Here is a 230686-nt window from a genome sequence, read left to right as displayed (position 1 = left end):
ATATTGTTGATTGATTTTAGCTTTTCTGGTTTATCCATACCTCGGAAGATGATTTTTGATCCGTTTGGAAACTTTACTGTCATTAGTGATGAGCTTATCTTCATACTTACCCCTAACCCCAAATCTTCGATGATTTCGCTAAATAAAGAAAACATACTTTCCCTGTGGGTATCGTAAACTTCACGAACGACTAAAGCTGTACGTTTTTCCTCAAGTAATTTAAAGATCATCTTTAATGCAGCATGATAGGATTTCGATGAGCCATAACCACCTTCGAGGAGTTGTGTCTTACAACGCCAGTCGAATAGTAAAGTTTCGAAATGTGGATTTACTTCTTTTTCAATTAATAGTGTCATTTTACTCAACTCCTTTAACATTACACGCATAAAAAACACGTGTATTTTTGCACTCTAAAATAGACACGCATTATTAATGCGTGTTATAATAGAATTAGAAAGGAGGTAAGGTAATGGGAAAGCAAGTAACCGTAAGAGAAGCGCTAAAAAGACTCAAAAAAGAAGGATTCATCAAATCTCCTACTCATAAGGGTCCTGGCAGTCATCAAAGATACATACATAAAGATGACCCAACAAGATTTGCAGACATTAGCTATCATAGTAGTGGTCAAGCGATTCCTAAAGGAACTTTAAGAAGTATCGAACGGACATCAGGGGTTAAGTTTTAACCCCTCCGCTTTGCTTATTACCTTACCTCGTATGGATAAACATATAATAATTAAATAATTAAATAAAACTAAATCAGAAATGAGGTTTTAAATTGAGTTACCCAAATCATTTTATCTTTCCTGTTGTTGTTGAAGTTGCTGAAGGTGGTTTAGGAATGTATTTCCCTGATTTCGAAGGAACTGCCATCCTGGCCGAAAATATTACTTCTGGTATTCGAGAAGCTAAAGAAATGTTGGCATTTCGTATTTTAGAATTAGAAGAAAAGGACTTACCTGTTCCTGCACCTTCGACTCCTGAAAGCATCGAGCTATTAGATTCTACTGATCGAACTGTATTTATTGACATCTATATGCCCCCATATCGTAACGAAGCAGCTAACAAAGCAGTAACTAAAAACTGTACGCTACCTCGTTGGTTAAGAGATGCAGCTGAAGATGCCGGTTTAAACTTCTCTCAGATACTTCAAGCATCCCTTAAAGAAGCTCTTGGTATTGAACAAAACGACAAAAAAGCAGCCAATTAAGGTTGCTTTTTTTTGCTGACAATATTAATTTCTATAGGTTTATTTTGTTGATCAGAACCAAGCTTTTCAATCTCCAATTTGGTTTTATCAATATTCACCTGCATCTGCTCTAGCTTCAATCGACTTTCATCATCCATATATACCATTTCTTCAAACTGACGAATATTTAATTATCATTTCATGAGCACAGTGTCGTTTTGTACGTGTCCTTACTAAATACGGTAGATCACAATAATTTAAACATTCCTGTTATACCATCGTATCAGAGTTGTCGCTTCTATATTTTTAATTTGTACATGTTGTAATCGCTCCGTTCTTCCCCCGACACAAGCCCTGAGTAAAAATGAAAGTCATTGAGATGCGATTAATAGGTGCACCAATTAAATAGAAGTTTATTTTAATATAAAAAAGCCATTTCCGATTCGGAAACGACTTAAAAATTAATCGCACGAAGAACCTCCAGAATCACTGTTACTTGAAGTGGTGTCTGAACAATCATTTCTATCTGTATCTTGTAACGAAAAGACTGAACCTGATGAAATAAAATCAGTTGTATTATTTCCTGAATAGTTAGAACGGCTTCGATTGGTAGAACTATAGTTAGTACTTCTTATCTTTTTTAAGGTAATTATAATCCCTACTATCAAGACTAAAATTACTATTGCAATAAAGAACTCCCCCACGCATTACACCTCCTTTGTACAACAGTTTAATTTTACCATTTAAAAACAAATTAATCATTAGCTTACTCTCAAAAGCAAGTACATGTAATTCAGCAGGGAGAGCTGTGGCTATATTTGCTATAATTTAATTAAAAATATTGGGAGGTATTACAATGGATTCTTCTGCTATATTTACTATTTCAATAGCGATTGCAGCTTTCTTCATTACTGGTATTAATGAAAAGAAAATTAAAAAATTAGAAAAACGAGTTGAAGAGCTTGAAAGAAACAAGGAATTTTAATTATATAATAGTATTCTAGAGCGATAGTAATCGCTCTATATTTTTTTACTTTCCCCATTTGTTGAAAACCTTTGTGCTCACTGAAACCACTATGAACTTATTTTAAGAAGTCATTGCCTCCAAACTTATCAAGATTATATTTCTCAATTTGAACAAATTGACAATATTTCTGACAACACATCCACTGTCTTGAATTATGGTGGACTGCACCACTACACAACCTTCAGACGAATAGAATCATCAGTTTGAACGCCATCACTAACTATTGATAATTTTTTATATTTCCCTCTCATTAGGTATTTCTATCAGGTATTATGCCTTGCTAGACAGTCTCACCTTTGTTTATATTTTCACTTATTAGTTTTTCTATTTAATTTTTATTAAAAAAGACTTGGTTAATATGACTAGAGAATGTAACAGAGCATTGCATACTATAAAAATGTAATCTGCAGATTATAACTTTTTGTTTGAAGGAGGTGAATATATATGCCTTTAACTACTGGTCCAATTGAAAATACAGGTAATCTACCAGCTAATGCCTCTAGTGTGCGTGTCAAAATTCTTAATCTAACTGGAGGTTCTCTATCTGGAGTAGTCCGCGTTTATCGACTTAATGGCACAAGACAATTACTATCTACAACTCCTTTTTTAGCCGCTGCAAATGCTTCTACTTTTGTAACACCAAGTGTAGCTGGTTCGTTCCAATATGAAGTTGAAATTGCTCCGAATCAAACTGGTGGATTATATAGCGTTTACGGGCGAACAGCATCAGGTGTTATCATTGATGCTCAAAGATTTGTGAACTCAGAATTAACACAAATTCTTTAATTTTATAAATCTAAGGGTTAAAAACGTATAAGCCCTATTTTTCACATGCTTATATTGTTGACCAAAAGGCATAAAGAAGTGCACTCTTTATGCCTTTCGTTATTTTTAGCTCTATTTGAACATTCCTAATGTCTTATTGGAAATATGGTTGTAAGGTCAGGAAATAAAAAAATTTCCCGGGTAAGCGCAAGAAACGACATGTTTTAGCTAAACTAGCAAAAGCATTGCTCACGGATTCTTAAAAACCCCTATCCCTGTTGATAAAGGCATGCAATTCCTAAGATTCTAATGTCGATTTAGCTCACTTCTAGCATCCCGTTCCATATTTCTAGTGAATCAAAAAAGAACTTACGGTTGTTTATTACCCTTTTATCCGTAGTGAGCTTTAACTATTAATTTAAAGCAAAATTGTTAGATTGATCCACTACTAATGCCATCGCTAAAGCGTAGAATGCTCGGCGTGCTCCAGCACAGTTTGGAGATTCTTTATCAGTCGTAGTAAGGTCTGTAGCAAAATCAACAGTTCCATTTGTATTGCAAGCATCGGCTAATATATCTAGGCGAGCTAAATCCCAAAGACCTGAACGACCATGGGAAGGAAACTTACTTTGACCATGTAATGATTGCCCAATATCAAGTTGCAGTTTTATGGCCTTTGATACTTTATTATCAATGCTTGTAGAACCTTGCCCCGTAACGCCAGGATAAACATTAAATAATCCAATCATTGCTTGATTGATGCCCTCACCTTTATTAGGCATTTGCCATGGATTCTTCATTAACGCTGATGAACCCAACATGGCATTCTCAGGAATGTACATTCCCCAATATTTAGCATGGCTAAACAAATGACTAATTAGGTTATTTTTAATAATTGCATAGTTATCAAAAATAGCCTCGTAAGTATTAATTAACTGCGTAACCATAACTGCCGAATCCGAATCGTTATTAGGAACAAGACTGTTCCATGATGAAGCTGTCGGATTTTCTATTAAGCTTGCATAGATTTGCAAGAATGTTATAGCAAATGCATTATATGCTGGAGAATCGAATCGCGCACGTAACATATTATTTGTCAGGTTCACTTCAGAAAACCCATGCACTGGAAGAACCCTTTTTGCAGATAATGAATTGTTATAGGGCTCTTGCTGAAAACAACCTTTAGAGGCATTAGCCACTGAAGTATTGATTCCCCATTGAGTATAACTAAGTACATCACGAATTGCGTTTTTCAAATTATGTGCAGGTTCTAAGGAAGCTCCAGTCTCATGAACCTTTACATCATATATATGTGCTGCCATCCAACACGCAATCGCATTCAGTGAAGAATTCAGAATAAATCTTTGGTTTTTCGTATTAAAATCTGCATGATGGTTCAAATAATTTTTACTACTAGTCCCTGGTTGAATACCAGCAAACACAACCTTTCCTCCATCATCAAGAACTGTTTGTTTATCTAAGTAAGTTTTCTGTGGATCTGTTAATGGCTCTGCCGTTGTTATCCAATAGCCAATTTGACCGGCATATGGCCCCGTAGCAAAACGGTACGATTTTTCTACATCATCATATGTCCAAGCAGATGGCGTACGATAGTACATAATAATATGGTATTCTTTAGAATTTAATACTTCATTAGCAAAATGGTTTCGGTATTGCGCTAACAACGCATCTAAATTAGAAAAGGAAACATCGCTCTGTGTTTCATCTAACTTTTTTAGCATTGCTGCACCTAAATAAATTAAGCCTGCTAATTGATCAATTGGATTTATTGGGAAATTTAATGCTTTATCGATTAGTTTTGGAATAATTATATTAACAATTTCCTTGTAAACTTCATCACGTTCTCCATTTTGAGCCTTTTGTTGGGCGAACTGAGCACAAAACATCATTAATTGCCCAACACCTTGTTGTATGGGAGAGGAATTGAATATTTCACTAGAACCATTTAATAAATAGTTTTGGATAAATTTTCGTACTCGTGGATATCGACCTTTATCCTTTTTATAAGGATGTTTTAAAGATGACGGCTCAGTAGTTAGTAGAAATGCCTCTGCGAAGGCATGAGCTTCTTGTAATGCTGTAAATTGTGTCAAATCAAATCACTCCTATTTTTTCTTCGTTAATAAATATACATTTTGCCAAGATTTATAATTGTAGCGTACTGGTCAGTTATCATTCTATTATGAAGCTAATACATAAATAGAAATATTTACCTTAATACCCCTTTATTATACATGTTAAACTTATAAATCCATAATATATAATATCATTAACCTAATCTCTCGAAGTTTTAAGCTTGACCAAGCAATACAAAAAACAGAATTAATCTATGTAGAATTAACTCTGTTTTTAAATCGAATATTTAATTTTAGCACTAGATTATAAAAGAGAAAGCGGTCGGTTTGCCCAAAATATTTCCAAACACTAGGGATGTTATTAATTTTTATTGCGTTCCAGTTGTTTTTCCATACCAGCACGATCAATTTGAATCCAATATTCTGCTATTTTTTCATTTTCAATGCGGTATACAGCACTTGCTATTTCAATGACTGGAAGACCTGTAGGCTGAAATCCATCAACTTCACCAATATGCTTGCCAACCTGTTTCCAGCGAACATAAACTTTAAAATCTTGGACCATCAACTCTTGAATTTCTAATGAGAAGTCACCATAAGCCTCTATCATTTCTTTTACATGATCAGCGTATTCTTTAGGCGTTCTTAGTACTGTTAATTCCTCTTCAGAGATTACTTGGTGGGCCAATACTTGCTCTGCCATTAATTCCACTGCGTAATCTGGATTACGCCCCGAACGTACTTCTTTAAAAAATTTCTCAACAATTTGCTTTGGTGTCATTTGAACCCTCCACTGAACTTTACTATATATTTTGGTGAAGATCATTAAATATTTCCATGATTAATCATAATGCGAACGCTTATAAATTGAAACGTTTATCTTATTTTGTACTCAAAATCATCACTTTGTCCATTAGCAAAAGTGTTTAATATAGGAGCTAAACCATTTTATGCCTAACTTTTGATTTAAACTCCCGAATTAAAAAATGGATAAGGAATAAGATGTAATAAGGATTTTCGGTTAGGGAGGTGAAAAGATGAGTAAAAACAAGGATAATTTTACTGATCTTTTAGCGGGTATGGAAAATGATGCTGCTAAGCTAGCAGTTATTGCGGGAATTATTACTACATTAGGAGATGTCTTAGCTACTATCGCAGCAATAATGGCATTGGAGGAAGCACAGAAATCAAACAACAATAATAATAATAATTCAAACAAAATTGATGAATTAGAAAAACAAGTTCAATATTTAACAAAGGAACTACATAAACTTAAACATTCAAGAAAAGTTTAGTGTCAGGCACACAAACAATTCAGAATTGTTTGTGTGCCTGACACCCTAAAGCGTTGTCCCACGAATCGTTGCGTAACTTAATTTATTTGCTAAAATAGCGCGCTGGGCAATGATTTTTGCTTCTTCTATTGCGTTATACCAACCACTTATAAAACGCCAGCCATTTTCATTTGAGCTACCTTTTACTGGTTCTGCATACGCTAAATAATATTGTTTTAATGCGTCGTTCATCGCAGCTAACATTGCCTCTTGACTATTATATTTCCCACTTTGAATACGGAATTTCTTTGGCTCTTTGTCAATCTCAATATATTCTATTTTTTTACTTACATCTATTATAACAACAGGCTTTAAAAAAAGGGCAATTTCGTCTAGACGACGATTCACAAGCCCTTGTAGCTTTTTTCCACCAGCATTACAGTATAATAGCATTTCTTTGCTTACTTGTTCCCATTGCTTATTATTTAAATATACTAATAGGGCACTATTTCTTAAAATATATCGTCCTAAATTATATTGGAAACTTGCCAGTGCATCGTACTGATTTTGGTTAAGTGGTACTTTAACATAGTATCCAATGGTAGTAGCATGCTCTTGTGCTTGCTTTCGTAATAGTTCCCACGCATCTTCTTTTGTAATGGTTTGCCCCTTTTCAACTGCTTTGCCACTTGGCCATTTTGTTGTTCCGTAGCCGATGGTCCAAACATTGTCAGGACCTATATAGGCATCGGAGCGAAACCCTTCCCACTTCGCTATGAGATTTAGTGCATTATTTGAAATTTCCATCTATCTATTATCCCCCTTTCTTTTTCTGCACCTTCTCTAGTCTATTCAATTCTTAATATCCGAACGTTTACATAGATACAGAACAAGGAAATATAATCGTCATTTATACAATTAAGTAACAATATGAAGCTTTTGGAATACCCACATTCAAAATAAAAGCCCTCCATAATAGGAAGGGCTTTTGAAAATGTTAAAACCGCATTTTTCGCTGTTTCAATATTAGTGTAAATTCAAAACTCTTTTTATATCCGACTCAATGCTTTTTGGCTTATCAGTTGGACCAAATCGAGCTACTACTTCTCCTTCTGGATTAACTAAGAATTTTGTGAAATTCCATTTAATATTACTTCCTAAGAAGCCTTTCGAATGCGTTTTTAAATAATTATAAAGAGGATGTGCTTCTTTACCATTTACCTTGATAATTTCATGCATAGGAAATGTAACGCCATACGTTAAACGGCAAGCTTCAGCGGCATCCAGCGCTGAAGACATTTCTTGCTTAAATTGATTAGATGGAAAACCTAGCACTTCTAACCCCATATCTCGATAAGTAGTATACAATTGTTCTAATTCTTCAAATTGTGGAGCTAAACCACATTTTGTTGCAGTATTGACTATTAACAAAGCCTTACCTTTGTATTTTTCTAAACTATATTCTGAACCATCTTCTAATGTTACATTGATATCATAAATACTCATCTTTTACCTCCATGTTATTTAATTGAGTTAATAATTCATTTAAATTTTGCAACTGTGCCCTTAAATCACCGTCTATTACTGTCAAAGCATCACAATGTGCCATTTTCTCCACTAACTTTTCTGTAATCAACGTTTCAGTTGCTCTTGCCTTCTCAGTCAAAGAAATAATTACAGCACGTTTATCCTTAGACGATGTTTCTTTCGTCACCCATCCTTTATCAACAAGCTTATTTAATATTGGATTTAACGTGCCTATGCCCAAACTCAATTTTTCGCTAATTTGTTTAACTACTAGACTATCTTGTTCCCATAAAGCAAGTAGCACCAAATACTGCGGGTATGTCAAACCAAATGGCTCCAGCACTTGCCGATATAACTTTGTAAATTGGTTAGCTGCCTTGTATACAGCAAAACACAGTTGATTTTCAAGTAAAAATGCTTTAATTTCTTATCCACCTCTCAATACATCGTATACGATGTATTTTTATTTTATATCGTATACGATGTATATGTCAATTTATTGAACTGTTTAACAACTGGACATTCCGATAATGATGGAAATGCTAACTAAAAAAGACCGTTAGAACGGTCTTCAATACTGTAGAGAATGCATTAAATTAAAGTACGGCTTATGATTTTCTTAAGTTTATGCGTGCTTGTTTTCAAGTTCCTCATCACCTTCTTCTTGCTAGGGCTCTTTTAGCTCATCCTTTGAAAGAGATGTAGAGTTTCTTATCACCATGGATGTTCCTTCTAATAAGCGGTTTTTCAATCGGCTCGGCTATATAGCCCACTTCATACTTGAGCTATGATAGTCTCACTGGATTTGAATAACGTACTAACTCCCCTCCATCCATTTTATAAACCTCATCGCAAAGTAAGGCAATATCTTCAGGGTTATGGCTTGCTAAAAGGATGGTTATGTCCTGCTTTCTAAAGTTCAGAATCATGTCTCGCATTTCCGCTACACCCGATTGATCCAATCCATTCATCGGCTCATCCAATAATAGTAATTTGGGATTTTCCATAATTGCCTGTGCAATCCCTAACCTTTGTCGCATGCCTAATGAATACTTCCGTACCGGTCCTTTATCATTATAATCCAACCCAACTAACGTCAAAACGTTTTTGATATCTTGATCACTGATTTTATTCTGAATTGAGGCGAGTATCTTTAAGTTTTGAAAACCTGAATATTGGGTTAGAAATCCAGGCGTATCTAATAATGCACCAAAAGATTTCGGAAAATTACCTTTGCCGATAATGTCATTAAACACTTTTACAGTGCCGCTACTCGGAACAAAAAGTCCAGCAATTGTCTTAAATAATAAACTTTTACCTGAACCATTTCTGCCGACAATCCCATAAATTCCAGGTTTATCAATGACTAATGTTATATTTTTCAGCAACTGACGACCCTTTATCTTTTTATGTAAATTATGTATTTCGAGTATGGTCATAAATACAACCTCCTTTTACCCAACTATTTTTTCTCTCAATTTAATAAAAAGGCCATAAAGCACACTATAGGACAACACGATACATAGCGCGATTATAGTATTAAACCACGCAAAGGATATTCCCTGTAATTCCCACAAGCCGAGCAAAAAATAAGTTAGCGGTAAAAACTTTAGAATAGGCGGAAATAAATAGCCAACAGCAACCGAAGAAATCATACTAATAATAACGAGAAACATTGCGAAGACAACATTATTGACGATAAACGAAAAAATTGTATGGACTATAAATAATAACACGAACGTCAACACAAATAGCATAAAATGATTGAACAGGAATTGCCATCCATTCGTGGTTAGGAACAACGATAAATTAATGTCGCTTTGGTTCACTATTCGACTATTTAAAATGAAAACAAGTATTCCTGTTATCCCATATCCCATTCCAATTGTTCCAATTATGCTAATACATAAGGCAAGAAACATGCTATGAAAACAATCACGATAGCTTTTCATTCTTAGAATAAGATAAGTTGGATGGGCACGTAGCTCTCGTAAAATAAAGGAACTAAGCAATAGGAGAATAGGAATAAAGATCAACAACCAACGCAATGAGTTAAATTGGAAATTTAAAGGCATATAAAACATAAATACAATCTGATTTACATAGCCACTTGGGGTAAAATCACCATATGAAGCATAAACAACAATGCTATTCAGCACAAAGATGCCAACACTACAAAGAACATACTTCAGTTTAAAGAAAGAACATAAATAGTAAGTAAAGAGTGTTTTTAGCATTATTTTCTCTCTCCAATATACATATCCTTTTTATTGATACAGTAAAATCCAATTAAATAAAAAATCATAATTAACACAATCCAATATAATAGAATGGTAGATGGAAGTTCACTTATTTCAGAAATTACATTATAGGTATATTGAAAGATATTAATGTTGTCATAAAATAAATAGGAAGTCATCAGTGTTATTTTTGATAATGACACACCTATGTTGACTAGATTGACTAGAAGAACAGCTAAACAAGCTAATAAAATCCGTCCTGTAAACAAGTAGCTTATGTAAAAAAGCATTCCGAAAAAAAATAGAAACAACCATAGAAGAATGACCGACATCGCAGTCAAAACAAGAGGTGTATTGTTCTTCAATAGCTCCGTATGGTGTTTATAGTGCTGAACACTATAATTACTCCATTGGTTAGTAAAATCTAATACAAATGCAGCTTCGAATATCATGATAGCAACAAGCATTAGACAGAAATATGTAACGGACTTTGCTATTTGTAAAAGAATGACATGATACCATTGCCGTTTCGTATTAAATCGAATTAACAAATAGTTCTGCACATGCCCTAATGAAAATAACGATATTAGAATGATTAAAAATGCCGGCAAGATGAAATAAAACAGAGGATGAAATTCCGTAAGATGAAATAATAAGTCAAAGATATTTCCTTCGACTACTTTTGTCGATTGTAATAAATTGAAAAAGTATAGCATCAACACAATATAAACGAATAATATACTTTTTTTGGATAAGTATAACTTTAATCGTTTTTTACTCTTTAAACCGCTCTTCAATCTTTGTTGCCCCTCCTATAAAAAATAGTGTTATCCCTACTACAACAAGCACTACGCCATATAGAAAAGTTTGTCCTATTTGATATTGGTCAATTAGGTCCACATCAAACAATGCCATCGCATTGAAAGCAGGATGAATTTTCGCCAATACTGTGACAGAAAGAATCAAATAAATAAACGGTACGAAAATCGCAATATATTTATTTTGAATAATCGTTGATATCCCTAAACCTAGCGTTGCAAAAATTATGCCACAACAAAACATAATTCCAATCATTATAACCATCATCATCATCGGCGAATTTACACCCATACTTTGAAAAAAAACCACAGGGCCTAGTTGAGATTGGTCTCTGTGTCCTAACATCGGTACATTTAATAGAAGCTTTAACACCATTAAAAAAGCAAAAGCCATCATAGGACCAATTGCAACAGCTATTCCCCCAGTAAGTGCATTCACAGCTAAACGAATTGTCATATAGTGGCTTTTTTTCATACGGTATTGAATATAATGATGAAATCCTGTCTGAATATCTGTTCGATATGAACTAGCGAACGGCATACATGCGATTATTGGGAATGCTAGAACAATAAAGGATGCAGTTCCAGCGTTATACCCCTGCAAAAAAGAATAAACAATTGAAATCACTCCGCTATGAATCCATATTAATGATTCCAGCATACCAATAAACACGAGAAGAATAGACGATGCCATTGTGGCCAGTCCCATTCTCGATAACAACGCTCTTCTAAACTCTTGCCTGATATACATTGTCAACGCAAACACCTCAACCTTCACCATTTAATCACTGGATTGAATGACCAAAAATTGAGTAGCTTTTTTGATTATCTATTAATTAGGTGTCCACGTTCCCACAGTATCTACTGTTTCTAATGTGCCAGGAGAAGTTGACATATTTAAATGAACTTTCTCACCTACTAATGAACTTGCATTACCTAAATAATCCATCACAACAACTTTGCGCTCTTTGTATGCCACTTTATTCGGAACATTGCTAGTTCCCTTTTCAACCCATGACACTAATTTTCCTCTTTGAATATACGAAACTAAATTGTATGCACTACCTGTAGTTTCTTTAACAGCATCAAGGGTCTCTAAATCATTAATAATCGGAACTTTCCCTGAATACCCATGATATGTAGGGGATGCATTTGCAAATGAACCAAATCCTATAGTCAACAAACTAACAGCTACAATACTTGCAAAAAGTTGGTACTTCTTCATTTTTCTTTCCTCCAAATTGTAATTTGTTTCACTATTTCCGGCCATTCAATTATCTTAATTTTATTAGGATTCTGTTTATTTTGTAAAGTGAATTTTGTTAAAATAAATACATTTAATAGATTTAAAGATACCATTTGCTTTAAAGTTGATATATTTTCGTTTTATACAAAAAAACAGCTACTAATATTTAAATTAAGTAGCTGATCTTCGTTTACTCGCTTTATTTCTATACTGTTTAGCTAGTTTTACCATAGCCAATATCTAGCTCCCTGTGTAACAATAAATCTGTCCAACCAAGTTTCAAAGTTCATAGGTAACCTTTGAATGTCTCCTTCATGAACAAAGATAAGATAATCATCCTCCCCATTAGCAACTTTTTGAGAATCAACGAACATATACACCATATCCTCTATAATTACCCATCATAAACCAATTTTTATCATAGGCACTTTGATAGTATATATTGGTCTCATATTCATGGATATAATTTAATATCTGGCTTAAATTAAATATTTCAAAGAAATCATAACCTAGACCATCATCATTAAATAATTTCGCTCCATTACTTTGTTTTAAAAATAAGCACAATTCTTTCGGTAAAACATGTTGAGTTTTTAAAGTGAATTCCTGTAGTTCATGATTTGATATTGGACAATTCCAATCACAGGTTACATTTAAAATTTCTCCATTCTCCCTTTGTATGATAATGCTATTCTCTTTATCTAACCTTTTATTTAATGCTGTTAAGATTAATTCAATCGACATATTATCTTCACCTAATTTCTAATAGTTTACCCACCAAGGAGATGTAGTACCTCGTAATTTTCGTTAAAACAGAAATAATGATAATATTTGCAATATAGTTACTTTATCGACGAAATACTATAGAAAACCCAGTACCTTTTGTAGAGGGAACTGGGTTTTCTCTGTTGTTTTAATATGTTTAGCGTTTAATCTCAAATTCTTGTGGACCAGCATAGGGTGGAGCAATGTAATATTCATAGAAAAAGATGACTGGATTTCCTTGTTCATTAATATAGAAGTTTTTTGACGTATATTCGTCTATTCCACCATCTCCCTTTGAAGAATAATATTCTTGATAGTACGACCAAAGATTTTCATCGGTCTTCGCACGTTCCTTCACTTGACGCTCTATTTCTGGATCTACTATTTTTTCGTAATCTTTTCCTAGTAAATCTTCTAACGTTAGTTCCTTTCCTGTTGTTAAATCAATATTATAAAAATACTTTGTATCAAATGTTAATCCATTTGTAGTTTCTGTTTCATTAATGATAAATGACAAGATTTTTGCATTTGAGCTTTTTACTTCATAATCAAATTTGTATGTGCTAGGTGTATATTCATTAATATCCCTTGCATCCTCGCCCTCTCCAAGGAAGTTTTTCTTAAATTCCGCTGAGTCCTGTTTTGCTTTCGCAGCAAGGCTCTCAATTTTTTCCTTAATCATCGTATTAATCTGATTTTCTAATGATGGATTCCCTATATCAGAGAATTGAGGAATTTTAATATGTGCATCAATCGAATCTGTCTTTTCTATATATTCATCAATCGTAATCACTTTTACTACTGCTCCTAATACAGGAACCTTTGACATTGCCAGAGCAAAAGTCGGACTTAGATTTACAAAGAACATGAATAGTAGACAGGCCGTTAAAGGAATCACGATAAACTTCATTTTAAAAAACGTTAAAAAATCTTTCTTCTTGGGCATCGTTTCATTTTCAGCCATTGTTAATACTTTTTTTCGTATCCTTTCCTTATTTAATAAGTTTTCTTCTATAACACGTTTTAATACCTTTCGTTCATGCTGCTTCATAATCGCCTCAACCGTCCTTCCCAAACTTTTTTCGTATTTCATGAGTGGTGCGGTAAATATAATTTTTTATCGTGGATTGATTTAAATGTAGTAATTTTGCAATTTCAGGAATTGAAAGTTCAGCATAATAAAATAAGTAAAATACCTTTTGCACTTTTTGAGGTTTGGTTTGCAAAAAGCTCCAAATGTCAGATAATAATTCTTTGTTTTCTATTGCCATCTCTATCTCATTTTCATATTGCTCTATGTCCGTATCTGCATGATTATATTCTTCATCTTCTTTATTTATATCAAACAACGGTATGATACGCTTTACTTTTTCTTTTAAAGAATAATGTTGGTAGATTTTAGATTTAGCGATTCGTATGACATAAGCCTCTGGGTTCTTTAGATAATCAATCCCCTTGTCCTTTAGTATTCGATACAGCGCTATATAAGTTTCTTGTATTATATCCGGGATAACACTCGTATGATTGCATTTGCTAATGACATACACTACACATTGATGATAGGTTTTGTCATAAATTTCATTAAATTTCTCTTCGATTCTTTGAGTATTCAAAGGCTCACCTCCCGTTAAACGTTACTAGGGAATGCAATATACGAATGTTGAATAACATTGTTATTATGTCATGGTTTTATGGACTACATTCGTTTCCTTTGCACAATCAATTGCCAAAATAGGGATCGACTTTTTCACTTTTTAGCGATAACAGTTCTGATACTGTTACAAATTCATATCCTTCTTTTTTTAATGCCATTAATATTTCTGGTAAGGCTTCAGCTGTTGCTGTATGAATATCATGCATTAACACTACTGATTTATTTGCGATTTGATTTAAAATTTCGTTTTTTATAGCTGCTGGGTTGCGACTTTTCCAATCTAACGAGTCGACAGACCACATAATTGTAGTATAATTTTCTGACGCGGTATAATTTAGAATGTCTTGGTTGTATATCCCGTATGGAGGTCGAAATAAGGTTGGAGTTACACCTGTTGTTGCTTCAATAATTTTGTTTGTTTTATTGATTTCTTCTGTCATTTCATTGTGCGTCAATTTCTTTAAATTTGGATGACTAAAGGTGTGATTTGCTATTTCGTGACCTTCAGCAACGACTTGTGCCGCAATATTTGGATACATCTCAACTCTGCTTCCTAACATAAAGAATGTTGCCTTTGCTTCATGCTGCGCTAATGTTTGTAAAACGCGTGGTGTAACTTTGACACTCGGGCCATCATCAAATGTAAGTGCTATATATTTTCCGTCAGGATTCAATACAACTGTTTCATTCTCTAATTCTTCTTCCTCTTCTTCTGTCCCTTCTTCCTCTATTACATCCTCACTATCATCATTTTCTTCAAATCTTGCCTTATCACTTGCAAGATTTTCAGCTTGCCCATGCTCTTCAACTTGTCCACCTAAAAAGTAGTATCCCGCACCTAGCATGATAGTAAAGAACAAAATGACCGCTACAAATCTTGTCCATCTAATTCTTTTCCTTGCTTTCATTCCAATACACCTTTCTTTGCTATTTTTTCTTTCTTAATATAGAAGAGAATCAGAGAGTTGAAAAAGTTTCAATTAAACTAAAAAAATTTTTAATTATTTTGTAGGACAATAAAAAAGCATGAAAAGTCTTGATAAATATCACGTGTTCATCATGCGCAGTGGATGCGGTCTACAGTTCGGTATGTGATAGTGTAGGTAGTACGCGGCATTAATGGCTGACAGGCGTATAGTGGAAGAAGGGAAGATTAGAAGTAATGTAGAATATAAAAATGAATACTTTGCCAATCGTTTTGCCCCGTCACATGGGGTACGGGTATTAAAAAGTTGGCTCAAGGGGATGAATGCCTTTTTCGTGTTGTTCCCTTGAACCGAAGCAAAAGGAGTGAAATATGCATGAAAGAACCATCTGAACAGCTTATTGACATGCTTGGTCATCCATATAGTCCTAAAAATGTTCAAGCTTTGCTGCAATCATTCAATGTCAAGCGAATGCCTTCCCCGAACAGCTATTTCAACGACGATATTATTTGGTCTGTAAAAGCATCGATACGCATTGATATTTATCGTGCCTCAAAAATAAATGATTTGACTGGACTCCACTATACAAATCAAGATGAATGGATTATTGGTGCTATACATTTTCTTGCTCCTGGATCAGATGATCGAATTAAAAAGCCGTTTTCTGGAAAGCTTCCTAAGGGAATCACGATGTGCTCAACACCAGATGAGTCAATAAAGGCATATGGTCGACCTGAAATGGATGAAAAATGTGCGTGGCCTGGGTTCTCTGGTCAAATTTTGGCTTGGCGCAAGCCGAACATAAATATTGCAATTGAATATGCGGATAGTGCAATCGATTGCGTAATGAGAAGCTACACGGCCTGTTTAATTGGCTGCATAGGCGCATGGCGAGACGATAACCCTGAGGTCTTTTCTCCCTGATGGTCAGTCGATTACACCGTGCTACGGGTGGTTGTTCGTTCGCTCTCAAATAAATGGCACTCTTTATCAAACTTTAAGCGCATGTTTTGAAAAAAGATTTCAAAACATGCGCTTTACATTTGTTCTTGTATCAAGGTTGATATGGTTATGAAGACCTTCATTAATCCTTATGTCACGATTGAATTTTATCTTGCAAAGAATTGTCGATAATATAAAAAAGACACCGAGGTGTCTTATGTATTGTCAAGTTACGTTTATGGACAATCTGAGAGTTAATTATAATAATGAAATGCAAAACCATCTTCTGGTTCGCCCACTTCATATCCCAATAATTTTGTAGCGCGTTTCTTAAATAATGTAATCCATTCATTCCATTCTTCTGATGGCAATTGAGCATAAAATTGTAGTCCACTTGATTCAATACTTACTTCTATCAATTTACCATCTGAACCATACCACTGTGGACAGCCGTTTACAAAGTGGTTCCAGTTAGGCATTTCTCTATATAAACGCTCCAACTTATCCCAAACTTCTTGTGGTGCAGAATAATGAATATTCAAATTCATATTGTATATTTCCATATATTCTCCTTTAAATTTAGATTTATAAGTTGATTTGCGACTCTTTCAAATTATTGTTTTACTGTTGGTCAACTGTGATAAAAACACTTTTTAATCCGTTATCCGTATATAAAAACTCCATTTGTAAACACATATCTGCCCGTTTTGAATTTGAAGTTAAATCATAATCAACTGCAAATCCACTGTTGTCCTTGAATTCATAAAAGTTAATTTGTGCATATTCGTATTGGGGATGGAAATTACATGGAGCTCCATATTCATCAAATGAATCCAATCCATTTAAGTTTAATGTTTCTTGGACATAATGGAATAAATCACCAATATCATCCACTTTAGATTCATCCACATAATTTAATATTTTTTCATATTCTTTACGATGCATTACTTTTAATATATTGGTAATAACAGTTATGGCATATTGTTTATTTTCACTTTTCATATTGAACCTCCCAATTCTATTTTTCTTTCCATTCAACTGTATAATATCATACATTTTTGAGAAAATTTATTTGAACTGGAGATACCCGTGTAATGCCATTTTCGGTTTGCCTTAGCGAGTGTTTTAGTTGTATACGACTCTAATCAAATTTTATAAAATCTTATACTTAGTTAAAAATATTAACTCCATTTTGACAAATCTCTTTGCAAAATGGAGTATTTTCGGTTTTGCTAATAAATAAAGGTTGAAAGAATTTTTGTCATCACTCTTTATTCAACGCGCCGTATATGATTAATCAACAGCTTCTCCACCTGTGATTTAAGAGCTTGATTTGCATAACGGAGTACTACATCATTCCCTGCAGTAGCAACTTGTACGTCACTAAAGTATTCATCTATCGGTTGCCAACCTACTACTCGTATACGTTTTTGTGCAAGTTCTCGTTTGAGATTAAAATATTCTTGTCTTAGCTCCTTTAGTAATGAATCCATCATTGGAAGAAATACTGTTTTCATTTTAAACTGCTCTAATTTACAATAATCAACCTGTAATGATTTAACTGCTAGCTCTAACAAAAGATACTTATGAAGTAACTGTCTTTCATCGGCTTTAATCATAGTAATCAGCATCCAGTTGGGCTGATTGAATATTTGGGATGGGGATACTCTCCGTTTTAAGTAGCGTTTCAAGTATGAGGTCATTCGTATTCATCGATTTAACTATACCAGTCCATTGTGTGATTGTATGGTCCTTCCACACTTCTACTGTAACGGTCAACTGTTGATTAAAAGCTTGATTAATTGTTTTTTGTAGTTCTTCCAGTTCCCATTCAGTCAATTCTCTTGGCTGTTCCATATACTCTTCTTTGTACTCTCTGAGAAGCTCTAAATGTTCTGGCAACATCATCGATGCCCATTTAATCGTCCCTCTATCTTTTATCATTCCAATCACTCCTATGCCAAATGACCACCAACTAAGCGATCTCGTTTTATAGCTGTACCAGCTTTTGTATAAGAAACGGCTCTTAATATTGAGGTAGCTCCAAACCTGTTACGTATGGCATCCATTGTAGGACCAATTATCTGACGTTGTGGCTTGCGTTCATCAAATAAATCCAATTGAATGCTATGCTCTTTCTCTAGGTTGGATATTCTGACTGATAATTGTCGTGCTGGCTCTCCAGCAAAATGTTCATCCAGTAATTCAATACAAGCTTTATACATCACAAGCGTTTCACTTGTCGGCACTGCAATGGTTTTCGAACGATGAAACCCTTTGGTCATGGCATTATGACTATAGGAAAGACCTAAGCTAATTGTACGGCCAACAAACCCTGCATCACGTGTGCGCTTCATTACGTCTTCACACATTTCTAGAAGCACTACCGCAATCTCTTTTCGTGTGTGATAATCCCTCATCAGCATTTGACCCTTACCAAAACTTAATGCTCCGTTTGTTATTAACGGCTCCCCTAATTTAGATAGATCTATTCCCCATGCATGGTAGTAGAGTTGATTGCCCATTACCCCAAAGCACTTTTCTAATTCTGCTAAATCTGCATTAGCCAAACCACCAACTGTTTGTATTCCCATAGCATTTAGATTTGCCTCCATTCGTTTTCCTATGCCCCACATTTCAGATAAAGGTCGAACAGGCCACAGTTTCTTTGGAATATCCTCATACGTCCATTTAGCAAAACCTGTTTTCTTTGCTTCAAGGTCTAAAGCTAATTTGGCGATTAACATATTGGGTCCCATACCTACTGCACTAGGTATACTAAATTGGTCAAGAATAGCCTTTTGTATTTCCTTGGCCGTCTCTTCGGGTGAACCCCAAAGCTTTTCCGTGCCAGTTAAATCAACAAAACTTTCATCCACACTATACACATGTATCGCATCAACAGGTACGTAATTAGCGATCAATTTTGTAATCGTCATCGACATTTGAATAAAGAAACTCATTTTAGGCTCAAATAATCTAATGTCAGGATGTTTTGGTATCTCATAACGTCTACTGCCAGTTTTGATTTTATATTTCTCTTTCATTAATGGTGATGCAGCAAGCACTACGCTACCTGGCTGGTCAAAATTCGCTACTACTGCAACTGGTGTTTTTAAAACATCTAATCCATGTAACATCGCCACGATACTAGCGTAAAAACACTTCATATCGATACACATAATAGGTCTATTGGGCATCGCCTCATAATTCACACGACATCACGCTCTTGTGTTATAACTGGAATAATTGCAAGAACATTGCTGATAATAAAAGTACGCTTTGCTTGTCGTGTGAAGCAATATGCAGAAAAGCAGTTATTTACAACTTTTATGATTTTCACTTGCCTTTTTGTAATTTCACCGCATTTGGATACATACATCATATGAACTGACTGATTGCGTTGCATTGCTTTTATTAACTGTTCTTTCATCCAACATCCTTCTCCCCTCGTCCGTAACAAGAACGTTTGTTTGTATTTATATTTTACGCACGTACGTTCCTTTTTACAACTGGGAATTTAAAGAAATATTAAAAGTGTCAAGCACTATTTGGGTGCCTGACACTTTATGAAGTTGCCTTATTTACTTCTGACAAACAATAGTTTAAACCACTGATTAACTAAAAACGGCATAAACGATAAGCTATAAATAAAGCCTAATTGGGCGCCACTTAATGCGGCCACTTCGAAGATACCCGTAAATGATGGAACAAATAATACGGCATGTAAAGCAACAAAACCGATTAAAAATGCTAACCAAGTATATTTATTCGAAAATACACCAATGGCAAAAATCGATTGCTTCGATCTGGAATTAAAGCCATGAATTAATCTCGACAAACATAAAGTAGTAAACGCCATCGTACTAGCTGTTAAAGTATCTCCTGTTGACAATCCGATTTCAAAAGCAACAGCTGTAGCAATTGCAATTAATAAACCTTCCAGTATAACTTGCGTCGTAAAAGCTTTATTTAACAATGGTGTGCGAATATCTCTTGGCTTGTCCTTCATGGTGTTTTTATTATTTGGTTCCAGTCCAATGGCAATGGCCGGCAAACTATCGGTAAGTAGGTTAATAAATAATAGATGAACAGGTGCAAATGGAACGGGTAAACCTAATATAGTAGCATATAAAACGACAAAAATTGCCCCTGCATTTCCAGATAACAAAAATAAAATCGCATTTTTAATGTTCGTATAGATGCTTCGTCCATTCGAGATTGCTTTGACAATCGTTGAAAAATTATCATCTGTTAATATCATAGATGATGCATCTTTCGCTACTTCAGTACCGGTTATTCCCATTGCTACACCGATATCAGCTTGTTTTAAAGCGGGACCATCATTGACACCATCACCGGTCATCGCAACGACATTGCCCTTTTCCTGCCACGCTCTCACAATACGAATTTTTTGTTCCGGCGTTACGCGAGCATAAACTGAAACATCTTGAACTTTTTCTTGCAGTTCGCGATCCGTTAAACCTTCAATTTCAGCTCCTTCAATCGCTTCGGATGGGTCCTGTAAAATCCCGATTTGTTTGGCTATGGCAGTGGCTGTTATTTTATGGTCACCTGTAATCATTACAGGTTTAATACCTGCTTTAATACAGCTTTCAACGGCTGCCTTCGATTCCTTTCTAGGTGGGTCCATCATTGCTATTAATCCTACAAAAATTAAATCTCTTTCATCAAATACAGTAATTGGACGGCCTTCTCTTACTTCCTTATATGCAATGGCTAATACTCTTAAACCATTCATTGAAAAATCTCGATTCACTTCTTCGATTTTTTTTCGATGTTCTTGCGTCAGATTAACTAGACCTTGCGACGTATTCATTTTTGACATTTTGAATAGTAGAACGTCTAGTGCTCCCTTAGTAATCATAATACTTTGCTGATTAATCCGATTAACCGTACTCATAAGCTTCCGATCTGAATCAAAAGGGAGCTCTGCCACCCTTGGACAATGGTCTCTAACAAGTAATTCATCAAAATCATACTGCTTTCCTAATTTCACAAGGGCAATTTCAGTAGGATCCCCGATTTCCTTATGATCTCTTTCCAACGCATCATTACATAATAACGCCTTTAAAATCAGATCTTTCTCAATTGCATTTTTCATATATAGTTGATCGTGTGGAATCACTTTCTGATTAACGTATACATGTTGGACAACCATTTTGTTTTCAGTTAAAGTCCCTGTTTTATCTGAACAAATAACCGAAACACTTCCCAAACTTTCAACAGCAAAAAGCTTTCGTATTATAGCATTTTCCTTTGCCATTTTTTGTGTCCCAAAAGCCAAGACAATTGTGACAATCGAACTTAATGCCTCTGGTATGGCGGCAACTGCCAACGAAACAGCAAACATAAACGATTCTACTAATTCACGGCCTCGAACCAAATCAATTGTGAAAATAACAACACAAATCATCGTGATGCCTAAAGCTAATTTTTCTCCAAATTGATCTAGACTTACTTGTAGAGGCGTTTTCTTTTCTTTTGCAGTATCAAGTAAATTAGCAATTTTCCCAATTTCCGTGTCCATTCCGATAGCTGTCACAATAACAACGCCTCGTCCATTCGTGACAAAGCTTCCAGTGAAGACCATATTTTTCTTATCCGCAATGGTTACATCTTCCTTAATCGAATCGGCACTTTTTGCGACAGCTAATGATTCACCTGTCAACGAACTTTCATTAATATGAAGATTATGGCTTTCTAGTAATCTTCCATCAGCATTTATATAATCTCCAGCTTCCAAATATAGAAGATCTCCCACAACGATATCTTCAGAAGGAATTTCTATTATCTGATTATTACGCATTACTTTCGCTATGGGCGAAGACAGTGCTTTCAAATTACCTAAAGATTTTTCTGCCTTTACATGTTGAACAGTGCCCAGAACTGCATTTAAAATAATAACAATCAAAATAACAATCGTACTTTCTACTTCACCTAATAGAAATGAAATAAAAGCCGCTACCATTAAAATAATCACTAATAAATCTTTAAACTGGCCGAAAAAAACGGCAAGTGTACTTACCTTTTTACTTTCCTCTAAAACATTATACCCGTAAACCTCTTGCCTCTTTTGAACGTCATAATCACTCAATCCCTGATTGGTCACATTCAGTTTATTCATGACTTCAACGGACGACTGCTGATGATACTGTGTCATTTGATTCTCCTTCCAGTGTAAATTATTAATAATAGTTGTGTTATTCAACCTAGAGCGGACTATTGCAATAGAAGGAAAACAACTTTATCTTTATTGCACAGTCTTTTAGCTATCAAAATGTCGTTTCTATCACTTGGCCCCTTTTGACTTGTATTTTTTCTATTACAAGCCGTGATTTCTGTTACATAATAGTAAAAATTATGTGCTCTTTTGCTCTCGACTCCATATTCCTAATAGTAGAACTATAACAATCTATTCCGTGTCCTAATCCAGTATGATAATAATTGATAGAGAGATTAAATTTTTTGTCCGATTGACAAAGCTAACTTTGCTCTCGCAAATAAAATAACAAGCCCCTCTCGACGTTCAGCATCAAGAGGGGCTATGGGTAAAAAACTTATCAAGGACTAGATTTCCATAATATGTAGAAAGCTAATTACTAGTGACAGACACCTGTTATTGGCTATTAAAAATGATGACATCACGTACTTCCATTGATTTCAAAAGATTTATAATACATAAATATCACAATTATTTAGTAATCTATGGTATACTGCTTTCAGTAGCACCATCAAAGGGCACAAACCAATTCGAAGCTGTAGCGTATTTTATACGATGCAGCTTTTTTATTTTAGATTTACTCAATTCCCACTTTACAATATAATGGTTTAACTAGAAAATATTGAATACATACTTATTTAAATAACTTTACCAAATGAAAATTCCAAATCATTAAAACAACTTCGCCAAATGACAAGCAAAGGAGAAAATCCAATGAATGTAGAAAAAATCTTTGAAAGCTTCCCATTATTACATTCTAGCAACCTACAATTTAAACAAATAGAAGAAAGCCATTTAGACATGTTATTCGCTATCTACGATAATGAAAAAGTATTTCAGTATTGTGGCATTATCCCGAAACACAATATTCAAACTGTCCAAAAAATGATTAGTCATTTTGAACGTGACTTCACGAAAAGAAATAGAGTGAAATGGGGGATTTTTTATAAAGATCAACCAGATTCTTTAGTCGGTATAATCGAAGCGATGGATTTTAACCAAAAAGTAAATATGGTAACAATCGGCTACTATTTAGCAGAGGACTATTGGAATAAGGGCATTGCAACGGAATCTGTACAAACCATTTGTAAATTTTTATTTGATGAAGCGAACATTAATAGAATTCAAGCAGAGGTTATGCCGATGAACGATACGTCAAAAAAAGTGCTTTTAAAAAGTGGCTTTATGAAAGAAGGTTTATTAAGACAAGCTACATTCTGGTCTGGTAAAGGTATTGTTGATTTGGAAATTTACAGCATTTTGCACAAGGAGTACAATAAATAAATTGAAAAGGCACGCTAAACAGAACTATTCTATTTAGCGTGCTTTTATTTGTTTATCTTCATACATGTTTGTAGCGTTAAACGGTTCCATAAACCGAATTTACAATCGTTTAATATCTGCTCATCATCACCTACTATTAGTAGTTTAACAAGTCAGGCTTTGTAATCAACAAGAGTATCACATAAGCTTACCGACATTTGCAAAAGCTATTATTTTCTATTGTATGAATGTAGACATCCTACTCCGTTTTCATTCCTTTTTTAATCTTCTTATGATTTCTGATGCATGTAAATCAATATTTCTTTTATCTTTCAAAGTGTTTTTAAACTCCAAAGTTCCAAAGATTAGCATTGCTATACTTAGAGGAGCAAATAAGAGTAAAAACACCTCTTTGCTTACTTTATTAGTAACGAATAAAATTAGTACAAGGATAGATATCGCAGTAATAAAGCTTACATATTTATTATATTTGTAAGACATATAATGCACCCTTTCCAACTTTTAATTATTTGATTTTTCAGTTATTTAATTCTAGTATATAAATTACGTAGTTTTACATATGAACATTTATGAGGTACTTCAGAAACAGATAAGAGTAAGAGAGAGGTGAATTTCGTGAAAAGTAAAACTATTTTCTTTATTTTTTTTACATTACTCTTCATTTTCTGTTTAGGACTGCTATCATTCTATAGTCTTAGCAATGAATAGCAACGTTTATCTATCATCATTTGTATCCAAGTAAACAGCCCAGTCTATAACCACTTTAATGCAATAAAAGTACTCTAAACAGATAGATGTAGCCTTGTTTAAAGTACTTTTATTGATTAGCTGTATGAATTTTTAAAAACTATCCACAAATCAAATCTACAATCTTAAGATTTCAATTCTCGCCATTTCCAATATGCTTCATATAGCATATCATGTAGAAATTCCTCATACTCTCGTTCCTCATCTAGACCTCTCTGTTCTAATTTTAGCCCTAACCACACCGTATTATCTTTTCTAAATTTAGGATCACCAACACCATCTACAATACAGAAAAAGTGAAAAAAGGTTGAAAGCATCCGATCGCGAACAATCTTTTCAATGCCACAAATACTATGAAAATCAAATTCATTTGCTTTTAACGCTTTGACTTCTTCAACACTTAATTTAAGCTCATCCTCTATGCCTATTATCGCGTTTTCTGGATTTCGTAGGCTATCACCCATTTTAGAGTATTCTTCAATTAAATCATGAACCTCCATTAGTAAACTCATTTGACTATCCATCTAAATCACCACTTTTAAGTTAATTTAGAAAAAATCAACAACTATCATCGCTAAGCCATTTCCTTAATGGTAGCTTATTTACTTACACCATACAGTTTAAAAAGTTCGCCGGATTCATATTGTTCAAGAACTATACTTGCATGAAAACTGGTCATATTCTGTTCCATTCCTGCAATCTTTTCAAGCATTTTTAAAGCTTCAGCTCTACGATAGTTCAATACAATTGCATAAATACTACAAACATATAAGACAAAAGGATTTTCATGTAAAAACAGCTCATCTAACACGTCTGTTGCAAGTTCAGATGATTGCTTTAGTTGCTCCAAAATAGCAAGCAGCGCCTTATTGGATTTGTTTCCTCTTTTATAATCTCCAGTCATCTGAGTTTCTTCTGCTATCAAGCAATGATTAATAAACTCTTCAACTAATATTTTCTCATCTTGCACATTATCACCTCAAGTTATTATCGTAATCTATCCATAATTTTTATACCATAATCGTATTGATAATCCCAACTCTTTCCTGCTAACCAATCCCTTACTCGTTTACCTTGCGTATGAGGTTGAATAGAATTATAGTATCCTGTAATTCTTTGATGATGTTGTATATCAATGGATACGATATTACGAGTATTGTGAATAGATGTTTTACTAAAGCCAGACTTTGCAATTTGTGATTGTTCAACAATATGATGCCATTGTCTATTTACACCAGCATTCCCCAAGAATTTCCTTAAAGAGTCAAAACTATTAAAGCCTCTATGAGATAAGTTTTTAATTGGTATTCCAAGAACATATCTTGCAGTTGTTCGAATTGCAACTCCTCCAACAACATACACAAAAACCGGTAATACAGAAGCATTTAATTCAGTTGTATCAATATTGTAAACCTTCTTCACCTAAATCTTTTGCTTGCTGCTTTAACAGTGCCACTATTGATTCCTTACTTAACGATTTTTTTTGTGCAACGATTAGACTGGAAATATATTTAGTAGCCTTTGCAGTTGCAAAGAACGTCCCAGTAAATTTTCTATAATATCCATCTTTGTCTATAGCTACGACGTCTTCTCCCACAAAGGCAAAATCAATTTTTCCTTTTCCTGTTGAACTAAGTCGTCTCAATTCTTTATCTGTCGCAGTAATAGATATCACTTCATCATATTTTGCTGGATAATCAACACCAAAACCGAAAGTGTTACCAGCCGCTGCTATAATAAGAATTCCATTTGCAACGGCTTCACCAATAATAGTTTTGACAGCTAAATTTTCCGTTTGATATCCAAAGCTGATATTGATAATATTTACTTCTTTCTCAATACACCATTCTATGGCTTTAACTAAGTCATCTGCCTTCCCCTTACCGTCCTTGTCCAAAACTTTTACATCAAACAAGTCTATCTCACTATTTTCAATAATATTGGCAATTGGAGTTCCATGACTCATTTCATCAATAGTCGGCGATGTCGGGTCGATAGCATTAAATTCATCAACAATAACACTTTCCAAAAATTCTTCATTAATACCACTATCTAAAATTGCCACCTTAATCCTTTCTTTTTGGACTTCCTGATTTTCTGATACAACATGATGAGTAAACACTAAGATAATGATTAAGGTAGCAAATATAAAAAAGAAACTTTTTCATATATACCTCCTTTAATAATTTAATAGTTTTGTTTTTCTCGACAATTATATATTAATTGAATATTTTAAAAATTTAAATGCATTTAATACAAATTTACTCTTAAAATTCATTTTTTCGACATTTTTTTCAGTTCGAATACGAGAATTTCTTAAATATTCGACATTAAATTTGATGGTTCTATTAAAAGGGAATTTAACAAGAGAGTTCAGAGAGCCTAAGAAAAGCAACATCTTGATGAAGTTTTTACGCAAAATACTGATTTTGCTATTTCTGCCTAGTTCCTTCCCCCAAAGAAGAACATGCATTCCCCCTCTTTTATTTCTTTATCGTGAATATTTTGTATTGCATAATAAAGTTGGTGCGAGAGGATAATTTAAAACTACAAATTATAGTGTCGGATAATCTGTAGTTGTTATCTATCAATTAAATTAGCTACCATCAAAAAAGATTGTAGATAAACCCGAATCGCAGGATTATCTACAATCAAACTGTAGCTATACTTCTATTTAATACTTTTAGCAGCTTGTTGTATAAGCGCAGCTACCATTGTATCCATTTGTGCGAAACGATCGTCCTTCGTTTGTCCGTTGACATAACGATAATAAATTTGTTGGCAAATGACCGCTAATTTAAAATAAGCAAACGTTATATAATAGCCGATTGTTGAGACATCTCGACCACTTTTCTCCGCATAGTGCGCGATAAATTCCTCTCTCGAATAAAATCCAGGATGAACCGTAATCGGTGGCTCCCCTAATGCATACAACAACATTTTTGGATCATCTGCATGCATCCAATAACTCATCGCAACACCGAGATCTGCTAACGGATCACCCACTGTTGTCATTTCCCAATCAAAAAGCCCAATCATTTCTGAGTAATCTTGTGAAAACATCGCATTGTTGAACTTATAGTCATAGTGAATAATTGTCGCTTCATTATTTGTCGGTATATTAGCCTTTAACCAAGCCGTTAGCGCTGCTACCTCTGACAGCTCAGCTGTTTTTGCTTTCTCATAACGGTCAACCCAACTAACCACTTGGCGTTCCATAAACCCTTCAGGCTTGACCATATCCTTTAAAGCCGTTTCCTTATATGGAATGGCATGGAGCGCTACAAGTGATTCCACCATTTTTTCAGACAATTGACGTGCGAGTGCTATTGTCGATTCTGTCCTTAATGGGAAACGTGTGTCCAACACGACACCTTTTTTTCGTTCCATTAAGAAAAAGTCACTGCCGATAATGCTGACATCATCGACATATACATATGGTTTTGGTACAACAGCTAAAAACGGATGAAGCGCCGATAAAATGGTAAATTCACGCTTCATATCATGCGCTTTTTTTGCCACTGGCCCAAGAGGTGGTCTGCGAAGTACAATTTCAAAATCCGCTATTTTTAAACAGTAAGTTAAATTAGAATGACCCGCACTAAATTGAGAAATTTCTAGTTTCCCCTCTGGTAAGTCTGGGAAATGTCGCTTTAAAAAAGCATGTAATTGCTCTGTATCGATTCGTTCACTTGCCCTTACTTGTATCGTATCCATAGGAACCCCCCTTAAATAATTGCACTCATTCCACCATCTACCACAATCACCTCACCTGTAACATAATCCGAAGCTGCAGCTGCTAAAAATAATGCAACGCCCTTCAAATCATTTTCAGCACCTAGACGCTTTAAAGGTGTAGCCCCCATCAAATAATCTTGTCCTCGTTCTATTAAAACATTTGACATTTTCGTTGGGAAAAACCCAGGGGCAATGGCATTAATGTTTACGCCTGATGGTCCCCATTTCACCGCTAAATCTTTGGTTAACGTAATAACTGCACCTTTACTAGCGTTATAACCGATTGTATCCATAAAATCAGGAAGTGTACCACCAAGCCCTGCAATAGAAGCAATATTAATAATTTTCCCCGCTTTTTGTGCAAGCATCACTTTACCAACAGCCTGTGTCATTAAAAATGTACCGTTGACGTTCACATCAAACACCTTTTGCCATGCCTCGTATGGCATATCGACAGCCGGCGCCCCCCATGAAGCACCACTATTGTTTACTAAAATATCAATCTTACCAAAGGTCTCTAATGTTTTTGACACAACATGGGCAATTTCCTCTGGTTTCGTCACATCACAGGCAAGCGCAAGTGTCTGGACACCTAATTGTGCGAGTTGTGTCGCCATTTCCTCACAAGCCTCCACTTTGCGTGAGCACAGCACAACGTTGGCACCAGCCTCTGCAAAGCCTTGCGCAATTTGTGCACCAAGTCCACGACCACCACCTGTAACAATAGCGGTTTTCCCTTGCAAGCTAAATAGGTCAAGAACAGTCATTTTACCAGCTCCTTTTGCTTTGGGGCATGTTTTTTCAGTTCCAATTTCGCTACAGTATTACGATGCACCTCGTCTGGTCCATCTGCTAAACGCAATGTGCGTGAATTGGCCCACTGAGCAGCGAGCGTCGTATCAGGTCCAACGCCAGCAGCACCAAATGCTTGAATGGCACGGTCGATGACACGCAATGCCATATTCGGTGCGACTACTTTAATCATCGCAATTTCAGCCTTCGCCTCTTTATTCCCTACTGTATCCATCATGTATGCTGCTTTTAACGTAAGCAGCCTTGCCTGTTCAATATCAATACGTGATTCTGCTATTCGTTCACGCATCACGCCTTGGTCTGCTAGCGGTCGATGGAAGGCTTGACGCTCTAGTAAGCGGCTACACATTTCTTCTAAAGCGCGTTCAGCTGCTCCGATAAGACGCATGCAATGATGAATGCGGCCTGGGCCTAAACGACCTTGAGCAATCGCAAAACCTTTCCCTTCACCCCATAAAATATTGTCCACAGGTACTCGTACATTTGTAAACGTAACCTCTCCATGACCTTCAGGTGCATGGTCATACCCAAAGGCCGTTAACATGCGCTCTATTTTGACACCTGGTGTATCCATTGGAACTAGAATCATTGATTGTTGCTCATGGATCGAAGCCGTAGAATCCTTATGTTTTCCCATAAAAATCGCGACTTTACAGCGTGGATCGCCAGCCCCGGTTGTCCACCACTTATGACCGTTTAAAATATACTGATCACCATCTCGTTCAATGCTAGCCTCAATATTGGTCGCATCACTAGAGGCCACTGCAGGCTCCGTCATCGCAAAGCAAGAGCGGATTTCTCCACGCAATAGCGGCTCTAACCACTCTTTTTTTTGCTTATCTGACCCATAGCGTACAAGTACCTCCATGTTCCCCGTATCCGGCGCATTGCAGTTAAAGACTTCCGGCGCTATTAATGATCTGCCCATAATTTCACATAAAGGAGCATATTCTATATTCGATAAACCTGCGCCATACTCGCTATCAGGTAAAAATAAATTCCATATCCCCGCTTCCTGTGCTTTACGCTTCAATTCTTCCATAATCGGAGGAATCGCTCCCCAACGATCCGCCATTGCTTCCACCTGTGCCGCATACAGTGCCTCATTTGGATAAATATACTGCTCCATAAATTTCGTCAGTTTTCCTTGCAGTTCTACTACTTTTTCACTATAAGAAAAATTCATATGAAAGCCCCCCTTTGATTGACAACACGAATGAAAAATGAATGAATATTCATTCTTATTCTTACATTAAATGTTACCGCTATACGGCATGTAAATCAATCATCTATTCCATAAAAAATTGAATAAAAGAGAAAATTCATATGCAAAAACAGCTAAAAAAAGCATCTCCATTATGTCTTCTTTTTACAGCCATAAAAAATAAAAACTATATTAAAATATCGTCAACATTATCTTTTACTATCAAAATAATGTATAACACCATCAATGAATTGTCGGATTGCAAAGGGCAGATGTCGATTTTTTAAATACACTAAATAAACATTCCTTTGTAAATTAGGGCAATCAATTTCTTTTTGAACAATCGTCTTCGCGGTTGGCCCCTGTAAATAGTTTTCAGGCAGAATGGTAATACCTAAATTTTCGCGAACAAGGGATACAGCCGTTTCAAAACGTTCGATTTCAAATTGAACATTGATTGCTTGACCCGCTTGTTCAAATGCATTCAAAATATCCTGCCTTGTTTGAAATCCATCTGTACTAATAATGAAAGGCTCATTGCTTAAATCTGCAATGGTCAGTAAATCTTTCGTCGCTAACGGATGATGTAAAGGTAATACAGCGACAAGTCGTTCCTCATACAAACACTTCACTTCTAGCTCTTCATCGTCCATCAATTGATTGGTAATAATTACATGCGTTTTATAGCCTTTCAGTGATTTCTTGACACGCTTGCTACCTAAAATATCGACTAAATGAAATTTCATCTGTGGATAGCGCTTTTTATATTCGACAATTGCTTTCGGTAACCAATGCTTAATCGACTCTATTACACCGATGGTCAAATCACTTGTACCATGTACAATGACCTCGTCCATTTCAATTTTTAGCACTTCCATATTTTTTAAAATAACTTTTGCTCGTTCATATAAAAGCTGACCTGCTTCGGTTAATTGCAAATTTCTTGTATTTCTTTCAAGTAAAGAAGAACCAACTTCTTGTTCTAATTTTTTAATAGCATTACTTAAAGAAGGCTGAGAAATATGCAATTTTTCAGCTGCTTTCGAGTAATTCATATGCTCAATAACAGCGATAAAATATTGTAATTGTTTTAAATCCAAAACAACCTACCCCCCATTTATAGTTTAAAACTATAGATTAATAATAATTATATATTAGTAAATATAATTATGTGAATATATAATAAATTAACACTACAACAATAATGTTAATGGAGTTGATAAAGAGATGTATACAATGACAGATCAAAAGCAATGGAAAGGTCGCATCGATTCAACTACTAATCCAAGTAGTTTCCGATTACATCAAAAAGTAAAACGATTGGCTATTAACGATGTAAGCGCTTCACAACAAAAAAATGCTGGGATTGTTGGGTTTATATGTGATGAAGGGGTACGCCGCAATCAAGGGCGTGTTGGTGCAGCGAATGGACCCAATGCACTTCGTGGTGCACTGGCAAGCTTACCGTGGACATTTGATGAGCAACAGGAAATTATCGATGTCGGTAACATTCTTTGCCTCAATCATGCACTAGAGGATGCACAACAAGAGCTCGGTGAAATTGTTCAAGGTCTACGCGCTAAAAACATGCAATGTATTATCCTTGGTGGCGGTCATGAAACATTATATGGGCATTACTTAGGTGTTCGTGCAGCATTACAAAAAGATGCCCGTATCGGCATTATTAACATCGATGCACATTTTGATTTACGACCATATGATGAACAAACTTCATCCGGTACAATGTTCCGTCAAATTTTAGAACAAGATCCACATACAGACTATTTTGTACTAGGTATTCAACGTTATGGAAATACACAAGAGCTGTTTGATAAGGCACATGAGCTGCAAGTGAATTATGTGTTAGAAGAACAAATGACAGCAGACAACAACGCGGACATTATGAACGATCTACAGCAATTTATGGATAATCATGATTATATTTTACTTACTTTATGTATGGACGTTGTCAACACAGCTTACGCACCTGGTGTTAGTGCACCCTCTCCTTTTGGTCTAGATCCCAAAACGGTTCGAGCTGTAATTCAAAAAGTAGCATCCCATCCACATACCCATTCTTTTGATATATGTGAAGTGAATCCGTTACTAGATGAAAATGGTCAAACAGTCAAATTGGGTGCTTATTTTGTCTATGATGCACTCAACAACTTACTTAGGAGGAACGGTTCATGATCGAAATTAATCAAATTACAACAATATTTCTCGCAGTCGCGTTATTTGCATTCGGGAGCTTCCTTATTAATAAAATAAACTTTTTAAAGCGTTTCTGTATTCCAGCACCAGTTGTTGGTGGCTTACTTTTTGCAGCACTAGCCACAATATTAAAAACAACTGGCCTATTAGAAATATCTCTTGATACATCATTACAAAGCTTATTTATGATTACTTTTTTCACGACAATCGGTTTAGGTGCTAGCTTTAAACTGGTAAAACTAGGCGGTAAGCTATTAGTCATTTATTGGCTAGCATGTGGGTTCCTTGCGCTAATGCAAAACGTTATCGGTGTATCCCTTGCTTCACTAATGGGCATTCATCCATTAATCGGTATGATGGCAGGTGCAGTTTCTATGGAAGGTGGTCACGGTGCGGCGGCTGCTTTCGGTCAAACATTAGAAGATTTAGGAATTTCATCTGCTATGACAATCGGTGCGGCGGCTGCAACATGTGGCTTAGTGGCGGGAGGTCTAATTGGTGGACCGATTGTCAAATATTTAGTTGGAAAATACAATTTAACACCAGATGAACAAGAAGCAGAAGCTATTGAATATGAAAACAAACATGAACAAATTACATCGGATTCATTCTTTACACAAGTGGTAATCATCACATTTTGTATGGCTGTCGGAACGTATGTTGGAACTATATTCTCCGAAGCTACAGGTTTCGTATTACCAGGTTACGTAGGTGCCATGTTTGTCGCTGTATTGGTCCGTAATATTTTAGATAAAGTGAAACCAAATGCCATTAACATGAAAAGTATTTCTTTAATCGGTGACGTCACATTAGGTGTTTTCCTATCTATGGCGTTAATGAGCATTAAACTATGGGAAATTGCCGATTTAGCTTTACCTCTATTTGTCATTGTTTTTGTACAAGTACTATTCATCGTTCTATTCTGTATTTTTGTATTATTTAAATTACTCGGTAAAAACTACGATGCAGCAGTTATGGTGGCAGGCTTTGCAGGACATGGCTTGGGTGCAACACCGAATGCAATGGCGAATATGTCAGCAGTTGTTCAACGCTTCGGTCCTTCTACAAAGGCATTCCTCGTTGTACCAATTGTAGGTGCATTTTTAATTGATGTCTTTGGTATTCCTATTATTATTACAACCATTAACTTATTTAAATAACATGAAAAAAGCCGTGCATAGTCTTTATAAGACCGTTGCACGGCTTCTTCCATTATAGAAAGAACTTCATAGAATGCATTATTGTAATATGTCACTTACCGTTACACATTCATAACCTTGTTTCTGTAAATAAAGAATAACATTTTCGAGCCCGTTGGCTGTCGTTTGATGAATATCATGCATTAAAATAATACTGCCATCTTTGACAGATGCTTTGACATACGTTAATATTTTATCGGCATTGCGATGCTTCCAATCGAGTGTATCAATCGACCATAAAATAGAAGGCATTGGGATAACAGAGCGTACTTGGTCATTTGTCGCTCCATACGGTGGGCGAAAAACAGTTGGATATTGACCAATAGCTGCGTAAATGGCGTTGCTTGTCCGATCCACTTCTTCTTTAACGCTTGTTTTCGCTAAATTAGTTAGCTTCGGATGATTCCATGTATGATTGCCAATTTCATGACCATCCTTATACACTTGCTCTACAATTTTGGCATTGCTAGAAGCATTTTTCCCAACCATAAAAAATGTTGCTTTTACATTGTATTTCTTTAAAATGGCTAATATTTGTGGCGTAACTTTCGCATTCGGTCCATCATCAAATGTTAAAGCCACCCGCTTTTTCGCTCCTTTTGCTACTGGTACTCCTTGGTTGTAAACTTTATTATTTACGGTTAAGTCCGTTAGCTCTGAAGCCTTTATGTACCCTTTTTGATTGTCAGCTTCCACATACGCCCAGCCTGCTACTATTGTATATTGCTGCACAATGGTTTTATGCGCTAGCGTGCCTAGCACTTCACCGCTTGGGCTCGCAGTTAAATGAATAATAGCCCCTTTAGGTGCATTTACCTGCTTTTTTGTCGCAGTTGGTTTTTTCAGCGCATTTGTCGCGACATAGCCAAATTCATGTCCATATTGCACATATGACCAACCACCAGGTGCTATGCCATACACTATTAACATACTATTTTCATATAGCTGTCCAACTTTTTGTGCACTTGGACTTGGATAGGACATTAAGTTTAGGCCGCCTTTTTTCGCCACTACAGCTTTTTCTGGCGTTAGCTCTGCTAATGTTGAGGCTTCCACATACCCCTCTAACTGTGCCATTCGGATATGTATCCATTCCTCATTGAAAGCTGAGGCTTGCACAAAATTGCCTTGTTTAATATAGCCATTCACCTTGCTTTCTGTGGAAGCCTCTTCATACACCGTCGCATCCTTTAGAACTTGTTGGATAGCAGGCATACTAGCTTGAGCGGAAACATGATTCCCAATAGCCATACTACATAAAAATGCCCATAATAACGCAAAAGGTAATAATTTTTTCAATATTCTACACCGCCTTTTTACAATCACTGATGTCGTCTCCCGTGTAAAATATATACAAAACATAGGATTGAAATCTGATAATGTTATTATACCAGAAAATAGTAAGAATCAACTAGATTTGCTAATTGAAAAGTTCTGTAAGAATGATTTTTGATAATCCACATAGGCGGCATACTGTTAAATTCCTTCTTATACTTTTGCAAAAACTTTATTTGAGATAATGTAATCTTATCCATTCAGAATCTAAATTTCACTGTATTTCCATGCATACGTTTATCGCTAGTTTGCTAACCTTCACAGCATCCCCAACATATGTGCCAATCAGCAGCTTCCAAGTGGTTTACTCTACTTTTGGTGCATAAGCCGTTCAGCTTGCTATGCCATATCTTCCTATAGTGCTTGATATGCAGCCATTGCATCTTCAACATGTAAAGGTGGCGTCCAAACATGCCCTTCCGCATTTGTCGTAACAAAAATATACACTTCGCCATTTTTTTCAATTAAAGAAGCTAAGCAAAGCCCTGCTTCAGGTGTATAGCCGGTTTTGCCACCAAGAATGGCACCTTCGACCCCATCCATTTTTGAAAATAAAGTGCTAGCAATCGTTAACTCATTTGGCACTTGCGTTGTGTAGCTTTTTGTCGTCATAATCTTATAAAAAGTAGGATTTTCAATCGCATATTGAAAGAGCTTGCTAATATCACGAACACTCGATATATGTGCTGGATCATGAAGCCCACTAACATTTTCGTAATGAGTATCATTTAACCCTAGTTCAAGTGCTTTATCGTTCATCAGTTCCACAAACGCTTTCTCACTCCCTGCAATGGCCGTTGCTAGCGTGGCTGTTGCATCTGCACCTGATGCAAGTAAAGTACCGTATAGTAAATCCTCGATCGTTACAAAATCACCTGCCTGAAAGCCTGCCATCGAAGCATTTTGCGCAGTATATGTTGCAATTGTTTGTGGTGTAACCATCGTTTGCATTTGAAGATCTTTACTCGCCTCAATCGCTACAATGGCTGTCATAATTTTGGTTAATGATGCTGGATAGATAATAGCATCCGCATTTTTTTCATATAACACCTCTCCGCTATCGTTTACCAATAAAGCATTTTTACTATGTAACGAAGGTAGCTCAATATCCACTACTTGTTCTTTGGACTTATTCGTATAGAAAAAAAATGCGATGACACCAATACAACAAATTAATACAAACTTTTTCATAAAAAAACGCCTCCCACACATTATAATAGGAGGCAATTATGAATATTCCTGTAGGATATTTATGAAGAAATTCTTAAGGATTGCGCCAATATTTCGCGTTACGTAATAAAAGCTACTAAATATCAATAAAAATCATCGAACGCTAGAGAAATGTTTTGGATTTTCTTATCGGATAATTTAAAAAATACATCCTGTGATACATCTAACTTTAATGCATGGTCCTTGGCTAATCCAGCATAAATGCCCCGTAAAATCCGCCCAGTTAGACCATGGGATATGACAATCACGTTTTGTTCATCTTTTACACTATCGAGCCAATCAGTCAATCTAGCAACAACCGAGTCGTAACTTTCTCCATTCGGTGCATTGAAATACCAATTATAATGGTCTGTGTTTTCTAAAAGACTTGGCCAAGACTTTTCAATTTCTTTTATTGTAAGTCCAGCCCAATCTCCAACAGCCACTTCGGCTAGTCGATGATCCTTTACTACATCATTAAAATCATAGCCTATCGTTTCGCAAATAATTTCTGCGCTCTGCAATGCTCTTCCTAAAGAACTTGAAATAATTTTCCAATCTTGAGGATTGCCTAGTAAGCTTTTTAACATAACTGCATTTTGTTGAACTTGTTCGATGCCAACATCGGTTAAGAGTGAATCCAACTCGCCTTGGTATCGTCCTTGCGTATTAAAAACCGTTTCTCCATGACGAAGTAAATAAATAATTTGCCTCAATCCCGTTCCTCCTCTATCTCTCTATTGCCAATTGCTAGTCAGATTGTACAAGCAAAGTTAAAAAAGTACAAATAAATACACTAAAGAAATGAAGAGACAGAGTGGGCTATACAACCATGTATCATTTCTTGCAAACTGTGAATGTTTTATTTTTTTAAAAAATCCTACATATTTAAAGTCTCCTATTGCTCGTATCAAGAATATAACTGCACAAACCGTACAACCAAGTGTAAAAAAGTTAAATTCTTGAACATTCTGTAAGTAAATCCCTTTTATTAAGAGTAGGAAAGCTGCTACCACAAGAAGGAATGCTACTAATAACGTTCCTATTTTACGAGGAACGAAAGCCGGTTCTTGGCTGCCTTTCTTTATAGGGAGTACTACCATCGCACCCCAACGACCACCAAATGCCCAATAGACGTGTATTATGCTTATCAAAAACAGAACACATACAACGAGTAGTAAACTGATCATTACCTATTCCCCTCCCACTTTGTATACTACATACCAAAACATACGATAACGTATGTTTTGGTCATTTATTTGTCCCTTAAGTTACTCAACTGCAAGGGACATGTTTCTTTTCTTGTTATATCTTTAGTAATAGTTCAAGCATTTTTCCTATCGTAAAATTAGGATTTTCTGTAAACCTTGTCATCCATCCTATATACGTTAAATAAGCAAGTCTTGCTCGTTCGACCGCTTCTAATTCATCACTTCCTTTTTTTTGATATAAATGAGCAATACAACGAATTCGCTGTTCCTCAATGTCGACTAACCGCTTTGCAACAACTTGGTTATATTTAGCCCAAGTATAAATGCCTATTTCAATTTTTTTATCACTACTAAAGCTGATTGTAAAAAGCTCTTCTAATGACGAATCTTCCTGCTCCATACTATGAATAATGCGCTTTGTAGCAACCATTTCCCAATAATTGAACATAGCATCTAACAGTTCTTGATGGTCACGAAAATGGTGATAAAAACTACCTTTACTTATGTTCAGTATACGTGCGAGCGTTTCAATACGAACTTTATGTATGCCTGCGTCCGCTAATTGATGTAAACCAGCCTTTATCCAGTCTTCTCTTGTTAATTGCATCATTTCACCCTCCAACATACGCTATCGTATGTTTTCAACAGAATATAACATATTGTAAATTTTGTCAAACAACATTGGTACAGAATTTAAATGAGGATGGGACATAACTAAAAAATTTAAGGAACAGAGGAAAGATGTTCGTAAATTTTCCCTATTATAGGAACTTGACTATTTAAAAAAAAATAGAAGTGTTCACTAGTTGTTGGTAGCGAAGGCGGTGACTCCTGCTCAGAACGCATACAATGTAAGACGCGGGCATTCCGCGCGTTAGCGAGGGTTGCGGCTTACTGTGCTGAGCGGAAAGCAACGCCGAAGCGCACAACAACGGCGCAGCAAAAAAGTGTTAGATTGACTGCCATCAATCTAACACTTTTTCTCTTTTGTCCCAGCCTCATCGCATTCATATAAATAGCTAATCTTCTTTCTTACTACCCTTGTTGACATTGATGTTGTTATTAAAGGTGATTGTAATGTGTAAAAATGTTGGTAAAACACACCCAAGTAACAATAGTAACGGCACTATTTTTTTCATCAAATTCTCCCTACTATATAAAAATCATCTATTCACTATATGAATCGTTCATAGTGAATATGATGAATGCTTATAGGTCGTCAACTTCCTAGCTATTAAAACGTACTATCAAAAAGATTTTCCGCAATCGCTTGTTCAATATCTGAAGCCGTAAATTCCATCAGTTCATTTCTTGTAATAGTAGGCTGCTGGATTAAACGATTCGACTGGATTGTTACCAGCTTTTCAAAGACATTTCGGATATAACGTCCATTTGAAAAGTTCGGGATGGATTCAACAGGAATTTGAGTTAATTGTGCTTTCATATAGTGGGTAAAAGTATCACCATAACGGTAATCGTTATTTTTACAGAGCATCGCAAAAATTTCATACAGCTCATCCGTAGTAAAATTATCAAACTGCACAAAATGATTAAAACGCGATTTAAAACCTGGATTGGCTTGTAAAAATGCCTCCATCAGCTCGGTATAACCAGCTACAATAATGACTAAATCATCCCGTAAATCCTCCATTGCCTTTAATAAGCTATCAATGGCCTCTTTACCAAATGCATCTTGTTTATCATGAATTAATGAATAAGCCTCGTCGATAAATAACACACCACCGGTCGCTTTTTTCACTACTTCCTGTACCTTTAAGGCGGTTTGACCAACATAACCTGCTACTAATCCCGCTCGATCGGTTTCAACAAAATGCCCACTAGACAATACACCAAGATGTTTGTATATTTGCCCAATAATGCGCGCAACAGTCGTTTTGCCTGTTCCAGGGTTACCGGAGAAGACTAGATGATACGTAATTGGAAAACTCGTTAAGCCATGATCGACACGTAAACTTTGAATTTTAATGAAGTTGATTAAATTATGTAATTCCTTCTTGGCATTCGGCAGCCCGACAAGGCCATCTAATTGCCCCTGTAGCTTGTTAATCTCTCTCTCTACTTCAGGCGTAATACGTAAACGTTCTCCGTGGATAAACTCCCCGCTATAGATAATTTTACCATCCTCATTATAATAATCCCCGCGACCATGCTTTTCTCCATTTACAAGGTCGCCAATATAAGATGCCTGTCCATTGGCATAATAAAGAGTGCCTTTCCCTGTCATCGCATCCTCTTTAAATTGACCTTCCGCTTCAAGTACCCCCTGTCTTGAATACACTTTTCCTTTACCATGCTTCATATCTTCAAAAAAATACCCTTCATAGTAAAGGGGGGTTAAAGCAGATTCAATTTCCACTGTGCTTGGTGTTTCGGGGGCATAGTACAGCTTCCCTGCTCCTTGCATATGGTTCCACATAAAATCGCCTTCATATTGTAAAAAACCACTTGGGTAATATTGTGTACCTTTCCCTTTTTTCATGCCATGTACAAATTCACCTTCATAATGTGGTCGATTTAAATGCGGATATTGCGCCCGTATTTCTTTAAAAGGTGCAATAACAGTCTCTTCAAAATACAAAATACCATAGCCATCCATTAAATCATTACGAAAATGGCCCTCGTAATAAATCTTTCCATCTTTATATAAAATACCATTGCCTTGTTTTTTATTTTGAATAAATTCGCCTTGATAAATCATTTGTCCCTTTAAATACATGATGCCGTTACCTTGCTTCATATGGTTAACAAATTCACCTTCGAATAATCGTTCACCTTCTTGATCAAAAATCGTCCCCTTGCCATCGTATATATCATGACCAAAATCATTTTTCTTAACGCCACCACGGTACATTAATGTCCCATCTGGGTAAAAAAGCTCTTTTTCTTGATGATTATCGTTCATTTTATTGCCATCCTTTATCATTTCAGTATATGCTCAATTATAGCGTGGAACAGAATACATATGTGCGAATTTTTAGAATTTAAGGAGAACAACATGAAAAAAAGATATAAAATACTTTTCACGATTCTATTACCCCTTATCATCCTTTATGTGGCGACAACTTTACTTACTCGAGATTCTACTTTTAATAAGGAAGTAATCGAACAACTCGATATTGAACAGATTAAGGAAATTGAAATTATCCGAGCATCTGATGAGAAAACAATTACAATAACAGATACAGCGAAAATCGATGAAATGATGCATTTGTTCGAAGATAAAGCGATTCGCAAAGTGCTTTTTGCCAAGTCTGACGTAAAAGAGGCATACTGGTTAACATTCAAGATTAATGATAATCGTGAAATCGGCATACGGATTGATGATTCAACCCACCTTTTTGTATATTTATATGAAGAAAATTATATGAAAGACTATAAGCTATTAGATAAATTGGACACGACGTATATTGAAAAATTATTTTAATATGACATAAAAATTAGCAAGAAGACCTAGTAACAGGAACAGCATATGTAGTAAGACGCAAACTGCGCCATCCAAAATATTGCGTCTTACACTGTACCTTAATATTTCCTTATTGACGTGATTAAACTAACTGTTTAACCATCGTGAAATAGCTACTTCCAGGCGGATAATCTTTTATTTCCCCAACAACTAGATAACCTCTTGCTTCATCAAATGTTCGCGCTTGAAAATCATAGGTAGTTAACAATGCCTTTTTAGCGCCCATTTTGATTGCAGTGGCTTCTGCTTGTAAAAGCAATTTTCCACCCAAGCCCTGTTTTCGATACTCCTTGCTAAACCAAAACTTATTGATTTCTAACCAATCCCAATAAACCTCTCGTTGGAAACAATAATATTTAAAGGCTGCACTGCACCCTTCTTTCGTATTTCTTTATGATAAGATGAATGTTCATCATTAAACTCTCTTAACTTAGTATTTAGAAATGTAACAAATGCTTCATGATTTTCTAATAAAACTTCTACATTGTCATTCATCTTTTTCACCCCAACTTAAAAAATAGTGACAATTGCGGTAACACCTATCGTTCTTTACGTTTCTTCATTGCCACGACCGTGACCATAATGACGCCCAATTTTACTATTAAAATAAGCACGTAGATACTAAAAGAAATCATCGCTGGCAACAGCACCAACCACCACGACCATGTTATAACCTCTGTTAGCTTGAGCACAATAAAAATAACCGTTAACACTTCTGCGATCCCCATGTTGTCACCACCATTGTTACTTATTATTGTAAAAAGTATAACCGTTTCCCTTTGTATTTTGGCATTGCATGGAACATAGCTTGTAAAAAAATCGTTTGCATTCTATAGATAGGAGGTACTGTATGGAAGTAAATTCAAATCTAGCATCCATGGTACTATTCATTTGCACCCTCCTTTTATTTTTTATCATCAGTTCATCTGCCACATATTTAAATTTTTTTATAACTTACTTTCATTTTCACCCTTTAAGCGCTGTATTGCTTATGACAATCACTTGTTTTTTTCTAGCGCTGATTGGTTTGAAAGATGTGAAAAATATACAGTCATTACTTTTAAGCTTTATACTAATCACATTAACCCTGATTTTTGCAGGAATCATCTCTTTTACATTATTCATTGGGCATATGTTCAGCTAATAGCCCCCGTTGTTTTAAAAAGACTAGTTTTAGTCTCCCTTCTATTCATTTACAATATAAGCGAAATAGACAAAAAAGGAGCTTGCAAATGAAAATTACACAGCTAGATCATTTAGTTTTAACTGTAAAAAATATTAAAGAAACATGTACTTTTTATCAACAAATATTAGGAATGGAAATCGTGACATTCGGAGAAGGAAGAAAGGCACTTCGCTTTGGCCAACAAAAAATAAACTTACATGAAGTAGGTAAAGAATTCGAACCTAAAGCCATTAGACCTACATCAGGCAGTGCTGATTTATGTTTCATTACGGAAGTACCTTTACCCGCTGTCATAAAACATTTACATCAATTTGCTATTCGAATAGAAGAAGGACCAATTAATAGAACAGGAGCTATTGGCCCCATTACTTCAGTCTATATTCGTGATCCTGACAACAATTTAATCGAAATTGCTAATTATTAATTTGAGGATACAAACAGAGGTATTTATGATACACAGAGTACACCGGAAGATAATGGCTATGCTGATATAGTTATAAGGCCAATCCTTTATTTCAAATATTGATTAAATCTTCAACTTACAATGACTTTAAACAGCACAGGAAAAATGAGCTTGGAAATGATTGTCCTAGCTCATTTTTTAACAAAGGACAAGTTGTTCTCTTTTTCTATAGTTACACTTTGTTTTACTATAAAAGCATAGTTATAGTCTTCGTCCTCACCCATTCACCACTGTAAGCTCCCAGGTAGTTGAATTCTCCATTGCGGATCATAACTCACAACCTCCTGTTAAATGGTCAACTGGCTTATTTAGCAAAATTCTAATATCGAAGGATGTCCCTCATCTTTTCAATCTTAGGGACTCTTGACACACCACACTCGAACATTAATAAAAATCACAGTACACAATCCAATCCCCTTTTTCTGGATTGTAGAAAAAATAAAAACTACCACTATCTATAATATTGAAGCGAGCCTTTTCATCAGAACTTATTTGAAATATAAATGGGTATTCTTCCCCGAAAGAAACGCCACTTTGAGTAAAAGAAGGATACCCGCCAATTTTATGCGTGGCATATATTTTTTCAACAATGTCATCGTAATATTCAATGTCCTCCTCAAATTCAAGCCGTAAAATTTCATTTTCAATTGCTGGGGCAATACTATCCGAATCTTCCCAAGCAGGTGCATCATTATTAATGAATACAGGGGTTAAAGGAAAAGGCTTTATTTTCTTAGATTGTTTATTTACCTTTTGTAATTCATCCAGTTCCGTATAACAATTGATCTTAAAAAATGAAACTAAATCATCTCTATCTAGATTATTGAATACATCGAAGTCCATATATAGGGTTAATAATTGATAACTTGTTAATTCCTTTGGTACATAAGGTAAATTATATAAAAACATTGTACAAATAGGGTCGAAATTAGATGGAATAGTTTCTCCTTCTTTTTCCCATACAACTTTGCCAATCCAACTTTCACCTAATTCCTCTGTTGGTCGGTATCCTCCTGTTTGAAAGATAGTAGCCTTTTTAAATAGTGCATGTTTAATTTGTGCAATATTCAATAATTTCTCCTCCTAGTATGTTTGTTATCTATTATATTAAATATCCTAAAAATTCAAAAAGCCTTTTTACTGTTGTCTAACTATCCCGCTTCTGTAGAGACATGAAAAAATTTAATCTAAATGTTAATAACCTAAATATTAACATTTATCAGTATTGCATTTCCATTTATTGTTTTACAGTGATAAAGAGGTACTTATTAAATACTAAGTATCAATAAATAAAGTAGTAAAGGAGGTTTCTTGGTCGGAAGCACTCAATTTATCATCGAGGTAACTCGCACAAAGTACGTATATACTAGGAGGAAGATACATGACAACTCAACTAATTCGAGAAAAATTTTCGTTTGCAGATTTACCAGCAGTGAATTCAAGTTATGACAAAGTGAGAGAAGCATTCAAGGAAAAATTCAAAGTCAACCCTGATGGAATCGCCGTCAATAGTGAAACATATTTTAAGGGGGTTAAGCCTGCAATCACTGAACAATATGGTCACCCATGTTTCAAAACACTTGGTGATTTTTCTTATACAAAAGGAGATGGGGCACCACCTAAGTCAATCATTGTTGGGAGCAATATTGCAGTAAATCATGGAGATGAAGCAGCTACGATGACTTTAGAAGTTCAAGGTAGCTGGCAAAGTCAACAAACATGGTCTTCTGAAAGTACAACTGGGTTAAATTTTTCCTCCAAATTTACGATTGAAGGAATTTTTGAATCAGGCATGGAGTTCTCTTTTAGTACGACTACAGGAGAATCAAAGAGTGAAACAGAATCTAAAACAGCCACAGCAAAAATTGAGGTGACAGTACCCCCAAGAAGTAAGAAGAAAATTGTAATTGTTGGTACATTGAAAAAAGAGACGATGCATTTCCGTGCACCTATTTTTGTCAACGGCATGTTTGGCGCAAATTTCCCAAAGAAAGTACAAGATCATTACTTTTGGTTCCTTAATGCAGCCAGTGTCCTAAAAAATACTTCCGGTGAAATAACTGGAACAATTCGAAACTCGGCTGTCTTTGATGTGCATACGGAGATTGGTCAAACAGAACCATTAACAGTTGAAGAATTAAACGAATTCATGGCATTAAACTAAATAGCTGGAAACTTTATCGGTGGGATCCTTCAACCCACCGATTTTCCATTAGTAGCCACTATCACCTTAGCTTCTTAGTTTACGATAATCGCCTTGTTATGCTATGATTTTTTTGTATTTTTAAGCATAAGGAGGAGAGATTATGTCAAAAAACACCATGATATGGACCATTATTACTGCTGTTCTGACTGCTATGGTATACATAGATGGCTATTACTTGTGGGGTATCTTTTTTGTCACTATTCCTTTAGCGGTTGTATCAGCTATCATTTCGATGGTTGTTACATATAAAGAACAACGACCTGTCTATATGCTTGTAAATGTATTGTTCAATTTTATTGCGATTATTGGTTTTTTTGTTTTACACAAATAACTTGACGGTAATAGCATCTTAGCGCGTACACCCACTGTAGAATTTAACTACTGCAGTTGATTTCCGCTACGTGCGGACGCTTCCCATTCAACATAGCGTTAGCCGCAACCCTCTACTTGTAAGTGGTTTGGTTGCGGCTAACGCTGTGTGCATTTTCCCTACTCTCCGCTAAAATCTAATGACCCTTTTCAGAAGAAAGTTAATCCTTTCCGTTCTTTGTCTACAAACCTCATATACTCACCTACTTCAACCGTTCCAAATGAATCCTCATCAGCGCCATTAATTTGCCATATTCTATCAATTTCACCCTGTCTATTAAATGTTTGTAAAACAGTTAGCAAGAAGCTTAACAATTTCTCCAATGTATATCAAAAGCGCCTCTATACCAGCGTTTCTAATCGTTAAATTTTATCGTCCCTCCATCACTTTTTCATAAATGTTTACGGTGTCCGCACAAATTTTGACGGTCTCCGAAAGCAAAAATTTCGGAATCCCACCATTGTAATGTCGGAATTTGTAATGATAGGATTAAATTAACTCGAGGGTATATCTATTGCTGTTGCAGCAAACTTATGAAATATACAGATTCTAGCGATTAATAAAAATTTACATTGCTATTATTTTTCATCTTTCCATAAATTCGTGAAGGAAGGTTCGTGTGAGAGATTTAAAAAAGGGCACTATTTATGCAATTATTTCAGCTTTATGCTTTGGCATAATGCCTATTTTCGCAATAAAAGCATATAGCTTTGGTATGTCCGTTTATACATTACTCGTTTTAAGATTTTCAATAAGCTCTTTATTATTTTTTATATTTCTAATATGGAAAAAAACAACGTTTAAAATAGGCAAAAAGGATTTCAAGTTACTTTTTCTATTAGGTGGTGTGTTATTTACACTGCTTTCAGTCTTGCATTTTGAATCATTAAAATATCTAACATCATCGATGGCCGTCTTATTATTATTTTCATTTCCTATATTTGTATCAATTTTTTCTTTTTTTATCTACAAAGAAAAGTTAAAGATACAATCAATCATCGCTTTATTATTCACCTTTATTAGCATGATTTTTTTATTAGGGGTTTCTTTTCAAGGTATAAATATGAAAGGTGTAGCTTTAGCGTTACTAGCAGCTATTGTCTACGCACTTTATATGATCCTTGGAAAAAAAGTCACTGATAATAACTCCCCAGTCGTAACAAGTACGTATGTTACCTTATTTGCTGCACTAGGTGTAATTTTAATTGGCCTAATTAGAAATGAACTACATTGGAATTTTACTTCAAATGCATGGATTTACGTATTCTGCATTGTTGTTATTTCAACTATTATTGGCGAAATAACGTTATTTAAATCTCTACAGATTCTTAATTCAACAAATGTTTCTATGATAAGTATGGTCGAACCGATATTTACTTCTATTTTTGGCTTACTATTTTTGCAGGAAGTTATGCAACCGCTTCAATTATTAGGAGGCTTATTTATCTTAATCGGATTAACTTTTTTAATATATTTTCAAAACAAAATTTAGTTCAATTCAATTACTCATCGAAAGGAAGATTCTAACATGGTTTTAAATCTAAGTGAACAGAAACTATCCATTCCTGAAGGAACCGAAGATGTTTTAGGGCTTGATATGAGATATCGAGAACACATCATCAATATTATTAAAGAAGTATATGAAAACTATGGTTTTAATCCACATAAAACACCTATTTTAGAATACTTAGAGACATTTAACGGACACCACGGAGAAGGAGAAAAGTTATTTTTTCATATAAAAGATAAAAACGACAAGGATTTAATTGCTCGCTATGATTTAACCGTTCCACTGGCTAGAGTAGCAAGTATGTATCCAGATTTACCAAGACCTTATAAAAGATATCAAATTGGTCCCTCTTTTAGAGATGACGAGCCTGGAAAAAGTCATTTTAGAGAATTTACCCAATGCGATGCTGATATAATTGGCGCAGACAGTTTATTAGCTGAAATCGACATTACAGTAATGGCACATGAATTACTAACTATATTAGGCATAAAAAACTTTGTTTTAAAAATAAACCACCGACTACTTATACAAGCTTTAGCACTGAAAGTCGGTTTGCAGAGCAAAGAAGAGCACCTCGGATTACAAAGAGCTTTAGACTATGCTGATAAAGTGTCTAAAGATGGATTACAAGGTGTTAAAAACAAACTATTAGAAAATAATATTCCTTTAAATATCGCAAATCAAATCCTGATGGAAATTGAAAGTTTTGCTAACCTTTTAACGCAATTTGATGATTTACAAAATCAAATCAATCAAATTGAAAAGTTCTTTGATAACTGCCCTTCCGCAGCAAAGGCGGCAGCCGATTTGAAATTTATCATGTCTTATTTGCCAAAAAATGTTCAATCCAATATAAAAATAGATTTAACATTAGCAAGAGGAGCAGATTATTATACAGGTTATATATTAGAGGGCGTTGCAATCGATACTGAAATCGGAGCAATTTTAGGCGGTGGGCGATACAATCAGTTAGTTTCAGCTGTTGGCAATGCAAATGAAGCAGGCGTTGGCTTAGCCTTTGGTTTAGAAAGACTGTTATCCGTTTTGAAAAGCTTAGATTATATTGATAAAAATATCGAGCTACCTTCCAAAATATTGTTAGCTAATACCAACGTAGAATTCCATCCAAAACTATTTGTGATTGCTCGGGAATTAAGAAAATACTATGATGTGGATATTTATTATAATCAATCTCCATTTGGTGACATCGTCCATTTCGCTCAACAAAATAAGCATCAAATGATTATAGAACTTATTGGAAAACGACCATTAATTCACGCTGTCATAGAGAATGAGACCATGCAGTCAAAAGTGACTGATATTTTAAATAATTTAGACTGTATCTAATGATAACTACAAGATGTTAGGAACACGATTGTTAAACAACTTTTCTTGAACGCCAATTACTAAACATCCCCCCATGGAAATATTGATACTAGGATTGTTACGTTAACTTTTGCAAGACGTAGCAATCCTATTTATATGTCGTAAATGTCAATTCATAACCAAAACTTCACAAGGCATACTAAAGCTAGCCATGATTATTAATTAGCCACTTTTGCCGTCATTCACTGCGTAATTCCACTCATTTGGTATAACATAATTCTTTAAAATTACAGCCCTTACAGCGCCATTCATCCGTCGTTTGCTGAAAGTCTTCAATATCCACTGGCTCGTTCGTCAGAATATCTGCTTGAAACTTAATTTAAGCTCTCATACAGGTTCTGAGTAAATCAAAACCTTTATGTAACAACGGTTTTCAATTATAGCATTATCATTATTAATCGCTAACTGTTACTGTAAATCGTTTTTGGTCGCTTTTTAGTCACTTATTTTATAACGAAAGACCATTCATTCTCTCGGAGTGTTCTGTTCTATTAGCGTTACTCACGCCCCTATAAATTCAGTGTTTTTGATATTTCTAACAAATTTAAATATATTAATATCGGAATTAAGAAAAATTAAAATGAGGTTTCAAAATGAACAAACTAGAACAAACAACCCAAGAATTACTGAAAGTTGGTTATACGCTTGAGGAAATAATTGAACAAACTATTATGCAGCAAGGAACCGCTAACTAATTAGTTGTCTGTTTTTTATATACTTTCCACTCTTTATTTCCTACAATAGGAACAGAGAAGGAGGATAAACAAACTCATGAAATTAAACAATAATATCCATATGAATAAATTCCGCATAAGAAGATGGGTAAACTTGCACCGTGAGCAAGAAATCCTTATTACAAGTGAACATTATAATCGTTTGGGTGATATAGGATTGCTGAAAATTATAAAAATAGCTTCATATAAAGATAAAATCATTTCATACGACCCGCAATTATTTGAGGTTATGCAATCTAATGTTGACCCTACATCTCTTTCAAAACTTACTAGAGACTACACACAATACACTAGAGAACGTTATTTAAATAATCAGAAAAAATAAACTCATTATATTTGAAAAAAGATTGAGGCTGAGACATAACTAAAAAAATTTAAGGAACAGAGGAAAAATGTTCATAAATTTTTGCTATATGGAGCAGAAAGCACCACCGAAGCAGACAACAACGGCGCAGCAAAAAAGTGTTAGATTGACTGCCATCAATCTAACACTTTTTCTCTTTTGTCCCAGCCTCTAGTTATTTATTTTGATGACTTAATAATAAGTACTCAACTTGTGTTTTAAGGGCTTGATTAACGTTCTGTGTTGCACTAATTTATACTGCACCAGTGATTTCTTTATAAACTCAAAAACTATTTACCTCAGCTATTAAACTGTCTACAAATTCGTTAATTTGTTCCATTTTTACTTTTAGACATAGTGCAGGACCACTTTCTGATGCTCTATGACTATTCTTCTCCCCTGCATCTAATACAAAAATTAATCTATAATAAGGCTCCCACTCATCCCTTTCATGTTCGGGTACTTGAAGAAAACCATGTCCAGGATAATAATAATTACCAAATAGAGGAATGTGATAAATACACAAACCTGGATCGTGAGGCTCTAGCATACTTAGGTGCATAATATCAATTTGTTTTAAATCATCTAATAACCTTAAGAAATCTCTTTTTAAGCAAGCGATTTCTGTATGTACCTCTGGAAAAGCAGGTCCGGAACGGAAATGAATGTAGAATTTTACACTCTCATCATTAACTAATTTTAAATTTATTTCAACTTCACAGCTAGGTTGACCACCATAATCTTTTAATAAAGCCATAAATAATTCCCCTTTACCCTTATTAACATTTGGTTATACTAGATAAAACACAACAATCTACAGTTACTATACCATGGTAGCCGAAATATAAACTTTAAGATTATCCAGGAGCAACTAGGTCACTCATATATAAAAATGATGCGTGCGACTATTTAAATTAATTGGTCTCTTGCGGTCACTCGCTCCATATTCCACTCATTTGGTATAACATAATTCTTTAAAATTACAGCCCTTACAGCGCCATTCATCCGTCGTTTGCTGAAAGTCTTCAATATCCACTGGCTCGTTCGTCAGAATATCTGCTTGAAACTTTTTCATTTCCAGTACACTACGTCGAAATGTATGTAAAATAGTGTCCATATCAAATGATGTAAATGTATATTGCTTTCGCTGCCCCGTTAGTAAATATTCATTGTATACCTCAATTTTCTCTAACGTTACCCCGTATTTTTGTTGGACGTAATAGGCATAGAGCGCTAACTGCTGACGATCATCATCGGATTTTCCTCCGGTCTTCCAATCGATAATAATCCATTTATCGGCCATATCATCGTAATAATGAAAGTCCATCACCACAAAAACCTGTGTATCCTCAATTTTCATTGAGCGAAACTGTTCGGGTTCACCAACCCGTAATGAACCTGTTTGCGCAGTTATTTGCATAAACGTCTCACTTAGAAGAAAGTTTGTAAATACTGCGTCCAACCTACTTTTATAGTCTGTTATCAATTCAGCATTTAGTTGACCGTCATAGTAAATTTCCTGCATCATGTAATACTTATTAGGCTGATGTCGCCACAAGTCTCCATGACGGGTTGAATCAATAAAGGCGGCATTTAGTTGACCACGAGCACGATTAACAAGCTCCGCAACTGACGGCACTGCCCCCGTTTGCAAATAATCAATAATGGTTTGTTCGATGAGCCGGTGAACAATTTGTCCAAATAAAATAGGCATCGCTTGCAACTTTTTTAAGCGATACACATGCTGATGAAAGGGCTCAACTTGATAGCTCAACCAGCCATTATGAGCAAAATAATATTCATATCCATATTTTCTGGCGCAGCTCGTTAACGTTTTATGGCGTGAAAATGACCAAGAAAAAGCTGGAAATGGTGATATGTCAAACATGGAAACCCTCCTTATAACTGGTGGAAGAAATCATAACAAAGTTGCAAAATCAACACAATTGTGACAACGCGTAACAGAATTTTTACTTGATTCGCTTTTACCTTAGTAGCTAGGATAATGCCTATTTGTGCACCAATAATGGAGCCTATCATTAAGACAATTGTTAGCGGCCATTCAATTTTTCCCGTTGCAATATACGTAATAGCTGCCCCAGCACACATGGCAAAAACGCCTACACGAGACAAACCTACTGCTTTTATATAGGAAAGTTTTTCATGGGCATAAGTATATAACGCTAACGTACTACTACCCGGACCAAATAACCCATCATAAAATCCTACCCCAAGCAAAATGGGACCTGTTTTTCGATTCATTTTAAAACTGTCCACTTCACCAAAATCAGCCCCACCGATAAAGGACATGATTAGTGCAAAGCCTAGTAAAATAATAGCAATTAGTGTTAACGTCTGACCATTCAGAAAGGAAGCAAAAAGCCCACCTAATGTTCCCCCAATTAAAGATACAAGCAAAACGGAACGCATTTCCGCCCATGACAATTCCTTTCTTCTATAAATCGTATAAAAGCTAGAAAAAGCACTGACCATATTGGAAACTTTATTTGCCCCAATCGCTGAGTGAACCGGCACGCCCATCAGCATCATCGTTGGCAATGTGATTAAACCCCCACCGCCGACTAATGTACCAATTAGATTTCCTGCAATACCGATCACTAAAAATAAAACGTATTCCATCTAATCCTTCTTTCTACATCCAAATGATGTTAATCTTATGTTACAGTATAACAGAATCCTATTTTGAAAGATGAACATATTGAGGTGATCTTCATGCATGCACAACAAAAAACACCCATGCCGCGGCTTTGTAAACAACTAACGATTGTTGTAGCAACCATTTTTACTGCTAGCATTACTGCAACGTTAATTCAATATCGTAAGCTCCCCTCATCCATTCCTGTTTTACAAAGCTTTACGACTGACCATGCACAGTTTGGCCCTAAAATCGCCATTTTCTATTTACCCTTTGTAGCGTTAATGCTTTTTTTACTTTTACACTACTTAGAAATAAAGGCTGCTTATCCAGTAGTACGAAAACACAAGCCATTCCTTTCTCATCTGGAGCGACAAAATGGTATGATTACTTTTTGTCTTATTAAAAACAGTATTTTGCTATATTTTACATATTCACTTTTTAATGATTTAACAGTGGCAATGGGACATCATCGTATTTTACAACAATGGCATGCATATGCATTTCTTGCTTTGTTATTCGTTATCTTTATCGCCGGCATTATTCGCGGGCTATTACTTTAACATAAAGCAAAAAGCTAGCTGCACAATCACCTTTGCGCACTAGCTTTTTCTTATAATTACACAGTGCCTAACTACTGATTTTAGCGCCCCTTTTTCCTTATCAACTATTAGCAAAAAAATAATAAAATTTCCCCATAAAACCATTGACCGAGAATGATTCTCAATGATAAAATTTCCGTAAATAAACGACAAAGGAGGACGACTTATGTCGAGTTGGGGATCAAGTATTGTAAATGCTGCTAAAAAAACGGCTAAAGATCAGATTTGGCCCGTTACAACTATCGCTAGTGCGGTGGGTGGTGGATTGCAGGGTGCAAGTATTGCTAGAGAAACAGCCAACCAAAACAAAGCAAATGCACACATAAAAAATGTTGCTAATGTTCACTTACCCGTTAAAAATGTTGCCAAGACTGTTGTTTCAACAGCAGTAAAAACAACTGGTATTGGCTTAGGCGTAACACTTGGCGTAAACTTTGGCTATCGTTTAGGGCAAGAAAGAGGATGGTGGAAATAATCGCTTCTTTCAAACTTAATTTTTCTGAAAATATAAAACATTTGGATATTTGCTACAAAATACATGATGAGTTATTGACTCAACAATGCTTTTATAATGAAGTAAAAGAATATTGGGAAGTAAAGATTGAAAACTTTCCTAACAATACATTATATTACTTTCAAACAAAGGATAACTACTTTTTAGATCCGAGCAATCCAATAATTCACCAAGATGGGCAAATGATTTATTCTGTTTATACAGAAAAGCAAAAAACACAACAAGTTAATATGACAGCAAGTGTTACTATAAACAATCAAAAAATAGATGGTGTCAATATTACACCTACAGTATTTGTAAATGATGTTTTTATTTCATTGTCAATCACATTGCATTTCAATAAAATGGCGCAAACAACAGCGCATATTATCACAATTGAATGGATTAGTCCTGAAGAAACGTACTATATAATGGACAACCTTTTACGATTCGAAAAAGGCGCAACTAAAGTTCAGGCAAATCCTCATTTACGAATTGACCCTTCTACTATGAAACTAGGTATTTGGCATGTAAGAATTTTAATTAGTAACATTCTCGTGCAAAAAGTACAATTCAAGTTATCAACCATTTCATACTTCAAGGAAAGTTGGTGAAGTATTATGTGGTATTATCAATCACTCGCTTATTTTTTATATTTTACTTTAATAATATTTATACCTTCATTTGTAAGGGGTTCGCCTTACAAAGAGACCCCGAAGTCTTCTTATACAAGAAGGTTACTAGCCTCTATGGTAGTGGCTCTTATCATGACATGTATTGTTACTCTTTTAGATATAAGATTTCCTTTTGGATTTGATTAACTCACTCAATTACTACCCGATAATGCTAGGTATCTATTGAGGAAAGATTGTTATGCCAGCTTCTTGTGCAAAAAGTACAATTCAAGTTATCAACCATTTCGTACTTCAAGGAAAGTTGGTGAAGTATTATGTGGTATTATCAATCACTCGCTTATTTTTTGTATTTTACGCTAATTATTTTCGTATCTTTATTTGTAACAGGTTCGCCTTACAAAGAAACACCAAAATCCTCCTATACAAGAAGGTTATTCACGACTATGGTATGGGCTCTTTTCTTAACATGCATAGTTACACTATTAGATATAAGATTTCCTTTTGGATTTGACTAGTACTGCCCTTACTATGATGATAGTTTAAATACATTGCTATTGCATGCATCTTCTTCAAACAATCAGGAGGTGTTTCCAATTAGGAATACGTCAAAAAAAGATAAAGTAATAATCGCATCAGGCTTTTTCTTTCTTGTTTTTTTCATAAAGTTAGTGAAGGAAATGGATGATTTAAGTTTACTGGATTTACTAGCATCTTTTCTTTTAGCAGTAATAGGTACTGGGATATTTTTCATTCTTAAATATCCATTTAACAGCAAATAATCTCATTTTATACGATAATCAACCATAAAAAAGTCGATTGCATCCTAAAATTTTGGACCAAACGACTTTTACAATTTATATTACATCATTCATTTTCTTTTTATTGTGGGAGAAGATACTTTCAAAATATAAATTCATTAATATCAGCCCTAATGCAAAAGCAATAAGACCTCCACTAATAAATGCAAGTAACAGTTTATAAAATAATCCAAAGTCAGCTGTATATTGATAATAATTTAATATTAGAAAAATGCCTATTGTGCCAATAATCGAAGTAAAACTAGAAATACAATATGCCCATATAAATTGTTTTCTACTGTACAAAATATTCCCACATCCTTTCAATGTGCTTGTATATATTAGAATGAGAAAAATAAAGCAAAAATATGCATTTTATAAACATTTATTTGAAAATAACAAAGGTTTGTTTTTATTATAGAAATAGAAAGAAGCAGTACTTAACGCTCCCCCAACAAATTTTCCGTTTTTTGTACTGGGTTTCACAAATTACGGAAAATAGATTATACTGGAACTAACTATTAACAATCTTATTCAAAAAGGGGAATCTCCTATGACAGAAAATAATCAGACAGAAGCACCAAAAAAGAAAATGAGTCTGCAAGAAGCAGTAAAACAACAACTAGAAAATAAAAAGAACAAAAATGCTGCGACTAAAGGGAAAATGAATGGCGATACTTCTACAAAAAAAATGAAAAGTCAGCAAACTAAAAAAGCAAGTAATACGCGTAGAAAAATGGGCGTTTAGTGGACATAGCACGCTAGATCAACAATCATTGATAATTCCAGATCCACTATAAAAGAAAAAGCATTCAAGGAACGGCTATGTTCCCAGAATGCTTTTTCTCTTATTAAATCTCTTGGCGTAAAGATTGAACTTCTTCAAGTGATAAGTTTGTTAACTCGATTATCTCTTCATTGCTGTTACCTTTTCTAATCATCTTTCTTGCAATGCCTTCTATACCTTGTTTCATTCCTTTTTTCATGCCTTTTTCTATGCCCTTTTCCATGCCTTCCTGTTCTGCATGATATTTTGCATCTTCGATATTAGCAGCTTCATCTAGCATATATTTGACCCTTGATTGATAAGCAAGAATGGTTTCGGGATCTTGACTAATTTCTTGCCATGCTTGAAACGCTTTACGTATGTTTTCATCTGTCATTGCGATGTCCTCCAATGCATTGTATATATCTTGACGAACTATCTTTTTACTGTCATCTACCATACCTAGCAACAGTAACCACCTGTCTAATTTATTAGAAGGATGTTGTTCCTTTGCCCATGCCTTCAAAAACTTATCCATTTCAATAAAATGAATTTCTAACACATTATCTTGTATACGTTGTAAAGAAATATCGTCATATAAATGATAGGTGCTATGATAATGGGCTGCATTTGGAAAAAAAGTAAAATCACAAATATTAATTGTAATGGTCGGGTTCAATGTATGGTATCCCTTTCCCTTTTGTAACTGAAGGTTGTACAATCTTGACCAATAAAATAAAGTACGTTTAAACATGTCTTTTTTATTGGCTAATTGGATTTCGATATTTATGAACTCTCCATATTGTGTTTTGACAACAATATCTAAACGGCATTGTTTATCCTCTTTATATTCGCCACTGACTTCTTGAGTAATAAAAGTCACTTCATTTATAGGTACTCTGCCAGTACGTTGTAAAATAGCAATTAACAATGCGATTGTTAATTGCTTATTTCGTTCACTACCGAAAAGTTGCTTAAAAGCAAAATCGATCTTTAAATCCAATAATTTTAAAAGCGGAACTTGACTAAGTATATTCAAATTATCATTCACCTCTGTATCGTTTGCTCTTAATGTTCTCGATTACTAGCTTGAACAGTTAAGACAAAGACGTTTTACTGAACTGAACGAATATTTGTATTAATCATAATTCGTAATAATATCGTCGAACAAATTATTATTCCCGCATACGGGTAAAATAACGGTACATGAATAAAACCCATTAAAGTCAAAGCAATGATGACGCCACAAAGCACTAAAATTAAGGAAAGAATGTTTTTCATTATTGATTGCCCCTTTCTGTTTTGCTTGCATTGATTCTGTTACTGCTAGAGTAACTTGCCCATAACCGACATTTCAACCGACAATATTTTTGTCGGTTGTCGTTCTATAGCGGAAGTACATCCTCATCTCTATTGCTAAATTTTGTAACATTCATTTTTTCTAATTTTTTATTATTGAATTCAAGTACCTCATCGCATATCAATTCAATATCTTTTGACATATGGCTCGTTAGAAGAATCGTCACACCTTTGTTCTTCAGTTCAAGTAATAATGTACGAATCTCTCGCACACTCGTTTTATCTAATCCGTTAAATGGCTCGTCAAGGATTAATAAATCAGGATCCTCCATAATAGCCTGAGCAATCCCTAATTTTTGTTTCATACCTAAAGAGTACTTTTTTACAGGTTGTCTACTTTCAGGATTTAGCCCTACCTTTTCAAGTGTAGACTTAATCGTTGCATCATTTATTTTATTTTGTATTGCAGCTAAATAGCGTAAATTATTAAAACCAGAATAGTCATCAAGAAAATGAGGCGTTTCTATCATGATGCCTGTATTTTTAGGAAAGTCTATTTCTTTTCCGAGCGTTTGTCCAAATACTTTTATTTCACCACTATCAGGGGAAAGAAAACCACTCAGTATTTTAAATAAAATAGATTTACCGCAACCATTATGACCGATAAAACCATACGCCTTACCCTTTTCCAATGAAAAAGATACAGCATGAAAAATGCACTGCTTTTTAAAAGTTTTTGAGATATTTTTTACTTCTACAATAAACTGTTGCATCATTTAACCCCTTTCCGAAAAAATTAACATATTTTTTTGGCTAGAAATGGAGAGATAGATCACGCTTCCTCCTATTACCAGTAACTGTGTTATCAGAAAGCGTATGTAAGTTACGTAATCTACTAGTATATTTGCAACAAATGTATGCTGTCCTATTATTATTGGGAAAACTAATTGTAAAAAATAGAGGATAACTACAAAAATAAACCCACTATTTAGTCGGTTAAATTTAATTGATACCGCAAGTTGCACACATGCAACACAAAAAGTACCGATAAATTGTCCAACAAATGCAGGAAGTATTAGCTTTAGAAACATGTTCTCTTGGGGGATTTCTATACCTGAGAACAGTGATTCAGTAATTGGCATTGAATGGTCATACAGCGTAAACGAACTAATCCATAATATGATTTGATAGACAAATAACACCAACCATAGTACAAAAGCGAGGGATACAACATGCGAAATAATAAATAGGTATCGCTTTTCTATTCTTAGCATACTAAAAATAGCTTGCTTCCCCATCATATGCGCTATGTATACATCTACTATCATGGCAATTCCAAAGTAGGGAAGCAATAGAATGAGGATTTGTATAACATGTAGCTTCTCCATTTGTATCATCCCTATACATACTAAATAAACATCTATCGCCGAATAGTTAGTATACCCCTGGTTATATAAAGTATGGAAAATCAAGGTTGCTGTTATCCAGCCTAAGAAAAGGAATACTCGTTTAGAGATAAAACGAATATTGTATCGTATAATCGACAACAAATGGAAAAACAACGTTATAAATTCACCCCCTTAGATAGACGCAACGCAAGAAAAAGAAGTCCAATACTTAAAAGACTTAGCGGAGCCTGTGACCTGAACAGCTGGAACAAAATTGAATTATCTTGCGGGTTCAAATAATAGATATTTACAAAACTTAAATCTAAAATATTCAAAAAAGGGATGTGATGAAAATTTACAATAGCATTAAAAAGCAGGAGAAAAAACATGATGCTCACGCCTAACCTACTGGATTGCCTTTTCGTTATACTTTGCCAATACAAATAAAAACTCCCTAGAAAAATAATTGTCATAAAAAACTTTATCGCAAAAAAGCTACTTATAAGCATCGGTGACAATTCCAAAGGAAAAAACGTATAAGGATCAAGTCCGAATGCGGTTTCGTTGCTCCATGCAAATGTTCCCCCAAGAATTAAAATAGCTTCTATAATAACAACGACAAAAACATAGATAGTTAGAAAGAAGCCATATAAAATCATTGTTTTAATTTGAACTTTTATTATCGTAGCTTTTGTAAGTAACCTCCCCGCACAATAACGTAGGTTTCCTTCATTTGCAAGATCATATAGAAAAATAAGAAACACAGGCATAATGAATAAAAAATAGAGATACCTATTGCCAAAGATAAAAAATAGACCATTCCAATTGTTACTATCAACTGACCAGTCATTCATCAGCAAGACTATGAGGGGAAGAATGAGTAAAAAAATTAAAATACATAGAAACTTTCTACTTTTTAAAATTCTTTTACAAGTGATTTTAAAGAAATTAGATACCATTTTTTAACTCCCATTGTCTATTTAAATAAAATGCTACTGTTCCTAAGAAGATTAAAAATAGATGCATCATCACTACATCATTCCCTTGTAAGTCTATACTTGACATGACGTAATAAATTTTAGTTAATGCGAATTTTTCTAGTCCATTAAAATTGGAAATAAAAATATCAAATGTTAAGTAAAGGGCAAAAGAAATAGCATAAACGTAAACAATTTTTGAAAAGAAACTTGTTATCCCCATAGCAAAAATAGCTATCGAAAAACCTAAAGAAAAATGCAAGGCTAAAACAAACAGAATATAAAACAAAGGAGTCGTAGCAAATAAATCTCCTAATAATCCGTCTGGTTGAAATTCAAATGGATAGAGAATTTTATTTTCGAAAAATGCACTCGTCCCTAAGAAAAAAAGAGCATTTGGTATAAATAATGCCAAACCACCAGCAACGCCATTGGCAAATAATTTAGTAAAACGATATTTTATATGCCCCATACGGATAACAGAAAAATAATGAAAATGTCCTCTTTTCTCATCTACAAAAGAGGCAGCGTAAGGATAGATGGCGGCTAATACAAATACTATTTGTGTATAATGGAAACCATTCAGCCAAATATGAAATGTATTCCCCCCTACTTCAAGAAGATGTTTTAGGCTTTCAGGTGTTAAGTCATTTGCATCCCTATCAATAAAAAAGTGTGAACTTAATAGATAACTATAAGCAGAAAAACAGGATAAAATAAACATAATTATAATAACTAAAACCATTCTTTTATTGAAGACAGCACGCCTTAATTCCCTCCTCAGCATAATCATCACCACCTATTTAAAAATAGTAGGCAAAAAGGTTTTCCTCCATGAAAATATGGAGGGAAACCTTTTTGTTAGATTCTAATAGGAATCAGGATTCCAGGCCCCCCTGACATTGTACCGATTATACCAACTTCCATCATCTGTTTGTATGCCCATCCGATATTGATGATTTTGAGCCATTCCTAGATTATTCAATAAACTAGAAGTAGCACTACGAGTTGTCAAAGTTGAGCTTCTGGCATCACCATTGGAATTAACAACTCCAAATTTTGTCCGTACACTCGATTCAATAAAATCCACTCTTAAAAATGGATCTTCGTCTTTTGTATACTTGTATGCTGGAGAAGTATAGACTTTTCCATTGAAAAGACCTGTATTCATATCAAAACTAAATTTAGCATTATATGCACTTACTCCTGTTACCCCCAAAAACATCATTACAGATACTCCTAATACTGATAAAGCTCTCTTCTTATTCATGAAAACTCCTCCTTATTAGCTCAGCGAATATTTTTTGATACTGCTGTTATCATATAGTTGTCATCTTGTTAATGAGTGGCTATAAAATTCGTCTTTTATTCTGTCCAGATATAAATTACTATCTTCCCCATCTTCTTGAGGGTAACGCGCCATTAAAACAGGCATTAGCTTATCCCATAATGTGTCCATCACATAAAAATCTCGATCAAAGCTATAATCTAATTTATAAAGAGATATCCCCAGTGCCTTTGCGTAGCGTTCCTTTTCTGGCAATACGATATCCGCAACATTTGTAGCAATATATTGATTGACTTCATCTTGGGAGATACTTACACCATAAATCGCTTTCGCAATTCGTATCGCATCTATATACCTTTCTGTTTCCTCTACAGCGGCTTTTTCCAAGTAAGCATTGTTATGTTTCAAATGACTCATTTCATTATGAACTTTTAATCTAAACTCTGCTTTTCTTTTATCCAACGATTCTTCTACTAAAACTAAACCACTTTCTTTAGTATTTTCTTGAAGTTTATGGGCTATATCAGGCATTTCGTCTAATACTTTAGCTACAGCATATTCATGCTCAATCCTCTCCCTACTTACAGCATTTTGTTCTTTACCAAATACAATTTTGCTACTAATGCCGATTGTTAACAGAAGTGCATAGACAGCAATCATAATTCTTTTCTTAGGGCATACAAATTTCTCCTTTCGATAAGCTGTTAAATTAATTTTATCTTGTCCATAACCGACATTTCAACCGACAATATTTTTGTCGGTTACAGTCAATATATCTACTAATCGCTATTCATTTTAAAACTGTCAGTAAAATAAGAAACTATTAATGACATCTATCGTCTAGTTCTTTAAGGGGGAAAATAATATGAATAAGAAATTACTGATTATGCTAATAATTTTTAGTTTATTATCGTTAACCGCTTGTACTTCAGACGAAACGATTAACAAGATAACACTACCGGAAGACATGCCTAATTTCGTTAAAGCAAGTGATTTTGAAAAGATTGATTGGGAGCAAAAAGCGGTGCCACTCCATAACAATATTATCGGAAATGAAAACAAGTCAGGAGTGATTGGTGCAGATGCCCCAAGCTTAAATGGTCAAAAGTGGATGTGGCATCTTTGGGGTATTGACAATCCTACAGAGTTAACAGTTGTAGGTTATCATAAAGAAACAAGAACAATTCATCCCATATTAACGACTGGTTGGACAATTGGACTTGGAGGAGCAAATAATGGCGCAGATGCCCACGCCCCATCGAGCGTTCAAATATCAGAGAAAGGCCAATGGGCAATACTGCTCTATACGAACGAAAAGTTATTTGATATCTTGATTTATGACATTAATGAATAAGGGGATTTTTTATTTTTTTTATTTAAAAAAGCAAATGGTTCATCTAATTCTTAACAAACAGATAGATTTCTACTTTTCATGCCTACTTAAATAATATCGAGCATTTGCAAAAAAGATTGTTCCAAAAAAGAACATCATACCAATGATCCAACTAGCAATTGCAGAATATCGACCATCTAAAATAAATTCACTGATGAAATTAACAAATACGATAAGTACCATAATTAAATATAAACCTATTAAAAATTTCATTTATCCACCTCAATCTATGAAATATTATCTAAAAATAGATAGATATATTGTTAATTTCAAGATATACATATTAAGGTATTTGATAATTAATTACCTATAAAATCAAATACCTTAATACCTCATTCTAGTAAGGGCATGTATTCCAACAATTTATTACTGTATTAACCCCTAATATCCCTGCAGAATTTGCACAAGCATAACAAGCACCACCAGCTAATCCTGCAGAAGCTGCAAGTGCTGCCGGATTACATACTAATCCACAAACAGCGAGCATAGCTCCAAACACCAATAAGTTAACTCCTTTTGAAGCAACACAGGATTGAGTACATTTCCACCGATCAGCTAATCCTGAAACACTAAAATTTTTTTTAATAAGAGACTTATTTTTTTCTATTTTTTGCTTTTCAGCTATTTCATCACCAATTGCATCAGCATTTTCATTTTTTATAATAGTCTCAATATTAGTATTTAAAGTACCAATTAATTTAGTGTCAACCCATAATTTAGAGTGAACATTATTATCTTCATCTAAAATGCCTTTCAATTCATAAACATTTATTAGCTTATATTCTTCTGTAAATATAAAATTCAATAATTCTACGTTATTAACTATTCCTTTATCATTAAGGGAAATAGAGTTTACACTTAAAGAATATTGAATTTCACCATCTGGCAGGGTTCTACCTAAAATAGTGTAATCTGATACATTATACCTTTCTGAAATTTCAACATTATACTTCCTATTTTTTTTCTTCAATTCTTTGTCCAGTTCCAAAATTAGTCTTTGTTTAGATTTATCATCCACACTTATAAGATTTTCTTCTACAATTTTTGAATGGTTAATCAAATTTTCTACTTGCACAATTGTATCATTTATGGTATTATAAATAATTTTAGTTTCAGCTCTAGCAGTTCCACTATATAAAATGTTAATGATTAACAAAAGTATAACCATAAAATATATACTAAGTTTATTATTCATAAAATTCCCTCCTGAAAATTATGTTAAAATCTCAATATATGAATCTAGTATTAATTAATTCCCAGTTTCGTGATTTATATATCACTTAACACAGTACAAACAACATTGTTTATATAATTAAAGTTTCCACATACTAGGTATTTGTTATCATTACTTACAATCAAAGTATTTCCTCTATAAAAACTTCATCCTGATGCTAAAAAAACTAAAAAATTCCCTCCTAAAAAATATTTATTAAAAGTTGCAACTTTCTAACTTTCACTCGAGTTAACTTTAACTTACCATTACAATAACCGACATTTCAACCGACAATATTTTTGTCGGTACCGTCATAATTTCTGTCGGTCACGATTAAATTTCCTTTCTTAACAGTCTTCTAAATACCCCAAGTTCGAGCTTTTTCGCTTCTAGTAATTGCTAATGGCAAGTGATGACGTGCAATTGAAAAAACTAAAAAAGTGCCGATTTCCCTCGACACTTTTTATCATCAATTATCTTTCATTTCATTAAGCAATTGTTTCTCTTTTGCAACCTCAACCGCTTCTAATCGTGTAGACACACCTAATAGGCTAAAAAGCTGTGTTAAATGGCGTTCTACCGTACGTACAGAAACATTGCATATTGCTGCAATTTTCTTATTTGGGTAGCCCTTCATTAACATCTGCAGCAATTTTAGTTCTCGATGCGTTAACTTTAAGTTAGCATATCGATCATTTATTTTGTCATTTACATAATCTAAAAAATCGGTTGGAATCACAATCTTCTCTTGAATGCTTAAACGAATTGTAGAGATGATTTGATCAAAAGGAGCGGTTTTTACAAGAATGCCCTCCACTTTTTTCTCAACTAATAGGGAATAATACGAACGAACACCATCAGTCGTATATAAAATAATAATTGCTTGTTCCTGCTTTGCTTTAATTTCTGTCATAAGTTCTAGATTGTTATTGGTGGCAATACAAGCATCAATTAAATATACCTGGAATTCTTCCTCTTGCATTCTATCAAGAACCTTATGAGGATTCTTCTCAATTTCAAAATTAAGATCTTCTATCTCCAGTGACAACGTTTTTAACCCTTTTAAAACAATTGGATGATCATCCACAACTAAAACTGAAATCAATCGTATCCCTTCCTTCGAAAAGTTTCATTTAAAGTTGCGACACATTTACAGTATCAACCACATTTTTTATGTAGTATTTCTATTATTATTTACTTACCAATCTTACTTAAATAGTATCTAGCATTAGCAAAAAAGAACAACATACAAATAATCCAACTAGCAATGGCTGAATAACGACCACCTAACATAAATTCCCTGATCATTTACAAAAACAATAAGCAACATCATTACATATAAAGCGATTAAATATTTTATTTTATCCACCTCTAACTAAATTCATCGTAAGTCTAGTACATAACTTTCATGCAAATTTTTCCAACCCCATAACATGTGAGCTTAGAAAACACGAAACGAATAAAAAAACAGTCAATTAAAGGGCTTTTACCTTCTCAATCGACTGTTTTCTTGTTTTCACACGCCACTTACAATGTTAAGACATGGGATAAATTACGTTTCCAGCCTATTGATTGAATTGAAATTGTGAATACAAAACATACCTATGTACTTGCCTCAACCTCTTTATAAGAATTAAACCTACTGTAACTTCTTGCGCATCCTTCTTGAGTATATAAAGCCTGCCCCAATAAAGAAAACGAGCATCATTCCTTTTATAATTGGAAACATAAATAGCTTACTTACAATAAAAATAACAAGGATATAATAGACGACCATGGCTATTAAAAATAATGTGAGTTTATTCAATCCATTACCTACTTTCTTTTAATGCCGCTTCTATTGCTGCGAGTGCTTTGGGGCCTATTCCATGTAGATTTTTTAATGTCGCTAAGTCGACCTTTTTTAATTGTTGCAATTGTGTATAGCCAGCAGCATTTAATGCTCGAATAGCTGGCTTAGCGACGCCTTTGGGCCATTCCGTCATAGAAATACCACCCTTTCTTTTTCCGATGAGTCAGCTGTATTTAAGTATGACTACCATAGCCATATCTTAATCAAGATTAGATTACAGTTTACAACATTGACAGTCTTTCTTAAGACTTATTATGCAAGTGGTCCTAATGAAATGCAATGATGTACTTAGTTTAGTATTGCTTTATTTCCTGTTCTACTAACTGTAATAACATGAATTGTTCAAGCGCCATCAAAATATTTTTCCCCTTTCGTATCCATTTTCCACCTGCTTGTCCGAGGTGATTCAGACAGATTCCCTTTCTGACATAACAAATACCCAATAAAATGAAATCATTTTCTGTTTTGCATAAAGATATCGCGTTTGAAATTTCTTTTTGTGCTTTTGAATATTTTTTATCTTGTATTAATAGCAAAGTAATATTCATCGAAATATTAATTTTCAAACGTGAAACATGACGAAAGTTTTTATACAAAGCAATATGCCGTAAAGCAAATTGTTTGATTTGAAGAACTGTTGGTAAAGGGAATAAAAATAAAATGGCATTTAACATATATAAATCCGCTACAAAAAGTTGGTTATATTTAGATAAGTCTTGCCAAACTGGTTCAACAATAGCCCTCGCTTGCTCCAAATCACCTGCTTTAGCTAGAATGATTAATCCATCTAAAATAGTAGAAATATGAATAATCTGTTGATCTTCCCTAGCTTCTTTTAAATAAAGTCTACATTTTTCCTTCAGTCTATAAAGTACTATTTCATTGTTATAGGGTAAACGAAAAAATTGGATGATTATATCATCCCGTTTACTATATTGATAGCCATTTTGAATATAAAAAAATTCCTCAAATGTAATACCTAGTTGATTTACTATCCCATGCATCGAGGCAAAGGTGATGTCCGTATTGTTATTCTCAAACTTTGAATACGCACCCTGTGTTAAAAAATGAGCTGCCACATGTTTTTGCGTATACCCTTTGCTAATCCTTATTTGTTTTGTAATCTCACCATAACCTTTCACGTTACCATTCACTCCTTACAAAATATTCTTTTATGAATATTTTTCTAAAATGATTGAAATGTATGTAATGATGTAGTTAACAAGGGGGTATTTAAATTGATCAATGAGGTCAAGATGGAAATAACAACTTCAACACTTTGGTTAATCGGTACTGGGAGAGGAAGCTAATTTGAAGAAAATCAAACTATTCTTAAAACCACTCTCCCCTGTTTCAAAATCGAGTAACGTACCAAATCTACCTTTATTGTACAATTAGCGTTTTTTTGTTGTCCATTAATAAAAGCCTTGCAAACCTCTTGAAAGAAAGGGGCTTGCAAAGCGTATTAATGGAAGTCAGAGCTTTCGCTCCATCAATTCGAATATTCGATTTTTTTCTTTTGTTCACGACCTAATACTTTTATTGAGACTAATGCAGTAACGACAGTTAGCAAGCCTAATATCCCCATAACAAGGTTTGGATTAATAGAATCTAATAACACACCCGTAAAAACTTGTCCGACTGGAATGGATATTAATAAGGCAGCACTTAAAAATCCAAAAAATCTTCCTTGCTTTTCAACGGGAATTTTTCTTCTATACATTATGCCAAAATAAGTATTCCCCATACCAAATGCTATTCCAGATAAAAAGTAAAAAATCGTTAGCACGAGTGGCGTATTAGCTAGACTCATCAATATATTAAAAAACCCCATGACCGCACAACATATAAAACCGTAAATAAATATGCTGGATTGTACTTTCCATTTCATTGACATAAAAGCCCCAATGATTACCCCAACAGGTGAGCCAACAAAAATAAGGCTCCACCATAATGAGCTTACTTCCATATTAATAACGATTACTCGTAGTGTTAACATAATTGCTGCACCTAAAATATTGATAATAGCCGCGCTAAAAAGAAAGGTTTTTAATATCTTATCTTGGAAAAGAATAGACACGCCTTCCTTTAAGTCTACTAGAAAAGATTGTTTCGCTTTAGCTTTATGCTGTTCTGTAATATTTGAAGTTAACAATATAAGAAGAGAAAGAACGAAGCACAACCCATTAATAAGAAAGAAGTTTCCTGGACTAAACACGCTAAATAACAGACCACCTAACGTTGGCGCTAAAACGCTCTCTAGCTGATTCGATGTTTGTCTAATAGCTACAGCCTCCTGTAGCTCATCATCATTGACAATAATTGTGAGCGCAACATTGGCTGCTGGGGAATGTAACGTACTACCAAATGAATAAACAATAAAAATAAGGAGTATATATAAAAAATCAAAATAGCCCAAAATTGTAATAACGGCAAGTAAAATCAATAACAAACAGCGTATACTGTTTGCGACAAGCATTAAATTTTTTTTATATAATCTATCGACAAAAGTCCCCATAAACGGAGAAAGAATCACGATAGCAATTGTACTGCAAGCACTTAAAATGGAAACGAAGATGGATGATCTTGTTACTTCTAAAATCCATAGAGGTAAAATAAAGAGGATAATTTTATCTGCCAGACCTGATAGAAATTGTGCATAAAAAATTTGTGTGAATTGTTTATTAATAAAATAGACTTTCGGAATGAATTTCATACTTACTCACTCCTCGATTTTCTCTACTTCATTTATATTTCAAAAAACTTCTACTACATTATGCCTAACCTCCCTTCCCCCATCATCCTGTACTAAATCTATCATGTTAAGTTTCTTTATTTATACAAATATACAAAAATTTCAACCCATATAATCAAAATATTCCTAAAAGAATACTAGAAAATAATATTCCATCTCTTCTTTTCTCCCACTATAAAATCGTAGGAACTTATCTTTAAATATTCTTTTGCGAATATTTTGAAATATCTAATCAATCATCACTTATTATAAAAATATCAAAATGAGGATATTAGTTGAGTCATCAATATCCAAATCTATCTAGAAGTCAGTTCTTAAGATTATTTGGAGATAAGAAAGGGTGATTGAAATATTAAAAAACGCATTTTAGTTGTGCTTGTTATGTTGTTACTAGCGTTCCTTATAGGTTATTCCATTCAAAAGTTTGCTCGATATGAAGACAGTGCAATTTGGGGGTATCATGCGATTCATTCAACTTCTGGAAAGAGCGAAAAACCAACTAATAAAAAGATTAAAGTAGCGATATTGGATAGTGGTATTTCCCATCATGCTGCTTTAAAAAATAAGATCGTTGCGTCGTATAACGCTATCGAAACGGACCAAGAACCAATTGATGAGTTAAACCATGGGACAGCCATTGCCGGGATTATCGGTTCATCTCATAATAAAATGGGCTTTTCTGGAATCGCAAAGGATAATGTAGAGATTTATAATGTCAAAGTTTTAAATACCCAAGGTAAAAGTGACTTTCAAACAGTTATCAACGGTATCGAATGGAGTATCAAAAATGATGTAGATATTATCAATATCAGCTTTGGATTTGAAACAAATAATCTGGAATTTGAAAAGGTTATAAAGAAAGCTTTAGCCGAAGGAATTATTATTGTAGCAGCTTCTGGTAACACACTAGGATTAAGGGTTGATTACCCAGCGAAATACGAAGGTGTCATTTCAGTTTCTGCATTAAAACCTGATTTCACAAGCTATAGCTACTCTGGAAAAGGCAAAATCGATTACGCCGCACCAGGTAAAAATATCTTATCTACTGATAAAAATGGTGGCTACAGCATATTTAATGGTACATCTTTTGCGGCAGCTTTCGTTACTGGCTCTATTGCTTATTTACTTGGAAAAACTAATGAAAAGATTAATAGTACTAATTTAAATAGCTTTCTAGCACCTTACGTGAAAGATTTAGGACTACCTGGATTTGATGAAGAATACGGACATGGTTTTATACAACTTAATTAGGAAAAGGAGTAATGAATGATGAAAAAATTCTTAATTAAATTAATTGTAATAACAATGCTAATTTCTCTTGTGCCAAGTGTTGATCCACTCAAATCTTACGCAAATGATGAAGCGAACACGATCGAATATAATACGATTGAAGTCGAAAATGAAATATTACAAGAGCTCGGAATAGATGATACTGAACAATTAGATTTACATGTCGAAGAAGATAATGATTTGGTCACAGTATATACTGACATAAACACAACAGATGTTCATGTATCAACTGTAATATATTATGATACTATTACCGAATCCATATTATTGCATGGTACAGTGGAAGAAGATGGAGAAAAAATCTCCCATGAATATGAAGTAATCGTTCATACAAATGAAGGACAGGATTTTTTAGCAACTTTTGTCGATCAATCTACTGGCGATATTTATGATATCGATACTTTAGAAGCACAATCTTCTGCTTTACCATTTGTCATTATAGCCGCCGTAGCAAGATATGGTATTTCTTATGCGATTAAAAGATTTGGTAAAAAAGCTGTAACTAATGCCATTCGCAGTAAAAGTTTTGATAAAGTATTACCTTCTGTAGCAAGATTAGGTAGTAATAAACGCAAGCACATCTTAGATTCAAAGCATGATTGGGATAAAGTAACAATAAATAATTGGGATGATGTAGCAAAAGTCATGTCTCACGTCATGCGTTATGGAAAAGAGGAGCCTTATAAGAAAGATGGAAGACAGAAGATATTAAATATGAATGGTCATACTGTAACAGTAACTTTTGTAAGAAAAAATGGTAAAATACACATAAGTAATGGGTGGGTGAATAGAAAATAAAAAATTGATTTTTTCAGTAAAAAATTAACTTTTATGATACTATATTACAAAAGTGATGTTGAATAATTTACGTACAAACCCTAGGTTAAAATGGTAAATAAGTCTATTTAACTTAGGGTTGCTTCAATATATAAGCGCCTTTCTTATCAAGTAAAATCAATGGTACAGAGGTGAAAAATTAAATGGAAAAAAATTTAGAATTTCACATTTTAACAGCCAACTTTAAAGATGCTGAAGCATTATATCACAAAATGGATTTCCAGCAATTCGATGATGAAATAATCGTCAGTGCTCATGCTAACGAAAATATAATGAATTACACCTTTATACATTATTTATTAATGAAAGAAGAGTCAGCGAAGTTACACAATCTTGCCTTTTCATTATTTGTACATGCTTTAACACCTATCGAAGGTGCCTATCATTGTGCTCTCTATCACGCACAAAGAGCTATAGAATTGACAAATGAACAAGATGTAGGGGATTTAGAAAATTTATTATTCATATACGGGGTGCCCGATCAAGTCGTAAGTGATGAAAAAGCCCTTGAAACTTGCCATAAAATTTTAGCGTTAGAGCCTTCGAATGAAATTGCCAAAAGTGTACTTAAAAAGTTACAACGCAGAATGAAGTAAACGATCTTATGCACTTGTGAAAAAAGTACAAGCACCTTTCCTATCAAGTAAAATCAATAGTACAGAGGTGAATAAAAAATGGAAAAAAATTTAGAACGTTACATTTTATCAGCCAACTTTAAAGATGCTGAAGCGTTATATCACAAAATGGATTTCCAGCAATTTGATAATGAAATCATAATTAGTGCTTATAATAACAAAAATATGATTTATTATACCTTTTTGCATTATTTATTAATGAAAGAAGAGTCAGCGAAGTTACACAATCTTGCCTTTTCATTATTTGTAAATGCATTAACACCTATTGAAGGCGCCTATCATTGTGCCCTCTTTCACGCACAAAGAGCAGTTGAATTAACAAATGAACAAGATACACTTAGCTTAGAACATTTATTATTCCTTAATACTGTGCCCGATCAATTAGTAAGTGATGAAAAATGGATTGACATTTGCCATAAAATTTTAGCGTTAGACCCTTCGAATAAAACGGCGAAAACTTCCCTTAAAGAATTGCAAAGTAAAATGAAGTAAAATTATTCATTACATTTGTGAAAAGACATACAAGCACTAGGTTAAAACGTTATAAGGATTCTTTTTAACCTAGTGATATTTAAAATGGTTAAGAGCCCTTCTTATCTATTTATGCGATTTAAAATGTTTAAATAGCTAAAAATTAGTAATATGTAGGTGTTGATTTCATGTTAAAAAATCTAGAGCATCAAATTCTATCATTCAACTTTAAAGAAGCTGAAGCGTTATATCACAAAAGCGATTTCGACCAATTTCAGAGTCAACTAATATCGATCGCTTACGATAACGGCAATATGATGAATTATACTTTTTGCACTATTTATTGATGAAGGAAGAATCTGTTGAATTACACAATCTTGCATTATCTTTATTTATATGTTCATTAACGCATATAGAAGGTGCCTATCACTGCGCCCTCTTTCACGCTGAAAGGCTAGTAGCTTTGACAAATGAACAAGATCCCGATACGTTAGAACACTTATTATCCTAAATAAGGTGCCCGATAAGTTAGTGAGTAATGAAAAAGCTCTAGAAACTTGCCATAAAATTTTGGCATTAGCCCCTGCGAATAAATACGCTAAAGAAACTTTGAAAAAATTAACAAAGAAAAATAAAACTTCTCTTAAAGTGCTACAACGTAAGCTCAAGAAAAAGTTTTAATGCATCTACTTTAAAAATGGAAAACTATAATACGAGCACGTTATTGACACATGTCATCACAATGTGTCAATAACGTGCTGCTTAATGTAAAAAACTTATTAACATAAAGTGATGCGCTAAAATTTTAATTTCTTCAATCACAATTGCCATTTAAACATGCTTCACCCCCTACTATAAAGTAATTTTCCCACCATGATAACAATAGTACGTGTCAGCTTGAAGGTTTTGAATTTTACGCAAAGAGTGTTTTGCGTTGTCCATGTTTAAACAAAAGTGTGGATTTGCAATAACTAATTGTTGATTTTCATTAGCAGCAGCATCCCCTGTAATAACACTATTTAACTTTGGAAAATATAATGAAATATGCCCGGATGTATGCCCAGGTGTTGCAACTACTCGACATTCGTTATATAAAATCATGTCACCATCATGGACCTTTTGATCGATTGCAATAGGTTTTAATTCCTTTAGTTGCTTGATAAACCATTTGCCAAATGCTATTTCTTCAGGTGGCATATTTTCCAGTAATTCCTCCGCCTGAACTAATCACTCAGACTTCATTTCGCCACTAATATATGATGATTCTATTTCACTAGCAATAATGTTTATCCAAGGATATTTTTCTTTGAAATCATGTAAAGAGCCGATATGATCATCATCATAATGCGTAATGATAATATTCTTTAAATATTTCATTTCATAGCCACGTTTAATAATTTCATTTTCAATCAATGGTAAAAAATTTATATACCCTGTATCGACCAATGTTAGTTCATTGTTCCATACAATTAAGCTAGGATATATCGTGTTCCTTTGTCCGTTAAATTCAAATTCAATTGGTAATTCTAAAATCTCCATTATCTTTTTCTCCCATACTGTCCGCTTCTATAAGAATCAATAGCATAATTTATACATTTATAATGCATTTGGATTTTTGCAAAGACAACTTGTATAAAGAGATGCACATTTTTTTATTACCTTTCGTTAGATATAGTACCATTTGTCATCGTCTACTTGAACTCATAAAAAAAGAGAGCCATTATAGCCCTCTTTTAGTTTCTTTTAAAAATTTTTACTTGCTCATATTTATGAACATAATCTTCTGGTAAAGGAAGTCTTCCGTTTTCATCCATTTTATACTCTTTCCCTTGAATTAAAAAAACTGTATTTTCGTCGTGACCATATTTGCGCCAATCTTGTTCGCGCATTCCTTTACTTTCTAAATCAACATTGTGCAAAATGCCGCTCGGACTAATTCGATATCGTTTAGACCCATTATTTATGGTAAAGGGTTCCTCAGTCGTAATGCCAAAACTTTCAAAGCCCTGTAAAATCTCACCATTATCTCTTGCAGTGTGTAACCATGAAGAACTACCTGTATGAATAAAGGTTTGGATGTCCTGTAACAATTGCCGTTTTCGCTCTAAATGAACACGTTTGTGATCGGATATTTGATTATCATAATGTAATAACTTTACATATCTAGATGACCCATCATCAATAAACTGATAATTAATAATCCCATAATCAGTTGGAATACCATAAACTTGATTGTTTTTGATAGTCAAATTAAAATTTGAATCGACATGGAGAACCTTCGCTTGGTATTGATTGTGAAAATTACTTTCTCTTGATGGAGATTCTATTATATTAGAGTTTAATTTAGTCTGTTTTTTTTGAATATGTAACTCCATTTTTTTCAAAGCTGAAGCTACACTTCCTAAACTTTGAAACCCCTTTAAAACCTTATTCTTATCTCTTACACTATTTAGATAAGCAGGATTACCGGTATGAATATAATTTTGTATGCTCGCTAACATTTGGCTTTTTCCCTCTAAGGAGAAGCGTTTATAATTATTTGGATTACCTACAACTGGATGTTTCTCGATGGTCAAACGATTATCCCGCTTATGGTGATGTACTTCCCGTAATTGTGAGCCTAATTGATTTGAGTTTAAAGGAGCCTGTTGTTCTTTACGAGAAAACACCATTTTTGGATAAGATGGAGAGTTAAAAGTTTGTCTTTGAGAAATTGAACGTAATGAGTGCAACATGTTTAAATCCTCCTATTATTTCATTTCCCGTTTATAGCTTATTAAAACAAAGGGTTGTAAAGTATAGGTTCCCGGTAAATCGAAAGAAGCAGAGTATTTAAATGCATAAGGTTGCTTTACTTTTATTTGAGCATGCTTTGGAACAGCATCTAATTGTTTTGGATTATATAAAGGGAACGTAGCATCAATCCAAGAAAAACTAGATGTTGGACGAAGACTTCTCTTAATTGAATACAAACTAACTAAATAGCGATTTGTCTCCTTACCGCCTATTGTAAAATCTGTTAAAATAGCATCGTCAGGAATACTGCTAATATTCGTTAAATCAAAATATTGAATATCACTCGTTGTTTTTCTTGAAGATATAGAAGAAGTACGTAAATCTACTCGATAGCTTGGATTAGCATAAAGATAGACTGGCTCTCCTACAATTGTTCGTAAACTATAAGGATAATTATTTCTTCCATCTTCCGAAGGTTTAATTTGAATATAATATTCACCAACAATACTTGTTTCAAATTCTACTTGTCTATTACCCTCGTCCCCTAATCCCGTTTCTTGAACGATTCTATCACCATTTGGATCTGTAATAGTTACATCAAATGTTTTTCTAGTTACCAAGGTTAATTTCTCGCTTCTGTTCATACCAAGGGCAACTTTATAAATTTTACTATCCCCATCTCCCATGATTGATGTTAAATCGCTTTTTTCAGGAATAGAAAAGTCGGTTCTATCATTACGCTGAAGTTCTATGGCCTCTTCAGAAAGATCATTTGCGTTAGTGACCAAGGGCATAAATACAAACAAAGATAAAATAAACAACAGAGAGAAAAATTTCTTCATTTCTAATCATCCCATCCTTCTATTCTTTTTTATTGAAAATAACTATACAATATTTTTGGTTAAATCATTTAAAATATTCCTAATTGAATATTAAGAGAATGTAAACCATATAGTAGCGTCGATTTCAACACTTATAGATTGTTCCAAGCAACTCTTTTGGTTTTATCTTTATAACCACTCAATATTTAAACATGCAAAAAAAGCGCTTATCCCCTGTTGTAGGCAATCAAGTGCTTTTAATTTATATCTTATGTAATAACAATCGTGATTTTTAAAATGCTCATAGTATTGACCATATGAATCTTTTATACCACATGTTAATTATGCTTAAACCATTCAACTTACATAAACTGGTTGTTTGTTTCTTGTTCAAATCAATCTCTTATATGTAAAAATAAACCTTATCCTGTTCTTGCTCTTATTGCTTTATTGTAAAAATAGCACTTCTCAATCGTGTAGGCTAAATGAGTCAAATACAAAGGGCTTATAGCGCACTCAATATCAATTAGTACAATGGTAATTTTCCAATCTTACAAATAGTCATAACTTTAACTATAGTGTCTTTTAACACAATATAAATTTGTTCAAATAGGGCTTATGATTTAATTGTATTGCAACATTATATGGTAATCTTGCTTTTTTAGCAATTCATCTTATTTTTCACTTAAATTTTTCCAAATCATAATAAGGATTAGCAATATTCTCGCCAACTTCATTTATTGTTTCCTGAATTTCATCTAGGGTTGATTTATCTATAGTATTATAATGCCCCAGTGATTCTTTTATTTTCTTAAAACAAATTTCTAGCCCCAAATTTACTACAATAGAAAGAATAGTATCTACTTCATCATATGAATCTGTCTTCCATAATCTAGAGAGAGTTCTATCAATATCATTTCTTATATCACTTCTTAATAACTCGTATGTCATAGTTTGCCTGTCTGTTAGTTGACTAAGGGTTAATAAAAAATTATCTTTTTTAATTTCATTATTTTTAAATTGATTTAATGCATTTTGAAACATCGATATAAGTGTTTCAGTTGGTACTCTATCAGGTAGATTCTTAATTTCATTTATATCCATTATTTCTCCTTCTCCAGAAGTATTTGAGAAAACTAGAAGACATACTCTCTTCTCAATAATTCAATAGGATACTTTATGCAGTATGTTTGTCCTCATAAATCGATTTAAATAACAATTACCTTCTAAACTTATGAAAGTGATACATGAAAAGCACTTGCTTCCTGCTAGTGACAAACAAGTGCTTCTTTTAAAACTTAGAAAACTTTTACAAACTAAATTCACTTCACACTTGAATCTTCTATTCCGGAACAAACCTCTATTAAATCACTTCAAAATAAAACATTTTTATTACTTCTTTAATCTTCACAGCGGGGTGCTCCTACCACGCCCCATTTCAATAACGTTCAAATCGCTCATCTAATTCAATACCATAATAAGCAAGCGATTACCTCCTTAACTCCAAGATATCTTTGAAACAGACATTCTTCCATCCATTTATCATCCAATTCCTAACGGACACATTAATCCAATACTTCAGCTAATTGAAAAATAAAGTTTATTTTCTACAGTATTTGCGGCAATGAGTCTTAAATTAATTCCTTTATCATGTACATACTGCTTTTGGGCTTTTCATACATGTAACTTTTCTGACTATATCAATTAACTTTTTGATAAGGTACTTCAACACCTTCATCAATAAATAATTGATTCTCGATATTTACATAACTCATCGTATTACGTATCCAATAATACGACTCATCTATTTTATAAAGTGGCACAGGCAACTGATGTTCAAATGAAATCATAAATTGTCTTTCTTTTATAATCGTAAATCTTGTGCCAAGTTCATCTCCTAATTCATATCGACCCGTAATATCATCATTTTTAGAGAGCGATAAAATGTCGATATGTTTTGGTGCTTCTACAGAAGATTGTATTCCCATTAAGTAATTCATAATTTCTTGTTCATATTGAGGAAACACTTCTTGATTCGTTGCTAAAACGATCAATTCCGATGTGGCTGTGTTAATAAAAGCTTGTGCTGAACAACCAAGCCATCCTCCTGTATGACCAACCCAACCATCTTGAACAATAAAACCATAGCCATAATTATCAGCTAATTCTGTTGGGGTTAACATCAATTGGACATGCTCTTTGCTAATGAACTGACCTTGCAAAAATGCCTTTAAAAACTTAGCCACCTCTGCCACTGTTCCATAAATACCACCGTCACCATATGCATCATTATATTTTTCAATTTCATGAAAATACGGGTCATCCGAAACGTTTCTATATCGTTGCTCCTCATAATCATACGTTTGACCATGCGCTTCCCATTGTTTGGCAGGTTGAGTTGTTGTATAGGTAAGATTTAATGGTTCTGCAATATATTGTCGTAAATATGTTTCATATGATAAATTGCTAACTTTCTCAATTATTTTCGCAAGCAAAACATAATTCGTATTACTGTAAGACCAGTACTCCTTTGGCGCAAATTGTGGTAGCCCTACTTCAATAAATGTTTCAACACTTATTGTTGTATCTTCTGCTATGTACTCTGGTATACCGGATGTATGTGTTAGTAATTGTGCTACTGTTACTTCGGTAAAATAAGGTGCATAAAACCAATTTGAAATTTTATCTTCTAACTGTAACCGTCCTTTTTCTATTAGCTGGAACGTCATTACGGCAGTAAACATTTTACTTAATGATGCTAAATTAAATTGTGTATTTGGGTTAATATTCTGCTTCTTTTCGAGTTCTTGATATCCATCATAATAGTGCTTGATTTGTCCGTTTTTTTCATAATACACTGCACCTTTAAAAGCGATATTTTTAAGTATAATCTTCATTTGTTAACCCCCTAAATAAATTAGCTATCTAACATATTGGGTATGAAGAAGCTTTATAATAACTCCTTCATCGAAATCTCCTTCAATTTTTTAACAATCCGTTCTAATTCATCTAACTCATCTGATGAAAGTTTGCAATAAATTTTATCAGCAATTTGTCGTTCTACATAATCTTGCTTCGAAAAATACTCTAAGCCATTTTCAGCTAACGTTATAAATACTTCACGCCGATTTTGTAAATTAATTTCTCGCTTGATATAATTATTCTTTTCCAACTTCGCTATTAATTGGCTAACTGCGCTAGAGCTAATATTCATTTCAATCGCAATTTCACCGACCGTAATACGTTTAGATAAGTATACAATATCTAATACAACCGCTTGTTGCGTTGTAATACCGCTATTTAAATATTGCTTATAATGTTTATAGATCAAACGGTTTATCGTATATTCTGCTTCATTGATGCGCTTAACCTGTTCGTATAAAGACAAAAAACCACCCACTAATATGTTAGATGGCTAATATATTAGCAAGTATTTTGTCAATCGTCAACTTTATATAGAAATGTCTTACCGTTAGGGCATACAGGAGGTAAAAGGCTGATTTAATGATAAATGTCTTGTCACAATTATGTAGTACGTGTTGCAAAACGAAGGCCATAATCCAGGAATAACATGATTAATCAATCCTTTAATCTTTGCTCTTTTGATAAATGCTGTATATAAAAACTTTTCTTTCTTAGAGTTTATGAACGCCTTATCCATTCTAATCCTTTAAATTCTCAAAGATTACGGCCCAACCATCCATTGGGCTGCCATATCCCCATAGAGGCCCCGTCATTTTATCCAATTGATGAATCTTCTCCTGATATTGTTTCACCATCGCTTGACGCTCATCTTGTGTGTACACATTCAAACGTTCTTCACTTACTTTATGTCGCATATTGTGCAGGAAGTTAATCATGTCACAATAAAGTGAATTATCCTCAAATGTTATGAAATCTGGAAAAATTGCATAAACTTCGTCAAAAGCATGCTGCAAATGAAGCAAGCCAAATTTCGCCAAAACCTCTGAAATATGCGGTACCAGTTCAGACTGATACGCAAAGATATAGTCCCAACCATCCGACTGCCAGTTGCCAATCGTATTGATGGCAATGTGAAGTTGAAATAACTCTGGCGAAACCTTTTCTTTAATCGTGTCCAGTCCGCCAATTTCCCATATTTTATCAGATAGCTCTGCTAAAGCCATTTCATCTGCTGGGATTTCCCCATCCCATATCTCTTTCAAGCCAATACTCATCGTAACACCACTCCTAAAATTATAATTTTACTCGTTCACACAGTGCTATTTTCACAGCTCTACATAAATTCTTATCTTTGCTTCTTCAATTGCTGTTTACATGTTCAGTTCTGCTATAATTTCCTTACAGTGTTTTGCAATTTCTCTCATATCATCTTCAGAACAAAACTCAGCCAAATCATAACGTAAAGGGTGATGAACAAAATCCTCTACTATTCCCCTTAGCAGTGCCAGCTCTTCTTTTTCTACTTTTAAAGAAATAACAGCATTTTTGTCCAAGCTACCTCCATCCAAATCCACAAGACGAACCTTTTCATTTTTCTGACATTCAACAATAATAGCCGTAACATCCATTATAAAATTGATTGCACAACCTATATCCTGACGATGGCCGTTATCGTCACTAAAGTAAATGTCCTTCGTTTGACGAAAGTCTTTTATTTCCCGAGCATTAGTCAGTTGGAAGTCTTGCAACAAATTTTTAACGTTTATCTCTACGGGGATTTCTATCTCAAATTCTCTGTTAACCAAATAATCAATTAAAGTGCAAGTATCATCTGTTCCGCCAATATATTCTCCCCACCATCGTTGAATGTACATCCTCGCTTCCATTTTGATTCCCTCCAAAGTCTTGTTATTCAAAGTAGTTCTTCAAATGACCTTTTTCTTCTCTTACAAATTTAATACTCCCCTAGCTTGTCCGTATATATTAAACAATGGACTTTATTCATATCAGAAATCATCTTCTACTTCGTCATCCAAACATTCCTCAAGATTATTGATGAATTCCATAAAACTATTTGCTAAAAATTTAATACATCTGTTCGTCACTTCTCCTAAATCTAAATAAACTAATACAATTTCCTTTGAATCAAGGTTTATACAAAAAACATTCCCTCCTGCGTCATTTGCAAATGGTAGATACTTTTCAGGAATAATCTTTTTGGACTTAAAATCCAAAAATCCCTTTTCCAATGTGTACCCTAAATTGTTATTAAATTTTAAAGGAAGAAATACATGGACCCTAGTTTCCAGACCTGAATTTTCTTCAAAATAGCATGGGTTATTAGGTACACCACCATTATATTGAAGGTAATGTTCCTTCAATTCTAAAGGTAATTGAAGGTTTAATAGGATTTCAACTTCTTCTAAATCTTTTTGTGTTAACTGAGATGAGCAACAATAAAACATTTATACTCCCCCTATGCTCTATAGTATTTTTATGTCCTTCGATTTTCTGGGTCAACGACAAAATTATACTCATCGATACTCTTTGTAAAATCAAAGTGAGGTAGTATTTGAGTAGTCCTAAAATAGAAAATATAGCCAAACTCAGTATTTGATTTCAAATTATTTCCACAGTAACCCGTTATTTTAACTGAATAATTGTTTTTTGACAACTGAACACTGTCACAATTGTCATAGCTTTCATCTTTTAAATTTTCATAGTTATAGTTTAAGTAATAATCTTTATCCCAATTCATTATCGCAGAGATATCTGATATAATGATATTTCCGCTTGTGACATGTAGCGGAAAAGGTATTGAAGTAAAAATTAAATTTTCTTTAAGTATCGCAATATTTTCCTTTTCAGGGTTAATTATTATTCGATAATAATCATCAAGTTCAGGAATTTCGTATATTGGAATAATGCAACCTTTTGATATAACCTCTCGGCCAATTTTTTCATTTTCACTAAAAAATTTTAGCAATTCGTTTTCAATAATATTATTTTTCTCCAAATAGTTTGTTAATGTTAGTGGATCAAATATTATGTATCCTATTACAAATACGTTGAGGAAAGGTTGTTCTTAGAAATCCGCTACTCGATTTCCATCTTTAATCTCCTAGACAGAAATTATTCCTTTCTTTTTCAGAAACATAAACCAATCATCATTTTCAGAATTCGGGATAATGTTACAATAATCAGATCCCAAAACAGAATTTTTTAAAAAAAAATTAAATTCTCCAAAACATTTCATAGAATCTTCATCTACGATATATGTAAAAACATTTCCATTAAATCTGTTCATTATTAATGGTTCATAAAGAATCTGGCCAATGGATAACCACGATTCTTTGTCATCCTGTATATTTGAGAGAACAAATTGATTTTTTCCTAATTCACTGTAACTCCACAAATCAATATCGCCACACCGTGCTCCATTAGTTAAACGTAATAAATTGTAATAAACCCCTAATTTTAAGGTATTTGTTTCATTCATTTCTCCGATACCATCATTTAATTTTCCAAAAACAATACTTGAAGGATCTTCTTCTAAACCTTCTTTTAAGCAATCTATAATTTTTTCTATTTCTTCATACATTAAAATCAACCTCACTTCACTTTTTGGGACGCGCATTACTTTTTTGAATCCAATTTTTTGATTTATGGACTTATTTGATCAGCATATATACCCCAATAGTTTTTGCTTTTTTAAAACCTTAAGGATGTTGTATCTGGACAGCATATTAAGTTGTAATTACTAAACTTCAGTACACAAAAATTTCCATTATTTCTTTTAACCATATTATTTTCCCTTCTATTATTCAACATAATTTTGAAAAAATAATACTTAAGTAACCTGCTGGCTGCCCTCTTTCATGATTATTGTATAAATTCCCTTTTGTCTCTCATGTAAAAAGTTTTAACACATGCAGGTTAAAAAACACATGTAATGAAATCACTACATGTGTAAAAGATTTATTATAATATTTCCCATAATAAATTTACATTCTTTCAGTACTGTTGCTAATTTATTTATCAAGATCCACTGACCAATCAATCTCTTCATTAAACCAATTACCCAATTTTGATGAACCATTATCCATTTTCAAAGGGATTTCTCCAGCCCATACTTTAATGTCACTTATGAACCTCTCTTTTTCAAGCCCTTCAAAGGTGTATTTTTCTAACGCAGTGTTTAAAAATTCTATAAATAGTTTCTCTAAATTATACCTTTGCTCTACTTTATACATTTTTTCATATTCTTCTACCGTAACTGCAATATCAATAGTCAAATAGTTATCTTTTTTAGTATATCTAATAAATGACTTTCTTCCATATGATTCAGGTAAGCATCTAAAGACTATCCCAATCGAAACATCGACATTGCTATATTTTGAATTAATATTAGTTTCCAATGCGTTTCTTAATTCACTAGCTAATTCACCAACTCTTGCACCAGCGGTATCTGTAACTATTGAAAAAACCATATAATAAACCTCTACTTTAAATTTAGTGTTTGTAATAAATTTAACGGTTATATTTTTATGTTTATATGCATAACTTTTATTTGACGAAACAAATTGAAGTTCTGCTATCAATGTTAAATTATTAGACTGACCGCATATTTCCCACACCATTTCAACTTACCAATCATAAAAACCCTTTAAATCAAAAAAGAGAGTAAAGATTTTTACTACTTATTAGGAAAATCATCAGGAAATATAGGACAAATAATGTTTTCACTTAATATGTCATAGAGAAATTCACTCATAGAGCCTTTATATTTAAAGTAATTACCTGAGTTATCATCTACCAATATAACCCAGTCTCTTTGATTAATATCCACAATCCAATTCAATGTATCTCCATTTTCTGTTCGCCCCCAAGGCAATAATCCGCCGCCATTTGATGGGAATACTTCATATGGAAAGTCCTCTGGGAAATTCACCTTTAACGTTAGATAGGCTTCTTTATTTATTTTTTGTTGATTCAATAAATTTATATTCTCATTTTTTGTAAAAGGAGAGTAAATCATTATAAAGCCGCCGATAGTACAAGATCCATATAAATTGATTAACTTTTTATAATCTGATGGCAATACAACACCTAATTTACTTTCCACTTCTTTCCATTCACAAACATTATATGGAAATTTTCTCGAAATAGATTCAGGTAAAATATATTTTAACTTTTCAAAAGACATAGTCCCTCCTAAATTAACCTTTAATATTTGTGTTTGGCTGGTTTACTTTTCCTCTGCAATCTCCATCTACCCATGCACCTTTTAATATAAAATCTTTTATACACTCTAAATCACCATGAGAAGCGAAAAATTTTAATGGTGTATGATAAAAACCGTCTACGAAATTAATATCAATCCCAGATTTAATTAAATAGATGCATATATTTCTTTTTTCAAGAAAAGCAGCAAAATGTAACAAACTCTCATTTTTTTTCTCATTTCCATAAACGGGAACATGAATAAACTCTGGGTTTTTAGACAATAAATTATCTAATTTGTTAATATTGTTCTCACGAATTGCAGTATAAATTTCATAAAAAACCTCTTCGTTTTCTTGAAATATTTGTTCAAGTTTTGTCATTGTAAACACTACTTTCTTGGCCGCTTCAAATAGATTTTTATGTAAACCTCCATTTTTTACCTATTTATATATTAATCAATCTCAGATGCTTCAAGGTTATTTATAAAAGTGACAAAGTTATTAGATAAAAAATTAATGCTTCTTTCTGTAACCCCACCCAAGTCCATCCAAATAAGAACAACACGACCTTTTTCTAAAACTATACAAAATAAATTTCCACCCCAATCATTTGCAAAGGGCAAGTATCTATTGGGGAGTGCATTGATTTCAAACCGTTATGATGCATCGTTAGATTATAGGGCGATATAAATCTTTCCAGTAAGGAATCATTTCTTCTGAAAAAATATAAACAAAATCTTTAGAAGAAAGGTTTCCTAAATTGTCTAATGCAATGCCAAACTTGAAAAATATTTTATAGTTTCTGTTGATAAAGTACTCTTCATTTTTCAAACTAGCCAATTTAGAGCCGATTTTTGATAACAGTTTATTATCAATAAAAACATCCTCTTTACAATTTAAAGCTATTTGTATTAACTGTCCTTTTTCATTATAGATTGCTTGACTATTCTTCCAGTTTTCTGTTGTGATACCTTTTTTAGTATTCTTGCTTATTTTTAAAGGCATTCCCCATATATTTTCAACTTCACTCGGCTGCATACCGAATTTCAATAATCCTACAGATTGATACGGAGTAATTTCATATCTTAAGTTTTTCAGCTGATTCTCAATACTTCTGAATTGAGTACCTAATTTTATTCCTTTCTCATAAATATATTTTTGGTTATCTAAATAAATTGTTATTTGAATGCCATCATCAGGACAGTCTAAACCGTAAATCGTCATGTTATATTGTGGAAATATATAGCATCCATCCACAAAATACGGATTTTCTTTTAATAAAAATTGCTTTGATTCATTCATTAAATCTATTTTTTGCTCATTCAATAAAATAATCTCTGGATTGTTTACTGATATACTTACCAAAACATCATTTACAAAATGAAATATATAATCATCATGAAATTGAAAAAATTCTTTTCCTTTGACAGGTTTCTTTTCCAATTCACCTAAGACATATTTTAAGTCTGAAGATGTCATAGATAGACTTACTTCGTTTATCCCCATTTTAGGTAATATTATTAGCTCTCTTCTCATACCTTTTACCTCTCTGTAGTTTTATAAAATCTACGAAATAGGTTCTAATAGTTGCTGACGTTTAAGGGTGAGATACCCCTCTACCATTTGATTTATTAACCATATAAGTAATCAATTAAATTATCAGTGTATTCCTCTTTTTTCAAAATACTAATCAAAGAAGACTTTAATATTTCAACAAAATCATCGTAGATTTCAAAAGTTTCCTCATCCATTATTTCTCCTTTGAATTTTTCATGTATTATTTCTAATGTCACCGAAAGAGCATCTAGAAAGACAGAAAAAGAATCCGCGATTGGAAATAAGGCACTCGTTTCATAACTTGCAAAAACAGGTGAATTTTCTTGGTTTGTGACAACTACAATTGGATCATCATCCTTATCTGCAACTACAAGCCAATTTGGATTCCAATTTGGATTTTCTCTTTTTTCGGTTCCAATCCAACGAAATCCTTCTTGTCTACGAACCAATTTATCTGCGGCATACAAAAAAAGGAGGCTATTCCCTAAGTCAATATCTGTACAATCTAATTGATGGCCATCAGGACGTATATTACAAATTATTTCACACTGTTGATAAAATAATACTAATTCAGGAGAAAGATAAATTTTTTCATCTACATCAAGTTTTGCTAATTTTGACCTATAACGGACTCCTCCGTTTTTTTCAACGGGGGATTCTTCTTTTGGATATTCATTCATCGCCTGTATAAATTTTAATATTGATTTTTCTAGTTGTTTCATAAAATGTCTATCCTCTCGTTTCTATGTGATGTTTTGCTACATCATTTTTTAACGGTCTTTTATTTTGCATTTTTTAACATATTCAAATAAGTTAAATCTTTCAAATCATGGTCATTTCCAAGTCGATATATATGCATGAACAACACACCTTTTTTGTAAATAAAAAACATATGTAATGAAAGCGTCTTTTAGCGTTTTCTTTACATATGTCCGAAATATTTATCCTTATTTTACCATAATATTTTAAATATCTCTAATTGTACAGTGATGTTTTTATTTCTTTGTAGTTGCGCTATATTAACTAATTTTTCTCTGGGCTAATTATAATAACATTCTTTGAATTACGAACCTCTATACAATTGTATTTTTGATTTAAAATCTCAATTGTTTTGCCATACTTCATAATTGTGATATCTTGGAAAGCCAAAAAAGGTAAACTATTCAGTTTTTCTTTTATATCGTTAATAGAAAGGTTCAAATTAAAACATTTTCTTAGTTCCATAATAAATTTATTTGCTTCATTTGGTTTTCTGACTATATAAACTTTTACCTTATCTATCAAATCAGGTTCGTCTAAAGTAAAATCATCATCTTTTATTACAGCATCATTTTCCAGCCATCTAAATAAATCGGTATCTAAAGTATAAAAAGGCAACGATAATGCACCGAAATCTTGATAGAATACGTTAAGATCGCTATTCTTTTTTAAAAACAATCCTTGCCCTCCTCCATCATCTCCTATCAAAATATATTCTGGTGCATAAGTACTTACTTCGTACAAACCGTTTCTTTCGATTGCGATGTCAAAACCATAAATATTGATTCCGTTTTCAAATGAAACTTCATTATAAGATTTCCAAAATTCAATTAGTCTCGAAGGTATATAAGTTTGAAAATAAGTATTGATTTCAGGCGCATCAATATTTCTTGTTGTTTTAGTGATTAAGGGTGTAGACTTAAAATTTAAATTCATTTATTTCCTCCAAATAACAATGACCTAGTCTATTAAATGTTATAAGCTTCTAGCATTACTCTATTCTAAAAAAGAATTATTAACAATCTATCTAAATAAAAAACCTTGAACGATCAAGGTTTTCAAATATTATCCATTATGATATTGAGGTAGTTTTTTTATCCATTCTTCAAAGTTTTTATTATATTCTTCCACATCAAAATTGTCACTATAGTAGTAATATACAGGTGATTTCGGACTTTCTTTGGCACTAAGACAAAAATAATCCCCATTTCCTACGTCTAGGAATGGAATCAAATTTGCATCCCAATTACCATTCTTAATCTCGTAATCATAAACAAATCCTATTAAATCATTGCCATTATTTTCTGCAGTTGATACATTTAAAATTCCCGGAAGCACATATTTAGACATTAATGTAATAAATATCTTAAAGTCGTCGCTAAATTTACAGTTAAATTTATATTCTAGTGCCTCCCAATCCCGTGTAGAAGGGGAATCAAAGACCCCCCATTCTTTGTCCAACACTTGTGATAAAATAGCCTCCACTTCATCATAAGTCACCATAAATACCTCCTTCACTTTATAGGTCTATTTATCCGATAAATAGACTCTAGTTTATAGCATGGTTGTTCAAGAGCATTGCCAGAAACCAGCAATAACCTCTCCTGTTTCATTATGCTTATATAGATATAATGCACCGTACATAAATACATAATCCATATTATCACTATAGCCTTCTTCGTCTATTTGTAGAAAAAAGGAGTAATTATCATTTTTCAACTCTTTATCATAATAACTTTTCGGTTGAATAAGTCGTGGTTCTCCTAAAACTTTAATAAACAAATAATTATTCCCTTGTTTTTGCGAATAATCGCTTATGGAGTTTATACCTAAATCTAAAATACGCTTATCCGTATTTCTTCCAATTTCGGAGTATTTATGCTCTATAACCCGTACTTCAATTGAAGGATATATATTTCTTTCCAATAAAGTATCAAAATCCTTATGAATAATAATCGAAAGCATAACATCCTCTTTTTCTGGATGAACTAGAGTTGCATAAAACCTGTAATCATCAGATATTTTTTCTTCAATGAATTTTGGAGGATTACCACCTATTCTACCCCTCACATTATCATTAAAAGGAATACATTGAGCAAACAATTAAAACCCTCCCTTCCATCTGCTTTAAGCCATAGACATAATCTTTTTTTGTTTTGGTGCTGGTAGATTGCTGATATCATCGGCGCTACGAAATACTGACCTGTGTATTCCAACGCTTCAAAATACACCATTTATTCCCACTGTACTTTTTCATTATTTTACCATTATTTAAAATTACAAACTAGTATATATCAAATGCATATTAGCATTCCCTTTCTACAAAGATTGCTGTACGCTAATACATAAGTAACTGACATATAAAAAGCGCTTTTTTTGTATTTTTTAAAATGTCATGGAGGTTTTGATATGGACGATTTTATATTTCCTATTCACAATAATGAGGCGAAATATAAGCAAATTTATCAGCAATTAAAGACTTTAATTGAGCAAGGAATCTTACAGTCCAATGATTGCCTTCCTTCTATTCGGCGATTGGCGGAGACATTACAGGTCAGTCGTAATACGACATTAACTGCTTATGAACAGTTGGTAGCGGAAGGCTACATACGTGGTGAAGGTCGTAAAGGCTATTTCGTTAATGTATTGGAACAAGTGTTTTTACAGGAAGAGGAACAAACAAGTAGGACAGAAAAAATACAGCAGGTGTTGCCAGCTATAAAAATTGATTTTCGGGCTGGTGCTGTCGATCAATCCCATTTTCCGCTAAAAACTTGGCGACAATTTGCTAATCGAGCACTCCAGTTAGCAGATAGTTTTGTGTATGGCGATCCTTTTGGGGAGCCTGTATTAAGAGAGCAGCTTGTTCACTACTTACTTCAAGCACGTGGGGTAAAATGTGAGGCGGATGATATTATTGTTGGTAGCAGTACACAGCAATTGTTATTGTATCTCGGTTTTATTTTGAAGCATGATTTTACAAGTGTAATTGTTGAAAATCCAGGTTATGTTGGTGCACGTCAATCATTTACATTAAATGGTTTTGAGTTGGAAGCACTACCTGTTTTGGCGCATGGCGCTGAACTTCAGCTATTGACACACATGCAATCACGGCTTTTATATGTAACCCCCTCCCACCATTTCCCTTACGGTGTTTCAATGTCTATTCAACAAAGGCAATTGATGATTCAATGGGCAAAAAGAGTACGTGGTTACATTATCGAAGACGATTATGACAGTGAATTTCGTTATACGCAGCAACCATTTCCGGCGCTTGCCTCTATCAACCATTCGCGCGTTATTTATATGGGAACTTTTTCAAAATCTTTTTTACCAGGTATTCGATTAAGCTATATGGTATTGCCTAAGTCACTTACCCATCGTTACAAAGAACAATTTGATCAATTTGAACATAATGCCTCTTCTCTCCATCAATTAACGATGGCGGCATTTATGGAAAAGGGTGAGTGGACACGTCATATTAAAAGAATGCGTATTATTTATAAACATAAAATGAACTGTCTTGTAGAAGAACTTAAAAAGCATTTCGGGCACAATATGACGATATTGGGGGAGCATTCAGGTCTTTATGTATTGATTAAGTTGCATGTGCAGCAAACCGAAGAAGAGCTACTCCAAGCTGCTGAGCATTGCGGTGTAAAAGTGTACCCAACTAGCCAGTATTATCTGCAACAGACAAACACTGAACCAATATTACAGTTAGGATTTAGTATGTTGTCAATCGAGAATATCCAAGAAGGCGTTCAATTATTATCACAAGCATGGCCGTTGCTACGTTCCAAACAACATTAAAACGCGGGCTTTCAAAAACCCGCGTTTTTACTATGTATCATTTTTGAGCGTATTTTTGCAAATGCTTTGGTATTTCCCGTAAATCCATTAACAACGGCATCATCATCAGTAAGGTCAATAAATAAATAGCAATTCCTATTGCCACAGCCGAACTTTTCACTTCCTCCTCAATAACATAGGGCATTGTAATATAAGGTACAAAGACCAAAAGTAAAATAGAAATACGAGTCATTGAAGTGAGCATTTGTTTTTTTGCGCAATAAGGGCAACTGATAAATCGTGAAAATGTTACAATCGAACGCATCGATTGCTTCCAAGTCCATTTCTCCTTACATTCAATACATTTTGGCATACAGTGCATCCCCTCCATTCACTAATTATGCCATATTCTTTCACAAAGAAGCACTCCATTAAAGCAAAAAAGAATTGCACAGGTTTTCCCTGCACAAATTCTTTTAAAAATAATCTATAAATGTCGGGATACCTACAGGTAGAACAGCTTCTAAAAGGGCCAATTCAATTGCTTCACCTTGTAAGCGCTCGATTTTTTCTAAATAGCTAGGTCGTTTATAGCCCAATAGCATCGTAGCTAACGTCTGTACGGTTAGTTGTATAGCATTTTCGGATAATTGTTCGCTCACCTTCTCAACAGATACTTCCCCGCTTTGCACTGTGACAACAAAGGTACCATTATTCCAAGCGACAATACGGTCAGTTACCGCAAAGCGCAGTTGGAAGTCACTTCCTATAAACGGATAACGCATTAAAAATTCCTTTACGTCCACAATGCGTGCCATAAAGTAAGGAGAAACCTTTTGAATAATTTCACTATCCTCTAGTAAAAAAGCGACTGCTTCATTGCCCGTTGTTTTCCCATACACGTTATAGACCATTGAGCTATGGGCAGAGACAAAGTTCCATAACCCTTTACGAGCTTCTTCCTGCATATAAACAATCTCATCAATATAGAAATTTTCTTCCATTATACGGTAGAACATATAACCTTGTGCCACATCGTCCTCATCGTAATAGATTGCAGCTTGTAGTTTGACATCACTGTCTATAAACTTTTCTTCCCAAAAGTCTTCTTGAAATTTTTCATTCCACGCAATACTATTACGCACCATAACGCCATGTGTTTTTTTGGCATAGCGTGCATAAATAGCGACTACATCCTCATCTTTTGGATCGACTCGGCGAATTTTACCGTTTAGTCCGCCATAATGAGGGAGTTGCGTATCTTTTACTTGAAACTCCACAATATCGCTCATAATTTCCCAACCCTTTTTGCGATAATATGGAATGGAATAAGGAAATAAATAAGAAATATATCGACCTTCATCTCGCATTTGTTCGAGGCATTTCAAAATAAGACTTTCCATCAAGCCGTGTCTAGAATATTCTGGATAGGTACCAACAGCCGTAATACCACCCATTTCATAAAATTTCCCATGTACATTTACTTGAAAAGGTAAATTTAATATTTGTGATACTAGTTGAGAGCCGTCAAACCAGCCAAATGCATGCCCTTCATCGAACTGTTTACTTTTGGCATTGACGAAACGACGATCCTTATGAATGGACATAGACATTTGAAATACATAATTTAGTAAATCAATTGACTGAGCCATCTCATCAAGTCGTATTTCTCGCATTACTAAACCTTTTCGTTGATTCATGATTCTCTCTCCTCATCAAATAGCTCTGCAAAAATAGTGTCTGGTGCATTTAAAAATCGCTTCGTTACAATATAATGTATAGTGTCTTCGTATCGAATCGATTCAATTCCCCCATCGTCAAAACTGTAAATGGTCGCATTCGGATAACCAAGTAAAATGGGCGAATGGGTAGCAATAATAAACTGAGCTTCATGCTCTAAATCTTTCATGATTTTAAGAAGACTAAGTTGTCTCGTAGGTGATAAAGCCGCTTCTGGCTCGTCCAATAAATAAATCGCCTTGCCTTTAAAACGGTTCATAAATAGCGATAAAAAGGACTCGCCATGTGATTGGTGGTGTAGTGATTTGCCACCAAATGCAGCATACTTATTCGGATGTTCTAACAAATCAATATGACTTGCAAATTGATAAAACGTCTCCGATCTTAGAAAAAAGCCGTTCGTCACTTTAGGCCACCAAGATAAGCGAATATAATCTCCTAATGCCGATTCCGCCTTATGTACTTCATAGGTATTTTGACGTCCCCCACCTGCTGTATTAAATTCACAGCAATCCGCAATAGCTTCCAGTAACGTCGATTTTCCAGAGCCATTTTCCCCAACAAAAAACGTCACATTCGTTGGAAACGCTAACTCTTGTAAATCCTGCAAACTAGGTATATTAAAAGGATATAGGTGTTTTTCCTCTATGTTGTCCTGTAAAACTTTGCATGCTTTTAAATACATCCTTATTCCCCTCCCTATTACTATTATAACTCCCAATAGCTATTGTGAAACGGTCTTCTTTTCCAAATACAATTAAAAAATACCTGCTAGCTATAACAGCATAATGCCAACTAGGGGAAATAGGTGACCAGACTAGCGTTAAACAGAAATAAAAGTCAGAATATTAAAATATAGCACAAACTCATCATTCCTTTTAATAGCGAACAAGACCGAATACCTACTTGTCATACCTATATCGGAAACACGACATCTCTTGCCGTTACAGTAACTACCTACACAATATTTCCCGAGAAATATTTCAGTTATCCAGCGCAAATTACTAATAAAGATAATAAAATTATGCCATTATAACGATTTGAATAAGAAGGGGTGGTACTTCCTATACTTGATTGGCGTTCAACACTTAGCTCATAGTGGTTAAAAGCGTAGAAACTACAAGTGCTAGCAGTCCTATCATTGATACGTTATTGTTTGTTATGATGTGCATATAGCCTCCTCTACTTTTCATTATTTCTTATATTAAAAAACTCCATCTCCCAAAAATAGAGAGACGAAGTTATCCGCAGTACTACTTTAATTACATAAAGGCTTCCTTTAACAATATCAGTAGGCTGACTATAGCTATCTTATTCAGTACAAAGACGCTTGAACGAGTTCTCGAATTGTTTACCAGCAGCCACCGTGTAAACATTCCCCACTATTATTTCCAAGTCAAGTTGCTATGTTAAATATCCTGTTGAATGGATCTACCAGGATAAAACTTCATTTGTCCATTATCTTGATGTGCTTTAGCGGTCATCGTTATTGGTTTCAATTTTAGAACAATCGTTTTACTTCCTAAAGAAGATTGATACTTCTCAACATGTGCTTTTGATAAGGGCGCTTGATAGTAAGCTGGGACATATTTATCTAGCATTGCTTGCATTGCTGCCGTTGCTTCGTCTAAATTTGTTACTACTTCGATGATACCGTTTGCGATAACGCTCATATAAGCAGTATCTGTATTAGCAGGAATCGGATCGGCAATTGTTCCGTAATTTTCACTTATGGTCATACAAGCATTTGAATTCGTATGTAAGATGGTGATTTTTCTTCCTTCATTTGCGCCATGAATATAAAAAATCCCTTCTTTGAATACAAAATTAAGCGGAATGACATATGGCATGTTATGATCTACCAAGCCAAGAAAAGCTGTTTGAGCTTCTCGTAAAAAGTTATAAATTTGCCCTTCATTTGTACACATTCGATCCGCCTTACGAATATTAGTTTCCATCCATATCACTTCTCCTTACCTATGATATTGGAAGTTTATAATAGAACCGTGCGATTAAGAAGGGACAGTTTTGGGAATATCCATGGGTACAAGAAACTGTTAAAAAACCAGCACGTATTTAAAATTACGTGCTGGTCTAATATTTTTGGATAAATAATTGCCCATTCGATTGGATTTCAGCATAGAATACTTCTTCAATATTTTCGATAGACATCTTTTTCAGTTCATCTTTTAACCATTGTCGATTTTTCCCAACTTCTAATAAATTTCTTTTCAATAATTTTCCATCTGATATTATTTCAATTGGCAAAAAAGGTGGATTTTCTGGTGAGATGTTTATATCTATTTTTTGGGTACCTTGAAATGGCGGTTTCTTAAGAATACTAAGCGTACCATTCGGTTCTAGAATGGCAAAATCTATTTCATCAATTGAAAAAACTTGATATTGTCTAATCATCATCGTTAAGTCATCAATATTGACACCGGTTCGCTTCAATGCTTTTCGATCGATTTTGCCATGTTTTATAACAATTGTAGGCTGACCGTCAAGCAACATTCTTATTTTCCCTGATTTCAAACTAATATAGCCGATTAGTGTCGTCAACGAACACCAAATAATTAAGCTTACCAAATCTTTCATGTAATCTTTAGTACTTAAAACAATCATATTTGCGGCAATCGAGCCAATTGTGATTCCTGTTACGTAATTGAAAAAAGTAAGTTGACTTAATTGTTTTTTCCCTAAAAAACGTGTGAGGGCAAGAAGTACGAAAAAAGTTACAACTGTTTCTATGGCTATTTGTAAGTAGCTTACATCTTTCATATCACCACTCCTATCTATACAATAGAATGCGTTATGCAGTCCATAACATACACTCAAAACTAGGTGCATTCCTTGTTCTCACCACTAGCTTGCTTCTAGAAGAAGTATTTGTAAGGCATAAATAACCCCTAAGGTTAATTTCAGTGCTATTTTTTATTAGATTGATACATAAAATACAATCCATTTAGATTGGCAATTGGTGTATGATTTAGATATTCGATTTATAGGAAATATTTACATATAATTTGTCTTTTTGCTCAAATAAAAAATCGGAGGTATGTCGCATGAAAAAAAGGAAAAGTTGGTATCGTATGTGGAAAATACTTTCCTTCGCTTTTTCCATGTTGTTGCAAGTTTATTGGTTTCGCATTCGAAAAAAATCGGAACCACAATGGGAAATGCTCTGGGAAAAGCTTGGTCGACAATTTCGAGAAACGTTATTTGAACTCGAAGGTGTGTTGATTAAAGTCGGACAACTTTTAAGTATTCGCGAAGATTTACTACCAAAAAGTTTTATTAGCCAAATACAGGATTTAGTAGATCAAGTCCCTCCCTCTCCTTGGGAAGACATTCAACTTGTTTTGGAAAAAGAATGGGGAAGTCCTGTTGACCATGTACTTCTTTCAATCGAGACAAAAGCTGTCGCTTCCGCATCCATTGGAGAGGTTTATCGCGGAAAGTTAAAGGATGGTACGAATGTAGCAATTAAAGTACAGCGACCCACTATACCAACTATTATGCGAACGGATTTTCGTTCGCTAGCTATTATTATGTGGTTTGCGCAATATATTGCTCCAGTACCTAAAGGCTTTATTAATTTTAAATTGCTTTTTAATGAAGTCAAACATGTCATCAGTAGGGAATTAGATTTTAATAAAGAACTAGACACCATGACACATTTTCGCGAACGCTTTGCATCGATTGATGAACTTAAGATTCCTAGTGCGTATCCCGAACTTAGCACCTCTCAAGTATTAGTAATGGAATGGATAGATGGTGCAAGAATAACAGATAACGCATTTTTAACTTCCAATCAAATTGATAAAGAAGCATTATCTGAGCGATTAATGCGCATTTTCTTACCACAATGGCTAGAGGCTGGGCTATTTCATGCTGATCCGCACGCTGGCAATGTGCTAGTAACGGAGGATGGTACAATTGTCCTTCTTGATTTTGGTATGGTTGGCGAAATATCAAGAAAAGATGCAGCCAATTTTCAAATTTTAATGCAGGCTATTTTATTAAAAAATTATGCTCAAGCGGCTGAAACATTAAAAAATTTAGGATTTTTACTACTAGGAGCGGATTTAAAAATCATTGAAAATCTTCTAAGAGAAGTACTACTATTGGATTTAAACAAAGTAAAGGAAATGGATGTATTTGCTGTCAAAAAAGAAATGAATGACATGATAAAATTACTTCCTATACAAGTTCCTACACGATTTATCTTTTTAGGGCGCTCGTTTGTGACAATTGAAGGTATGTTGCTGACCCTTAATCCAGAGAAAGAAATTTTAGACATTATTAAACCTGTATTTTCAGATTGGATCAAGCAAGGAAGCTCAAATAATTGGAAAACTGTTTTACAATGGCTTAATGCGCTCCCAATTTTTAAAGTATTCCATTCCCTGCAAGACCTTGTGGAGACACCCCAGCGAATGTTAGTACAAAAAGATGCATTGCAGCAAAGGGATTTTGTCTTTGCAATTTATGAAAATCAAAAAAAGCAAGCCTTTATCATTAGTGTACTAGCATTAGGCGCAGTTTTCTTTGGCCTGTATTTACAATATGCCCTCCTTATAAAAGCATCGAGTGGCGTATTAGCACTTTCTAGTCTTTTTTATATCGTAAGTAGTTGGAAACAAAAAAGATGGTTACAACGGCTCTCCAAAAAAACGCTATAGATAACATTAGCCTCCTAATTCTAACGTTTAGGAGGCTTTCCTTATGCTTTCCAATGGGATTTTCATGCTATTTATCCTGTTATACCAACTGTTCTATAATCAGCCAGTTACTCATAAATTGACTAAAATACAAAATAAGGAGAACTGCGAAAATGCATGTTGTTCATTTTTATGAAAATAAGATTTCCGTTTTGAATCAGCTATTAATTCGCATTCCAACTATTGATGAAAACATCCAAATTAAAGGTCGAAAAGCAAAAGTAGTGGACGTTATTCAAATGAATGAGCGCCAGTATCATGTCATTGTGCTTTTTGAAAAAATATCAAAAAAACAACCTTTAACAAAAGATCTTGGGAAGAAGAAAAGATAGTTCTTCCCTTTTTTATGTTTATCAACATACAAGGTGTGGGTAGACAAAAAACATAACAGTACTCGCAATAATAATTGATTTTTTTGAACAAAATGCGAACTATTCTCATTAATAGTATTTTTATTGAGCAGAACAATTGACTTTTTAATTGATAACAATTATCATTATCATATAGATTATTTCTTTTCTCTAAACTGTTTATTTCAGAATCCCCCCTTATTTTTTGAAATAAACATGCATTAAACGGATATTCTTACATCACACTAAGAATATCCGTTTTTTAGTTACATAAATTGAAGGAGCTGTTCTCAATGGATTATCGTATTGAAAAAGACACTATGGGTGAGATCAAAGTACCTGCCAACAAAATTTGGGGTGCTCAAACCCAACGTAGTAAAGAGAATTTTCAAATTGGTACTGAACACATGCCGATTGAATTGATTCAAGCTATGGCGATTTTAAAGAAAAGTGCAGCAATCGCAAATAATAAATTAGGAAAGCTTTCGGATATTAAAGCCAATGCAATTGTGCAAGCGGCAGATGAAATTTTAAATGGTCAATGGGACGATCAATTCCCACTTGTTGTCTGGCAAACTGGTAGTGGTACCCAATCGAATATGAATGTCAACGAGGTGATTGCGCATCGTGCAAACCAAATTTTACAAGATGCTGGCGAAGCTGACCGCATTCACCCAAATGACGATGTCAATAAATCTCAAAGCTCGAACGATACGTTTCCAACTGCGTTGCATATTGCAGCCGTACTAAAAGTAGAAGACTATCTACTGCCTCGCCTTCGTTTATTAAAGGCAACGTTGGATGATAAAGCAGAGCAATTTAAAGATATTATTAAAATTGGACGTACCCATTTACAAGATGCTACCCCGCTGACATTGGGACAAGAAATTAGTGGCTGGTCTGCTATGCTAGGTAAATCCGAGCAAATGATTAAACATAATGTGGACTACATGAAAGAGCTTGCGATTGGCGGTACGGCTGTCGGAACGGGTATTAATGCACATCCTGAATTTGGTGAGCGTGTAGCAGCTGAAATTAGTGAACTAACGGGCAAACAGTTCACTTCCGCAGCAAATAAATTCCATGCTTTAACAAGTCATGATGAAGCGGTTGTGGCACATGGTGCATTAAAAGCACTTGCTGCTGATTTGATGAAGATTGCCAATGACGTACGTTGGCTAGCAAGTGGTCCACGCTCTGGTATTGGTGAAATTACTATTCCAGAAAATGAACCAGGCTCATCCATTATGCCAGGTAAAGTGAATCCGACGCAAAGTGAAGCGATGACAATGGTCGTTACGCAAGTAGTTGGGAACGATGCAACAATTGCCTTTGCCGCTTCGCAAGGTAATTTTGAACTGAATGTCTTTAAACCTGTTATTATTTACAATTTCCTACAATCGACACGTCTGCTAGCAGATACGATGAAATCATTTAATGATCACTGCGCTATCGGCATCGAACCAAACAAAGAGGTACTGGATCATAACTTGCAAAACTCGCTAATGCTTGTAACAGCCTTAAACCCTTATATTGGCTATGAAAATGCGGCAAAAATTGCGAAGAAAGCACATAAAGAAGGCACGACTCTAAAAGAAGCGGCCATCGCTTCAGGCTTATTAACTGAAGAACAGTTCGATGAATATGTTGATCCAGCTACAATGATTTATCCGAATGCATAAATACAAAAGGCACCAAGAAGTTTTGAACTCTTGGTGCCTTTATATTTTGATGGTCGTGTTAATACTGCCATCGTTGAATTCCACCCCTATTAGCAGTTCGTGGTGGTTTACCCGCGATTTACGCTGGTTTACCCGCGATTTAATTCGCCTTTTCAACTACATAGCTTTCAGGAACGAAAAATGTGCTGTAAAGGTCAGATTCACTATTAAACGTCACTGCATAATAGTTACCAATTTTAAAACCTGCACTTTTAAGAACAGTACCTGTTGGCAATGGACGTGCAAGTCTTTGATAATAATCGTTATTGTTAATTAAATATGGTTTAATATGCTGTACCGTATCTTTTGTGACAATAAATAATATATCCTTATTCACAACTTGCGGTTCGATTAGTTGAATATCTGTTGGATCAATTGTTCGCTTTTCAATACCGCCACCTACAAAACTCATATCATATGTATTGACAAGTTCCCCCTGTTCAAAGATAAAATTCCCCCATTTATTTAGATAGGTATAATAAGAGTGTGCATGCGTTGCCAAACTATCACTCTCATTATAAAACGAGTAAAACGGTTTATCTCTATTAATCCACATATAGGCAGGATTTTGATAAAATTGTACACGTTGTTTAAACGGAATCGCTTTAAATACAGTTAAATCGCTTGCTTGTACACGATATCCAGAGCTCATCCAATAATATGTTTGTTTATTATATTTTTCAATATTATATACACGGAAGTAATTTCCCTTTTTGACTAACATCGATTCAAACTGACCATTGGCATTTTTCTTATACACTTTTACATCTTTCGAAAACGTTAGCTTCCCCGTTTGCCCTTTGACAATTTCTACGCCGTCATAGATTACTTTCGCTTTGGATGTTGATGGACTAACCATTAATACTACAAATGCTGCAAGTAACATTAGAAAAAATTTTTTCACTATTCTCCTCCTACTTCTTGATTCAATTCTACTAATCTATTGTTATTTTACCAATAAATAGATTTAGCCGTCAAAAAACTATCAAAAATAACTTTTCCCCTTCTTGTCTTGCTTAGGTTAAAAGTTATTCTCAAATAGTTTATTCTTACCAATTTTTTGGACATCTACAATTTGTCCAATGTTCAGCAAAGACAAATAGCGAAACTGCATGTCGTTGGTCACTCCCAACTCCCCCCTGCAATATGATACAACAAGGTAATTTCCATTTTCTTAAATTAATTTTCTTTAATTGGAAGTTCAACAGTAAACGTAATCCAACCATTTTTGTACTCTGCACAAATATCGCCATGATGCAGCTCCATAATTCTTTTTGAAATGGAAAGGCCCAGACCACTACCTTGTGCATCCATTCTCGCTTTATCCCCTCTAAAAAACCGTTCAAACATTTTATTGATATTATCCATTGGAGCGTTTGCCATTCTGTTTGATACTTTTAAAATGGCAGTATTATGATTAGCCTCAAACGATATTAGTAATGCTGATGGTTTTTCGCTGTATTTTATCGCATTAATAAAAAGGTTTTCATAAACACGCACAATTTTTTCAATATCGATTACAGCATGTATGTCTTCATCAGTGATTAAATTTTGAACAGTCAATTGTTGCTCTTCGAATATTGGACTATACTCTCCTACGATTTGCTGTAGTAAACTCGCCATGTCCACATTGCTCAAATTCAACTTCACATCAGGGCTCGATAAACGGGTAAATTCAAACAGTTCATCAATCAGATTTTTTAGTCTTAATGATTTGGAATAAATCGTTTCCAAGTATTCTTGAAGTTGTTCTTTATGTGTATATTGACCATCCTTTAACAATTTCAAATAGCCAATGATTGATGTTAATGGTGTCCGTAAATCATGGGATATATTTGTAATAAGCTCGTTTTTTTCTTTTTCTATTTGTCTTTCATGTATAAATTTCTGTTCTAACTCTTGCGACATGTAATTGATATTTATCGCTAGCTGAGATAGTTCGTCTTTCCCTTTAATATCAATTGTTTGTCCTAGTTCTCCACTTGCAATTTGTTGAACGGTATCGGAGATTAACTTGACATACATGATTTTTTTCCTTATTAGCATGCTAAAAATTAACACAAAAGTTATAATGGCTGTTGAAAACCAAGCAGTAAAAGCTACACTTGCTTGCCATACATTGAGATGATTATTGTTCATGATGAAATTAATTAACTCAAATATAGGACGAGATATAATACTCATCACAAAAATAGCACCGAATAAACTGATGACAATCATCATAAGAAGCTGAAAAGAGATTTTATGACGAAACTTAATCGTTCTCATATTTTATACCCCACACCCCAAATTGTCTTAATATAAATTGGATGTTTTGGATCGTCCTCGATTTTTTCTCTAATTTTTGTAATGTGCACCATCACCGTATTATCAGATTTATAAAAGTCATTCTTCCAAACTGCCTCATAAATTTTTGCAATACTTAAAACAATCCCTTTGTTTCGAGCAAGCAGTTCTAAAATGTCGAACTCTTTTGGTGTTAATCTAATTTCTTGCTGTTGTACCCAAATTTGACGTGTATCTGTATTGATTGTTAGATTCCCTATCTCGATTACACTTTTTACGAAAGTAGTTTCCGTATTGTACTTTTTATACCTTCTTAATTGGGATTTCACCCTAGCGATTAATTCCAATGGATTAAATGGTTTAGATAAATAATCATCAGCACCAGCAGCAAGTCCTTTAATTTTATCCATATCCTCTGATTTTGCTGAAAGCATAATAATAGGCATGCTACGCTCTTCCCGAATCTTCAAGCATGCTTCGATACCATCCATTTTCGGCATCATAATATCTAAAACAATAAGGTCAAACGCTTTTTTTTCGAGCATTTGTAATGCTTCCACTGCATCTTCTGCCTTTTCAGTTTCCATCCCTTCATTTTCTAAATATACTGCAATCAGATTTCTTATCTCTTTATCATCGTCAACAATTAGTATTTTTGACATCTACTATTTCCTCCGGATGTTTATTTGCTATAGCACAGCTAAAGATGTAAGCAGGTGGCCAATTTCTATATTCTCTTGTTATTTCTAATTTGGCAAAAAACTGTTTAATGAATGCCTTTTTACATTTTGTATATTGAAATGTAATGAACAATCCATTGTCTTTTAGAATTTTTGTAGTGTTGTCTAAAATCTTGTATGATAACTTTTCGGGCAAACTCGAAAATGGAAGCCCTGAAATAACGTAATCAGCATAAGGAATATGATACTCTTGCAAATATGTTTCAATATTTTCAGCAGATCCACATTTAATGTATACATTATCATGGTCTTTATAGCGTTGTTTAAGCAACGAACAAAATTTCAAATTATTTTCTACTAATAATACAACCGTCTTGGCATTTTTTTTGGCAAGCAATTTTTCTGTGAAAACACCTGTACCTGGGCCATATTCAACTATATATTTTGCTTTTGTAAAGTCAATTTTTTCAATCATTTTATCACCTAGAAAACTCGAACTTGGCACAATCGCGCCTATCGTTTTAGGATTCACCATAAATTGAAATAAAAAAGAAAGCTTTTTCACAATTATTCACCTCTTGGTTTGAATTCATAATCTTACTTTAGAAATCAAACCTTAAAAGAACATGCCGAAAAACCTTAAGAATCCTGAAGAAAAATAAGTGCCAGTCACCGAAAATATTTAGAATATTCAGTTTTTAATATAGTAAAAAAACCCCTCCATTTTGAAGTGACCCCTAAAAGTTAGACACGGTTATTTCATTTAGGCAGCTTGGGTAAACTGAGTTCGGTATTGTACCGGACTCAGTTTTAATTTTGCCTTAATTCGTTTCGTATTGTAATACGTTATATAGTTTTCAAGTTCCAATTTAAAATGCTCAACACTTTCGAACTCCTTTAAATAAAGGAATTCCGATTTCAAAATCCCAAAGAAATTCTCCATCACCGAGTTGTCATAACAGTTGCCTTTACGTGACATACTTTGCACAATGCCTTTTGATGCAAGTGCGTGACGGTATTGCTTCATTTGATAATGCCAGCCTTGATCGGAATGCATCAGTAATTGGCGTTCCTCTGGTAACTTCTCTAATGCTTTCTCCAACATTTCTGAGACAAGTGAATACGTTGGTCGATGACCAATTGTGTAAGTAATAATTTCTCCGTTAAATAAGTCTAAAACAGGGGATAAATAGAGTTTTTCACCAAACAATTTAAACTCTGAAATATCTGTTACCCACTTTTCATTAGGGGCTTCAGCTGTAAATTTGCGGTCTAAAATATTCGGTGCGATTTTACCGACTGTCCCTTTATATGATTTATACTTTTTCATTCTGACTACGCACTTTAAACGAAGTGTTTTCATGATACGTTGTACTTTCTTATGATTCACTCTTCGTCCACGATTTGCGAGTTCATCACGAATGCGAAGGTATCCGTAACGCCCTTCATGTTCGTTATAGATGGATTGAATTTCAGCCTTTAAGTCGGTATCTGGATCGGGACGATTCAGTTTCTTCACTATGTCATAATACGTACTACGTGGAATCTGTGCGAATTCGACAAGTGCCTTCACCGAGTATTTATGCCTTAATTCATAGATGACCTTTACTTTGTCTTCTTTGGTGATGTTTCTTTGGCTTGAACTAAGGCGTTCAACTTTTTTAAATACTCGTTTTCCATTTCAAGCTGCTTGATACGAGCTTGAAGTGCTTCTGGTGAGCCTTCTACTGGTGTATGTTTTGGTTGTTTATTGGTTTCTTTTTTCATGGATGGACGCCCCTTTTCCTTTGATTGAAGGGCATCGAATCCTTTTGTTTCAAACTGTTTTCGCCAATGAATAATGGACGATGGAGCTGCTATACCAAAGATAGCCGCTGTTTCTATTAAGGACGTGCCGTGCTCAATCATGAAGTTTAGTACGTCTAGTTTAAACTGTGCTGTATAGTTTGTATATGATTTTATAAACGCTTCAACACCGTTATACTCATATTGTTTAGCCCAGTTAAGAATAGCCTTATGATCTGTCCCAATCGATTTAGCAATTTCATGTGAACTTTCTTTGCCTTCTAAGTATCGTAAAGCTGCTTGTAATTTTTCCTCTGCAGTATATTTTGCCATTAAAAACTGCACCTCCAATTGTTAGATGTGTCTAACAATTGGGGTGCAGTTCATTGTACTTTGGAGGGGTTTGGGACATGTTATTGCATTAATTCTTCAAAAAATTCAATAGGTACATACGTTTTCGTTGGTTCTAATAACGCAGGTGCTACTTTAAAGTAACGAAGTGCTTTATTGTAGCCGTATGCTTTTTCACCACGTGTAATTGTGTAGGATAGCGCCCCTTTTGAAACAATAGCGCCAGTACCTGTTGATTCCACTTTAAAGCCTAATTCTTCTGCAATTAGACGTAATGGCACCATTGTTGTACCATCCACTTCATAAAAATCTGTTTTAATAATTTCTTGTACTGCTGCATTAGCTGAAGCTTCCTCTGTTTCTTCACCTTGTTCTTTCGCTGTAGCATCTAACACAATGACTTTTGTTGGCGGTGTTTGTGCAGGAATACTTCTTGTTGTAATTGTATAGAACACAAGTAAATGTTGTTCGGCTAAATCTTTAGCTGAGACTTCTTTAGCTGATTGGCTTTGGATCACCGTTTCTTTGCCAACATTTAATTTTAAACTGTTATCCGTATTGACTAAATCCTTATTGAAAAAGTCAACAGTGACACTACCCATTTCCTTTGTTTCCACGATTATAACTTCTGGATTATACTGTGGTGGATATATCATCAGCATTGGCTTATTTGCATACGTATATGCTGTTACTTTATCACCTTTTTGTAGCTTTACTTCTTTCCCCGTATTATCAAAAATAAGTGTGTCCTTATTTACGACAAAGACGTTCGTATTTTCGCCATCTTTCGTTGTGTAATACGTTGCATTATTACGTTCTTCCACGCTTTCAATTGTACCGGCTACTTTAATAAAAACCGGCTGCACTTGTGGCGTTTGTTCATCCTGTTGGGCATTTGTGACAACTGCTTCTCCTTCATTTGCTGATGCAGTTGGAGCGATTGCAACGCCCCCTAATAATAATGCTGTCATTGCAAATGGTACGACCTTTGTCATTTTCATAAAAAATACATCTCCTTCATTTCACGAGTTCATTGAAGTAGTCGATTGTAAAAGGAAATGGTTACATTATTACCATATTATTTTCAAAAAAATTTCAAAAGAGAATAATTGCCACTTCACAGAGCTAAAAGATGAATGATAATCGATTTAGGACGCGTTGTAGAAAGTATTGCTGTTCACTTTGTTTTGCTCTTATCTCTAACGCTATATCTGGATGATCTGTAATTACGCCCGAAACGTTTTTCTCAATAAATTCCTGTAAAGAACGATCCTTATTTAAAGTCCAGATAAACAAATCTAGATGTTGAGCATTGAGTTCTGCAATTAAGCTCTCGTCCACCCACGATGCTTCTAACGCAATGAAATCTACAGTTAAATGATCCATCGGTCCAATATTCAGCGCATAAACAATTCCTACACGCAAATGAGGTGTTATATTTTTAAGTTGTGTCATCAATTGCGCATCTGAGGACTGTACATAGTACGTATCAAGCACTTTATAGGCGCGTAACTTTTCTACTAATCGAGGCAATAGGTCTTCTCTTTCTTTCCCATGTACTTTTAACTCAATTAATAATGTAACATCTAGCGCCTTGGCAATTTCGATAAAATCATCCAATGAAGAAATTTTATCGCTCATCCCATTCTCATAAATTGTAATGGTTTTTAATTCACTTAGCGTCATATTGGCAATAACCCCATTTTTCCCTGCTAGACGCCTTAATGTACGATCATGAAAGACCACAAATTCTCCATCTACTGTTTGCTGAATATCTAGTTCAATTAAGTCTGCACCTGCACTCGCTGCACTAACAAGCCCGCTAATTGTATTTTCCACATTGCCTGCTGTATAACCACGATGTGCAATAATTTTAGTATCTGGTGCGTACACACTTTTCTCTAACGAAAAAATATTGATTATGCTTAAAATTGAAAAAATAACACAAAGCACTAATGGCAAAGGAAAATAGCGTTTGTTTTGATAAGCGTTTCTTGTTAGAGCCAAAACACGCGTATTATACGTAATGGCAACCATGACTTGTGAAAACATAGCTTGCAACAGACTAAACAGCACAATAAAGGCCATTTCAAGAAATGCCAAAGTAAATCCTGCTGTTAACAGCGCTGTGCTTGGCATAAATCGTTCCAGGAAAAATAGTGGTAGTATACCGACTACTGTTACAACGATTAAAAGTAATAAATGAATCGTTAAAACCATTGCCAATAATACAAGTAGTTTAAACAAGCCCCGTCTTGAAAAACGCCAACTTTGGAGAAATGATTGCCTCAGTGAAATTTTTGGCTGTATTGTAAAAATAGGCAATGTCAACATACTCCTTATTCCAACCATCACTAAGATACTAGCAACAGCAGCATACAGTATTCTACCTGTAGGTGTACCCATTATTTCATTTGTCATAAAGTGTGGAATAGCTATCCCCTGTGTTAGCCAAAGAGGGAGTACAAATGAAGCTAAGGGCAATAAAAGAGCTATATAGATAAATAAATAAAGAACTTGTAAGCTATAAAAATAAGGAAGTTTTCGATTTAGTTGTTGCCACATTGTCAAAAACCGATAACGAGTACCCCTTTGCTGATTAAAAGCCATTATAAACAGAAAACCCATCTCATAGTAAATAAAGAGCAATACGACCATTACTAAAAGGATCATCATCGCTATGACAAAGGGGTGCATTAAAAAACTTTGTAAATTTTGTTCCGTTATATGCGTGTAGCCCGTTACATTAAGCATTACATTAAAAACGAGTGTTGACACCGGTATTGCTAGTGAAAATTGAAATACACGAATCATAACGAAAACCCGTATATAGTCGATACGATACGTATAAATGTTATAGATGGCTTGTCGCATAATTTGACGAGCTTTTTGCATTCCCTCACCCCAGTTTCGTACTATCCCATTTCCTGATTGACAATTTGCTATCCGTTTTAAGTTATTTCTTCTTACTAACGTATGATAGATATTGTAATTCAATTTACTCTCAACATAGAAAATGTTATCCATTACGGCTGTATGGAATGGCACCCAGACTTTTCATGCGACTTGTAAGCGCATTTAAACATCTGCGGCATTTTATTTATGCCTTTATTTGAGGCAATTGTCATATTTGTATGCAATGTTCGTTAAAAAATTGAAACTTTTTACTTGCCCATCCAGTAAATACAGATAGCAAATAAAATTTGGAGGGGAAATCCAGTTGCAACTACATATTGGGGACATCATTAGTACTATTTTTATTCTTCTCATTTTTCTTGCTATGTTTTTCGTTATGATAAAAATGATTAAAAATGTAAAGTCTACAGCCGTCCTTCCTTCTCGAGACACACTACAACAACATGTGGATGAACTGACAACACGTGTCCGAGATTTGGAGGAACAAGTGCACAATTTATCAAAAAGACAATAGGAGAAACATCAAAAAATCGTTGTGTGGCTATGCCTCACAACGATTTTTTGTCTGTTCATAAACGATACGACCATCGACAACTGTATATGCAACTTGAATATGTGGGATTTTTTCAATATCAACTGTAAAAATATCATCGTCGAACACGGTAAAATCAGCACTAAATCCTTCTTTTATCTTACCTCGCCTATGCTCCTGACCGATGATTTCAGCAGACCCAACTGTATACAAACGCACCGCTTCAAAGCGCGAAATTTTCTCCTGAGGACCAAAGCCTTCATGACTCTCTCCAAAATTTCGTCTTGCCACGGCAGCATAAATTCCGTATAACGGATTCGGCACTTCAATGGGTGCATCACTACCTCCTGCTACAATCAGCCCTCTATCTAAAAGAGATTTTAGTGGATGTAGACCTTGTGAACGTTTCTCACCTAATTTTACTATTTCAGCTAAATATTCGCCTTGTACAAACTGTGGTTGCATATCTACGGCTATCGGTAATGCTGCCAACTTGTCTAAAATCGCTTCATCAACTAGGCTACAATGAATTAAACGATCTAGTTGCCCCTCAAGAGGTGGATATGCCGCGAAAACATTTAGTATTGTCTCAATGGCTAAATCTCCGATTGCGTGCACAGCTACTGTTTGTCCATAGCGCCGTGCAAGTTGCACATATTGCTCTAATTGGGCTGTCGAATGTACAAGTATGCCATAATTATCTGGATCATCACAATAAGGCTCACGCAGTGCAGCAGTATGGCCACCAAAAGCACCATCGACGAATATTTTCATAGCACCAAATTCCACATACGGCGTTGATTGTTCCTTTAACAACGCAACTTCCTCAAAAACGGAATGGTGCTGTAATAAATGCACTTTAAAAGATTTTTCGGCATCCACAATTTTACGAAAAGCTTGAATTGGTTGACTCGGTGGCCCAAAGTAGCTTAAATCTTCTGAATGCCCTCCAACTAAACCATAAGATTGAAGAGATGCAACAGATTTTTGAAGCGCTTCCTCTATATATGCAGGCGTATAATAAGGCATGTTGTTAACAATCAAGTACAATGCTGTATCTTTTAAAACTCCTGTTAATTGACCTTGTTTTTTTTCAATAATGCCACCTTCTGGAGAAGGTGATTCATTAGTAATCCCTGCAAATGCAAGTGCTTTAGAATTAGCTAAAATTAAATGATGGCAGCTTCGTTTAATAATTAAATGGGCTTCACCAAGTGCGTCAAGCTCTGACAAAGTTGGAAAAATGGGCTCTGTATACGCTGTTTCATTCATACCAATGGCAACAACCCATTGCTCTGCAGAAACGCCTTCCATACGCGCACCAATGATATGGAGCAGCTCATCCTTACTAGTTACGTTTGAAACATCTATATGCAGTAACTTCTCTCCATAGCCAATAATATGTAAATGGCTATCGACAAATCCTGGGTACATAACGTTCCCTTGCAAATGCTGGATAGTAGTTGCCTGTGGTAATAGGGTATCTACCGTTCCTACTGCCACAATTTTTCCGTCCTTCTCAAGAACAGCTTCAACTGTTTCACCAGCTCGTTCCATCGTATAAATTGTTCCACCTGTCCAAAGCGTTGCCATCCTTTATAACCCCCTATGCTACTGCTTCAATTAAATGTGCACTTACTAAGCGTCGACGTACAACAACACCAAGCCATGCAGCAAGTACTGCTTTCAGAACACCCACAATAATAAATGGTGCGGCTCCTCCCATAAATGCTGCAGTCCATGTTAAATCACCAACAATTTTTAACCATACTGTACCGAATGCCAATGTTACAACCATGCCGATAATGTTGGCAATCATTGCTTGTACATAAGTAATACCAAATTTATCTAAGTATACCCCCATTAAAACAGCCGCTGCAAGGAAGCCTACAATATATCCGCCTGTTGGACCTATGATAATACCATATCCCCCTGACATACCACTAAATACAGGTATTCCTGCTGTGCCAAGTAAAATATATACAAGTACAGATAGTGTACCAAGCTTTGTACCTAATATTGTGACAACTAAGCCTACTGCTAAAGTTTGTCCTGTAATTGGAATCAATGGTAGCGGTATCGTAACCTGTGCAAGAACTGCGATAATAGCCGCTCCGAATGCCGCTAACACATAATTGTAAGTACTACTCTTCTTCAAACGAAAATCCCCCTTTAGTTAACCTATCTTTAAAATAGGTTAACCAAAAGATAAAGCAAATAAAAACAGTTGTCAATCGATTTTGACAAATTCATATAAAAAGAGACTTTTATATTTCGTATCGTCCTTTAAAAACTTACCACAAGGGTTCATTGCTAGGGTCATCTTCCTGTAGTTTTATGACAACAGGAATTAAAATATAAAGATAAATGGCTACACTTACAATATAAAAACTAATACCCATTAAAAGATTACTAAAGAAATAATTGATAAAAACCATAAATGGTATAGGTAAATTAGTGAATGCGTTTAATTGTACCGACTTTTTTGTGCGGTAATGTACTTTTTGACAATGTGGACAAGACATTTGTCCATTTTTCCAATAATATTTTCGGACTAGCTTAGCCGTCCATACTTCTCCACACGCCATACATACTGGCAAACCATATCCTTTTTTTAGCAATATACGCTTGATCCACAATGCAATAGTGACAAATAAACTTAAGAGCACTAGTCCTTTTATCCAATCATGTTCTAAAAGCATCCATAAGCTCCATCTATTTGTCTCTTGCTGTAAAGCCGCTCCTTGCATTGTCCTTGTAGGATGTTCCGTTTTTAGTGTGACAAGGACGCTAAAACCAATGGCAAGCAATGTAAATGTCGCTAACACAATACGATACTGCCGCTGGCTATTCTGTTTTTGTCTATTTCTACTCCTAGCTTTTTGTGCAATCTGTTGCTTTTTTTCAGCGGACAGCTTTACATGCTGTAGCTCATTTAACACGTTTTTTTTAAATTGATTCATAACGTAACACCTCCCAATCATCGTCACCAATTATTGATGCTAGTTGTTTTCTTGCCCGCTGTAACCTTGTTCGAATCGTTGCTTCTGGGCAACGAACTAGCTTGGCAATATCTACAGTGGTCATTTCCTCAAAATAATAGAGAATTAGTACTTCTCTGTATGGCACTGATAAAGTGAATAAAGTTGTTACTAGCTCCTGTTTAGTCGTTTTAGCGAGCAATTCTTTTTCCGGCGTAATGGTCGTTGCGCGTCCTATTATTTTCTCAAATAATGACAGCCGTTTGCTTTTCCAACTGCGTAAATAATCATGACTGCGATTGACTGTCATTTTGACCAAATATGTACGTAAAGAGGATTCTTGTCGAAACTGCTGTTGCTTTTGATAAAAGGCAATAAACACATCTTGAACTATGTCCTCTGCAGTTGCTTCATTCTTCACATATAGATAGGCAACCTTCAGTAGATAATCCCCGTGCTCTGCAATTATTTGTTCAATCTCCATTGCTGCCTCACCTTCTTTCTACACTACTGACGTTTACCAAAGACCTTCCGATTCACGATTGATAAAATATTTTTTCTCTTGTTACTGACGTTAACCCTTGATTACTTACTGCTTAATTGGTTTGCAAACGAATAGTAGCACGTGAAGCACACTGTACTACACTCAACTTTAGTTTTTATGTCAACAAAAAATCCGCTCGCTTTTTATGGACTTTACAAAACCTTACACCTACTAGTAAGGTATTACATTGTTTTGTCCTTTGAAAGGTCACGGATGTTTATACACGATTGAAAGTACAGACTAGTAAACATGTTCCTTTATTTACTATTTCCCGCATCGTTATATTGGTTATAGAGTGTTATTTGGTTACGTCCATTCCGTTTTGATGTATAAAGTGCACTATCAGCATTATGGATTAATTGTTCGAGTTGCTTAATATAACCATGTTCATTCGTGCTTACACCTATACTAAATTCTAATTGCACGACAGCTTCATTGACTGTCAATGCCAGTGAAGTTAATGAATGATATAGAATTTGAGCTATTATAGAGATTGACTCCCCTTCTCTTAGATGAAGGAGAACAATAAATTCATCACCACCAAAACGTGCGACAATGGATTCGTACGGTTGAAAAAACTGCTGCAATGTGGTCGCTGTAATGGATAATGCATCGTCACCAAATAAATGACCATTTGAATCATTGATTGATTTAAAATGATCTAAATCAATCATCAAAAGAGCAAGTAGTTTTTGATTGCTTGCTGCACTTTTCACCATTTCTTTCGCCTGTTCATCAAAATAACGTCGGTTATAAATATTTGTAAGCGGATCTATATAGGAAGTTCGCTCAAAGTGTTTTTTCTGATCGTTATACTCCATTTCGAATAGTACCTGAGTATAATTCTCCCTTTGTATTTCTAATAAAATATTAATATATTCCTTTTGTACAGCGCTTAAAATAATTTTATTCCCTTGTTCTTCAATAAGCTTAACTAATGAATTGTAAATTGTCTGTAACAAAGATAGATCATTATTTTGCAATGCATAATGCTTTGATTTTTGATACATATCAATTGCTTCACCAATACGACCCTGTTTTTCATATAGTAGTGCTTGCGCATTAAACACCTCTAATTGTGCCTTATTATAAGGAGGGTCTTTTATTGTCATCAATAATTCCTGTAAGAGCGTATTCGCTTCTTCAAATTCCTCCAGCCAAATATGGGCAATAGCTAAATTAGTCTTGGCATGTATAATACCCTTATAGGGGGAATCGTGCTTCAAATCAAATTCATTCGTATAGAATAAGCTTTTTAAGGCAAGTCGCTTTGCCTTTGCATATTTACCGAGTTCAATTTCTAAACCACTTAGATTGTTATAAATTTTCCCCATGCTTTCAATATGTTGAATACGCTCTGCAATTTCTAGCCCTTTCATTAAAAGCTCTTCGCATTTTTTTGTTGTCCGAACGTTCCCCAATAAATGGAGGCAAGTGAATAATATTGAATGACGTCAATATCATTCCCATATAAAAAAGTCAGTTCGCGGTATTTTTCTAATAAATTGATGGATATTTGTAGATCGCCCACTTGATAATAGCTCATACAGCTATAGCGCAATAGATGCATTGCCTTATCATACAACGCTAGTGCATTGGCACTTTCAATAGCGGGACTGCTTAACTCAATATATTCTAAATAGCGATTTGCACTATATAATTCATTTAGGGTAATCCATAGTTCTTCAAATTCTTGTAAATCCATACCGCATCCTCCTTTTTCTTTTCCTACTCCCTTAATACTACATTCGCTTCTAAAATATTACAATTCTTTATCCTTATTTATTTTCCATCATATGAGTAATTTAACCTAATTTAGGAATTTAAAAAACAAGCCTCTTTAAAAGAGACTTGTTTTAATTTATATATTTTTAACATTTTCTATTTTTAGCTCTTTCTTAACTTAGTTAAATTTCATCGGACTCCTGCGTATGAAACGAAAGTGAACGCCCCTAACCATCCAATAAAAAGAGAAAATCCACTTCAAATAGTAGTGGATTTTCTCTTTTTTAGATAAATCGTTTAACGATCGTCTCATATATTGCCACTATGAGTATGCCACCGAGTAACGGAATAAGAGAACTAAAGCTAAAATAAAAACCTTCATTATTGTATTCACCTAGAAATTGAAATTGTAGCCATGGAACGCTATACGTTTCACCAACACCGTATAAAAACCCAGTAGCAAATAAAAATAATGCTATGCACTTTATAAAATTCGCCTTTTGCACACCGTTCACCTCACTGAACATTGGTCATTTCCTCGGCATATGCTAAAATTTCTTCTTTAGTAAATTCAGGATTTTCACTTATAATGTTATATTGGTAGCCATCTTCAGACCAAGAAATAACAAAAAGTTCTCCTAAATCCATGCATGTGCCTTTTTTGCCTCGTACTTGTATTTCTTCTTCATTCCCAAGATTACCAAATTCCTCATTACTAGCTTCTTTAAGAACTGAAACTGAAAATGCAGGTTGGTCATCTTTTTCAAATTCAAAAGAAAATTCTGGGCGCTCTTTCACTTTCATATCGACGATTGAGGATATGGACAAGCCATTCACCTCAGGTACCATTAAAAAGTTACCCAGTTGTTCCTTCACCTCTTCGATTGTTGCCGTTGATGTTTGATTTTGGGGATCTATTTTTTCTACCGTTGCATCTTTTGGAATATCAAAAGTAAACAATTTCTCCTCCATTTTCTTATTAACATCGAGCTTAGAATATTCTTGCGTCGTCACATTGCCTGCGTTCGTCGTAATTGTTTTTAACGTCAACCACGTTTTTTTATCAATCCATACTTCAACATCACCTAATAATGTATTCTTTTTTTGTGCTTTCGCTGTAATATGATACGTATCTCGACCAGCAATTGATTCTTCTCCAGCAATGGTTATATCGTGAGAATCCTTTACTAAGTTTAATAATACTTGGGCGCTGTCTTTTGCCGATTGCCCCATAAAATCTCCTAATTCTCCATTTTCAAATGAAATAATCGTTGCCTTGTTTTCTTTTTTACTATAGGAAATAATTTGTTTACCGTCATTAACAGCAATAACATGATCGCCATCAACAGACATCTCAATCCGACGTTTGCCATCCTTCATCCATTCTTTTACGTTAGCGACTCCGGATTCATCTATATCCAAAGTATATTCTCCATAATAACTTGCTAGCTCTTGTGTTTCTTGTAATGATTGGTCTATAATCTCTTGCGGGGAATAAGATGTCTCTGAATTACAACCAACTAAACTCAATGTCATCAGCGTTATAAGTCCCCCAACTCGTATTGTTTGTTTCCAGTTCATTTGTCATTTTCTCCTTTGTAAGGCGGTAACCAACACAGTACTGCTGTGCCAACTCCACGCTTGGATACCATATTTATTGTTCCACCATGTTTTTCAATAATTTGTTTCGCTATGCTAAGGCCTAGCCCTGTGCCTCGTTGTCCTGTCTTTGTTCGGGCATGATCTGATTGGTACAATGGTTCAAATAATTGCTCGATTTCTTGTTCACCTACACCTGCTCCACTATTTTGCACAACTAAATACATGCCGCTTTTTTTTGTGAGCGCCTCGTTCACAAAATCAAAACCCCAATCGAGTTTTTGATTGCTGATAGCTGCTAAATAAATAGTCGTGCCTAAAGTGCCAAAATGAGTTGCATTACTCATCAGATTGTCAATTACACGTTGCATTTGTGAGGGATGAACAGCAAAGGTACCCTCTACATCACAAAACATTTGCAAGGATAGCCCTTTACTTTGACAAAGTGGTTCATAATCCGAGATTGCCATATCAAAAAATTCCTGTCCTTCTACTGGGACCAGTGTTACATCATAGGTTGTCGATTGAAGCAACGTGTACATAAGTAAATCTTCTAGCATTTGCTTCATATCCATTGCCTTTGTTAAAATCACTGCCCGATATTCTTCCTGCATATGCGCAGTGAGGGAAGCATTTTGTAGACTCTCTGCATATGCTTGAATTGCTGTTAAGGGTGTCTTTAAATCATGTGAAATACTGGCAATCATCAGTTCCTTCTGCTTTTGCTCATTTTTTAAATGGACACGTGCGACCTCAATTTCCCTTTGCATACTTAAAAAAGTATTTGTAAGCTCCCCGATTTCATCTTTTCTTGTAGCCATCACAGCGTCAACATGTTGTCCCTTCCCAAATGAATCCATTTGTTGCATTAATGCTTGTAACGGTCGATGTAATTTACGGTTAAGCAACAAAATGACTGCTGTATAAACGGCTAGAAATAACGTAATCGCGCTCGCTATCACGAGCCATGAACGCCTCTCTACACCTTGAACCCAGTCCTTTCTGATAAGTTGAATTTCATAAATGCCAACTAAATCGCCTTGTTGAAAAACGGGTTCCTTATATGTAAACGCATTGTATTTTTGCTGTAATACATATAAGTTTTTTAACACATTTTCTCTTGAAACAAATCCGGAGGTTAACGGATTAGATGAATAATAAACAAAGCCAGATTTTGCGTATAGCGTAATAGCTAGTTGATCACTCGTAAGTACTTTTACTTGTTGTATATCTGCATCTTTGGCATATAATGTTGGATCGTTCAGGACCGACTTGACATCGTTTAGTGTCGTCCATTTCTCAATATATTCTGCAAAGCTTTTATCATGGTAATAGGCATTGATCCATATATATAAGCCATACGCCCCGCCAATTGGCACAATCATCACAATAAAAAACATCATCAGTAGCCAAGATTTTATTTTCATAACGGTTCTCCTATGAAGCGATAGCCCTTGCCCCAAACTGTTTGAATATAATGTGGTGTTTTAACCGGATCCTGTAATTTTTCTCGTAATGCTTTAATATGCACAGTGACTGTATGTGTCTCGTCTACACTCGCTTGTTGCCAAATATGCTGATATAACTCTTCCTTTGAAAATAGTTGGCCTGGATTTTTAGCCAATAGCTTTAACAGGGCAAACTCTTTTTGAGTTAAGGCTAGTTCTTTGTTTTCCAGTGTTGCTAGTTCTTTATGCCAGTCAATTGCTAAGCCAAATGTAAATGTAGCGACATGTTCTGTCACTTCTATTTTCTTATAGCGTTGCCATCGACGTAAATGGGAGGCAACACGTGCCTTTAATTCTGCCAAGCTAAAAGGCTTTGCTAAATAATCATCAGCACCTTGTAAGCCTTCCACTTTATCAGCCTCGTCTTTACGGGCGCTCATCATTAAAATGGGCACATCACTTTCCCAACGAATATTTTGACAAACAGTAAGGCCATCCATTTCAGGTAGCATCCAATCGACTAATACTAAATCAAATGGTTGCGCTTGAAAGTCTGCTAGCCCTTCTAAACCTGTAGTTGCCCATGTGACGAAGTATCCCTCTTGCTCTAGTGTATCTTTGACGATACGACCTATTGCGTGATCATCCTCTATTAGTAATAGCTTTTCATTCATCGTTTTCCTCCTGTTACATAACCTTACTATGGATTGATGTATTTCTTCTGAACTTTATACTTTCTTTATAATTACCATAGATGGACTCACATGTATTAACAAGGGCAAATTCAAAGCAAAGAAAAAAGAATGCACATAAGTTGTGCATTCCTTCACTATTTTAGAAAAATAAGCTTAAAATAAAGTAAATTGTAGCAGCCATCACGGCAGAGATTGGCATTGTAATTACCCAAGTCGTAACAATTTTACGTGCCATACCCCATTTCACACCTTTGACACGGTGTGCAGTACCTACGCCCATAATAGAAGAAGAAATTACGTGCGTTGTCGATACAGGTAAATGAATTAACGTCGCACCAAAGATGATCGAAGCAGATGCTAAGTCCGCTGCTACACCATTCACTGGGCGTATTTTCATAATTTTACCACCGACTGTTTTAATTATTTTATAACCACCAACCGATGTTCCGAGACCCATCGCACAGGCAGCTGCAAAACGAACCCAAAACGGAATATCGTCACCTTGGTGTAAACCACCTGCAATTAATGCAAGGGTGATAATCCCCATCGCCTTTTGCGCATCGTTCGTACCGTGTGTAAATGATTGCAATGCCGCTGTACCGATTTGCATCGTTCGGAAGCCTTTATTTGTTCGATATAAATTCATATCTTTAAAGATTACTTTAAACAGTGACATCATGAAAAAACCAGCTACAAACGCAAGTAATGGAGAGAAAATAAGCGCCTGAAGGATTTTAATAAAGCCTGTGTAGTTTAGAATATCAAATCCTGCCGCAGCAATTGCCGCCCCTGCAACTGAACCAATTAAAGTATGGGACGAACTAGACGGTATCCCAAAATACCATGTTAATAAATTCCATGTAATAGCTGACAGTAAAGCTGCCAAAATAACCACTGACCCTGTAATATCACCGTCATACGTATTTAGTGTAAACGGGTCAACAATATCTTTCGTTAATGCTTTCGCAACTCCAACAAATGTAATAGCTCCGATAAAGTTCATTACCGCAGCCATGTACACAGCAGTACGTGGCTTTAGGGCACGCGTTGATACAGATGTTGCAATAGCATTGGCTGTATCATGGAAGCCGTTAATAAAGTCGAACACAAGTGCGAATATAACGACTAATATTGTTATCAGTAATATTGTATCCATTTAGTACACTCCATCTTACGCATTTCGCATAATTATTGTTTCGATTGTATTCGCTACTGTTTGACAACAATCTGCAATATCTTCAAATTGTTCGTAAATATCTTTGAATACGATAATGCGCATTGGATCTTTTTCTTGAATAAATAATTGCTTCATAGAAGAACGGAATATCTCATCACATTCACGCTCATAGTCTTTAATTTGAATGGCATGTTTACGCATTTCTACAAGCTTTTTACTATTTAGTAGCTCCATTGCTTGTACCATTTCATCTGTACTTTTAGCAATGTACGTTAGGAATTGACGCATCGGCTCTGTTACTTCTGTTAAGTTGTACATATTAAAATGGGCAATACAGCCTTCCATCCCGTCAATTACATCATCTAATTTATTTGCTAGCGCTAATATATCTTCTCGTTCAATAGGTGTCATAAATGATTTATTTAGCATAACAATTAGCTCATGAATCAGCTTATCACCGCTTGTTTCATATTGTTTCATTGTATCGGCGATCTCTTTTAATGCATCGATATCATGAATACGCGCGTTATGAGCGAAGTAAATACCTTCTTTCACATTTTGAGAAATTTTTAATAAAGCCTGAAAAAATGGATCTTGCTTACTTGAGTTGAACATTATGTTCCTCCTGTTGAATAAATATTGTCGATTTCTGCAACTATCATAACAAAATCTTTACATAATTCTACATAACTTTAAAGATAAATAAATTGAATTTACAATAATGTAATATTAAAATTGCCATATTTCATTCAAACATACGTAAACAAGTTACAAACGTTGGAAATCTTCTAATAAAAAGACGTTTTTTGCTGTTGAATGTAACGTTTTTTCTTTAATTTTTATAAAAATACTTGAAAAAAATTTTTTCTTATAATTTTACAATGTAAAGGAATTGTAAATTTTAAATCCACAAAATATACAAACACCATTGTTATTTTTAGCCATAAGCAGTACGCTTACAAGAAAACATTGTATGATGCAAAAGGATGGTTATTTTCATGGATATTCATTTACTTTCACTTAGTACATTATTAGTATTTGGCTTTATCGCATCCTTTTTAAATGCCATTGTTGGTGGCGGAGGCTTGATTTCTTTACCAGCATTAATGGCGGTAGGATTACCACCAAGTACAGCCATTGCAACGAATAAACTAGCGAATACCATCAGTAATGGCACTAGCATGCTGACTTTTTTGCGGGCAGGTAAAGTCGATTTTAAAAAGATTGGAAAAATCTTACCTTTTATTTTTTTAGGCTCTTTAATTGGTGCATACACTGTGCACCTTGTATCACCTTCGATTTTAAAGCCACTTATGCTTGTTATGCTCGTACTAGTCGCAACTTATACAGTTTTAAAAAAAGATTGGGGACAACAGCCAAAGCAACGTATGTTAAGTATAGGAAAGAAAATAGCCTTTCTTTGTGCGTTTACGGGGGTAGGCTTTTACGATGGTTTTTTTGGCCCAGGGACAGGTTCTTTTTTTATTTTCATCCTTTTAATGATGGGAAATGATTTTTTGCAAGCTGCTGGGAATGCAAAAGCATTTAACTTCACATCGAATTTGGCTGCACTTGTAATGTTTTTAGTATTAGGACAGGTCAATTTTTTATATGGCTTGCCAATGGGCTTCGTTATGATATTCGGTGCTATTTTAGGTTCTAAATTTGCGTTAACACGGGGGACGAACATGATGCGTCTTATTTTTATTGTCATGACGTGTATCTTAATTATCAAAAATGCATGGGATTATGTTGCGCATTTTAACTAGTAGATAGCGAGAAAATATCGCTATCTTTTTTAACAGTCTATATAGACAGAATTTTCAATCAATTGACAATATTTATAAGCATGCTATAATACTTTTGGGCTTCACCGCATTGAAGCGAAGAAGTAATTGTTAGGAGGATTCGTATGTTTCGCATTGAAGCAAAAAGTAACCCTCGATTTATTGAGGCTTGCTTCATTACACTTTTAATTATTGCCACAATGGCCATTAGTATTGGCTATTTAAAAGCAACGCCACATATCCCCATTATTTTAGTAATCTCACTTTTAATTGCCTATGGACTATTGAAAAAAGTACCGTTCCGTGAGCTTGAATCTGGGATGGTTGCTGGTGCCAGTGCTGGTTTAGGTGCTGTCTTTATTTTCTTCTTTATCGGTATTTTAATTTCGAGTTGGATTATGGGCGGCACCATTCCAACGCTGATATATTACGGTTTTTTAACTGTTTCACCTAGCTTTTTCTTTGCCATTGTTTTTCTTATTTGTAGCATTGTCGGGATTTCCGTTGGTAGCTCTTTAACAACAGTTGCGACAGTTGGCGTGGCCTTTATGGGAATCGCTGGCGCAATGGATATTTCGTTAGCCATCACGGCTGGTGCTATTGTTTCCGGCGCCTTTTTTGGCGATAAAATGTCACCGCTATCTGATACAACTAATTTAGCATCGGGTACAGTAGGTGTTGATTTATTTGAGCATATTAAAAATATGGGTTGGACGACTATTCCTGCCTTTGTGATTTCGTTTGCTTTGTATGCCTTGCTATCACCGTCTGGTGCCAATACTTCTTTTGAAACGGTTGAACAATTTAAAATAGGATTACTTTCTACAGGCCTTATTCATTGGTACACATTACTACCAATCGTTGTTCTGGTTATCATGACCTTATATAAAGCACCTGCTCTTATTACACTTGCAGTGGTTTCAATCGTTGGCGTTGGACTTGCTTACATACAAGAACCACTGGCCCTGTCCCACGTATTTGACATGTTGTTTAATGGCTATGTATCCAATACAGGAATTAAAGACGTAGATGCACTGCTTACTCGTGGCGGATTGAATAGTATGCTCTTTACAATCGCTTTAGTATTACTTGCACTTACAATGGGCGGATTATTATTTACACTTGGTATTATTCAAAGTATTTTAGCAAAAATTGAAAGCTTATTTACAAGTGCTGGCTCCGTTATTACGGGTGCTGCGCTAACAGGAATTGGCGTCAACACATTAATCGGTGAACAATATTTGTCCATTTTGCTTACTGGAGAGGCATTTAAAGCGCAGTTTGCAAAGGTTGGACTTGCGCCGAAAAATTTATCGCGTGTCATGGAAGATGCAGGTACTGTTGTGAACCCGCTTGTACCATGGAGCGTGTGCGGAATTTTTATCGCTAGTGTACTAGATATTCCAACAACTACTTATCTACCATTCACCTTCTTCTGTTTGCTTGGTCCAGTTTTAACAATACTATTTGGTTGGAGCGGCAAAACGCTCACAAAGCTTTAATTATTGATATTACCTTAAAAGAGTCTGCTCGTTTACTACGAATTACCCGTAGAGCGAGCGGATTCTTTTTCTTTCTATCATTCCAAATTGGAATCAAAACAGCCCTTTTTTCGAATTTTCGTTCCACACCTCTCTTTGTTATGCTAAAAAACAAAGGAGATGGTAGACAATGACAACAAAATGGAATGCAACTCTTTACGATCAAAAACATGACTTTGTTTCAAAATTCGGAGAAAGTTTAGTCAACTTACTTGCACCACAAAAACAAGAACATATTTTAGATGTTGGCTGTGGCACAGGAGATTTAGCCAACGAAATAACGCAATGTGGTGCAGTTGTACACGGCATTGATGCTTCACATGATATGATTTTAAGCGCTCAACAAAAATATCCTACGCTTACCTTTAACACACAAGATGCAGCTACTATGGACTACACCCATCAATTTGATGCAGTCTTTTCCAATGCAGCGCTTCATTGGATGAAACAACAAGATAAAGTGATTGACAATATCTATCGTGCACTAAAACAACAAGGACGTTTTGTTGCAGAAATGGGCGGCCACGGGAATATCGCTTCTATTGTCGGAGCACTTAGAACAAGTATGGAGGCGCTTGGGCTGCCATATGAAGAGCAGTATTTCCCATGGTATTTTCCAGCAGCTGACGAATATCAAACGATGCTCGAAAAAGTGGGCTTTACTGTACAAATGATTACTTTATATGAACGTCCGACGCCGCTTCAAGGTGACGATGGCTTACGGAATTGGCTTGTTATGTTTAGCAACAACATTCTCCAGCATGTAAGTCAGCATGAAAAAGAACGCGTTTATGCAAAATGTGAAGAACTGTTGCGACCAACTAATTATCGAGATAAACAATGGATTGCTGATTATTGGCGCTTACGTTTTGTTGCAACAAAGGGCTAAAAAATGATTAGCGTCACGAAAAGGTCATGATACGCCACAAAAACAAATGCTAGCGCCACTAATCTTTGAGAAACGTCCCCCGTAGTGCACAACTTCGTTCACAGCAAAAAAAGTGTTAGATTAATGACCATTAATCTAACACTTTCTCTCTATTATGAACGCGGCATTAACATAACCATGACTCCGATAATACAAATACCAGCACCAACTAAATCTAACATGTCAGGCTTTTGCTTATCTATGCCCCAGCCCCACAAGATGGACAGCACAATAAAAACTCCTCCATACGCTGCATAGACTCGACCAAAAGTCGGAAATGATTGAAAAGTCGCCACCACGCCATATAAAGCTAATGCAATCCCTCCAAAAATGCCCCAATAAAATGGTTTGCCTTCCCTTAACCAAAGCCAAATTAAATAGCCACCTCCGATTTCACCAATACCTGCTAATAGAAATAATGCGATTGCATAAATCATATGTTCCCTCTTTCCTTTCCTTTTTACAAATAAAAATAGAGACTGTCCTTACAGCAACAGCCTCCAAATTGTTCCACTCAAGCGCAACGTACTTCTTTTTCATATCGTTATACCCCAATAGGTAATAGTGTCCATTACGCCAATCATGATTAAAATGATACCTGCTACGATTTGTATCACTCTTCCCATTTTCATACTTGTTTTCATAATGGCGCGTTTTGTATCAAATATTTGAATCAGTACCAATATTAAAATAAGTGGCATGGAAGTCGCAAGACCAAAAACCGCTGGCAAAACCAATCCATAGGAAGTAGTAACAACTGTAGGCATCAGCCAAACGAAAAATAGCACAAACATCGTTGGACAAAAGGCAATGGCAAAGCATGCCCCCATTAGAAATGAGCCTGCCTTCCCTTCTTTCAATACAAGCGGGATATGGGATGATATTTGATGCAGCCATTTTAATTTTAAAATGCCGATTAGGACAAGACCTGTTAACAACATAATGGGTCCTATTGTCTTACGAAATATTGGAAAATAAGTAGTTATTGATGTTTCAAATGATTGTCCAAATAGCCAAGCTAATAAGCCAATTAAACTAAAGACAGCAACCTTACCGATCATAAAAGCCATTACTTCGCTCCAATTATTTTTCATTTGAATGGTACGATGACCATAGAATGTTATGGCGCTCAAGTTGCCGGTTAATTGACAAGGTGCTAGTGCGCCAACTAGGCCTAGAAGTAACGCGATAACAAGTGGAGAATGTTCGTAGGAATTTAAAAATAACGTGATGGGTCCACTAACGATTCGACTTATTTCTGACATCATATTATACATGCAAATATCACCTTCTCTTCTAGTAATAGCTCCCTCTGTTTTGATAGACAGCATCACAAACCGTAAAAAATGCTTCAATATCAGCCGTTACGTACTTTGATAAAAAATAAGTGTTGGACACAATATGCGAGAATTCCTTTACCGAATAACTATGGAGCGATTGCTCATCATAAGCAGCTTCAATAACACTTTTCGGTAAAAAGGCAATTCCTAGCCCTTGTTTGACAAAGTTTTTTATAACTTCTGTTTGGTTAACCTGCATGCTTTTATAGCTTGGCAATTGCTGAAGTACTTGTTGTACTTCTTGCCAATAAGACGCGTATTCATGTGTTAAAATCGTTTCTTGTTGTAAAAGCGTCATTGGATCAGTCCATTTTTTCCCTATCGGTACGATAAGTTGGAGTGGCTCTTGGGCAAGCATTTTCGTGTGCACCGCACGGGTGGAGGTTAATTTCGACATCCCTATATCTATAGCTCCCGCATAAACCGCTTCCCCAATTTCATTAGATTTTAACAGTTCAATAGAAAGATGAATGGTAGGGTTTTGTTGCTGAAAACGATCGATAATAGCTGGTAATGTGGAATTCGCTATTTGAGGTGCTACACCTATTGTTAATTTCGAAGTAAAACCACTTTTCATCAATTGTGTACTATGTACTGCTTCATCAACGATTTCTACCACTTTTTCAGCTTGTTGTAAAAAGTGTGCACCAATTCGATTGAGTTTGACATGCTTTGTTTGACGTTCAAAAAGCGTTGTCTGCAATTCCTTTTCTAAATGCTGAATATGTTTGGATACCGTCGATTGCGTGATAAAGCGCCTTTCCGCCGTCTCACGGAAATTTTCCGTTTTCGCCGCAACGATAAACGTGCGTAACCATTCTGTTTCCATATACGCGCCTCTTCTAGTTTTCATTTATTATATCGAAATGTGATGTGACATGAAATCTTTTCTACAATTTTTACATAATGAACGTTGATGCTTAAGCGCTATGAAAAAGAGAGCCCAAAATGCACGTTGGCCCTCCCCTTACCATTTTAAAATCAAGTTAAAAATTGCTTTAATGCATCTATTTGTTGCATCGCTTGCTGATAGCCCATGTCGTAATTTTTACGCATTTGCACTGTATCTTTCTCAAAGCTATTAAGTGCTTGTGTTGGGCGGAATATAAATGCCTTTCCTTGTGCCTCTAATTGTTCACAATAATCAAGTGAAGCGTTATAATGGTCTGCACGTTTTTGCATGCTTTTTACTAAATTCGGATAACGTTTAGCTAGTAGTTTCATAGCCCATTTACTTTGCCGATCTAGCTGTTTACGGTAGCCTTTAGGTCGGGTTAATACTAGTACATGCTTTTTAAAACCCGTTTCAACACCATGCATAATCGGAATTGGCTCTGCTAAGCCACCATCGTAATATGGCGTATTATTTAGTTTGATTTTTGGAAATAAGATTGGTATAGCACAAGTTGCACGCAACATCGTACATTGGCGATCCATTTCCTTTGCATCCATATATTCAACTTGTCCTGTTGCTGCATTTGTTACGCCAAAAAGCAATTTCCCATCATACTGCTTGTACGTATCCCAATCAAAAATATCTAGCTCATTCGGAATCACATTATACGCAAAATCCAAGCCAAATAAGCTTTTTTCTTTAAGGAAATTTTTCAAGCCCATGTAGCGCTTATCATGGCGATAATCCATTAATACACGTAAAGACCGTTCCTTTTGCTGTGATACATACGAGCATGCATTGATTGCACCTGCTGAAATAGCGACAACATAAGGCATCATAATGTCATGCTCTAAAAAAGCATCCAAGACACCAGATGTAAACAATGTACGAAACGTCCCACCCTCTAATATTAAACTTGAATCCTCCACATTTACCTGTAGCATGCCATCACTCTTTCACTCTATATTCTCTTTAGTTTACAGCAAACTTAAATAAGTTTCTTGATTTTTTACAGTATAAAAAATATTGATAATAATATCCATTAAAAGTTATTTAATATTAAAATTATAGTAAGTTAGTAGAGAGGCGAGGAGAACAAATCATGATGTCGGAAGTGACGGATATCACCTAAATTATACGACAAATTGCATGAACAATTAGAGACATTACTAACTCTTTCTAAATTAGAGGCAACAGCATTAGTGGTTCTAGATATTCCTCCAATCCGACAACAACCTATTATTAGAAACCAGTGCACAAATTCGCAATAAGCTTGTATTCAACACTGTAAGTAAAAAAAATGCGCCTCACCATAGAGGGGCTAATTGGATTGGAAAAAATTTAAAGGGGAAAGATTTAACAGCAACAGACTTGCGCGGTGCCTATTTAATTGCGGCAAACCTGCAAAATGCTGATTTAAGAGGCGTGGACTTTATCGGTGCCGATTTACGTGATGCTAACTTGTGCGGAGCGAACCTTTCCACTGCGATGTTTTTAATGCAAATCAATTCGGCAATCGGTAATCACCAAACAAAACTACCATTTTATTTGCGTATGCCTTCGCATTGGCATACTGCACCATAAAAAAAGGGGCTGGGACAAAAGAGAAAAAGTGTTAGATCGATGGGAGTCAATCTAACACTTTTTTGCTGCGCCGTTATTGTCCACTTCGTCTACCAACAACTAGTGAAGCCTTCTATTTTATTATTCATTGCAAAAGAAATAATAGAAAATATATTCTATATATTTTCTTAGCAAAAATTTATCATAACCAATGTACCTCTATTTAAGATTTTAAGGTTATGTCCCAGTCTCTTTTTTCGCTATTTTGCTTGTTTCTTTTTATAGATAATAGTTGCTACTACTAGCACAAGTAAAATCGCTTGCCCTATCATTGTTTCTAGTGTTGGATAGAAGCCAATTAAGCTAATGACTGGCAGGCCATCCACAATGGTCGTTGGTACACTATCTCTTAGTTGTAATGTATGCAAGCTGACACCGATGATTTTAAATGCTAACACATAAATTAACACAGTTGCCACCGCAAAAAGCTTATGAATGGCAATTTTACCACTCGCTTTGAATAAGACGATTGCGATAACAGCTAAGATGACAAGCGCCAAAACAATACCGAGTATAAATTGAGAGGTCGCCATTTTCGGTGCAATTCCCGCATAGAACACAAGTGTTTCTGCTCCTTCTCGGAACACCGATAAAAAGCTGACAGCAGCCATAGCAAATACGGAACCACTTGAAATAGCATTGCCCATTTGTTTTGAAATATAACGATTCCAGCTCGCAACGTTGGACTTACTATGAAGCCATATCCCGACTCCTATCATCATTGCAGCAGCTACAAGACCGACATAACCTTCCATTATTTCTCGGTTTGTATCGACCGTTGCTGAATGAAAGATCGTTGACATTAATACTGCCGCTACAGCCGATAATACTACCCCAGCTAAAGCCCCGATATAAATCCATTTACGTAACGATGTTTGTCCTGATTTATTTAAAAATGACACTAATGCAAGGATAATCAATAATGCCTCTAAGCCCTCACGCAACAAAATAAGTGCTGAATCCCAAATGGAATAATCGGCATTACCTTGTATTAATTCAATTTCGGTACGGAACTGATTAAGTTTACTTTTAATGGTCTTTTCATCGACCTGAGTCTTTAATAAGTCACTTACTATAATCGGCATATCACTTTCTATTTTAGTATAAAGATTACCGTTGCGTGTTGAAATTTCAATCTCTACACTTGGCCAAATCGTAATAAATTCGCGTATTTTATCAGATGCTGCCTTGTAGTCACCATCGTCTATCAAATCGTTAGCTTCATCTATATACGCAATTAAAGACGCTAAAGAATATTCACCTGCTACAATTTGTGCTGTTTCGTTACCTGCTACAAAATCTTCAATCGTTTTCTTAAGTTCTGCAAATTGTGATTGCATTAATGTTACATCAGGCTGTTCTGAAGAAATTGTAATACGTAAAAAAGCCATTTGTGTTTCAATTTGACCGTACATTGCAATACTTTGTTCACGTACTGGTCTTTCATTTTTATTCCATTTCATATTAAACTCTTTGTACGCAGCGTCAATCGTTGTTATATCACCACTTGCTAACGCTTGCTCAAAGGCAGTCATAATCGGTTTCATTTTTAGACCAAAGTCAGCTCGTTGCTCCGCTTCATCTACTGGATTTTCGAGCTTTTCTAATGCACGTAATGCATTCGATAGAGCCGACAATGCAGTTAAACGCTCTTCTTTTGAAGAAGCCTTTACAGCTTGCTCAAGTATTTGATCAACCTTTTCTTTTGCTTCAGTTTGTTGTGAATTTACAGTCGCCCAGTCCGTTGCAAATTGTTCAAGTGCACGCGTTGCTTCAGCTTGCTTGTCTTGCTTCGTATTCATCAGAGCGTCACTAATGGAAATGTACAAGTGACTATAAGATTCTGCTGCTTGTACTGGTACCGCAAGTGCCAATAATAAGCATACTATAATGCTACAGCGCGTTAAAAAGTGCTTCACCTAAATAACTCCCTTTTTGTACTCCAGGGAAGCAAGCAAAAACGGCACTGCCTCGATGAGTAATATATTCATTCATTTTGTCCATTCGTCCTAGACTGTTTTGCACTGTTGTAAACTGCGCCGGATCTTTTTGGAAAGAGATAAATAGGAGCCCTGCATCGTGCGCTCCTGTATTCGACATAACGCCTGATGCGTAAGAATAAGAGCGACGTAGTATGCGAGCACCTGATTTACGTGCTAAATGGACATGCGATGTATCGGGCATAATATACTCGCCCTTGTTATCTTTTGCTTCTACATCAAAATCATCGAATTCCTTCGTTTTACCAAATGGCGCACCACTATCGCGATAACGCCCAAACGTTGCTTCTTGATCCTTTAACGATGTACGATCCCATGTTTCAAGATGCATTTGGATTTTTCGAGCCACTAAATAGGAGCCACCCTTAAGCCACCCTTTATCGACCCATACTACTTTGTTTAAGTCTTGTTCATCTTTAATAGAAGGGTTGACTGTACCGTCCTTGAATGCAAATAAATTTCGAGGTGTCCCCCCTTTAGCAGGGAATGAGTTAAAGCCCGCTTGGGACCATTTAATCTCCACTTTGCCAGAAGCAGCGCGTACTAAATTGCGTACAGCATGGAACGCCACTTGGGGATCGTCCGCACAGGCTTGAATGCAAAGATCTCCACCTGTATATTCCTTTTGTAGTTGGTCTTTCGGAAAATGTGGTAAGTCCGCTAATTCGGCTGGTTTTAAATGTGCCATGCCAAGCTTATCGAACAGTGAAGGACCTACACCAAACGTTATGGATAAATTCGAAGCATCTAAGCCTTCTGCTTCTCCGGTATCACCCGTTGGAACTCTAGTATTTGTTGTTAAATCTACCATTAATTCACCATTCATTAAACGAACAACAAGAGGTGTCCATTTCTTGAACAACTCTTGTAGCTCCTCTTTTGATGTCACTAAAACCGTTAAAGAAGCAAAATATATATGTTTTTGAACGGGTGTATTAATGCCAGACTGATGTTTACCATAGAAATTAACTTTATTTTTTGCTGTTGTGCTATCAGCGACAGGTTCAAACATATCGTAACCCATCGCTTTCATTACACCACCAAAGCCAGAAGCACCTATCGCAATGCCAGCCACGCCCATGCCTGTTAGTTTTAACATGTCACGGCGAGATATTTTTTTATTTATCCATTTTTCATCATTAGACGTTGTCATTCTTTATCACTCCAAAATAATGCCCATTTGACTTAATGGCTCACCTAGTTGGTTCACTGCTGCTGCTAATGCTTTTGTATTTTCTTCTGTTAAATCTTCGTAAGAAATATAACCGCCATCAGCTGTTGCATGTAGTGCTAATAAGTCATCCACTGCTTTAAATTTTTCATCTAACGCTGCAACTAACTCTTTGTCTTTTGCTTCTAATTTTGGTCGAAGAATTTCAAAGATTTTTTCTGCCCCTTCAATATTCGCTTTAAAATCATAGAGGTCTGTATGTGAATAAATTTCTTCTTCACCCGTAATTTTTGAAGTAGATACTTCATTCAATAAATCAACTGCACCTGTAATCATTAAATCAGGTGTTACTTCTACTGTTTGAACAAGTGCATGTAATTCTTTAGCGTCTGCTAGTAGCTGATCTGCCACTGCCTCATAGCCCTTTGTTGTATTTTCTACCCAAAGTGCATATTCAAGCTTATGGTAGCCAGTCCACTCTTCTTTCCCTTTACCTTCTTCTTCAATATCGGCTAAACGACCATCAATACGTGGATCAAGGTCACCAAAGCTTTCTGCAATTGGTTCAGAACGCTCGAAGTACATACGTGCTGGCGCATACGCTGCTTTTGCACCTTCCATATCACCCGCTTTAAACAGGTTGACGAACTTTTCTGTATCTAGCAAGAAATGATCCATCTGTTCTAATGCAAATTGTTGATAGGCTGATAGTTCAGTAGTCAAATCTACCGCTGCCGTTTGTGCTGCTTGCTCCGTTGCTGGTTTCTCTTCTTTTTTTGTGTCTTCTGTATTGCCACAGCCCGCCATAATTATGCCACCTGCAACTAACACTGATAATAATGATTTGTTTTTCATGCTAAATACCTGCTTCCCGAATTAGTCTCTATTGTGAATGATAATCATTATCATATTTGATTGCAAGAAGTATTTTTAATTTAAGAAAAAAACGTCATTTTGCAGTTGAATTTTATTTCCAACAAGCAAAAAGACGTTTGTTCTACAATATAATGATTATAATCTACTAAATATTGACTTGTTTTACTTTTTCATATTTCCCATATAAGACATAATAGAGCACGATTGAAAGGAAAATTACCGCTACCATCGATAAAAATATAGCGCTGTAACCAATCGTCGGTGCAAAAAGCCCTAAGAAATAAGGCCCTACACCTAATCCTAAATCGTACAAAATAAAATACGTTGAAGTGGCGAGCCCTAAACGCTCGTGTGGTGTAACCTTAATAGCTATTGCTTGGGCTACTGAGTTAAAATTACCATAACCAATACCAATAAAAGCCGCAGCTATTAAAAATACAACAGTGCTTGTCGCTGTACTAAATGCATACATGCCCATTGCAAACAAGATTAGACACGGATAAATAATAATATTCGCGCCTCTTGCATCAAGTATTTTCCCTGTAAATGGACGAGTTGCTAAAATAACAAGGGCATAAACGATAAAGAAGTAACTGCCTGCTGTGACCAAATGAAGCTCTTTTGCGTAAAATGTCATAAACGACATCACACCTGAATAAGCAAAGCCAATAACAAGAGCTACAACAGCGATAGGCAGTGCACGCAATTCAATAAAGCTGGATAGCTTGAAGCCCGCTTTCTCTGCCATTATCTTTGGATTTTTTGGCGCATCTGGCACGGTCACCATAAAATACATCATGAAGCAAACTACTGCTAAAACCGAATCGACCGCAAAAATCATACGATAATCTTCAAACAACTGCGTTAATAATATACCGATAAACGGACCTATTGCAGTTGCTAAAATCGCACTTAAGCTGTAATAGCCAATCCCTTCACCTCGTCGCTCTGGTGGTAAAATTTGTGCAATAATCGTACCTGTAGCCGTACTCGCTACACCGAGCGCTATCCCCTGCATTAAACGATTCATCATCAGTAAAGGAAGATTTAAAGCAATAAAATAAGACATAGTCGATAGCATAAATAATAATAAGCCAATGAATAATGTTTTTTTACTGCCTAAATCACCGATAATTCGTCCTGTGCCAAGTCGTCCAAATAGTGTCCCGATAATAAAAATACTTGACACTAGACCAGCCGTACTTGTTGAAGCGTCAAATTGCTCCACTGCATAGCCAGCTATTGTCACCATTAATAAATAAAAAATTAACGTAATCGTAAAATTAATTAAAGAAACAACTAAAAAGTCTTTTGTCCATAATTTATGTCTTGTTGATTCCACTTGTTTTTCTCTCCTACTGATGAATATTCATACATATGGTCGCTAAAACCCGAGTAGCCGTTTCAATATCCTGTGTCGGCACACCTGCTAGTGCTTTTTCTAAAAATGGTTTTAAGTGCTCCTGCACTTCTTGCACGATGTTTTCTCCAAATGGCGTTAATTGTACCACTTTTTCTCGCTTATCTTTGCCTGCCACTGTCTCCACATAGCCAAGTTCTACAAGCTTTTGTACAAGCCTCGTTACGCTCGGCTTTTCAATTGACATAAAGCTCGCAATTTCAACGAGCGAATGTGGCCCTTTATCAATTAAAAAACGCAATACTGCCCACTGTGAACTATAAAGTTGAAAGTGTTCCAGTTGCATATTGAGTTGGTTAGTAAACGGTCGGTACATTAAGCGATACTCATTAAAAAACTGCTGTTCAATCGTCATATTACCCCTCCTTATATAGTTAGCCTAGCTAACTATATAGCACTTTGTTCTTCTTGTCTAGATAGAAGCTTAAATATAGAAGCGATTCTTAGGCTTAACCAACAAAGATGGATTCAAATGGAAAAGCTTCTCTTTCTTTTTACTTATACGCATGATATGATAGCAACGAATCGATATTGATAATCATTATCATTTAAATGATTGAACTATCCAATAAGGATATACAATACTTTTCCAATAAATTTTTAAGGATGTGGCGATACAAGTGCAAGATTTATATGATGTAACGATTATTGGCGGTGGACCTGCAGGTTTATATAGCGCCTTTTATAGTGGATTAAGAGGCTTGAAAACAAAATTAATCGAAAGCCAAGAACAGCTAGGTGGAAAGGTGTTACTTTATCCTGAAAAGTTAATATGGGATATAGGCGGTCACCCGCCCATTTTAGGCGAACAATTTGTCAAACAATTAATTGCGCAAGCCAAAACATTTAAACCAACAATGCTAACAAGCACAAAGGTTGACTTTATCGAACGTCAAGGAGATTTATTTGTAATACATACAGCACAGGGAGAAAAACATTATTCGAAAACCGTTCTGTTAGCTGTTGGTGGTGGTATTATTAATCCGCAAAAACTGACGTTAGAAGGTGCTGAAAAATACGAAATGTCCAATTTACACTATACAGTCCAGTCTTATAAACGCTTTGTAAATAAAGATATTATTATTTCAGGAGGCGGAAATGCGGCACTCGACTGGGCAGTAGAACTTAGCCCGATTGCCAAAAACGTAACGATTGTCTACCGTAAGGACACGCTTTCAGCACACGAAGCAACCATACAAGAGGCGCTAGATGTTGGTGTACAAATCGAATGTAATACAACCATTACAAAACTATCTGCCAATCCAGATAAAACAGCGATTCAATTCGTTACATGTGAAAATTCTCGGACCAACCAAAGCTATACACGCCAAATTGATGAAGTCATTGTAAGTCACGGTTATAATCGCGAAGCCTCGCTCACATTTGATGAAGCCATTGCCATTCCTAAAAAAGATGACTATTATTTTGAAGGAAAAGCAACTGGCGAAACAGCACAACCAGGAATTTTTGCAGCAGGTGATATTTTATCGTTTGAAGGGAAAATTCATCTTCTACTTGGCACATTTCAAGATGCAGCAAACGCCGTTAACTCCATTAAAACGTACTTGGAACCAACGGCTCATCGACATGCAGTAGTATCCTCTCATAACGAAGTATTTAAAGAAAAAAATCGCTCGATTATCGAAAACAGCTTATCGAAATAAAGTAGATAAACAAAAGTGTTAGATTGACAGCCGTCAATCTAACACTTTTGTTGATACAAACTTGGTGCCCGTTTTTAGAGCGTATTCTTAGGGTTTACTGGCGATACTTGGGCTTTTAATGGCGATTTTCATAAAAAAGAGAATAAACGCGCCAAATTAAACGTCTATCCTCTTAAAGAAGAGTACAATAATTCCCCTTATTATCTAAATAGACTTAATAAAGACCCCATTTGCCTTAGCATATTAACCCCATTCGTTATTGTTCCTGCATGGCCCATCATTGTCTGTAAATTATTTGATAAATTTCCAAATCGAGAAGTTTGGGGTTGTTGATTGTTGAACGTAAAAGGTTGTGGACTATTAAAATTGAAGGGTTGTACGCGTCTACCTTGATTCATAGGATCAAAACTTTGTCTATATCTTCTTGGGACTGGTCTCCTTCTAGGATTTTGCGAATAATATTGCATCAATTCACCTCCTATACATAAAACGTTTATATAGTATACGTTTAGAAATTTTTTATGTTTAGACTATTGAAGAACCTACATCAAAATAAATAGTATAGAAGCGTTCGATGGAAACCTATTGAAAACTTATAATTAGACATTTCGTTTTGCTTTTTATCCTATCGTTCGTTTCATTCCTCCACTAGGAACCATACTATTTTTCTTTTCATATCATACAAACAAGAAGAAAAAAGAAGGTGATCGTTATTCAAAAATCCAAATATCTCGAATTTTTATCTAAATTTGGCGTTGGCGGGGCACATCCTGGGGGCATGGCGTTAACAAAGCAACTTTTGAAAAATGAGAACATTACCAAACACTCTCAAATACTAGATGTAGGCTGTGGTACAGGCCAAACCGCCGCCTACTTAGCATCTCATTATAAAGCAAATGTTACGGGCATCGATAACAATGCCATTATGGTTGAGAAGGCTCAAAGCAGAATGGCAAAACACTCCCTACCAGTTCAAATTATTAAAGGTTCCGTTGAACAACTACCTTTAGCTAAACAACAATTCGATTTCATAATTGCGGAATCTGTTCTGTCCTTTGTCAACAAGCACAAAGCGCTCAACGAAATTTATCGTTTATTGAAATTTGGTGGTCAGCTAATTGCGATTGAATTTACGATACAACAAGAACTTGACGACGTGAGTGCGGAGGAAATCAAACAATTTTATGGCTTTGATCTGTTGTTCACGAAAAAAGATTGGGTAACACTATTTAAACAAACTGGTTTTCAGACGATTCACATTCGCAAAAATAAATCTTTTTCTTCAGCGCCTGAATTTCACTACTCACAGCAGATTGAGCCTGAATTGTACAAAGTCATGGAGCAAAACATTGAGATGAATGTAAAATACGAAGGGGTATTGGACTATCGAATTTATTATTGTACGAAGTAAGTTAAGGCGCGTATACTTTTCTTCTAAATAAAGAAAAGCATACGCGCCTTTTAAATAATTATGGAGATGTGCCCCTTATGTAGCGCATAGCTATTTTGAATAGGTGTGAGGAACAAAGCTGTGGAATGTAGCTATTCTGCTATTTTATCAGTTCTATAAAGTGTTTTAAAATTCGGGCGGTTAAACCCCAAATCGTGTATTGCTCATAATCAAAAAACCATTCTTCCATTGACCGCGTTCGCCATTTATACTGCGCACCATTAACAATTTTATCAAATGGAAAATCGATTGAAGGCATTGGTTCAACCGATACTAAATGCATATATGGCTCATAGTTTAATAACCAGTCAATTGGTACAGTCAATACTTCTTCCACTTCGTCTTTGTTGTATTCATGAATAATTTGATTGGTATCAATAATCGCTACAAATGGGTACGTTACAAATGAAGAAGATGTAATATATGGACTTAATGGTCCTACAACATGTACCGTTGTTGGATCGATGCCTAACTCTTCATGCGTTTCCCGTAACGCTGCAGCTAATGGAGATGCATCTGTGGCATCAATTCGCCCACCTGGAAAACTAATATCTCCTGGTTGCTTTCTCATTGTCAATGACCGTACTTCAAAAAGAATATGCCACTTGTCATCCACTTGAACTAATGGAATTAAAACGGCCGAACGAAAAGCAGTCTCTTCTCCAATAAATAGCGATTGATTTTGCTGTAACTGATGCTTCAATTTATCTAGAAACATGAGATTGTGCTCACCTCAATAGTTCATATTGTATTTTATCGTATCATGAATTAGTAGTTGGATAAACACTATCATATTCCAACTTTCAAATATGATAGTGTTACAATATCAAAGTAAAGGAGACAAGCAATCCTCCATCTGCATTATTTAGGGTTGTAATAATATCTTACCGATACTTTTGCGACTTTCCAGTAAAGTATGTGCCTGAGCACCGTCTTCAAGAGCAAAAATAGTCGGCTCAGAAATTTTTATCTTACCATCTATAATCCAGTCGAACAATTGTTGTGAACGTATTTTTCTTTCCTCAAAGGAAGTCAGTACATTCCAAAGGTCTCCCCCCGTTAACGTTTTCGAAGTATCCATTAACAGACGAGGATCCACCGCCACAGGATCTCCCCCTGACATGCCAAAAAACACCACTGTTCCACCGATTTTTGTTGCCTCTAAACTATCTTGCAGTGTAGAGCCTACCGATTCGTACACAACATGAACCCCTTGACCATCAGTAGTATCCTTCACATGTTGCACCCATTGCTCTTTATATAAAAAGATATGGTCCGCCCCGATGGCGTATGCTACTTGCGCTTTTTCTGTTGAAGATGTGAGACCAATGACGTTAGCCCCTTTTAACTTAGCCATTTGGATTAAGTTTTGACCAACACCACCTGCCGCTGCGTGAATTAAAACCGTATCACCTGGTTGAATCGCATAGCTATCTGTCACTAAATATTGTGCCGTTAACCCTTGTAATAATATGGCAGCCGCCATTTCAAAAGATATTTCAACTGGTAATAACATCACTTTATCATGTGGCACTGCCACTAATTCAGCATTCGCAAAGGGTACGTCCGCAAATGCAATGCGGTCGCCTACTTGGATATTGTGTATATTTGCACCGACTTTTTCAACGACACCAGCCCCTTCATAGCCTAAAATAAATGGTGGCTGACCTGCTAAATGATAATTGCCTTTCCTTCGATAAATATCAGCAAAATTTAACCCAACGGCCTTTGTTCGTACTAAAACTTCGTTATCTGTCAGAATAGGATCAGCTACTTCTTGATATTGTAATACTTCTGGTCCACCAAATGTTTCAAAAACTAATGCTTTCATTTTCTAACCCCTTGTTAAATGTATGTAGCACTATATTACGCTAAAGAAAAAGGTCAATACAACTCTTTAAGCTTGAAAAAAAGCCAGTAGTGAAAGCATTCACTACTGACTACTTGCCTTATTACTTTGCTGTTAACGTGACATTATCCGCAGTTGCCCAATTGTTAATGGGTAGCACTTTATATGTGCCACCAGCCTTTAATGTTTGGTCCTTTACATCAAATATCCCGACAGCCCCTTTACGAGATGAATAGCGATATTGTGCTTGTAAAGTCGAGCCATCTTCAGCCTGCAATTCGACACTGCGACCTGCAAATAACTCCATACCAGGATCCTGATCGAGTGTCACTTGGAATGATGTAGCATCAATTGGTTCAACCGACTTAATCGTTAAAGGCGCTATGTCAGTTGCTTTGAAGGTTGGATTTTTTATAGTTGCCCAGTCAGCTGACACGGTATAGTTTGTCCCCGCCTTTAACGCTTTTCCTTCTGGCAAGCGGAATTTTGGTGCTTGTCTGCCATCTGCAGCTTGTGTAAACAACACATAATCAGCTTGTAACTTTTCACCATTTTCTGCAGTCACTGTTACGACACGATCCCGTAAAGAGGAAATGACCTGATACTGCTTACCTTTTTCGTCCTTATTGTCATCATTCAATTGGAACGACAAGTCACCTCTCGCCTCTTTATAGGCTTCAATAATATTCGAATAATCAGTTACACCTTCATCTTTAAATGATTCAATTTCAAAAGTATCATTTGTCACTTGTTTCGTTTGGCTGAGCGTTATTTTTTCATCGATGCCATCAAAGGCCTTTGTTTCGCCATCTTTGTATCTTAGTGTGTAGTTTGTTCCTGCCTTCTGCATAGTGACTGGCACAATATACGTACTTGTAGCACCAATTTTCAAGCGTGGCACATTGACAATACTTAAATCATGATTGAATGAAAAGGCTTTTTTTATTGTTTCTAAATTTTCTACTTTCACACCTTCTTCGGACAATGGTTCAGAAAAAGTGACTTGTAAAGTCATGATGTTTATTGGCTTTATTTCTGTGATTTGCACTGCTTCTTTTGCTATCTCGTTTTTTGTTTCTTGTTGTGCTTGCCCTTGCTTGGATGTCTCCTGTTTATTCAGAAAATTACATCCTGTTAACGTTAGCAACCCTGTTAAAAGAATGGGTATCATAATGCTTTTTTTCATAGTCAATTGGCTAACCCCTTTCGAATTTTTTGCACACGAATCCTTCAACATCGCAATTAGTTGGTCTACCTCCGTTACCATTCTTGCCCACTCCGTAAGATTGTTATACGTAGGGGTTTGTTACTCATTGCAAAGATTTCAAGTCAAAAAAAACTAGTATGCTAGGAGAAATTTTTAGCATACTAGTTTAAAAGGTTTTTAGTTCATGTCATTTGTCGGTTTATTTTTATTCATTGCTTTCATCGCGAATTCAACGAATGCGACAAGAATTAAAGATAGGCCAAATAGCGGCATCATAACACCTAATAGAACGATTATCACGATAAAAGGAATCGAGATTTTCTGTGATAATTGAGGGGGTGCTGATAATAGGCCTTTTTTCTTGCGCAATAACCATGTACGGAATCCCCAGAAAATAACACCTAAAAAGGCTACACAAACGAGTAAGTTAATTAGCTTATTTGGCCAACCAAATAAGTGACCTTCATGTAACGGAATTCCCCATGTGAACCATTTTGCCAAAATGCCATAGTCATCATAGTTTACCTTAGAAATAAAGTCACCACTATATTGGTCAAAGTACATTGTCGCTTCGTCATAAGGGCTCACATCGAGTCCTGTTACCCCTGTATTACTTGATTTAGCCACGGTAAAAACACCGTCATCACTTGTCGGATAAATAATGGAATATGGCTTTGTAATACCATTAGCCTCAATTTGTTGTTGTAAACTTGCCACATCTAACTGATTTTCGTTTCTGCTTGTACTTGCAGCACCCATTCCATGGTGTGCATGTTTAGACGAAGATGGTGCTTCTTCCTGACGTGTTGCCCACGGAATTTCACTCATATCAGATGTCGGCGGTTGTTGTTGTAATAACGGAATACCGAAGGACGGATTATCTTGTGCTGCTGTATATATAAAGTTCCCCATAAATGCAGACCAAGGTAATCCAGTAAAAATGATAATAACCATTGGAATTGTAATAATCGTTCCAAGTAGGGCGTGCCATTTTCTATTTTTTTGTCGTTTATTTGCTTGTTTTACTTTCTTTAATACTTTTCCTTTAAAGGTCATGTATAGACCTGATAGCAATAAAAAGATTGCCCAACATGCCGCTAATTCTACTAAATAATTGACTACCGTTCCCCCAACAAACAAGGAGCTATGTAAGCTTCTTAACACATTAGAAAATGTGTATGTAGGATCTTGATGACCAACAATTTGATTATTATCATCTAAAAACACATAGCGTTGATCGCCTTCACTATTTGACAGTGTTAATCGTGTATTGTAAGGCTCATCTAACTCAATAATTTTGGTTGTTGTATAACCCGCAAATGCCGCTTCCGCTTGTTGAACCCCTTCGTCGATTGTCAATTCTTCGGTTTTGTTACTATTGCCAAAGAAGTAGTCCTCATATAAATGATCTTCTACATCTGTATAAAACAAGTACCCAATGCCACTTAATGTCAGTGTGATTAGAAGTGGTGTAATAAATAATGCCGCATAAAAATGCATTCGCCAAAAACTTGAATAAGTTGCATTTTTCATCTCTAGTTCTCCAATCGATTTTATATTAAAAGCAAATTTATTATATAAAATAAAAGTGAAATAAGAATGAAGTCCTAGAAAAAAATTAATAAAATAAAAAGACTACTCTCGCATCCCTTTAATGGGTTGTCGAAAGTAGCCTACGCTATTTTTAGCCGATTATTTCTTTTCTAACATTGCAATAAGCTGTATAAATGTCTGAATGATGCGCTTCATCTTGCCCAAAAAATTGTTCGACAAGCTCATTTAACGTTTTTCTAGCTCCATCAAACTGCTTTTGCATAATTTCATATTTAAAAAGATTTTCATAATACTCGATAACATGTGGATTCATGTGATACACTCCTTCATTTTTAGCATAAAAAAACATCTTTCCTTCTTTAGAAAGATGCCTACTATGACAAATACACGACATAATACGTCGATGGCCATGACAGAAAAAGCATTCTATTATGCATAGAAGCTACCCTTTTGACAATCGTCGTACTATGAGCATGCAGAAGAAATTCTCTAGTCACACTCAACACCCCCTATCCTCGTAGGTTTTTTGGTTGTACTAGATAAAGGCAGGTCTCCTGGCTTATGTTCATCACACGTTTCACCTTCCCATTACACAAACGTAACAGTGGTTTTTTGAAATGTGCTCCCATTTACAGTTGCGGGACAGCGTCGGCTTTTCACCGATCTTCCCTTTTAAACAAATCGAAATTCGATTTGTACCTCTATCTTATTATTCCGTTTTTATTATTATACCATAAAGAATTATGTACGTTGACATGTGTATATTATTTCGTGAACATGATACTTATCATGTAGCAAAGATGATTGTAAAGTTGGTACTACTTAAAGCCAAATATCATAAGACCCTCCTTCACATTGGCAAAGTTTTAGTCATGTAGGATTGTTCAACCCCTTAGTTTTTCTTTTTGAATTAAATGACCTCTTTAAAGCCTATTCGATGAATGATCAGACGATAGTCAGCGTATCCTTCTTCGGTCAGATACTGCTCATATTCGCCATAGACAATTACAGGCATATTGTTTTTATATGCGTGCTTCAAATTGCTAAGAAGTTTTTCGTTCACGTCAGAATTAGCGCCCTTATAGTGACAATTTACAAGCACAGAGTATTTACTTAGATAAAAAGATTTAGTGCCATCACTATGCTCTTTGAGTCCATCTGAAAGAATACCGGCTGTCCACAATAGAGGAAAATGTATTGCATAATAACTATCCTGCATGCCTAGTTCTTTCAGCAGCACATTTGTATATTTATCTTGATCCTCAAAAGTAGAGTCCAGCTCTAACGTATCAAGACGTATTTCTCCTACGTTGTCATACTTTTCAAAACTCGAATCTTCTCCGTCTAAAATGTCCGACTCTTGAAGTTCTACTACCGTTGCTTGATTTTCTCCGATAGCAGTATGCTCAGGTGGTACTATATAATCTGCGCCGCCCCGTTCCTCTATTCGTTCTTTCGCTGCCTCCAAACTATCTTCACTGAACATAGACTCTACCTGTTCTTGCGTATAAATTTCCTTTTCCACTTCGCCCATAGATGCTTCTTCTGGCTGCGAACTACACCCTGCAATCATTAAAAGTAAAGGTGCGAAAATTGTTATAACTACGCTTGTTATTTTCATATTACATACTCCTCTCTCGTTCAATTTTATTCGAACTCTTTTATAATACCTCAAATAAAGTATATTTGGACAACTGTTTCCATTTGTAATAAAAATAGCCAATTCTCCAAAGTAGGTCTATTTTATATTTAACCAATTATAAAAAAGCGCTGGACATTTCAATAAGGAATAGCTTCTATTAAAAAGATGAGCCCCTACAAATATATGGCTTTTAACGTGCTTACTTTAATATCTACAGCAATTGAAATAGGCCAATACAGTTTGACCTGTGCTGCTCATACAACCTTATGCAATTCATGTTTCAAGTCATAACATCTGTCTATTTTCATCAAACCATTTCCTTTTTATATAATAAAAGCCCTCCACAATCAGCTGTGGAAGGCAAAAGAACTAGTCCTCTTTAATTAATTTTTATAATGAATTTGCTAAAAAACATACCACTTGTTCCATTTCGTCTGTTAAAGAATTGTGTACATTGACACTATTCAAATAGATTACTAATATCTAGTATAGTGGCAAATTTTACATTTAATACATATTAATGCAATATTCATATATCGTTGTATAGCTTACTAAATCGAGTTGCAACAAAGTCTATTTTTTTTGCAACAAATCGAAAATTCATGGTAAGAACAAAGCGATGTTGCTACGATTAAAACAGAAAGGAGAACAACATGAAATTCAACTTTATTTGGAAAAACAAACAACCGTCATCCGAAATTGACATTATTAGTCATCCATCAAATCAAACATTACTTTCTACATTGGAACAGCATTTTTTACAATCTATACCATTAAGTGCAACAGATTTTAAAACAAATCGGCAGGTACTGATTGACCTCCATACTATCGAAGCCATTGAAGCAGCTGGTCATTTTACTAAAATCTTTTTAATAGATGGTACTGAACTATTACTGAATAAGATTTTAAAAGAACTAGCTTACTTAGAATCTTTTAGATTAGTACGCATTAACAATTCAATGATTTTAAATTTGAATCAAGTCCAGTCGTTTGCTTCAGGAAGCCACGCAAGACTGGAAGTTATAACAAAACAACAAAATAAGTATATTGTCAGTAGACATTATGCAAAATCTATTAAGGAGAAATTGATATGATCAAAGACTTAAAAAACAGCTTTTTGTCCACTTCATTTTTGGGATTGATTTGGATTGTGTTTTTAATAACACTTTTTAATTTACATAAAGAACTGGTCAACTTTTATTATATTTGGAATTTAATTGGTATTAGTGTACTACTTGGTATCGTTTTTGGTATCGCCTACCCTTACTTATGGAACTACTCCACATTAAAAGGTACGTTCAAAATTATCATTAGTACGTTTTTAAATTTTTTCTGTGGCGTAGGCATGGTCTACCTTTTTTCAGGGCAAATGTTAGCATTTATTCAACCTTATTTGTTGCTGATTTTCGCCATCACGTTGATCGGTCATATCATCGGATTTTACTTTTTCTCAAAATATGAAAATAAAAGACTAGCAGCTAGCTTGAATCAATCGCTAGAACATGAAGGAGACAGAAAATGAACATTAATACTAGCTTACACGTCCTATTAAATGATATTGCGCAAAAACAAAAGAAGGGGCTCCCGTTTATCATGGCTTCCCTCTTTATTTGGGGAGTGATTACAACAATCGCATTACTTCCTATAGATTTAATGATTAAAAATATTGGCATTTTATCTTGTGGTGCTTTACTGTTTCCCGTTTCCATTGTTTGTGCCAAAATAGTAAATGTCGATTTATTTTATAAAGAAAATCCATTGATTAATGGTCTGCTGATTGCGACAAACAATCAAATTTTATACTTAATCATTTGTATTCTTCTATTAATTAAAGCACCGATGTTAGTCTTACCTGCATATGCAATAATTTACGGTGCCCATTTGTTACCCTATGCATTTTTTTACCAATCAAAAAACTATCAATATAGCTCTATCTTTATTTGTATAGCCATTTTGGTAAGTATGCTATTCTTCCATTTAAATAGTATGTATATCCCGATAATCGTAGAGGTTGGTGTATTTTTCTTATTTTTAATGTTAAAGAAGGAAATAAAAAAACATAGGGAGCTCTAGTCTTCCTATGTTGTTCATCTTATTTATCTGTTTGTTCTTGCTTCTTTTTCAAATACTCCGCACGTATTTTTTCAATTTGCTGCTTTTTATCAAATTTGGCAGGTTTGTTTTTTTCATGATACTTTGCCACAGCTACCTTACCTTTAGTATCCAATTGATATTTCCCCACGCTTGTTCACCTACTTTACTAGTCGTTAACAAAATCTACTCAACACATATACTATACCTTATTTTACTGAAGTAAACCTTATTCGGGTACTGCTTACCATGCTTAAATCCATAAAAACAGAATAAAATACTCTTTATAAGAAAAATTATGAAGGAAATGTTTCTATATGCACAACTCATGTTTTACAAAGGTTCCTCTTACATAGGTTACCCTTCTCAAATGTAGATTTATTTTCACCTTACTTCGGGGCAGCATTATAATGAGCAAGCAAACTTTACAAGTTGATTGCGTGGAATGCACGACACTCTTGTATGGCAGCACGAGAGGAAAATCCACTTTTGTGGCGTAACACCATAAAAATTAGTGCTAGCCCTGCCTGCGAACAATTTGCTAAAAACCCCCTAAGCACTTTTACGCTTAGGGGGCTGTCTCAATTAGTACGTTGATTGTTGGATTTGTTGACGCAATGTTTTGGTAGCTGCCACCATATTGGCAAGTGCCGCAATAGTTTCTGGCTCTTTTCTCGTTTTCAATCCGCAGTCTGGATTGACCCAAAATTGATTAGTCGATAATACTTGTAGGCTATCTTGCATGATTGTTAACATTTCTTGTTCATTCGGTACACGAGGGCTATGAATATCGTAAACACCTAATCCAATCCCTTTTTCATATGGACGAATGTGTAGCGATGCAATCAGCTCACCATGGCTACGAGACGTCTCAATAGATAGTACATCAGCATCGAGTGCACTAATTGGTTCTATAAAATCATTGAACTCACAATAACACATATGTGTATGAATTTGAGTTTCATCCTTTACGTTCGCCGTTGCTAGCTTAAATGCATTCACGGTCCAGTCCAAATAAGCGCCCCAATTTTCCGTGCGTAATGGCAAGCCCTCACGCAAAGCAGGTTCATCGACTTGAATAATAGCAATACCGGCCGCTTCGAGTGCCTCTACCTCTTTCCTTAAAGCAAGTGCTATTTGATAGGTCACATCTTTCCGTGGAATATCATCCCGTACAAAGGACCAGTTTAGGATTGTTACTGGCCCCGTTAACATTCCTTTCACGTAGCGATTTGTTAAACTTTGAGCATAGGCTGTTTCTTTCACTGTCATAGGTGTCGCCCAAGCAACATCTCCGTAAATAATCGGTGGCTTCACACAGCGGGAGCCATACGATACGACCCAAGCTTTTTCTGTAAAAGCAAACCCTGTGAGTTTTTCACCAAAGTATTCCACCATATCCGTACGTTCGAATTCACCATGCACAAGTACGTCGATCTCTAAATTTTCTTGTATTTCAATCCAACGTTTCGTTTCTTGTGCGACAAATGTTGCATAAGCTTCATCGGACAACTGTTTCTTCCGCCATGCACTACGTGTCCGTTTTACCTCATCCGATTGAGGAAAGCTACCTATTGTAGTCGTTGGGAATAACGGTAATTGAAGTGCCTGTTGCTGAATTCGTTGACGCGTTTTAAAATCACTTTGCCGTTCAAAATCCTGTGTTGACACTGTTTGTACTGCCCTGTGAACAGCCTGATTATTTCGAACAGGATGTTTTTTTAACGCTTCGATCGCCTTCATACTTTCTGAAATAGTGTAATTTGTTGCATGATTTTTTTCGTTTAAATACTTTGCTACCTCTGTTAGTTCCACTAATTTCTCATCTGCAAATGCAAGTGCATTTTTTAAGACTGGCTCTAATTTTGTTTCTAGTGCTGTGGAGATTGGCACATGCTGTAAGCTGCATGATGATTGAATCCATAGCTCCTCGGCACTGGTCAGTTGTTCAATTGCTCTAACTGTTGTACTAACCTCTGCTAAATTAGCGCGCCAAATATCTCGTCCATTAATAACGCCGGCTGCCAATACTTTATCCTGTGGAAAACCAAATTGACGTAGCGCCTCCATATTATGCGTATAGCCATGCACAAAATCTAAACCAATTCCTTTTACTGGTAGTTCGATAAGCATTTTATAAGCTGATAATGATTCAAAATAAGTTTGTAGCATGATGTTCGCCTCGGGGACAGTTGCTGCTAATTGTATATAGATTTCTTGCACTAGTTTAACCTCTGTCTCATCTAATGAGGTAACTAAGGCAGGCTCCTCCAATTGAATCCAATTAGCACCGGCTGTAACGAGTTCTTTGATAACCTGCGTATAAAGTGGTAATAGTGCTAAAATAAATGCAACTTGCGATACTTTATCGTAGCCTTTTGTTAGCTTACAAAAGGTATAGGGCCCAATCAGCGTTGGTTTGGCTGTAATACCAAATGCTTCTTTCACTTCAAGGAAATCCGCAAGAATTTTATTTTCTGTTAACTCCAGAGCTTGCCCTTCAAATTCTGGTACGATGTAATGATAGTTGGTATTAAACCACTTTGTCATTTCGCTGGCGACTGCATCCTGATTACCACGCGCGATTCCGTAATATGTTTGTAATTCAACTTTGCCTCCTTGCCAACCAAAGCGCTTGGGAACTAAGCCAAACATTACTGCTGTATCGAGCATTCTGTCATATAGTGTGAAATCCCCAACAGTCACAATATCTAAGCCAATACGGAGCTGCTTATCAATACGAGCAAGACGAATTTCCTTCATTTTTTGTAAAAAATCAATTTCTGTCAGCTCATTTCTCCAAAAGGCTTCTAATACTTTTTTCCATTCACGTTCTCCTCCTATATATGGGTAACCAATTGCTGTCGTTGAATACGTCATATCCTTCTCCCCTTTAATTAAAATAAAAAAACCATCTTCCTTTTCAGGAAAATGGTAGTCATTGTCAATACAATTTAGCTATGATGAAACGATACGATAAATGTTGATTATCGTATAAAGATTCGTTGTCGCACAGTGCCAATTGGGTCACATCTCACCACCTATTTCCACGTAGGTTATTTGGTGTATACTAGATATTGGTAGGTCTCCTGGCTTCTCATCAACACGCCTCACAGCCTTCCCAGTCTCCCAGTGGCATTTGTGAATTGCTCCGATTTACAGTTGCGGGACAGCGTCGGATTTGCACCGACTTCCCTTTTAAGCCAAACTTTCATTTGGCACCAACTCTTACACAATATTTAATTATGTTGTTACTATAACACACATTTTTCTGAAAAGTATAACTTTTCTAAAATCAATTTATTGATTAAGTACTTATTTGCTGTCAAAATAAACGATACTTGTTATTAAGGAAATATTATTCTAATAAAAGATAGACTTATTATCATACTTTAGAAGGTATTCCAAGTAGTGAAGCGAAGTATATAGTTATACGTAAATATAAAGGAATTAAAGGAGGATTATGATGATTGTCGGTTTACATCACGTACAGCTTACCATTCCAAAAGATTGTGAGGAACAGGGGAAAGCGTTTTATTGCCATGTACTGGGGCTAAAAGAAATAGAGAAACCCACCTCCCTTCAAGGACGTGGGGGCTTTTGGTTACAAGTAGGAAATCAAGAAGTACATGTTGGGACAGAGGACGGGTTTGATCGATATACAACAAAAGCGCATATTGCCTATCAAGTTGACAACGTAGCGCATTGGAAGAACGTCTTATCCGAACACCAAATCGAAATACTTGATTGCGTGCCAATTCCACATGTTGAACGCTTTGAATTTCGAGACCCTTTCGGTAATCGAGTAGAGATGATGCAACCCATCTAAATGACAAAAGCAGCCAATATTGCAAAGTGGCTGCTTTTATTGTTTATAATTTAAAATGCTGTACTTCTTTGTTTAAACGTTCAGCCATCGAAGCGAGATCATCTGTATTTTTTGAAATTTCATCCATCGTTACGACTGTCTCGTCGATTGTTGCAGTCGTTTGCTCTACACCTGCTGCGGACTGTTCGGATATAGCAGCAATTTCATCAATAGAACGATTGATGTGCTCTGTTGTTGTTGAAATACCTTGTAAATTTTCTGTTATTCCTTGAATATTACTAAACATACTATTAACCGCAGAGGCTATTTGTTCAAAGGTTGTATTGGTATTCGTAATTTGCTCTGTTCCTCTTTTTACTTCTTCATATCCCGTTTGAAGGGAAGCTGTTACACCAACCGTTTCGTTTTGAATGCGCCCCACAATGGATGATATATCTGTGACCGAATAAGAAACCTGTTCCGCAAGTTTGCGCACTTCAGCAGCTACAACTGCGAAGCCTTTTCCCTGTTCTCCAGCCCGTGCCGCCTCAATTGCAGCATTTAACGCTAATAGGTTTGTTTGATTGGCAATATCGTCAATAACTGATACTAACTTAGAAATTTCTTGCGATTGTCTATTTAACCCTGCTACTTTTGCAACAGCCTCTTGCACGATCGTATCAATGGCAAACATTTGCTGTGTCGATGTGTTCATTAATTGTTGACCGCTTGTCGTAAGTTGTAATACTTCACTTGAATAGCCTTGTAAATCAATGCCTTGTGCATTTGCTTGTTGGACATTTACTTTAAATGTATCAATTCTTTGCGCTAAGTCACTTGCATTATGTGCTTGGGATTCCGAACCACCCGCTAACTCAAGCATCGTCAATGCTATTTGTTCTGCACCTGTTTTTACATCTAGCGAAGATTGTGCAAGCTGCTCACTATTTGCAGCTACATTGCCCGCAACAACATGGATTGATCCAATAATTTCATGAAGTTTTTGATTGAGCGTGTTTGTCGATTGTACCAGCAAGCCAATTTCATCTTTCATTCTTTCTGGCAATGGAGGCTGACTTATATCGCCATCTGCCATTTGCGATATTTTTTCAATTACCGCTTTTATCGGATTAGCAATCATATGCGCTGATATGTAAGCGGTTACAATTGCGATTAAAGTTATCATCACGCCTATTGCTAACCCTACATTCAGTGACTCTTTCGATTGGGCAATCATTGCCTGTCCTAGCTCATTAATAGAAGCTTCTCTTGCCTGCGCAAGCCCCTCATAACCTTTTCTAACCTCTGTAGCAAGCGAGTCAATAGAATTTAAGTTTTGTATAGCCAATTCTACATTTCCTTTATCATATTCATCAAACACTTTCGTTTGCACAAAACCTCGCCATTCCCTTGCTTTTTCTACAGTTTTCGATAGATTTGTATCAGTTGATAATTCCGTTAATAGTTTATTATTTTCTTCAGCAATTTTTACGTATGCTTCAAATTCTTTTTTATATTTCTGATCACCAGTCAGAACATAGCTTTTTGCAGCAGTTGTTCGAACACTGATTGTGGATGCTAACTTTTCATTTGCTGTTAACAACTGTAATTCTTTATAAACAATTTCTTCGCCAGCAGAAATGACACGCTTATTGGCAAAGTAGCTATACGTGTTAAAACAAGCAATAAAAAATACAACAATGAAAAATGCACTCAAAATTTTTGCTCGAATGGTTTTGAACCTCAGTTTCTGTAACATACCATTTTCCCCTTTCGTTAGTGAAATTATATCAATTACTTCTACGAAACAACATTTTTCGCTAGCTTTTGAGGATGAAAGTCTTGCTTGTTTTCTCCCTAAATATAACATATTATCCCTTTAACTCCCATGACTCGAACTATGTATTTCATAACAAAAGATGATAAGAAATAAGGTTGTAAAGCGTGCTTATATAAGCATTATTCGAGAAAAAAAGTTATTTTTCTATCATAAAATATTCTTAATTTGATTTATAAAATTCGTATGGCAGTACGCTCTATTGCCACATTGCTTATCATTTTTTAAGTATTCTGACTTCCTTTTAAATTCTATTGTAATGTTATTTAATATAGAAAAAGTTCTGATTGTTTATGACACAATCCCCCTTTTATCATCACAAACTGAAACATTTGTAATGAAACTGTAAATTCAAGCGATAAAGCCTTTACTATCAAGGTTTTCAGGTAGATTAACGTGCACTGTGGAAACATTTACCTAGCAGAACCCCATGTTTTTCATGCTACGATTATTGCAATGGCAAGCAAACAGAAAAATTTACTGCTCGCTTACAGGAGGTAAAAAACAGCATGAAAAAACATTTTTTAACAACTACATTAGCATTGTCGATTGGGTTTAGCTCATTCGGAATCGTTCAAGGGACATTTGAACCGATAAAAGTGGAGGCTGCGACGACAAATGCGCAAAATAATGACCAGGCCGTTGCAGCAAAGGCCGATCAACTGATTCAAACAGGGAAAAGCTTAATTGGTAAGGCTACATACAGTAATAGCGTGTACAAGTCTACATATCCTTACAAATTTTCTTGTGCTTCATTCCTTATGTATATTTTTGAAAAGAATGGTGTAGATCTTGGTACGTATAATGAAAATTACATGATACAACAAGGGACATATGTTGCAAGAAACCAATTGCAAAAAGGTGACTTAGTATTCTTTAAAAGTAAAAAAACAGGCACGGATCCTGATCATGTAGGCATGTACATTGGTAATAACAAAATTATTCATATGGCTGATTCCAAACAAAATATTGTCATTTCAGATATGAATAGTAAGCCATATTATAAAGACAATTATGTATCTGCTCGCAGAGTATTACCAACATTATTATCTGCCAACCCCGCAACAAAGGGCGATAAAATCGTAGAAAATGCGATTACTTATAAAAATAAAGCAACAATTAGTTCCACAATTAATGAACAAAGTTTACGTTTTACAGCACCTGGTTTCGTTGAATATGTCTACCGTAAAAGTGGCGTAAAACTTGGTACTACAAACTTAAAAGAACTTATGGCGAAAGGAACTACGGTGTCACGTGCCAATTTGAAAAAGGGTGACTTAGTATTCTTTAATGGTGTGAAAGGTTCGAAAAATCCATCGCTTGTAGCTATCTACGCTGGCGATCAACGTCTCATTATCCCAACTTCAAGCGGTGTTACGACAAGAGTACTATTTGTTGATTATTATAAGGAACATTATTTAACAGCAAAACGAGTATTTTAAAAGACATACAATCTGGCAATAAACAATTGAATGACTGCTAGCAAATATATAAACATAGCATACAAAGCAGTGTCATTGACACGTTTGTATGCTATGTTTTCGCTTTAAATGGTTGAATGGAACTTTACATTGTTAAAGTCTTGCTTGTCATTGCTACCATAAAGATTGCCCTGCTATGCTGTTAGATTTCCTTTAGATGATTGGCAAATTCAATCATGGATCTACTCGACATTGGGCCTTTTATAAGCACAATCGTATCTTGGTCAAGTTTTGGTTTGAGTAATTCTAAAACTCCTGCAACATCTTTAAAAACATGAACTTCCGCAGTAGTACCATCTTTTTTTGCTTGTTCTGCTATATGTTCTGCTCTTTTTCCAATAGTAATCAGCATTTGAATATTTCGCTCAGCCACCATGGAGCCAATCTCACGATGATACTTCTCTTCGAAAAGACCCAATCGCTTTATATCACCTAATATAAGGATTATTTTTTTATCTTTTCCTATCGTATCTAAAACTTTCAAGGCTGCTTCAACCGATGTAGGATTATTCGTCCATGTATCATCTACGATAGTACTTCCTTTAAGACCGGTTGACATTTCTAGATGCCTTGCCATCGGTTTAAATGTTTTTAAACGTGAGATTGCATTCTGAATGGACATGCCCATTTCTTTTGCAGCAACGATGGCCGCTAATGCATTATATACTTGGTGTTCTCCATAGCCAGGTACAAATACTGTATATTTTTCCTTAGCTACTTGCAGGGTAAATTTCATACCGTTGTTTATAAATTGCATGTTCGAAGCTTTATAATCGGCTTTTCCCTGAACCCCAATCGTAATAATTTTCCCTTTAAACGTATGCAGAGGAATTTTTTTTGTGTTTTCATCATCTGCATTGATGATTAACGTGCCATCTTCAGCTATTCCTTCTAAAATTTCAGATTTAGCTTTTATATAGCCTTCAAGATTTTTACAGCCATCTAAATGATGGACACCGATGTTTGTAATAATACCAATCGTCGGTCGATAAATCATACATTGATGCTTAATATTCCCCGTATTCCCTAGCCCTAATTCAAAAACCGCTGCTTTTGTCGTTTCATCGATGCCTATTAAATAAGGTAAAGATTGGCGAGGTTCATTTTTGCTACTAATAGATGCCTGCACATTCCAGTCTTTGCTCGCAATATGTTTAATCATTTCTTTTGTAGTTGTTTTTCCACATGTACCCGTTAATGCGACTACTGGTATATCAAATAGCCCTCTATAATACTCAATAAACTTCCAGTATGCCTGCAACGTACTTTTCACTCGAATAACTGTTGTATTCGGTAGTGCTTTTTTTAGTTCTTCTAAAGGTTTATCTGAAATAACGAGGGATGGTCCCTTTTTATCGATTTCTTCCCAATTAATGGTCTCACTTCTATTGATAAACATGAGTGTATTCTTTTGCGTCAAATCATGGCGATTATAATAGATGGCATGTTTGATAAGCCATTGCTCAGAACCACTTACTAAATCCCCTTGTAGTAACTTTCTAACCACAGTCACGCGAATATTTTGCACGTGAACTCCTCCCCCCTCTCAGTATAGTATGAAATATAATCACTAGAAGTGTGGGTAATGAAGAACCATTCTACCCTATTTCTAGTAACAACTATTATTTGATGACATGCTTTATCCTTTATTTAAAGCGCTCCTTTCTAGAAGATTACTATACAATATTATGATATGACTTTATGCGACACAGTCTTTAACCAGCTTTCATGACAAGTGCATTATTGCCTAGAATCATTTTCTTTTGGCAACGTTTTTTTAACTTTTAAATCAGCGGCCAGTTGGGAAATTTGCTTACTATACATATCTCCTTTTATTAGAATAATCGTATTCTCATCTACTATTTCATGTAATAACTTATAAACGAGAATATTATTATTAAATATATAAACGGGCTTACTAAAGCCTAATTTTACTGCACGATCAGCCATAATTCGGGCGTGCTCTCCAATAGTAATAAGAACATCTACACCAATTTTATGGATTAATTCTCCTGCTTGCTCATGGATAATATACCCCCAGGACCCTAAATCCGTAATCGTTCCGATAATGGCAATTTTTTTCTTGCCTTCTCCTAATGAATTTAAGACCTTTAAAGCAGCTTCTAAGGACGTTGTTGTTAAGCTCCAAGTATCGTCGATCAATATAGAACCATTGATTCCTTCAAAAAGTTGTAGTTGCTTATTCACTTTCTTGAATGTCGCTAATTGTTTAATCGCTACGGAAATCGGTACACGTAATTCATGAATGGCCGCAATCGCTCCCAATGCATTATAGACTTGATGTTCTCCAAATCCAGGAACGAAAACTTCATATTTTTTCTTTTTATGATGCAATGTAAACTGCATACCATTTTCTACATAGCGAATATGACTTGCTCTATAATGGCATGATGCTTGCTGGCCGATGTAAATAATACGTCCTTTAAATTTCGATAAATCAATTTTTCGTATATTGACATCTTCTGCATTGAGAATTAATGCACCATCTGGATTCACTATTTCAACCATTTCACCTTTCGCCTGTATATAACCTTCCAAAGTTTTACAGTAGTTTAAATGGTGCGCGCCGATATTGGTAATAATACCGATTGTCGGTTTAAAATACTTCCCTGCTTTTCTTACATCTCCTGGTGATCCAACAGCTGTTTCAAAAACTGCTACTTCTGTTTCCTCTTCAATACTAAGTAAATACTGCAATGAAGCGGTTCTAGAATTACTACTTAAAGTCGTAGCGGTTACTTCTTTTTCAGCAGAAAGAATATGTTTTATCATCTCTTTTGTTGTAGTTTTGCCTGATGTTCCAGTAATTGCAATAACAGGGATTTCAAATTGACTACGATAATAATGTACAAACTTCCAGTAGGCCTCATCTGTATTTTCTACTTGAATAATTATTACGTGTTGAGGAATTTCATGCTGACTATACACCCACTCTGTAACAAGCACTAGAGGAGCAAGCGATTCAAGACTTTTCCAGTTTACTATGCGTTTGTCTGTAAATAGAGCTGTGTACGGTTTTTTCACTTGTTTTAGCCGATATGCGCCATACTGGATCAGCACCTCATCCGACCCTTGCAATAATTTACCTGCAGTAATCGCTGTTAAATTCTTCACCGATAGAGGCTTCATATCATTTCACACTCCTTTCTTCTCTATTATATGAAGCACTTTAAAAGTTGCTTGGATGTAAACATGATACATAACTAGAAGAAAACTATTTCACAGCATATATATAAGGTGTATATTAATAATCCAAGTGCCAATTGAAGGAGTGATTTCACTGAAGGCAATTATATTTATCGGTACAAACAAATCTGGGTCTAGTCGTGAAGCGATAAAAGCAGCAGAAAAATTGGGCTACTTGACAATACTGTTCACAAGCAATGAAAAACAATTACAACAGAGAAAAGCCTATCCAGACATTCATAAAATGATTTTTATCGATACTTCCAATATAGAAGATATGATAGAGGAAATTCATGATTTGCTTGATACCGGTTTAGAGATAAAGTCCATTGTTAGTTTTGTAGATCCATTTGTTCATATTGCCTCTATTTTATGTGATGAATTTTGCCAAAACTATACTTCATCAGCAGCAATTGAAATGATGGAAGATAAAGAGAAAACAAGAAATCTATTAAAGGATCAGCCATACTCCCCAAAATTTTTCCTAAAAAAACCGCATGAATCATTTTCAAATAACATGGTATTTCCATTGATTGTTAAATCTCCTAAATCAACGGGTTCAAAAGACGTACTACTGGCGACAGATAAAAACCAACTCGATTCACATCTTACATTTCTCCAAAATAAAAACCCTGGTGAAACCATCATGATTGAGGAATATATTGATGGACCCCAATACTTAGTTGAAGCAATGGTCTATAAGCGACAAGTTCACACAATCGGTATTATTGAACAAGAGATTACACAAGGTAAACGATTTATTATTACAGGCTATGGTATACTCGCGGAAGTACCTTCTGATATTCAAAAAGGGATTGAAGAAGTGCTCCATTCTATTGTCAAAGTATTTGATATTGAAAATGGAACATTGCATCTAGAGCTTCGTTTAACAGAACAAGGATGGAAGCTCATTGAGATTAACCCTCGAATTTCAGGTGGCGCTATGAATAATATGCTACATGCGGCTTTCGGATTTAGTTTAGTGGAAGAAACACTGAAATTATTTTTAGGGGAACAACCAAATGTCCAACCTAGGCATAAAAAATTCATCTTTACAAAATATGTCATAGTAGAGAGCAAAGGTGTGTTAGAAAGAGTAATCGGTAAAACAAGGGCAACAAAAGCACCTGGTGTTGTCGATGTATATGTAAAACCGCGAAAAGGAACATTGTTAACCCCACCGTTGTCGATGGGTCATCGCTATGCCTATGTCATTGCCGAGGGTAAAACTTTAGCTCAAGCGAAAACCAATGCTATAACCGCCGCCAAAGAAATCAAATTTCTATTAAAAGCGCTCTAATTTGGGGGCGATTGCTGCTTATCGTTCCAACTTAATCTATCTTCTTAGTAAATATGCTGTAGTTGCGGATGTGGCTTTTGCTTCATCCGCTTTACTATGAGCAATTTAGGCAATAGCGCGCTGGATACATCGTTTTACTTTGTTTGCATTCACAACAATCAACCCGAGTAATTGCCCTATCCAATGGGCAACTACTCGGGTTTTCCTCGTTATGCTTTAAATGTTTGGTCTAAAAATTTAACGGTTTCAAACATATTCGTTTTACTAGCACCTTTGACAAGAATCGTGTCATGAGGTTCGATTATTTTCTCTAACAGCGCATGCAATTGATCTTTATTCGTAAAATGATAAATCTTGTTTGAATCCATGCCTTTTGCTATGGCCGCTGCTCCTATTTCTTCTGTCCTAAAGCCATAGGTAATTAAAAGATCAATGCCTTGTTCAACAATAAATTCGCCTAATTTGCGATATTCTTCTTCTCTTAAATCACCTAGCTCACGCATCTGCCCAATTATTGCCACACGCCGTTTGTTGCTAACATTTGTTAGCACATTTAGGGCTGCCCTTACGCCTTGAGGATGGGAGTGAACAGTATCATCGATGACCGTTATATGATCGCGGCAGTTATACACTGTCAACCTTCTTGGCGGCTTTTTAAAATGCAAACCTGCTTTTATTTCCTGTGGCGTAAACCCTAAATAATCTGCAACCGCAACCGCATTCAGCGCATTATAAACGTGATGTTCTCCTAAAATCGGAATAAATAATTGGATTTCCTGACCTTGCAGTTCCATCTTAAATGCCATGCCATTTTCTTTATATTGTATGTCGTATGCTCGATAGTCCGCTTCTGTGTGAATACCAGTAGTCAGGATTTTCCCTTTAAATTGATCGGTCAATAAATAGTTTGAATTGTCGTCATCTTTATTTAAAATAAGTAACCCTTGCTGATCCATACCTTGAATTAATTCTGACTTAGCTTTCGCTACTTTTCGAACATCTCCATCAAAATTCCCAACATGCGCAAGTCCAATATTTGTAACGATACTTATATTCGGTTGGATAATGCTACAGTGGTTTGTAATGATACCTGGATAAGCCATTCCATATTCGAGCACAACGGCTTGGTGAGAATCGTTGATTTCTTCTGCATGTTTTTTAGTATGTTCAGTCGTATTCCAGTAATCCTTCGACTCAAATACATTCCATTTTTTAGACAATATAGACCCTAAAAATGCCTTAGATGTGGTTTTTCCTGCACTACCAGTAATCGCAATTATTGGTTTATCGAATTTTCCATGGTTCGATTGTGCTGTTACTTCGACTTGCTTTGGTTTTGAATCTGTAGGTTTTGGTACCACTGTTTTTGTGTTTGAAGTTGCAGGTTTTGCTTTTGGTTTTTTTATCGGTTGTTGGGTTTCTGCTAAGTACTTTGCATAACGAATCGAATGGATAACAACATCTAATTCTAAGTAAAACGCCGGCGGACAACCAGGACGCCAGTTTACCTCGTAGATCCATATTTTTTGTTGCGCATCGAGCCCGACATCTATTCCAATCTCATCAATGACCTCTCCAAACTTCGTCATCTGAATGTCATCTAAATGGCGTGCCAAAGATAATGAGAAATGTTCCAACATCCGACGAATATTAAAGGCTTCTTCTTTAAACTCTTGCTCTAAAAATGGATCCAAATAATTTGTATAACCGCCATTGTTGATGTTTGGAATAATTGATCCATGTGGTGCAATACGTGGATAAACTGTTGTCACTACCCATTTACCTTCCCCATTTTTTTGAACATGTAGACGAAAATCATAAACTTGACCCGATTTCATTTTCGATTGAATATACGGTTGCATAATAAACGTACCCGTTTCAAGAAGTTCATGGATTAATGCATTTAACTGTTGCTTTGAGTACATACGATTCTCGCTATTTTGCCGTACCTCAAAATGGTCTCCTATTTTGATAATAAAATAGATTCCTTTTCCTTTCCTGCCGTCAATCGGCTTAAATACGATTTTTTTATGGTGGGCTATATAGCTATGAAAGACATCTGTGTTTTTTACTATTTCTGTTGGAATAATGTATTTATCAAATTCTTTCGCCTCTTTAAGTCGCTCCATAACATTCCATTTATTACCGATTGAATGTGTAGTAAACGGAATCTCCTTTTTCAATCGCTCTATTATTTTTTTTGACACCGCTAATTTTTCTGGACTTCCAGCATTATAAATTACATCTGGAAAGGGCATCACTCTTTCATGCCATTGCCCATCTTCTAATACCTGCCCATTGATCGTACGATTGTCAAAGTTTACCTTTTTAGGTGTAAAGTAAAAAAATTCTACTCCTTCTGCTTTTGCAACTGCTGCATATGCATATGACTTGATAACAGTTTTAGGATCTAGACGATGATGCAACATTCCTATAATTGTCATGCGTTAATCTTCCTTTCTATAGACTCTTTCTATTAAATTCAGATTACGCAGCTTGCATATGGACAGATGCTCTAGTTCTGCAATTATTTTAGTAGTTTTATAGGTAAATCATCTATTTTACCATTTAGGCTCAATGATAAATTTCTTTTTTAATAAGTCTGGATTTAATAACTGAATAGCTGATATACTGCCTAACTCAATTGATTTTTCTGTCGATGTTCTTTCTAATCTCACAACATCAGCAATTACATTTGTTTCATTGCCTTCATAATCATAGGCTCGTAACAGCGAAATAGTGCCTCGACAACGATCTATATCAATCGCTTCTATACGAAAAAACTCTGTTTCAAACTGTTTAACTGTATCTATTAATCGTAAATGTGCTCCATTATGCGTTATTAAAAAAAAGGGAATGGTATCACTACCAATTATTTTTACAAGAAGCTGACCATAATATTTTGAATGAAAATCTGTTATGATATCCTGTAGTGCTTTTATATCGTATAGCGCTTCGCATACAAAGTGCTTTCTTCCTTTTTCAATACCCAACGTTCCCAGCCCCTTCCTATTGCGTTTTAGCAATGGCTCCTTACTCGAACGATAGCAAAATCATTATTTGACCTATCTCGTTATAATATGTCCGTTTTTAAAATATGACGACATGATTTGTAAGGGGAGCTCTAAAAAAATAACAACTTCTTACATAAAAATAAAATACTTATGAAGCCGTACGCTTTACCCGCGGAAAAGCGGGATGTACCAGCGAAATATCGCACTTTACCCGCGATTCATACAAATGCTTATAATAAACCTGCATTTTTCAAAAATGCCCTAGCTACATCCTCACTATTTTTCCCTTCCACGTTAACTTGATAATTCATTTCACGCATTTGATCATCCGTGATTTGATTGGCCAGTTTCCCTAACACCTTTTCAAGCTCAGGATATTTTTCAAGTGTTTCGTTTCTTAACAATGGCGCGCCTTGATACGGGGGAAATAACTGTTGATCATCCACTAATACAGTCAAATCATATTGGCGTAATTCGCTGTCAGTTGAATAAGCATCCAATAAATCGATATTACCTGATTGGATGGCTTGATACCTTAGCTTTGGTTCCATTGTTGTAACAGAGGCAATATCAATCCCATAGCGCTTCTGAATGCCTACGTAACCATCCTCACGATCATTGAACTCCAACGTAAATCCCGCTTTAATCGACTCTTGCATCGCCTTGATATCAGAAATCGTCTGTAATTGATAAGCTTCCGCTAGTTGTTTTGAAACGGCCAAAGCATATGTGTTGTTATACTGCATTGGACTGAGCATAACCATATCAAATTTCTTCAACATACCTTCTTTTGCCTGTCGATATACTGCTACTTGATCGTTACTTACCGCTTGTTCTTTTAAAAACTCTGCGATTGCCGTACCTGTAAATTCTGGATATATATCAATGCTTCCTGATTTTAGGGCATTAAAAACAAAGGATGTCTTGCCGAGTCCAGGTTTTAATTGAACATCTAAATCTGTATCATTTTCAATCAATAATTTATACATATTAATCAGGATTTCTGGCTCTGAACCAAGTTTACCTGCAATGACGATATCTGCTTTGTTATTAAAGTTTAGGAATGGCAGTGCAACCATCATCATAGCCGCAACACTAATGGCAAGTAATACCGAAACTGTTCGTTTAAAAGATAGTGATTCTAGCTTTTTCAAAAGATAATCGAACACTAATGCTAAAATGGCCGCTGGAACTGCACCTAATAGGATGAGCGAAGTATTATTACGATCAATACCAAGCAAAATAATATCACCTAATCCACCAGCGCCTATTAATGCAGCTAATGTAGCCGTTCCAACTATTAATACCATGGCTGTGCGAATGCCTGCCATTATAACGGGCATTGCAAGTGGCAGTTCCACCTTCACTAATCTTTTTGCTGTATTCATCCCCATTGCCATTGCCGCTTCCTTTAAAGACGGATTGACTTCGTTTATGCCTGTAAATGTATTGCGTAAAATGGGCAGGAGGGCATAGACCACAAGAGCGATTATAGCAGGCGTTTTCCCAATGCCGAGTAACGGAATTAACAATCCTAACAACGCTAATGAAGGGATTGTTTGTAAGGCTGCACTAATGCCAATTATACTTTCCGCTATTTTCTTTTGATGCGTTAAGTAGATACCCAGTGGGATGGCAATGACTACTGCAAAAAATAAGGCAATAAATGATATTTGCATATGCTCTATTAACGATGCAATGAGTTGACCTTTGCGTTCATCCAACACATGTAAAAAATCAGTCATTTGCCTCACCCCGTTCCGTGGAATGGTTGGCTAAAAACTGCAACATTGATTGCCTTGTAATAACTCCAATAATTTCCTCTTCGCTTTTCACTGCCAGACACTCATAGTGCGCCAATTGTTGTAAAATGACTTGTAAAGTAGCCTGATCACCAACACTATGTATCACATAACTTTGATGTTTCGCCTCTACAAACGGTTCAATCACTTGTTGAATGGTAAACACATTCAATGCATCTTCCTTGACCCCAATAAATTTTCGAACAAAATCATTGACGGGATTTTGTATTATTTCCTTTGGTGTACCGATTTGTACTATTTCTCCATCTTTCATCACACAGATGCGATCCCCTAGTTTTAACGCTTCTTGCATATCGTGTGAAACAAAGACAATCGTTTTATTTATTGCACGTTGAAGCTCAAGCAGGTCATTTTGTAATTTTGTTCGACTAATTGGATCCAATGCACTGAATGGCTCATCCATTAATATAATTTCGGGATCTGCTGCCAATGCGCGGACAACCCCAACCCGTTGTTGTTCCCCACCCGACAGTTCATTTGGCTTTCTGTCACTATATTGAGCTGGTTCTAGCCCTACCATTTCTAATAATTCATGAACTCGTTGTTGAATTTTTGTCGTTTCCCATTTTTTCATTTCAGGAACAATGGCGATATTTTCAGCTATTGTCATATGAGGGAAAAGTGCAATTTGTTGGAGCACATAGCCAATATTCCATCGTAGTTCATGAATATTATAATCACTAATTCTTTTACCGTTAATTCGTATTGTTCCTTCAGTCAATTGAATTAATCGGTTAATCATTTTTAGTAATGTCGTCTTGCCACAACCACTAGGGCCTATAATGACAAAAAACTCCCCTTTCTGTATCTCAAAATTAATGGCATTTACTGCAATTTGGTTATTATCATATTTTTTTGTAACATTTTCAAATGCAATCATTGACTAAGCTCCTTATAAATTTGATAGATTAAATGTCCGTGTTCTTCCCACTAGTATATCTTTCCACATATTCAAACGGTTAAACTAACAATAGGACAAAGCGATTTTAATAGATTTATAGTTTCATGTACATCTTAGACGCGCTATATGAAACTTTTTCATATGAAAGTTCGTTGTATTAATTATGAATTCTAGTGAAAAACGATGCTTTTTTTTATCTAGTTGTTTTACAATATGAAAAGAGTAAGCGATTTTTTAAGAGAAAAGAAAGGAGGAAGGTGTTGCATAGATTCAACATCTATAACTACATGAGATTATTCAAAAAACTATTAATCGGAATGATTGTCATAGCGTCTGTTATCAGTATTTCCACTTATTTTTTGATTCAGCTATTGAAGCCAACCGACACTGCCGTTCAAAAATATGTAGATGAAGGTCCAAGTGTGGAAGAATTTATTGGCTCTATTGCAGAAACAGCACGACAACTCGGTGCTGAAAATGACTTATATGCATCTGTCATGATTGCGCAAGCCATTTTAGAAAGTAAGCATGGGCAAAGTGGTCTTAGTTCCACTCCTAATAACAATTTATTTGGTATGAAAGGCAAATTTCAAAATGATTCCGTGACACTTGAAACAGTTGAGGATGATGGCTCTGGTAATCTGACAACAGTGATGGCTGAATTCCGCAAATATCCTTCCTACGAAGAATCCATGAAAGATTATGTCCAATTACTCCGCAATGGTGTGTCTTGGAACAAAAATTTTTATACAGGTGTCTTTAAAAGCAACACAACATCCTATGCAGATGCGACAAAATTTTTAACAGGCTCTTACGCAACAGATTCAACTTACAATGAAAAGTTAAATAGTCTAATTGCAAAATACGACTTACAACAATACGACAGCCCTGTAAAAAATAAAAAAACCATTACAGTTGCGGATGGTGACTCGCTGATGCATATCGCACAGACGCATAATGTTAAAGTAACATCCATTAAACAATGGAATCAATTGCGTTCAGATAATATTGAAGCTGGACAACAGTTAAATATTTATCAATATTAGCGTAAACATACACAAGGCGAGGTATTCGACGATGCAACTACCGTCAAATACCTCGTTTTTTTGCATCCATTTTTCTTCAAGCATTACATACATTTAAAACAAGCTTCCGATTGCGGTAATAGTCGTTGCTAAATCTTGGCGATATAACGGATGTTGTTCATCAAGGCTATTGACATTGACCTCATTGCCACCAAGTGAGGCATGAACATAAAGAGTCTGCCCTAGATACAGTGCTACATGCCCTGGGAAAAATAGCAAATCTCCTTTTTGCATACGATCAATTGTTATCTCCTTAATTGGAAAACCTTCTACAATTCTAGCATCTCGGAAAATAATTACACCATTTAGCAGATAAGCCATCGAACATAAGCCCGAACAATCTATGCCTAGCGGTGACTTACCTCCCCAACGATACGGTGTGGCTATATAGCTTAGTGCTGTTTGTACAACATTTTCTCGGAACGCATGCTCTTCAAAAGTATGTTCAGCAATTTTAGGATGCAACCATTGAGAACGTAAATAGCCAATTTCGCCCGTCACTAATTGAACGGCAGTCCATGGCGTGTTTGATGTCGTGTCGGAATCTACATTGTATAAAATAGAACCTTTTACCAATGTGATGATTTTGGTGCTTTGTATTTTCGGTTCTTGTAAAACATCTGCGAAACGCTGTCCAATAACATGTTGAGCCTTTTGAATCCAAGTATTTGTAATCGCATCATCGAAAAGGACATGCTTTCGCTGACAATAACCTTCATAGCGATAGGCAGTGCGAACGTACAGCCAATCATTTTCTAATTCTTCTATAATTTGAACAGGCATACCGTAAAGTATTTCATCAACAAGCTCGGCATGACGATTGGGTTCAGCATAAAGATTAGCCATCATAGCAATGACAATCGCGTTCATGTTGTCTCTCCTTTCACTCCTATCATCTTGTCATAGACTACCTTTGAAAGACGACCGATTAATTGTCTGGCGACATCATTTTGCTTGACCTCTGAGATAAAAACGCCAATACCATAATCTTGTACGTGACTGTAAACAATGCCAACATCATGGTCAACGGTATCAAGACCACCTGTTTTATGGGCGATTGTCACATCATCGACGATGTAACGGCGCAAGCATTCATGAAAACGCTGACGACACAAGATATCAATAGCAAGTTGGCTTAACACTGGAGATAGCAGATTTTGCCTATAAATTTGGCTAAATAGATGCGCCATATCGCGCGCTGTTGTTATATTATCAATGCCTTTTGCAAGTCGCTCAAAGTCCATCATTTTTCTTTGTAATTGTGTATGGGTCAGTCCGATTTTATGAAAGTACTTATTTAGCGCTTCCATACCGATTACATCAATTAATACATTTGTCGCAGTATTATCACTTGTCGTAATCATCCAAACGCACAGTTCATAGATTGTGCAGGATGTTACTCGCTGTTCACTAATCACACTAAAATCAACCCAATCGCTAGGGCTAATGGCTATTACTTGATTGATAGGTATATTGCATACATCTATATAATCGAAAATAGCAATGAGTATAGGCACTTTAATTAAGCTAGCACTGGAAAAAGCTTCATCTAGACGCTCGTTGATAACAAAGTCATTTGTCTTAAAATCTTTTACAAACATATGCACTTTATATGGAGCTTCCTGTATAATACGTTGAATCGTTGGCTGCATCATGCACCTACCCTACCACTGTAATGTTTTGCGTTTCCGCATCTATGGTTACGATACGACCTAAAGGCAGTGACATCGTTGGTAAACAGTGACCACAAGCAAGATTTGATAAAATAGGTTTCTTCAAAGGTGTTAAGATTTCCTTAAAAATGGTGTTTAAGGATAAGCTCTGTTCTGGCTGCTTCGGGTTTTCAGGCCCGCAATTTGTCCATGCCCCTAATAGTAAACCTACTGCATCATCAAGCTTCCCAGCTAATTTTAACTGTGTCAGCATGCGATCTATACACTGCTCACTCTCATCTATATCTTCTAAAAATAAAATTTTACCTTTTGTATCAATTTCATATGGCGTGCCAAGTGACGCTGTAATCAATGTTAAATTGCCCCCAACGAGTTGACCTGTTGCAGTCCCTGTTAGGAGTGTAGTCATTGGTTGCTGTGGAGGATTTTCCAACAGAAACGGCATGGTATCTGTTGCCATCACACAATTCAAAAATGAATTCCATGTATAATGATCCATATTTTGTTGAATAAATTCTGTTGAAGGCATTGGTGTATGATACGTCACTAAATTACATTTTTGATTAAAGGCGATATGTAGTGCTGTCACATCGCTATAGCCTGCGAATACTTTGGGATTTGCTTGTATCATCTCATAATCTAGTCTTGGTAAAATTTTGGTTGCCCCGTATCCTCCACGAATACAAAAAATGCCGTTCACATGGGGATTGCGGAACATTTCATTGACATCATATGCGCGCAGTTCGTCTGAACCAGCTAAATATCCATGTCTAACACGACATGTTTCCCCCACAATGACGTTAAAACCAAGTTTCTCAATACTAGCAATGGCGGGAGCTAGCTTTTCTGGTGGTGTAGCACCAGAAGCACTAAGTAGACCAATCGTATCCCCTTTTAGCAAAGCTTTAGGCACAATCATTCGCTCACCTCTACTTTTCGTAATGTACGATAATTGGCTATTTCCTCTTCATTAGCTAAAACATAATGCCCTTCTTCTATTTCTATAAATGAAGGAGGCGCTAGCTCATATTGATGCTGTAACGGGGTGTAAATTTCTACGACCTTTTCTCGCTCCTTATACGGATTGGGTTCTGGCACTGCTGATAACAATGCTCTTGTGTACGGGTGAATTGGATTAGAAAAAAGTTTTTCGGTCTCTGCTAACTCCACAATTTTGCCTTTATAAATGACTGCTGTACGGTCTGTAATAAATCGAACAATTGATAAATCATGGGCAATAAATAAATAGGTTAAGTTGTTTCGTTGTTGAATCGTCGATAATAAATTGAGCACTTGCGCTCGTATCGATACGTCGAGGGCTGAAATTGGTTCATCCGCAATAATAAACTCTGGCTCCATTACTAATGCACGTGCAATGCCAATCCGTTGACGCTGACCGCCAGAAAATTCATGCGGAAAGCGACTCGCGAACTCGGGTAATAAGCCAACATCTAAAAGTGCGTTTTGTACTTTTTGCTGACGCTCCGCTTCATCTTTAAAGTTTTTCGTATTAATCAGACCTTCCGATATAATATAATCCACCTTTGCCCGTTCATTAAGCGAAGCCATCGGGTCTTGAAAAATCATTTGGATTTTTTGCGTTATTTGTTTGTCCCAATCCTTCGAGATTTTACCGTTAATGTTCTTTCCACGGTACAATATTTGACCACTCGTTACTTCATTGATGCGCATTATAGCGCGGCCAATAGTCGTTTTCCCAGAGCCCGACTCGCCAACTAATCCGAATGTTTCACCTTTATAAATATGAAAGCTGACATCATCTATTGCCACAAATTTATGTTTGCCTTTACCAAACACAATGTGCAAATTTTTCACTTCTAATAACACTTCTTTATCGCTCATTGGCGTACTGCCTCCCTTCTTCAAAAAAAGCTTGTAACGCTGCTGGAGGCTCCACTTTGGGCGCACGGGGATCCAACAGCCAAGTGCGCGCGAAATGTGTATCGCTTACTTGAAAAAATGGCGGACGTACTTCGTAATCAATTTTTAAAGCAAATGGATTGCGCGGGGCAAACGCATCACCTTTAATTTTTTTAAAAAGATTGGGTGGCGTCCCCTTAATCGAATAAAGCGGTTGCCCTTTTAACCCAAGTTGTGGTAGTGACGAAAGAAGCGCCCATGTATACGGATGTTTTCCATTAAAAAACACTTCATGTGTACGACCAACTTCGAGTATGTCCCCTGCATACATGACCGCGATACGGTCCGCAACTTTTGCTACAACGCCTAAATCATGTGTAATATAAACGATTGTTAAGCTATATTTTTGCTGAAGGCTTTTTAGAAGTTGCAAAATTTGTGCTTGTATAGTTACGTCCAATGCGGTTGTTGGCTCATCACAAATTAAAATTTTCGGTTTACACGCGAGCGCAATAGCAATCACAATTCGTTGCCGCATGCCTCCTGAAAATTCATGAGGGTATTGCTTGTAACGTTTCTCTACATCACCAATACCGACGTCGGTTAATAATTTAAGTGTTTCAGTATAAGCTGCTTTGCCCTTGAGCCCTTGGTGTAACACCACGCATTCCTCAATTTGTTTGCCAATCGTTTTCAATGGATTCAATGATGTCATCGGATCTTGTGTAACGATTGCGATTTCTTTTCCTCGAATAGTTAACCATTGTTGTTCTGTGTTAAATAGCGCTAAATCCATACCATTGTATATAATTTGACCTTGGGCAATCGAACCATTTTTATCGAGCAAGCCCATAATTGATTTCATTAGAACAGATTTTCCTGAACCTGATTCACCAACAATGGCTAGACTTTCTCCTTTATATAAATCAAGAGAGATTCCTCTAATAGCTGTTAGTACTTGCCCTCGTAGTGTAAATGTAATGACTAAGTTTTCAATCGTTAAAATACGGGAATTTATTTGCTTCACAAACAATTATCTCCCTTCTATACATGGTTTTTTGGATCTGCTGCATCTGCAAATGCATTCCCAATAATATAAAATGCTATCGTAATAATACTTAGTACAATACTTGGGAAAATTAACTGATACCTTAAATCAGGTGACATCATCAGGACACGCCCTTCATTAATTAAATTCCCTAATGATGGTTCACTAATTGGTAGCCCTAAACCGATATATGTTAAAAACACTTCTGCGCCAATCGCAAACGGAATCGCTAAACTCATGCGAAGCATAATAACTGAGATTAAGTAAGGTAATAAATTTTTTACAATAATTCGATAATCTGATGTCCCCAAACATTTCGATGCTAAATTGTATTCCCGATCTCGTAAAATTACGATTTGATTTCGAATAAAGCGCGCCATTTCTACCCACCCCGTAATGCACATAGCAATGATTATGGTGGAAATGCTCGGACGTAAAATATAAGACATTAAAATAAGGACAATTGTTGTTGGGATATTATCTACAACGTTATAAAGCTGTGTAATCGGCATTTCTAGCTTACGAGAAAAGCCCCACAGTGTTCCGATTGTAATGCCGATAAACGCTTCCACCAATGCGACCACACAGCCAATCATTAACGAGGTCCTTGTGCCAGCCCAAATGCGGGACCATAAATCTTGTCCAATGGAGTTTGTACCAAACCAAAACTCGGCATTGGGGGCAATATTGCGTGCCTGTAATCCCGTTTGGTCATCGAGATAGATTTCGGTCGGAGATTTTTGTGCTGGCAAATACGGCTGAAAAATGGTGAACGCCACAATAATACAAACCATTACTAATAAGAAAACAGCCACTCGATTTTTTAAAAATGATTTCCAAGTGGAGCGCCAATAAGAATAATTGGAGTAGGCGGTGTCTTCTGCCTGACCATCAGTCGCTTCTACAAAGTCAAATAGTTGTGCACGGGACTTGTCTGATATATGATCGATTTCCTCTGTATACATACTCATTAGCGCACACTCTCCCCTTTCCCTAATTTAATCCGTGGGTCCACGAGCGCCATCGCAATATCACCTAAAATTAAGCCAATAATGCCAAGTGATGAAAAAACTAGTACTAAACCTTGTACAATCGTATTATCCTGTCGTTGAATAGCATCCACGAGTAATCCACCCATCCCTGGAATAGAATATAAAGATTCGATATAAATGGAGCCTGTAATCGTAAAAAGAATCGTTGCGGGCAAATATTGTGCCATTGGAATAAAAGCATTGCGTAATACATGACTAAACATTAAGGTACGCTCTTTCACGCCTTTCGCACGTGCAAGCTTAATGTAATCTTTGTTTAATTCATCTACCATGTACCGGCGCATCCACATCGCATAGGAAGCAGTCGGTGCTAACGCCATCGAAGTAAGCGGTAATAGCCAGGTGATTGGCTTATATTCATCAAACAACATCGGCAAACGGAAAATATCTGTAATATACATTTGAATAACTAAGTAATACACTGCTGCTGGTACTGCAACGACAAAAACTATATAGCCAGTTCCTAACCGATCCAGCCAGCGCCCCTTCATTTGTGCCATTAATATTCCGAGCGGTACACCGATTAACAGCGATATGCCAACTGCTCCTAACCCAAAGAACAATGAATACATGATTTTATCTGCAATAATTGTCACAACAGGCACATCCGTACGATATGTAACGGATTTGCCTAAATCACCTTGCAATAAATCCGTATAAAAATTCCCCAATTGAACAAGCAATGGATCACGTAATCCTAAATTCGTTAAATACACTTCTTTTTGTGCGGGTGACATTTTCTCTGCCGCTGCCCCTAAGTAGCCTTCTTCTGGCATTAATCGTAGTAATGAGAACACAATTGTGATAATAATAAATAGCGTAACAATGGATTGTAACAAGCGCTTTCCTACATACCAAAGCATTTAAGCATCCTCCCTCCAGTAAAACTGTTACAAAAGCAGGAAGGAGATGCCGAATCAGCATTTTCGGTCATCTCCTCGATATTAAAAAATCACCACTATACGCCTACGGATTGCATTTTGGCAATGATTATTCCTTTCTTTTATTTGGCTGCGTTCGCCAATGCATCCATACGTTCTTGCTCCCACTGTGCCAATGCTTTCTTAAAGTCATCATTACTCATTGGCTTTGCTAACACTTGCTGTCCTTTAAACTTCTCTGCTGTCACACCAAATGGTGAGTACTGGGCTTCAAATGGATTTAATTTTGAAGCAACATAACCGCTACCACCTACAGAGTATGGAATAACAAAGGCCTCTTCAATTAAGAAAGCTTCTGCTTGAGCAAAAAGGTTATAACGCTCGGCCGTATCGATTGTCGCTTTCGCCTTTTCTAATAAATTTAAGTAAACAGTTTGACCATTTGCTTCCTTATAGCCTTCAGCTAATTCTGGCTTATTGTAAGTACCATCCACACTAAATGGTTCTGTATACGTTGACGGGTCTGCGTAATCTGGCCCCCAGTTCGCTTCTAGTAATGCAAATTTACCAGGGCGTCGAATTTCTGATAAGAAACCTGTCGAAGGACCTGCTTCAACGATAATATCCACATAGTCAGTACCTAATAATTTTTCGACTTGTTGTTCAATGACTTGGGTACGATTGGCCCAGTCAGGCATTCCGGCGTTATATGGCATTAATACCTTTACTGGGAAAGTCGCTTTCCCTTCTAATGCCGCCTTCGCTTTGTCCCTATACTGTAAAGCTAAATCTTTATTAAAAGAATCATTGTTTGTAATCGCCGCTAATGAATCAAGTTGTGTATAGTCGACTCCTTCAACATCAACAAAGTTTTTCGGTGTGATCGTATTGCTTAGTAAATCTTGAGGGTTAAATGGTTCCACCGTTAGCATCGCTGATACACGATCAAGCCCATGGAAAAGCGATTTTCTGAAATCTTTATTATTAACGGCAATCTTCCAGTTTTCAGGTTCATATTCCGCAGCGAATTGCGGGTCAAAGTTTAGGGCATAAAAATACGAATAAAAATTATTTTGCGTTTGACGTACTTGGGATTTTTTCTTATCATCCTTCAGCCATTCGTCAATAATCGAAGTAGGAATCGTTGCTGTGTCGATTTCGCCCCGTAAAAATAGTTCGGGCGCAACGGTTGCTGCTTCTTTGTTATATTTATACCGAATGCGATCAATCAGCACGTTGTCTTTATCCCAATACGTATCATTTTTTACAAGAACACGCTCATTTTGAGGTTCGAATTTGTCTAATAGATAGGCACCGTTATACAAGAAATTTTCATGTGTAGTTCCAAATTGCTCGCCCTTTTCCGTTAAAAACCTCCCATTTACAGGGAAGAAACATACATAGTTCAACATCGACAGAAAATAAGGTGTAGGAGCCTCCAGCGTGTATTCAACCGTATGTTGATCGATTGCTTTGATGCCCACTTTTGAAAAATCAGTTAGCTCACCGTTATAAAACGCCTCCCCATTTTTGACTACCATGGCACTCCAGACGGTCGAAGATTCATTTTTTGCATCGAGCACATACTGCAAACCATCCACAAAGTCTTGTGCCACTAAATCTGCATATTCCTTTCCATTATGGGTAACCCATTTTACATCATCACGCAGCTTAAATGTCCAAACAGTCGCATCTTCATTTGACGACCATTCTTTCGCTAAGCCTGGTTGCACAATCCCATACTTATCATATTCAATGAGGCCATCCACTAAATTGGCAGCTACAGCAAATTCATTTGTTTCAGAGGTTTTTAAATAGTTTAATGTTTTAATCTCACCTGAATAAACGACCCGATACTCTGATTTTTTCTCGTCAGAAGAATCATTACTACAGGCTGCACAAAGAAAGACGACTAGACATACTAAAAGAAACCATTTCCTTTTCCTCATAAGCATCCCCCTACGTATTTTTATCTTGAAAATCCTATTCCATTTGCATCCGTCATTGTGATTCGATCATTGTTAAAAATAGGACCACCTGCAATAGGATCTTTCAAACATAAACTTGGTCCGTCTAAATCTATCATTGTGATATTTTTTTGTGATGCAGCAAAATGTGCAGCCGCACTCACACTAATTTTTGTTTCAAGCATGCAGCCCATCATACAAGCAATGCCATGCGCTTCTGCAATATGGCAAATCTTTTGCGCATGAAAAATGCCACCTGTTTTCATTAACTTAATATTGATGAAATCAGCAGCACGTCGTTCGATAATAGTGAGGGCATCTTTTGCCGAAAAGACACTTTCATCAGCTAGAATATTGGTCAACGTATTGGCTGTTACATATTGCATGCCGGTTAAATCAGCATAGTGCACAGGCTGTTCCACTAATTCGATATTGCTATTTGCATCTTCAAGTGCACGAATTATCCGAACGGCTTCTTTTGGCGTCCACCCTTGATTGGCATCTACACGTAATGTAATGGCTTTGCCTACTGCATCCCGTATAGCCATCACGCGCTGGATATCTGTCGCTGGATCCTTGCCAACCTTGACCTTTAATATTTGAAAGCCACGTTCCACCGCAGACAGGCTATCTTTTATCATGTCCGCTACACTATTCACGCTTATTGTAATATCTGTTGTTAATGCCTTGCGATAGCCCCCTAATAATTTATACAATGGGGTCTTGTGATGCTGAGCTAATAAATCATAAAGCGCCATATCTACCGCCGCTTTCGCACTCGTATTTTGATAAATACTGTTGTCCATTCGCTCCATCACAACGGCTATTTCTTGTAAATCCATACCTACTATGGCCGGCTTAATATAGTGTTCAATAGCATCTCTAATCGAACCTAAAGTTTCTCCTGTAATAACAGCAGTTGGCGCAGCCTCACCTATGCCAATTTGCCCATGCTCACTATGCACATAAACGGCAATATTTTCAATGTTACGCACGGTTCTTAATGCTGTTTTAAATGGCACAATAAGGGGAGCTTCCACCGTTGCAACCACAATATCTTTAATCTTCATACATTCACCTACAGTCTATTCTTATGTTAAGAACTGTAAAATTCGAAGTACTTCAAAATAATCATCCGTGACAAATTCAACCGTGTTATGGGGCTTAAACGTTGCATTTGGATAAAAGGAATTGCGGTAAGCGCGTGTATGGTCACGGTAAATTATTTCCACTATAAATCGCTGAGGCAATGTCACTTGTAAGTCATCTCGGGAGACCTTCATAGAGGCTTCCACAAGTCGTTGCGTTTCAGCAATTGCCAATTGAGGACTGACACTTATTGTGGCATTCCCCACCCCTTCCTTGGTAGCAAATGTCACAATATTGCGATTGAAGGATTGAATTTCTTCTGTTAGTCCAACATCTCCACTAACAAATGAAACAGGAACACCATGTAAAGCAGCGGCATACGTATTGATAAGAAATTCACTTGCGTATTCGCCATTGATTTTAATATCAGCAGTAACACATAGCGTGTGTGCTAATGGATTACGTTCACTGCCTCCTTTACTGTGATAGCCGATGAAAATAGCACGATCAAAACTACTATCAAGTCCGGCTACCATACACATCGGATCATATGTCCATCCGCGAATGACCTTACAATTAACTGGCAAATTCGAAATATCAAGATTACGAGCTGAATCATGTGCATCCTTTAGTAAAATTTCCGTGGCGCCTCCTAAAATGGCACCTTCAATTGCTGCCGCCACTTCCTTCGTCATCTGCTTTTGAAAAAAATAATAGTCAGGCGCATTCAGTTCCGTTTCACTCCAAGATGTTGTGCCTGTAATGCCTTCAATATCTGCACTAATATAGACTTTCATAAATATCGATACTCCTTTATCAAATTGTCATCAATCTGTGCCTCTATTGCACCGTAAAAAGCTTGTTTGGCATTTATCCTTCTTGCCCAAGCTATATTGTGTAAATCATAATGCCACCATTCCTCAGCATAATTCGTAAAGCCAACTGCCGTCATACAGTGATACAAAAGACGCCGATGAACACAGGCTTCCTTATTTTCATTAGGATGCTGTTCAAAATAACGGGTCGTAGATTTCTCACTAAGCTCATCAAATGCTGTCCCAAGATTTAACGCTTTCCCTTTACTATTTGCGAGCGTTAAATCAATGGCACCTCCCGTTAAATGTGGTAGTAGATGCTCTTGCCCCTCCCTTGGAAAAGCGACAAATTTTAATGTCTTGTTAAAAATTTCTTCTTTTGTGAAGTTTGGGTGTTGGTCTTTGAGTTGCGCAGCAAAATGTGTAAATAAATATTGTTGCACTTGTAGCGGCCGGTATCCGTCATAGACAATCAAACTATAGTTTTCAGGTAATAGTAATAAAGCTTGTTGTAATCGCTCATATACTGCTTGGCGCAAGTAAATGGATTGTAAGCTACTAGCAATTTGTTGTTTATAGTACACGGGCTGGGTAAAGATTCTTGGGTGTAGGTGGTCAATGTTCATCAATGGCTCACAACTGTTAAGCACAATAGGATTGGATGGATTTGTCGGTGTCTCGTGTGCAATTGGCAGCAATAATTTTTCATGCATTCGCATCACCTTTTATCGTAAAGAATGTTAAATTGTTAGATAATTCAGTATTTTCATTGAATATTAACACACCGCTTCATAGTTGACTAGATAAAAAAACAATAATTACATAATAATGGTTATTATCTAATCGTTATACAAAATTTGCTATGCAGCGCTTAAACACTACAATATATGGTCGAAACATTTATTTTTTTATACGACTTTAGCGATTAAGTAAACTTTAAAAATAGACATGATTGCCCAAATATCTTAATGAAAGGGAAGTTTTTATGGAGGTGATACCATGGTAATTATTAAGAACAATATGGTTCAATACTCGCTACAAAATCGAACTGATACACTCCAAATACCGTATGGGCTTATTAAAATGAAATCCAATCGGCATACAACGAATCCTTTTGTGGCACCATCACTTTCCGTTCATCGCATAGAAATTAATTACGAAAAATATAAAACCATTCAGATTTCCCAATAGATAGACAGGCATTTGTAGAAGCGTTGCAACAAAAGAACCCATCCATTCACCTTGATAATTGCATCTAGAATAGTAGCATGCGTCTGAGCTCTTCATTGAACTTTTTCTTTTTCTGGACGTAAACCTGGTTTCATTGCTTCAAATAAGTGCAATCTGCTCTGATTTTTTTCATTCTACAGTAGCATTGCCCTTACACATTATGCTAGGAATGTTAGGTAAAGAATGTACCTCTTGAAGCAACATAAAGGTGTCCTCTATCCAGTTACCCGACTTTCTAGTTAGTAAAATAGTACCGCGTGGATAGCATAAGAGTTGATGTATGTATTAGATGATTATCAGGTGTATTTACACTAAAAAGAAAACACTATAGAGACTGCTTTTTTGGCAAGCGTTCAACATGTAAACAAAAAAGCTATTGAAACATTCGAATGTTCAATAGCTTTTCGTTTATTTTTTAAATGAATAGGCTTCTACTACGTGTCCGTCTCGACCCGTTGTTGTTTGCGCTTGTGACAGGGAATTTAAAATAGCTTCTTCTGTTGCTTCCGCAGCAGCGGTAAATAAATGATTCATAAGAGGATGATCTTCACGTAGCTGTATACGTGTCTCCAAATGTTGGGACGAATGATGCGCAATATGGTGTGCCGTTGTAAAGCCGATGACAATATCACCACTTCCATGAGAGAAATGGCTACCTGTTCGTCCAAGCCCTATACCACAACGTTTAATAACACGTGTTAATTGGCGACTACTAAGCGGTGCATCTGTTGCTAACACAATAATAATGGAACCATCTGTTGGTGAGAACGCAGCATTGCTATTAGGATTTGGCAGATTGTAACGCTCAGCTATAAACTCTGAGCTATGACCGAAATTACTTAGCACGATAATCCCCACCGTATAGCTAATTTTATCTTGTTCTAGAGTCACTATGCGCGATGCAGAACCTATTCCGCCCTTATAGCCGAAACAAATCATGCCTTTTCCCGCTCCAACTGCACCTTCTTTAGCGGTATTTTCGGACGCATTACGAATTGCTTGGAGCGCGTGCTCTGGTGTGATTGGGCAAGCTCGAATCGAATTTAAATAACTATCATTACATTCCCCAACAACCAAATTAATTGTCCCTGTAGAAAGACCAATATCCTGATTAGTATTTAACATATATTGCAATGTTCCTTGCGTTACTGCGGGCACCCCAAACGTATTTGTTAGCATAATAGGAGCTTCAATAACACCTAGTTCATTGACTTGCACGAGTCCTGTCGTTTTGCCGAAACCATTTAGCACATAACTAGCACCTGTAACTTTTTGTTGAAACAAATTGCCACCATGTGGTAAAATCGCCGTCACCCCAGTACATGCATATGCCCCCACATCATCTAGCTTTTCATCCAGTGTGACATGCCCAACTTGAACACCTTGTACATCCGTAATGCAATTTTTTTTACCGACTGGTAATGTGCCAATGACCATACCCAACTCCCGCACTTTTTGTGTCATTTTTTCACCCCTTCTCAATGCTTTTTACTCTTTTAATGCATGTTCTACAGCAGCAAGCGCATGAATAATAGTCGTGTCGAAAACAGGGACTTGGACATCTTCTTGTTGTATTAGTAAACCAATCTCCGTACAACCTAAAATAATTCCTTGCGCACCTGATTTCACAAGGCGCTCAATAATTTGTAAATAGCTTTCTTTTGAAGTTGTTTCAATCTTCCCTAAACATAATTCCTCATAAATAATTTGATTAACCATTGTTCGTTCATCCGCGTTTGGCACCATTACATTTATGCCAAACTGTTCAATTCTATGTTTATAAAAATCTTGCTCCATTGTATATTTTGTGCCAAGCAACGCAATCGTTTGCAGACCAGCCTGTTGAATTTGAACGGCTGTTGCATCGGCAATATGTAAAATCGGAATAGTCAAACGCGCTTCCATAAATTCTATGACCTTATGCATTGTATTCGTACAGATCACAATGAAATCGGCACCTGCTTTTTCTAAAGACCAAGCAGCCTCTCCTAGTATTTCTCCCGCATTTTGCCATTGTTCATTTGCTTGATAGTATTCAATTTCTTGAAAATCGACACTATATAAAATGCATTTTGCCGAATGTAAACCACCCAATTGTTGCTTCACTTGCTCATTTAGAAGGCGATAATACATAGCTGAAGATTCCCAGCTCATACCACCAATTAAGCCAATCGTTTTCACATCATCCACTCCCTATTCTATTAATCGTCATTTTTAAATAAACTGCTCTCGATACATTTTCATGTATTCAAATTAAAGGTATAAAAGAAAAAGCAAGTTGAATACTAATTTGGAAAAAGTATTGTGTTACCACAACGGTGAACTGTATCCATTTTACCTTTTCTATATATTACCACCACACAGCAAATCATTTCGAGAAAAATATCTTTTTATTATTAAGAATTTTTAAAAATTTGATATTTTATAAAAAAAGAGTGTAGACTAAAACTTATTAAAAAAAGGAGGAATATAAATGGAGTGGATATCAAATATAGTAGATAATACAAATAATATTCTATGGACGTATCTTTTAATCATATTATTATTAGCTGCTGGATTATATTTTTCATTTGGCTCTAAATTTGTACAAGTACGTCTTTTCCCAGAAATGTTTCGTTTAATAACAGAAAAAAGAGATGGTGAGTCGGGGGTTTCTCCGTTCCAAGCTTTCACGATTAGCGCAGCGTCTCGTGTAGGTACGGGTAATATAACTGGTGTTGCACTTGCTATAGGTGTCGGTGGTCCTGGTGCCGTATTTTGGATGTGGATTATTGCCATTCTTGGTATGGCAACCGCTTTTATTGAAAGTACACTTGCTCAAGTGTATAAAGTAAAAGACGGCGATACTTTTCGTGGTGGCCCTGCCTATTATATAGAAAAGGCATTAGGTCATAGAAAGTTAGGGATTGTTTTTAGTATCCTTTTAACATTAAGCTTTGGCTTTATTTTTAACGCAGTACAGTCTAATACGATTGCGACTTCTGTAGGTGAAGCATTTAATATTAGACCATTTATTATCGGCATTGTATTAGTAGTGTTAACGGCTATGATCATTTTCGGTGGTGTACATAGAATTGTTAAATTTACACAAGTAATTGTACCTGTAATGGCCGTCTTTTATTTACTCGTTGCACTTTATGTCGTTGTAACAAATTTAGGGGAAATCCCAACCGTGTTTAAACTTATTTTCTCTCAAGCGTTCGGCCTTCAAGAAGCTGCGGGCGGTGCCATTGGGGTAGCCATTATGCAAGGTGTTCGTCGAGGCTTATTTTCCAATGAAGCTGGTATGGGGAGTGTGCCGAATGCAGCAGCAACTGCTAATACATCACATCCTGCTAAACAAGGGCTTGTGCAAAGTTTAGGCGTATTTTTTGATACAATTATGATTTGTTCTGCCACTGCATTTATCATTATTTTAGCGGGCTTATATAAAACAGGTGAAAGTAATGGAATCGTTCTTACACAAAATTCTCTAGCAGTGCATGTTGGTGACTGGGCTCCTTATTTTATCGCCATTAGTATTATTTTCTTCGCATTCAGTTCTGTTATTGGTAACTATTATTACGGTGAATCCAATATTGAGTTTATCAATGCTCATAAAAGCTGGATGACCGTTTATCGTCTACTGGTGCTGGCCATGGTAATGTTCGGCTCCGTAGCACAAGTTCAACTTGTTTGGAACTTAGCGGATTTATTTATGGGTCTTATGGCGCTCATCAATATTACGGTAATTATGATACTTGGTAAAATAGCTTTCCGTGTATTAGATGATTTTACACTACAACGAAAAGCAGGAAAAAATCCTGTATTTTACGCAAAGTCCATCCCAGGTTTGAAAAATACAGACTGTTGGGAAGATCATCGCTCATAAGAAAATGCCATTCCCTCAAGGATTACTTGAAGGAATGGCGCTTTTTTGGTGCCTGACACCCAAACAATTTTGAAAATTAAAAATTAGCTTTTTTTCATCGCTTCTGTAAATAGCTGCGATTGCCCTCTTGGAATACTCAATGTTTTCCATTCTTCCCCTTTTATTTGCTTCCCAACATAGATAATTTGCCCAACATGTGCTGCATAATGTGCCATCTGTCTTTCTATCGCATCAATCACTGTATGTTGTTGCCCTCTTATGAAGACATGTGCCATTAAATCCATCTCGGTTAAGCTTAGTAGTGAATCTAAGAAGACTTGCCAACCCTTTTCCCAAATAGTTAGTAGCTCTTCTTTAGTATCAATACTATCAATAAATTCTTCATCACGATTTCTTGTTGTTTTTTCTCCATCTGTCGTTAAAAAGTCTGTCCATCTTGAAATCATGTTGCCACTTACATGTTTGACAATGACTGCAATACTATTGGACTCTTCATTGAAAGCCCAGTGCAATTGCTCAATATCTAATTGTGCGATTGCTTTATCACCGTCCGCTTTAATCGTTTTAAATCTTTCTCGTACAGCTTTTAAATATGTTTCACCTATGCTCATTTCTAACTACCTCCCCCTTGTGCCAGTCACCCAAACAATTCCCAATTCTCAAACTATTTCTCTGTGGATACAAGTTAATACCCGCGGAAAGCATGGTATTACCCGCGATTTACCACTGAATACCCGCGAAAAATCATGAAATACCCGCGATTTAACCTTAAATACCCGCGAAGTATTGTCATCATGCTACAAAAAAGCTAGCGCTATGTCAATGTAGCACTAGCTTATCATGTTATAAGTTTTCATCTATATACGTTTCTAAATCCGAAACAATTGTATCGATTGGAACATCGTTTGCATCTTTTGCGTATCCGTCATATTGTTTTACAAGAATTCCGTCTTTATCCACTAAGAAAAACTGAATACCGTGGATTACTTGATCTGAATTCGGGTCGTCTTTGACAAGTAATTTTGTTGATTTCACTGCATATTGCTCAATATATGACTGTGAATATCCTGTAAGGAGATTCCATTTAGATTCGTCAGGTACAGTGTATCTCGTTAAATAATCAGCTAGTACTTCCGGCGTATCCACCTCAGGATCTACTGAAAAAGCGACAATATTATAATCCTCTATCCCTTTTTTCTTCAGCTTTTCTTGCACTTGCGTCATGTTAAACGTCATTGGTGGACAAACTGAATTACAATTCGTAAATATATACATGCCCAACCAAGGTTTCCCTTTTAAACTGTCTAGTGAAACAGTTTCTCCTCGTTGATTAATATGTTCAAAATCCTGCATTTCCAAACTATAATCAGCTTTAAACTTTGCGTTCCCGCATGCACTAAGTACAGTCACTAAAGTCAATAGTAGTACAAACCACATTACTTTATTTTTCATCTTTACACACTCCCTACTTACACTACCCCCATCTTATCGAATGATGTAAGCGTTGACAACCACCTGTCGTGACAGCTTTCGTACATCTTTGTGAAGTCAACTTCACTTAAGTGAAACAATCACATCATGAATCGCATCAAGCTTAACCTCTACTCGATGTAATAAGTAAAACGACATGAGGATAGGAAAACCAATATCAGATAACATTGTCAGCCATTGTTCCATACTGCCCTCTCCTTTCGACATGCTTTGCTTGTCTTAAAAATGGTCTTTGCAACAACTGCAAAGACCATGTCATTCATTCGTTCATGTTAAACGCTGAAACTTGACGATCAATCATACGTGCACCTTTTATGCCAACCAAAGCACCTGCTTGTCCACCAAATACATTACTCATAATGATTGTTTGCATCACTTGTTGAATTTCAGCAGATGTAACATGTGGCTTCGGTGCATCAATGGCAATCGTCGCCGTTTTTCCTAATGCTGTATGAAATTGCAACTCTAAAACTTTTGCCATCAGTCCTACCTCCTTTTTTATTGTAATGACGACAATTCTGTTATTTCTTGCTTACTAATACTGTCAAGTGGCTTTGATGAAAGACTCGCAATCGCTTTCGCTACCGTTACTAACGCTGTTGGTGTATGCGTGTCGTTTACATTACGGTAGGTTTTAATTACAAATTTCGGCTTATTTGTTTCAGTATGTCCCACCACATACTTTAAGCGAAGTGATGCATCTAATAATTGGGTTTTTGCCATCCGTAACACCCCCTTTCTACACAATATATACAGCTATTTGTAAAAATAGGGACATGTTTCTCTTGAAAATTTAACGTAGAAAGCCATCAGCGACTGGGATAGGCATCGAGCAGTCCGCTGCTACCTGAAAAAACGCTTTTTCCACCTTCATTATTCCTACATAAAAAAAGCCCAGATACTCATATCTAATGAGCATCTGGTTGTGGCATCATCACCACTCGTTGCAATACGAGCATGTAATTTTTAACCTTCACTACTTACAAAATATCTAACCATGTTTTAATAGCTGTACCTAAAATTAATACTGCTAAAATTGCTTGTAGTGCTTTTGTATTGAGCTTGCCACCTATTTTTGCGCCAAGTGGAGCTGCAAGTAAACTTGCCACAATCATGATTGCTGCTGGCCCATAGTCGATTTGGCCTGTCATAATTTTCCCTACTGTTCCACCGATTGATGAAATAAATGTTATCGCTAAGCTAGTGGCAATCGTCATACGTGTTGGGATTTTCAAGACAACAAGTAAGATTGGTACTAATAAAAATCCACCTGCTGCTCCAACAATCCCTGAACCAATCCCAACGACAAACGCTAAACCCGCTGCTAATGGTTTACTAAATGTAATCTGATCTAACTGCTTATCGTCAATTTGCTTTTTCGGAATAAACATCATAACAGCAGCAATTAAGGCTAAAACACCATATACAATATTTACTGCTGCTTCTGGTAACATGCTGGATCCAAAACTACCGATAAAGCTACCTATTAAAATTGCCGTACCCATAGTAAGAATTAGCGATTTGTTTAAATAGCCACTTTTGCGATATGCCCATACTCCTGCAATCGATGCAAAAAACACTTGAATAGCACTAATACCGGATACTTCATGTGCACTGAAAGCTGCTAACCCAAATAATGGTGGAATATATAAAAGCATAGGGTATTTAATAATGGATCCCCCAACGCCTACCATTCCTGATACGAATGATCCGACAAAACCAATTAAAAATATGACAACGATGAATGAAAACTCCATCGTCACACCTTCTTTCTACCTTATTTTCTTTAAGTATAGAGTGTGAATTGCTTTAAAAATATAGGGGGAAGCCCCTATCCTTCAGAAGAAAAGGCGATTATTTATTGTCGATAAGAGGAGGAAAACGATAGATATAACACCCTAGCATAGAAAAAGCGATAAAGCAGATTGCTTTATCGCTCAGGGAAGATATATAGAAGGTTGTTCCATTACAAAACGTCAGACTTTAGAAAGAAAAAGACTTTATTGGGCAGCCCACGTATGCTACGTAATATACTTATTTGTAATACCGTATTGAATAAGCTCTGCCTTGCTTTTTAAATTTAGCTTTTGCATAATGTTGGCTTTATGGTTTTCTACCGTTTTAGCACTAATAAATAGCTTTTCTGAAATTTGCATATTCGTAAATCCTAAAATGGTTAATCGAACAATTTCCTGCTCACGTGTAGATAAGATATCGGCATTGTTTTTACCTTTTTTCTTAAATAACTTTTCTAGTTGACCTTTTGGTAAGCCCACTTCATAGTAGCGACGACCTGTATAGACACTTTGAATCGCTTCGTACATTTCGCCACCTTGACTATTTTTTAAAATATAGCCATCTGCTCCTACTTCCATCGCTTGTTGAATATAGGCTATCTCATTATGCATTGTCAGCATAATTATTTTTGTGTCAGGTAAATTTTTTTTAATTTCCTTTGTCGCAGTAAATCCGTCCAACCCATTTGGAATTGATATATCCATTAAAATCACATTCGGCTCAGTCTGGTAGGCAAGCTGAATCGCCTCTTCTCCATCACTTGCCTCTCCTACAACTGTCATATCTGAATAATTCCCTAAAAGGAGCGCAATGCCCTTCCGTATTAAAACATGGTCATCGACAAGTAATATTTTAATCATATTGCGGCCTCCATCTTGGAATGACGATATCGATACATGTCCCTTGTCCTACTTTGGACAGAATTGAACAAGTACCACCCAACTGATCGACCCGTTCCTCCATATGCTTTAACCCTAGCCCTGCATTTTGAATCTTGTCTCGTTCAAAGCCAATCCCATTATCTTGAATGGTCATATAAATATGCGTGTTGTCCTTTTTAATATGGATATGCACTTGGGTTGCTTTTGCATATTTAATAATATTATGCAATGCTTCTTGTGTAATTCGATATAAATTAATCTCACCTGCTGGGTCACATCGATCAAGACCACGTGTCGTTAATTGAATATCTAAACCCGTTATTTGTTTTTTTATCGCATCAATTGTCGCCTGAATAGTCGGCTCTAAGCCTAATTGGTCTAAACTGTGCGGTCGTAATTGGTGAGAGTATGCGTTAATGTCATTCATAACTTTTTGCAGTTCCGCACGCACCTCGGAAATATACTCATTCAACTGCGCATTATCTTGTACAAAAGATTCAATCGCTTGTAACGCAATAGATACCGAAAATAAAGATTGGCCAACTCCATCATGTAGTTCTTGTGCTAAGCGTTTATGTTCTGATTCCTTTGCTTCGATTAATGCTCGAATCATTTTTTTATTAATGGCAGCCTCTTGTGCTTTTTTTAATGTTTCCTGATCACGTAAGACAAGTAAATATTCTGTTTCCCCTGTATTTTCATTAGCATAAATAGCGGCTGTACTCATTTCGACATCAATCTTTCGACCATGATAAATGGGCATTTCCGATAAAAATGAAGGCACTTCATTGTTTGCAATTAAATAGCATGTTGGTTCACTCTGCTCCCTTTTACGAGTCATACAATAAGAACAATACGGCACAAAATCACCTTTTTGCCAACCAGTTAAGCGTTGTGCAGCAGGGTTCATCATAATGATTTCCCTGCTTTCCTTCATAATAATAATCCCATCTTGAATATGCTCATAAATTTGCTGTAAATACTCATTTTGAAGCTGGGAATGCATACTTTACACCTCCTTATACATCATTCCTTTTACTTTACACGGTCTTTTCATCATCGTGTAGCTATTTACACTATACCCTTTTTTTCGTAAAAAGCGGCTAGCCAGATTTAAATCCATTTGACTCTCTACTATCAGATGGACAGGGCGATTTTCGATTTGTTTATAAAAACGTGGTAAATAGCCGTATGGAATATGCTTACTATTATAAACTAAACAGCCGGTTGTATTGTAATCACGTACATCAAGTATTTGATGTCCTTCAGCTACTTGACGGTACGGTATATCTTTCACCTGTTTGACAGGGACAAAACGAATATAATAAGCCCGTACTAAAACAATGGCTAGGGCAACAATTAGAAAAATGATCATAGAAACCTCCAAAAAGAGTGCCTCACATGGAAGGCACTCTTTGCACTAATTACTTTATTTTACTTCTTTCACCCATTGACCGTAGCCGCCAGTCATATTGACTAAATTGTGGAAGCCATTTGCTTTTAATACACTTGCTGCAATGGCTGAACGACCACCTGCTTGACATTGAACAATGAGTTTTTTATTTGGTACTTCGTCTAAACGATTTTTTAATGTACCAACCATTATGTGCTGTGCACCTTCAATATGTTCTTCATTATATTCTGTCAGATTACGCACATCTAATACAGCTACATCTTCTGTGTCCATCATCGCTTTTGCCTCAGAAGGTGTAATATTTTCATATGAATCTAGTTCATTCGCTTGCTCAATCATCGCTTCTACATCGGCATAACCTAGTACTTGGTCAATACCGATTGAGCGAAGTGCAATTAACATGTCTGGCATTTGAGCAGGGTTAGCAAGTAAATATAACGGTTCCTTGTAGTTAACAATCCAGCCCATCCAGTTTGTGAAGGAGTTATTAAATGGCACGTTCATCGTTCCTTTAATATGTCCTTGTGAGAAGGCTTGAGCATCTCGCGTGTCTACTACTTGCTGACCAGCTGCAATCAGGCCTTCAATTTCTTCAACAGTAGTAATGGCTTTTACCTCTGGTAAATTTTTAATTAACTCAATGCCAATTTTATTAACTGATTTCATCACTGCAAAGTAATAAGGTGGTTCTGGTTGACCATCTAATAAAGCTTTCACAAAGTCTGGCTCGTTGTCGAATTGCATTGCCCAGTTGAATTGTTTTTCATAGCCTACTGTTGTCGATGGTACTGCACCAAGTGCTTTCCCACATGCGCTACCTGCACCGTGTGCTGGCCATACTTGTAAATAGTCTGGTAATTGTTTAAAGCGCTCTACAGATGTATACATCACTTTTGCCCCTGCATCAGCAGTCCCTTTAATACCAGCTGCTTTTTCTAATAAGTCTGGTCGGCCAATATCCCCCGCAAATACAAAGTCACCTGTAAATATTCCAATTGGTTTATCTGCTGCTGCACCATCTGTTAATAGGAATGAAATAGATTCTGGCGTATGACCTGGCGTATGCATCGCTTCGAAAGTAAGTTTACCAAGTTCAAATTTGTCACCATCTTTTAATAGTACGTGTTGAATGCCCTCTAAGTTTTGATATTTCCAGTTTTCATCGCCTTCATCGGAAATGTACATCGTAGCACCAAAACGATCAGCTAATTCACGAGAACCTGCTACAAAGTCAGCATGGATATGCGTTTCTAATGCTCCAACGATTTTCATATTTTCCTTTTCAGCTACTTGGATGTATGGCTCAATGTTGCGCATTGGATCCACAATCACTGCCTCGCCTTTTCGTTGACAACCTACCATGTAAGAAGCATGTGCTAATTTTTCATCATAGAAATAACGTAATAACATAAAATTCTCTCCTTTTAATTGGATTGTTTATTTAAAATTTGGATTGTTGCTTGTACATATTTCAGTGACTTTTGAACACTCGGGTCTTTTAACCACTTCATAATCGTAAAGAGTTTAATTGGTTCAGTTGTTGCTTCTGCTTGTTGTTGTATATCTTTGACGAGCGAGTATCCTTGTTTTCCTTTTTCTACAATCGGTTCTGTGTAAGATTTAATACTTGCTGTCGCATAATCAATTGTTTGCTGATCGGCTAACACAGCTGTTACAAAATCCACTATATCCTCTAACTGATTGATCATTTGTAAAAGCTTCGGCAATTTTTCTAGTAAGCCAACTAATGCTTCCACCGTTTCGAGATTTACGTTATAGCTTCGTACAAGTTCATCATATTTTTGAATGGATTGCTGATCTTGCAATACCGCTTGTCCAAAACTTACAACATTCCCGATGGCTTGTAAGTTTTTTTCATATGTTGGCAATTGACGTAGCAATGATACGAGCGCTGCTTCAATATCCGGCTGCTTTAGTTGCTCTAGTAACGGATTCGTTTCCATCACACATGCCTCCTTTCTACATCGTTCCTTTTAACATGCCATCCCAATACATGATTGGTAATAAATCTTTTTTCATCATATACATGCTTGCACGTTCCACAGCTTGGTTAAATGGCATCGATTCAGCAGGCTCTTTTTTATAGTCGAACTCTGCTAAAATTAGCTTGTTGTAGCCTGTCACGATTGGACAAGACGAATAACCGTTATATGTGTTGTCCATTGTTTGATTGCGCATACATGCCACAACATTTTCAGCTACCACAGGTGCTTGTTTGCGAATGGCTGCTCCCGTTTTAGAGGTTGGCAAGTTTGCACAGTCGCCAATGCCAAAAACGTTTGCATATTTCTTATGTTGCAATGTATACATATCCACATCAACCCAACCATTGTCATCCGCTAAAGGGCTGTTCGCAATAAATTTAGGTGCATTCATATAAGGTGTGACGTGAATCATGTCATATTTCAATTGCTCTTTTGCGCCAGTGTCTAGATTTTCAAAAATGGCGATTTTTTCATCCGCTTTAATCTCAATTAGGTTACGTCTGAATCGTGCATCAATTTGTTTGCGTTCCACTACTTTTTCTAACGCTTCACGGTATTTCAGTACATCAAAAATGGCTGGATTGGCAGAACCAAATACAACTTGCATATTTTGACGAACACCTGTTTTTCGGAAGTAATCTTCTGCTAAATGCATAATTTTTTGTGGCGCACCACCGCATTTTACAGGTGAATTTGGGTGTGTAAATAAGGCGGTACCCGATTTTAAATTGCGTATCGTTTCCCAAGTATAATCAACATGTTCAAATGAATAGTTACTGCAAACAGATTTTGTACCAAGTGCTTCTTTTAAGCCTTTAATGGCACCCCAGTTAATTTCAATCCCTGCTGCTACAACTAAGTAATCATATGAAATAGATGTTTGATCTCCTAGGATGACTTCGTTTTGTTCAGGTTTAAATTCAAGTACGGGTTGTTGGATCCATACTGCACCTTCTGGAATAAGAGATTCCATAGAACGTTCAGAATCTTCTTTTTTAGCAGCGCCTCCACCAACTAACGTCCATAACGGTTGATAATAATGTTTTGAGGCTGGATCTATTATCGCCACTTCATGATTGAGGCTTGGCGATTTTCGTAATAAGCGGGCAGCAACAGATATACCAGCTGTTCCCCCACCAACAATGACAATTTTGAAAGAATTTTTCATGCTTCTTCCTTCTTTCTGCATTTTGTGTTTGAAACTTACACTCTCATCATAGTGAAATCTATATGTAAAAAATATAGGGGTTTTCCCCTAAACAATGATTGTTTTAAAGGAAAACCCCTAATTTTAGTTGTGGATGTAACTTTTAAGGCAATTCAAACACTATTCACTAAAGAAGTGGATTACGCTACTGTCCATTAAGATGTTCTCAGCATCGGGTGAAACAACAGTTGATGCATTCAACCAACAGCAAGTATTCTACACAAACGCATAGAAGTGCAAATACGGCTTACAATAAGGAGGATCGATACGCGGAAGTTGACATCACGAAAAAACTACTATACAAAATGTGCAATCGTTATTTGATATAACGCTATCATTCAGTAAGTATACGCTGATTAGTTTTCTTGAATAATCTACATGGATATTGCATTATGTAGATTCCCCATCACGTAATGATATTTCCGTTCTAATTGTTCTTTTTTTCAATCTGTATCGTCATATGATGCAATGCAAATTCGTCGTGTAACAGATTTTGTATTTTCCGTAATACAATTTGTTCATCTGCTGCTTGATTTACCACTACTTGACAAGTTAAAGATGGGAAATCCATTGTAATTAACCAAATATGTAAATCGGTAATCTCTTCGACTTCCTCAACAGTCATTAACTTCGCTTTGACATCATCCGTTGGCAAATTTTCTGGCGCACTTTCCATCAAAATATTAAAGGAGTCCCGCGTAACACGATAGCCGCTAATAATGATAAGAAACGCCACAATCATACTTGCAATAGGATCGGCTAAATTCCATTGAAAAAATAAAATAAGCAATGCTGCCGTAATCGCTCCTACAGAGCCGAGAATATCACCTAAAACATGCAAAAAAGCACTTTTCACATTGAGATTATCATTATCCCCTCGTTTAAGGATAAACGCTGCGCCAATGTTGACCAGTAAACCAAGTGTTGCAACGATTAACATACCCGTACTTGCCACGGCTGGTGGTTCTGAAAATCGGCGAAAAGCTTCATAAAAAATATAAAGCGAAATGGCAATTAACGTAAGACCGTTTATAAAAGCAGCAAATATTTCAAACCGACGATAGCCATACGTTTTTCGATTTGTTACGGCTTTTTGACCAATGGATACAGCAATATAGCTTAACCCTAACGCTGCAGCGTCACTTAACATATGGCCTGCATCTGATAATAGCGCTAAACTGTTTGTCATGATGCCACCGATCACTTCGACAATCATAAACCCCGCTATAAGAAAGAAAGTCCATTTCAAGGCTATTTTATTTTTACTCCCATCCTGTTGCCCATGATTATTAAAATGTGACAAATTCATCATCCATTCTTTAATTTTTATATAGTTTAAGCTGAAGCAATAGAGCAGTTGGAGACCCTCACTGTTCCATTGTGGAATTTTACCTTGCTATCATTATGCCGCTCAATGGCTCTGCTATACACTCCTTTATCTAGCAGTTTCGCTCGTCCATTCAAGTATGTTTTTTGAATAATGTTTAGAGCTGTCAAAAAAATATCATTTTGTAGACGATTTAGACAAAAAAAACCAGCCACTCCCTTTTAAATGAGTGGCTGGTTCTATATTTTATGGTTGGTAGCCCATTATAGAAACACTTTTTATACTACGTCTTGCGTTTTTTGATAGAAATTAATGATGAGCATGATAGATAGATTGCCTCTGACAATCAAATACTTTACATATTTTTTCTAAAAAAGCACAGAGCAATAAAGCAAATAACCAACAGAAAACAGTAAGTTCTTCCCACTTGGTTAGTTCCTGCTGTTTTATAACTCACCACCTATCAACTGTCTAAAGAATAACCGATTATATTTTATAATTCAATATATTTTTATCGAAATACAATATATTTTTAAAACTAGTATTTAAATTAAATACTAGTTTCTCTTCTGACAAACAACTTGTAATTTGTAGGTTCAGGTATATTTATTGAATACTTCAGTTGCTGCATTACAAGCAATTGAGTTATATTTCTTTATTTATATCTATGTTTAATTTCGGATTAATCCTTAGCGTGATAGCTGTATCTGCGCTCTTGTTTTATTAATTGTTGAAATAAAAAAATGATAGGTTAATATATCTTTTTAAACTTATCTTTGCTTTAATGATAAAACTGGATAAAATCGTGCTTTTTCTTATTCTTTACTAGCAAGTGACCATTAGTCATCATTGTAGAAACCTTCAAGTTAGAAACAGACATACACCTTAATCTTGTGCAATAAAATTCATCTAATCTTACATTTGTGTCCACCTGCACCTTACTATGTTACGATTCTTGTAGATAAAATTTTTTAGCTAGTAAAAAAAGCATTACTTTTAAGGGAGAATATGTCATGAAGAAAATAGTATTTCAATTGTTGATAATTGTATCGTGGATATATTGTTTGGGGTATATTTTATTCGATTTCCCTATTGATACTTTTGTCATGCGGGCGGTTAAAGGTGTACTGTCTATTGTTTTTTCTTGTAGTCTACTGTTGTTTCTATTTAAAATTATTGATACTAAGAAACAGAAAAAAAGAGATTATTGAAGCTTTCAATCAATCTCTGCAACAGAAATGGCAAATTAACTGTAGCTCCTGCATCCATTCATCGCTCATTTCATTTAGTTTGTGAGGTACGCTTTACAGCAAGACATTAATGCGTATTGTTTTTTTCTCCCCACTCACATAACTGTTCCAAAACAGGCAATAACGTTTCCGCTTTAGTTGTAAGACTGTACTCCACTTTAGGTGGAATCTGCGGATACTCTTTTCGACTGACTATTCCATCTGCTTCTAATTCTTTCAGTTGTGCACTTAATGTTTTAAAGGTAATTGCACCTATTTTGCGTTTCAAATCATTAAACCGAACCGTTTGATGTTCCGCCAAAATATAAATAATTAGCATTTTCCATTTACCACCAATTACTGATAATGTATAGCCAAACGGGGTTTCTTGGATAGTCCCCGTGTCTTTGTAATCAGCCAAACCCATATTTACACTATCCTTTCTGATAGTACCTTTCAAAAAAGTGCGTACTATTTTTTTGTTCGCGTTCATTTTATACTGACATTACTTTAAAGTAAAGGAGAGAAAAAAATGAAGAATATTACAATTTACAATCACGACCTTTGGGATCACGGTATTTCACAGGGCTACAGTGTCAACGGCACTATCTACATTTCGGGGCAGTTTTCCCATGATACGGAGGGTACATTCGTTGGCGATGGCGATATCGAAGCACAAGCACAGCAAACGCTTAAAAATCTAGATGGCGTTTTGGAAAAATTCGGTGCAACAAGATCTAACCTTGCTTATATGGAAATCTATTTAACAAATGCGGAAGCACATACTGAACCAGTCCTTCGACTATTCAAGGACTACGTTGGGCAACATCGACCAGCCGGTAGCCTTATCGGCGTGACTTACTTGGCATCACCAGAACAACTAATTGAAATCAGCGCCATCGCACATACTAACTAAGTAAAGGCATGTTGTGTCAGCGAAAGTAAGCTTCGGCTTCGGATCATTAAGTTAGGAGCCCGCTTATAACACTAACCCCGGGCAAAGAACCTTTCAAGAAAAGCGGAACTATTCGGGGTTTTGTGTTTTTGAAAGGAATTTGCCATTCCATCACTACTAATTAAAACCTAGAAATTTTGTTGCAAGCTCTTTCTCTATAACTTTATTATCATCATCATATACTTTATACGCTTTCGCATTAGGTCTTGAACTTACAATAGTATGGATTTCCTGTTCAATGAAATGAATGGCAACACCGTCATCCGTTGCAAAACCGGGTTTAATTTTTTTATTAGTAATAAGCTGTTGATACGAAGGTCTTCTATCCGATTCTCCATCATAATGGGGACAATTACTCCCTTCTAGGAAACCTAAACACTGTAAAGGTTCCAATCCATCCCCATAAGAATCTGTCACCCCTTCCTCGAACCAGCAAATGGAGCCCGCGCTAATACCAGCTAGTATTATTCCTTGCTCCCACGCTTTTTTCAAAATAGTATCCAATCCCCATTCCTTCCATAGCACTAATAAATTCTTTGTATTCCCCCCACCAACATAAATAATATCTTTGTCCAGTAAGAAGCTTTCTATATTTCTTGTAGGTGGGTTAAATAATGATAAGTGCGAAGGCTGACAATCCTGTTTTTCAAAGAATTGATAAAATCGACAAATGTAATTTTCTGAATCCCCACTTGCTGTTGCAAGAAAGCAAATTTTCGGATTTTTTTTCATAGATTGCTGAAGAATATATTGATCCAGCAAAGGATTTTCTGTCTCCATAGAAAAGCCACCGCCCCCAAGTGCTATAATTTGTTTCATAAGTCTACGTCCTTTCTTATTTAATACGTTATACAATTTTTTACCTTTTATTACCTATATTATTAAATAGTACCACTGAACAATAAATATCCCCATTGTTTTTAAGAAAAAAAGTTGGACAAACCATGATTGAACCGATGAATAGAATATGTTACACTCAATGAACGCTTATATTGGAGTGAGAAAGATGATACACATTTCAAGTTCACAAAACCTATATTTTTTTAATCAAAACCTTTGACTTAAAACGAGTCAAAGGTTTTTGTTGCTTTTAGGAAAGAATTTTATTGGAGGTATACATTTATGAATCAAAGCACAAATTCCAATACTACAATCGTTGCTGGATGGATTAGTTTAATAAGCAACATCGTTTTAACTATTTTAAAAATAGCAGTTGGTACTATCTTCCACAGTCCCGTTCTTTTAGCTGATGGCTATCATAATGCAGGTGATGTAATAGCAAGCGGTGCCGCTTTAACATCTATGCGTATTTCTAAACGTCCTGCCGACGAAGATCATCCATACGGACACGGAAAAGCAGAAGTAATTAGTTCCGCCATTGTAGGAATTATATTAATAATGGCAGCTCTTTATATTGCTTATGAATCCGTTACAGCATTCTTTCAGGAACCTGAAAAAGCAAGTTTAATTGCCTTTATTACGGCTATCATATCACTTGTTTGGAAGCTCCTTTTATACGTATATACGATAAAAATTGGCAAAAGAACAAATAGTAAAGGCTTAATTGCCACTGCTTATGATCATCTTGCTGATGTATATGCTTCATTAGCAGCCGTATTAGGAATCGGGCTTGCACTTGTTGGGGAAAATTATCATATTCATATCCTTACATATGGTGATCCCATTGCGGGTATCATTGTGACCATTTTAGTTTTCAAACTTGCCTATGGGATGTTATTAGAAGCTATCGACACACTTATGGAGAAAAGCGTAAGTCCTGATACACTAGCTAGTTTCAAAACGTTAATCCTCACTATTCCTGAAGTAAAACGAATAGATCGTCTACGAGCGAGAGAACATGGGCACTATGTATTAGTCGATTTGCGTGTGGGGGTACCTGCTGATTTAACAATCCAAGAAGGACATGATATTATCCGTAAAATCAAGAAAACGATAATGGAGAAACATCCGAATGTAGAAGAAGTTCTGATTCACCTAAATCCTTGGTACGATCATAATCAATAGAAGGAAAATCATTTGCACCTCCTAACGAAGCTTTATTCGTTAGGAGTTTTTTTAAAATTACAAGCTATGTTCTATGTAATAAACAAAATTTTTCACTGCAAATTGGCATATATCTACAATTGCAGGAGTATGGTAAGCTTGGTAAATGAGCTAAAAGTTTTTGTTAATCATATAGTTAGAAAGATGGTGTTCCATATAATTGGCTAGTGTAAATCATTCAATCGGGCAGTATGTAAATTCTCCCGAAAAGCTGAAAAAAATGTATAAAAGGGTTTTAATTGTAGTTAGTTTATCGCAAATTTTCGGTGGAGCAGGTCTTGCTGCTGGTATCACGGTAGGCGCTCTCTTAGCCCAACAAATGCTTGGCACGGACGCATTTGCCGGATTACCCTCTGCCCTATTTACATTAGGTTCAGCAGGGGCCGCTTTTATAGTGGGAAGACTTTCGCAACGCTATGGTCGCCGTATAGGGCTCGCTACTGGTTTTATCACTGGTGGTCTTGGCGCTATTGGCGTTGTTATCGCAGCATTAATTAACAGTGTTTTTTTACTATTTGCTTCCTTACTTGTTTACGGTGCAGGCACAGCAACAAATTTACAGGCTCGATATGCCGGTACAGACTTAGCAAATAACAAACAACGCGCAACGGCCATTAGTACTACGATGGTTATGACCACATTCGGGGCCGTAGCAGGACCAAATTTAGTGGATGTCATGGGCAAATTTGCGCTTTCTATCGGTATTCCTTCATTAGCTGGTCCATTTCTATTATCTGCCATTGCATTTATATTAGCAGGTTTGGTTCTTTTCATCATGCTTCGTCCAGATCCTTTACTGCTAGCAAAATCGATAGAAGATCACCAACATCAAATCGTATCTGGAGAAGCTCTTCATCAGGCGCCTCCTTTAATGAATAAAAAAGGTATCATCGTTGGCGCAGTTGTGATGATTCTTACGCAAATCGTTATGGTAGCCATTATGACAATGACGCCCATCCATATGCAACATCATGGACAAAGTTTAGGTGCTGTAGGAATCGTTATTGGTTTCCATGTTGGTGCCATGTATCTTCCTTCTCTTGTCACAGGTATCCTTGTTGACAAGATTGGTAGAACAGCCATGAGTATTGCTGCTGGTGTTATTTTACTGTTTGCAGGTTTAATAGCGGCCTATGCACCAAGTGATTCTATGTTTATGCTGATCGTCGCTCTTTCTTTATTAGGTATAGGATGGAATTTCGGCTTAATTAGCGGAACTGCTCAAATTGTTGATGCCACAGAACCTTCAACACGCGCTAAAATCCAAGGCACAATTGATGTTTTTATCGCATTGGCAGGTGCTTCAGGAGGGGCACTTTCGGGGATGATAGTAGCGAATTCCAGTTACGCCACTTTATCATTAACTGGTGGACTATTATCTTTATTATTAATCCCTGTGATTATCTGGTACCGTCAAGCAAAATCATGATTCAATCGACCGATCCAGGCTCTCAGTTTAATGAGACCTGGTTTTTTTGTCGATGTTAACCATCTATTCATCCCAAACTTGTCAGCAAAACCATCATGCCATTCGTTAAGCCGTGAATGATAATGGAAGGCCAAATAGAATTCGTGCGTTCATATGCTAAAGCAAAAATAATGCCACTAAAGAAGTTGACGGGCATGACATTATAGGTGGGGATATGAGCAATCGTAAAAATAAATGAGCTAAGGATAATGGCACCGACCAATCCTAAGCGTGTACGTAACCAGCGATATAAAAACCCTCGATAAAAAATCTCTTCGTATATTGGTGAAATAACAGCCGCAGAGAGAAAGGCTATTAGTACCGTAAAGAAGGTTACGTTCTGCTGTATGGCCTGTGTTTTGCTATTTTCCACCGAAAACCCAATATAACTTGTTAGCACAACGATTAGTAAGGCGCCAATCATTAACAGAACCGAATAGCATAGTATCGTTTTCCATTGCTTCAACGAAATTGATGTTATTCCTACTTCACGCCATGAAAGCTTTTTAGGGCGTAGCGCTATAAAATAAACACCAAAAACAAGCGTAATTGCAATCGTGAACCCTGTTAATGTTCCAGCATATAGCTCATTACGAAACAAGTGAGCATACATTGGTTTCACTAGCCATTTAATAATGCCGATGACAACAACAAACTCTACTAGCAATAATAAAATAAATTCTCTCCATCCCCAATTATCTTGATTTTTCCAGTTCATTTGTTTCGTTTCCATTCTCTATCCTTCTTCCTTTATATGATGTAATCTAAGTGTATGAGATGACGTAACGTCACCTGCAATCTTTTTTTCAGGAGGAATGAAAATGAAACAATGGACGACTGGAGAGGTAGCGAAACAGCGAAATATTTCCATTCGCACACTTCGGTATTACGATCAAATTAATCTGCTTACACCAAGTTTTAAAGATGATTATGGACGACGATACTATTCAGAAGAAGACTTGTTTAAATTAGAGAAAATCATCATTCTAAAAACGCTGTCACTTCCACTCGATAAAATTCGTGATTTATTAGATAAACTTTCCTATAAACAAATTTTAATTTCACATCACAATTACTTACAAGAACGACTTGCTGAACTGCAAACAAGTATCTCTCATACGACATCATTGATTAATATGATGGATTTAGAAGAATCATTATCGTGGGAACATGTGACGGAACTCGTTCAACGTTCTCAAAGCACCTCTAAAAAATGGGTGGACTATTTCCAAGAGCATGAACAAACATTTTTACAACAAACTATTCCAAACCTCAGTAGCAATGACATAATGACACAGCAATATATTGGATTACTACGACAAATTGAATGGTGTATCAAAAACAATATTCAAGCTGAATCGGACGAAGGCTTTCAAATTGGTTCCAAAATAATCGAATTATCAAACGATACGTTTCAAGGCGACACGGATTTAATGGATCAATTTTGGGAAGTTCGAAAACTCCCTACAGAGAAAACAGGATTATACCCGATTTCAGCAGAGGTACTAGCGTATGTGGAACGTTGTATTGCTTATGTAACAGCTTGAAAGCAGGCAAATAAAAAGCTATAGGAGATAGCGTCCCCTATAGCTTAGGCAAGTCTTACGATAAAGTTAATCCATCTAAAAAAGCTTCAATCTCTTGTTGTGTTTTACGGTCCTTACTAACAAAGCGGCCAACTTCATTGCCTTTATCATAAGCTAGAAAACTTGGAATACCAAATACATCTAATGCAACACATAAATCGATGAAATCATCGCGGTCAATTTTCACAAAATGATAATTGCTGTAGTTTTTTTCAATTGTCGGCATAATCGGATCAATAAATCGACAATCTCCACACCAGTCTGCTGAAAAAACAAATATTGTACGTTCACCTTTTTTTAAGTTTTCAAATTGCTCTATTGAGAGTAAATTTTCCATTAAAACAATCCCCTTTTTCACAGTTATTAATTCATCATAACATTTATTAAAATATGGTTAAACAATCATGCTTTGCATGTCCATCTAGCGCAATAAAAAAGATGCCTCTCGTTATTTTTTACATTGCTTTGCCATTTGCTCTGCTATTTGTTTTGAATTTGGTGTTGCTTCATTATTCAATTGTGCAATAATATTTCCATAGTCTGCATCAGTACGGTTTTGACTTAATTTATAGGCAGCCTGTATATCGCTAATCTTTATTTTAAATCCAACAATACCTTTCATTTCTTTTTCTAAAAGCTCTGGTGAAAGGTTTTCCCATAAAACAGGTTGCTCTCTATGCTTCTCATATTTTTCTAGCAGCCACGTTAAATCTTCGCTTAATTCATCTTTATCTAAAAGTGTTGCTGTGCCATAAATATGGACCGCCTGATAATTCCACGTTGGCACATTTTCGTGCGAATACCAAGAAGAAGAAATATATGCATGGGGCCCTTGGAACATCACGAGCACATCCCCACAAGATGCAAATGTTCTCCACTGTGGGTTCCCATATGCCATATGGCCAGTAAGATACGTGTCCTCGCCTTTTTTATGTAACATTAACGGTAAGTGAGTGGCGATTGGTGTGCCTTGTTTTGTTGTGACAAGTGTAGCAAAAGAGTTCATTTGAATAAACGCTTCAATTTCATGAACATCTGTCACTTTATAGTATTTAGGAATAAACATAATCGTCCGCCTTTCCAATTTAGTGATTTGTATTTACTTTTAAATAGCCCGCAGCGTCTTCATCGAAATAAATGAAATAAAATTGGGAACCACGATTCACTAGTTCCCGCTCCAAATGATGAGGAGGAAATGCTCTATCCAAATAGGCTAGCATATTTTCAGGCTTATTTTGTTTGCTATATGTATCCTGAAACGTTTCAATACTTTTTTCTCGGAGTACATGTACATCTTCAAGCTTGCACTTTTTGATTTGTATAGTCATTTGATATACAGCCCCTTTATAAATCTTATTTCCTTGATACAGCATGAAAACATAGCACGGAAATCTGCCATAATTCAAATACCAAAATCCTAACTTTATTCTAGAAAAAAGACTTCACATGCTTTAAGTTACACAAATGCGACACATATGTACTGTTCATTCTGTAAGCTTTCAAGGTGATGGCTTTCGATTTCGGCAATATGGATACGACGGCTTTTTAATGTTCGGTCATATTCTCCTGCCCAAAACCTAATTAAGTCCACGTTTTGCTCCGGTTTGATATGTTGCTTTAAATAGCTTAATAAATCATCTAAAAATTGCGGGCCCCAATTGCCCTCAATGCCATATACATAACTTTTTTCATTATACAGCGCTAAATCATAGGGCGGATTATTCCATTCGAAAATATGCAATTGACCGAAAGCTGATTCATCTGGCGCATAGACAATCCTTGCGTCATCATCCATCGAGTGCCAAGGCTGTTCTGGCGTATCCCCTGTTATCGGATGTAATTTTTTTAATTCTCTTACAGTGATTTCAGTAATTCCTGTACAATCTACTGTTTGTAATTCGCAATCTGCTACTAGAACGGAATATAACGTCATCTCTTTGACTCCTTCTATTTGCTCAAAACTGGCTTATTTAGTCTTCTACATTATAGTAAGTTACATAGAATTCAATTCATCCTATTTCGACACGCTTGTAATGAATCCCTTTTTACTTCCACTTTAACAAAAAAAAGAATTTCCTAACTATTAGGAAATTCCCCTTGTTATCTCTTAACCTATTGTTTTGGTTGTAAATCCTCAATGGAATCGATATCCATATATGTAGGAACAACAAATCCATTTTTGGTCCCTGTTAAATTCTCTCCTAAATCAACAAAGTCATCTTTGTATTTTGCATAAAAGGAGCTATGTGTCGTTGGTAACCAAGCAGCGACAGTTGCATCGGCTACTCCTGATGCGATTGCTTGAAACATGATGGCAGGATCAACTGGGGTGATTGTGACTGTGTATCCAAGTTCTTCAAATACTGCTTGTAGTACACTGCTTGAAGCTCTTTCTGAATCCCATGGAGTAGACGCTAATTCAATTTCTTTGCCTTTCACTTTTGTCATCCCTTTTGTCCATTCATTTACCTTCTCTTCGTTTTGTGCGATCCATTTGTCTGCCGCCTCTTCAAAAGAAGTTGTTTGAGCTTCATACATTACAGCTTCCATATCTTCTGGTTCCCAATAGAATTGATCTAGCAGTGTATAGGCATCGGGTAAGTCTTTAGCCAAATCTTTGCGCACAAGTGTATTAATATTTTCCGTTCCACCTAATGTCCCTTGAGGGTCCTCTAAAAATTTTAAATCGTAGGATGAAAACATCCAATGCGGTGTCCATCCTGTAATAATAATAGGCTCTTCATTTCGAATAGCTTGCTCTAATGAACCTAACATCCCAGGTGTTGAACTTTCCTCCAGTTCCCAACCTTGCAAATTTTGATATTCCGCTAGCGTGTTTTCCGAAAGCTCCGTCAATCCTGCTCCTGGTTCAATCCCTATAATTTTATAATCAACCTGCTCACCTATGCTTTTGGTCTTGCCTGTTGCATCTCCATCATTTTTATCACCACATCCTGCTAATAGTAACGAAACAGCTATTCCAAAAGTAAGTCCTACTGTTTTCAACTTGACCATTTTACATCCCCCTTAATTAAGAAGAGACTTTCCTTGTCTCTAGACCTTTGACCAACTTTATATAAGTTTATCTGGTTCAAAGTAACAACTTGATTTTAACAACAAGTTGTTACTTTTGTCAATGAAGGCAAATTTATATTTCCATTTAAAGGGATGTAAAAATAGCCCTGTTGGCTTTACTTTGCCCCTTCGATTTAATTTTCAAAATGGGCATCGTGTATCTTCCTTTTTAGAAATAACGAAAAAGACGATGAACGTCAATCATCGCCTTATGTTCGAGTGTTCTGTTATGCACTTAACCCAGTGAAAAATACATTCATTACGAACGCCCTATGCAGTATTTAGCCTAATCCTTGAGGAAAACTAAAGACATTAAACGGATCATACTTTTTATTTACCTGATGCAAGCGTTGTGCATTGCCTCCAAAATATTCTTTGTCATAATTTGAGAGATGATTGATTGGAAAATTTACATAAGAGCCTTCCGTAATGGTTTTAATAAATTCAAAACGTTGACGCACCCATGCTTCATTTTCCTTTGCGTATTGATCTTCTGCCCACACAGACTGAATACCCATAATATACTTAGCATTGCGATAGAAAAATGCGGTTTCCGCTTTGCCAACTTGGCTAATTTCTCCGCCTAATGCATAAAAAGATATAGCCGTATACACGGAACCTTGTGGAGGATTATTTAGTAGCGCAACGGTGTTTTGAAGCTCCGCAAGTGTATAATGTCTTTGAACAAATCTACCTGTTGACTTAAATTTTTCATATGGTGGATAGGTCGCTTCTACCTTTTTAACCGCTTCTAAAAATGATAGTTGTGCTAGCTCTAGCTGAAACCCTTCTACCTCAGCAAAGGGTTGTAAAATTTTCTTAGCCATCTCCGAAGGTCCGTAAAAAAATCCGCTAGCAAAAATACCTAACCCTTCGCCTTCCGCATTATAAAAGCTTGCAACCACTGTCATTCGTTTATCTAACTGTGGCAACCAGTTTTGCAAAATATTCATTACTTGCATTTGCTTAGCTTGCGTTGACCCTACATAAAAAAATCTAATAAGTGTAATAGAAGCATTGATGGGCTTTGGCAACTGAAATGTCATACTGACCACAACTCCAAAGTTACCTCCCCCTGCCCCACGACACGCCCAGAAAAGATCCGCGTTACACTGTTTATTTGCTTTAATAAGCTTTCCTTCGTAATTAATTAACTCAAATTCAACTAAACTATCACATCCCAAACCGTATAGTCGACTAGAAAATCCCCAGCCTCCTCCGAGCGTAAACCCTGCTACACCAACAGTTGGGCAAGTACCACCTGGAAAAGTATAACCATTCGTACCAATAAACTCATACACCTCAGCATTTTTTGCTCCGGCTTCTATTTTTAAGCGATGACGTTTTTTATCCATTGTCATCGCATTCATTCGACTAATATCAATAACCAATACATAATCACCTGTAGAATATCCTTCATAATGATGTCCACCAGATCTGATTCGAATAGGTACACAATGTCTACGTGCCCATCGAATAGCATTGATAACATCTTGCTTTCTTTCACAATAAACGATTACGATTGGATACTTTTGTATTGCACGATTCCATTCCTGTCGTGCCTCATCATAATTCGCATCTTTTAACGTGACAACTTCACCAGTCAGCCCTTTAAAAAACAATGAATCCTGCTCCATTTCTTCACCTCTAGTAGTCCGCGTTGTTTAAACTAGTATATTCGTTGTAGGGTGATAGGTTTGGGTATAAGGAAACTTACTGACTAGAAATAAATTAAGAGACTTAGATTCTTCTGAATATGGGCAGTAGCTCATCTTGCTTGCTCATCAAGCCCAACAACATACTGTGCCAAACTTAGTAACTTTTTTCACTAGAGTGCAATACTTACATTTATTTAAACGATTTATAAAAAGAGGCACAATAAGGATGAATTTTTTTGTTGAAGCTTTTATAATAGAGTGAGAGAAGACAAAGAGGTGAACGATTTGTTAGATGGTTGGTTTTTATGGTTTATTTTATTTTGGGTAGTCGTCCTTATTTCGCTAATGGCTATTGGCGGATTTTTCATGTTCCGCAAGTTTTTAAAGGCTTTACCAAAGCAGGATGGGAAATCAGATTTAGATTGGCAGGAATTTTACTTAGATAAAACGATTCATCTATGGGGACAACCTGAGAAGGAATTTCTATATGAGTTGGTGAGCCCAGTACCTGAGCTATTTAGACAAGTGGCGAAAGAAAAAATTGCAGGTAAAATTGGCGAGCTCGCTTTAGAAGAAAAGGCGACAGCTATAGACAATGATTTAATTATACGCGGTTATATTCAAGCTACGCCTAAACGTGACCACAAATTTTTACGTAAAAAATTAGATCAAATGCAAATTGATGTTACCCCATATGAGCATCTTTTTGACTAATAGGATGCAAAAAAGCCGCACTGCAATAGGTGCGGCTTTTTTTGATATAGAACGATTTAATTAGTTTAGCGATTTATGCTTTATTTAAATAAATGATCAAGCGCTTGGTAATCTTGTTGATAGCGCCCACCGTCTGCCACTTCTGCATGATACAGTGCTTTTAATGCATAGTTTTTTTGCAAATCCATATCCGCCATTAGCTCTTTTAATCGGTCATGCAATTCACGGTTTTCTTTTACAAGCAACTGCATCTGTGGTTTAAAATATTTCATCTAAGTAACTCCTCATTTTTTAACATGGTTCCTAGTATACCACGTTGTCGATTAGAAATCGCTTATTGCACCATATCCTCTTCATACAAAAAATGATTGTATACGTTAAAAAAACTACAACAGCAAATGTGCTAGTGTAGTTTCTTTTCTTTACATATTTTTTAATGGAATCGTTTTCTTGATTTTTTTAAATTGAATCAGCATTGCAATTCGCCAAGGCAATAGCATTGCAAATGCTAAAATCCAAAACATACCTGCTAACTCCCCGACATCTATCGAGCTACTTAAAATCATTTTTGCCACAACACGGAAGATTAACAGCCCAACTAAAATAAATACAAACGCTTTTGAACGTTTTAAATAAATATCGTGACCTTTTACTTCAAATTTCGAAGTAGCAATTAAAATGGTCGAGAACACCATACCTACCGCAGCAGCTTCTAAAATCTGCATAGGTGGCACTCGAAATTGTGCAAATAAAAACATTAACGCACCTGATGACATGGCAATAGGTGGAATGATAATTTTCTTCTCATTTGTAGGTTTTTTGGAAGCTCGCATACGTAATACCATCACAAAGCTACCCATTATAATGGCCATTATAGTCGAACCTATAACATAATATTGAGAAGGGATATTGCTTAACATAAAGAATCCTCCTCTGATGTTAAATTAGCAACTTTGACCAACTAGCTGGTCTGCTACAGCTCTTAATTTTTCTGGCTCGAAAGGCTTTGTAATAAAATCTTTCGCTCCACTTTCAATTGCTTCTACAATTAATTTTTGTTGTCCTAATGCTGTAATCATAACTATCTTTGCATTAGGAAATTCTGGGATGATTCTTTTTACAGCCGCAATACCTGTCATAACGGGCATCGTTACATCCATTGTTACAAGATCTGGTTGTAACTCTCGATACAGCTCTACAGCTTCTTTACCATTCACTGCATTGCCAACTACCTCATAACCCCATTCAGTAAACATATTACTGATTGTAACACGCATAAATAGCGTATCATCCACTACTAAAACTGTAGGCACGTATTCATCTCCCTCCACGTTAAAGTATGGTATGCCCTTTAGTTTAGCAGATTAGAAGCCAATAAATCCACCGAAAATAGGCTGCAATAATCGCGTGATATATGTTAAACCATCAAAGAATAACAATATCCCCACCGCAATCATAATATAGCCGCCAACTTTTACGATTTTTTGACTGTGTTTGCGAATCCAATTCATACGTGAAATGAAGAATGATAACACAAAGAATGGAATGGCAAAACCTAAATAGTAAGCAAACATATAGCTAAACCCTGAAGAAGGATTTGCTCCAGCTAACGTAATAATGGACATTAGAATTGGACCTGTACATGGTGTCCAACCCGCCGCAAATGCGATGCCGATTAATATGGAACCTATATAGCCGGATGGTCGATTTTTGAATTGAAATTTTCGATCTTTCATTAAAAAATCAATTTGCAGTAACCCTACAATCATTAACCCAAAGATAACGATTAAAATGGCGCCAACTTGACGCAATAATGTTTGATAGTTTAGGAAGAATTCCCTTGCTAATGATGCGCCTAGACCAATCATAATAAAAATAATTGAAAATCCTAATAAAAAGAATAGCGTATGCAAAATAGCACGCCTTTGCATCATGCCACGTTCAGATTTTAGCTCATCCAAAGTCATTCCCGTTATGTATGATAAAAATGCTGGATACAGTGGCAGAGTACACGGTGAAATGAAGCTTAAAAAGCCCGCTCCAAACGCTAGAAAAACGTTAATATCAGTTTCCATATTTTTCATTCTCTCCTTACAGTTACTGCCTCCATCGTACCAAAAAACAATGGAAATTGCGCCCTTAATGCTTGTGAACGTTTCTTGACGAAAAGTTGTAGAAACTGCGAAATCTTTTTGCTTTGCAAAAGGCACTTCTGAATTATGCGCCCGCTACGTTTTTCTGTCAACGAAATTTGCAATAATACAAGAATTTAAAATAAAGCCCTTTTATGTTTGCTAATCAGAAAAAAGGTACTGAGAAAGCGATTCTCAATACCTTTTACTAAAAAATTCACTGGTCTATGGAATCATCCAAGTTAGGACATTACTTTGTAAAAAGGTTAGTATACAGATAAATAATAGCAACATCACACTATACTTTAATGCGAAGCGCAGCAATTCTGATTCTCTCCCTACAAGTCCAACCGCGGCGGCGGCGACTGCGATAGATTGTGGTGAAATCATTTTACCGGTTACACCACCCGATGCATTCGCTGCAAGTGCAAGCACCGGTTCCATTCCAACAGAATCAGCCGTCACTTGCTGGAGCTTGGCAAACAAGACATTTGAAGATGTATCAGATCCTGTAATAAATACACCGAGCCAACCTAGCACAGGTGAGAAGAATGGGAATAATACACCCGTCTTCGCTAAAACTAAAGCAAGCGTTGTCATCATACCTGCTGTATTTGTCACATAGGCATAGGCAACGACACTACAAATCGTAATAAGCGGGTACTTAATTTCATTTAATATTTCAAAAAATGTTGTTCCCCAATTGCGCCACGAAACGTTAAAAATAAATTTAGAAACGATGGCAGATAATAAAATAGCTGTACCTGCCGCACCTAGAAGTTCTACCTTATAGAAAGCTGCAATTGCTTCCCCCGTTGCGCCACTCACTACTTGATTATGTAAAAGCGGTACTTCAGCCGTAAATGTCATCGCTTGCCCCACTAAATTTACCCCTTTTAAAATAACATTTGTACCGTCATAATTTCCCGTTAAAGCACTTTTGACTACAGGAATCCCCCAGCAAGAAATAAAAGCCGTCAAAATAATAAATGGTGACCAAGATTTTATGATTGTTCCTCCGCTGTACGACTCTTTTTTAGACATTGTATCAGCTGTAATCTCTTGTTCGGAAGCAAAACGATAAATCGTTTTCGGCTGCCAAAACTTCATGAAAACGGCAAGTGCAAAAAGTGATACTAGAGCAGATAAAACATCCGGTAATTCAGGACCGAGAAAATTCGAACTTAAAAATTGTGTGACAGCAAATGAAATACCAGATACTAAAATGGCTGGCATCACTTCCCAAGCTTTTTTAAAACCAGTCATAATAAAAATTAAGAAGAATGGAATAAAGACTGCTAAAAACGGTAATTGACGTCCAACCATTTTTGAAATTTCAAATGCGGCGATACCCGTTGGTCCTTCCATAGCCGTAATTGGTACACCGATGGCACCAAATGCAACTGGGGCTGTATTTGCAATTAAACAAAGACCTGCAGCATATAACGGATTAAAACCAAGACCTACTAATAATGCTGCTGAAATAGCAACCGGTGCGCCAAAACCAGCGGCTCCTTCTAAAAATGCACCAAATGAAAACGCGACGAGTAACGCTTGAATACGGCGGTCTTCGGTTATCGATAAAACAGAATAACGGATAATATTAAAATTCCCTGTTTTAACCGTGATATTGTATAAAAAAACCGATGTAATAATAATCCAACCGATTGGTAGTAGACCATACACAGCCCCTTGTGTGGCGGACATTACCGCTGTCCCTAGCGGCACTTTAAATGCAATGGCAGCCAATAATAAAGAGACAAGCAGAGTTGTTAAACCTGCCATATAGCCTTTCATTTTTTTTATGGCTAACGCCCAGAAAAAATAAAGTATTGGTATAACAGCGACGATTGCCGACCACGTCAAACTATCCCCCACAGCAGTAAAATTTTGTGTAAATGTCAAATTGCATACCCCCAAAATAAAAAGTTCTCCCCAATCATGACAATACGGCATTAACAGATTGTTGATGTTTTCAGTTGCAGTCTAATAGAAGCAAGACACGACCATCACGAGCCTCTTGCTCCTCCAATGCTACTATCTTCGTTTTGTCAAACTTGTAAAAACGTCAATTGAAGTTATCTTGTAATTAAACATTCAACACTTTTTTGCTAAGCTGGTTTACGCCCTCCAAACTTAAATAGATTAGGTCATCTGATGACTATATGTTAAAATTATATGAACTAAATTTTAAAAATTCAATATATTTTTAAAATAAAATTTTTATTTTAGCTACTTTAAGTAGCAATTACTAGCAAAACTGTACAATATTTTAATCCTAAACACCCAAGAAAAGTATTCATGAGAAACAGTGAGTAAATTAGCATTCTTCATGTATAATATACTTATATAGAGCAATTGATTGAGATGAATGAGGTGTAGCTCCTTGGAATTAAAGAAAATTAAACCGAAAAAAATATATGAGGAAGTATCAGAAATGCTCTATGAAAAAATTCGAGCTGGCGACCTGAAACCAGGAGATCGTCTTGACTCTGTCGAACAACTTGCTGAACAATTACAAGTAAGTAGGTCTGCCATAAGAGAAGCCTTATCTGCACTAAAAGCAATGGGCTTAATCGAAATTAAACAAGGTTCCGGCACTTTTGTTAAGAGCACTCCATCCAAACAACTTGACTTCCCACTTTCAACACTCACATTAACAAATAAAAAAGATGTCTCCCATCTATTAAAAGTACGCAAAATTATTGAAGTGGGTGCCGCTGCCAGTGCTGCCATTCATCGGACAGATGAAGATATACAAACAATGTTGCGTATTTTAGATGACATGAAACTAGCACAGGGTGATGGAGAGCTTGGTGAAAAAGCGGACTTTCAATTTCACGCGGCAATCTCTGCTGCCTCTCAAAACCCCCTACTGGCAACAATTTTAGACCAAGTATCCGGTTTAATGATTGAAACAATGAAAGAAACGCGTCGTATTTGGTTGTATTCTAAAAAAACGACAAGCGAAAAATTATATGATGAACATATGCAAATTTTTCTTGCCATTAAACAACAAAACGAAGAGCTAGCAAAGCATGCAATGTCTTCTCATTTAAGCAATGTAGAGGAAGTTTTAATGCACTATTTCGACACAACCGAATCTACAAAGGAATAAAATTCATAAATTGCCAGAGCTGATGTTATCGCAAAAAGTGTTAGATTGATTGAACACAATCTAGCACTTTTCTTTTTTGTCCCTCCCCTATTTTTTGAAAATTTGCAAATAGCACTTCCACCCATCTTATAGGTTGTAGTATGATAAAAACAATCTAACTGTCCACCAAGTCATCTGATGACCAGTTGATTAATCAATTGAAATTGCAAATCCATACAAAAGGAGCGAAAAGCATGAAAGTAACACTGTTTGCGACTTGTTTAGTCGATATGTTTCAAGGTGAGGTAGGAAAAGCAGTTGTCGAAGTTTTAGAAAGACTAGGTTGTGACATCGACTTTCCAGAAAATCAAATTTGCTGTGGACAGCCTGCTTATAATAGTGGTTATGTACAGGATTCGAAAAATACGATGAAAAAAATGATAACTGCTTTTGAACATGCACAGTACGTCGTCTCCCCTTCTGGCTCTTGTGCTTATATGTTTAAAGAATATCCTGAAGTATTTAAAGGGGACCCTATATGGGAAGCGAAAGCACAGGCGTTAGCTGCTAAAACATATGAATTCACGGAATTTATTGTAGACATTCTACAGATTGAAGATGTAGGTGCACATTTAGAAGGTAAAGCGACATTCCACACCTCTTGCCATATGACTAGATTGCTCGGTGTGAAAGAAGCACCAATGAAATTATTAGGAAATGTTAAAGGTTTACAATACGTAGAACTCCCAGGAAAAGACCGCTGTTGTGGTTTTGGCGGCACATTTTCAGTAAAAATGGGGAATATTTCTGGAGAAATGGTCAATGAAAAAGTACAAAACGTGGAAGAAACGGAAGCAGATATTTTAATCGGTGCGGATGCGGGCTGTTTAATCAATATCGGGGGGCGTATTGAGCGACAAGGCAAACCCATTAAAGTGATGCATATTGCGGAAGTACTAAACTGCCGATAAGTGGCTTTTAGAGGAGGATAATCGAATGGCAATGAAAACAAGCGATGATAGGTTTAATAAGCGAGTATCAAAAGAGCTAGAAAATACCTTTATGCGAGGTGCGGTTTCCAGTGCACAAGAACGCTTTCAAACGCGCCGATTGCAACAAGCAGATGAGCTTGGGCACTGGGAAGAATGGCGTTCACATGGTGAGGAAATTCGCCAGCATGTTCTCGCCAATTTAGATTATTACTTATATCAACTGAGTGAAAATGTAGCAAATCGTGGTGGACATGTATATTTTGCTAAAACTGCCGAAGAAGCTACTAGCTATATTCAACAAATCGCCGAAAAAAAACAAGCGAAAAAAATCGTCAAATCTAAATCCATGGTAACAGAAGAAATCAATTTAAATCCCGCGCTCGAACAACTGGGCTGTGAAGTGATTGAAACAGACCTTGGCGAATATATTTTGCAAGTTGGAGATCATGAACCCCCATCGCATATCGTCGTACCAGCCTTGCATAAAAATAAAGAGCAAATTCGCGATATATTTAAAGAAAAACAAGGCTATGAGCAAACAGAAAAACCAGAAGAACTAGCCCTTTATGTTCGTGAAAAACTACGAAATGAGTACTTAACAGCAGATATTGGCATTACTGGCTGTAACTTCGCTATCGCAGAAAGTGGCTCCATCACACTCGTTACAAATGAAGGAAATGCTGATTTAGTAACCGCCTTACCTAAAACACAAATTACTGTGATGGGCATGGAACGAATTGTGCCCACGTTCGAAGAAATGGAGGTCCTCGTTAGTTTATTAACGAGAAGTGCTGTTGGACAAAAGCTAACAAGCTATATTACGACGTTAACTGGTGTAAAAGATGAAGGCGATACGGATGGGCCAGATGAATTCCACTTAGTTATTGTCGATAATGGCCGTTCAGCTATTTTAGGGGGGGAATTCCAACCAATTTTGCAATGCATTCGCTGTGCAGCTTGTGTTAACGCTTGCCCTGTATACCGTCATGTTGGTGGACATACGTACGGTTCGATTTACTCAGGTCCTGTCGGTGTTGTGTTGTCACCATTGCTAGGTGGTTATGATGATTTCAAGGAGTTACCATATGCCTCGACTTTATGCGGCGCTTGCACAGATGCATGTCCTGTCAAAATCCCATTGCATCAACTAATTCATCGCCATCGTCAGGTCATCGTTGAAAATGAAGGAAGAGCCCCGGTGTCCGAAAAGCTTCTTATGAAGGCGTTTGGCTTAGGTGCTTCCTCCCCTACTTTATACAAAATGGCAACGAAAATAGCATCACCAGCCATGTCTCCATTTACAAAGGATAATAAAATTTCAAACGGCCCAGGACCATTAAAAGCATGGACAGAAGCAAGAGATTTCCCAGCTCCGAATAAAGAAAATTTCCGAAGCTGGTTTAACAGCCGTACAAAAGGAGGTTCTGAATAATGGCAGGAAGCATTGTAAATAGAGATGCATTTTTATCGAATATTGCCAAGCAACTTGGACGAGCACCAAAAACAACACTGGCTAAGCCGATTTGGCAATACCAACCTCAAGACCGTGTGTTAAAAGATGCTACGAAAGATGAACTCGTTGCTGTCTTAGCGAAGCAATGTAAAAATATTAATACTGATCTTATAGTTACTACTACAGAAAATCTAGCAACGGATTTACAAAAAGTCGTAGAGCAATACGGTGGACGCTCTGTCATTACATGGCAAGACGAACGCTTTGAAAATTATGGTTTAGCTCAATTGATGCATACACAATGGCCACAAGCCGATATTGAACTTTATGTATGGGATGAAACACAGCCAGAGGAAAATATCCGACAAGCCGAAAAAGCAAATATCGGTTTGACAATTAGTGAGATGACTTTAGCCGAATCTGGAACAGCCGTCCTATTTAGCGATAAATATAGAGGGCGAACGGTAAGCTTTTTACCAGAAAAGTCGATTATTTTAATTCCTAAAAGCACCATCGTTCCACGCATCACCCAAGCGGCTCGATGGATGAGCCAAAAAGTTCAAAATGGAGAACATATCGCTTCTTGCATTAATTTTATTACAGGTCCTAGTAATTCCGCAGATATTGAAATGATTCCTGTCGTTGGTGTCCACGGTCCGATTAAAGCCACTTATATCGTTATCGAAGATCAATAATGATGGAAACAGGCATGCCAGATGTACTGCATGCCTGTTTTGCTTTATATTGAATCGATCCGATAGTGGTTATCGCCACTAAATCCCCGTTTTCGCCACTGCTAGAATTCTACCTATTTGGTATTAGTTTGCTATTCTTTACTAGCGTTTTGTCATCGTAAAATTCAGGATGCGCTTCCTTTAAAACTGACCTCCGCAGTAATACAAGTGTCATTACCACTATAATTATACTCGTCACCAGCAATATACCAGTTGCTGGGAGAGAATCGTATAGTACTCCATAGACAAGCATACCCATTGGCATCATGGACATCGCCATTGTTTCCATTAGTCCAAATACACGTCCGCGATACTCCTCGGAAATAAGCTTTTGCATAAAAACGCCTAGAGGCATATTTACACCCATTTCAAAAATAGCAAAAATAAAATACAACCCAATATAAAAGATAACAATCATTGCATACGAAAGATTTGTCACTAAAGGGATTATCGCAAAACTTAAGCTATTTGAAAGCAACAATAAACTTATTTTAGAAAAACGAAGTGGCACTTTTATTTCGGCACGTGATGCAAAATAGATGGAAGCCACTAACATACCACCCGCCCCCGCTGCTTCAATAAAACCAAAATGGGTAGGTTCAACCTTTAGTAATTCGATAATGATATACGTTCCACCAACGACAATGGCAGAGAAAAATAAATTAATCCACAACGATAGCCACATCACAACTTTTATCACCTTATGTTGTTTGATATAGCGAAAGCCTCCAACAAGTCCTTGCCATATCTTTTCCGCTTTAGCAGTGTCCCCTCGCGTACTATACAAATTAAAATTCATCGTGGCCTCTAAGCAAAAGGCTATCGCATACGCTACCATATGAACAATTAAAAATACTTCCATAGAGAAAAAGCCGTACATCATCCCACCGATAACAGGTCCCCCAACAGCCGCTACAGACACCGACATTTGGTTAAATGACATTGCCCGCTGTAAACGTTCTGGATTAACGAGTGTTGCAATTGCTGAAGTAAAGGTTACGCTCGAAAATGCTGAACAAAGCGTATAAAATACGGTAGTCACATAAATCGCATTAACAGACATACCAATTGTCTCTGTATAAAACAATAAACTTGCCATCGTTAAAATCGTCCCAGCTTGCGCTATTAATATTGTTCTTTTCTTTGCATAATTATCTGCGACATATCCTGCTATTGGCGCAACAAGTGCTCTAGGTAATATGGAACAAATCATATTTGTTGCAAAGCTGGTAGCGGAACCCGTCATCGCTAAAATATACAAACTAATACCAAAAGACAATACATGCGACCCTAACATTGCAATCATTTTACTGGCGGTAAAAGTCCACAAATGATAGGTCGCCTTTTTATATTTTGCCGCTTCACTCATTAAAAAACCCCTCCATATTTTAATTTAATTTAAAAGTTTAATTTTATTAAACAAAATATAACACGATTCCCACTTTTCGCGCAATAAAAAGTTTAATATAATTAAACAATTAGGTGGCATCGAGTTTCTCTTTTGCTTTTGGCAAAATGTATAGACTTTACAAAGATTAGTGATTATTGTTAGTAGTAAAGAAAGGAGGCGGGGCAGTGGACTCTTTAGGCACGCGAATTCGCAAATTACGAAAAGAACGAAAATTAACATTAGAGGCGCTTGCTGCCGATCGTCTAACAAAAGGTATGCTCAGCCAAATAGAAAACGATAAAGCGAAGCCATCAATGGAAAGCTTAGAATATATTGCGGAACGACTTGGAGTCAAAGCAAGTGAACTACTTGAACAAGTAGCATCCTCTGATATACGTCAGTTGCTGGAGCAAGTAGAAATTATGTTTGCTGAAGTAAGACGAGGAGATGCGGATAACCATCAGCAAATTGTTGATATCATTCAACCTTATATAGAAGATTTCCCTCTTAGCTATGAAGCAGGACGTTTACTGTATATCTATGCTGATGCACAATATGAGGCAGGTTTATTGACATGGGAGGCGCCGCTACAACAAGCACGGCAAATATTTAGAGAAATTAATTTATTAAGCCATTGGTTAAAAACTTATATTCTACAACTCGCTATTTTGTCAGAAAATCGTCGATACAATGAGGCTTATCGCTGTATTCTACAAGTAAAAGAAGAAGTTGCACATGAAAACTATCCGTTAGATTCCCGAGATACTGCAAAATTAGCTTATTATATTTGTATTTTTCAACTAGCCATCGGTGAACATGAAGCTGGTAAACAACTCATCAAAGAAACGATAGAACATGCACATCAAAATCAATTGTTTTATCATATCGATGATTTATACCGTATTGGTGCCTATTGTGCGATGATAGATGGTGACTTCAAACAGGCAGATAAAATGATTATGAAGTTGGAGCAATATCGCATGTTTGTTGAACAAGCTGATGTCGACGCCTTTATATACGTCTTAAAAGCCCATTATTATAACAATTATACACATGATTATAAGCAAGCATTAGTTGAAATCGAACAATTCCGTGCACTTACTGGCTCCACTAAACTAGATTCGAATTTTTATTACGCTGAAAAGGGAAAATCGTTGTATTTACTTGGTCGTTATGCGGAATCACTTGAGGCCTTTAACCACTTTACAGAAATCCCTATTTTCATCTCACATCCTTATGATTTGCTTAGTATGAATGAATGTTTTTCCTATAAAGCTCTTTGCTATGCACAGCATGGTGAATTGACGACTGCCTATGAAATTGCCAAAAAAGCTTATATTGACTCAATCGATTTAATTGACCTTCCATATAAGCAAAAAATTAAGGAAACCTATTTAACGATTAAAGCAGAAATCGATTCGAGGTAATAAACGAAGAACGGGACATTGAAAAAAGTGTTAGAATGACCGCTGTCAATCTAACACTTTTACCTTATGTTACGCAGATTTATGATGTGCTTTTCTTATTTCTAAAATTTTTGAACCAGAAAACAATAATAAGGCTATCCAAATAATACTGAATGCCAACAGCTCTACTGGACTGAACGGTTCCTTATACAGAACGACACCCAAAATTAACACGATGGTCGGTGCCACATATTGTATAAAGCCCAATAAATAAAGCGGAATATTTTGAGCACCTTTTGCAAATAAAATTAAGGGCACTGCTGTTACAATCCCACTCACGACCATGAGTACATCCGTTTGGATATTGACGTGTAAAAATGACGCTTGGCTTGTTGTAAATAAATAGACGTAATATCCTAGTGCAAACGGCAGGATAAATAGCGTTTCAATGGCAAGTCCCCTTGTTGCATCCAGGGTAATTTTCTTCTTCAATACCCCGTAAATAGCAAATGATAACGCAATAAGAATTGCCACCCAAGGCACTGTTCCATAGTTTACCGTTAATATGATGACCGCAATAAAGGCAATTGCTGTTGCAACCCATTGTGCACGACTCAAACTCTCTTTAAAGAAGACCACACCAAAAATAACCGACAATAGTGGATTAATATAATAGCCAAGGCTTGTCTCTATTAAATGTTCATGTGTTACTGCCCAAATATATAAGTACCAATTCATTGAAATAACAAAGGAAGCACAAGCTAGTTGCCAAAAACTCTTCTGGTGCGTCCATAAATATTTTAAATCAGCTATTAAATCTTTACGCATACCGACAATAATCACTACTAATACTGTAAAGACGAAAGACCATATGACACGCCCTAATAATATTTCCATACTCGGCACATGCTCAAGCAGTTTCCAATAAAGTGGGAATGCTCCCCAAATAGCATAGGCTAAAAACGCTGCCCATACTCCTTTTTTCTCGTTTGACATTGTCTTAAATTCTCCTACTCTTCTTAAATCACTTACGACTTCTCGTATTTCCACATGATGACATTCATAATGTAAAGAATAGACTAATTATAGGACTTTGATTGGCAACTGTAAATGCACAAAATTACTATGGACGTGTTGTTTATCGCTTAAACACGTTTTGTTACGCTTTATTCTCACTTTCTAGCTCAGAAATATATTTTCGCACCATACTATAACTTATATCAGGATTAATTTGACGTTTTATACGAATATGAATTTCTTTAATGCCTACACCTTGCTCTCGCATATCTCGAATCATTGATTTTAATGGGCCTGATAGCGATTCCTTTGAAAGAGCTGTATATTTACTAAGCTCAATTAGCAAGTCGGTATTCTGTCGACGGAGTTCCTTCAGCTCATCGATTACACAATTATATTCGGTAAGCTTTTTTTGTAGCACCGCATTTTGCTGCGTTAGTTTTTGTATGTCTGCTTCAAGCGTTGTGTTTTGTTTTTTTAAACTTTTCTGTTCTTGCTCCAAAACAAGTTGCTTCTCATCTACATCAAGATGCATGTCATTTAATAATTTTTCAAAATGAAGTAATTCCTTATAGCGACTTTGCGTTAACACCATGAGCGTTTCCGTCGTTTGAACAGCTAGTGTACCATCTTGCATTTTTTCCCATGTTAATGCTGATTGATCCATTTTGCTCATCACTTATATCTCACTCCATTACTAAATTGTTCGTGTAATGGGATTACCTTGTTCAACATCTTTCAGCTTCCTTCGTTATGATAATCATTCTCATTTACCTTATCATAATGACAAAAGTCTTTTTTGTCAAAATAAAAAATACAGGCTTCTTAAATTTAAGGAACACAGCAATCCAGCCCAACCAGTTAGTTTACTAGAGACATCCATCTTAGTGTTGCTTTACAGTCCATAATAAAAAGAGAAATTGCGCAGTGCAATTTCTCTTTTTGTTTGAACTGATTGTAATTATAAGTCACCCTCGGTAACTTCATTATTATTGTTATTACCTTTGCCATTACCTTTGCCGTTACCGTTACCATTTCCATTGCCGTTACCATTGCCGTTACCGTTACCTGGCTTTACAACCAACACATCAAATGTTAGTGTATGCTCACCATACGTTACTGTAATCGTCGTATTCCCTTGACCTTTTCCTTTTACGGCACCTCCTTTTACAGTAGCTATTTTATCATTTGCTACTTCGTATGTTGCCAGATTTGTCACATCTTTTTCTGTCGTTTTACCTTCAAAAGTAGTAACTTCCGTAATTTTAATCGCAACCTCTTTACCAATTCTTGTTTCTACCTGCGCTTGGTCAATTTCTAATGTGACAATTGGAGTTTCTACATTAGGTGCTTTCACTGTCACATTCATCGTCACTTCATTCGCACCGTATGACATAGTAATTGTCGTTGTGCCTTCCCCTACTGCCGTTACTACGCCATTGACTACAGTGGCAACATTTTCATCTCCAACAACATACGTAGCTTTAGACGTTACATCTTGCACTGTTGCTTCACCTTCTGCAGGTGTTGACGTTTCTGTTAGCGTTAGTTGTGCTGTTTCTCCAGTTGTTAGGTTGAGCTCAGTTGGATTTACAGAAAGTGTCACCACTGGCTCTACCACTTCTTTTTCATAGATCACTGCTTCCCCAACATTCCCCGCAGCGTCATTAATTTTTACTGTAACCGCATTCGTTTCTGCTGTTACTGGGAATGTAAAGCTACCGTCTTGATTTAGTTCAAACGCAACTGGCGCTTGTACTTCCCCATTTACCGTCGCAATATAGGAAGCTTTTAATTTATCATTTAAATTGTAATTTAAACCATATGCACTTAACGTTACATTGTAATCAATATACTTATCTGTTACCTGCCCAGTAGCAACGCCTTGCGCTACTGAACCAGTAATTTCTGGTTTAGTCGATTTGACGAAAATTGGTCCAACATAGTCTGACACTACGCCTGATGCTGCAAGACCAGTAAAGTCAATTGTATACACACCATCTGGAATCGTTGTGGCAGGTGCCGATCCCCATGGTTTGTATTGCCCACCTACTTTTAGCGTATAAGAACCTTTTCCTAGTGCAGTCCCTGCATGTATATAGCCAATGTAGCCATCTCCATATTCTCCGCCTTCTGGATTCATAATATCCCAAAGCTCAATATAGTTCGTTGTTACATCTCCAGTTAATGTGAATGATAGTACAGCCGAGTCTTTCACTCCATCTCCGTTAAAGGAAAGATCCGTTTCTGTAATAGTCAAGTCTTTCACTTCAGTTGTTGCCTCTGCGCCAAAATCGGCTGCAAATGGCAATGAAATTTCTGTAGCTCCATTACCGATGTAAATATAACCTAGTAATTCAGAGCCGTTTGGAGCGGAAGCTTGCGAAGCTGTTAACGTAATATTTAAAACTTGCTCACCTACTAGATTAAATGTTGGCTGGTCTACTGTAACAGTTGCATCACCAAATGTTTTTGTTACATCAACTGAAACATTATAGTTACCGCCGTTCCCTTTGATATCTTTTACTAATACTTGTTTCGTGACAGAAATATCTCTATCTTTAAGTGATTGTGGACCGAAAGTAACGGTACCTTTCAAGTTTTCTGCCACTGCACCCGTTCCATCTAAAATTGCGCTATCAAGTGCATAAGCAAGAATGTCCGGATGAGCTGCAGCATATGCATTGACACGCCCTGCCCCTTGAGAAAATACATCGTATTTTGTCTTATCTAAAACTTTTGCTGTATTAGAAAGCGCTACTTTTACATCGAACGCATTCCAATCAGGATTTGCTTGTTTAACTAACGCCGCAATACCTGCGATATGTGGTGTTGCCATAGAAGTACCTGTTTTACGAGCATATGCTTCAGCATAATTGGCATTAGGGAAATCTTTTTTATACATTGGAATCGTAGACATAATATTTGTTCCAGGTGCACTTACATCTGGTTTAATATCAAAGTTTGGTGTAGATGGACCACGTGAACTAGAAGAGTTTACCTCATCGCCCGTAGTATTTGTTGAAGCAAATTTACTAAAGCTTACTTTTCCTGCGCCACTTGCTAAAGCAGCGCGAATGGCAGCACCATCTGTTTGGGACATATCAAATGTTGGTAAAAACTCAAATGAATCACCAAGGAATGTGCCTGAAATGTTTGGTGCATTCGTTCCACCAGCAAAGTTATGAATAATTGTTGCAACTGCTCCATTTGCCTTTGCATTGGCGATTTTATCAACGAATGCGATACCGCCTCGAGAAATCAAGGCTACTTTCCCCGCCACATCGATTCCTTCATAGTCTTTTACTTCACCGTTTCCAGGGACAGCTACTAAATCAAATTCCCCTTGCAGCTGTGTTGCTACATTTTTCCCAAAAGTCGTACCCATTAACGGAAGTTGTTTTGTTAAGTTGTAATTGCCAACGGTAACTTTGACTTCCCCGTTATACATTGTTTCAGGATTCGTTGTGTTCCCTACAGCAATTCCTAAACGAGCCGTTGCAGGCGTACCCATTGTTCCGCGATTTGGACCAGAGTTTCCTGTTGCAATGACTCCGATTGTGCCAGCTATCATTGCGTTATTAATCGCAAATGAACCAGCGTCTGTTTCAGAGTTTGCTCCCCCGCCAAGCGAAAGATTGATAATGTCCATTTTTTCTAATACAGCCGTTTCAATTGCTTTTACAATACCGGATGTAGCACCACTTCCGTAAGCCCCAAGAACACGGTAAGCATAAAGGTCTACTTTTGGTGCAATTCCTTTAATACCGTATTGATTAGCTCCGATTGCTGCAATTGTTCCCGCAACATGTGTACCGTGAGAAGTATAGAATGCGCTTCCTTTTTCATTAAACTCCGGTGTTCCAACTGGACGCTCCGAAGGTAATGTTTCTGATGCATCGTTATCTGCACGAGGCTTCGAGTAAGTTGATGAATATGGAATAAAGTTTTTTCCACCTTTATAAATTCCAGCAAATTCAGGGTGATCGGCGTCAATACCCGTATCTAATACGGCTACCTTAATGCCTTGTCCTTCCAATCCTTCGTTCCAAAGCTGTTCAATGCCAAGGAAAGAATTACTTGTATTCATTTGCGCTTCTACCTGATCTTCCTTAACCAGTTCCGATGATTTCATCGTATCATCTTCTGATGCGTAAACAATGGCATCTGGTTCGATTAATGTAATGCCTTCGATTGTAAGCAATTTTGGAAGATCATTTGCTTTTACAGTTGCTGCGAAGCCATTTAAAACTGTATCGAATGTGTAGCCTTGCGTCATCTGAACATTTTTAACAGCTAACTCTTTTTGTACTTGTGCTTGTTGTGCTTTTACATTAGAGCGAGCTTCATTTGCCTGAGCTTTAGAAAATCTTTGGCCTTTAAGTTGGCTTATTCCTTGCTCTAGTGCCACAGGCATTTCAGATAAATGAACAATAACTGCCACCTCTTGATTGCCTGATACATTTTGTAAGCTTTCATGGAGCGTTGGACCATCTTTAGACAAGCTTAGCTGTTCAGCGATAGCAGCCTTTAATTGAATAATACTTTCGCTTTGACCATCCTGCTTGAATGGTTTCGATTCTTCAGCACTAGCACTCGATAATGGAGCCAAGAGAGAAAGCACCATAATGAAAGCTAAAATACTACTTAAAAATGTCGTTAACTTAAACTTTTTCAAATCTCATTTCCCCTTCCTCCTTTAATTGTCACACTTTTCAGTTTAGTGTGATATTTCCAATTTATCACAAATAAACTAATTCGAATATCGTAATATTTGAATATTTTGAAATATTGATAGAAAGTAGCATTTTCAATTAGTTAGGTTATATCTATATACCTAGTAATTTATTAAAAATTAGAACTTAAAAAGGATAAATGAATTATAAAATTCATATTCAATTAATCCTATAAAGATAGGAATTTTATATCAGATAGTTTAGTTGTTTACAGAACATCAGGAGAGTAGGGAGGGGGAAATCGAGTGAACATTAAAATAGCTGGCGATTATTAAAAACCGCCAGCTAATAGCATCGTAATAGAAGATAATGGAATGTCCTTATTTTGTTTCATTTGTTGCAGCAGCTTGAATTTCATAGAAAGCCCAGTGATTGTTTGGAATATCCTTAAAGATTGGTACTGTGCTATCTGTCAATACTGGACGATCGAAAAGTCGATTTAGGACTTTTACCGCCTGTGCACGTGTTAGTTTCTCTTCAGGTCTAAATTGACCATTACCTGAGCCAACCATAATACCCATTGCGCTTATGCGTTGGATTTCCTGAGCAGCCCAATGCGTAGATGTCACATCACTGTATGTTTCGCCGTTTGCTGTTATTGCACAATACGGCGTATCTGTAGTTCCTTCTGCACATTGCTTATCAATCCATCTTACAGCAATGACCGCCATTTGGGCTCTCGTTATCATATCGTTCGGACCAAATGAACCATTTTGACGACCTTGCATAATTCCTTCGGTACGAACATACTCTATATCATTTTTTGCCCACGAAGCAGCTGTATCTGCATAAAAAACATTAGATGCTTCTGGTACATTATGATTACTTAGGTTTCTTGCTAGCATTGCTGCCATTTGCGCACGTGTGACATAGGCATTCGGACGGAATGTACCATCTGCGTAGCCTTGAATATAAGAAGCAAATGACTTGCTATCTTCTGTAGGTTCCTTTTCGGGTTCCTCTTGTTGTGCTTGTTCTACATATAGTAAAGTAAAAGTAGAAAAATGCTGCACATCAAAAGCAATCGCTGTTTGCCCTTTCGCAAATTCTACAATACGTCCACGGATGATTTCGGCTGAACCATTACTATGCTCTACGTAAACCATCAATTGTTCCCGTTGAGCTGAAGTTAAATTCGCTGGTAATGGTAGTAGCACTGTTACCGGACGATTTTGTAGATTTGTGTCAATCGATATTGATTGACCAACAAGCTTTACATTAGCGCCATGACTCTGTTGTAACACTATTTCCGCTTGTTTCGCTCGGTCTTCGATTGCTTTTTGCCTTAGGGCATCCTTAATCGGAACGATTCGGAAGTAAATATCTTCATTGAAGTCTGTCATAGAAGTAAAGGGAACATCTATTTTGACCATCGTCATATCAATACCAAAATAGGATTTACTCTCTAGTAATCGTTTAGCAGCCTCTTTAGCAAGTATCACCTTTGTCTCACTTGCTGGTTGCGCCATCTCGGGAATGACAAGTCGAGATTTTTTATCTTCTTGATTTGCTAATTTTCGAAGAAACTCGTTTGCATTTGCCACCGTAAAATGCACGCTATCTTGGAAACTACCGTTACTAAATACACGTGTTAACACGGTTTGTAAGAGTACCTCGTTTGGCTTACGCGGATCTACTATATTCACCATAACTTGATTACTTGGTACAACGGGGTCAGGACTTGCTGTTGATGATCCCCCATCTCCTGGTACATAGTTTGCTGACCATAGCGCATACAATACGAGGTTCCCTTTCCCCATTTGAAGCGTTTGCCCTGCTTTATAAGTAACGCCTTTTCCATCAGCTTTCGTATTCCAACCTACGAATGAAAAGCCAACTTTATTTAAATTCCCATGATTTAACACCGTTATTGTTTCCTGCGTTTTATAGCGCTTCGAATCGATAGGCACGTTCCCCCCATCCGCTCCGTTGCTGTCATAGATAACGGTGTACGTTGGCAATGCGCTCGTTGTAAAATGCCAAGTCGTAGTATTCGTAATGCCGTCATACACATTACCAGCCAAATCAATAAATGCTCCTGCATCAATTTGAATGCTATAAGCCGTGTTATTATTTAAATCCTTTGTAGGATTTATTGTCACGCTGTGATTCGCGATTGAAACATTGGCATGCGTAACGTCAATCGTTTCAACAATTTGATTTGTAGAAGCATTGCGAATTACAATATTTTTATTCGTAACTGGCAAGACCTTTTCATTAAACGTTAGCACAAGATTATCTGTAGGCTGTACATTCGTTGCCTGATGCGCTGGGAAATAGGTTGTGATTTCAGGAGCCTTTTTATCAAACACGACAACTGTTCCTAATGAAACGTCTGTCACTTGTAAGCCATCATTCCCCGCTAAATCTTGATAATCCATTGTAAAAGGAATCGGTCCCTCTGCATCTACTGACTGAAGCGTATAGCTTGCTTGCCATGTTTTAGCATCCCCATCACCTTTATCGCTTACATTTGCTGTTTGTCCTAGAATCGTAACATTTGGCGATTGAATTGCCTCACTTGTCTCAAAGTCGATTGTAATACTATCATTAACCTTAGCAACTGTTGGATTAGCATTGTTTGACACCATAGTACCCTTCTTTACAGTTGGCTTTATGCCATCAACTGTAACAAAGCTGCCATCCGTTACGTCTGTTACCTCTATGGCTGCATTACCTAGCACATCTTTGAAATTGATGGTAAAAGGTGCTATGCCCTCTAAATCACCATGCGCTATCACATAAGTCGCCTGCCAGTTCGTTGAAGCGCCACTTACAGTAGCTGGTTTTCCGGCAATGGTAACAGATGGTGTTTGGATCGTCTTATCTGTTTTCATTACTAAAGTGATGGTATCGCCTACCTTCGCCTTTGTCGGATTTAGATTAGTCGATTTAATGATCACCTCTACTGCTTGTGGCACAACTTTATCAATCGCAAAAGTAACGGTAGTCGAGTTTCCTGCGCTATCTGTTACAACCAAAGTATAATTTCCAGTTGACTTTACAATAGTGCCACTTGTGAAGGAAGCTCCATTCAAGGTAGCAGTTCCTTCATTAAAACTTATCGTTACGTCGGTGTTGTAAACCCCACTATTTGCAACACCTGTTATAACTGGAGGCATTGTATCGAGCACAATCGTATCTGAAAATACATTCGATAGATTACCAGCCGTATCCTTTAGTTGCATATAAACCGTTTTATTACCATCCCCGCTTGATAATGTCCAACTTTTTGTTGATATGTTTGGCTCCCAACCGGACCACGTAATCCCATCATTCGAAAAGCGCATTTCTATCGCTTCTCCTTCTGTATCCGTTGCCGTCATTGTTAAGGTAACGTTAGGAGTACTTGTAGATGCTAGTCCATTATGAATAGTCATTGTGCCTGTAGGTGCATGATTTTTAGTAACTTGGATTATAAACTCCTTATCAAACGTATTGCCAGCCTCATCTGTTACGCTTATCGTAATCTTATAACTATTTTTCGTATCGTAGGCAAATAACGCATTTGTCTTCAATACATTTCCAACAATCGTAAAGAAGCTTGTATCCCCTGACTGTAATGTATAGCTGAATGTTGGTGAACTTCCTGAATCTGTTGCTGTCAGTGTCCCAACTGTTGTACCAATGGGCGCCTTTTCTTGTACAGTCGTATTACTAAGCGCAATATTGGTAGGTGGTGTAGCATCATAGATTATTTGCAATTCATTTGAAGCTTTATTGAATGCACCACTACTATTCGCAACAACTTTTTCAGGAATTTTAATTTTCACAGCTCCATCTGCAATCGGTGATATTTGTGCCGTATATGTGGTACCGCTTCCTGATAGAGATATAGCATTTCCATTTGTAACAGCTATATCATCCACCGTAAAGCCTGTTACTGACTCACTGAATACTGTCGTTATAAGAATTGGATTGCTATTAGTTGGGCTAGTCTTATTTGATGAAATGGTCACGTTAGGGCGTGCATTGACAATAAGGTTCATCGTATAGACACCGCTATCATTCATACCATCGCTTACCTTAAATGCAAACGTTGAAGCAGTACCATTGTCGGTAATGTATTTTAACTTACCTGCATCTAAGTCAACTTTACTAACTGTCATACCATTTGGAATGGCTTCGGCAGCATCGAACTGCCCATTCAGATTGCTATCAAGGAAAAGTTGGCCACTAGTTGGGATTGCAGAGATTTGAATCTGTTTTAACGTGTCGCCAGCATCTTCATCAGAAAAAGCAAAAGAAGTAGAATTAAATGTATACACTTGACCTTCATTAACATTTACCGTTCCATTATTGGATGTAGGTGGTTTATTTAATGTAAGTGTTGTGACCTGCTGCATCGAATAGGCACTCTTGGAGCCATCAGCATCTTTGACAATAACATTGAAATAATAGCTTGTATTGGCAGTAAGTCCTGTAACATTATAGGACGTAATATCTTTAGCATAACCGCTTCCTAGAGCTGTTCCATTGGATTCAATGGCACTAACCGTATCAATATTATTACTACTAGATTGATAGACACGGTATTCTAAATCACCTTGAGCTGTTAAATCGTCAGATGCTTTCGCCCAGTCCAACTGTACTCCTGATGCAGTGATAGTTGAAGGTGTAATTGCGCTATTGGTAACGGTTGGCGGATTATTAGGAATCTCGATTGTAAAGTGTGTAAATGTTACATCCCATATCCCCGCCTGTACAGTAGCTATATACTGTACACTGACAGTAATGACAAATGAGTGAATGCCCTCTAAATTTACCGGAATATCATAAATCGGTTCATGAAAGGCAACGGTCTTAAAGGTTACGGGACTTCCTTTTGGATTTCCTTCTTGATCATATCCTTGAATCGTTAAACTTAGCGCATCGTTTGCGTTATGTTTATTAATCGTATTAATCTTTAATGATTTTAAATTAAAGACACCGCCCGCAAAGTTTTCGCCAGCGGAAATTCGAATTGATTTTGGTAGCGAATGTTCATCTGCATCGATATAATACCCAGCAGGATACTGTGTCCCATCACTATACTTTAGTAAATCAAAACCATCATCACCAGTACGACTTACTACAAAGCCATTATTCGTATCAGCTAGCCATGTAGGTTGTGTTAAATCTTGTGTACACTTAGGAAAATTCGGTGTATCACAACTAGCCGCCTCTACTTGAACAGGTGACAAAAAACTGATCCCAGTTAATTGGCTAAACGTAATCAACAGCAAACATAGCATCATTATAAAAATCTTTTTTCCCATTTTGGTTCTCCTTTTTAGTTGATTCACACCCTTCGCCAAAATCATTCCTAGTTTCTAGAAGGAAACTCTCCAAATAAACAAATAATGAAATTCAACCCTAAATACGGTTGCATATTATTATGTGGTTGACTTCCACCTGCTTGATCGATCGTCATCGCATTCATGGTTGTATTTCCTGAAACTGAATAAGCAGGGAGTGAGCCCCTACCTTGCTGTTCGGTCCAAATCGCTCCCGTTGGCTCATTACTTGCTGTTGGTACATTGTTACAAGCGGCCAGATGATGATGACTAGGCATTTCTGTTGTTAGTAATGTAACGGTAGCAGAACCTCCAGTTGTTCCGATATTTCTTGGCGTTAATCCTGCACCTGTTCCTTGATGAATCGCCGCCCTCCCATTTAAATTGGGTAAAGCAAAGGTTGTCTTTCCATCTCCTCCATAAACAGTACCTAAGATGGCAAATAACGCACTATTCGAAGCTATGCTTAGTAACTGACCATTACAAAATGCCCAATTTTGTGGCGCAAAATTACCACCAAATATCCTAATTTCTCCCGTGTAGGCTTCTGACATGATTTCTTCACTTCCTTTTTCTTTAATTTCTTGGTGGATAAATGCCAACTAAAGCTATGCAATAATTCGCCACACTGTATGGCTGCATATTTTGATGCGGCTGTGAATTGCCAGATGATGATAAAGCTTGTGCATTCATATTCGTATTTGGCTGATTAACTGAATAGACATTATCAGTGGATGTGCCCCATACATTACCAGTAGGCGTTTTCAATGAAGCATTTTCCGAACTAGCCGTGACAGCATGGTTATGCGTCGGCATTTCATTCAAGGTTAACATATGTGTTTCTTGTCCAGCTTTTTGTCCTCTTGTCACACCATTACCTACATGAACTGGAACCCTTCCTCTTAAATCAGGTAAGGCAAATGTTCGAATGCCATCACCTCCATAAGTTGTGCCCAATAAGGAGTACAAGGCTTGATTTGTATTAATTTGTAATAATTGCCCATTACAGTATGCCCATCCATTTGGTACGCCTGCAAAGCTAAATAATTTGATTTCTCCTACAAATGCTTCACTCATCTTTTCATTCCTCCTAATTAAATGATGGGTACATACCGTAAAGAGCGATGATATAACTAATGGTTAAAAAGGGCATTACATTGTCATGAGGCGCATTTCCGCCAACACTTGAAATGCTTGTTGCCTTCATTGTGCTATTTGGTGGTTGTGTCGAATATTGTATGTTTTTCGCCCAAACAGCATTTTCTGGACTAGGTGTTGTACCAGTAAGAGAAGAAGCTTTTACTAGGTGCGTATGAGCTGGAAGTTGTGATGTACTTAAAGTGACAGATTCCGTCCCCCCCATTTGTCCTATAGTATAATTAGTCCCCGTTATTGGGTTTTGCCCTTGGTGAACAACGACTCTACTTTGAAAATTTGGCAACGCAAAATTCGATTGTCCATCTCCTCCATAAGTTGTACCAATTAAAGAAAAGAGCAATTCATTTTCTGCAATAGGTAAGAGCTGGCCATTGCACAAGCTCCATCCTTGTGGAGCATAGTTACCTGCAAACATTCGAATTTCTCCGACATATGGTTCCATCTAAAACACCATCCTTTAAAATTTTTTAACTTCAAACATTACATTACTGTAAAATAGATTAATTTGGTTAAAATTTTAGAATATTTACATAAAATAATATAATATACCTATAATTAACATTTTAAATTCAACCATATCGATTAGCCTATTATGTAGTGGTGATTTATCACTCCTTCATGGCAAAATTAAAAATGTACATATATAAACGACAATGCAAGCCTGCTAAGGTTGACAGCATGCCATTGCAAGATACTAATTTTCTCTCATATAAATACATTCAAATTAAAAATACTAAAAAAAGAAACTACCTAATACTGACAAATGTTAATAGTTAGAAAATTAACATTAAAAAATAGATGATCTATGACCTATACATAATGAAAATGCTATGAGAACAACTTCAGGTTGTATAACTTGTAATTTTTGTAAAACCTATTATCTTTGTATAACATTTGAAATGCCATACATACTACAGTGAGATTCATTTATCCTCATCCCACTTCTAAAGGAGGTTTTACAAGACGATGTACGATGCAGATAATATTGATGTCAAGCTAAAGCAGGGATTTCAATCATTATTCCCTGAATATGCTACCTTGTTAAATCAAGCTACTTCTCAAGAACAAATAATTAGTTTGCATAATTCTTTTATTGAAGAAAGAAAAAAAGCATTAGCAACAGCTATAAAGGCAACCAATATATCAGACAGTAGGAATCCTAAGTCCCCCATTGCGTTAACACAAGAAGAATATGAAAACCTAATTAATGCAACAGGTGATGATATTAAATACCGAATTCAAGCTTTGCTTGATGGTCTTCAACGATTAAAGGGCATGGAGAATGATCAAATAGAACATGTAGCCGCACAAATGATTGTCACTGGTATATTAGGCATTGGCGTAGAATCCACTACAGCAGCACTAGCGATTGCAGGCGGAGGAGAAATCATTGAAGCTTACATTGCTCTTGCAGCCCTTACATCTACTACCGTAGCAGTAGTTATTGCTGTCGTTTGTCTTGTGATTATTGCCATTATTATTCCACTTATTTATTTTATGGAGAAGCCCGCAAATGCACTTATACTATTAATTAATGAATTGGACAAACCACTTGTATTTGCTAACGATTTTAATGTGCATGGAAAACCCACATATCTCACAGAAACAATTAACAATGCGGTAATATTCCCAGATCGTAAGTTTGTTACAGCAGGATTTATTGGCAGTCAAAAACTAGACAGCGCTTTATATGGCACACAATATGGCTTTACAATGAAGTATGGACATACAGACACTCAATTTACTTTTGGAGTAGAATGTCCTTTAAGCTCCTTGTATACTGACAATAACTGTTTTTGTGCCTTTGATAAAAATGCACAAGAAGCTGCTGAATTAACGGCTCAAAATAATAAACAGTTTTGGGAAACCGAAAAAGATGGTATTAAATTAAGCATTCGTTGTAATTCAAAAAGTGGCTCATTGGCCTACTACGTCGCTCGTGCCTATCACGTTTAACGATTTCCATCATGCGATCGGATCATAACGCACAGTTGTAAACACTTAAATGCCAATGTAACGAAATAAGCCGATGCGCTGCTATCTGATGTCCATCTGTCTAAAAAACTGATAGCAGCGCAATTATTGTGCTGTATTTAAATAAAAATACGCTACTCGTTATAAGTAGCGCAGAATATTAAGCACATGCTCTTCGTCAAATGTAATTATTTAGTCGTATTAATCAATTCTTTCATTAATGCCTCATTCATTGGCCCTTCAATGATATTTACCGTGTTTCCTTTTGTATCAATTATATAAGTCGTTGGCAGCGTAATAACTTGATATTTACTTCCTACAAACCCTTCTTCATCTAACATAATGTCAAAAGTTAAACCATGTTCCTTCACAAATTGAGCAACCACTTCTTTTCCCTTATCTTTATTTGTTACGTTCACTGCTAAAATTTCTACCCCTTGATTTTGATATTCTTCGTAAATCTTTTGCATATGTGGCACTTCTTCTTGACACGGTGGACACCACGTTGCCCAAAAATTTAAAAATACCTTTTTACCTACATAATCGGATAAGTGGACTGTTTCACCTTTTAACGTTTGCAACTCAAAATCGGGTGCTCTATACTCTACTTGATTTTGCGTATCCTCTGTTGCATGCGGAGCACTGGTTTCAGTTTGCGCTGTTTCTTCTGTTTTCATTGTTTCTTTTTCATCGATCGGCTTTTTCACATTAATAGCAACAATGATTATTAAAGTGATAATAATTATGATGGAAATCATATTTTTAACCACAAAAAGTAATACCTCCAATGTAAATAAGGATAATAGATGGCTACATATAATGACACAAAGCGAAAACTCCTATCGTGATTTGTCTCAACAACAAATACGATATTGGAGTTTTCGCTTTCTATTTAGTCTCAATGACAAACGTATATTACGGCGCTATTTTATCAACCTCATATTGATAATTCATGCCCTTATTATTCGTTTTCGTATATTCCATAATATTTTCTAATTTTTCAGCCACTACATGTTCTTTGCTCATACCTAAGTAGTTTGCTGCACTTGATAAATCAGAGAAGTGGAATAGTTTCCATCCCATAATGCCTTTAGCTGTTTCGCTACTATTAAATTTTACCGTTATCGCCTTTTCAACATCAATCCAGTTATTTGTGCGTGGTGCTGTTGCGCCATAATCTCGAACATATTTATTCGTAAATGCTAAACCATTTGAATGTTCTTGATGGTACATACATCCAATTCGACAAAAATAATGCGTATATCCTTCTTGGTCAATTGCTTTGGCAGCGTACACTTTATTTGGGTCAGTATTATTTAGATCCATACGGCAAACTTCACAATGAACCCCCGTTTGTGTTACTTCTGTAAATTCAGAAATGCCATCGATTGTAATTGTTTTTACTGCTTTATTGCCTAATTTATCTTCTGCGTATACTGTATAAACGCCATTTTTCAGCGCAATAATTTTATCTTTTTGTTTTTCATTTTGCAAAGTGGCAATTTTTGAACCTTTATCTATAAAGTATTCGACGTCTTTATCTCCATAAGCCCATTTCTGATTTTGGATTTCATTATCATCCGTGGTAAGAACTTGTATTTTTTTACTAACCGCCGTTACATCGCTTTCAGGGATTGACAATGTAATGGTTGGTGCCGCTTTATCAATATTTGTGATTGTTATGGATTTCGTTCTTTTGTTCCCATTATTGTCTATAGCAAAAACCGTATACGTTCCATTTTCACTTACTGTAAATGCGTTCTCTGTGAATGTTGTATCGGTTTCTGAAAATTGATTTGCTGGCTTTGTACCCTTTGCCCACTGTTTCAAGATTACTTTCTCATTATCTGTAACATCTACATTCACTGTCACATCTGTCGTCGTCGGTGTTGTTTTACTTACATTCAATGCAAGGCTAGGTGCTTCTTTATTATATTTTTCCTCAGCACTCGCTTGAATCGTACTGAATTTAACTTTTTTCAAAGTACTATTATTTTTCTCTTTATAAGCCTTAATATAATTATCTGCCGCTACTTCTTTTGCGAAATAAATATTTTTTAATGCATTTAATTTAACGATTGTAACCGAATCTAACGGAACCCATCTTTTTGTACTATAATCCTTTACATTTTTCGTGCGTGTTACCCCTTCATTTAATTCATCATATAATGCTGAAAACACATCTTTATAATAAACGACTTCTCCATCTTTCATCACTTGCACATCAGTCATCGCTGCAAGGGCAGTTGAATGTTGATTACCAGTTAAAAACGCTATTACCATAACACATATAAGCAATCCGAGGCGTAAAATTTTTTTCATTTTTAATATGTTCCTTTCACAATTAAGCTCTTTTCTATATACCTATTGATATTTTTCAATGCTCTCTTTTTGTACGGTTTTAAACGAAACAATTTCTGTATCTGAATGTTTGGCAACATAGGCCTTGGCATCAGATGCTTTTGCAAAACAGATAAACCCATCGTCCATTGGGGATGCTAGCGTAGTTCTAACATACGTCGCCTTTTCAGCTTGCACCCACTTTAGTGTATTGAAATCACGAACATACTTTTTATAAGTTGCTTTATTTTTTACTTCATCATATAAAAGGCATCCAATGTCGTCGTAATAAACTACCTTCCCTTTCTTCTTTATAGCCTGTCCTGAAAAAACACCCATTTTGTCTTTTTTTTGGTACACAACCATATTACAAAATGCACAATTTGTATTATTAGGTACATCCTTTTCTAAACTAGACTTAGCTGCCTCCGCATTCAGGTCGTGCTTATTGTCTATAAAATTGATAGCGAGAATACTTAACAAAATCATTCCTAAAACGACTAGTTTTTTCATTGTTTCCAATCTCCTTTCAATTCACCATGATACGGTAAAAATATGAAATAAGTTGAAAATAACTGTGAAATAAATGAAAAATTTTATCGGAATGGGAGTTTTTAAGGGGATTTCCACTCAAGAGAGCCACATGTAGTTTAAATATTAGGGAAAATAAAAAAACTGTAGGCAAACTTGCATTTTGTACAAGTTTGTCTACAGTCTTCTGTTTTATTATTACATTTTTTTTAGTTTTTCGTATTCAAGTTGTAGTTTTTCAATACGTTTACGGCCTTCTTCGCGATTTCTTGCTGTTTCTGCTTGAATTTGTTTTGTCTCTTGAATGCCTGCCATAATTGTTTGCCATGTTGTTTCAATCGTTTCAATTTTAATGCTTGGGCTACCTGCGGCACGGGCAATATTGACGCTGTTTTTACTAATGTTTTCAGCATTGCGAACAAGCATTTCATTTGTACGACGATCCAGCTCACTCATAGAATCTGAAATTAGCTTTTGACGCTTTAATGTTACAGCGTGAATTAGACCTTGTTTAAAAATTGGAATTGTTGTAACAAAGGCTGAGTTGATTTTACCGATTAAATGGTTATTACCTTGTTGCATTAAGCGAATTTGCGGTGCCGATTGGAATGATACTTGCTGCGCCATTTCTAAGTCATAACGTCGTTGTTCCAATAATTCTACAGCACGTTGCATCGTTTCAAATTCCATAGCTGCTAGTTGGTCACCTGTTTGCGCTTTTTGCTCTAACATAGGTAAGGCTGAACGTACTTCTTCTGCCTTGACTTCAATAGCTGCAATAAATTTACTTAATGTTTGGAAATAGTTTAAATTTTGGTCATATAAATTTTCTAGGTCGATTGTATTTCGTTTCATTTCAACTTCATATTTTTGAATTTCACGGTAAATGACATCGACTTCTTTATTCATGCTGTCATATTTCGATAAAAATCTTTCTAATTGTTCTTTACCTTTACTAAACAGCTTTGTCAGGAAACCGCCTTTTTTCTCTTCCGCAAAATCTTGCGGGTCAAATTTATCCATTACTTTATTTAAATTATTTAATAAGACACTGGATTCTTCAAGTTTGCTAGCTCTCATTGTCGCCAACATTTTATCTGAAAATGTAGAAATACCATTCGCTGTTTCTTTGCCTAGCTCTAACATGGCGATTTGGTCTTTCACATCAATTTTTTGCGCAAGTGCATGCACTTCAGGATCTTTCTTTAAAGCCAGTTGATTTTGTGCAATTTGTGATAACTCTTGTTCAGAAATAAGTGTCGGTGTTTGTACTGATTCAGCCTGCAACAACGGGTTAGGTTGTAGCAGTGGATTTTCGGTTGCGAATGGATCTTTTGATTTTAACAAGTCGTTGTTCATTTCAGACATAAGTAATACCCCCTGCGATTTATCTCTTTTATTACATACGATTACGAGATGAAAAAGTTTCATCTATCTCAAGCGTTTACGTGAAAGTTAAGTTAGATTGCGACACTTATCGCATCTTCAACAAAATGACTACTCTCCAAATTATAGCTTGTTTGAACTAAAAATTCGACTGATTCTTCATTTCACCTTACATCATTTCTAAAAATTAGTATATTGATGTCGAAAATAGTCACATCCTAGTAACTATCAGACTGCTGACTATAATAAATATGATGTATTTTTATGAATGTTACCTCGTTTACTCTATGTGTAGAAGCAAATTATTGCAGTGAAAAGCATGACACTCCAGCAGGAACAGCACGAGTGGAAAATCCATTTTTGTGGCGTCCGCCGCAAAAATTAGTTGGAGCCGTGCTTGCAAAAAAGGGAGCGCAAGGAACGGAAATCAACGTTTTTTATATTATTTAAAAAAGCAGCTACATGTAAATAGCTGCTTTCCATCATTCATTATGTTGTTACTTTTAAAACAGTTTTAAACTTTTGAATTACGCCGCCTGTGCTATACGTTAAGACACTGCGTTTATAGAATGATAAGCTAAATAAATAAGCCACAATAATCGTCACCAATAAAATACCAAGGGACAGTAATGGTTCGATCATGCCAATATCCGTTGCACCAATACGCATTGGCATCACCATTCCAGAAGTGAACGGAATATAAGAGAATACTTTAATAATAATTGTATCTGGATTGCCAATACCTGAAAGCATCACATAGAAACCGATTAATGTAATCATCATTGCAGGCATCAATACTTGACCTGCTTCCTCTACTTTCGATACTAATGAGCCGAATAATGCACCGACTATTAAATATAAAATAATTGTTAATACTAAAAATAGCATCGCATATAACACATAGCCAACTGATAGCTCCTTCACAATGCTTGTCGCCATTTCCCAAATCACACCGTTTTTCGCGAATTTTGCATAGATAAGGAAAACTACTGCAATGATGCCCATTTGCGTCAAAGCTAGCAGCAAAACACCTGCAATTTTCGCTTTAAAATGTGTTGCTGGTTTCACACTTACTAATAGCATTTCCATCGCACGTGAGCCTTTTTCAGAAGCAATTTCAGTTGTAATCATTGATAGGAACGTAGAAATAAAGAAGTAAATTAAAATACCGACAGCATAGGATACCCAAAGCCCTGATTGCTTTTCTTCCTCGCTTTTTCCGCCAGTAGATTCTGCATTTAAATTTTTATTTGAAATAACCGTTTTTGCTGCCATAATTTGTGCCGCTTGTTCTGAAGTTAGAGATAGCTTTTGCACAGCATAATGCTGACCTGCATATTGCAATAAAGATGATATCGTCGATTGATCATTTAGTTTTAACGGTTGAAATGTTGAAATTTCCGCATGCAATTGACCGTTCTGATCACTTACTTCAACAAGTGCGGCGAGCTTCCCGTCCTTGACTTGTTGTTCCAACTTTTTAATATTTGATTCATCCTGAATAAATGTCATATCGCTATTGGACACAAAAATGCCGCTTAAATCTGCGCTCGTATCATTAACAATTGCAATTTGCTGCGCCTCATCATCGCCTGTAAAAAGCTCCTTAATATCCGACCAAAAAATAGCAACGGACATCGCAATTACATATAGAAGGGTCATTGATATAAATGATTTGGATTTTAATTTTGATTTGTATAATTGCTTCATTAACAAACTAAACTTCGACAACAGTACCACCTACCTTATCTTTAAAGATTTCGTCCAATGTTAAATAATCTAAACTAAATTTTTCAATATATTTGCCCGCTGACAACTGTTGGAAAATACTTTCTGCAAAACGTTCATCTTCAAGCAATAACACTGTTTGCTCTTTTTCTACACGCACATCTTTCACACCTTCGAGCTGAAGTAATTCCGTAGTAGACCAATTGCTACGCACAGACAGCTTTGTTTTCCCATATTGTTTCTTTAAATCTAATAAACTGCCAGAAAATAAAGAAACGCCCCGCTTTAGTAAACATAAATGATCACAAAGTTCTTCCACATTATCCATTTGGTGACTTGAAAATAAAATAGTTGTACCTTGTTCTTTTAGTAGTAAAATAGCATCTTTTAGTAAATCTTTATTGACTGGGTCAAGACCACTAAAAGGCTCATCTAAAATTAAAAATTGGGGTTTATGAATAAAGCTTGCAATCAACTGTACTTTTTGCTGGTTGCCTTTTGATAGTGTTTCTGCTTTATCTTTACGCTTCTCTTCTAACTCAAAACGACTAATCCAAAAATCAATATCTTTTTTAAGCGCTGCTTTTTTCATGCCTCGCAGTTCTCCAAAGAAGTATAATTGGTCCTCTACTTTCATCGTAGGAAAAATCCCACGCTCCTCTGGTAAATAACCAAGTACATCTCGGTTAATCGAATTGACAGGCTTTCCATTCCATGATATCGTACCAGCAGTTGTTTCCTGTAAATCTAAAATCATACGAAAAGTCGTTGTTTTGCCCGCCCCATTTTGACCAATGAGCCCGAAAATTTCACCTTTCTCAATAGTGAAATTTAAATTATCAACCGCTGTAAAATCTTTATATTTTTTTGTGACATGCTGTAATTGTAATGTCATCTTTCATCCTCCCTACCCCTCAAATATATGTAAATCATGTTCCAAATGCTTTTTACGTCTTTGAATTTTTCGAATCGGTACATACATGAACAGCGCCATCACCATATTCAAGATGCCAAGATTAATAGACATGAACGCTACTGGAGACGCTGTAAATCCCGTAATGATATTAAAAATGCCAATGATAATATTGAGCAACGCAATTGGGATAAACAATCTAGTGATTGATTTTAAATATTGTATTTTAGAAGGTGCGTCTGAGAATAATTCAAAGTCCCCATCGATCGCTTCTTTTCGATAATATGCCCAAACGCCGAATTTAGAAACGCATTCAATATTCATCGATTCCAAAAATTCATAATAATCTTTCTTTTTACCTTCAACTAATTCATTGCGGTAAATATACTTTCCTGGCTCGCCTTGTTCAAATACAAAGAAACTAATTATGTTCTTTTGTAAATGCCATCCTTGTGCAGCCAAATCATTTACCCATGCCTCTTCTTTTTCATAATCTAAAAAAAAGCGAAATTTAATTTTTTTCATGTCAACACCTCCTACATGCAAATGCGCTTTTAAGCTTTTCCATTCGTTATACGGATACCATTGTCAAAAAGTTCCCTTAATCTCAAAATTTCGTATTCAACCACTTTCTTTCCATTTTCTGTAATTATATATTCCTTCTTGCGTCCATCATCTTCTAGTGCCTCAATCCATTGTCGCTCCAACAATGTTTTGATAGCTCCGTATATAGTACCTGCGCCAAGACGAACACGGCCTTTACTCATTTCTTCAACTAATTGCATA

General features: G+C 36.0%; 240 protein-coding genes, 2 pseudogenes and 2 riboswitches (2 of these 244 cut by a window edge). Of the genes and pseudogenes, 59 read left to right on the top strand and 183 right to left on the bottom strand.

Translation table 11 applies throughout. From position 1 onward, the window contains the following. A pseudogene (locus I5435_RS10210) lies at positions 1 to 356 on the bottom strand (PBSX family phage terminase large subunit); its annotated part reaches 52 nt to the left of the window's first position; the annotation flags it as partial. 113 nt (positions 357 to 469) lie between these two features. Between I5435_RS10210 and I5435_RS10205 the strand changes: the two are divergent. Together I5435_RS10205 and I5435_RS10200 are read left to right on the top strand one after the other, a co-directional pair. Further along, positions 470 to 685 (top strand): type II toxin-antitoxin system HicA family toxin, encoded by a 216-nt coding sequence (locus tag I5435_RS10205; protein ID WP_108030887.1) that lies wholly within the window; start codon positions 470 to 472, stop codon positions 683 to 685. 92 nt (positions 686 to 777) lie between these two features. Then, on the top strand, positions 778 to 1209 hold the full coding sequence (locus I5435_RS10200) for a type II toxin-antitoxin system HicB family antitoxin (protein WP_108030888.1): 432 nt from the start codon (positions 778 to 780) through the stop codon (positions 1207 to 1209). Here the strand turns inward: I5435_RS10200 and I5435_RS10195 are convergent. Then, positions 1206 to 1346, bottom strand: coding sequence for a hypothetical protein (locus tag I5435_RS10195; protein WP_158694860.1), 141 nt, complete (start codon positions 1344 to 1346; stop codon positions 1206 to 1208). The genes I5435_RS10200 and I5435_RS10195 overlap by 4 nt on opposite strands. 698 nt (positions 1347 to 2044) lie before the next feature. Between I5435_RS10195 and I5435_RS10190 the strand changes: the two genes are divergently transcribed. Together I5435_RS10190 and I5435_RS10185 are read left to right on the top strand one after the other, a co-directional pair. Next, positions 2045 to 2173 (top strand): hypothetical protein, encoded by a 129-nt coding sequence (locus tag I5435_RS10190; RefSeq protein ID WP_255313812.1) that lies wholly within the window; start codon positions 2045 to 2047, stop codon positions 2171 to 2173. A 486-nt stretch (positions 2174 to 2659) separates the two neighbouring features. Then, positions 2660 to 3001, top strand: a complete 342-nt coding sequence (locus I5435_RS10185) for a hypothetical protein (protein ID WP_024361862.1) — start codon at positions 2660 to 2662, stop codon at positions 2999 to 3001. A 392-nt stretch (positions 3002 to 3393) separates the two neighbouring features. Here the strand turns inward: I5435_RS10185 and I5435_RS10180 are convergent, their stop codons facing one another. Beyond that, on the bottom strand, positions 3394 to 5094 hold the full coding sequence (locus I5435_RS10180) for a hypothetical protein (protein ID WP_337983728.1): 1701 nt from the start codon (positions 5092 to 5094) through the stop codon (positions 3394 to 3396). 343 nt (positions 5095 to 5437) lie between these two features. Further along, positions 5438 to 5857: an ester cyclase gene (locus I5435_RS10175; protein WP_025219411.1), complete on the bottom strand. Its 420-nt coding sequence runs from the start codon at positions 5855 to 5857 to the stop codon at positions 5438 to 5440. Between the two features lie 256 nt (positions 5858 to 6113). On the opposite strand from I5435_RS10175, the gene I5435_RS10170 reads away from it, so the two are divergent. After that, positions 6114 to 6371, top strand: coding sequence for a hypothetical protein (locus tag I5435_RS10170; RefSeq protein ID WP_025219410.1), 258 nt, complete (start codon positions 6114 to 6116; stop codon positions 6369 to 6371). Positions 6372 to 6416: 45 nt separating this feature from the next. Here I5435_RS10170 and I5435_RS10165 read toward each other — a convergent pair whose 3' ends face one another. The 11 genes from I5435_RS10165 to I5435_RS10115 all read right to left on the bottom strand — a co-directional run bounded on the left by I5435_RS10165 (position 6417) and on the right by I5435_RS10115 (position 15508). Then, a complete protein-coding gene (locus I5435_RS10165) occupies positions 6417 to 7157 on the bottom strand; it encodes a lysozyme (RefSeq protein WP_337983727.1) in 741 nt (246 codons plus the stop codon). A gap of 219 nt (positions 7158 to 7376) precedes the next feature. Continuing rightward, the gene (locus I5435_RS10160) at positions 7377 to 7856 is read right to left on the bottom strand and encodes a glutathione peroxidase (protein ID WP_025219409.1); all 480 of its coding nucleotides are present in this window, start codon (positions 7854 to 7856) and stop codon (positions 7377 to 7379) included. Continuing rightward, on the bottom strand, positions 7843 to 8274 hold the full coding sequence (locus I5435_RS10155) for a MarR family winged helix-turn-helix transcriptional regulator (protein ID WP_443136945.1): 432 nt from the start codon (positions 8272 to 8274) through the stop codon (positions 7843 to 7845). The genes I5435_RS10160 and I5435_RS10155 overlap by 14 nt, the downstream gene beginning before the upstream one ends. A gap of 388 nt (positions 8275 to 8662) precedes the next feature. Beyond that, on the bottom strand, positions 8663 to 9316 hold the full coding sequence (locus tag I5435_RS10150) for an ABC transporter ATP-binding protein (protein WP_337983726.1): 654 nt from the start codon (positions 9314 to 9316) through the stop codon (positions 8663 to 8665). Between the two features lie 797 nt (positions 9317 to 10113). Then, complete coding sequence (locus I5435_RS10145; RefSeq protein ID WP_337983725.1) at positions 10114 to 10914, bottom strand: hypothetical protein; 801 nt, start codon at positions 10912 to 10914, stop codon at positions 10114 to 10116. Next, positions 10892 to 11692 (bottom strand): hypothetical protein, encoded by an 801-nt coding sequence (locus tag I5435_RS10140; RefSeq protein WP_337983724.1) that lies wholly within the window; start codon positions 11690 to 11692, stop codon positions 10892 to 10894. Before I5435_RS10140 ends, I5435_RS10145 begins: the two co-directional genes overlap by 23 nt. A 75-nt stretch (positions 11693 to 11767) precedes the next feature. Continuing rightward, on the bottom strand, positions 11768 to 12160 hold the full coding sequence (locus I5435_RS10135) for a hypothetical protein (protein WP_337983723.1): 393 nt from the start codon (positions 12158 to 12160) through the stop codon (positions 11768 to 11770). Positions 12161 to 12544: 384 nt separating this feature from the next. Then, complete coding sequence (locus I5435_RS10130) at positions 12545 to 12925, bottom strand: SMI1/KNR4 family protein (protein ID WP_337983722.1); 381 nt, start codon at positions 12923 to 12925, stop codon at positions 12545 to 12547. 178 nt (positions 12926 to 13103) lie between these two features. After that, on the bottom strand, positions 13104 to 13997 hold the full coding sequence (locus I5435_RS10125) for a DUF3298 and DUF4163 domain-containing protein (protein ID WP_025219399.1): 894 nt from the start codon (positions 13995 to 13997) through the stop codon (positions 13104 to 13106). Positions 13998 to 14004: 7 nt separating this feature from the next. Then, positions 14005 to 14559, bottom strand: coding sequence for an RNA polymerase sigma factor (locus I5435_RS10120; RefSeq protein ID WP_024361871.1), 555 nt, complete (start codon positions 14557 to 14559; stop codon positions 14005 to 14007). Between the two features lie 106 nt (positions 14560 to 14665). Beyond that, entirely contained in the window at positions 14666 to 15508 is an 843-nt protein-coding gene (locus I5435_RS10115; RefSeq protein WP_337983721.1) for a polysaccharide deacetylase family protein, read from the bottom strand. Positions 15509 to 15901: 393 nt separating this feature from the next. Between I5435_RS10115 and I5435_RS10110 the strand changes: the two genes are divergently transcribed. Continuing rightward, positions 15902 to 16450: a hypothetical protein gene (locus I5435_RS10110; protein WP_024361873.1), complete on the top strand. Its 549-nt coding sequence runs from the start codon at positions 15902 to 15904 to the stop codon at positions 16448 to 16450. A gap of 272 nt (positions 16451 to 16722) precedes the next feature. Here the strand turns inward: I5435_RS10110 and I5435_RS10105 are convergent, their stop codons facing one another. From I5435_RS10105 to I5435_RS10075, 7 genes are all read right to left on the bottom strand, one after another. Then, complete coding sequence (locus I5435_RS10105; protein WP_024361874.1) at positions 16723 to 17031, bottom strand: hypothetical protein; 309 nt, start codon at positions 17029 to 17031, stop codon at positions 16723 to 16725. Between the two features lie 58 nt (positions 17032 to 17089). Next, complete coding sequence (locus tag I5435_RS10100; protein WP_337983720.1) at positions 17090 to 17470, bottom strand: DUF7668 domain-containing protein; 381 nt, start codon at positions 17468 to 17470, stop codon at positions 17090 to 17092. Between the two features lie 269 nt (positions 17471 to 17739). Continuing rightward, on the bottom strand, positions 17740 to 18087 hold the full coding sequence (locus I5435_RS10095) for a YhjD family protein (protein WP_024361876.1): 348 nt from the start codon (positions 18085 to 18087) through the stop codon (positions 17740 to 17742). After that, positions 18080 to 18412: a YolD-like family protein gene (locus I5435_RS10090; RefSeq protein ID WP_024361877.1), complete on the bottom strand. Its 333-nt coding sequence runs from the start codon at positions 18410 to 18412 to the stop codon at positions 18080 to 18082. The genes I5435_RS10095 and I5435_RS10090 overlap by 8 nt, the downstream gene beginning before the upstream one ends. Positions 18413 to 18423: 11 nt before the next feature. After that, positions 18424 to 19683: a Y-family DNA polymerase gene (locus I5435_RS10085; RefSeq protein WP_024361878.1), complete on the bottom strand. Its 1260-nt coding sequence runs from the start codon at positions 19681 to 19683 to the stop codon at positions 18424 to 18426. Next, positions 19680 to 19901, bottom strand: coding sequence for a WYL domain-containing protein (locus tag I5435_RS10080; RefSeq protein WP_024361879.1), 222 nt, complete (start codon positions 19899 to 19901; stop codon positions 19680 to 19682). Before I5435_RS10080 ends, I5435_RS10085 begins: the two co-directional genes overlap by 4 nt. A gap of 147 nt (positions 19902 to 20048) precedes the next feature. Next, positions 20049 to 22652 carry a cation-translocating P-type ATPase gene (locus I5435_RS10075; RefSeq protein ID WP_024361880.1) on the bottom strand — a complete coding sequence of 868 codons (2604 nt, stop codon included), beginning with the start codon at positions 22650 to 22652 and terminating at the stop codon, positions 20049 to 20051. A gap of 774 nt (positions 22653 to 23426) precedes the next feature. Between I5435_RS10075 and I5435_RS10070 the strand changes: the two genes are divergently transcribed. After that, complete coding sequence (locus tag I5435_RS10070) at positions 23427 to 23996, top strand: GNAT family N-acetyltransferase (protein WP_025219394.1); 570 nt, start codon at positions 23427 to 23429, stop codon at positions 23994 to 23996. 872 nt (positions 23997 to 24868) lie between these two features. Here the strand turns inward: I5435_RS10070 and I5435_RS10065 are convergent. The 8 genes from I5435_RS10065 to I5435_RS10030 all read right to left on the bottom strand — a co-directional run bounded on the left by I5435_RS10065 (position 24869) and on the right by I5435_RS10030 (position 31598). After that, on the bottom strand, positions 24869 to 25267 hold the full coding sequence (locus tag I5435_RS10065; protein WP_108030897.1) for a hypothetical protein: 399 nt from the start codon (positions 25265 to 25267) through the stop codon (positions 24869 to 24871). A gap of 74 nt (positions 25268 to 25341) precedes the next feature. After that, positions 25342 to 25713, bottom strand: a complete 372-nt coding sequence (locus I5435_RS10060) for a hypothetical protein (RefSeq protein WP_108030898.1) — start codon at positions 25711 to 25713, stop codon at positions 25342 to 25344. Positions 25714 to 25730: 17 nt separating this feature from the next. Continuing rightward, complete coding sequence (locus tag I5435_RS10055) at positions 25731 to 26165, bottom strand: hypothetical protein (protein WP_337983719.1); 435 nt, start codon at positions 26163 to 26165, stop codon at positions 25731 to 25733. Beyond that, the gene (locus I5435_RS10050) at positions 26143 to 26808 is read right to left on the bottom strand and encodes a S8 family serine peptidase (protein ID WP_337983718.1); all 666 of its coding nucleotides are present in this window, start codon (positions 26806 to 26808) and stop codon (positions 26143 to 26145) included. Before I5435_RS10050 ends, I5435_RS10055 begins: the two co-directional genes overlap by 23 nt. Positions 26809 to 27413: 605 nt before the next feature. After that, positions 27414 to 28460: a phosphotransferase family protein gene (locus I5435_RS10045; protein WP_337983717.1), complete on the bottom strand. Its 1047-nt coding sequence runs from the start codon at positions 28458 to 28460 to the stop codon at positions 27414 to 27416. Positions 28461 to 28471: 11 nt separating this feature from the next. Then, entirely contained in the window at positions 28472 to 29248 is a 777-nt protein-coding gene (locus tag I5435_RS10040; RefSeq protein WP_337983716.1) for an SDR family oxidoreductase, read from the bottom strand. After that, positions 29245 to 30480, bottom strand: a complete 1236-nt coding sequence (locus tag I5435_RS10035; RefSeq protein ID WP_337983715.1) for an acyl-CoA dehydrogenase family protein — start codon at positions 30478 to 30480, stop codon at positions 29245 to 29247. The genes I5435_RS10040 and I5435_RS10035 overlap by 4 nt, the downstream gene beginning before the upstream one ends. Before the next feature lie 227 nt (positions 30481 to 30707). Further along, positions 30708 to 31598 carry a LysR family transcriptional regulator gene (locus I5435_RS10030; RefSeq protein ID WP_337983714.1) on the bottom strand — a complete coding sequence of 297 codons (891 nt, stop codon included), beginning with the start codon at positions 31596 to 31598 and terminating at the stop codon, positions 30708 to 30710. Between the two features lie 127 nt (positions 31599 to 31725). On the opposite strand from I5435_RS10030, the gene hutG reads away from it, so the two are divergent. Further along, positions 31726 to 32691, top strand: coding sequence for a formimidoylglutamase (gene hutG, locus I5435_RS10025; RefSeq protein WP_229389582.1), 966 nt, complete (start codon positions 31726 to 31728; stop codon positions 32689 to 32691). Beyond that, entirely contained in the window at positions 32688 to 33872 is a 1185-nt protein-coding gene (gene gltS / locus I5435_RS10020; protein WP_337983713.1) for a sodium/glutamate symporter, read from the top strand. The genes hutG and gltS overlap by 4 nt, the downstream gene beginning before the upstream one ends. Before the next feature lie 78 nt (positions 33873 to 33950). On the opposite strand, the gene I5435_RS10015 is transcribed toward gltS, so the two are convergent. The 6 genes from I5435_RS10015 to I5435_RS09990 form a co-directional block, all read right to left on the bottom strand. Continuing rightward, positions 33951 to 35210 (bottom strand): polysaccharide deacetylase family protein, encoded by a 1260-nt coding sequence (locus I5435_RS10015; protein ID WP_258842542.1) that lies wholly within the window; start codon positions 35208 to 35210, stop codon positions 33951 to 33953. A 390-nt stretch (positions 35211 to 35600) separates the two neighbouring features. Continuing rightward, on the bottom strand, positions 35601 to 36437 hold the full coding sequence (locus I5435_RS10010) for a D-alanyl-D-alanine carboxypeptidase family protein (protein WP_024361895.1): 837 nt from the start codon (positions 36435 to 36437) through the stop codon (positions 35601 to 35603). A gap of 122 nt (positions 36438 to 36559) precedes the next feature. After that, entirely contained in the window at positions 36560 to 37171 is a 612-nt protein-coding gene (locus I5435_RS10005; protein ID WP_337983712.1) for a histidine phosphatase family protein, read from the bottom strand. A 57-nt stretch (positions 37172 to 37228) separates the two neighbouring features. Next, entirely contained in the window at positions 37229 to 37645 is a 417-nt protein-coding gene (locus tag I5435_RS10000) for a DUF3995 domain-containing protein (protein WP_337983711.1), read from the bottom strand. Positions 37646 to 37760: 115 nt separating this feature from the next. Then, positions 37761 to 38273: a TetR/AcrR family transcriptional regulator gene (locus I5435_RS09995; RefSeq protein WP_024361898.1), complete on the bottom strand. Its 513-nt coding sequence runs from the start codon at positions 38271 to 38273 to the stop codon at positions 37761 to 37763. 627 nt (positions 38274 to 38900) lie between these two features. Continuing rightward, positions 38901 to 40589 (bottom strand): AAA family ATPase, encoded by a 1689-nt coding sequence (locus I5435_RS09990; RefSeq protein WP_337983710.1) that lies wholly within the window; start codon positions 40587 to 40589, stop codon positions 38901 to 38903. 93 nt (positions 40590 to 40682) lie between these two features. Here I5435_RS09990 and I5435_RS09985 point away from each other — a divergent pair, with 93 nt between their 5' ends. Further along, on the top strand, positions 40683 to 41111 hold the full coding sequence (locus I5435_RS09985; RefSeq protein ID WP_108030911.1) for a hypothetical protein: 429 nt from the start codon (positions 40683 to 40685) through the stop codon (positions 41109 to 41111). A 121-nt stretch (positions 41112 to 41232) separates the two neighbouring features. On the opposite strand, the gene I5435_RS09980 is transcribed toward I5435_RS09985, so the two are convergent. The 3 genes from I5435_RS09980 to I5435_RS09970 are packed head-to-tail and all read right to left on the bottom strand — an operon-like array spanning position 41233 to position 41878. Continuing rightward, on the bottom strand, positions 41233 to 41421 hold the full coding sequence (locus I5435_RS09980; RefSeq protein ID WP_227665437.1) for an N-acetyltransferase: 189 nt from the start codon (positions 41419 to 41421) through the stop codon (positions 41233 to 41235). 44 nt (positions 41422 to 41465) lie between these two features. Beyond that, positions 41466 to 41645 (bottom strand): hypothetical protein, encoded by a 180-nt coding sequence (locus I5435_RS09975; RefSeq protein ID WP_036204891.1) that lies wholly within the window; start codon positions 41643 to 41645, stop codon positions 41466 to 41468. A 44-nt stretch (positions 41646 to 41689) separates the two neighbouring features. Further along, complete coding sequence (locus I5435_RS09970) at positions 41690 to 41878, bottom strand: hypothetical protein (RefSeq protein WP_025219380.1); 189 nt, start codon at positions 41876 to 41878, stop codon at positions 41690 to 41692. Positions 41879 to 42000: 122 nt separating this feature from the next. Here I5435_RS09970 and I5435_RS09965 point away from each other — a divergent pair, with 122 nt between their 5' ends. Both I5435_RS09965 and I5435_RS09960 read left to right on the top strand, forming a co-directional pair. Further along, a complete protein-coding gene (locus I5435_RS09965) occupies positions 42001 to 42294 on the top strand; it encodes a hypothetical protein (RefSeq protein WP_229389573.1) in 294 nt (97 codons plus the stop codon). An 88-nt stretch (positions 42295 to 42382) separates the two neighbouring features. Further along, positions 42383 to 42760: a VOC family protein gene (locus tag I5435_RS09960; RefSeq protein ID WP_337983709.1), complete on the top strand. Its 378-nt coding sequence runs from the start codon at positions 42383 to 42385 to the stop codon at positions 42758 to 42760. 423 nt (positions 42761 to 43183) lie between these two features. On the opposite strand, the gene I5435_RS09955 is transcribed toward I5435_RS09960, so the two are convergent. Next, positions 43184 to 43870 (bottom strand): DUF1963 domain-containing protein, encoded by a 687-nt coding sequence (locus tag I5435_RS09955; RefSeq protein ID WP_024361904.1) that lies wholly within the window; start codon positions 43868 to 43870, stop codon positions 43184 to 43186. Between the two features lie 310 nt (positions 43871 to 44180). Between I5435_RS09955 and I5435_RS09950 the strand changes: the two genes are divergently transcribed. Continuing rightward, positions 44181 to 44963: a hypothetical protein gene (locus I5435_RS09950; protein WP_024361905.1), complete on the top strand. Its 783-nt coding sequence runs from the start codon at positions 44181 to 44183 to the stop codon at positions 44961 to 44963. Positions 44964 to 45105: 142 nt separating this feature from the next. Further along, entirely contained in the window at positions 45106 to 45336 is a 231-nt protein-coding gene (locus I5435_RS09945) for a hypothetical protein (RefSeq protein ID WP_025219376.1), read from the top strand. 188 nt (positions 45337 to 45524) lie between these two features. Here I5435_RS09945 and I5435_RS09940 read toward each other — a convergent pair whose 3' ends face one another. Then, positions 45525 to 45698: a hypothetical protein gene (locus I5435_RS09940; RefSeq protein ID WP_337983708.1), complete on the bottom strand. Its 174-nt coding sequence runs from the start codon at positions 45696 to 45698 to the stop codon at positions 45525 to 45527. 296 nt (positions 45699 to 45994) lie between these two features. On the opposite strand from I5435_RS09940, the gene I5435_RS09935 reads away from it, so the two are divergent. The 3 genes from I5435_RS09935 (at position 45995) to I5435_RS09925 (ending at position 49330) form a co-directional block, all read left to right on the top strand. Beyond that, positions 45995 to 46867: a DMT family transporter gene (locus tag I5435_RS09935; RefSeq protein WP_024361907.1), complete on the top strand. Its 873-nt coding sequence runs from the start codon at positions 45995 to 45997 to the stop codon at positions 46865 to 46867. Between the two features lie 36 nt (positions 46868 to 46903). After that, positions 46904 to 48232, top strand: a complete 1329-nt coding sequence (locus I5435_RS09930) for a histidine--tRNA ligase (protein WP_337983707.1) — start codon at positions 46904 to 46906, stop codon at positions 48230 to 48232. A gap of 810 nt (positions 48233 to 49042) precedes the next feature. Beyond that, entirely contained in the window at positions 49043 to 49330 is a 288-nt protein-coding gene (locus tag I5435_RS09925; protein ID WP_337983706.1) for a hypothetical protein, read from the top strand. Positions 49331 to 49631: 301 nt separating this feature from the next. On the opposite strand, the gene I5435_RS09920 is transcribed toward I5435_RS09925, so the two are convergent. The 3 genes from I5435_RS09920 to I5435_RS09910 form a co-directional block, all read right to left on the bottom strand. After that, positions 49632 to 50105, bottom strand: a complete 474-nt coding sequence (locus I5435_RS09920; protein ID WP_229389569.1) for a hypothetical protein — start codon at positions 50103 to 50105, stop codon at positions 49632 to 49634. Positions 50106 to 50300: 195 nt separating this feature from the next. Beyond that, the gene (locus I5435_RS09915; RefSeq protein ID WP_025219373.1) at positions 50301 to 51236 is read right to left on the bottom strand and encodes a PD-(D/E)XK nuclease family protein; all 936 of its coding nucleotides are present in this window, start codon (positions 51234 to 51236) and stop codon (positions 50301 to 50303) included. Positions 51237 to 51247: 11 nt separating this feature from the next. Further along, complete coding sequence (locus I5435_RS09910) at positions 51248 to 51988, bottom strand: sulfite exporter TauE/SafE family protein (RefSeq protein WP_024361912.1); 741 nt, start codon at positions 51986 to 51988, stop codon at positions 51248 to 51250. Positions 51989 to 52081: 93 nt separating this feature from the next. Here I5435_RS09910 and I5435_RS09905 point away from each other — a divergent pair, with 93 nt between their 5' ends. The 3 genes from I5435_RS09905 (at position 52082) to I5435_RS09895 (ending at position 53713) form a co-directional block, all read left to right on the top strand. Beyond that, positions 52082 to 52567: a DUF1648 domain-containing protein gene (locus I5435_RS09905; RefSeq protein ID WP_337983705.1), complete on the top strand. Its 486-nt coding sequence runs from the start codon at positions 52082 to 52084 to the stop codon at positions 52565 to 52567. Positions 52568 to 52772: 205 nt separating this feature from the next. Next, on the top strand, positions 52773 to 53081 hold the full coding sequence (locus I5435_RS09900) for a hypothetical protein (RefSeq protein WP_025219371.1): 309 nt from the start codon (positions 52773 to 52775) through the stop codon (positions 53079 to 53081). Continuing rightward, positions 53069 to 53713: a hypothetical protein gene (locus tag I5435_RS09895; protein WP_025219370.1), complete on the top strand. Its 645-nt coding sequence runs from the start codon at positions 53069 to 53071 to the stop codon at positions 53711 to 53713. The genes I5435_RS09900 and I5435_RS09895 overlap by 13 nt, the downstream gene beginning before the upstream one ends. 875 nt (positions 53714 to 54588) lie before the next feature. Here I5435_RS09895 and I5435_RS09890 read toward each other — a convergent pair. Then, positions 54589 to 54837, bottom strand: coding sequence for a hypothetical protein (locus I5435_RS09890; RefSeq protein WP_024361915.1), 249 nt, complete (start codon positions 54835 to 54837; stop codon positions 54589 to 54591). A 247-nt stretch (positions 54838 to 55084) separates the two neighbouring features. Here I5435_RS09890 and I5435_RS09885 point away from each other — a divergent pair, with 247 nt between their 5' ends. Continuing rightward, entirely contained in the window at positions 55085 to 55279 is a 195-nt protein-coding gene (locus tag I5435_RS09885) for a hypothetical protein (protein WP_024361916.1), read from the top strand. Between the two features lie 103 nt (positions 55280 to 55382). Here I5435_RS09885 and I5435_RS09880 read toward each other — a convergent pair whose 3' ends face one another. The 8 genes from I5435_RS09880 to I5435_RS09845 all read right to left on the bottom strand — a co-directional run bounded on the left by I5435_RS09880 (position 55383) and on the right by I5435_RS09845 (position 60909). Beyond that, a complete protein-coding gene (locus I5435_RS09880) occupies positions 55383 to 56336 on the bottom strand; it encodes an Rpn family recombination-promoting nuclease/putative transposase (protein WP_337983704.1) in 954 nt (317 codons plus the stop codon). Positions 56337 to 56410: 74 nt separating this feature from the next. Next, positions 56411 to 56578 carry a hypothetical protein gene (locus I5435_RS09875; protein WP_158497877.1) on the bottom strand — a complete coding sequence of 56 codons (168 nt, stop codon included), beginning with the start codon at positions 56576 to 56578 and terminating at the stop codon, positions 56411 to 56413. A 104-nt stretch (positions 56579 to 56682) separates the two neighbouring features. Then, the gene (locus tag I5435_RS09870) at positions 56683 to 57369 is read right to left on the bottom strand and encodes an ABC transporter ATP-binding protein (protein ID WP_024361918.1); all 687 of its coding nucleotides are present in this window, start codon (positions 57367 to 57369) and stop codon (positions 56683 to 56685) included. A gap of 3 nt (positions 57370 to 57372) precedes the next feature. Next, positions 57373 to 57984 (bottom strand): hypothetical protein, encoded by a 612-nt coding sequence (locus I5435_RS09865; protein ID WP_024361919.1) that lies wholly within the window; start codon positions 57982 to 57984, stop codon positions 57373 to 57375. Between the two features lie 176 nt (positions 57985 to 58160). Next, positions 58161 to 58943 (bottom strand): hypothetical protein, encoded by a 783-nt coding sequence (locus I5435_RS09860; protein WP_337983703.1) that lies wholly within the window; start codon positions 58941 to 58943, stop codon positions 58161 to 58163. Continuing rightward, positions 58933 to 59748, bottom strand: a complete 816-nt coding sequence (locus I5435_RS09855; protein WP_137034859.1) for a hypothetical protein — start codon at positions 59746 to 59748, stop codon at positions 58933 to 58935. The genes I5435_RS09860 and I5435_RS09855 overlap by 11 nt, the downstream gene beginning before the upstream one ends. Before the next feature lie 81 nt (positions 59749 to 59829). Beyond that, positions 59830 to 60231, bottom strand: coding sequence for a hypothetical protein (locus tag I5435_RS09850; RefSeq protein WP_024361922.1), 402 nt, complete (start codon positions 60229 to 60231; stop codon positions 59830 to 59832). Positions 60232 to 60291: 60 nt separating this feature from the next. Next, on the bottom strand, positions 60292 to 60909 hold the full coding sequence (locus tag I5435_RS09845; protein ID WP_337983702.1) for a hypothetical protein: 618 nt from the start codon (positions 60907 to 60909) through the stop codon (positions 60292 to 60294). Positions 60910 to 61114: 205 nt separating this feature from the next. On the opposite strand from I5435_RS09845, the gene I5435_RS09840 reads away from it, so the two are divergent. Next, positions 61115 to 61603: a DUF4871 domain-containing protein gene (locus tag I5435_RS09840; RefSeq protein WP_337983701.1), complete on the top strand. Its 489-nt coding sequence runs from the start codon at positions 61115 to 61117 to the stop codon at positions 61601 to 61603. Positions 61604 to 61979: 376 nt separating this feature from the next. Here I5435_RS09840 and I5435_RS09835 read toward each other — a convergent pair whose 3' ends face one another. The 6 genes from I5435_RS09835 to I5435_RS09810 all read right to left on the bottom strand — a co-directional run bounded on the left by I5435_RS09835 (position 61980) and on the right by I5435_RS09810 (position 67423). Continuing rightward, on the bottom strand, positions 61980 to 62837 hold the full coding sequence (locus I5435_RS09835) for a hypothetical protein (protein ID WP_337983700.1): 858 nt from the start codon (positions 62835 to 62837) through the stop codon (positions 61980 to 61982). 487 nt (positions 62838 to 63324) lie between these two features. Further along, a complete protein-coding gene (locus tag I5435_RS09830; RefSeq protein WP_025219363.1) occupies positions 63325 to 63960 on the bottom strand; it encodes a response regulator transcription factor in 636 nt (211 codons plus the stop codon). A 534-nt stretch (positions 63961 to 64494) separates the two neighbouring features. Continuing rightward, complete coding sequence (locus I5435_RS09825) at positions 64495 to 64662, bottom strand: hypothetical protein (protein WP_167331266.1); 168 nt, start codon at positions 64660 to 64662, stop codon at positions 64495 to 64497. A 4-nt stretch (positions 64663 to 64666) separates the two neighbouring features. Next, positions 64667 to 64840, bottom strand: coding sequence for a helix-hairpin-helix domain-containing protein (locus I5435_RS09820; RefSeq protein WP_337983699.1), 174 nt, complete (start codon positions 64838 to 64840; stop codon positions 64667 to 64669). A 160-nt stretch (positions 64841 to 65000) separates the two neighbouring features. After that, a complete protein-coding gene (locus I5435_RS09815) occupies positions 65001 to 65849 on the bottom strand; it encodes a helix-turn-helix domain-containing protein (RefSeq protein ID WP_025219361.1) in 849 nt (282 codons plus the stop codon). A gap of 350 nt (positions 65850 to 66199) precedes the next feature. After that, positions 66200 to 67423, bottom strand: coding sequence for an MFS transporter (locus tag I5435_RS09810; RefSeq protein WP_337983698.1), 1224 nt, complete (start codon positions 67421 to 67423; stop codon positions 66200 to 66202). A 420-nt stretch (positions 67424 to 67843) separates the two neighbouring features. On the opposite strand from I5435_RS09810, the gene I5435_RS09805 reads away from it, so the two are divergent. The 5 genes from I5435_RS09805 to I5435_RS09785 all read left to right on the top strand — a co-directional run bounded on the left by I5435_RS09805 (position 67844) and on the right by I5435_RS09785 (position 71376). After that, positions 67844 to 68713 (top strand): S8 family peptidase, encoded by an 870-nt coding sequence (locus I5435_RS09805; protein ID WP_337983697.1) that lies wholly within the window; start codon positions 67844 to 67846, stop codon positions 68711 to 68713. Positions 68714 to 68728: 15 nt separating this feature from the next. Continuing rightward, positions 68729 to 69550, top strand: coding sequence for an SAR2788 family putative toxin (locus I5435_RS09800; protein ID WP_337983696.1), 822 nt, complete (start codon positions 68729 to 68731; stop codon positions 69548 to 69550). 182 nt (positions 69551 to 69732) lie between these two features. Further along, complete coding sequence (locus tag I5435_RS09795; protein WP_229389543.1) at positions 69733 to 70185, top strand: hypothetical protein; 453 nt, start codon at positions 69733 to 69735, stop codon at positions 70183 to 70185. Between the two features lie 78 nt (positions 70186 to 70263). Next, positions 70264 to 70716: a hypothetical protein gene (locus tag I5435_RS09790; protein WP_229389541.1), complete on the top strand. Its 453-nt coding sequence runs from the start codon at positions 70264 to 70266 to the stop codon at positions 70714 to 70716. Between the two features lie 510 nt (positions 70717 to 71226). Next, on the top strand, positions 71227 to 71376 hold the full coding sequence (locus I5435_RS09785) for a hypothetical protein (RefSeq protein ID WP_231786125.1): 150 nt from the start codon (positions 71227 to 71229) through the stop codon (positions 71374 to 71376). A gap of 171 nt (positions 71377 to 71547) precedes the next feature. Here I5435_RS09785 and I5435_RS09780 read toward each other — a convergent pair. The 20 genes and pseudogenes from I5435_RS09780 to I5435_RS09690 form a co-directional block, all read right to left on the bottom strand. Next, a pseudogene (locus I5435_RS09780) lies at positions 71548 to 72234 on the bottom strand (MBL fold metallo-hydrolase). A gap of 194 nt (positions 72235 to 72428) precedes the next feature. Further along, on the bottom strand, positions 72429 to 73430 hold the full coding sequence (locus I5435_RS09775) for a hypothetical protein (protein ID WP_108030931.1): 1002 nt from the start codon (positions 73428 to 73430) through the stop codon (positions 72429 to 72431). Positions 73431 to 73445: 15 nt separating this feature from the next. Next, entirely contained in the window at positions 73446 to 74273 is an 828-nt protein-coding gene (locus I5435_RS09770; RefSeq protein ID WP_025219354.1) for a hypothetical protein, read from the bottom strand. 660 nt (positions 74274 to 74933) lie between these two features. Further along, positions 74934 to 75356: a hypothetical protein gene (locus I5435_RS09765; RefSeq protein ID WP_108030933.1), complete on the bottom strand. Its 423-nt coding sequence runs from the start codon at positions 75354 to 75356 to the stop codon at positions 74934 to 74936. A 596-nt stretch (positions 75357 to 75952) separates the two neighbouring features. Continuing rightward, positions 75953 to 77149 (bottom strand): serine hydrolase domain-containing protein, encoded by a 1197-nt coding sequence (locus tag I5435_RS09760; protein ID WP_337983695.1) that lies wholly within the window; start codon positions 77147 to 77149, stop codon positions 75953 to 75955. Between the two features lie 53 nt (positions 77150 to 77202). Further along, positions 77203 to 77640 (bottom strand): MarR family winged helix-turn-helix transcriptional regulator, encoded by a 438-nt coding sequence (locus I5435_RS09755; RefSeq protein ID WP_337983694.1) that lies wholly within the window; start codon positions 77638 to 77640, stop codon positions 77203 to 77205. Positions 77641 to 77914: 274 nt separating this feature from the next. Continuing rightward, on the bottom strand, positions 77915 to 78451 hold the full coding sequence (locus I5435_RS09750) for a hypothetical protein (RefSeq protein WP_337983693.1): 537 nt from the start codon (positions 78449 to 78451) through the stop codon (positions 77915 to 77917). Between the two features lie 96 nt (positions 78452 to 78547). Continuing rightward, positions 78548 to 79063, bottom strand: coding sequence for an imm68 putative immunity domain-containing protein (locus I5435_RS09745; RefSeq protein ID WP_337983692.1), 516 nt, complete (start codon positions 79061 to 79063; stop codon positions 78548 to 78550). Positions 79064 to 79183: 120 nt separating this feature from the next. Continuing rightward, positions 79184 to 79642, bottom strand: coding sequence for an SMI1/KNR4 family protein (locus I5435_RS09740; RefSeq protein WP_024363665.1), 459 nt, complete (start codon positions 79640 to 79642; stop codon positions 79184 to 79186). 29 nt (positions 79643 to 79671) lie between these two features. After that, positions 79672 to 80193, bottom strand: coding sequence for a hypothetical protein (locus I5435_RS09735; protein ID WP_024363664.1), 522 nt, complete (start codon positions 80191 to 80193; stop codon positions 79672 to 79674). 105 nt (positions 80194 to 80298) lie between these two features. Then, positions 80299 to 80778: a hypothetical protein gene (locus tag I5435_RS09730; RefSeq protein ID WP_337983691.1), complete on the bottom strand. Its 480-nt coding sequence runs from the start codon at positions 80776 to 80778 to the stop codon at positions 80299 to 80301. Between the two features lie 430 nt (positions 80779 to 81208). Next, positions 81209 to 81817, bottom strand: coding sequence for an Imm44 family immunity protein (locus I5435_RS09725; protein WP_337983690.1), 609 nt, complete (start codon positions 81815 to 81817; stop codon positions 81209 to 81211). Between the two features lie 56 nt (positions 81818 to 81873). Further along, positions 81874 to 82383 carry an SMI1/KNR4 family protein gene (locus I5435_RS09720; protein WP_337983689.1) on the bottom strand — a complete coding sequence of 170 codons (510 nt, stop codon included), beginning with the start codon at positions 82381 to 82383 and terminating at the stop codon, positions 81874 to 81876. A 13-nt stretch (positions 82384 to 82396) separates the two neighbouring features. Then, on the bottom strand, positions 82397 to 82783 hold the full coding sequence (locus tag I5435_RS09715) for an ankyrin repeat domain-containing protein (protein WP_337983688.1): 387 nt from the start codon (positions 82781 to 82783) through the stop codon (positions 82397 to 82399). Positions 82784 to 82854: 71 nt separating this feature from the next. After that, positions 82855 to 83049 (bottom strand): SMI1/KNR4 family protein, encoded by a 195-nt coding sequence (locus tag I5435_RS23165; protein WP_443136944.1) that lies wholly within the window; start codon positions 83047 to 83049, stop codon positions 82855 to 82857. 22 nt (positions 83050 to 83071) lie between these two features. Then, a complete protein-coding gene (locus I5435_RS09710) occupies positions 83072 to 83938 on the bottom strand; it encodes a hypothetical protein (RefSeq protein ID WP_337983687.1) in 867 nt (288 codons plus the stop codon). A 95-nt stretch (positions 83939 to 84033) separates the two neighbouring features. Beyond that, entirely contained in the window at positions 84034 to 84681 is a 648-nt protein-coding gene (locus I5435_RS09705) for a hypothetical protein (protein ID WP_337983686.1), read from the bottom strand. Positions 84682 to 84982: 301 nt separating this feature from the next. Next, positions 84983 to 85654 carry a hypothetical protein gene (locus I5435_RS09700; protein ID WP_108030938.1) on the bottom strand — a complete coding sequence of 224 codons (672 nt, stop codon included), beginning with the start codon at positions 85652 to 85654 and terminating at the stop codon, positions 84983 to 84985. 129 nt (positions 85655 to 85783) lie between these two features. Beyond that, positions 85784 to 86218 carry an SMI1/KNR4 family protein gene (locus I5435_RS09695; RefSeq protein ID WP_337983685.1) on the bottom strand — a complete coding sequence of 145 codons (435 nt, stop codon included), beginning with the start codon at positions 86216 to 86218 and terminating at the stop codon, positions 85784 to 85786. Between the two features lie 69 nt (positions 86219 to 86287). Next, positions 86288 to 86821, bottom strand: coding sequence for a hypothetical protein (locus tag I5435_RS09690; RefSeq protein WP_024363649.1), 534 nt, complete (start codon positions 86819 to 86821; stop codon positions 86288 to 86290). 306 nt (positions 86822 to 87127) lie between these two features. On the opposite strand from I5435_RS09690, the gene pdxR reads away from it, so the two are divergent. Then, positions 87128 to 88531, top strand: a complete 1404-nt coding sequence (pdxR, locus tag I5435_RS09685; protein WP_337983684.1) for a MocR-like pyridoxine biosynthesis transcription factor PdxR — start codon at positions 87128 to 87130, stop codon at positions 88529 to 88531. Positions 88532 to 88568: 37 nt separating this feature from the next. Here the strand turns inward: pdxR and I5435_RS09680 are convergent, their stop codons facing one another. From I5435_RS09680 to I5435_RS09660, 5 genes are all read right to left on the bottom strand, one after another. Continuing rightward, complete coding sequence (locus tag I5435_RS09680) at positions 88569 to 88883, bottom strand: TIGR04104 family putative zinc finger protein (RefSeq protein ID WP_167492655.1); 315 nt, start codon at positions 88881 to 88883, stop codon at positions 88569 to 88571. Between the two features lie 103 nt (positions 88884 to 88986). Then, positions 88987 to 90210: a GNAT family N-acetyltransferase gene (locus I5435_RS09675; protein WP_337983683.1), complete on the bottom strand. Its 1224-nt coding sequence runs from the start codon at positions 90208 to 90210 to the stop codon at positions 88987 to 88989. Then, a complete protein-coding gene (locus I5435_RS09670; protein WP_025219343.1) occupies positions 90207 to 90935 on the bottom strand; it encodes an AAA family ATPase in 729 nt (242 codons plus the stop codon). The genes I5435_RS09675 and I5435_RS09670 overlap by 4 nt, the downstream gene beginning before the upstream one ends. 724 nt (positions 90936 to 91659) lie before the next feature. After that, positions 91660 to 92208 (bottom strand): pyridoxamine 5'-phosphate oxidase family protein, encoded by a 549-nt coding sequence (locus tag I5435_RS09665; RefSeq protein WP_024363644.1) that lies wholly within the window; start codon positions 92206 to 92208, stop codon positions 91660 to 91662. 136 nt (positions 92209 to 92344) lie between these two features. Further along, entirely contained in the window at positions 92345 to 93031 is a 687-nt protein-coding gene (locus tag I5435_RS09660; RefSeq protein WP_024363643.1) for a DUF421 domain-containing protein, read from the bottom strand. Positions 93032 to 93315: 284 nt separating this feature from the next. Here I5435_RS09660 and I5435_RS09655 point away from each other — a divergent pair, with 284 nt between their 5' ends. The 3 genes from I5435_RS09655 (at position 93316) to fumC (ending at position 97006) form a co-directional block, all read left to right on the top strand. Beyond that, positions 93316 to 94935 carry an ABC1 kinase family protein gene (locus I5435_RS09655; protein WP_337983682.1) on the top strand — a complete coding sequence of 540 codons (1620 nt, stop codon included), beginning with the start codon at positions 93316 to 93318 and terminating at the stop codon, positions 94933 to 94935. A gap of 152 nt (positions 94936 to 95087) precedes the next feature. Continuing rightward, positions 95088 to 95306 (top strand): hypothetical protein, encoded by a 219-nt coding sequence (locus tag I5435_RS09650; RefSeq protein ID WP_024363641.1) that lies wholly within the window; start codon positions 95088 to 95090, stop codon positions 95304 to 95306. Positions 95307 to 95617: 311 nt separating this feature from the next. Beyond that, positions 95618 to 97006 (top strand): class II fumarate hydratase, encoded by a 1389-nt coding sequence (gene fumC / locus I5435_RS09645; RefSeq protein WP_337983681.1) that lies wholly within the window; start codon positions 95618 to 95620, stop codon positions 97004 to 97006. 139 nt (positions 97007 to 97145) lie between these two features. Here fumC and I5435_RS09640 read toward each other — a convergent pair whose 3' ends face one another. From I5435_RS09640 to I5435_RS09610, 7 genes are all read right to left on the bottom strand, one after another. Next, on the bottom strand, positions 97146 to 97949 hold the full coding sequence (locus tag I5435_RS09640) for a hypothetical protein (protein WP_337983680.1): 804 nt from the start codon (positions 97947 to 97949) through the stop codon (positions 97146 to 97148). Between the two features lie 275 nt (positions 97950 to 98224). Next, positions 98225 to 99313 (bottom strand): sensor histidine kinase, encoded by a 1089-nt coding sequence (locus tag I5435_RS09635; RefSeq protein WP_108030945.1) that lies wholly within the window; start codon positions 99311 to 99313, stop codon positions 98225 to 98227. After that, positions 99310 to 99993 carry a response regulator transcription factor gene (locus I5435_RS09630; RefSeq protein WP_024363637.1) on the bottom strand — a complete coding sequence of 228 codons (684 nt, stop codon included), beginning with the start codon at positions 99991 to 99993 and terminating at the stop codon, positions 99310 to 99312. The genes I5435_RS09635 and I5435_RS09630 overlap by 4 nt, the downstream gene beginning before the upstream one ends. After that, on the bottom strand, positions 99971 to 100576 hold the full coding sequence (locus I5435_RS09625; protein WP_337983679.1) for a class I SAM-dependent methyltransferase: 606 nt from the start codon (positions 100574 to 100576) through the stop codon (positions 99971 to 99973). The genes I5435_RS09630 and I5435_RS09625 overlap by 23 nt, the downstream gene beginning before the upstream one ends. Before the next feature lie 198 nt (positions 100577 to 100774). Beyond that, positions 100775 to 102129, bottom strand: a protein-coding gene (locus I5435_RS09620) for an IS3 family transposase (RefSeq protein ID WP_337983678.1) whose coding sequence is annotated in 2 segments (ribosomal slippage) — positions 100775 to 101676 and positions 101676 to 102129 — 1356 coding nt in all. Because the reading frame shifts where the segments join, the coding sequence is not laid out codon by codon here. 80 nt (positions 102130 to 102209) lie between these two features. Further along, positions 102210 to 103148, bottom strand: coding sequence for a stalk domain-containing protein (locus I5435_RS09615; protein ID WP_337983677.1), 939 nt, complete (start codon positions 103146 to 103148; stop codon positions 102210 to 102212). Positions 103149 to 103272: 124 nt separating this feature from the next. Further along, entirely contained in the window at positions 103273 to 105042 is a 1770-nt protein-coding gene (locus tag I5435_RS09610; RefSeq protein WP_337983676.1) for a glycerophosphoryl diester phosphodiesterase membrane domain-containing protein, read from the bottom strand. Positions 105043 to 105367: 325 nt separating this feature from the next. On the opposite strand from I5435_RS09610, the gene I5435_RS09605 reads away from it, so the two are divergent. Continuing rightward, positions 105368 to 105577: a hypothetical protein gene (locus tag I5435_RS09605; RefSeq protein WP_024363634.1), complete on the top strand. Its 210-nt coding sequence runs from the start codon at positions 105368 to 105370 to the stop codon at positions 105575 to 105577. Between the two features lie 27 nt (positions 105578 to 105604). Here I5435_RS09605 and I5435_RS09600 read toward each other — a convergent pair whose 3' ends face one another. From I5435_RS09600 to I5435_RS09545, 12 genes are all read right to left on the bottom strand, one after another. Continuing rightward, positions 105605 to 107188 carry an amidohydrolase gene (locus I5435_RS09600; RefSeq protein WP_337983675.1) on the bottom strand — a complete coding sequence of 528 codons (1584 nt, stop codon included), beginning with the start codon at positions 107186 to 107188 and terminating at the stop codon, positions 105605 to 105607. A 13-nt stretch (positions 107189 to 107201) separates the two neighbouring features. Then, complete coding sequence (locus I5435_RS09595; RefSeq protein ID WP_025219337.1) at positions 107202 to 107753, bottom strand: biotin transporter BioY; 552 nt, start codon at positions 107751 to 107753, stop codon at positions 107202 to 107204. Between the two features lie 136 nt (positions 107754 to 107889). After that, positions 107890 to 108558: a TIGR04104 family putative zinc finger protein gene (locus I5435_RS09590; RefSeq protein WP_337983674.1), complete on the bottom strand. Its 669-nt coding sequence runs from the start codon at positions 108556 to 108558 to the stop codon at positions 107890 to 107892. Then, on the bottom strand, positions 108545 to 109060 hold the full coding sequence (locus tag I5435_RS09585; protein WP_337983673.1) for a sigma-70 family RNA polymerase sigma factor: 516 nt from the start codon (positions 109058 to 109060) through the stop codon (positions 108545 to 108547). The genes I5435_RS09590 and I5435_RS09585 overlap by 14 nt, the downstream gene beginning before the upstream one ends. Before the next feature lie 317 nt (positions 109061 to 109377). After that, entirely contained in the window at positions 109378 to 110499 is a 1122-nt protein-coding gene (locus I5435_RS09580) for a GGDEF domain-containing protein (RefSeq protein WP_337983672.1), read from the bottom strand. Beyond that, positions 110499 to 110825 carry a hypothetical protein gene (locus I5435_RS09575; protein ID WP_337983671.1) on the bottom strand — a complete coding sequence of 109 codons (327 nt, stop codon included), beginning with the start codon at positions 110823 to 110825 and terminating at the stop codon, positions 110499 to 110501. Before I5435_RS09575 ends, I5435_RS09580 begins: the two co-directional genes overlap by 1 nt. A 304-nt stretch (positions 110826 to 111129) precedes the next feature. Continuing rightward, the gene (locus I5435_RS09570) at positions 111130 to 111372 is read right to left on the bottom strand and encodes a hypothetical protein (protein WP_227665434.1); all 243 of its coding nucleotides are present in this window, start codon (positions 111370 to 111372) and stop codon (positions 111130 to 111132) included. Next, complete coding sequence (locus I5435_RS09565) at positions 111362 to 112426, bottom strand: LolA family protein (protein WP_258843216.1); 1065 nt, start codon at positions 112424 to 112426, stop codon at positions 111362 to 111364. Before I5435_RS09565 ends, I5435_RS09570 begins: the two co-directional genes overlap by 11 nt. After that, positions 112423 to 113871: a sensor histidine kinase gene (locus I5435_RS09560; RefSeq protein ID WP_337983670.1), complete on the bottom strand. Its 1449-nt coding sequence runs from the start codon at positions 113869 to 113871 to the stop codon at positions 112423 to 112425. Before I5435_RS09560 ends, I5435_RS09565 begins: the two co-directional genes overlap by 4 nt. Further along, positions 113868 to 114566, bottom strand: coding sequence for a response regulator transcription factor (locus I5435_RS09555; protein WP_025219332.1), 699 nt, complete (start codon positions 114564 to 114566; stop codon positions 113868 to 113870). The genes I5435_RS09560 and I5435_RS09555 overlap by 4 nt, the downstream gene beginning before the upstream one ends. 160 nt (positions 114567 to 114726) lie before the next feature. Continuing rightward, complete coding sequence (locus tag I5435_RS09550; protein ID WP_024363624.1) at positions 114727 to 115743, bottom strand: inorganic phosphate transporter; 1017 nt, start codon at positions 115741 to 115743, stop codon at positions 114727 to 114729. A gap of 15 nt (positions 115744 to 115758) precedes the next feature. Continuing rightward, positions 115759 to 116379: a DUF47 domain-containing protein gene (locus tag I5435_RS09545; RefSeq protein ID WP_025219331.1), complete on the bottom strand. Its 621-nt coding sequence runs from the start codon at positions 116377 to 116379 to the stop codon at positions 115759 to 115761. Between the two features lie 383 nt (positions 116380 to 116762). Here I5435_RS09545 and I5435_RS09540 point away from each other — a divergent pair, with 383 nt between their 5' ends. The 3 genes from I5435_RS09540 to I5435_RS09530 all read left to right on the top strand — a co-directional run bounded on the left by I5435_RS09540 (position 116763) and on the right by I5435_RS09530 (position 119981). After that, on the top strand, positions 116763 to 117533 hold the full coding sequence (locus I5435_RS09540) for a sulfite exporter TauE/SafE family protein (RefSeq protein ID WP_337983669.1): 771 nt from the start codon (positions 116763 to 116765) through the stop codon (positions 117531 to 117533). Between the two features lie 143 nt (positions 117534 to 117676). After that, positions 117677 to 119053, top strand: coding sequence for a Na+/H+ antiporter NhaC (gene nhaC, locus I5435_RS09535; protein ID WP_024363621.1), 1377 nt, complete (start codon positions 117677 to 117679; stop codon positions 119051 to 119053). Positions 119054 to 119222: 169 nt separating this feature from the next. Continuing rightward, on the top strand, positions 119223 to 119981 hold the full coding sequence (locus I5435_RS09530; protein WP_024363620.1) for a class I SAM-dependent methyltransferase: 759 nt from the start codon (positions 119223 to 119225) through the stop codon (positions 119979 to 119981). Positions 119982 to 120133: 152 nt separating this feature from the next. On the opposite strand, the gene I5435_RS09525 is transcribed toward I5435_RS09530, so the two are convergent. The 4 genes from I5435_RS09525 to I5435_RS09510 all read right to left on the bottom strand — a co-directional run bounded on the left by I5435_RS09525 (position 120134) and on the right by I5435_RS09510 (position 123199). Next, positions 120134 to 120457, bottom strand: coding sequence for a YnfA family protein (locus I5435_RS09525; RefSeq protein ID WP_024363619.1), 324 nt, complete (start codon positions 120455 to 120457; stop codon positions 120134 to 120136). A gap of 99 nt (positions 120458 to 120556) precedes the next feature. After that, the gene (locus tag I5435_RS09520) at positions 120557 to 121297 is read right to left on the bottom strand and encodes an urease accessory protein UreH domain-containing protein (protein WP_337983668.1); all 741 of its coding nucleotides are present in this window, start codon (positions 121295 to 121297) and stop codon (positions 120557 to 120559) included. Between the two features lie 19 nt (positions 121298 to 121316). After that, a complete protein-coding gene (locus tag I5435_RS09515) occupies positions 121317 to 122189 on the bottom strand; it encodes a LysR family transcriptional regulator (protein ID WP_337983667.1) in 873 nt (290 codons plus the stop codon). A gap of 152 nt (positions 122190 to 122341) precedes the next feature. Then, positions 122342 to 123199 carry a patatin-like phospholipase family protein gene (locus tag I5435_RS09510; protein ID WP_337983666.1) on the bottom strand — a complete coding sequence of 286 codons (858 nt, stop codon included), beginning with the start codon at positions 123197 to 123199 and terminating at the stop codon, positions 122342 to 122344. A 427-nt stretch (positions 123200 to 123626) separates the two neighbouring features. Here I5435_RS09510 and I5435_RS09505 point away from each other — a divergent pair, with 427 nt between their 5' ends. Then, positions 123627 to 123839, top strand: coding sequence for a pentapeptide repeat-containing protein (locus I5435_RS09505; RefSeq protein WP_337983665.1), 213 nt, complete (start codon positions 123627 to 123629; stop codon positions 123837 to 123839). A gap of 239 nt (positions 123840 to 124078) precedes the next feature. On the opposite strand, the gene I5435_RS09500 is transcribed toward I5435_RS09505, so the two are convergent. From I5435_RS09500 to I5435_RS09480, 5 genes are all read right to left on the bottom strand, one after another. Next, a complete protein-coding gene (locus I5435_RS09500; RefSeq protein WP_025219324.1) occupies positions 124079 to 125797 on the bottom strand; it encodes an FTR1 family iron permease in 1719 nt (572 codons plus the stop codon). Further along, positions 125772 to 127031 (bottom strand): iron uptake transporter deferrochelatase/peroxidase subunit, encoded by a 1260-nt coding sequence (efeB, locus tag I5435_RS09495; protein WP_337983664.1) that lies wholly within the window; start codon positions 127029 to 127031, stop codon positions 125772 to 125774. Before efeB ends, I5435_RS09500 begins: the two co-directional genes overlap by 26 nt. A 6-nt stretch (positions 127032 to 127037) precedes the next feature. Beyond that, positions 127038 to 127904: an iron uptake system protein EfeO gene (gene efeO / locus I5435_RS09490; RefSeq protein WP_025219322.1), complete on the bottom strand. Its 867-nt coding sequence runs from the start codon at positions 127902 to 127904 to the stop codon at positions 127038 to 127040. Positions 127905 to 128070: 166 nt separating this feature from the next. Beyond that, on the bottom strand, positions 128071 to 129267 hold the full coding sequence (locus I5435_RS09485) for an MFS transporter (protein ID WP_025219321.1): 1197 nt from the start codon (positions 129265 to 129267) through the stop codon (positions 128071 to 128073). 13 nt (positions 129268 to 129280) lie between these two features. Then, complete coding sequence (locus tag I5435_RS09480; RefSeq protein ID WP_229389482.1) at positions 129281 to 129700, bottom strand: MarR family winged helix-turn-helix transcriptional regulator; 420 nt, start codon at positions 129698 to 129700, stop codon at positions 129281 to 129283. Positions 129701 to 129965: 265 nt separating this feature from the next. On the opposite strand from I5435_RS09480, the gene I5435_RS09475 reads away from it, so the two are divergent. Then, a complete protein-coding gene (locus tag I5435_RS09475; protein WP_108030959.1) occupies positions 129966 to 131009 on the top strand; it encodes an NAD(P)/FAD-dependent oxidoreductase in 1044 nt (347 codons plus the stop codon). Between the two features lie 703 nt (positions 131010 to 131712). After that, complete coding sequence (locus I5435_RS09470) at positions 131713 to 132420, top strand: class I SAM-dependent methyltransferase (protein WP_231786099.1); 708 nt, start codon at positions 131713 to 131715, stop codon at positions 132418 to 132420. A 139-nt stretch (positions 132421 to 132559) separates the two neighbouring features. Here the strand turns inward: I5435_RS09470 and I5435_RS09465 are convergent, their stop codons facing one another. The 6 genes from I5435_RS09465 to I5435_RS09440 all read right to left on the bottom strand — a co-directional run bounded on the left by I5435_RS09465 (position 132560) and on the right by I5435_RS09440 (position 138690). Continuing rightward, complete coding sequence (locus I5435_RS09465; protein ID WP_024363607.1) at positions 132560 to 133177, bottom strand: NUDIX hydrolase; 618 nt, start codon at positions 133175 to 133177, stop codon at positions 132560 to 132562. A gap of 147 nt (positions 133178 to 133324) precedes the next feature. Continuing rightward, positions 133325 to 134290: a quinone oxidoreductase family protein gene (locus I5435_RS09460; RefSeq protein ID WP_229389477.1), complete on the bottom strand. Its 966-nt coding sequence runs from the start codon at positions 134288 to 134290 to the stop codon at positions 133325 to 133327. 121 nt (positions 134291 to 134411) lie between these two features. Continuing rightward, complete coding sequence (locus tag I5435_RS09455) at positions 134412 to 135575, bottom strand: hypothetical protein (protein WP_229389475.1); 1164 nt, start codon at positions 135573 to 135575, stop codon at positions 134412 to 134414. 117 nt (positions 135576 to 135692) lie between these two features. Continuing rightward, positions 135693 to 137048: a PepSY-associated TM helix domain-containing protein gene (locus I5435_RS09450; protein ID WP_337983663.1), complete on the bottom strand. Its 1356-nt coding sequence runs from the start codon at positions 137046 to 137048 to the stop codon at positions 135693 to 135695. 151 nt (positions 137049 to 137199) lie between these two features. After that, entirely contained in the window at positions 137200 to 137382 is a 183-nt protein-coding gene (locus I5435_RS09445; protein ID WP_024363603.1) for a hypothetical protein, read from the bottom strand. A gap of 214 nt (positions 137383 to 137596) precedes the next feature. Continuing rightward, a riboswitch (cobalamin riboswitch) is annotated at positions 137597 to 137787 on the bottom strand. Between the two features lie 192 nt (positions 137788 to 137979). After that, positions 137980 to 138690: a hypothetical protein gene (locus I5435_RS09440; protein WP_024363602.1), complete on the bottom strand. Its 711-nt coding sequence runs from the start codon at positions 138688 to 138690 to the stop codon at positions 137980 to 137982. 674 nt (positions 138691 to 139364) lie between these two features. On the opposite strand from I5435_RS09440, the gene I5435_RS09435 reads away from it, so the two are divergent. The 3 genes from I5435_RS09435 to I5435_RS09425 are packed head-to-tail and all read left to right on the top strand — an operon-like array spanning position 139365 to position 140784. Next, complete coding sequence (locus I5435_RS09435) at positions 139365 to 139805, top strand: LytTR family DNA-binding domain-containing protein (protein ID WP_337983662.1); 441 nt, start codon at positions 139365 to 139367, stop codon at positions 139803 to 139805. Continuing rightward, complete coding sequence (locus I5435_RS09430; RefSeq protein WP_258842349.1) at positions 139802 to 140233, top strand: hypothetical protein; 432 nt, start codon at positions 139802 to 139804, stop codon at positions 140231 to 140233. The genes I5435_RS09435 and I5435_RS09430 overlap by 4 nt, the downstream gene beginning before the upstream one ends. Further along, entirely contained in the window at positions 140230 to 140784 is a 555-nt protein-coding gene (locus I5435_RS09425) for a DUF7010 family protein (protein ID WP_231786093.1), read from the top strand. Before I5435_RS09430 ends, I5435_RS09425 begins: the two co-directional genes overlap by 4 nt. A 19-nt stretch (positions 140785 to 140803) precedes the next feature. On the opposite strand, the gene I5435_RS09420 is transcribed toward I5435_RS09425, so the two are convergent. Beyond that, on the bottom strand, positions 140804 to 140953 hold the full coding sequence (locus I5435_RS09420; RefSeq protein WP_024363598.1) for a hypothetical protein: 150 nt from the start codon (positions 140951 to 140953) through the stop codon (positions 140804 to 140806). A 434-nt stretch (positions 140954 to 141387) separates the two neighbouring features. Beyond that, on the bottom strand, positions 141388 to 143682 hold the full coding sequence (metE, locus tag I5435_RS09415; RefSeq protein ID WP_337983661.1) for a 5-methyltetrahydropteroyltriglutamate--homocysteine S-methyltransferase: 2295 nt from the start codon (positions 143680 to 143682) through the stop codon (positions 141388 to 141390). A gap of 182 nt (positions 143683 to 143864) precedes the next feature. After that, positions 143865 to 144043: riboswitch (cobalamin riboswitch) on the bottom strand. 225 nt (positions 144044 to 144268) lie between these two features. Between metE and I5435_RS09410 the strand changes: the two genes are divergently transcribed. Further along, positions 144269 to 144631 (top strand): VOC family protein, encoded by a 363-nt coding sequence (locus tag I5435_RS09410; RefSeq protein ID WP_025219309.1) that lies wholly within the window; start codon positions 144269 to 144271, stop codon positions 144629 to 144631. A gap of 43 nt (positions 144632 to 144674) precedes the next feature. Here the strand turns inward: I5435_RS09410 and I5435_RS09405 are convergent, their stop codons facing one another. Next, the gene (locus I5435_RS09405; protein ID WP_337983660.1) at positions 144675 to 146369 is read right to left on the bottom strand and encodes a methyl-accepting chemotaxis protein; all 1695 of its coding nucleotides are present in this window, start codon (positions 146367 to 146369) and stop codon (positions 144675 to 144677) included. Between the two features lie 587 nt (positions 146370 to 146956). On the opposite strand from I5435_RS09405, the gene I5435_RS09400 reads away from it, so the two are divergent. Further along, on the top strand, positions 146957 to 147889 hold the full coding sequence (locus I5435_RS09400) for a C40 family peptidase (RefSeq protein WP_024363594.1): 933 nt from the start codon (positions 146957 to 146959) through the stop codon (positions 147887 to 147889). A gap of 181 nt (positions 147890 to 148070) precedes the next feature. On the opposite strand, the gene I5435_RS09395 is transcribed toward I5435_RS09400, so the two are convergent. Together I5435_RS09395 and I5435_RS09390 are read right to left on the bottom strand one after the other, a co-directional pair. Further along, positions 148071 to 149456: a UDP-N-acetylmuramoyl-tripeptide--D-alanyl-D-alanine ligase gene (locus I5435_RS09395; protein WP_337983659.1), complete on the bottom strand. Its 1386-nt coding sequence runs from the start codon at positions 149454 to 149456 to the stop codon at positions 148071 to 148073. 212 nt (positions 149457 to 149668) lie between these two features. Then, positions 149669 to 151078 (bottom strand): Mur ligase family protein, encoded by a 1410-nt coding sequence (locus I5435_RS09390; RefSeq protein WP_024363592.1) that lies wholly within the window; start codon positions 151076 to 151078, stop codon positions 149669 to 149671. Between the two features lie 151 nt (positions 151079 to 151229). On the opposite strand from I5435_RS09390, the gene I5435_RS09385 reads away from it, so the two are divergent. Continuing rightward, a complete protein-coding gene (locus I5435_RS09385; protein ID WP_024363591.1) occupies positions 151230 to 152435 on the top strand; it encodes an ATP-grasp domain-containing protein in 1206 nt (401 codons plus the stop codon). Between the two features lie 209 nt (positions 152436 to 152644). On the opposite strand, the gene I5435_RS09380 is transcribed toward I5435_RS09385, so the two are convergent. The 4 genes from I5435_RS09380 to I5435_RS09365 all read right to left on the bottom strand — a co-directional run bounded on the left by I5435_RS09380 (position 152645) and on the right by I5435_RS09365 (position 158152). After that, positions 152645 to 154879, bottom strand: a complete 2235-nt coding sequence (locus I5435_RS09380; protein ID WP_108030581.1) for a YheC/YheD family protein — start codon at positions 154877 to 154879, stop codon at positions 152645 to 152647. A 117-nt stretch (positions 154880 to 154996) separates the two neighbouring features. Beyond that, positions 154997 to 155428, bottom strand: coding sequence for a hypothetical protein (locus I5435_RS09375; protein WP_024363589.1), 432 nt, complete (start codon positions 155426 to 155428; stop codon positions 154997 to 154999). Positions 155429 to 155679: 251 nt separating this feature from the next. Next, on the bottom strand, positions 155680 to 157194 hold the full coding sequence (gene opuFB / locus I5435_RS09370; RefSeq protein ID WP_337983658.1) for an osmoprotectant update ABC transporter permease/substrate-binding subunit OpuFB: 1515 nt from the start codon (positions 157192 to 157194) through the stop codon (positions 155680 to 155682). Continuing rightward, positions 157187 to 158152 carry an ABC transporter ATP-binding protein gene (locus tag I5435_RS09365; RefSeq protein WP_024363587.1) on the bottom strand — a complete coding sequence of 322 codons (966 nt, stop codon included), beginning with the start codon at positions 158150 to 158152 and terminating at the stop codon, positions 157187 to 157189. Before I5435_RS09365 ends, opuFB begins: the two co-directional genes overlap by 8 nt. 281 nt (positions 158153 to 158433) lie before the next feature. Between I5435_RS09365 and I5435_RS09360 the strand changes: the two genes are divergently transcribed. After that, on the top strand, positions 158434 to 159219 hold the full coding sequence (locus I5435_RS09360; RefSeq protein WP_227665431.1) for a glucosaminidase domain-containing protein: 786 nt from the start codon (positions 158434 to 158436) through the stop codon (positions 159217 to 159219). A gap of 93 nt (positions 159220 to 159312) precedes the next feature. On the opposite strand, the gene I5435_RS09355 is transcribed toward I5435_RS09360, so the two are convergent. The 11 genes from I5435_RS09355 to I5435_RS09305 all read right to left on the bottom strand — a co-directional run bounded on the left by I5435_RS09355 (position 159313) and on the right by I5435_RS09305 (position 170377). After that, positions 159313 to 160128, bottom strand: a complete 816-nt coding sequence (locus I5435_RS09355; protein ID WP_337983657.1) for an SH3 domain-containing C40 family peptidase — start codon at positions 160126 to 160128, stop codon at positions 159313 to 159315. Further along, entirely contained in the window at positions 160125 to 160913 is a 789-nt protein-coding gene (locus I5435_RS09350; RefSeq protein WP_229389461.1) for a serine hydrolase, read from the bottom strand. The genes I5435_RS09355 and I5435_RS09350 overlap by 4 nt, the downstream gene beginning before the upstream one ends. Before the next feature lie 4 nt (positions 160914 to 160917). Then, positions 160918 to 161850 (bottom strand): S66 peptidase family protein, encoded by a 933-nt coding sequence (locus I5435_RS09345; protein WP_337983656.1) that lies wholly within the window; start codon positions 161848 to 161850, stop codon positions 160918 to 160920. Then, positions 161847 to 162794 (bottom strand): ATP-binding cassette domain-containing protein, encoded by a 948-nt coding sequence (locus I5435_RS09340; RefSeq protein ID WP_337983655.1) that lies wholly within the window; start codon positions 162792 to 162794, stop codon positions 161847 to 161849. Before I5435_RS09340 ends, I5435_RS09345 begins: the two co-directional genes overlap by 4 nt. Then, positions 162784 to 163839 carry an ABC transporter ATP-binding protein gene (locus I5435_RS09335; protein ID WP_282957535.1) on the bottom strand — a complete coding sequence of 352 codons (1056 nt, stop codon included), beginning with the start codon at positions 163837 to 163839 and terminating at the stop codon, positions 162784 to 162786. Before I5435_RS09335 ends, I5435_RS09340 begins: the two co-directional genes overlap by 11 nt. A gap of 17 nt (positions 163840 to 163856) precedes the next feature. Continuing rightward, entirely contained in the window at positions 163857 to 164831 is a 975-nt protein-coding gene (locus I5435_RS09330; protein WP_229389455.1) for an ABC transporter permease, read from the bottom strand. Then, the gene (locus I5435_RS09325; protein WP_108030575.1) at positions 164831 to 165775 is read right to left on the bottom strand and encodes an ABC transporter permease; all 945 of its coding nucleotides are present in this window, start codon (positions 165773 to 165775) and stop codon (positions 164831 to 164833) included. Before I5435_RS09325 ends, I5435_RS09330 begins: the two co-directional genes overlap by 1 nt. A 140-nt stretch (positions 165776 to 165915) precedes the next feature. Continuing rightward, positions 165916 to 167742, bottom strand: a complete 1827-nt coding sequence (locus tag I5435_RS09320; protein ID WP_337983654.1) for a peptide ABC transporter substrate-binding protein — start codon at positions 167740 to 167742, stop codon at positions 165916 to 165918. A 20-nt stretch (positions 167743 to 167762) separates the two neighbouring features. Further along, positions 167763 to 168830, bottom strand: coding sequence for a dipeptide epimerase (locus tag I5435_RS09315; RefSeq protein WP_337983653.1), 1068 nt, complete (start codon positions 168828 to 168830; stop codon positions 167763 to 167765). Positions 168831 to 168851: 21 nt separating this feature from the next. Continuing rightward, a complete protein-coding gene (locus tag I5435_RS09310; RefSeq protein WP_337983652.1) occupies positions 168852 to 169646 on the bottom strand; it encodes a M55 family metallopeptidase in 795 nt (264 codons plus the stop codon). After that, positions 169643 to 170377: a M15 family metallopeptidase gene (locus I5435_RS09305; protein WP_337983651.1), complete on the bottom strand. Its 735-nt coding sequence runs from the start codon at positions 170375 to 170377 to the stop codon at positions 169643 to 169645. The genes I5435_RS09310 and I5435_RS09305 overlap by 4 nt, the downstream gene beginning before the upstream one ends. A gap of 286 nt (positions 170378 to 170663) precedes the next feature. Between I5435_RS09305 and I5435_RS09300 the strand changes: the two genes are divergently transcribed. Next, positions 170664 to 170855 carry a PH domain-containing protein gene (locus tag I5435_RS09300; protein ID WP_229389447.1) on the top strand — a complete coding sequence of 64 codons (192 nt, stop codon included), beginning with the start codon at positions 170664 to 170666 and terminating at the stop codon, positions 170853 to 170855. A gap of 447 nt (positions 170856 to 171302) precedes the next feature. On the opposite strand, the gene I5435_RS09295 is transcribed toward I5435_RS09300, so the two are convergent. Together I5435_RS09295 and I5435_RS09290 are read right to left on the bottom strand one after the other, a co-directional pair. Then, positions 171303 to 172358, bottom strand: a complete 1056-nt coding sequence (locus I5435_RS09295; protein ID WP_337983650.1) for a DmpA family aminopeptidase — start codon at positions 172356 to 172358, stop codon at positions 171303 to 171305. A 24-nt stretch (positions 172359 to 172382) separates the two neighbouring features. Then, entirely contained in the window at positions 172383 to 173075 is a 693-nt protein-coding gene (locus I5435_RS09290) for an aspartate/glutamate racemase family protein (protein ID WP_231786078.1), read from the bottom strand. Between the two features lie 292 nt (positions 173076 to 173367). Here I5435_RS09290 and I5435_RS09285 point away from each other — a divergent pair, with 292 nt between their 5' ends. Beyond that, positions 173368 to 174765, top strand: a complete 1398-nt coding sequence (locus tag I5435_RS09285) for an alanine/glycine:cation symporter family protein (protein WP_024363572.1) — start codon at positions 173368 to 173370, stop codon at positions 174763 to 174765. A gap of 83 nt (positions 174766 to 174848) precedes the next feature. Here I5435_RS09285 and I5435_RS09280 read toward each other — a convergent pair whose 3' ends face one another. The 14 genes from I5435_RS09280 to I5435_RS09215 all read right to left on the bottom strand — a co-directional run bounded on the left by I5435_RS09280 (position 174849) and on the right by I5435_RS09215 (position 186544). Next, a complete protein-coding gene (locus I5435_RS09280; protein ID WP_108030569.1) occupies positions 174849 to 175376 on the bottom strand; it encodes a DUF1572 family protein in 528 nt (175 codons plus the stop codon). A 232-nt stretch (positions 175377 to 175608) separates the two neighbouring features. Further along, positions 175609 to 176217: an SCO family protein gene (locus I5435_RS09275; RefSeq protein ID WP_025219291.1), complete on the bottom strand. Its 609-nt coding sequence runs from the start codon at positions 176215 to 176217 to the stop codon at positions 175609 to 175611. 102 nt (positions 176218 to 176319) lie between these two features. Then, positions 176320 to 176442: a YvrJ family protein gene (locus I5435_RS09270; protein WP_080653352.1), complete on the bottom strand. Its 123-nt coding sequence runs from the start codon at positions 176440 to 176442 to the stop codon at positions 176320 to 176322. A gap of 73 nt (positions 176443 to 176515) precedes the next feature. Then, complete coding sequence (locus I5435_RS09265; RefSeq protein WP_025219290.1) at positions 176516 to 176737, bottom strand: DUF2922 domain-containing protein; 222 nt, start codon at positions 176735 to 176737, stop codon at positions 176516 to 176518. 17 nt (positions 176738 to 176754) lie between these two features. Further along, entirely contained in the window at positions 176755 to 176979 is a 225-nt protein-coding gene (locus I5435_RS09260; RefSeq protein ID WP_024363568.1) for a DUF1659 domain-containing protein, read from the bottom strand. A 257-nt stretch (positions 176980 to 177236) separates the two neighbouring features. Next, complete coding sequence (locus I5435_RS09255) at positions 177237 to 178013, bottom strand: sulfite exporter TauE/SafE family protein (protein ID WP_024363567.1); 777 nt, start codon at positions 178011 to 178013, stop codon at positions 177237 to 177239. 264 nt (positions 178014 to 178277) lie between these two features. Further along, complete coding sequence (locus I5435_RS09250) at positions 178278 to 178913, bottom strand: response regulator transcription factor (RefSeq protein ID WP_024363566.1); 636 nt, start codon at positions 178911 to 178913, stop codon at positions 178278 to 178280. Next, positions 178906 to 179940: an ATP-binding protein gene (locus tag I5435_RS09245; protein ID WP_337983649.1), complete on the bottom strand. Its 1035-nt coding sequence runs from the start codon at positions 179938 to 179940 to the stop codon at positions 178906 to 178908. Before I5435_RS09245 ends, I5435_RS09250 begins: the two co-directional genes overlap by 8 nt. A gap of 3 nt (positions 179941 to 179943) precedes the next feature. Beyond that, complete coding sequence (locus tag I5435_RS09240) at positions 179944 to 180309, bottom strand: sulfurtransferase (RefSeq protein WP_107894222.1); 366 nt, start codon at positions 180307 to 180309, stop codon at positions 179944 to 179946. A 54-nt stretch (positions 180310 to 180363) separates the two neighbouring features. Further along, the gene (locus I5435_RS09235; RefSeq protein ID WP_337983648.1) at positions 180364 to 181758 is read right to left on the bottom strand and encodes an MBL fold metallo-hydrolase; all 1395 of its coding nucleotides are present in this window, start codon (positions 181756 to 181758) and stop codon (positions 180364 to 180366) included. Positions 181759 to 181772: 14 nt separating this feature from the next. Then, positions 181773 to 182312 (bottom strand): helical membrane plugin domain-containing protein, encoded by a 540-nt coding sequence (locus I5435_RS09230; protein ID WP_024363562.1) that lies wholly within the window; start codon positions 182310 to 182312, stop codon positions 181773 to 181775. Positions 182313 to 182328: 16 nt separating this feature from the next. Beyond that, entirely contained in the window at positions 182329 to 183522 is a 1194-nt protein-coding gene (locus tag I5435_RS09225) for an NAD(P)/FAD-dependent oxidoreductase (protein WP_105928913.1), read from the bottom strand. Positions 183523 to 183988: 466 nt separating this feature from the next. Next, positions 183989 to 184870 carry a cation diffusion facilitator family transporter gene (locus I5435_RS09220; protein ID WP_024363560.1) on the bottom strand — a complete coding sequence of 294 codons (882 nt, stop codon included), beginning with the start codon at positions 184868 to 184870 and terminating at the stop codon, positions 183989 to 183991. 1335 nt (positions 184871 to 186205) lie between these two features. Then, the gene (locus I5435_RS09215) at positions 186206 to 186544 is read right to left on the bottom strand and encodes a winged helix-turn-helix transcriptional regulator (protein ID WP_025219282.1); all 339 of its coding nucleotides are present in this window, start codon (positions 186542 to 186544) and stop codon (positions 186206 to 186208) included. 105 nt (positions 186545 to 186649) lie between these two features. Here I5435_RS09215 and I5435_RS09210 point away from each other — a divergent pair, with 105 nt between their 5' ends. After that, complete coding sequence (locus I5435_RS09210) at positions 186650 to 187033, top strand: RidA family protein (protein ID WP_025219281.1); 384 nt, start codon at positions 186650 to 186652, stop codon at positions 187031 to 187033. Positions 187034 to 187189: 156 nt separating this feature from the next. Here the strand turns inward: I5435_RS09210 and I5435_RS09205 are convergent, their stop codons facing one another. Further along, positions 187190 to 187891, bottom strand: coding sequence for a Type 1 glutamine amidotransferase-like domain-containing protein (locus I5435_RS09205; protein ID WP_337983647.1), 702 nt, complete (start codon positions 187889 to 187891; stop codon positions 187190 to 187192). A 303-nt stretch (positions 187892 to 188194) separates the two neighbouring features. Here I5435_RS09205 and I5435_RS09200 point away from each other — a divergent pair, with 303 nt between their 5' ends. Together I5435_RS09200 and I5435_RS09195 are read left to right on the top strand one after the other, a co-directional pair. Beyond that, positions 188195 to 189097 carry a cation diffusion facilitator family transporter gene (locus I5435_RS09200; RefSeq protein ID WP_024363555.1) on the top strand — a complete coding sequence of 301 codons (903 nt, stop codon included), beginning with the start codon at positions 188195 to 188197 and terminating at the stop codon, positions 189095 to 189097. Between the two features lie 259 nt (positions 189098 to 189356). Beyond that, a complete protein-coding gene (locus tag I5435_RS09195) occupies positions 189357 to 190565 on the top strand; it encodes an MFS transporter (RefSeq protein WP_337983859.1) in 1209 nt (402 codons plus the stop codon). Between the two features lie 67 nt (positions 190566 to 190632). On the opposite strand, the gene I5435_RS09190 is transcribed toward I5435_RS09195, so the two are convergent. Continuing rightward, positions 190633 to 191337, bottom strand: a complete 705-nt coding sequence (locus I5435_RS09190; RefSeq protein WP_024363553.1) for a CPBP family intramembrane glutamic endopeptidase — start codon at positions 191335 to 191337, stop codon at positions 190633 to 190635. 88 nt (positions 191338 to 191425) lie between these two features. On the opposite strand from I5435_RS09190, the gene I5435_RS09185 reads away from it, so the two are divergent. Beyond that, entirely contained in the window at positions 191426 to 192151 is a 726-nt protein-coding gene (locus tag I5435_RS09185) for a MerR family transcriptional regulator (RefSeq protein ID WP_024363552.1), read from the top strand. A gap of 55 nt (positions 192152 to 192206) precedes the next feature. Here I5435_RS09185 and I5435_RS09180 read toward each other — a convergent pair whose 3' ends face one another. From I5435_RS09180 to I5435_RS09155, 6 genes are all read right to left on the bottom strand, one after another. Beyond that, positions 192207 to 192527: a thioredoxin family protein gene (locus I5435_RS09180; RefSeq protein WP_024363551.1), complete on the bottom strand. Its 321-nt coding sequence runs from the start codon at positions 192525 to 192527 to the stop codon at positions 192207 to 192209. Positions 192528 to 192638: 111 nt separating this feature from the next. Continuing rightward, positions 192639 to 193256 (bottom strand): FMN-binding negative transcriptional regulator, encoded by a 618-nt coding sequence (locus tag I5435_RS09175; protein WP_337983646.1) that lies wholly within the window; start codon positions 193254 to 193256, stop codon positions 192639 to 192641. Positions 193257 to 193275: 19 nt separating this feature from the next. Continuing rightward, positions 193276 to 193518: a hypothetical protein gene (locus I5435_RS09170; RefSeq protein ID WP_337983645.1), complete on the bottom strand. Its 243-nt coding sequence runs from the start codon at positions 193516 to 193518 to the stop codon at positions 193276 to 193278. Between the two features lie 128 nt (positions 193519 to 193646). Continuing rightward, positions 193647 to 194123, bottom strand: coding sequence for a hypothetical protein (locus tag I5435_RS09165; protein WP_337983644.1), 477 nt, complete (start codon positions 194121 to 194123; stop codon positions 193647 to 193649). A 179-nt stretch (positions 194124 to 194302) separates the two neighbouring features. Continuing rightward, positions 194303 to 195205, bottom strand: coding sequence for a glycine betaine ABC transporter substrate-binding protein (locus I5435_RS09160; RefSeq protein ID WP_025219276.1), 903 nt, complete (start codon positions 195203 to 195205; stop codon positions 194303 to 194305). Between the two features lie 341 nt (positions 195206 to 195546). Continuing rightward, positions 195547 to 196902 (bottom strand): FAD-binding oxidoreductase, encoded by a 1356-nt coding sequence (locus I5435_RS09155; RefSeq protein ID WP_337983643.1) that lies wholly within the window; start codon positions 196900 to 196902, stop codon positions 195547 to 195549. A gap of 306 nt (positions 196903 to 197208) precedes the next feature. Between I5435_RS09155 and I5435_RS09150 the strand changes: the two genes are divergently transcribed. Continuing rightward, on the top strand, positions 197209 to 197637 hold the full coding sequence (locus I5435_RS09150; RefSeq protein ID WP_025219274.1) for a DUF2621 domain-containing protein: 429 nt from the start codon (positions 197209 to 197211) through the stop codon (positions 197635 to 197637). 80 nt (positions 197638 to 197717) lie between these two features. On the opposite strand, the gene I5435_RS09145 is transcribed toward I5435_RS09150, so the two are convergent. The 5 genes from I5435_RS09145 to I5435_RS09125 form a co-directional block, all read right to left on the bottom strand. Then, positions 197718 to 197909 carry a hypothetical protein gene (locus I5435_RS09145; RefSeq protein WP_024363544.1) on the bottom strand — a complete coding sequence of 64 codons (192 nt, stop codon included), beginning with the start codon at positions 197907 to 197909 and terminating at the stop codon, positions 197718 to 197720. Between the two features lie 150 nt (positions 197910 to 198059). Next, on the bottom strand, positions 198060 to 198557 hold the full coding sequence (locus I5435_RS09140; RefSeq protein ID WP_024363543.1) for a CcdC family protein: 498 nt from the start codon (positions 198555 to 198557) through the stop codon (positions 198060 to 198062). Positions 198558 to 198581: 24 nt separating this feature from the next. Further along, positions 198582 to 198968, bottom strand: coding sequence for a response regulator (locus I5435_RS09135; protein ID WP_029747323.1), 387 nt, complete (start codon positions 198966 to 198968; stop codon positions 198582 to 198584). Positions 198969 to 199001: 33 nt separating this feature from the next. Next, the gene (locus I5435_RS09130) at positions 199002 to 199712 is read right to left on the bottom strand and encodes a cytochrome c biogenesis CcdA family protein (protein ID WP_024363541.1); all 711 of its coding nucleotides are present in this window, start codon (positions 199710 to 199712) and stop codon (positions 199002 to 199004) included. A 282-nt stretch (positions 199713 to 199994) separates the two neighbouring features. Next, positions 199995 to 201674 (bottom strand): L-lactate permease, encoded by a 1680-nt coding sequence (locus tag I5435_RS09125; RefSeq protein ID WP_337983642.1) that lies wholly within the window; start codon positions 201672 to 201674, stop codon positions 199995 to 199997. Positions 201675 to 202155: 481 nt separating this feature from the next. Between I5435_RS09125 and I5435_RS09120 the strand changes: the two genes are divergently transcribed. The 4 genes from I5435_RS09120 to I5435_RS09105 all read left to right on the top strand — a co-directional run bounded on the left by I5435_RS09120 (position 202156) and on the right by I5435_RS09105 (position 206006). Then, a complete protein-coding gene (locus I5435_RS09120) occupies positions 202156 to 202887 on the top strand; it encodes a FadR/GntR family transcriptional regulator (RefSeq protein WP_024363539.1) in 732 nt (243 codons plus the stop codon). Positions 202888 to 203120: 233 nt separating this feature from the next. Continuing rightward, entirely contained in the window at positions 203121 to 203837 is a 717-nt protein-coding gene (locus tag I5435_RS09115; RefSeq protein ID WP_337983641.1) for a (Fe-S)-binding protein, read from the top strand. 25 nt (positions 203838 to 203862) lie between these two features. Next, entirely contained in the window at positions 203863 to 205290 is a 1428-nt protein-coding gene (locus I5435_RS09110) for a LutB/LldF family L-lactate oxidation iron-sulfur protein (protein WP_337983640.1), read from the top strand. After that, on the top strand, positions 205290 to 206006 hold the full coding sequence (locus I5435_RS09105) for a LutC/YkgG family protein (RefSeq protein WP_337983639.1): 717 nt from the start codon (positions 205290 to 205292) through the stop codon (positions 206004 to 206006). The genes I5435_RS09110 and I5435_RS09105 overlap by 1 nt, the downstream gene beginning before the upstream one ends. 109 nt (positions 206007 to 206115) lie before the next feature. On the opposite strand, the gene I5435_RS09100 is transcribed toward I5435_RS09105, so the two are convergent. Next, entirely contained in the window at positions 206116 to 207414 is a 1299-nt protein-coding gene (locus tag I5435_RS09100; protein ID WP_337983638.1) for an MFS transporter, read from the bottom strand. A gap of 206 nt (positions 207415 to 207620) precedes the next feature. Between I5435_RS09100 and I5435_RS09095 the strand changes: the two genes are divergently transcribed. Beyond that, on the top strand, positions 207621 to 208862 hold the full coding sequence (locus tag I5435_RS09095; RefSeq protein WP_337983637.1) for a helix-turn-helix domain-containing protein: 1242 nt from the start codon (positions 207621 to 207623) through the stop codon (positions 208860 to 208862). Positions 208863 to 208931: 69 nt separating this feature from the next. Here I5435_RS09095 and rarD read toward each other — a convergent pair whose 3' ends face one another. The 7 genes from rarD to I5435_RS09060 all read right to left on the bottom strand — a co-directional run bounded on the left by rarD (position 208932) and on the right by I5435_RS09060 (position 221470). Continuing rightward, positions 208932 to 209837: an EamA family transporter RarD gene (gene rarD, locus I5435_RS09090; RefSeq protein ID WP_025219268.1), complete on the bottom strand. Its 906-nt coding sequence runs from the start codon at positions 209835 to 209837 to the stop codon at positions 208932 to 208934. A 163-nt stretch (positions 209838 to 210000) separates the two neighbouring features. Then, positions 210001 to 210534, bottom strand: coding sequence for a hypothetical protein (locus tag I5435_RS09085; RefSeq protein ID WP_227665458.1), 534 nt, complete (start codon positions 210532 to 210534; stop codon positions 210001 to 210003). Positions 210535 to 210819: 285 nt separating this feature from the next. Then, positions 210820 to 214536: a S8 family serine peptidase gene (locus tag I5435_RS09080; protein ID WP_337983636.1), complete on the bottom strand. Its 3717-nt coding sequence runs from the start codon at positions 214534 to 214536 to the stop codon at positions 210820 to 210822. A gap of 378 nt (positions 214537 to 214914) precedes the next feature. Next, positions 214915 to 219852, bottom strand: a complete 4938-nt coding sequence (locus tag I5435_RS09075) for an S-layer homology domain-containing protein (RefSeq protein ID WP_337983635.1) — start codon at positions 219850 to 219852, stop codon at positions 214915 to 214917. A 47-nt stretch (positions 219853 to 219899) separates the two neighbouring features. Beyond that, positions 219900 to 220424: a phage tail protein gene (locus I5435_RS09070; protein WP_337983634.1), complete on the bottom strand. Its 525-nt coding sequence runs from the start codon at positions 220422 to 220424 to the stop codon at positions 219900 to 219902. Between the two features lie 22 nt (positions 220425 to 220446). Then, positions 220447 to 220947 carry a phage tail protein gene (locus tag I5435_RS09065; RefSeq protein ID WP_337983633.1) on the bottom strand — a complete coding sequence of 167 codons (501 nt, stop codon included), beginning with the start codon at positions 220945 to 220947 and terminating at the stop codon, positions 220447 to 220449. A gap of 13 nt (positions 220948 to 220960) precedes the next feature. Then, complete coding sequence (locus tag I5435_RS09060) at positions 220961 to 221470, bottom strand: phage tail protein (RefSeq protein WP_337983632.1); 510 nt, start codon at positions 221468 to 221470, stop codon at positions 220961 to 220963. A 524-nt stretch (positions 221471 to 221994) separates the two neighbouring features. Here I5435_RS09060 and I5435_RS09055 point away from each other — a divergent pair. Continuing rightward, positions 221995 to 222984 (top strand): hypothetical protein, encoded by a 990-nt coding sequence (locus I5435_RS09055; protein WP_337983631.1) that lies wholly within the window; start codon positions 221995 to 221997, stop codon positions 222982 to 222984. A 206-nt stretch (positions 222985 to 223190) separates the two neighbouring features. Here I5435_RS09055 and I5435_RS09050 read toward each other — a convergent pair whose 3' ends face one another. The 4 genes from I5435_RS09050 to I5435_RS09035 all read right to left on the bottom strand — a co-directional run bounded on the left by I5435_RS09050 (position 223191) and on the right by I5435_RS09035 (position 227241). Next, positions 223191 to 223772 (bottom strand): redoxin domain-containing protein, encoded by a 582-nt coding sequence (locus I5435_RS09050; protein WP_337983630.1) that lies wholly within the window; start codon positions 223770 to 223772, stop codon positions 223191 to 223193. 145 nt (positions 223773 to 223917) lie between these two features. Beyond that, positions 223918 to 225324: a nitrous oxide reductase accessory protein NosL gene (locus I5435_RS09045; protein WP_337983629.1), complete on the bottom strand. Its 1407-nt coding sequence runs from the start codon at positions 225322 to 225324 to the stop codon at positions 223918 to 223920. 42 nt (positions 225325 to 225366) lie between these two features. Further along, the gene (locus tag I5435_RS09040; RefSeq protein WP_024363523.1) at positions 225367 to 225855 is read right to left on the bottom strand and encodes a nitrous oxide reductase accessory protein NosL; all 489 of its coding nucleotides are present in this window, start codon (positions 225853 to 225855) and stop codon (positions 225367 to 225369) included. Between the two features lie 216 nt (positions 225856 to 226071). After that, positions 226072 to 227241, bottom strand: a complete 1170-nt coding sequence (locus I5435_RS09035; RefSeq protein WP_024363515.1) for a toxic anion resistance protein — start codon at positions 227239 to 227241, stop codon at positions 226072 to 226074. Between the two features lie 282 nt (positions 227242 to 227523). Between I5435_RS09035 and I5435_RS09030 the strand changes: the two genes are divergently transcribed. Then, positions 227524 to 227709: a hypothetical protein gene (locus tag I5435_RS09030; protein WP_337983628.1), complete on the top strand. Its 186-nt coding sequence runs from the start codon at positions 227524 to 227526 to the stop codon at positions 227707 to 227709. A 39-nt stretch (positions 227710 to 227748) separates the two neighbouring features. Here the strand turns inward: I5435_RS09030 and I5435_RS09025 are convergent, their stop codons facing one another. The 4 genes in view from I5435_RS09025 to I5435_RS09010 are tightly spaced (at most 29 nt apart) and all read right to left on the bottom strand, a layout consistent with a single transcriptional unit that may run on beyond the window. Next, positions 227749 to 228999: an ABC transporter permease gene (locus I5435_RS09025; RefSeq protein ID WP_337983627.1), complete on the bottom strand. Its 1251-nt coding sequence runs from the start codon at positions 228997 to 228999 to the stop codon at positions 227749 to 227751. Next, complete coding sequence (locus tag I5435_RS09020) at positions 228977 to 229882, bottom strand: ABC transporter ATP-binding protein (RefSeq protein ID WP_024363512.1); 906 nt, start codon at positions 229880 to 229882, stop codon at positions 228977 to 228979. Before I5435_RS09020 ends, I5435_RS09025 begins: the two co-directional genes overlap by 23 nt. 12 nt (positions 229883 to 229894) lie before the next feature. Beyond that, positions 229895 to 230425 carry a DUF2812 domain-containing protein gene (locus I5435_RS09015; RefSeq protein ID WP_025219258.1) on the bottom strand — a complete coding sequence of 177 codons (531 nt, stop codon included), beginning with the start codon at positions 230423 to 230425 and terminating at the stop codon, positions 229895 to 229897. Between the two features lie 29 nt (positions 230426 to 230454). Beyond that, positions 230455 to 230686, bottom strand: the 3' portion of a protein-coding gene (locus I5435_RS09010; RefSeq protein ID WP_337983626.1) for a PadR family transcriptional regulator. 83 nt of this gene lie beyond the right edge of the window; only the last 232 of its 315 coding nucleotides appear in the window; its start codon lies off the right edge, out of view; its stop codon occupies positions 230455 to 230457.

This window comes from Lysinibacillus sp. C5.1 (assembly GCF_016350185.1).
Lineage (GTDB): Bacteria > Bacillota > Bacilli > Bacillales_A > Planococcaceae > Lysinibacillus > Lysinibacillus sphaericus.
Note: the sequence above shows the minus strand (reverse complement) of the source record. Positions and strands in the feature narration are given on the sequence as shown.

What these genes read in the sequence shown, in the direction of transcription:
- I5435_RS10115 (WP_337983721.1), bottom strand. Translation starts at nt 15,508, where the DNA reads ATGAAAGCAAGGAAAAGAATTAGATGGACAAGATTTGTAGCGGTCATT.
- I5435_RS10045 (WP_337983717.1), bottom strand. Translation starts at nt 28,460, where the DNA reads ATGGATACGATACAAGTAAGGGCAAGTGAACGAATCGATACAGAGCAA.
- I5435_RS10110 (WP_024361873.1), top strand. Translation starts at nt 15,902, where the DNA reads ATGAAAGAACCATCTGAACAGCTTATTGACATGCTTGGTCATCCATAT.
- I5435_RS09565 (WP_258843216.1), bottom strand. Translation starts at nt 112,426, where the DNA reads ATGAACTGGAAACAAACAATACGAGTTGGGGGACTTATAACGCTGATG.
- I5435_RS09920 (WP_229389569.1), bottom strand. Translation starts at nt 50,105, where the DNA reads ATGGCTTTATTAAAAGATTATGGTGGTCAACCTAGCTGTGAAGTTGAA.
- I5435_RS09650 (WP_024363641.1), top strand. Translation starts at nt 95,088, where the DNA reads ATGCATGTTGTTCATTTTTATGAAAATAAGATTTCCGTTTTGAATCAG.
- I5435_RS09600 (WP_337983675.1), bottom strand. Translation starts at nt 107,188, where the DNA reads ATGGCAACGCTTTGGACAGGTGGAACAATTTATACGATGGAACGAGCT.
- I5435_RS09990 (WP_337983710.1), bottom strand. Translation starts at nt 40,589, where the DNA reads ATGAACGATAATCATCAAGAAAAAGAGCTTTTTTACCCAGATGGGACA.
- I5435_RS09525 (WP_024363619.1), bottom strand. Translation starts at nt 120,457, where the DNA reads ATGATTTATGCAATCGCATTATTTCTATTAGCAGGTATTGGTGAAATC.
- I5435_RS09540 (WP_337983669.1), top strand. Translation starts at nt 116,763, where the DNA reads ATGGATATTCATTTACTTTCACTTAGTACATTATTAGTATTTGGCTTT.
- I5435_RS09175 (WP_337983646.1), bottom strand. Translation starts at nt 193,256, where the DNA reads ATGTTTATTCCTAAATACTATAAAGTGACAGATGTTCATGAAATTGAA.
- I5435_RS09510 (WP_337983666.1), bottom strand. Translation starts at nt 123,199, where the DNA reads ATGCTACAGGTAAATGTGGAGGATTCAAGTTTAATATTAGAGGGTGGG.
- I5435_RS10165 (WP_337983727.1), bottom strand. Translation starts at nt 7,157, where the DNA reads ATGGAAATTTCAAATAATGCACTAAATCTCATAGCGAAGTGGGAAGGG.
- I5435_RS09680 (WP_167492655.1), bottom strand. Translation starts at nt 88,883, where the DNA reads ATGCCAAAATGTATTGAATGTAAGGAGAAATGGACTTGGAAGCAATCG.
- I5435_RS10185 (WP_024361862.1), top strand. Translation starts at nt 2,660, where the DNA reads ATGCCTTTAACTACTGGTCCAATTGAAAATACAGGTAATCTACCAGCT.
- I5435_RS09515 (WP_337983667.1), bottom strand. Translation starts at nt 122,189, where the DNA reads ATGGAAACAGAATGGTTACGCACGTTTATCGTTGCGGCGAAAACGGAA.
- I5435_RS10190 (WP_255313812.1), top strand. Translation starts at nt 2,045, where the DNA reads ATGGATTCTTCTGCTATATTTACTATTTCAATAGCGATTGCAGCTTTC.
- metE (WP_337983661.1), bottom strand. Translation starts at nt 143,682, where the DNA reads ATGACGTATTCAACGACAGCAATTGGTTACCCATATATAGGAGGAGAA.
- I5435_RS09975 (WP_036204891.1), bottom strand. Translation starts at nt 41,645, where the DNA reads ATGAATGACAATGTAGAAGTTTTATTAGAAAATCATGAAGCATTTGTT.
- I5435_RS09190 (WP_024363553.1), bottom strand. Translation starts at nt 191,337, where the DNA reads ATGGAAACGAAACAAATGAACTGGAAAAATCAAGATAATTGGGGATGG.
- nhaC (WP_024363621.1), top strand. Translation starts at nt 117,677, where the DNA reads ATGTTTCGCATTGAAGCAAAAAGTAACCCTCGATTTATTGAGGCTTGC.
- I5435_RS09810 (WP_337983698.1), bottom strand. Translation starts at nt 67,423, where the DNA reads ATGAAATTCATTCCGAAAGTCTATTTTATTAATAAACAATTCACACAA.
- I5435_RS09885 (WP_024361916.1), top strand. Translation starts at nt 55,085, where the DNA reads ATGACAGAAAATAATCAGACAGAAGCACCAAAAAAGAAAATGAGTCTG.
- I5435_RS09850 (WP_024361922.1), bottom strand. Translation starts at nt 60,231, where the DNA reads ATGAATAAGAAGAGAGCTTTATCAGTATTAGGAGTATCTGTAATGATG.
- I5435_RS09100 (WP_337983638.1), bottom strand. Translation starts at nt 207,414, where the DNA reads ATGAGTGAAGCGGCAAAATATAAAAAGGCGACCTATCATTTGTGGACT.
- I5435_RS10065 (WP_108030897.1), bottom strand. Translation starts at nt 25,267, where the DNA reads ATGGATAGTCAAATGAGTTTACTAATGGAGGTTCATGATTTAATTGAA.
- I5435_RS09260 (WP_024363568.1), bottom strand. Translation starts at nt 176,979, where the DNA reads ATGGCAAAAACCCAATTATTAGATGCATCACTTCGCTTAAAGTATGTG.
- I5435_RS09330 (WP_229389455.1), bottom strand. Translation starts at nt 164,831, where the DNA reads ATGAGTATGTATACAGAGGAAATCGATCATATATCAGACAAGTCCCGT.
- I5435_RS09170 (WP_337983645.1), bottom strand. Translation starts at nt 193,518, where the DNA reads ATGACTATACAAATCAAAAAGTGCAAGCTTGAAGATGTACATGTACTC.
- I5435_RS09905 (WP_337983705.1), top strand. Translation starts at nt 52,082, where the DNA reads ATGCATGCACAACAAAAAACACCCATGCCGCGGCTTTGTAAACAACTA.
- opuFB (WP_337983658.1), bottom strand. Translation starts at nt 157,194, where the DNA reads ATGACTGATTTTTTACATGTGTTGGATGAACGCAAAGGTCAACTCATT.
- I5435_RS09400 (WP_024363594.1), top strand. Translation starts at nt 146,957, where the DNA reads ATGAAAAAACATTTTTTAACAACTACATTAGCATTGTCGATTGGGTTT.
- I5435_RS10150 (WP_337983726.1), bottom strand. Translation starts at nt 9,316, where the DNA reads ATGACCATACTCGAAATACATAATTTACATAAAAAGATAAAGGGTCGT.
- I5435_RS09045 (WP_337983629.1), bottom strand. Translation starts at nt 225,324, where the DNA reads ATGAAAAAAATTTTACGCCTCGGATTGCTTATATGTGTTATGGTAATA.
- I5435_RS10125 (WP_025219399.1), bottom strand. Translation starts at nt 13,997, where the DNA reads ATGAAGCAGCATGAACGAAAGGTATTAAAACGTGTTATAGAAGAAAAC.
- I5435_RS09250 (WP_024363566.1), bottom strand. Translation starts at nt 178,913, where the DNA reads ATGATTAAAATATTACTTGTCGATGACCATGTTTTAATACGGAAGGGC.
- I5435_RS10105 (WP_024361874.1), bottom strand. Translation starts at nt 17,031, where the DNA reads ATGGAAATATACAATATGAATTTGAATATTCATTATTCTGCACCACAA.
- I5435_RS09930 (WP_337983707.1), top strand. Translation starts at nt 46,904, where the DNA reads ATGGTTTTAAATCTAAGTGAACAGAAACTATCCATTCCTGAAGGAACC.
- I5435_RS09450 (WP_337983663.1), bottom strand. Translation starts at nt 137,048, where the DNA reads ATGAAAAATGCAACTTATTCAAGTTTTTGGCGAATGCATTTTTATGCG.
- I5435_RS10205 (WP_108030887.1), top strand. Translation starts at nt 470, where the DNA reads ATGGGAAAGCAAGTAACCGTAAGAGAAGCGCTAAAAAGACTCAAAAAA.
- I5435_RS09775 (WP_108030931.1), bottom strand. Translation starts at nt 73,430, where the DNA reads ATGTTGCACTCATTACGTTCAATTTCTCAAAGACAAACTTTTAACTCT.
- I5435_RS09405 (WP_337983660.1), bottom strand. Translation starts at nt 146,369, where the DNA reads ATGTTACAGAAACTGAGGTTCAAAACCATTCGAGCAAAAATTTTGAGT.
- I5435_RS09435 (WP_337983662.1), top strand. Translation starts at nt 139,365, where the DNA reads ATGAAATTCAACTTTATTTGGAAAAACAAACAACCGTCATCCGAAATT.
- I5435_RS09860 (WP_337983703.1), bottom strand. Translation starts at nt 58,943, where the DNA reads ATGGTATCTAATTTCTTTAAAATCACTTGTAAAAGAATTTTAAAAAGT.
- I5435_RS09355 (WP_337983657.1), bottom strand. Translation starts at nt 160,128, where the DNA reads ATGAACGCGATTGTCATTGCTATGATGGCTAATCTTTATGCTGAACCC.
- I5435_RS09455 (WP_229389475.1), bottom strand. Translation starts at nt 135,575, where the DNA reads ATGGTAACGGAGGTAGACCAACTAATTGCGATGTTGAAGGATTCGTGT.
- I5435_RS09555 (WP_025219332.1), bottom strand. Translation starts at nt 114,566, where the DNA reads ATGAATGAAAAGCTATTACTAATAGAGGATGATCACGCAATAGGTCGT.
- I5435_RS09365 (WP_024363587.1), bottom strand. Translation starts at nt 158,152, where the DNA reads ATGATTGCATTTGAAAATGTTACAAAAAAATATGATAATAACCAAATT.
- I5435_RS10170 (WP_025219410.1), top strand. Translation starts at nt 6,114, where the DNA reads ATGAGTAAAAACAAGGATAATTTTACTGATCTTTTAGCGGGTATGGAA.
- I5435_RS09480 (WP_229389482.1), bottom strand. Translation starts at nt 129,700, where the DNA reads ATGACGATTGAACAGCAGTTTTTTAATGAGTATCGCTTAATGTACCGA.
- I5435_RS09740 (WP_024363665.1), bottom strand. Translation starts at nt 79,642, where the DNA reads ATGTTTTATTGTTGCTCATCTCAGTTAACACAAAAAGATTTAGAAGAA.
- I5435_RS09560 (WP_337983670.1), bottom strand. Translation starts at nt 113,871, where the DNA reads ATGAAAATAAAATCTTGGCTACTGATGATGTTTTTTATTGTGATGATT.
- I5435_RS09985 (WP_108030911.1), top strand. Translation starts at nt 40,683, where the DNA reads ATGAAAAAAAGATATAAAATACTTTTCACGATTCTATTACCCCTTATC.
- I5435_RS09430 (WP_258842349.1), top strand. Translation starts at nt 139,802, where the DNA reads ATGATCAAAGACTTAAAAAACAGCTTTTTGTCCACTTCATTTTTGGGA.
- I5435_RS09965 (WP_229389573.1), top strand. Translation starts at nt 42,001, where the DNA reads ATGGAAGTAAATTCAAATCTAGCATCCATGGTACTATTCATTTGCACC.
- I5435_RS09670 (WP_025219343.1), bottom strand. Translation starts at nt 90,935, where the DNA reads ATGTATTTAAAAGCATGCAAAGTTTTACAGGACAACATAGAGGAAAAA.
- I5435_RS09805 (WP_337983697.1), top strand. Translation starts at nt 67,844, where the DNA reads ATGTTGTTACTAGCGTTCCTTATAGGTTATTCCATTCAAAAGTTTGCT.
- I5435_RS09035 (WP_024363515.1), bottom strand. Translation starts at nt 227,241, where the DNA reads ATGTCTGAAATGAACAACGACTTGTTAAAATCAAAAGATCCATTCGCA.
- I5435_RS09030 (WP_337983628.1), top strand. Translation starts at nt 227,524, where the DNA reads ATGAATGTTACCTCGTTTACTCTATGTGTAGAAGCAAATTATTGCAGT.
- pdxR (WP_337983684.1), top strand. Translation starts at nt 87,128, where the DNA reads ATGGACGATTTTATATTTCCTATTCACAATAATGAGGCGAAATATAAG.
- I5435_RS09800 (WP_337983696.1), top strand. Translation starts at nt 68,729, where the DNA reads ATGATGAAAAAATTCTTAATTAAATTAATTGTAATAACAATGCTAATT.
- I5435_RS09845 (WP_337983702.1), bottom strand. Translation starts at nt 60,909, where the DNA reads ATGATTGCTGTCTATGCACTTCTGTTAACAATCGGCATTAGTAGCAAA.
- I5435_RS09745 (WP_337983692.1), bottom strand. Translation starts at nt 79,063, where the DNA reads ATGGAAGCGAGGATGTACATTCAACGATGGTGGGGAGAATATATTGGC.
- I5435_RS09675 (WP_337983683.1), bottom strand. Translation starts at nt 90,210, where the DNA reads ATGAATCAACGAAAAGGTTTAGTAATGCGAGAAATACGACTTGATGAG.
- I5435_RS09760 (WP_337983695.1), bottom strand. Translation starts at nt 77,149, where the DNA reads ATGAAGATTATACTTAAAAATATCGCTTTTAAAGGTGCAGTGTATTAT.
- I5435_RS09715 (WP_337983688.1), bottom strand. Translation starts at nt 82,783, where the DNA reads ATGACAAAACTTGAACAAATATTTCAAGAAAACGAAGAGGTTTTTTAT.
- I5435_RS09765 (WP_108030933.1), bottom strand. Translation starts at nt 75,356, where the DNA reads ATGGATATAAATGAAATTAAGAATCTACCTGATAGAGTACCAACTGAA.
- I5435_RS09580 (WP_337983672.1), bottom strand. Translation starts at nt 110,499, where the DNA reads ATGAAAGGGCTAGAAATTGCAGAGCGTATTCAACATATTGAAAGCATG.
- I5435_RS09660 (WP_024363643.1), bottom strand. Translation starts at nt 93,031, where the DNA reads ATGAAAGATGTAAGCTACTTACAAATAGCCATAGAAACAGTTGTAACT.
- I5435_RS09925 (WP_337983706.1), top strand. Translation starts at nt 49,043, where the DNA reads ATGAAATTAAACAATAATATCCATATGAATAAATTCCGCATAAGAAGA.
- I5435_RS09585 (WP_337983673.1), bottom strand. Translation starts at nt 109,060, where the DNA reads ATGGAGATTGAACAAATAATTGCAGAGCACGGGGATTATCTACTGAAG.
- I5435_RS09315 (WP_337983653.1), bottom strand. Translation starts at nt 168,830, where the DNA reads ATGAAGATTAAAGATATTGTGGTTGCAACGGTGGAAGCTCCCCTTATT.
- I5435_RS09340 (WP_337983655.1), bottom strand. Translation starts at nt 162,794, where the DNA reads ATGAGCGATAAAGAAGTGTTATTAGAAGTGAAAAATTTGCACATTGTG.
- I5435_RS09245 (WP_337983649.1), bottom strand. Translation starts at nt 179,940, where the DNA reads ATGCATTCCCAGCTTCAAAATGAGTATTTACAGCAAATTTATGAGCAT.
- fumC (WP_337983681.1), top strand. Translation starts at nt 95,618, where the DNA reads ATGGATTATCGTATTGAAAAAGACACTATGGGTGAGATCAAAGTACCT.
- I5435_RS09020 (WP_024363512.1), bottom strand. Translation starts at nt 229,882, where the DNA reads ATGACATTACAATTACAGCATGTCACAAAAAAATATAAAGATTTTACA.
- I5435_RS09950 (WP_024361905.1), top strand. Translation starts at nt 44,181, where the DNA reads ATGACAACTCAACTAATTCGAGAAAAATTTTCGTTTGCAGATTTACCA.
- I5435_RS09530 (WP_024363620.1), top strand. Translation starts at nt 119,223, where the DNA reads ATGACAACAAAATGGAATGCAACTCTTTACGATCAAAAACATGACTTT.
- I5435_RS09180 (WP_024363551.1), bottom strand. Translation starts at nt 192,527, where the DNA reads ATGGAAAATTTACTCTCAATAGAGCAATTTGAAAACTTAAAAAAAGGT.
- I5435_RS09055 (WP_337983631.1), top strand. Translation starts at nt 221,995, where the DNA reads ATGTACGATGCAGATAATATTGATGTCAAGCTAAAGCAGGGATTTCAA.
- I5435_RS10080 (WP_024361879.1), bottom strand. Translation starts at nt 19,901, where the DNA reads ATGAAAGAACAGTTAATAAAAGCAATGCAACGCAATCAGTCAGTTCAT.
- I5435_RS09140 (WP_024363543.1), bottom strand. Translation starts at nt 198,557, where the DNA reads ATGTTAAGCAATATCCCTTCTCAATATTATGTTATAGGTTCGACTATA.
- I5435_RS09215 (WP_025219282.1), bottom strand. Translation starts at nt 186,544, where the DNA reads ATGGGTTTGGCTGATTACAAAGACACGGGGACTATCCAAGAAACCCCG.
- I5435_RS09520 (WP_337983668.1), bottom strand. Translation starts at nt 121,297, where the DNA reads ATGTATAATATGATGTCAGAAATAAGTCGAATCGTTAGTGGACCCATC.
- I5435_RS10035 (WP_337983715.1), bottom strand. Translation starts at nt 30,480, where the DNA reads ATGAATTTTTCTTATAGTGAAAAAGTAGTAGAACTGCAAGGAAAACTG.
- I5435_RS09445 (WP_024363603.1), bottom strand. Translation starts at nt 137,382, where the DNA reads ATGAATCCACATGTTATCGAGTATTATGAAAATCTTTTTAAATATGAA.
- I5435_RS09900 (WP_025219371.1), top strand. Translation starts at nt 52,773, where the DNA reads ATGTCGAGTTGGGGATCAAGTATTGTAAATGCTGCTAAAAAAACGGCT.
- I5435_RS09915 (WP_025219373.1), bottom strand. Translation starts at nt 51,236, where the DNA reads ATGTTTGACATATCACCATTTCCAGCTTTTTCTTGGTCATTTTCACGC.
- I5435_RS10040 (WP_337983716.1), bottom strand. Translation starts at nt 29,248, where the DNA reads ATGACTGTTCTTGACCTATTTAGCTTGCAAGGGAAAACCGCTATTGTT.
- I5435_RS09795 (WP_229389543.1), top strand. Translation starts at nt 69,733, where the DNA reads ATGGAAAAAAATTTAGAATTTCACATTTTAACAGCCAACTTTAAAGAT.
- I5435_RS09895 (WP_025219370.1), top strand. Translation starts at nt 53,069, where the DNA reads ATGGTGGAAATAATCGCTTCTTTCAAACTTAATTTTTCTGAAAATATA.
- I5435_RS09655 (WP_337983682.1), top strand. Translation starts at nt 93,316, where the DNA reads ATGAAAAAAAGGAAAAGTTGGTATCGTATGTGGAAAATACTTTCCTTC.
- I5435_RS09720 (WP_337983689.1), bottom strand. Translation starts at nt 82,383, where the DNA reads ATGTCTTTTGAAAAGTTAAAATATATTTTACCTGAATCTATTTCGAGA.
- I5435_RS09710 (WP_337983687.1), bottom strand. Translation starts at nt 83,938, where the DNA reads ATGAGAAGAGAGCTAATAATATTACCTAAAATGGGGATAAACGAAGTA.
- I5435_RS10090 (WP_024361877.1), bottom strand. Translation starts at nt 18,412, where the DNA reads ATGATAAAAGATAGAGGGACGATTAAATGGGCATCGATGATGTTGCCA.
- I5435_RS09970 (WP_025219380.1), bottom strand. Translation starts at nt 41,878, where the DNA reads ATGGGGATCGCAGAAGTGTTAACGGTTATTTTTATTGTGCTCAAGCTA.
- I5435_RS09465 (WP_024363607.1), bottom strand. Translation starts at nt 133,177, where the DNA reads ATGTTTCTAGATAAATTGAAGCATCAGTTACAGCAAAATCAATCGCTA.
- I5435_RS09160 (WP_025219276.1), bottom strand. Translation starts at nt 195,205, where the DNA reads ATGGTCAAGTTGAAAACAGTAGGACTTACTTTTGGAATAGCTGTTTCG.
- I5435_RS10070 (WP_025219394.1), top strand. Translation starts at nt 23,427, where the DNA reads ATGAATGTAGAAAAAATCTTTGAAAGCTTCCCATTATTACATTCTAGC.
- I5435_RS09115 (WP_337983641.1), top strand. Translation starts at nt 203,121, where the DNA reads ATGAAAGTAACACTGTTTGCGACTTGTTTAGTCGATATGTTTCAAGGT.
- I5435_RS09705 (WP_337983686.1), bottom strand. Translation starts at nt 84,681, where the DNA reads ATGAAACAACTAGAAAAATCAATATTAAAATTTATACAGGCGATGAAT.
- I5435_RS09440 (WP_024363602.1), bottom strand. Translation starts at nt 138,690, where the DNA reads ATGAAAATAACAAGCGTAGTTATAACAATTTTCGCACCTTTACTTTTA.
- I5435_RS09865 (WP_024361919.1), bottom strand. Translation starts at nt 57,984, where the DNA reads ATGGAGAAGCTACATGTTATACAAATCCTCATTCTATTGCTTCCCTAC.
- I5435_RS09590 (WP_337983674.1), bottom strand. Translation starts at nt 108,558, where the DNA reads ATGAATCAATTTAAAAAAAACGTGTTAAATGAGCTACAGCATGTAAAG.
- I5435_RS09205 (WP_337983647.1), bottom strand. Translation starts at nt 187,891, where the DNA reads ATGAAACAAATTATAGCACTTGGGGGCGGTGGCTTTTCTATGGAGACA.
- I5435_RS10010 (WP_024361895.1), bottom strand. Translation starts at nt 36,437, where the DNA reads ATGAAAAAGTTTGTATTAATTTGTTGTATTGGTGTCATCGCATTTTTT.
- I5435_RS09550 (WP_024363624.1), bottom strand. Translation starts at nt 115,743, where the DNA reads ATGGATACAATATTACTGATAACAATATTAGTCGTTATATTCGCACTT.
- I5435_RS09855 (WP_137034859.1), bottom strand. Translation starts at nt 59,748, where the DNA reads ATGCTGAGGAGGGAATTAAGGCGTGCTGTCTTCAATAAAAGAATGGTT.
- I5435_RS09995 (WP_024361898.1), bottom strand. Translation starts at nt 38,273, where the DNA reads ATGCAATTAACAAGAGAAGACTGGATAAAGGCTGGTTTACATCAATTA.
- I5435_RS09145 (WP_024363544.1), bottom strand. Translation starts at nt 197,909, where the DNA reads ATGAAATATTTTAAACCACAGATGCAGTTGCTTGTAAAAGAAAACCGT.
- I5435_RS09320 (WP_337983654.1), bottom strand. Translation starts at nt 167,742, where the DNA reads ATGAGGAAAAGGAAATGGTTTCTTTTAGTATGTCTAGTCGTCTTTCTT.
- I5435_RS09615 (WP_337983677.1), bottom strand. Translation starts at nt 103,148, where the DNA reads ATGAAAATGACAAAGGTCGTACCATTTGCAATGACAGCATTATTATTA.
- I5435_RS09575 (WP_337983671.1), bottom strand. Translation starts at nt 110,825, where the DNA reads ATGGATTTACAAGAATTTGAAGAACTATGGATTACCCTAAATGAATTA.
- I5435_RS10175 (WP_025219411.1), bottom strand. Translation starts at nt 5,857, where the DNA reads ATGACACCAAAGCAAATTGTTGAGAAATTTTTTAAAGAAGTACGTTCG.
- I5435_RS09635 (WP_108030945.1), bottom strand. Translation starts at nt 99,313, where the DNA reads ATGAGAACGATTAAGTTTCGTCATAAAATCTCTTTTCAGCTTCTTATG.
- gltS (WP_337983713.1), top strand. Translation starts at nt 32,688, where the DNA reads ATGATCGAAATTAATCAAATTACAACAATATTTCTCGCAGTCGCGTTA.
- I5435_RS09230 (WP_024363562.1), bottom strand. Translation starts at nt 182,312, where the DNA reads ATGGAAACGAATCCGTTACTAGAGCAACTAAAGCAGCCGGATATTGAA.
- I5435_RS09790 (WP_229389541.1), top strand. Translation starts at nt 70,264, where the DNA reads ATGGAAAAAAATTTAGAACGTTACATTTTATCAGCCAACTTTAAAGAT.
- I5435_RS09210 (WP_025219281.1), top strand. Translation starts at nt 186,650, where the DNA reads ATGAAGAATATTACAATTTACAATCACGACCTTTGGGATCACGGTATT.
- I5435_RS09240 (WP_107894222.1), bottom strand. Translation starts at nt 180,309, where the DNA reads ATGATCATTTTTCTAATTGTTGCCCTAGCCATTGTTTTAGTACGGGCT.
- I5435_RS09130 (WP_024363541.1), bottom strand. Translation starts at nt 199,712, where the DNA reads ATGGAAACTGATATTAACGTTTTTCTAGCGTTTGGAGCGGGCTTTTTA.
- I5435_RS10130 (WP_337983722.1), bottom strand. Translation starts at nt 12,925, where the DNA reads ATGTCGATTGAATTAATCTTAACAGCATTAAATAAAAGGTTAGATAAA.
- I5435_RS09545 (WP_025219331.1), bottom strand. Translation starts at nt 116,379, where the DNA reads ATGTTCAACTCAAGTAAGCAAGATCCATTTTTTCAGGCTTTATTAAAA.
- I5435_RS10075 (WP_024361880.1), bottom strand. Translation starts at nt 22,652, where the DNA reads ATGACACAGTATCATCAGCAGTCGTCCGTTGAAGTCATGAATAAACTG.
- efeO (WP_025219322.1), bottom strand. Translation starts at nt 127,904, where the DNA reads ATGAAAAACAAATCATTATTATCAGTGTTAGTTGCAGGTGGCATAATT.
- I5435_RS09425 (WP_231786093.1), top strand. Translation starts at nt 140,230, where the DNA reads ATGAACATTAATACTAGCTTACACGTCCTATTAAATGATATTGCGCAA.
- I5435_RS09730 (WP_337983691.1), bottom strand. Translation starts at nt 80,778, where the DNA reads ATGTATGAAGAAATAGAAAAAATTATAGATTGCTTAAAAGAAGGTTTA.
- I5435_RS09570 (WP_227665434.1), bottom strand. Translation starts at nt 111,372, where the DNA reads ATGTTCAGTGAGGTGAACGGTGTGCAAAAGGCGAATTTTATAAAGTGC.
- I5435_RS09700 (WP_108030938.1), bottom strand. Translation starts at nt 85,654, where the DNA reads ATGAATTTAAATTTTAAGTCTACACCCTTAATCACTAAAACAACAAGA.
- I5435_RS10135 (WP_337983723.1), bottom strand. Translation starts at nt 12,160, where the DNA reads ATGAAGAAGTACCAACTTTTTGCAAGTATTGTAGCTGTTAGTTTGTTG.
- I5435_RS09725 (WP_337983690.1), bottom strand. Translation starts at nt 81,817, where the DNA reads ATGGTGTGGGAAATATGCGGTCAGTCTAATAATTTAACATTGATAGCA.
- I5435_RS09065 (WP_337983633.1), bottom strand. Translation starts at nt 220,947, where the DNA reads ATGAGTGAAGCATTTGTAGGAGAAATCAAATTATTTAGCTTTGCAGGC.
- I5435_RS09460 (WP_229389477.1), bottom strand. Translation starts at nt 134,290, where the DNA reads ATGAAAGCATTAGTTTTTGAAACATTTGGTGGACCAGAAGTATTACAA.
- I5435_RS09870 (WP_024361918.1), bottom strand. Translation starts at nt 57,369, where the DNA reads ATGCAACAGTTTATTGTAGAAGTAAAAAATATCTCAAAAACTTTTAAA.
- I5435_RS09875 (WP_158497877.1), bottom strand. Translation starts at nt 56,578, where the DNA reads ATGAAAAACATTCTTTCCTTAATTTTAGTGCTTTGTGGCGTCATCATT.
- I5435_RS09285 (WP_024363572.1), top strand. Translation starts at nt 173,368, where the DNA reads ATGGAGTGGATATCAAATATAGTAGATAATACAAATAATATTCTATGG.
- hutG (WP_229389582.1), top strand. Translation starts at nt 31,726, where the DNA reads ATGTATACAATGACAGATCAAAAGCAATGGAAAGGTCGCATCGATTCA.
- I5435_RS09155 (WP_337983643.1), bottom strand. Translation starts at nt 196,902, where the DNA reads ATGGAGCAGGATTCATTGTTTTTTAAAGGGCTGACTGGTGAAGTTGTC.
- I5435_RS09105 (WP_337983639.1), top strand. Translation starts at nt 205,290, where the DNA reads ATGGCAGGAAGCATTGTAAATAGAGATGCATTTTTATCGAATATTGCC.
- I5435_RS09255 (WP_024363567.1), bottom strand. Translation starts at nt 178,013, where the DNA reads ATGGAGTTTTCATTCATCGTTGTCATATTTTTAATTGGTTTTGTCGGA.
- I5435_RS09195 (WP_337983859.1), top strand. Translation starts at nt 189,357, where the DNA reads ATGTATAAAAGGGTTTTAATTGTAGTTAGTTTATCGCAAATTTTCGGT.
- I5435_RS09630 (WP_024363637.1), bottom strand. Translation starts at nt 99,993, where the DNA reads ATGTCAAAAATACTAATTGTTGACGATGATAAAGAGATAAGAAATCTG.
- I5435_RS10100 (WP_337983720.1), bottom strand. Translation starts at nt 17,470, where the DNA reads ATGAAAAGTGAAAATAAACAATATGCCATAACTGTTATTACCAATATA.
- I5435_RS09910 (WP_024361912.1), bottom strand. Translation starts at nt 51,988, where the DNA reads ATGGAATACGTTTTATTTTTAGTGATCGGTATTGCAGGAAATCTAATT.
- I5435_RS09960 (WP_337983709.1), top strand. Translation starts at nt 42,383, where the DNA reads ATGAAAATTACACAGCTAGATCATTTAGTTTTAACTGTAAAAAATATT.
- I5435_RS09945 (WP_025219376.1), top strand. Translation starts at nt 45,106, where the DNA reads ATGTCAAAAAACACCATGATATGGACCATTATTACTGCTGTTCTGACT.
- I5435_RS09770 (WP_025219354.1), bottom strand. Translation starts at nt 74,273, where the DNA reads ATGAAGAAATTTTTCTCTCTGTTGTTTATTTTATCTTTGTTTGTATTT.
- I5435_RS09300 (WP_229389447.1), top strand. Translation starts at nt 170,664, where the DNA reads ATGGTAATTATTAAGAACAATATGGTTCAATACTCGCTACAAAATCGA.
- efeB (WP_337983664.1), bottom strand. Translation starts at nt 127,031, where the DNA reads ATGACAACGTCTAATGATGAAAAATGGATAAATAAAAAAATATCTCGC.
- I5435_RS09390 (WP_024363592.1), bottom strand. Translation starts at nt 151,078, where the DNA reads ATGAAGCCTCTATCGGTGAAGAATTTAACAGCGATTACTGCAGGTAAA.
- I5435_RS09665 (WP_024363644.1), bottom strand. Translation starts at nt 92,208, where the DNA reads ATGGAAACTAATATTCGTAAGGCGGATCGAATGTGTACAAATGAAGGG.
- I5435_RS09070 (WP_337983634.1), bottom strand. Translation starts at nt 220,424, where the DNA reads ATGTCAGAAGCCTACACGGGAGAAATTAGGATATTTGGTGGTAATTTT.
- I5435_RS09835 (WP_337983700.1), bottom strand. Translation starts at nt 62,837, where the DNA reads ATGAATAATAAACTTAGTATATATTTTATGGTTATACTTTTGTTAATC.
- I5435_RS09350 (WP_229389461.1), bottom strand. Translation starts at nt 160,913, where the DNA reads ATGATGCAGCCAACGATTCAACGTATTATACAGGAAGCTCCATATAAA.
- rarD (WP_025219268.1), bottom strand. Translation starts at nt 209,837, where the DNA reads ATGTCAAACGAGAAAAAAGGAGTATGGGCAGCGTTTTTAGCCTATGCT.
- I5435_RS10160 (WP_025219409.1), bottom strand. Translation starts at nt 7,856, where the DNA reads ATGAGTATTTATGATATCAATGTAACATTAGAAGATGGTTCAGAATAT.
- I5435_RS09265 (WP_025219290.1), bottom strand. Translation starts at nt 176,737, where the DNA reads ATGGCAAAAGTTTTAGAGTTGCAATTTCATACAGCATTAGGAAAAACG.
- I5435_RS09345 (WP_337983656.1), bottom strand. Translation starts at nt 161,850, where the DNA reads ATGATTGTGCCTAAAGCTTTGCTAAAAGGGGATACGATTGGTCTACTT.
- I5435_RS09380 (WP_108030581.1), bottom strand. Translation starts at nt 154,879, where the DNA reads ATGACAATTATAGGAATGTTGCATCATCGTCTAGATCCTAAAACTGTT.
- I5435_RS10000 (WP_337983711.1), bottom strand. Translation starts at nt 37,645, where the DNA reads ATGATCAGTTTACTACTCGTTGTATGTGTTCTGTTTTTGATAAGCATA.
- I5435_RS09840 (WP_337983701.1), top strand. Translation starts at nt 61,115, where the DNA reads ATGAATAAGAAATTACTGATTATGCTAATAATTTTTAGTTTATTATCG.
- I5435_RS09200 (WP_024363555.1), top strand. Translation starts at nt 188,195, where the DNA reads ATGAATCAAAGCACAAATTCCAATACTACAATCGTTGCTGGATGGATT.
- I5435_RS09280 (WP_108030569.1), bottom strand. Translation starts at nt 175,376, where the DNA reads ATGAGCATAGGTGAAACATATTTAAAAGCTGTACGAGAAAGATTTAAA.
- I5435_RS09040 (WP_024363523.1), bottom strand. Translation starts at nt 225,855, where the DNA reads ATGAAAAAACTAGTCGTTTTAGGAATGATTTTGTTAAGTATTCTCGCT.
- I5435_RS09085 (WP_227665458.1), bottom strand. Translation starts at nt 210,534, where the DNA reads ATGAGCAAAATGGATCAATCAGCATTAACATGGGAAAAAATGCAAGAT.
- I5435_RS09610 (WP_337983676.1), bottom strand. Translation starts at nt 105,042, where the DNA reads ATGCAAAAAGCTCGTCAAATTATGCGACAAGCCATCTATAACATTTAT.
- I5435_RS09015 (WP_025219258.1), bottom strand. Translation starts at nt 230,425, where the DNA reads ATGAAAAAAATTAAATTTCGCTTTTTTTTAGATTATGAAAAAGAAGAG.
- I5435_RS09220 (WP_024363560.1), bottom strand. Translation starts at nt 184,870, where the DNA reads ATGAATTTGTCACATTTTAATAATCATGGGCAACAGGATGGGAGTAAA.
- I5435_RS09270 (WP_080653352.1), bottom strand. Translation starts at nt 176,442, where the DNA reads ATGGAACAATGGCTGACAATGTTATCTGATATTGGTTTTCCTATCCTC.
- I5435_RS09305 (WP_337983651.1), bottom strand. Translation starts at nt 170,377, where the DNA reads ATGCATGAAAAATTATTGCTGCCAATTGCACACGAGACACCGACAAAT.
- I5435_RS10195 (WP_158694860.1), bottom strand. Translation starts at nt 1,346, where the DNA reads ATGGATGATGAAAGTCGATTGAAGCTAGAGCAGATGCAGGTGAATATT.
- I5435_RS09235 (WP_337983648.1), bottom strand. Translation starts at nt 181,758, where the DNA reads ATGTTATTACGTTATTTCTATGATGAAAAATTAGCACATGCTTCTTAC.
- I5435_RS09820 (WP_337983699.1), bottom strand. Translation starts at nt 64,840, where the DNA reads ATGACGGAATGGCCCAAAGGCGTCGCTAAGCCAGCTATTCGAGCATTA.
- I5435_RS10095 (WP_024361876.1), bottom strand. Translation starts at nt 18,087, where the DNA reads ATGATTAAAGCCGATGAAAGACAGTTACTTCATAAGTATCTTTTGTTA.
- I5435_RS09275 (WP_025219291.1), bottom strand. Translation starts at nt 176,217, where the DNA reads ATGAAAAATAAAGTAATGTGGTTTGTACTACTATTGACTTTAGTGACT.
- I5435_RS09750 (WP_337983693.1), bottom strand. Translation starts at nt 78,451, where the DNA reads ATGAGTATTGGCTTGAAAGAGATATGGGATGGGGAAATCCCAGCAGAT.
- I5435_RS09110 (WP_337983640.1), top strand. Translation starts at nt 203,863, where the DNA reads ATGGCAATGAAAACAAGCGATGATAGGTTTAATAAGCGAGTATCAAAA.
- I5435_RS09410 (WP_025219309.1), top strand. Translation starts at nt 144,269, where the DNA reads ATGATTGTCGGTTTACATCACGTACAGCTTACCATTCCAAAAGATTGT.
- I5435_RS09295 (WP_337983650.1), bottom strand. Translation starts at nt 172,358, where the DNA reads ATGACACAAAAAGTGCGGGAGTTGGGTATGGTCATTGGCACATTACCA.
- I5435_RS09075 (WP_337983635.1), bottom strand. Translation starts at nt 219,852, where the DNA reads ATGGGAAAAAAGATTTTTATAATGATGCTATGTTTGCTGTTGATTACG.
- I5435_RS09310 (WP_337983652.1), bottom strand. Translation starts at nt 169,646, where the DNA reads ATGAAAGTCTATATTAGTGCAGATATTGAAGGCATTACAGGCACAACA.
- I5435_RS09185 (WP_024363552.1), top strand. Translation starts at nt 191,426, where the DNA reads ATGAAACAATGGACGACTGGAGAGGTAGCGAAACAGCGAAATATTTCC.
- I5435_RS09225 (WP_105928913.1), bottom strand. Translation starts at nt 183,522, where the DNA reads ATGAAAAATTCTTTCAAAATTGTCATTGTTGGTGGGGGAACAGCTGGT.
- I5435_RS09325 (WP_108030575.1), bottom strand. Translation starts at nt 165,775, where the DNA reads ATGCTTTGGTATGTAGGAAAGCGCTTGTTACAATCCATTGTTACGCTA.
- I5435_RS09165 (WP_337983644.1), bottom strand. Translation starts at nt 194,123, where the DNA reads ATGACGTTATATTCCGTTCTAGTAGCAGATTGCGAATTACAAACAGTA.
- I5435_RS09060 (WP_337983632.1), bottom strand. Translation starts at nt 221,470, where the DNA reads ATGGAACCATATGTCGGAGAAATTCGAATGTTTGCAGGTAACTATGCT.